Here is a 230,686-nt window from a genome sequence, read left to right as displayed (position 1 = left end):
AGATAACTTTGAAAGTTCTGTTGCGTGGTCTGAACCACCTACACCTATAGTCATTTATCAACTCGTTTTGGTTTTATCATTTTTAGTCGTGCAGTATGGCACAAACTATAATTTGTATACAGTATATTATGTTGATGTGGCTAGATAATAAAGATCTGGTTCATTTTCTTTATAAAAATCTACCCTTGCTTGAGCTTGTGGTAAGCCATGCTCTGCAGCTTTAATTAACCAATGTAAACCCATGACCGGGTTTTCATCGACTCCTTCTGCAAGAAAGTAAGCTCGGCCAAGCGCGCCCATCGCCTTAGCATGCTTCAACTCAGCAGCTTTTTCAAAATACTCAACAGCTTGGGTATATTCTTTTTGCTCTCGATGTAGCATTGCTTGTTGAAAATAATCTTCGATATTTGATTTGTTTTCCCTACTGTTTTGGTTTTGGGGGACAGGTTCTGTGGCTTCGTTTAATAGTTTGGTAATAAAGCTTTGTTCGTTATCTTTATCATCAAAAGTGGGTTTAGTGACAACGTCTTCAATATCTTTAAGTGTGTTGGATGAATTCGAGTCAATAAACAGTTTTGCTATCACGGTATCGTATCGCTGATTAAGTTGATCAATCATTTGCTGTTGCTGCGATACTTGAGTTTGATAAAAATGTATGTCTTTTTTTAACTGTTCTATTTGTTGTTGTTGGCTGTTAACCAGGGCTTCATGTGAATCTGATAGATTTTCCATTGCGCTTAAATGCAAATCATCAACGCGTTTTTGTTGCTCTTTAGTCGTGCGTTCAAATCTGTCTAACACGGATACAATATTACGTTCGTAGTTTGATTTCATTTTTTCAAACCACTTGAATACTTGACTCGGGATGCTCAATTTTTCGTTTGTCATTAGAGAATATTGCGTCTAGTTATTTATGTACTAACCTTAATTAGTGAGGGCGGTTAAATCAATACTGAACAGGGTGTTACTTCACAAAATCGTGTTTGATAAATGTCCATAAATTGATTTTTACTTATTATTTGAGCGAAAAACATCGCTCGGTAGCATAGTCGTGCCATCGAAAAATTAACGACTTTGATTTTTTAGTTAATAAACTTGCGATAGCGCAATTTTGTTATATCTTTCAAAGTAGTGAGCTAGAAGACCTTAGGATTAGGCTTGATGTTTAAATTACCTTCAGAGTTAACGATTGTTCAAGTAGACGAGTGTAAAACCAACTTTCTCGCCTATGTTGAAACCAATGATGAATTAGCTTTTGATGACAGCGAATTAACACGCATCGATACCGTCGGAATGCAACTGATTCTCTCTATGGTTATCCATATTGCATCTCTCAAAAAGCAACTTAACTGGCAGGTATCCTCTTCAATTATCGGTCAGAGCATTTCGCAGCTTGGTATTAATGAACCCATTTTAAATCAGTACTTGCCTTAACCAGAGGTAGGCAAAGGTTGTCATTTATAATAAGAAGGAAAGAACTATGACCAAAATATTGGTTGTCGATGATTCAAACTCAATTCGGGATATGGTCAGTTTTACCCTGAAAGGGGCAGGGTATGAAACTGTAGAAGCAAAAGACGGTAAAGAGGGGCTTAATACTGCCCAAACCGGTACTTTTGATTTGGTGATCTCCGACGTAAATATGCCTAACATGGATGGCATAACGTTGTGTCAGGAATTAAGAAAGTTACCCGCTTTTAAATTTACACCGATTCTCATGTTAACAACAGAAAGCTCTGGAGACATGAAAATGCGTGGTAAGTCTGCCGGCGCTACGGGCTGGCTTGTTAAACCATTTAATCCAGAGAAGTTATTAGCGACTATTAAACGAGTAGTTCCCTAACAAACGGAATTTGATAACGGTACTTCATTATGAGCGTTGATCTATCTCAGTTTATTCCCAGTTTTCTTGAAGAAAGCTTTGAAGGGTTAGAACTTATGGAGTCTAGCTTGCTAAATTTAGAGCAAGGCGATGACGAAACCATTAATTCAATCTTTCGAGCAGCGCATTCTATTAAAGGTGGTGCAGGAACATTTGGTTTTGAGCATGTGACCGAGTTTACTCATCTAGTTGAAACCTTGTTAGATGAGATGCGTGATGGTAGGCGAGAAATTCAACCGAATGACGTTGAATTGTTGCTTGTCTCTGTCGATTGTATGCGCATGATGATAGAAGCAATTCGCGATGAAGGAGACTATGAACAGTCAAAAATCGATGATACGTATAAGTTGTTAGAAATTGCACTGAATCAAAATAACGACACCAGCACACCAACAGAAAGCCCTGATGATTCAAAAGATAAACAGAGTTCTAATGCAACTTGGATAATAGAGTTTATTCCTGAACACCACTTAGTGCAAACCGGCAATGACCCCATTTTATTATTTAATGCGCTGGCAGATTTAGGTGAGGTTACAGCTAATGCTAACTGCAAAGAATTACCTGCAATTACCGATATTGATCCCGAAGAACTTTATCTTAGTTGGGAGCTAACACTTAAATCATCCTGGGCAACAGAACAAGACATTAAAGAAGTATTTGAGTGGGTTGAAGACGAGTGCCAATTAATTATTCGACAAGACAGTAAATTAGCCCAAGATGGTGAAGTAAAACAAGAAGTCGAACAACAAAGGGAAGAGGTGAGCACAGTTGCCACTTCTTTTGAGGAAAATAAAACACCATCAATTGACGTCAATGAAGCTGACAAAGAGCCAGCGTCTGCAAAATCTAGTAAAGCCAAATCCGAAGGTGGTTCAATAAGAGTTGGAGTTGATAAAGTCGATAGTTTAATCAACCTAGTAGGTGAATTGGTTATTACACAGTCAATGCTGTCTGAATTGGGTAACGACTTTAATATCTCCAAACTTGAGCGCTTAACTTCTGGTTTAGAGCAACTGTTACAAAATACTAAAGAATTACAAGAAAGTGTCATGCGAATCCGCATGTTACCGATAAGCTTTGCATTTAATCGTTTTCCTCGCTTGATCCATGATTTATCTAAAAAAACCGGCAAGGACATTGAACTGGTACTCAAAGGAGAACAAACAGAATTAGATAAAACCGTGATGGAGCAAATTAGTGATCCATTAGTTCATCTCGTTCGAAATGCTGTTGACCATGGCATTGAACCATCAGATGTTCGAGTAGCCAACGGTAAACCCAAAAAGGGCACTATTATTCTTGATGCGTATCATCAAGGCGGCAGCATAGTAATAGAGATCAGAGATGATGGTGGTGGTATTAACCGTGAGGCTGTATATAGAAAGGCGGTAGAAAAGGGCATTATTGACGAATCGACAACATTATCTGATAGCCAAGTATTTGAATTAATTTTTGAACCAGGTTTTTCAACAGCCAAAGAAATTAGCGATATCTCTGGACGTGGTGTAGGGATGGATGTTGTTAAACGAAACATTCAGGCACTAGGTGGCCGGATCCAAGTAGAGTCCGAACCCAATGTTGGTAGTACATTTAGAGTTAATCTGCCGCTAACTTTAGCCATTCTTGACGGACAATTAGTTCGTGTTGGTAACGAAACTTACATTATCCCTTTGATCACCATTGTTGAATCTTTACAAGTAAAACCTGAGCTTATTAATCGCGTTTCAGGTGACATGGTGTTGTATCGCTTACGTGAAGACAATGTGCCTGTTATTCCTATTTTTAAACTTTTTAGTTTATCTGCAGAGCATGAATCTGTTGAGAACTCTTTACTCGTTGTCGTGGAAGCTGAGGGCCTTAAAGTAGGCTTAATGGTTGATGATTTATTAGCACAGCAGCAGGTTGTGATCAAAAGTTTAAAAGATAATTATCATGATGTTGACGGTATATCAGGTGCAACAATTCTCGGTGATGGCTCGGTTGCCATGATCTTAGATGTCCCTGGCATTATTCAAATGGCAATAGGTCGGAAGATGCAAATCGGTGTACGTCAAATGATGTCTTCAATTGAAGGAGTAGAGGCTTAAATGGACATTCAAACCTTAGCGGCTGAAATACCCGATGCCGACCAAACCGTCATTGAAGAAATCGATTTCATCTCAAATGGTAAACAATTTTTAATGTTTAACTTGGGCAAAGAGCTTTATGCCGTCGACATATTATGCGTTGAAGAAATAAGAAGCTGGGAAGAGCCAACAAAAATACCTAATGCGCCGAGTTATGTTAAAGGTGTGATAAATATTCGTGGGCTTATCGTGCCAATTATTGATTTTAGACTGAAGTTTGATGTTTGTGCAGCCGAGTACATCGACTCTACTGTAGTGATGGTGTTGACCATAGAAACTGACGAGGCGACAAAAACTATGGGGTTTGTTGTCGATGCTGTGTCTGATGTAATCGATGTTCAGGATGATGATATTAGGGCTGACGCTGGCTTTGTCGGCAGTATTCCACAAGAGAATGTTCAAGGCTTAGTTAATGTAAATGAAAGAGTGGTGACATTACTTAATGTACCAGCTCTGCAGCATGTGGATGTTTAAAGGTTAAGTAAACCATGGAGAAACAAGTACGATGATCGAAGAACGTGAGTACTTAACATTTAAAGTCAAAGGCGAAGAGTTTGGCGTTGATATTTTATACGTTCAGGAAATTCGTGTATGGAGTTCTGTCACAGAATTACCCAATAAGCCAGATTACTTCAAAGGAATCATCAATCTTCGTGGTGTCATTATTCCTGTCATTGATCTGAGGCAGCGGTTTGACATGGAGCCACTTGAATATGATGCACAAACTGTGACGATTATTTTAAGGTGCCAAGGCTCAGAGCCAGTCCATGCTATCAGTATTGTCGTAGACTCAGTTTCTGAAGTGTACAAAGTTAGTAAAAAAGATATTAAGCCAGCACCTGCTTTTGGACATCACATTGACAGTTGTTTTGTTAATGGTTTGGCGTCAATTGATGACAAGTTAATCATTCTATTAGATACCGAAAAGTTACTGGATCAAGAAGAGTTGTATCACGTTGAAGATAAAGAAAAATGGTTAGAGCCTGCCCATGGAGTACCCTAAAGTTTTGTTCAGTTTAGCCATAGATGTAATGCAATGATGGTTGGTAAGGATTTAAAGCCAATTGAAAAAGATAATGTTTTAAGGAAGTACGCTTTGTTAAAGGTTTAAGTAGTCGTTTTTATCAAAGTAAACTAACGGAGAGAACAATGTTAAATAAGTTACTCGGCAATGTGAAACTAGCCTATAAGTTAAGCCTAGCTTTTATCATGATATTAATTCCATTAGTTATTACGACGTTTTATTTAATAACCAATGCAATGGACAATATTGACGTAGCCCAAAGTGGAAGAGAAGGTATTGTCGTTATTTCTCCATTAAAAGACGTAGCGAAAAATATTGCGCAGCACCGAGGTGCATCAACGGCATTATTAAGTGGAGACAATACTCAGGGAAATAAACTGACTTCAATTCAACAAGATGTAAATCGCTATTTCTCTGCCGTCAACAAAGCATTAGAAGAAACCAGCTATTTTTCTGTTGAAAGTGAAGTGAACAACGTACGCAGAAGCTGGAATGACTTGGCTAGCGAGACAACTAACTTATCCTTAGCCGAATCAGTTAACAGGCACAATCGATTGATTCGCGACGTTTTAGCGCTAATTCAGTTAGTAGCTGACAAATCGGGCTTATCATTAGATGCTTATTTAGACTCTTATAATATGGTTGTTGCATCTACAAACGAACTACCGAATTTAGCTAATTACCTTGGAATTGCTAGATCTCAAGGAACCAAAGTACTTGCACTGCAAACAATGGATGAACAAACCAAACTGGCCATTTATGATCGAGTAACTAATGCTTCAAGAGTCATATCTTCGTTAGAAGCTGGCGGAGCAAGAATTTTCGAAACCAATCCAGAAGCGGCGCAAAAACTCCGCTCTCAATTTAATGACACTCTTGCAGAAGCTAAAAAATCTATTGAATTAATTAATGGACAGGTAATTCAAACTAATTCTTTTATTTATGATTCCGATAAATATTTTTCAGAATTGTCGTCGACTATTGATGCAGTGAACAATTTAAATATCTCCGTTATGGCTGTATTAACTGACATCCTAACTGACAGAGCAAATGCTGCAGAAACCCGGTTGTATACAGAAACAACCTTCATACTTATCGTTGTTGCCGCTGCGTGTTTTATTGCCTTTGTTATCATCAAAACCGCAATAAATTCGATGGATTTTGCCATTACAACCTTTGGAAAAATTGCAGAGGGCCAACTTGATAATAAAATTTCAACAGATAATACCGATGAGTTTGGCCAGTTATTAACCGCTATCGACTCCATGCAACAAACGTTAAAAGACAAACAAGCAGAAGTAGGTCGTTTAACTTCTGCAGTTGATGGTAGCACCACTAATATAATGATGGCTGATATTGATGGTAATATCGTTTACGCTAACTCTGCTGTAGTCAACATGCTTAGAAAGCGAGAAGATCAATTACGTACAGTCTTCTCTTCGTTTAGTGTTGATAACGTTGTTGGTGCCAATTTTGATTCATTTCATAAAAATCCTGCTCATCAACGTAACTTGTTGGGCAACCCCGCCAATATGCCTTATAGAACGGAAATAACTGTAGCGGGTTTAACCTTTGAATTGATTGCTGTAGCGTTAAAAGATGAACAAGGCAACCACTTAGGCTCTTCTGTTGAATGGGTTGATTTAACAGAAATTAAAGATGCACAAAATCAAATAGAAAACTTAATCAATGATGCTATTTCAGGTCAATTAGACAGCCGCATAGAAACATCTAAATACGAAGGTTTTATGAAAGTCTTAGGTGACAACATCAATAACCTTATGAACGCGGTTGTTAATCCAATAACTGAAGCGATAAACGTTGCGCAAGCACTGTCTGTTGGCGATTTAAGTAAAACTATGGATGGTAAGTTCTCAGGCGAATTCTTAGCGTTAGCAGAAGCCATGAATGGTTCAATTGAAAAGCTTAGTAGCATGGTCGATGATATTCGCAATGTGTCAACTAACGTATTTGATTCAGCGAGAGAAATTGCCGAGGGAAATAACGAACTAAGTCACAGAACTGAATCGCAAGCTTCTAGTTTAGAAGAAACAGCATCGGCTATGGAAGAGTTGACTAGCACTGTACAACAAAATGCCGAAAATGCCACGGAAGCAAGTAGGTTATCTACTGTGGTTATGGAAAAAGCGACCAACGGTGGTGATGTAGTAAAAAGCGCCATAACAGCGATGAGTGACATTAATAAATCAAGTAACAAGATTGCCGATATTATCAGTGTTATTGATGAGATTGCCTTCCAAACGAATCTGTTAGCGTTAAACGCGGCAGTTGAAGCTGCTAGAGCGGGTGAGCAAGGTAGGGGCTTTGCAGTGGTGGCAGCGGAAGTAAGGAGTTTAGCTCAACGTTCAGCTGGTGCTGCCAAAGAAATCAAGGGTTTGATTAATGCTAGTGTAGAAGCCGTTGGTCAAGGAACCAAGTTAGTTGACGAAACGGGTCAAACCTTCTCTGAGCTAGTAACTTCGATAGAAGAAGTTGGCAAAATGATCCGCGATATTGATAGTGCGGGTAAAGAACAGTCCGCAGGCATAGGAGAAGTAAGTGCTGCAGTAAGTCAAATGGATGAAATGACTCAGCAAAATGCTGCACTGGTTGAAGAGGCTGCTGCATCTAGCAAAGCGATGGAAGACCAAGCACAAAGCCTACTTCAACAAGTTGCATTCTTTAATAATGATAAAGGTAATAAGAGTGCGCCCAAACCTAGTGCTTCACAAGTAAAAAAGGCTGTTGAACCGCCACCGACCATTAGCCGGGCTCGCGAAAAAACAGTCACAGATCAAGAGTGGGAAGAGTTTTAGTTCTAAACGATGAACGAGATCAGAGAGCCTGCTTATCGACTGACAGATGATGAGTTTAGATTCATCTGTCAGTACGTATACGATATTGCTGGAATTGTACTCAATGACAGTAAGCGAGAGATGGTTTATCGTCGACTGACTCGTATTGTACGTGAGCGCAAGTTGTCTTCATTTAGTGAATATTGTCAGATCCTTAAGCAAAATGACGAACGTGAACGACCTTATTTTATTAACGCGATCACGACTAACCTGACGAGTTTTTTTCGAGAAAAACATCATTTTGATTTTTTAATTGATGAAGAATTACAGCGGCTAATTCAAAAAAATCAAGCTCAAAAGCGAATCCGTATATGGTGTTCAGCTAGCTCAACAGGTGAAGAGCCATACAGTATAGCTATTTCGGTCTGTGAAGCGTTAAAAAGCTATTTATCAAGTTGGGATATAAAAATTTTAGCTACCGATATTGACAGTGATGTATTGGCAAAAGCAAAAGCAGGGATTTATGACATGCATCGTATTGAAGATATTCCAGAGACTTACAAGAGCACTTATTTCAAGCGAGGCATTGGCCAAAATGCCAATCAAGTCAAAGCTAGCTCTCAATTGCAAAATTTAATCACCTTTAAGCAATTGAATTTATTACATGAATGGCCGATGAAAGGACCTTTTGACTTAATCTTTTGTCGTAATGTCATTATTTACTTTGATAAGGCAACTCAGCAAGATTTGTTTGCTAGATACTATGAACTTTTATCTCCTGGTGGGCTTTTATTTTTAGGACACAGTGAGAACTTAGGTCCTTTTCAGAAATACTTTGAAAACATTGGTAGAACGATTTTCAGAAAGCCAATCGTTAAGGTGTAGGGCAGTCATTTATGGTTTTAGCAATTAATAGCAAGCATCAAAACGTCCAAGACTGTTTAACCACGTGTCTTCCTGAATTTAATCATATAAATCACTACTGGGATCGCCACAGAAATATTGTTGTGGCAAAAATACTCCCAGGTGAGTTTTACGCTACCAGAGAACACGTATTGATAGCGACGACTTTAGGATCATGCATTTCTGCTTGCATCTGGGATGATCGAATTGGCATTGGTGGCATGAACCATTTCATGTTACCGATCACAGATAAAGAAGCGCATTTAGTTGATTGGGGACAAAGAGGTTTGGCTACTGATGCAACTCGATATGGCAATTTTGCTATGGAACACCTAATAAACACTATTCTTAAAAATGGCGGCCGACGCATAAACCTTAAAGCAAAGGTATTTGGCGGCGGTAAAGTGTTGAAAAATATGTCTGACGTGGGTGAGCGAAATATCAAGTTTTGTTTACATTACTTAGAAGAAGAAAACATTGAAATTGTTAGTAGTGATTTAGGTTCAGTTTATCCACGGAAAGTGATATTTGAACCTTTTTCGGGAAAAGCATTGGTTAAAAGGCTAGATAACTTGCATAACGACACTATTGTTAAACGAGAAAAAGATTACCGTTCAAGCATTGATAGTGAGCAAGTTGATGGCGATATAGAGTTATTTTAGCGCCAAGGATGATTATGAATAAAATAAAGGTATTAGTTGTTGATGACTCTTCGGTTATCAGAAATATTGTCTCGGAAATATTAAATCAGGACAGCATGATAGACGTTGTTGGCGAAGCTAAAGATCCGTTTGATGCGCGCGAAAAAATAAAGGCACTAAATCCAGACATTATTACCCTAGATGTCGAAATGCCGAAAATGGACGGTATTACGTTTTTAAAAAATTTGATGCGATTAAGGCCAATGCCTGTGGTCATGTTATCTACCCTAACTACAAAGGGCGCAGATATTACTTTACAAGCTTTGGAAATAGGCGCGGTAGATTTTATTGCAAAACCAAGTTTTGAAGAGCTAATTGCCTCAAAGTTAACCTTTAAAGATACCTTGTTAGATAAAATAAAGTCTGCCGTTGGCATTGACCAGAAAAGTTACGCGCTAGCTAGACGTTCAGCAACAGCGCCTCATAAAGTGCTTCCTTTTAACGGTTGTCAAAGGGCAAACCATGTCGTAGCGATTGGTTCCTCAACAGGTGGAACAGAAGCAGTAAAACACATATTGACTGCGTTACCCAGTAATAGCCCTGCAATTTTAATTACTCAGCATATTCCTCCAACATTTAGCGATAGATTTGCACAACGTTTAAATTCCCAATGTGAAATTACAGTACAAGAAGCTAAACATGGACAAAAGATAAAAGCCGGAAATGCTTACATTGCCCCTGGTGATAGACATTTAACGGTAGCTAGTAAAGGAGGTTCACTATTTTGTGTGATTGAGGACTCAGAGCCAGTAAATCGTCATAAACCCTCGGTAGATGTGCTATTTAACTCCCTTGAACCTTTGGCAGATAATGTTCAGGCAGTTCTGCTCACAGGTATGGGAAATGACGGAGCTAAAGGCATGCTGAAACTAAAGCAACATGGGGCTCGCACTATTATCCAAGACAAACAAACTAGTTTGATTTGGGGCATGCCAGGCCAAGCATTTCAACTAAACGCACACACTGATGAAATGCCGCTGCAGGACATAGCAAAAACGATTCTTAATCACGCAGGTCTTGATAAAAGACATATGAGAAAGGAATGCCATATTGAATAAAGTACAGTATCTATTAACTGGTGGTATTGTTACTGCTGTTATTACGCTAGTAGGGATAGTTTTTGAACTTCCTGCAAGCTTTGCTTTTGTAACGAGTTTAGTCGGATTGATATGTTTATTAATGTTATTCAAAGAGATTAAAGCGGTTTATTCAATACCTGGTGAACAACTAACTTCTTCACCAAATTTTGATGAAGCAATAGTTGAAAGCATGCTAATTGGCATCAATGAAACCCTCAATGAACAGATGGCGATGGTTGCGCAAGAAATAGAGCGTTCTAAAAACCTGTTAAGGGATGCGGTAAGTGGTATTTCAGACAGTTTTAAAGAATTACAAGGGCTTAGTGCAACGCAGCAGCAATTAATAGCGCAAGTGTTAGAAAACATCAATGGACTTGGTGATGATCACAGTAAAACCATGGAGGACTTTGTGCGTGACTCAGACAATACGCTAGAAAACTTTGTTGAGGTGATTGTCTCGACTAGTAAGCAAAGTTTAAAAACCATGGCCTATACTGATGATATGGTGAAACAATTTGACGGTATTTTTAATTTGATAAGTCAGGTTGAAAATTTAGCAAGTCAGACTAACTTGTTAGCGTTAAACGCAGCTATTGAAGCTGCCCGAGCAGGGGATGCGGGGCGTGGCTTTGCCGTTGTTGCTAACGAAGTTAGATCGTTATCAGTTAACTCAACTGAGTTAAATAATGATATTCGTGAACAAATTTTAGGCGCTAGGGAAATTATCACCAGTTTAAGAGAAGCTGTTGAGAAAATGGCCTCGGCGGATATGACCAGTACTTTGGAGTCTAAAAGTAATGTCAGTGAAATGATGAATCAGGTGCAAGAAATGAATCAAATGAGTACAAAAATTGTTGATGAACTTGCCAACTTAGCGCCCAGAATGTCGGAGACTGTCTCGATAGGTGTTCGCTCTCTACAGTTTGAAGATATGATTTACCAAACACTGGGATCATTAGATTTTAATTTTAAGCAACTTTCACAATTATCTCATTCCTTGTCCACATTTGATAAAAACGCGGTAAACCCTGCAGCTCAATTACAAGCAATTGTAGCGGAATGCAGTGCCATTAGTCAGACGACAAAAGATAAAAATGAACATAGAACAGTGTCCCAAGTCTCAATGGACGAAGGTGAAGTGGATTTATTTTAATTGATTAAAAGGAAATAACATGGCTTTAAAAAAATTTGTTTCAGATGATGGTAAAAAAATTACTATTTCCGTAGACGAGCGCTTTGATTTCTCTGTTCATCAAAGTTTTAGAGATGCCTACATTGATGCAGACACTATAGGCAGTGAATTTATATTGGATTTGTCAAAAACAACCTATATGGACAGTTCGGCTTTAGGGATGATTTTATTGCTAAAAGATCATGTTGAGAAATCGTCAAGTAGTCTAAAAATTTCTAAACCAAACGACACTGTTAATAAAGTGCTAGAAATTGCACAGTTTCACCGATTAATGACTATTGAGAGGTAGTCTATGACCGGCGTGACGGCAGGGTTAAGCTCTAAACTGGCGCTAGTAGTCGATGATTCCGCCATGCAGTGTAAACTGCTTAGCGTTTTGTTAAAACAACAGGGATATCGTGTTGTAACGGCAAACGATGGTGCAAGGGCCGTGGTGATGTACATTAAATATCAGCCAGATTTAGTGTTGATGGACGTGAACATGCCAATTATGAACGGTTACGAAGCGGCTAAACGAATTAAGGCGCTGGATAAAAAAGATAACCTATGTCCACTACTTTTTATTACCAGCCTAGACTCAGAGCAAGTATATCTAGAATGTATACAAGCTGGGGGGGACGGCATATTAGTTAGACCGTTTACACCTGAACTTATTAAGGCGAAAATCAAATCTATTCAGCGAGTTAGTGACCTATATTCGCAAGTTAAATCTTTACAGCAAGAGCAACAAAAAGATGCTGAACTTGCTGAACAACTTATGTCTGGTGTCATAGAGTCGCGCAATTTTGCGCGAGATAAAATAGGCATTTTGAAAAAAGCAGCAGCTTTATTTAGTGGCGATATCCAATTAACAGCGTTAAGTCCAAACGGTAATCTCAATGTATTATTGGGTGACTTTACTGGTCACGGTTTACGCTCCTCCATTGGTGCCATTCCGCTTGCTGAAACATTTAGTGCAATGACCAAAAAAGGCTTTTCCTTAAATGAAATTATTCACCAAATTAATCAGCGAATGTATAAGCTGTTACCTACAGATTTATTTTTAGCTGCGACATTTGTCACCATTTCAAATCATGATAAGTCAGCGTACATTTTTAATGCAGGATTACCTGCAACTTATGTATTTGACCAATACGGTGAAACCAAATTTCAAATTGAATCTTGTCACCCGCCAATTGGAGTACTTCCAAATCTTATCAAAGACGTTGGGCTCACTATAGTGCCGGTAGAGCCAACAGACAGAGTAGTTTTGATAAGCGATGGTATTGTAGAGGCGAGAAATATTGCCGGCGATATGTATGGTTTTAATCGGTTTGAACGTGATGCAAGGGAAGCCCTAGTGCAAGAGCGTAATAATTTAACCGAACACATATTACATAAGGTGACTGAGTTTTGTCAGCATGTGCCTCAGGAAGACGACATTTCGCTAATTGATATTCCCTGTAGTGGCTGGGAACAAAAACAACGCTCTAATACTCCTCGGTTTGAGAGCAAGCAAACAAATCATCCTGGCTCAGAAGAAAATGTAAGTTGGCAGTGGCGTTTATACTTAACGGGAAGCCGGCTAGCCGCAATAAACCCAGTACCCATCGCGATGAGCCAAATTCAGGAACTAGAAGGTCGCGCTGAGCACTGGCAAAACGTTTTTACAGTGTTAACTGAGCTATTTGTTAATGCTTTGGATCATGGGGTTTTGAAGCTTGATTCTGAGATGAAATCATCGCCTCAAGGCTTTCTACAGTACTTTAAAGAACGTGAGAAACGCTTGAAAAGCATTGATAAAGGCTTTGTAGATATAGAGCTACAGTGCTATCTGATGCCAAACAGTGGTCGCTTAGTGATCCGTATTTCAGATAGCGGTCAGGGATTTGATTTTGATAGCTACCAAAGCATTCTTAATCAAGAAGAAGATGAGGCAGACGAAGCGTGTCAAAAGCTTTGTGGACGTGGAATCAAATTGGTTTATCAATTGTGCGAAAGCCTCGAGTATTTCAACAATGGTGCCGCAGTAACGGCAAGTTATTCTTGGCAGGATGAATAACCATAACCGAATAGGCATTTGAGGGAATACGGGTCTACACTTAAAGATAAAATTAAAGGGAAACTAGTTTTTATGTCGAAACCTACGATTTTAATTATTGATGATGATGAAGTTTACTTAGAACTTTTAGCCGAGGCATTAGAGTCTAATTTTACGGCATATACTGCTAACTCAATAGAAAGAGCAGAGCAGATCGCGGCAGATGTTCAGCGTTTTGATATTGCACTGGTTGATGAAAACATTGGTCAAGACAAAGGCTCTGAATGGATTAAAGAAAAGTCATCGGCTAAACAAGTGGCAACGTCTTTTGTACTCTACTCTGGTTTAGCAACAGAGGATGCTATTTTAAAAGGGTTGGAATGCGGCGCAGATGATTTCCTCGCTAAACCTATTTCACTACTTGCTTTAAGTAATAAACTAGAAAAGCTCATTGCCTATCAAAAGCAAATTTCACAGTTTGAAACCGAAATATCTTCAAAAGAGCGTGTTATTAATATCTCTATGGCACAAGCGTCAAAATATGGTGCTTGCATGCAGTTAACCTCAAAACTGAATAATTGTTTTAGCTATGAGAGCATTCGTGACGAGGTATTTACTTATTTATACAGTATGAACTTAGTTGGCTGTCTTGCTCTTTATCCACTTAACCAAAAAGCTTTGTATTACTCTTCAGCTAATGGCTTTTGTTCGCCAGTAGAAAAAAGTGTTATGGAGTTATTAAAAGTAAAGCCTAGGTTGTATAGGTTTGGTAGTAGAACGATATTTAATCACCCATTAGCGTCTATTTTGATACTGAATATGGAAGAGGGAACAATAGATACCGATATATACATTGACGCTTTGGCATCAGTTATAGAATGCCTTGGGGCAAGAATGGAGTTTATCACTTATCAAGAGTCCATGCATAAAGTTCAAGAGCAGATTCAAAAGGCTGTTGTAACAACGCGCAAAATGATCGAGGTATCAACTAACCATAATCAAGATGTAATGAAAGATATTGTGCAAAACATTGGCATGAGCTTTCACGTTATTGATTTAACGTTAGAGCAGGAGGAATATCTCACTAAGTTAGTCCACGATGCCCTGAAAAAACATTCTCAAAACGACATGAATTATTTTGAAGTGATGAAATTATTAGATAAAGCTCTTGAAAAAGTCGAAGAGCTAAAATCTATTAGTTCCTCTGAAGAACGTGAGCCCACCAGCGCCCCAAGTCCCGATGACGAGGATGTTTTATTTTGATGCCAATGGAGTGTATTGATGGCGAGATACTGCCTTGCGCATTGATAAACATTGACCATCATGGGGACATAACCTACTGCAACTTAAACGCTTTGTCATTTTTAACACAAATTGCAGTTAACCCCATTGGCCAGTCATTTAGCTCTTACCTTAGTCAACAATGCAAAGTTGACTTTGAAGCTTTATTTTTATTGACCGACAGAACACAAGACGACATTAACAACGTTATACAAAATTTCCCGTACATAGAGTTTTCTGACGGAACACGCTCTGGTTTTCATTTAGTTAAAAAAGACTTTGGCTACTATATTTTTATCTCATTATTTGAAACGAACGAGCAAAGCGTGTCGAGGACTTGCCTCGAACTTAAATTCAATGACGATAATGACTTGATAACTAAGAGCTTTAATCTAATTGAAAACTATTTAACTATCGGATGTTGTTCCATTGACCTTCAAAGTGATGAAATGACTTGGTCTAAGGGCATGTACAACTTACATCATTTACAGCAAGGCGAACACCAAGTTACGCCTGACATTATGCTCTCTTATATCGCCAATAAAGACCAGGCACTTTTAAAAGACAACATAACTAAAGCCAAAGTTGGAGGTGTTAATTTTCGCCAACAAGTGAGTTTGTTATATGCGCAAGAATCAGAGATTAAGGTAGAAGTGATTGGTAAAGTTGAACACGATGCTACAGGAAACCCCAAAACACTGCTCTGTATCTATAGAAACATTTCTGAATCGTTTGAAAATTTAAAAAAGTTAAAACTTTTGTCGTCTGTCAACACATCTAAAGCAACACCGGTATATTTTATTAATGAACAAGATAACGTTATTTTTACGGAGTTATGTCCATCATTTGACGAAAAAAGTGCTTCTCTTTTTGGATACATTAATTTTTCTGTTCAAGAGTATTTAAAGTTAAAACAACAGGCAAAGAAGTTTGGTGAAATCAAACAACAAGATATAAGTTTTGATAACTATAACGCTGTTTTTGATCTTCATGTTATCTACGAAGCTAAATGTGAAGTTTATATTTGGGTGGTAGAAGATGTCACAGAGAGGTTTAGAAAAGAACAGCAACAAATAATCAGTAATAGATTGGCTTTACTTGGAAATACATTTGGTACGGTATCACATGATATTAACAACGTTTTAGGGGTTGCCTTAGGAGCCACTGAAATGTTGGAGCTAAAAGTCGCTCAGGGTGAACAAAATATCGCAAAATATATTGAACGGGTTAAAAATGCGATAGATAAAGGCAAGTCAGTGACAGAACGGCTGTTAGCTTTTACCCGTAAACCTACTGTTAAGGTCGTCGAATTTAACCCCATTCAGGAAATTGAAGAAAATTTATACTTATTTAAACAATTATTACTTAGCACCATAAACTTTACTTTTGTCAAAGAAGACTTCAATTGCCTCATACGTTTCCCTCAAGGCGAATTTACTAACATTTTGCTTAATATTGTGTTGAATGCACAGGATGCCATTAGGGAACAAGGCCTAGTTGGCACGATTGAAGTATCTGCAAAACTGGTGCAAAAAAGTTATATAGAAATTACGGTTACCGACAGTGGTATTGGCATAGATTCTGACAGTTTAGTGAAAATATTTGACCCTTTTTTTAGTAGTAAATCTGTTAACAAAGGCAATGGTATTGGATTAGCTAATGTCTATAGCACAATGCATAAACACAATGGTGAAATAGAAGTAGATGGCTCAAGTGAACTCGGAGGGGCTAAATTTACGTTGCGCTTTAAATGTAAACTGATTGAACCAAGCCCATTAACAAGCTCATCAAGTAATAGAGAATGTTGTTTTCGAAATAAGTCGATTTTAGTGGTAGATGATGAAGTTAGCATCGCTGAATTTGTATCTTTGTTTTTAACTGCAGAAGGCGCTGTGGCTCGCTATGCAACGAACAAAATAGAGCTACTGCAATTACTCGCAGAAAATAACCATTTTGATATGCTTATTACCGATATGATCCTACCAGATACTTCAGGACGGGAAATCGTCAATTTAGTAAAGGAAAAGCATCCCAATATTAAGATTTTTTCAATGAGTGGCTATATAGGAGAAGAAAATACAGCTTGGCATTACCCTGTCTTGCAAAAGCCATTTAACTCACTAGAACTCACCGATTTTTTGAAGAACAACTAGGGCTTTACCTATGAAGCTTGTGACTCGGCCTTTAGCGTTAAAGATGGCAATTTTTGGGTTTGCCTATGTGATGGTTTCATCCGTACTTTTTGGACTGATTTTTTATATTGAAAGTAAAGATGCCGTTGTAGATCAAGAAATTCAAAAACTTAAACTTGAAGCCGATATCATCAAACCATTAGTAACTGACTTTTATCAACAGTCTGCTAAAGATATTTCATTTCTAGCTGCAAGTCAGTCAGCCAAGTCTTTGTATCAAGAACAAAATCAAAATCATGAACAAGTGATTGTTAATGAAAACTCACTCGCTAATTTAATGTACGAGCTTATTAAAAATCACCACTATTATAATAAAATTAGCTTTTTAGAGATTAAAGACGATGTAAATGTTCAAGTGAGTGTCGTGCGAAACAACGAACATATCAAAATAGTTTCAAAACAAGACTTACCCCAACATATTGAGTTAGAAGCTCTTAAACCACTGTTAAGTGCAAACAGCAAACAAGCCGTATTTTTCTCTAATATTGAGTTTGGACAGATTAATTTAGCTGGTAATGAGCAAGCGAGCTTTTTTGCTGCATTACCTTTGTACGATCGGCAGAATGTACTTTCGGCAATTATCGCTGTGGAAATCAATTTAACCGCCTATTTAAGCGCCATAAAATCGAGTGTTTTAAAAAATATCGCCTTCTATTTAGCAACGCCAGCAGGTGAAATATTTTTTCCAGAAAAACAAACTGGTACGCCATTACAATTGTTACTTTCAAAAGAAGTATCTGAAAGTACGATTAGCCAAGGCGAAGCGAGAATAATTGATGACTATTCATCTGTGAAGAATAACGCTAGCTTTGCTTATTACAGTGCTTTAAGTGTTGAAGCATTCCCTGAGCTTCCTAGCCTTTATCTGATGATAGAAAACCAAAATCAGCAGTTTTTGAACGCAATAAAAAAAATGCAATTGAGAACTGCTATGTTGAGTATGTTTGTCTCTTTATTCAGCATATTAGTGTTTGTTCTAATTGCAAGGCGATTTGTTAAACCGATAAAACAAATTACAAAAAGCATTATTTCTTTTGATAAAACACAACGATTAGGTCAATTACCTACTCAGCTAAATGATGAAATTGGCATCTTAGCTCGCAGTTTTAAATCATTATTGGATAACCTTTCAACGTCTTATTTAGAAGAACGTAAGGCTAAAATTTCAGCGACTAGTTTGTCGGCAAAACTTGAATCTATTTTAGATTCAATCGCAGATGCAGTGATAACAATTGATGATAATGGTGTTATTCAAGCCTTTAACAAAGCAGCAGTTGATATATTTTGCTACGACGAAACGGAGATAATAGGTAAAGATATACAAGTACTGATCCCGGCCTCCCACCTAAACTTATCAGAAGTTAAGAACATGAAATCGTCGAATCGAATTGTAAAGGAGTTGTTTGGCGCTCCACGAGAACTTTACGCAGTTAGAAAAGGAGGGCAGTCTTTTCCAATCCTAATTAATATAAGTCAAGTAGATACGGAAGAAGGTAAGTTATATACAGGGTTGATCAGAGATATTACTCCTTTAAAAGCGATAGAAGAAGAAAAAAAGCGTGTGTTACAAGATGCCAAAACCGCTGCATGGCGGCTTAATTTTGCGTTGTCTGCACCCAATATAGGTGTATGGGATATTGACTTAGTCACTAATGAAATTAAGTGTGATGAGAGAATATATAAACTATTTGGCACTGAACCAATCAGCGGTTTACCTCCAAGAACTCAATGGCGTAATTTGGTGCATCCCGATGATTTACCGGGAATAGAGAAAGAATTTAACAACTTAATTAAACATAGACGAGAATCACAATTTCAACATCGCATCTATTTACCTACTGGAGAAATAAGACATTTAGAGGCTCATGCCCAAATTATTTATTCAGACGAGGGCGTAAAAACACGAATCGTGGGTACTTATAGAGATATTACGGAACAAGTGCAGGTACAAGAATTAAAGCAACAAGCTTTAGATATGGCAGAAGCATCACTGAAACTTAAATCTGATTTTTTGGCAAGCATGAGCCATGAAATTAGAACACCAATGAACGGTGTTATTGGGATGTTAGGATTGCTGGAACAAAGTAAGTTAACCAAGCAGCAACAGCACCACGTTTTTCTAGCTTCTTCAAGTGCTAATTCTTTATTGTCATTAATTAACGATATTTTAGATTTTTCTAAAATTGAGGCCGGCAAACTTGACTTAGAAACAGTTGAATTTGATTTACGAAATCAACTGAGTGAATTTGCTGAATCAATTGCGCTAAAAGCTCAACAGAAAAAGGTTGAACTTGTGCTAGATGTAACTGAATTAAAGCATGTAATGGTGTTAGGCGATCCTGGACGGCTTAGGCAGATAATGACCAACTTAGTGGGTAATGCAATTAAATTTACTGAAGCGGGTGAAATAGTCATAAAAGCAGGCGTTGATCATAAAAATAATCAAGTGATTTTTAAATGTTCTATCAGTGATACAGGAATTGGGATCCCCCAGCATAAAATAAACACTTTATTTGATTCTTTTACCCAAGTTGATGCCTCAACCACTAGAAAGTATGGCGGTACTGGGCTGGGTCTTGCCATTGTTAAACAGTTATGCGAGTTAATGAATGGTGATATTTCTGTATCCAGTGAAGAAGGAAAGGGAAGTAGATTCTCCTTTAATTTAGTGTTTGAACAAAGTGACAGTAAACCACTGTCTATACCGAATATAGACATATCTGGTAGCAATATTCTAATTGTTGATGACAATGATACCAATCTTACGGTGCTGAGTTGCCAATTAAAAATGTGGGGGGCAAAAGTTTATACGGCGACTAATGCCGAACAAGCGTTAGAAACATTAAAGCAAAAGAAAGAAAGGTTTTTCGATGCTGCGATTTTAGATATGCAAATGCCTAACATGAATGGCGCAACCTTAGGACAGAAAATAAAATCTAATCAAGAAACTCATTACTTACCGCTGATTTTAATGACTTCTATTAGTGTTAAAGGTGATACAGAATATTTTGAAAAGCTAGGCTTTGCTGCCTATTTTTCAAAACCAGCAACGACCTCTGATTTGTTTGATACACTGTCGCTTGTATTAGATACTAATAACATGCATTCTTCTCAGTCTTCAATCATTACACACTCAAAATTAATGGGAGTGCATAATAACAAGGTTGTTTCACAGATGCCCAATATTGCAAGGATCATGGTAGTAGAGGATAACCGCATTAATCAGGTGGTATTACTTGGCATTTTACAAAACCTCGGTTTAACGGCAGACGTAGCAGGAAATGGCAAGGAAGCGATAGAGTTGTTGGCAAATTGTCCTCTAGATGCAAAATACCAACTTCTTATTATGGATTGTCAAATGCCTGAAATGGATGGCTATGAAGCAACCAAAGCAATACGTGCAGGACAAGCGGGTGATCAATTTGTCGATATCCCGATCATCGCGATGACGGCAAATGCCATGAAAGGTGACGAAGATAAGTGTCTCAAAGCTGGCATGAGTGATTACGCGACTAAGCCTATTAATCCAGATATATTGCAAGATAAATTATGTCACTGGTTAGGTGTGCGAGATTTTAACGGCAATAAAGATACAGCAGCGTTAGAAACAAAAGATACACTTGCATCGAATAGCCAACCAATACAATTAAGCAAACAGCATTGGGACAAATCAGCTTTTTATCAACGGATCCGACAAAATGATGCATTAGCAAATCGATTAATCGATATTTATTTAGCAGATATGCCAGAACTCTTTGAGCAACTTGAGCTTGCCATTGAACAAGTTGACCATATGTTAATTAAAGATTTGGCACATCGAATTAAAGGAAGTAGCAGAAACATAGCCGTTAATACTGTTGCACTTTACGCTGAAGAGATTGAACAAAATGTCATGAATTTAGATAAAACGGCTTTGTTAAAAGTGTATAGCCAAATAGAAGAGTCATTTGGTGTTGCGAAAGATGAACTTAGCAAAAACAGCGTATACTAAAAATAAATCAATGAATTACATAAAATGTGTAATACTCATTAGTAAGGGGCCTAATGGAATTAATCAATAAATGAGGCAACCTTTAACATGCGACATAGTAAAATAAGGCGTGATGATGAAAGGACACGGTTTAGATAAAGCAGCAAATTACACCATATTAGCGGTTGATGACGCAAAAGACAGTTTAATGTTACTTGAGTTTGATTTAGCAGAGTCGGGCTATCGTGTTATTACGGCAGAATCTGGAGAGCTTGCACTTGAGATCATAAAAGAAACTGACGTAAGTTTGGTATTACTTGATATTCATATGCCTGGTATCTCGGGTATCGATACACTAAAACGAATGCAACAAGAACAGGCTATGCAAAATGTTCCTGTAATTATGTTGTCAGCGTCCGGTGAAGAAGACGCTATTGTAACTGCCTTAGAGCTTGGCGCGGATGATTACATTACAAAACCCTATATTCCCAAAGTATTGCTAGCGCGTATAAACAATGCCTTGCGTTATATGGAAAAAACCAAACTTTTGGAACTGCTTGCCAAAACAGACAGCTTAACAGGTTTAAATAACCGAGGCGCTTTTCAAGAGCTTTCTAACGCATGTATTAATCAAGCGCAAAGAGAAAACAATGTTATTTCATTTGCCATGCTCGATATTGATTTTTTCAAGAATGTTAATGATAAATATGGTCATGATGTAGGAGACAAAGCTCTCGTTGAGTTTGCAGCAATACTGAAAAAAACATTCCGCTGTTATGATGTGATTGGTCGTGTCGGTGGGGAAGAGTTTGCCGTGTGTATGCCCAACACCACCATTGATGAAGCTTATTTAGCTTGTGAGCGCTGCAGAGCAACTGTTGAGTCTCGTATAATTCAAGTTGATAAGGACGATAAAACGATTGAGTTTAATATAACCGCAAGTATTGGTATTACGTCAAGTGTCGGTAAAAGTATCCATTATGACGAATTAGTAAAAAATGCTGACAGCGCCTTGTATCAAGCTAAACGCAACGGACGAAACCAAACGATGTTAGATGGCACCGTTGAACCGTCTGATGAATTAGACACAGCTGATGTAATGATCGTTGAATCTCAAAATATGGAAAAAACAATGGTTGAAACGAACAGTTATCCTGGTATTGATTACCAAATTGGTGTTAATAACGTTTTGGGTGATGACAACTTATTTCAAGAAATATTGATAATGTTTTATCAAGATCACGGTGACGATGGTCGCAAAATAGCTCTGGCCATATCAAACGGCTCCTATAACGATTTAAAAAATTTGATTCATACACTTAAAGGTGTTGCTTGTTCAATTGGCGCTATGACGTTGTTTGAACATTGTAAAGCATTAGATATTGCTATCAATGAATCCAATAGCGCAATGTATGAGGGTTTATTTCAACCTGTTGATGTGGCGTTATCAGAAGTTATCGCCGGAATCAAAGAGAGATTAATTAACTAACTCCATAAACAGTTATTCTACTGTAATATCAATATTGGTAATTGGAATACAGCAGCAAGGCAATATTTCATCATCACCTACAAAGGCTAAAGGTTCACCTTGAGGGTAGAGTACTTGGCCTTTATTTAATTTCACTCGGCATGCACCACAAAAGCCATCTCGGCAATGATAATGGACTTCTATATCGTTTTTTTCTAAGCAGTTTAACAGTGTTTTGTCTTGCTGTTGGAAACAAACCGTTTTACCGTTTGCTGTGACTTCGGGGCTGTTTTTATCAGCTGAGGGAGAGGTTGCATCAACCATAAGTTACTCTGATTGATGCGCTTTTAACGTAGTCATGATTTATAAGTCAAAACCACCAAAATCATCACTTGAGACTGAAGAGTCAACTTGACCCACAAGATAGCTAGAAATTTCAGTTTCTTGTGGAGCCACTTGTACGTTGTCACTCACTAAATATGCATTCATCCAAGGAAGAGGGTTACTCTTGATTGAAAACGGCATATCGTAGCCTATAGCATGTAAACGTTGATTACTTATGTACTCAATATACTGATTTAATATTTGAGCATTCAAGCCAATCATTGAGCCGTCTTTAAACAAATACTGTGCCCATTCTTTTTCTTGCTCAACAACGTCTAAGAATATTTGCAGACCTTCACCTTTAAGTTCTTCTGCTATTTCTTTCATTTCAGGGTCATCTTTACCAGAAAACCAGTTGTTTAAAATATGTTGAGTGCCAGTTAAGTGCAATGCCTCGTCACGAGCAATAAGCTTGATAATTTTTGCGTTACCTTCAAGTAATTCTCGTTCTGCAAATGCAAAAGAGCAAGCGAAACTAACGTAGAAGCGGATGGCTTCTAATGCGTTGGTAGAACAAATTGATAAGAATAAACGCTCTTTAAGTTTACGCTGTGTAACTTCAAACGTTCTACCTTCAACTTCATATGTGCCTTCACCTTGTGACTGCATTAGTTGTGTTGTCAAAATCACATCATCAAAATATTTAGAAATACTAGATGCTCTTTTTAATATAGCAGGGTTAACAACGATATCGTCAAATACTTCACTTGGATCGGTGAACAAGTTGCGAAGAATATGAGTGTACGAGCGTGAGTGAATCGTTTCACTAAAAGCCCAAGTTTCTATCCAAGTTTCTAATTCAGGTAATGAGACAATAGGTAGTAAAACTGCATTCACTGATCGTGCAGCAACACTATCTAATAGTGTTTGATATTTTAAGTTTGAAATAAAAATATGCTTTTCTGAATCAGTCAAACCTTGCCAGTCAGCACGGTCACGCGACACGTCAATTTCTTCTGGGCGCCAGAAAAACGAAAGTTGCTTTTCAATTAACTTTTCGAACGCAGTGTAACGTTGTTGATCATAACGAGCGACATTAACACTATTTCCTAAAAACATAGGCTCAAGAAGAGGGTTATTAGGAACTTGGTTAAATGTACTATAGGTCATGTAATGCTCCTTGAATTAGCGCTAATGTATATACGAAACAATTAGACTAATTCGATCTTTATCTTTTTATGAAGGTTTAACAAATAGGGTAAATTAACGCCTTGTTACATCGACAAGGCGTTTAATAGTTTAAATCTTACAAGCTCCGCCTGCACAATCATCATCTTCTTTAATTTGACTGTCATCAGCACCGTCGCGTGTATTGTGGTAATACAAGGTTTTCACACCTAGCTTATACGCGGTTAACATATCTTTGATGATTTGTTTAACTGGTACTTTACCACCTTCGTATTTAGACGGATCATAATTTGTGTTTGCAGAAATTGTTTGGTCGATAAACTTCTGCATAATACCAACAAGCTGAAGATAACCTTCATTATCTGGAATGTTCCATAACAGCTCATAATTATCTTTTAGTGTTGCGTATTCAGGCACAACCTGCTTAAGAATACCGTCTTTACTCGCTTTAATGCTAATGAGTCCTCGTGGAGGCTCAATACCATTAGTGGCATTTGAAATTTGTGAAGACGTTTCTGATGGCATTAATGCTGAAACTGTAGAGTTTCTCACACCATATTTTTTGATGCTCTCACGAAGCGCTTCCCAATCTAAATGAAGAGGTTCACCTGTAATGTTGTCAACATCTTTCTTATAAGTGTCGATCGGTAAAATACCTTGAGACAAACGAGTTTCATTAAATTTAGGGCATGCGCCTTGTTCTTTTGCTAACAAGTTAGACGCCTTCAATAAATAATACTGGATGGCTTCAAAAGTTCTGTGTGTCAGGTTGTTTGCACTACCGTTCGAATAATAAACGCCATTTTTGGCTAAGTAGTAAGCATAGTTGATTACTCCAATACCTAAAGTGCGGCGACCCATGGTTGCATTGTATGCCGCGGGCACTGGGTAATCTTGATAGTCTAATAAACTATCTAAAGCTCTTACCGCTAAATCAGCTAAACCTTCTAATTCATCTAAGCTTTCAATCGCACCTAAGTTAAATGCAGATAAGGTACATAAAGCGATTTCACCATTTGGATCATTAATATCGTTTAATGGCTTAGTAGGTAACGCAATTTCTAAACATAAATTACTTTGTCTGATCGGTGCATATTCAGGGTTGAACGGGCTGTGCGTGTTGCAGTGATCAACGTTTTGTAAATAAATACGGCCAGTACTAGCACGTTCTTGAGCAAACAAGCTGAATAACTCAATCGCTTGGATACGCTTTTTACGAATGTTTTCATCTGCTTCGTATTGAAGGTAAAGTTGCTCAAACTTTTGCTGATCTTCAAAGAACGCATTGTATAAACCAGGTACGTCACTTGGGCTAAACAAGGTAATGTGTTCACCTTTAATCAAGCGCTGATACATCAGTTTGTTAAATTGCACACCATAATCTAAATGGCGAACGCGGTTTTCTTCAACACCACGGTTGTTTTTTAGTACTAATAAGCTTTCAACTTCCAAGTGCCATAATGGATAGAATAGGGTAGCCGCGCCACCACGCACACCACCTTGTGAACAGCTTTTTACCGCTGTTTGGAAGTGCTTGTAAAACGGAATACATCCTGTGTGGAATGCTTCACCATTTCTAATCGCGCTGCCTAGTGCACGGATATTACCAGCGTTAATGCCAATACCTGCACGTTGAGATACGTATTTAACAATGGCACTAGAAGAGGCGTTGATAGAGTCTAAGCTGTCGTCACATTCAATTAACACACATGAAGAAAACTGGCGTGTAGGTGTTCTTACACCAGCCATTATCGGTGTTGGTAGTGAGATTTTGAAGGTAGAAATTGCATTGTAAAAACCTTCAATATAACTTAAACGTTCATCTTTTGGATATTTAGCAAACAAACATGCCGCTACCAAAATATACAAAAATTGCGCGCTCTCATAAATTTCACCAGTGACACGATTTTGAACTAGATATTTACCTTCTAGTTGTTTTACAGCAGCGTAGCTGAAGTTTAAATCGCGTCTATGATCAATAAATTGATCCATTTGTTCGAATTCTGCTTCACTGTAATCCGCTAGTAAGTGCTGATCATAGCGCCCAGACTCAACCAACTTAACAACATGTTGATATAGTTTAGGTGGCTCAAATTGGCCGTAAGCTTTTTTTCTTAAGTGGAATATCGCAAGTCGGGCTGCTAAATACTGATAATCTGGAGTTTCCTCAGAAATAAGATCAGCAGCAGCTTTAATAATGGTTTCATGAATATCAGATGTTTTAATACCATCATAAAATTGGATGTGCGACTTTAGCTCTACTTGAGAAACCGATACATTATCTAATTCTTCTGCGGCCCACGCGATAACTTTATGAATTTTCTCTAAATCGATGGGTTCTTTTTCGCCGTTACGCTTGGTTACAAAAAGGTTGTTGTTCATGAAAAACCTGTATATTTATTTTTGCTTATTTTAGTTCTTTGACTTTAATACTCCCTAGTGCTTAACAAATGGTCAATACACAATATCTAGGGGGTAAGTTCAAATCTAATCACAAGATAATGAGGTTTAGAATGCAATGCAACCCCTAAAAAAGCCATTAAAAATTTAAGGATAAATACCAAAATTTTTTTGTTAGTAGTGACTAACTGAGTAACTATTTTCGAAATTGAATTATTCAAAACGCAATCATTATTTTGTCTTTTTTTTTCCTAATAGAATTATTTTAGTTTTTATTGTTAGTTTCATATTACTAAAAGTAATATGAAAAATATAAACTAATAAAAACAATGGTATAGCTATGTTGTTTTATTTGTGAACACCTTGTTCGTTAAATAAACGACAGTATTTCCTGTGGTTTTTTACAACTAAAATCAGCCTGCCAGAGTGATAAATTTTCGTCTTCTTTTATATAACCCCATTCTGCAATTACAGTTGTCATATTGGCAGCGTTACCGGCTTCTATATCTCTGAGCGCATCTCCGACATATAAGCATTGCTCAGGTGCAATGGATATTGCCTGCGCTGCGTATAAAAGTGGTGCAGGATGAGGTTTACGCTGTGTTAGCGTATCGCCACCAACCATGATTTGTGAAGCGGTAAACTCGTCGAAATATGGTAACAAAAGTGTCGTGAGGTATTCTGGCTTGTTGGTTACAACACCCCATGCAATATTATTTGAGTTCAAGGTTTCAAGTAATGCAGGAACACCGCCATAGAGCGAGGTTTTTTGTGCGATATTGTTTTGATAATAATCAAGAAACTGTTCTCGCAATTGATCAAAGTTAAACTTTGAGAGTTGTTCCGCAAAACCAAGCTCTAGCAAACCTTTTGCGCCGTTAGAGGCAATAGGGCGGTATGCCTCTGGTGTAACTGTTGGCAGGTTATGCTGCTCAAGTACATGATTTAATGCTGATCCTAAATCGTCAGCGGTATCAAGCAAGGTACCATCTAAATCAAACAAAACGGCTTTAATACTTTTAGACTGCATTGGCTATTCCACTTTTTGACAACAAAGAATGTAGTTAACATCAAGTGACTCAATTAACTTATGGTTTTCAGTCAGAGGATTATAGTGAATGCCTGCTGCATCGATACATTTCAATCCATATTGCTCAGCCCAGCCGATAAGTGTTGATGGGCGGATGAATTTATCATGTTCATGGGTACCGTCTGGTACAAGTTTGAAAATCTTTTCAGCTGCAAGTATTGCCAGCAAGTAGGCTTTGGTTGTTTTGTTCAACGTAGAGAAAAATACATAGCCACCAGGCTTTACCATGCTGGCACATGCTTGAACAACTGATGCAGGTTCTGGCACGTGTTCTAACATTTCCATACAGGTAACAATATCGTATTTTTCGGGGTTCTTTAACGCTTGCTGTTCAGCGGTTATTTGTTGGTAGTCCAATTTTACACCCGCTTCTAATGCATGAAGTTTTGCAACATTAAGCGGCTCTTCACCCATATCAATACCGGTTACATTGGCGCCTAACTTTGCTAGGCTTTCAGCTAGAATGCCACCGCCACAGCCCACATCAATGATATTTTTGTCAAATAAATCATGACAGTGCTGAATGATAAATTGTCTTCTGATCGGATTAATTTGATGCAAAGGTTTAAAGTCACCTTCGAGATCCCACCATGTTTGCGCGATTTTTTCGAATTTAGCTATTTCTTCGGGATTTACATTTAATGAATCGGTCATAGTATTCGAGGCTAAATAAAACAAAAGCCGCATTGTAAACGAAAAGGATCTATTTCGTTAGTCATTTTAAGTACTTTGGTTGACGAAGAGCGCGTTAAACAATAACTTAATACCTATGTATTAGTGTTTTTGTCGAGACACAATGAAATCTTTATTAGAACAATTATCTACCTACAAAAGTGTTCACTTAAATAAATCAAACGTTAAAACACATTTTGTTGGCATTCCTCTCATTATTTGGTCAATCGCTATTGTTTTGTCTATGGTAGGCTTTGAACTGTCAACAAAGCACTTCACTGTAGGCATAACCTTAATGTCGATAGTGGCCTATTGTGTCTTGCTATATTATGTAGTGTTATCAAGGCCTTTAGCTTTGATGGCTATTTTAATTTTTGGTCCTATTGTCTACAGTGCAACTTGGGTGCCTGCAACTGAATGGCCCATGGTAATAGCATTAATAGCATTTATTACGGGGTGGATATTTCAATTTATTGGTCATGCGTATGAAAAAGCAAAGCCGGCTTTTATTGACGATCTTAATCAGCTATTTATCGGGCCATTATTTTTGTTGGCAGAAATCTATTTTAAGTTTGGTGGAAACAAAACATTAGAACAACAAGTGCACCAGCTAGCGATTGAAAAGCGCCGTGCTTTTGAAAAAAATCAATAAAAACGAATGTCGTGCTTTATCTTAAAAGACAAAAAAGTATAAAAATTTAAACCATAAAAACCCAACGTTTAAATATCACTCAATTTGGGCTTTATCATTTAAGGCACGCCAATCGTCTATTTTTGCATCAAGAATAAAGCCCGACTTTTCATTGGTTTAGTTAAAATTTTATTATCATGTAATAATTCCTTGAAATAAATCTGCAACCCGCGCAAAATGGCAGGTCAAACGGTGAGATAGTAATATCGAATTTCCAATTATCATTTCGCCTTAAAATAATAATTTCCAAGATATACATTTAGGGATACTGTCGATTTATGACCGATCTGGCAAAAGAAATACTTCCTGTCAATATTGAGGACGAGCTGAAAAGTTCCTATTTAGATTACGCGATGAGTGTAATCGTAGGGCGTGCACTTCCTGATGTAAGAGACGGACTAAAGCCTGTACATCGCCGCGTACTATATGCAATGAATGTATTGGGCAACGACTATAACAAGCCTTACAAAAAGTCAGCACGTGTTGTTGGTGACGTAATCGGTAAATATCACCCACATGGTGACACGGCTGTTTACGATACTATTGTACGTTTGGCTCAACCATTCTCTATGCGATATATGCTAGTTGATGGGCAAGGTAACTTCGGTTCAGTTGACGGTGACTCTGCAGCTGCGATGCGTTATACGGAAATCCGTATGGCAAAAATTTCGCATTCAATTCTAGCTGATCTGGATAAAGAAACCGTTGATTTTGTGCCTAACTATGACGGCACAGAACATATTCCATCGGTAATGCCTACACGTATTCCAAACCTGTTAGTTAATGGTACTTCAGGTATTGCTGTTGGTATGGCAACTAACATTCCACCACATAACTTAACGGAAGTTATTGATGGTTGTTTAGCGTTAATTGATAACGACGATATTACAATCGACGAACTGATTGAATATATTCCGGGTCCAGACTTTCCAACGGCCGGTATTATTAGTGGCCGAGCAGGTATATTAGAAGCCTACAAAACCGGTCGTGGTAAAATCAATATTCGTGCAAGAGCTGAAATTGAAGTTGATGAAAAATCTGGTAAAGAAACCATTATTGTTCATGAACTACCTTACCAAGTTAACAAAGCTCGCCTGATTGAAAAAATGGCCGAATTGGTCAAAGAAAAACGTCTTGAAGGTATTTCTGCACTGCGTGATGAGTCTGACAAAGACGGTATGCGCATGGTTATTGAAATCAAGCGTGGTGAAGTTGGTGAAGTTGTATTAAACAACTTGTACAAGTTAACTCAAATGCAAGTGTCTTTTGGATTGAATATGGTTGCGTTGACTAACGGTCAACCTAAGCTATTTAACTTAAAAGAAATGCTTGAAGCCTTTGTACTTCACCGCCGTGAAGTAGTGACACGCAGAACCATCTATGAATTACGTAAAGCGAGAGATAGAGCTCATATCTTAGAAGGTTTATCTATTGCCTTAGCTAATATCGATCCTGTTATCGAGCTAGTGAAAAGCTCTGCTAACCGTAAAGAAGCAGAAGAGAAGCTTGTTGCTCAAGGTTGGGCGCTTGGTAATGTTGCTGCCATGTTGGAAACAGCAGGTACTGACGCAGCACGTCCAGAATGGCTAGAGCCTGAGTATGGTATCCGCGACGGTTTATACTACCTTACGCCTGAACAAGCTAAAGCGATTGTAGATTTACAACTTTATAAGTTATCTGGTTTAGAACACGAAAAAATTCTAAACGAGTACAAAGAGTTATTAGACATCATTGCAGAGTTATTGCACATTCTTGAAAGTCCTGCGCGATTGATGGAAGTGATTAAAGAAGAACTTGAAGCGATTCGCAATGACTTTGGCGATGAACGCCGCACGGAAATTACCAATGCATCTCATGATTTAAATCTTGAAGATTTAATTAATGAAGAAGATGTTGTTGTGACCTTGTCTAACGAGGGTTACGTTAAGTACCAAGCGTTAACTGATTATCAAGCACAACGACGTGGTGGTAAAGGTAAAGCTGCAACTAAGATGAAGGAAGAAGACTTCATTGAACGTTTATTAGTTGCTAACACTCACGATACGATATTGTGTTTCTCAAACCGCGGTAAACTTTATTGGCTGAAAGTGTATCAATTACCACTAGCTAGTAGAACGGCAAGAGGTCGTCCAATTGTTAACTTGTTGCCATTGGAAAGTGAAGAGCGCATTACGGCAATTTTACCAGTACGAGAATACGAAGAAGGCAAGTATATTGTCATGGCAACGGCTTCTGGTACGGTTAAGAAAACGCCATTAACAGCATACTCTAACCAACGTGCTAACGGTATTATTGCGTTAAACCTACGTGATGATGATACGCTAATTGGTGTTGATATTACCGATGGCACTAACGACATCATGTTGTTCTCTGACGAAGGTAAAGTTGTTCGCTTTAATGAATTGCAACGCGATAGCGAAACTGGCGAAGTAAAAATAGACCCTGAAACGGGAGAGCCAATGCAAGCGCTTCGTCCTATGGGACGTACTGCTACGGGTGTACGTGGTATTAAGCTAGAAGGCGATCAACGTGTAGTTTCATTAATCGTACCTAAGAACGATGGTGCGGTATTAACAGTTACTGAAAACGGTTACGGTAAGCGAACTGCACTAGCAGAATATCCAGCGAAGAGCCGTGCAACTAAAGGTGTTGTGTCGATCAAAGTGAGCGAGCGTAACGGTAAAGTTGTTGGAGCGGTGCAAGTTGAGGATAACGACGAAATAATGCTTATTACTGATAACGGTACGTTAGTTCGTACGCGTGTTAATGAAGTAAGTGTCATTGGTCGTAATACTCAAGGTGTTCGAATTATTCGAACCGCTGACGATGAGCATGTTGTTGCGTTACAACGCATTGACGAGGTTGAAGAAACCGAAGAATTCATCGAAGGTGAAGAGGGCGAGCCTACTGAACCCGCTGCGATAGCAGAGCAAAGTGTTGAGTCAAGTGAAGATGAAAGTGAACTCAGCACCGGTGATGAAGAATAATCACCGCAAGTGTTTAGCAAAATAGGCGGTATTTACCGCCTATTTTTTTTGATTAAATTTGAGGGTAATTTTAGCATGTCTGTTGTTTATAATTTTTGTGCTGGCCCTGCCATGTTGCCAACTCCTGTAATGGCAAAAGCGCAGCAAGAGTTTATTAATTGGCAAAATACCGGCTGTTCGGTTATGGAGCTAAGCCATAGAAGTAAAGAGTTTATGGCCTTAACTGCCAAGGCTGAAGAGAGGCTTCGTCAATTGATGCACATTCCTGACAACTATAAAGTTTTATTTTGCCATGGTGGCGGAAGAGGGCAGTTTTCAGCAGTACCATTGAATTTATTACCGCAAGGTCAGCATGCCGATTATGTTGTTACAGGCTCTTGGTCTGAGGCAGCCGCTAAGGAAGCAGCTAATTTTGGTAAAATTAATGTTATCAATGCTATTGATGAAAGCGAAGGAATAAAATCGGTCAAGCCTTTTAATGAATGGCAGGTCTCAAGTGATGCAGCCTATGTGCATTATTGCCCTAATGAAACTGTTGATGGTATCGAAATTTTTGATATTCCCGAGTTTGATGGAGTGCCGATAGTCGCTGATATGTCTTCAACTATCTTATCTCATCATATTGATGTGACAAAATTTGGCTTAATATACGCGGGCGCACAAAAAAACATTGGTCCTTCAGGCTTAACAATCGTAATTGTTCGGGAAGACTTGCTAGGTAAAGCCCGAGTTGATACCCCGTGTATCATGAACTATAAGACCGCTGCAGATAACGATTCTATGTACAACACGCCGCCAACATATGCTTGGTATTTAGCAGGTTTAGTGTTTGAGTGGTTAGAATCAATTGGCGGTGTATCTGCAGTTGAAAAAGTCAATGCTGATAAAGCGGCATTAATTTACCAATATGTCGATAACAGCTCGTTTTATCTTAACAACATCGACTCGCAATTTAGAAGCCGAATGAACGTGCCTTTTTGGTTGGCGGATGAATCACTCAATGACGCCTTTTTAGAGCAAGCTGAAGCTGAAGGGTTGGTAGCGTTAAAAGGCCACCGTATTGTAGGTGGTATGCGCGCTAGCATTTACAATGCGATGCCTTTTGAAGGTGTTCAAAAACTGGTCGCATTTATGAAAAAATTTGAAGAAGGTAATCGCTAAATGGAGCAACTTACGCTTAATCCAATTAAAAAAATCAACGGTGAAGTTTTTTTGCCGGGATCTAAAAGTTTGTCAAATAGAGCGTTGTTAATCGCAGCACTTGCTCATGGTACAACCAAAATAACAAACTTGTTGGTCAGTGATGATATTAAACACATGTTAAATGCACTTAAACTTTTAGGGGTAGAATACCGTTTAAGTGAGTGTGGTACAGAATGTGAAGTTACTGGCGTTAATGGATTTTTTTCAACAAAAGAACCGGTAGAACTATACCTTGGTAATGCTGGCACCGCGATGAGACCTTTATGTGCTGCTTTGGCCGCTAGTGATGGCGAATTTGTTCTAACGGGCGAACCTCGAATGAAAGAAAGACCAATTGGTCATTTAGTCGATGCATTAGCTCAATTGAGTGCTGATATTCAATACTTAGAAACTCCAGAATATCCGCCAGTAAAAATAACTGGTAAAGCTTTAGCTGGTGACAAAGTGTCTATTGATGGTTCTATTTCTAGTCAGTTCTTGACGGCCATTTTGATGATCACACCGCTACTTGGCAACGATACTGAAATTCATATCGACGGTGAGTTAGTGTCTAAGCCATACATAGATATTACTTTAAATATCATGGAACGTTTTGGTGTTTACGTTGAAAACAATAATTACCAATCGTTTAACGTTAAAGGCGGTCAATCATATCAAGCCGTTGAACGTTACATGGTTGAAGGTGATGCTTCATCTGCGTCTTATTTTTTAGCCGCAGGTGCTATTAAAGGCGGTGAGATAACTGTTCACGGTGTAGGTAAGCTCAGTGTTCAAGGTGATAAACATTTTGCAGATGTTCTAGAAAAAATGGGTGCAGAGGTTATATGGCATGATGAGTCAATAACAGTGATTGGTAAACCGTTAACTGCCGTAGATATGGACATGAACCATATTCCAGATGCAGCGATGACGATAGCCACTACAGCGTTGTTTGCTAAAGGTACGACTAGTATCAGAAATATCTATAACTGGCGTGTTAAAGAAACAGACAGATTAGCAGCAATGGCAACTGAGCTAAGAAAAGTAGGCGCGGAAGTTATTGAGGGTGAAGACTTCATCACAGTTACACCACCAAGTGAAATAGTACATGCAGAAATCGATACTTATAACGATCATCGTGTAGCTATGTGTTTTTCGTTAGTGGCTCTAAGTGACACTCCAGTTACCATTAACGACCCTAAATGCACAGCAAAAACGTTCCCGGATTACTTTGACAAACTTGAACAAGTTTCATGCTAATACGTGAACAAAATAAATTTTTACGCGATTTTGCCAGACAAATCCCTTATAATGCCGCCGATTTTCGACTAAAGGAGATAAATGTATGCAGCAAAACGCTCCAGTGATCACGATTGACGGTCCCAGTGGTGCTGGTAAAGGAACTGCAGCGCGTTTAGTAGCTGAGCGCTTAGGGTGGCATTTATTAGATAGTGGTGCGATATACCGAGTATTGGCTGTGGCCACTGAATATCACCACATTGCTACTGACGATGAAGAAGCGTTAATCCCTATCGCGGCACATTTAGATGTACAGTTTAATATTAGCAGTGAAGGCAACAGTAAAGTCATCTTAGAAGGTGAAGACGTCACCGATACTATACGTACAGAAGAGATTGGCGCTATTGCATCACAAGTTGCGGCCTTTCCTCGAGTTCGTGAAGCACTGTTGAGACGCCAGCGAGCATTTAGGCTTGCACCTGGACTTGTCGCAGATGGCCGAGACATGGGCACCGTTGTGTTTGTTGATGCACCAGTGAAAGTATTTTTAACCGCGACAGCTGAAGAACGTGCACATCGCCGATATAATCAGTTGAAAGCGAAGGGCTATGATGTTAAAATCGGGCGCCTTTTGGACGACATACGTCAAAGAGATGAGCGAGATCAAAACAGAACAGTTGCTCCGCTTGTGCCTGCAGAAGGTGCGTTAACTATTGATTCTACTGAACTTTCTATTGATGAAGTGGTCAGTCAGATTCTTGCATTTGCCAATGAAAAAATAACAAATGCCTCAGGTGCTAAATAGTATTTAGTACCTAAAAACTTAGATGCCTTGAAGTACGGATGCTGGAGGCTTTATTAATAACCCCATGACACATGCAAGTGGATTGGATAACTTTAGAGTTCATATACATAACATGACTGAAAATTTTGCACAACTTTTTGAAGAAAGTTTAAAAGAAATCGAAACACGCCCTGGTTCAATCATCAAGGGTACTGTCGTAGCAATCAGCAAAGACAACGTTTTAGTTGATGCTGGCCTTAAATCTGAATCTGTTATCTCAATTGACCAATTCAAAAACTCAGCTGGTGAAGTTGAAATCAATGTTGGTGACGAAATTGATGTAGCACTAGATGCAACAGATGACGGTTTCGGTGAAACTGTACTTTCTCGTGAAAAAGCAAAACGTCACGAAGCTTGGCAAGTTCTTGAAAAAGCTTACGAAGAAAAAGAAACTGTTATCGGTGTTATTAACGGTAAAGTTAAAGGTGGTTTCACGGTTGAAGTTAGCAACATTCGTGCTTTCTTACCGGGTTCATTAGTAGACGTTCGCCCAGTTCGCGACACTGCTCACCTTGAAGGTAAAGATTTAGAATTCAAAGTTATTAAGCTTGATCAAAAGCGTAATAACGTTGTTGTTTCTCGTCGTGCTGTTATCGAATCAGAAAGCAGCGTAGAACGTGATGCACTTCTTGAGTCTCTAGCTGAAGGCATGGAAGTTAAAGGTATCGTTAAGAACCTTACTGACTACGGTGCATTCGTAGACTTAGGTGGTATCGATGGTCTTCTACACATCACAGATATGGCTTGGAAGCGTGTTAAACACCCAAGTGAAATCGTAAATGTTGGTGACGAGATCCAAGTTAAAGTATTGAAGTTTGACCGTGAACGCACTCGTGTTTCATTAGGTATGAAGCAGTTAGGCGAAGATCCATGGGTAGCTATCGCTAACCGTTACCCAGAAGGTTCTAAGCTTTCTGGTCGGGTTACAAACTTAACTGACTACGGTTGTTTTGTTGAGATCCAAGAAGGCGTTGAAGGTCTTGTTCACGTTTCTGAAATGGATTGGACAAACAAAAACATCCACCCATCTAAAGTTGTTAACTTAGGTGATACTGTTGAAGTTATGGTTCTTGAAATTGACGAAGAACGTCGTCGTATTTCTCTTGGCCTTAAGCAATGCGTTCCAAATCCATGGGAAGAGTTTGCTAAGAACTTCAGCAAAGGCGACAAAGTTTCTGGTAAGATCAAGTCAATCACTGACTTCGGTATCTTCATCGGTCTTGACGGTGGCATTGACGGTCTTGTTCACTTATCTGACATTTCTTGGAATGGCGGTGAAGAAGCTGTTCGTGAATACAAGAAAGGCGATGAGATCTCAGCTGTTGTATTACAAGTTGACCCAGAGCGCGAGCGTATCTCTTTAGGTGTTAAGCAAACTGAAGACGATCCTTTCAATATGTATCTGACAGATAACAAAAAAGGTGCTATTGTTACAGGTAAAGTAGTTGAAGTTGACGCGAAAGGTGCTAAAGTTGAATTAGCAGAAGGCGTAGAAGGTTACTTACGCGTTTCTGACATTTCACGTGACCGTATCGAAGATGCAACTACTGAATTGTCTGTTGGTGATGATGTTGAAACTAAGTTCATGGGTGTTGACCGTAAGAACCGTACTATCAGCTTATCAATCAAAGCTAAAGACCAAGCAGACGAGCGTGAAGCAATTGAAAGCCTTAACCAAACAGAAGATACTGGTTTAAGTGCTATGGCTGAAGCGTTTAAAAACGCTAAAAGCTAATTAGAGGTGGTAGGGAGAGTTTAACTCTCCTTACTTAAACCATTGTCGTGATGCTGGATGAACACTGGAGGGTCGGATGACCAAATCAGAACTCATTGAAAGATTAGCAGATAAATTAGATCACTTGTCTGCAAAAGATGTTGAATTTGCTATTAAAGAAATACTTGAAATGATGGCGCAAACCTTGTCAAAAGGTGAACGTATAGAAATTAGAGGCTTTGGTAGTTTCTCATTGCATTATCGCGCACCACGCGTTGGTAGGAACCCTAAAACTGGCGACTCAGTAGAACTTGCTGGTAAATATGTTCCACACTTCAAGCCTGGTAAGGAATTACGTGAACGTGTCAATGCGGCAATCGCGTAATAAAAAATATTTTTAAAAACGGCATGCTTTGGCATGCCGTTTTTGTTTTAATGTGCTTATTGTTTTTAAAAGGGTTAATTTTCAGTGCGCGCATATTTAACATTAGTGACAATTTTCATTTTGATCGCAATAGCGTTTATTTTTGGAAGTCAAAATAATCAGGTTATTACGCTTAACTATATGGTGGCTAAAACTGAACTGACCGTAGCGGCAGCCGTCAGTTTATTTACTAGCTTAGGGGTAATATTAGGGTTATTATTTGCATTATTGTGGAAACTGAGAGCGTCGTTCAAAAAACGCAAGCAGTTGCCTGAAGATGTAAAATAATAACGATTTTATGCTAGAACTTCTTTTTCTATTGTTACCTGTTGCCATGGGATATGGTTGGTTTATGGGGCGCAATAGCGTTAAACAAAGCCAGCACTCAGCCAAACAAGATTTATCGATTAAGTACTCGACTGGCTTAAACTATCTATTATCTAATCAACAAGATAAAGCCATTGATTACCTGCTTGAAACCTTAACACTGGAAGATGATACTGTTGAAGCGCATTTTGCTATGGCTAATCTTTTCAGAAAACGTGGTGAGTTAGACCGTGCATTAAAAGTGCATGAACACTTAGTCCGTCAAAAACATTTACCGACTAAAGCTAAACAACAAGCAGCCTTTGAACTTGGAAAAGACTTTTTAAGTGCAGGTTTGTACGATAGAGCGGAGTCAATGTTTGATAGCTTGCTAAAGTCAAAGGTATTTGGGTTAAAATCGTTAACATTCCTTTTGCAGATATACCAATCAACTAATGATTGGCAGCAAGGCATTGCGCTTAAAAAAGTCATCGTAAAAAGTAAAGATAAAAAACTGCTGCATATATTGGCTAATTTTTATTGTGAACTCGCCACTATTGCGCTTGAGAAGGATGAGTTTATCGAAGTTGTGGAGTTACTTGAAGAAGCATTGAAATGCGACCCTAATTCTTGTCGCTCTAATTGGTTACTAGCCAAAATTTATGAAAATCATCAGCAGTATAACGAAGCTTGTCAATGTTATAAGGCGATTTATGGCCAAGACTCAGAGTTTTTCCCTGATGTTATTGATCAGATGGAGAAGTGTTATTTAGCGTTAGATGCACAAGATGAGTTTGCTAGCTTTATTAAAAAAGTTTATGACGAAACGGGCGGAGCCAGTGCTTTGATTAAATATTTAGAGTATTTAGCTAAAAAACACGGGCCAATAAAAGCGCATGACTACATGTTATCTGCACTGAAAAGAAGGCCCACTATTAAAGGCTTTAAACACTTTATTAAAATGCAAATGGCTAACCAGCCAGATAACAAAGAACATGAAACGTTGGAGATGATAAAACAGCTTGTATCTGCATACATCAATGTGAAACAACGTTATAACTGCAGAACTTGTGGTTTTAATTCCAGTACACATTATTGGTCTTGCCCATCCTGTCATGATTGGGAACAGCTTAAACCTGTAAGAGGTTTAGAAGGGGAGTAACCTCCTGCTTGACCTCTCTTTTAACACTTTTCTAAATTTCGTTGCTAACAATGAGCTTGTTTCTTTCTGTTAGCTTCATTTATCAATTAATACAGCATTGTTTACTAAAGCGGTTTTTTATATTTGTGCTTTTGCTGTAAAATAGCGCGCAAGTTTACTTAAAGGATAATTCTATGAGCGATGCAAAAGTTGTTGTTGCACTAGATTTTGATAATAAAGCAGATGCCTTAGCGTTTGTTGATAGCATAGACCCAAAAGAATGTCGTCTAAAAGTAGGAAAGGAAATGTTTACCTATTTTGGACCAGAGTTTGTTAAAGAACTCGTTGCAAAAGGCTTTGACGTATTCTTAGATCTTAAATTTCATGATATCCCAAATACGGTGGCAAAAGCTGTTACAGCTGCGGCTGAATTAGGTGTTTGGATGGTTAATGTACATGCGTCAGGTGGTTTAGCTATGATGCAAAAAGCGAAAGAAGCATTATTGCCCTATGGTGATAAAGCTCCTCTACTTATCGCGGTAACGGTGTTAACTAGTATGAGTGAACAAGATTTACAAACACTCGGTATTGATAAAACACCAGCAGAACAAGTTAATTATCTAGCTAACTTAACAAAACAAGCTGGGTTGGATGGCGTGGTATGTTCTGCACAAGAAGCTAAGTTGCTAAAAGAGAGACTAGGGCAAGACTTTAAGTTAATTACTCCTGGAATTAGACCAGCTGGTAGTGCCTCTGATGATCAACAGCGTATTGTCACTCCAGAGCAGGCAGTTGCCGATGGTGTTGATTACTTAGTTATTGGTAGGCCAATTACTAAAGCCCGATCACCAATTGATGTGCTAAAAGCTATTAACTCATCAATCGCCTAAAAAAAGGAGCCATTGGCTCCTTTTTGCTTATAGATGTTTTAATGCTGATAAAACATGTAGGTGATGTTTTTCTAGTAAATGAATCAATTTGATTAATGGAAGACCAATAAGCGCGTTAGGGTCATCACCTTCGAGCTTTTCGAATAAACATATACCTAATCCCTCACTTTTAAAGCTACCAGCGCAGTTTAGAGGTTGTTCAATCTCCACGTATTGTTTTACATCGTCTACATCTAGTGTTTTAAAATGTACGTGAAAAGGTTCAACTAAAGAGTAATGCTCTGAAGAATCTGCATCGATAACACATAGGCCCGTATAAAAAGTGACGCATTTGCCACTAAAACTCATTAATTGCTTGATAGCATTTTCCTGTGTGTGTGGTTTGCCTAGAATTTTGTTTTCACATAAAGCAACTTGGTCTGAACCTATTACCAGCGCATTTTGATGTTTAGCTGCGACACTTTTTGCTTTTTCAATCGCTAAACGTTCTACCAGTTCAATGGCGGTTTCACCTTCTTTTGGCGTTTCGTCAACATCAGGCTTATCACACAGAAAAGGTAATTGTAGTTTTTCCAATATAGATCGGCGAAAAGGAGAGGTAGAACCCAAGACAAGAGATTTCATTTAAATGACTCAAAAAATAAACGGTTTCTGCTAATATAAGGTCGATATAGGTTTTTTAAATCATTTTCGATAATTTTCTTTTGACACAGGGGCTGAACGACTATATCATGCGCGCCTTATGCAGAATCTGAAACTTCCGATAACAATTGATCCATATAAAAGTGCACAGCGCCGCTTGGTCTGTGACGGGTTTTTTGAGGTGTCGGAAATGAATAGGTTGCTCGAGGCATGCGAAAGCTGCGCTCAGCAGGTTAATGTTAGTGTCAATTTTGGTGTTGACGAGCTAGGCTTAGTTGTAATAAACGGGCAGGGGTCGTTAAACGTTTCACTAGCATGTCAGCGGTGTACTGAGCCTTTTGAAACCACACTGGATTTTGAATTTTCGTTTAGCCCAGTGAAAAATCAGGATGCTGCTGAAGATTTGCCGTCATATTATGACGCAATTGAATTAGATGAAAATGGTGAAGTCGACTTGCGTGAATTAGTGGAGAACGAGCTTTTGCTTGCTATTCCGTTAATCCCAAGGCACGAACTTGAACAATGTCAGTCGCCAGCTGACAGCGTTTGGGGTCAATTGCCTGAAGAGCATGAAAAACCGAATCCATTTGACGTATTGAAAAAACTTAAGTAAACAACCGATTTTAGGAGTTAGGCAATGGCAGTTCAAAAGAGCAAAAAGTCTCGCGCTAGACGTGGCATGCGCCGTTCACATGACGCATTGACAGCAGAGAACTTATCAGTAGATCCAGTATCAGGTGAAACGCATCGTCGTCACCATGTGACAGCTGATGGTTTCTACAAAGGTGAAAAAGTAATCGCTAAATAAGCGAGAACTTCCTTTGAGCGATATTACCATCGCGATAGATGTTATGGGGGGCGATTTAGGCCCCCTTGTAACATTACCTGCAGCACTTCGCGCCATAAACAAATCTGCTAGCCTCAAGCTGATTTTATGTGGTGACCAATCTTCTATATCAAAATTTCTTCAAGACAAGCAACAGCTTGACCATCCTCGTATTTCTATCGAACCTACAACTGATGTGGTTTCTATGGATGAAAAACCAAGTGTCGCTTTAAGAAACAAGAAAAATTCATCTATGCGTCGAGCATTAGATCTTGTGCAGGCTGGACAAGCCGACGCATGCGTTAGCGCTGGAAATACAGGCGCACTGTTTGCGACTGCACATTTTGTACTTAAAACACTTCCCGGTGTTGAACGTCCTGCGCTGATTTCTTCTTTACCTACACACGATAAAAACAAACACGTATTTATGCTGGACTTGGGGGCCAATGTTTTTTGTGACTCAAATGTCTTGTACCAGTTTGGTGTGATGGGATCGGTAATGGCTGAACAGGTCGACGCAATAGAACGCCCCAGAGTGGCTTTATTGAACATGGGTGAAGAAGACATAAAAGGAAGTGATCATATTAAGATGGCGGCAACACATCTTGCAGAAAACCCGGAGGTTAATTACATAGGGTTTATTGAAGGGAATGATATTTTTACCAATAAAGCAGATGTGATTGTTTGTGATGGCTTTGTTGGTAATGTCGCGTTAAAAACCTGCGAAGGCGTTGCACGCTTAGTATACAAACGAATGAAAGAAGTGCTGTCTCGACACTTTTTTGCCCGAATATTCGGCAGAATTTTGTATCCTTCTTTAAAAAAGCTATTTAAACCCTTGAACCCCGACCAGTATAACGGCGCAAGTTTGATAGGATTGCGCGGTATTGTGATCAAGAGTCACGGTAATGCTGGCATTAGCGCTTTTACCAATGCAATTTTTGAAGCAGCAAAAGAAGTTGAACGTCAAGTACCAGAAAAAATAACAAAAAAACTTGAACAAGGGTTAAGTGGCACCCACTTAAGTTAAAAACAATAGACAGTGTTATACAAGAGTATAAAACACTTAAAATAGGTAACTCTATGCAAAATAATCTCGCTTTTATTTTTCCAGGCCAAGGTTCTCAAGCTGTTGGTATGTTAAACGACTTCGCTGATAACGACGTTGTACAATCAACCTTTAAGGAAGCTTCAGACGCATTAGGCTATGACCTATGGCAACTAGTCTCTGAAGGGCCAGCAGAGAAGCTTAACCAAACAAATCACACTCAACCTGCTTTGTTAACGGCCAGCGTTGCACTGTGGCGTTTATTGAATGAAAACTCTTCGGCTATCCCAAGTGTCATTGCTGGACATAGCTTAGGTGAATACTCTGCATTGGTTTGCGCTGGAGTATTATCATTAGCTGACGGTGTGAAGCTCGTAGAAAAACGTGGTGAATTTATGCAAGCCTCGGTACCAGAAGGTGTGGGTGCTATGGCAGCGGTAATCGGCTTAGAAGATGACAAAATTATTCAAGCATGTGCACAAGCAAAAGGTGAGCAGGTAGTATCTGCTGTAAACTTTAACTCTCCAGGTCAAGTGGTTATCGCTGGTAACAAAGAAGCGGTTGAACGCGCAGGGGAGTTATGTAAAGAAGCTGGTGCTAAACGAGTATTACCTTTGCCGGTAAGTGTGCCGTCACATTGCGCTTTGATGAAAGATGCTGCAGATAAATTAGCTGAGGAGTTTAACAACGTAACGTTTAATTCACCAAGTATCTCAGTGGTAAATAATGTAGACGTAGCTATAGAATCAGACGTTACAGCAATCAAAAATGCATTAATAAGACAATTATATAGTCCAGTACGTTGGACAGAAACCATCGAAAAGCTTGCAGCTGATGGTGTAGACACAGCATTAGAAGTAGGTCCTGGTAAAGTATTGCAAGGGCTAGTTAAAAGAATTAATAAATCAATTGCTTGTACTTCAGTTAATGACAATGCGTCGTTAGAACAAGCAATCTCATTAGTTAAATAGGAATATTTATGTTCTCTTTAGAAGGTCAAGTCGCGTTAGTTACTGGCGCCAGCCGAGGTATCGGTAGAGCAATTGCAGAGCAACTCAAAGAATTAGGCGCTACAGTTATTGGGACTGCAACATCAGAACACGGCGCTGAAAAAATAAGCGAATATTTAGGCCAAGGCCAAGGACAAGTACTAAACGTAACTGACGATGCCTCAATTGAAGCGTTGTTTGCATACATTAAAGATAATCATGGTGCCGTTGATATTCTTATTAACAACGCTGGCATCACGCGTGACAATCTATTTATGCGTATGAAAGATGACGAGTGGAACGACATCATTGATACCAACTTATCATCAGTATACAAAATCAGTAAAGCAGTGATGCGTAGCATGATGAAAAAGCGCCATGGTCGTATTATTAACATTGGCTCTGTTGTTGGTACAATGGGCAATGCGGGTCAAGTCAACTATGCGACAGCAAAAGCTGGTTTAATAGGTTTTACTAAATCGCTAGCACGCGAAGTTGCATCTCGTGGTATTACGGTAAATACTGTAGCTCCAGGTTTTATTGACACTGATATGACACAGTCATTAACAGATGAGCAAAAAGAAGGTATTTTTTCACAAGTACCAGCAAACCGTTTAGGTAAGCCAGAAGAGATTGCAAAATCAGTAGCATTTTTAGCTTCTGATGCCGCAGGCTACATTACTGGTGAAACATTGCATGTTAATGGTGGCATGTATATGGTTTAGTTCAGTTTATTAAATTATTGATAAATTGAGTTAAATAAGGATAATAGAACAACTGTCAACAGGTTAGACCAGAACTAAAAGCAAGATGATTAGCTTGCAAGCCTGCCTGTTGGCGAATACACTACACGCAATTTTGTAAAAATTGTATTTTCTACTAAAGGAAAAAAAATGAGTACTATCGAAGAACGCGTAAAAAAAATTACTGTTGAGCAATTAGGTGTAAGCGAAGATGAAGTAAAAGTTGAAGCTTCTTTCGTTGACGACTTAGGCGCTGATTCACTAGACACAGTAGAATTAGTAATGGCGTTGGAAGAAGAATTTGATACTGAGATCCCTGACGAAGAAGCAGAAAAAATTACAACTGTTCAAGCAGCGATCGATTACATTACTGCTAATCAGTAATTGTAATGAATCAGGCGGTAAGATACCGCCTGTTTTCTTTCCAGCACTTAATGTGCTTTTTTTGAAATCAATAGATATTGATCCCACTCTAAGTTTCAACTCTATCGGAGGCAACTCTTCCAATGCGTCGTGTTGTAGTAACCGGTTTTGGTATGCTTTCTCCCCTTGGGAATACCGCTGATCAAACTTGGCAAAACTTGCTTGCGGGCAAGAGCGGTATAGGTATTATCGAACATTTTGATACTAGTTCATTTCCAACAAAATTTGCTGGACTAATTAAAGATTTTAATCCTGAAGATTTTGGTATCGCCAAAAAAGATGGCCGTAAAATGGATATATTTATCCAATATGGCGTTGCGGCAGGTATTCAAGCACTAAACCATTCAGGATTAGAAGTTAACGACACTAATGCTCATCGAATTGGTGTAGCGGTCGGCTCAGGTATAGGTGGTTTAACCTTAATCGAAGAAAACCATGAAAAATACCTTCAAGGCGGTGTCAGAAAACTTTCACCTTTTTTCTGTCCGTCTACCATTTTAAATATGGCTGCCGGAAACCTATCTATTCGACTAGGTTTAAAAGGCCCTAATATTTCAATTGTTACCGCGTGTACATCTGGTGTCCACAACATTGGTCATGCAGCACGAATGGTTGCGTATGGCGACGCGGATGCAATGATTGCTGGTGGTACTGAAAAGGCATCAACCGAATTAGGTATTGGTGGCTTTAACTCGGCTAGAGCACTTTCAACCCGCAACGATGACCCACAAGGTGCTAGTCGTCCTTGGGATAAAGACCGAGATGGTTTTGTATTAAGTGATGGTGCTGGTATGGTCGTCATCGAAGAATACGAACATGCTAAAGCACGTGGTGCCACTATGTACGCCGAAATTATCGGTTTTGGTATGAGTGGTGATGCGTATCACATGACGTCACCTCCTGAAGATGGCGCTGGTGCAGCATTAGCGATGACCAATGCGTTAAATGATGCCAAAGTAAACCCTGAGCAAATCGCATATATCAATGCCCATGGTACCTCTACGCCCGCCGGTGATATTGCTGAAACCAATGCTGTTAAGTCGGTATTTGGCGATGCTGCCTACAAGACTATGGTTGGCTCTACTAAATCAATGACAGGTCACCTTTTAGGGGCGGCTGGAGCAGTAGAAACAATATTTACTGTTCAATCTTTGTATCATCAACAAGTTGCACCAACAATTAACCTTGAAAATCCGGGTGAAGGTTGTGACTTAGATTACATTCGAGGTGCAGCAAGAGACTTATCTTTTGAGTACGCGTTGTGTAATTCATTTGGGTTTGGTGGTACCAACGGGTCTTTGGTGCTGAAAAAGATTTAACTTAAAATAGTTGAACTTCATATGTTAAGCCTGAATACTTAGTATTCAGGCTTTCTTTTTTCTGGAAATTTACATGATTGAATGCTGGATCAACGGTTCTGAGTCAACAACACTTTCGGTATTTGATCGCGGGCTCTCTTATGGCGACGGATTATTTACCACAGCGTTAATTGTTGCTGGCAAAATACAATATCTGGAGCAACATATTGAACGTTTAATTACTGGTTGTCAGCAGTTGGGTATTGTTTTAAATGATGTTGAGAAACTGATTCAACAGATAGAGCAGATTGCACTAAGGTATGAGCTCAATGTTTTAAAAGTTGTAATCACTGCAGGCGTTGGAGGACGGGGCTATTCACGAAATGGCGCAGGTAAACCGACGGTAGTGATATCGGTTTTTCCTTACCCTGAACATTATCAAGAATGGCAAAATAAAGGTGTCGTACTTGCTAAAGCTGAAACAAAATTAGGCATACAGCCTTTATTGGCAGGGATCAAACATTTAAACAGGCTTGAGCAAGTTTTAGTGAGAAAGGAATTAGATAACATAGAAGCTGACGATGTACTTGTTTGTGATATAAATAATAAGATTATCGAAACTTCCTGTGCTAATGTATTTTGGTTAAGCAAAGGTATTATTTATACCCCTAAGCTTGACCAAGCAGGTGTCGCTGGCATTATGAGGGACAAATTACTCAAGCTGTTACCTGAGGTCAATTTGGTCACTATGGACGCAAAAGTATTGGAAGAGGCTGAAGAAATTTGGCTGTGTAATTCATTAATGGGTATTGTTCCGGTTAAAAATTTTGTTGGTCGGCCACTAAACATGGAACAAGCAAAGGCGTTACAACGCCTAATTAATCAGTAGTTAGAGTATGCTCAAAAAATTTCGAACGATTCTTATTTTATTATTGGCCTTGGTATTAGGATGTAGCATTACTTTCTATGTGTTGTTAAAACAAAATATCCAACAACCTGTCGCACTTGATGCGCCATTGCTCGTTACCATAAAGCCAGGTACAAGCTTCAATCGTTTCTCTAAGCAATTAGTTACGCTTGGTGTTATAGATTCTAGATTTTGGCTTAGAGGCTACGCTAAATTAAACCCTACATACAGCAAGATAAAAGCTGGTACTTATCAATTGCTACCTGAACAACGAATTATCGATGTTTTAAATGACGTAGTGTCGGGTAAAGAGTTTCAATATTCGATTACCTTTGTTGAAGGGAGTACGTTAAAGCAGTGGTTAAGCCAACTGTCACAACATGAAGCTGTAGTACAAACACTTGATTACGCCAACAAAAACACTCTGTACCTACAGGTTGGTCAAGCGCTAGCAATCGAAAATCCACACCCTGAAGGACTTTTTTTTCCAGAAACTTATTCATTTGTACATGGCACGAAAGACGTAGAAATATTAAAACGTGCACAGCGAAAAATGACTCAGGAACTCAATGATGCTTGGCAAAATAGGTTGGGAAATTTGCCATATCAAACGCCATATCAAGCACTCATTATGGCGTCAATAATTGAGAAAGAGAGTGGTTTGCTTGCTGAGCATCAAACTATTGCTTCTGTGTTTGTTAATCGATTGCACAAAGGCATGCGTTTGCAGACAGATCCAACAGTAATATATGGGTTGGGTGAGAGGTATCAAGGTGATATTAAACGCGTGCATTTGAAAGAAAAAACCGCTTATAACACCTACAGAATAAATGGCTTGCCACCAACACCAATTGCTATGCCGGGAAAATCCGCTATCATAGCGGCACTTCAACCGGAAGATACTGATTATTATTATTTTGTCAGTAATGGTAGTGGCCAACATATATTTTCTACCAATTTACAAGATCACAATAAAGCAGTTCGTCAGTATCTGTTATCAAACTAAGGTTAAAACGACATAATGAATCACGGTAAGTTTATTGTTGTAGAAGGTATCGAGGGAGCAGGTAAATCTACCGCCATTGCAACGATAAAAGAGACAATAGAAAAATTTAATATCAGTTATGTAACCACCAGAGAGCCCGGTGGTACACCTTTAGCTGAGCAACTAAGAACTTTAGTGAAATCTGCAGATCATCAAGAAACAATTACTCAGGAAACTGAGTTATTATTGATGTATGCAAGTAGAAGTCAGCTATTGGCTAATAAAATTTTACCCGCACTTGAACAAGGAACATGGGTTATTGGTGACCGACATAACCTATCATCTATCGCTTACCAAGGTGGTGGACGCCAAATCAGTGATAGTATTTTAAATACTCTTGCAGACATTACTTTAAAAGGGCTCAAACCTGATTTAACAATTTATTTAGATATAACTCCAGAACTCGGCTTGTCTAGAGCACAAGCGCGTGGTGAGTTAGATCGGATTGAATTAGAACAAATTGACTTCTTTAACAGAACGCGTGACAAATATCTCCAAATGGCGGCGTCAGACAACTCGATTGTAAAAATAGACGCTAGTCAACCGCTATCATCTGTTCGAGCGTCAATTGTTAAAACCATAGAAGCTTTTGTTTCTCAGCAGATTAAGTAGGCTGATTGATAATGATGAGTAACGAGTGGCTTGTAAAACATCAGCAACATTTTGCCCAATTAGTTGAACAACAAACGCTACCGCATGCGCTGTTAATTACAGGAGTACAAGGTAGTGGTAAAAGTGAACTTGCGAGTTGGTTAAGCCAGTTTTTACTATGTGAAAAAAAGCCACTAGGCGCAGAACAACCGTGTAATCAATGTAAAAACTGTCATCTGTATACTCAAGAGTCTCATCCGGACGCACGAAAAATTGAATTACAAGGTGCAAGTATTTCAGTTGAGCAAGTTCGTCAAGTGAGCAAGTTCTTAGAGCAAAAAGCGCAATTAGCACAAGCCCAAGTGGTGACAATTGAAAATGCGGATAAGTTAACAGAGTCGGCAGCAAATGCACTATTAAAAACGCTTGAAGAGCCAACTGCACATAGTTATATCATTCTCCAGACAATTGATGCAGAACATCTTCTTCCTACTATTGTCAGTCGATGTCAAACTTATGCAATACGTCCTCCTGTAGGAGCAGAGCTATCGTCAACGTTACAGCTCAACAGCCAAGATCCATATAGCAATTTATCACATTTGCCAGAACTTTCTGATCCTCTTTTAATGCAGCAGTTTAATGACTTAAGAGCGTTTTTTATTAACTTTTTATCTTCTAGCACAGGGAGAATGCAGTTAATCGCCATATGTCAAAACCAAGAACATAGTCTGCGTTGGTTGGAAAAAATACTCGTTGATGAACTTAGGCAGAAAGCGGGTTGGCACAACGGTCATATATCCTCTGATACCCAGTTAAAAAACGAAAAATTATTTAATACTACAGAACCGATGTGGAAGTGCTATCTTTTGCTTAAAGCCTTTAATCAAAAGTCTCGTACCTTAGCGCAGTTTAATCAGGCATTTGGTATTGAAAAATTGTTTTCCCAAATGCAACAGTTAATAAGTTAACAGGAGTTGGTATGGAATCACTCTACCTTGAATTTGTAAATGACAAAGACTTGTACCAGTCCTATATGCCGTTTGTGAAAACGGGAGGGCTTTTTGTGCGAACCACTGAACAATTTGAACTGGGCACTGAAATAGAACTAGAAGTCGTTTTACCTGACTCTTTAGAATCATCTACTATCAAAGGTATTGTATGTTGGTTGACGCCATTGGGGGCACAAAATGGTACTCCGGCTGGTATTGGTATTAGCTTTCAAGATGATCCCGAAAATATTCGTAACCAAATTGAAAAATCAATTGGTCGCTTTTTAAATTCTTCCGAGCCTACGCTCACCATGTAATTAATTAAAGGAATTTACGTTGTATATTGATTCCCACTGTCATCTAGACAGACTTAAGCTCGACGAGTTTGATAACCAGTTAGATGCTGTTGTAGATAAAGCCAGTCAGGCAAAGGTTGATAAATTATTGTGTGTCAGTGTAAAGCTTGCTGACTTTCCTGCAATGGCAGCGCAAACCGCAAAGTATCCAAATGTATATTTAACTTGTGGAGCGCACCCGTTAAATCAAGAAGATGCGGTAGAAGAACAGGAGTTATACCAGTTAGCTCAAGATAATCGAGTTGTTGCCATAGGTGAAACTGGCTTAGATTACTTTTATGCCCCCGAGACCAAGGCATTACAATTAGATTCTTTCGTAAAACATGTATCGGTAGCTAGAAAGTTAAAGAAACCTTTGATTATTCATACGCGCGATGCTCAAAAAGACACATTAGATATCCTTAATGGTGAAAAAGCCGCAGATGTCGGTGGCATCCTACATTGTTTTACAGAAACTTGGGATATGGCAAAACAAGCGATAGACCTAGGCTTTTACATTTCATTTTCGGGTATTGTGACTTTTAAAAATGCTTCAGCGCTACGTGAAGTTGCGAAACAAGTGCCTGATGATCGAATACTAATTGAAACAGATGCGCCATATCTAGCGCCTGTGCCTTATCGTGGTAAACAAAATCAACCTGCCTATGTAGTTGAAGTTGCCAAGCATTTGGCCAGTATTAGAGGACAATCGGTCGAACAAATCGCTGAAATAACGTCGAACAATTTTAATCGTCTTTTTAATCTTGCATAAAAAACAGCCCGATACTGGTGGAGTATCGGGCTCAGGGGATGGCTCATAAAGGAGATGAGCCGTGCGCTAATTAACAATTCTTCCCACTATCAATGAAAATATTCGCGAGCATCATTGGTTAATATTTGAACTGTTAACCTAATTGTAGTGCAATAAACGACTATTGCTAAATTTATTTTTAAATTATTTTAACTCTTTGTAATTAATGGGTTAATTGTGAAAGGCTTTGAGTTGTTTTCACTGTTTTATCACTGGAAATGTACAGCTTATTCACAGCCTTTTTAACATGGCATGTACCTTTAATTTAGGCTATGTAATCGAAAATTGTTAAAGTTAGTTAAAACAAAATGATTTGCCTGCTGATTAGCATTGGTAGATAAAATTACTAGCATTTGTTTTTTAATGGCACAGCGGTTTTAATTTTTCAATTTAAGTCATTGCAAGTGAAAATAACTATAAATGTCGACAATATTTTCGATGGATACTTGACGTTAGCATTTAATCCACTAGTATTGAGTTAATTATTTTAAAAGTGTCGACAATTTGATGTCTGGAAATCCTACTCAAAAACTTGCAGTCACCACAGCAGATAAAGTTTTTCAACAGCTTCAATTTGCTATTGTAGAAGGTGATATACCAGCAGGCATTAAGATCAGTGAACCTGGTCTATCAAAACAATACGATGTTAGCCGCGCGACACTGCGTGAGGCATTAAACCGCTTAGAGAAATGTCACCTTATAGAACGTAAACCTAATATAGGCTCGCGAGTGGTTGAATGTACCATTGAAGGTTTACTTGAGATTTATCAAGTACGTGAAGCGCTTGAAGGCATGGCTTGTCGTTTGGCGGCCGAAAATATGTCAGAAGATGAAATTGTCGACATGAAGGCTATGCTTAATAAGCATGCAAATTCTCAAGATTTAAAAGATGGTATCGCCTATTATCAAGAGGAGGGCGATCTCGACTTTCATTATAAAGTCATCTTAGGCAGTCATAATCAGCAGTTAATCAATTTGTTATGTGAGCAACTGTATCATCTAGTCCGTATGTATCGTATTCAATTTGGCATGAATAGCCCAAGAGCTACAAGGGCATTTAATGAGCATTCTAATATTTTACAAGCCATTGTTGATCGAGATGGAGAACTAGCAGAGATATTAATGCGACGCCATATTGCAGCGTCGCGCAAAAATATTGAAAACAAAATAGCTGCCATGAAGCAGCAGGAAACTAATTAATCTTTATTAAAAGAGGACAAGCGTATGTCAGCAGTTATGTCGCCAGGTGCTAAGTTTCGCCTTGCGCTAAAAAACAACAAGCCGTTGCAAGTCGTCGGTACCATTAATGCGTATTGCGCTATGATGGCCGAGCAGTTAGGTCATCAAGCTATTTATTTATCAGGCGGTGGCGTTGCCAATGCATCTTATGGTTTGCCAGATCTAGGTATGACGTCGCTTAACGATGTTATCGTTGATGTGCAACGTATTACCTCGGCCTCAAGTTTACCGCTACTGGTAGATATTGATACTGGTTGGGGTGGCGCATTTAACATTGCTAAAACCATTAAAGATATGGAAAAGGCTGGTGCGGCTGCCGTGCATTTAGAAGACCAAGTTGCGCAAAAACGCTGTGGTCATAGGCCAAATAAAGAAATTGTTTCAACAGAAGAAATGGTTGATCGCATTAAAGCAGCCGTTGATGCTCGAACAGACCCAGACTTTTTTATAATGGCGAGAACCGATTCATTTGCTCAAGAAGGGTTAGAAAAGGCACTTGAGCGCGCTAAAGCATACGTTGCAGCAGGTGCTGATGGCATTTTTGCTGAAGCGGTAAAAACCGAAGAGCACTATCGAGCTTTTGCCGAGGCGTTAGATGTACCAATTTTGGCCAATATTACCGAATTTGGTCAAACTGAACTTTGGAATAAACAGCAGTTAGGTGAATGGGGCTGCGCTATGGTGCTTTATCCATTGTCAGCGTTTCGTGCCATGAACAAAGCTGCCGAATCCGTTTATAAAACACTACTTACAGACGGCGACCAAAAAGCTGAAATTGACAATATGCAAACGCGCATGGAGTTATATGATTATTTAGGTTATCACGCCTATGAACAAAAGCTCGATGCATTATTTGCTGAAGGCAAAAACAAATAAGCTTAAATAACAATAATAAAAAGTAAGCACTTTACAATTAGAATGAGGAAAGGACATGGTAGACAAGAAACTAGGTGGAGCAGGGCTTCGTGGACAAAGTGCAGGGGAAACTGCACTGTGTACTGTAGGTAAAACAGGCTCAGGGTTAACATACCGCGGTTATGACGTAAAAGATTTAGCGGCTAATGCACAATTTGAAGAAGTGGCGTATTTGTTATTATATGGCAAATTACCGAATCAAGCAGAACTAGACTCGTATAAAACACGATTAAAATCGATGCGCAATTTACCAGATGCGTTAAAAATCGTGTTAGAAAACATTCCAAAAGACGCACATCCGATGGATGTTATGCGTACCGGTTGTTCCATGTTGGGTAACCTTGAAACCGAAGCGAGCGATTTTTCAGATCAGCTTGACCATATTGACCGTATGTTAGCGATTTTCCCTGGCATGATTAATTATTGGTACAACTATAGTCATAAAGGTATTCGTGTCGAGGTTAACACTGATGCCGATTCAATCGCAGAGCAATTTCTGTGGACATTGCATGATAAAAAGCCAGAGCCTTTACATGTTCAGGTAATGCACGCATCGCTAATTTTATATGCTGAACATGAGTTTAACGCATCTACCTTTACTGGCCGTGTATGTGCATCCACATTATCTGACATTCATTCAGTCGTTACTGGCGCGATTGGTTCACTTCGAGGGCCATTACACGGTGGTGCTAACGAAGCCGCTATGGATATGATTGAGCAATGGCAAAGTGCTGATGAAGCGGAAGCTGCCATCATGGGTATGTTAGAACGCAAAGAGAAGATCATGGGCTTTGGTCATGCTGTTTATCGTGAGTCAGATCCTCGAAATGCTATTATCAAGGAATGGTCTAAGAAGCTATCGGAACAGGTTGGCGATACACATCTTTATGCGGTGTCAGAGCGCTGTGAAGCTGTGATGTGGCGTGAGAAAAAATTATTCTGTAATGCTGACTTTTTCCATGCCTCTGCGTACAACTTTATGGGTATACCGACCAAGTTATTTACACCAATATTTGTTTGTTCTCGTGTTTCGGGTTGGACGGCTCATGCCATGGAGCAGCGAGCGAATAACCGTATTATTCGTCCTTCTGCTGATTATATTGGTCCAGAGCCTGCAACTTGGGTTGATATTTCACAGCGTTAATTAAAGGCAGCGATAGCCTTTGAACAGTGTAATAAATGTTTGTTTAGCGCTCAGGTATTAAAATAATGCTGAGTGCTAAACAGGCGTTTTCACTACAACGTAAGCGTTAATCAAAGCTGTGTATATACTTGTTCTTGCAGCGTCATAATCGCGAACTAAGTTTCTTTTCTAATCAATCATCTATTTAGGTAACGAGATGAATACTAATTACCGCAAACGTCTTGACGGCACAAAACTAGACTATTTTGATACCCGTCAAGCTATTGAAGATATTAAACCCGGCAGCTACGACGGTTTACCATACACCTCTAAAGTATTAGCGGAGCAGTTAGTTAGACGCTGTGATCCAAATACATTAACCGAGAGTTTAACTCAGATCATCGACAGAAAAAGGGATTTAGACTTCCCTTGGTATCCAGCACGTGTGGTTTGTCACGATATTTTAGGGCAAACCGCTTTAGTTGATTTGGCTGGTTTAAGAGATGCCATCGCTGAAAAAGGCGGAGATCCAGCTAAAGTTAACCCCGTTGTTCCTACGCAGCTAATTGTTGATCACTCTTTAGCGGTTGAACACGCAGGCTTTGAAGCAGATGCCTTTGAAAAAAACCGCGCCATTGAAGACAGACGAAATGAAGATAGATTTCATTTTATCGAATGGACTAAAACAGCGTTTGAAAATGTAGACGTTATTCCTGCCGGTAACGGTATCATGCATCAAATTAACTTAGAGAAGATGTCGCCAGTTATTCAAGCGCGTGATGGTGTGGCTTTTCCTGATACTTGTGTTGGCACTGACTCTCATACGCCCCATGTTGATGCCTTGGGCGTTATAGCCATTGGTGTTGGTGGCTTAGAAGCTGAAAATGTCATGTTAGGCCGCGCTTCAATGATGCGTTTGCCAGACATTATTGGTGTTGAGCTTATTGGTAAGCGCCAACCGGGTATTACCGCGACAGATATAGTATTAGCGATCACTGAATTTTTGCGTCAAGAGCGTGTAGTTTCAAGTTACTTAGAGTTTTTTGGTGAAGGCGCAGCTGGTCTAACAATAGGTGATAGAGCGACTATTTCAAACATGACACCGGAATATGGTGCATCGGCTGGTATGTTCTACATTGATGAACAAACCATTGATTATTTGAAAATCACTGGTCGTGAGCCTGAACAAGTAGCCCTAGTTGAGCAATATGCAAAGCAAACTGGGCTTTGGGCAAGCCAAATGACAGCGGCTCAATACGAGCGAGTATTGACCTTTGATTTATCAACAGTGTGCCGCAATATGGCTGGCCCATCGAATCCACACCGTCGTTTGCCAACCGCAGAGCTAGCGGCGCGTGAAGTAGCGGGTAAATGGCAAGAGCCTGCACAAGATAACTGGCAAGGGCAAATGCCAGATGGCGCGTGTATTATTGCCGCGATCACCTCTTGTACCAATACCTCTAACCCTCGCAATGTAGTAGCGGCTGGTTTGGTTGCGAAAAAAGCCAATGAATTAGGACTTGTCCGTAAGCCTTGGGTTAAAACCTCTTTTGCTCCTGGCTCAAAAGTGGCCAAATTGTACCTTGAAGAAGCTGGTTTATTAACTGAATTAGAAAAATTAGGCTTTGGTATTGTCGCCTACGCCTGTACGACCTGTAACGGCATGTCTGGTGCTTTAGACCCACAAATTCAGCAGGAAATTATCGACCGAGATCTCTACGCCACTGCCGTACTTTCTGGTAATCGTAACTTTGATGGTCGTATTCACCCATATGCTAAACAAGCGTTTCTTGCTTCACCTCCACTTGTTGTTGCTTACGCCATTGCCGGAACGGTTAGGTTTGATATTGAGCAAGATGTATTAGGTGTCGACCAACAAGGCAACGCAATTACTTTAAAAGATTTATGGCCAAGTGATGAAGAGATAGATGCCATTGTTGCCAAGGCGGTTAAACCTGAGCAATTTAAAAAAGTCTATGAACCTATGTTTGACCTGAAAGTAGATTATGGTGATGCTGGTGCGGCAAAAATCAGCCCTCTGTATCAATGGCGAGAAATGTCTACTTATATTAGGCGTCCTCCTTATTGGGAGGGGGCGTTAGCCGGTGAAAGGTTACTAAAAGATATGCGACCTTTGGCAGTGCTTGGCGATAACATCACAACTGACCATTTATCACCGTCAAATGCTATTTTGGCCTCAAGTGCTGCTGGCGAATATCTCGCTAAAATGGGCTTGCCTGAAGAAGATTTTAACTCGTATGCTACACATCGAGGCGATCATCTAACGGCGCAGCGCGCGACATTTGCCAACCCTAAATTGCTTAATGAAATGTGCCGTGATGAGCATGGTGAGGTGATTCAAGGATCATTAGCTCGCATAGAGCCTGAAGGTCAGCAAACACGTATGTGGGAAGCGATTGAAACCTATATGGACAGAGCGCAGCCATTAATCATTGTTGCCGGTGCAGACTATGGTCAAGGTTCATCTCGTGACTGGGCAGCCAAAGGAGTGCGATTAGCTGGTGTAGAAGCCATTATCGCTGAAGGTTTTGAACGTATACACCGCACTAACCTTGTGGGTATGGGGGTGTTGCCACTGGAATTTGTTAACGGTGAAACACGCCACACATTCCAAATTGACGGTACAGAAACCTTTACGGTTTTAGGTGATAAAACACCCGGTGCAATGTTACAAGTCGACATGACACGTCGTGATGGTGAACAGGTGACATTTTCAGTGAAGTGTCGATTAGATACCGCAGAAGAGTGTTCTGTTTATCAAGCCGGCGGGGTATTACAACGTTTCGCCCAAGATTTTTTAGAGTCTAATGCTTAACTAAAACAAACGGTGGCGGTTTATTAAGTAAAACCGTCACTGATTAATAAGCTAGTTTGCTAATAACAAAATAAAGGCAAATCCAAGGAGCATTTTATGCCTAGTGCACAACAAATTAAAATACCGGCGACCTATATGCGAGGTGGCACGTCAAAAGGCGTGTTTTTTAACTTAACTGACTTGCCTATTTCATGCCAAGTTCCCGGCGAGGCGCGAGATAACATGTTGCTTCGTGTTATCGGAAGCCCAGATCCTTATGGCAAACAAACCGATGGTATGGGTGGAGCGACGTCAAGTACCAGCAAAACGGTGATCATTAGTAAGTCACAACAAACAGATCACGACGTAGATTATCTTTTTGGCCAAGTCGCGATTGATAAAGCTTTTGTTGATTGGTCTGGCAATTGTGGCAATTTAACCGCTGCTGTTGGGGCTTTCGCCATTCAGTCAGGTTTAGTAGATGCTGACAAAATACCTGAAAACGGTGTTTGCACAGTAAAAATATGGCAAAAAAACATCAATAAAACCATCGTTTCCCATGTACCAATCACAAACGGAGAGGTACAAGAAACGGGTGATTTTGAACTAGACGGTGTTACCTTTCCCGCGGCTGAAGTTCCCGTTGAATTTATCGCACCGGTAGATCCTAGCGAAGCAATGTTTCCTACTGGCAACGTGGTAGATACGCTGGAGGTGCCTGAGATAGGCTCATTTGAAGTGACTATGATAAGTGCAGGCATTCCTACCATTTTTATGCATGCAAAAGATTTAGGTTATTCAGGCACCGAATTACAAGATGACATTAATAATGACAGTTCAGCCTTAACTCGTTTTGAAACGATTAGAGCGTATGGCGCGATTAAAATGGGCTTAATCAGTGACGTTACGCAAGCGCAATCACGTCAACATACGCCAAAAATTGCTATCGTAGGTGCTGCACAATCTTATACCGCATCAAGTGGCAAAGAAATTGATGCGACAGCAATTGACTTAAATGTTCGTGCCTTATCTATGGGTAAATTGCATCATGCCATGATGGGGACAGCAGCTGTTGCTATTGGTGCAGCAGCAGCAATTCCTGGAACTGTAGTGAATAGCGTAGCAGGTGAAGGCGTGAAGGAGTCTGTTACATTTGGCCATCCATCTGGCACATTGAAAGTGGGTGCCAAGGCAAGTGATGCCAGCGGTTCATGGGTTGTTGAAAAAGCCAGTATGAGCCGCAGTGCACGTATCTTAATGGAAGGTTGGGTTAGAATTCCTGCTGACAGTTTTTAACATTTCCTCATTTGCATTTAGGGCTTGGCTGATGTACCAATAGATTCATCTGCCAAGCCTTTTTTATTTAAAAGGATATTTATGTATAAAAGTGTGTTGTTTGTTTGTGCAACTTTCCTTAGTTCACTTTACTCTTTTGCCAATGAAATTCTAATTCCTGAAAATATCACAGTTATTTCTATTAATGGTGAAGAGCAAGGTTTTAATTTATTCAATCGTCAAACCAAATTTGCGATTAATGTTGGCGCCAATGTGATGCAAGTGCGTTATGAAGAGTTATTTGAGGATATTGAAAATGACGATCATGTCACCATCAAATCAAAGCCTTTTATGATAGCGTTTGAGGTAAAAGGCAATACCAGCCTTAAACTTATCGTTCCTCGTATGCTGGATGAAACGGTTGCTAGAAAATTTGCTAAAAATCCTAACGTGACTATTGAGACAACAACAGGTGAACAACTGCTTACCAAGCAAAATAAAATGGTTGATTTGATAGCAAAGGAACAAATTAAAGCACTAGAACAAAATACAACAACTACACTGTCGAAAAAGCAACATTCAGAAAGCATTCAGCAAACAGATGCAACCATGGCGCTCGATATGTTGAATTATTGGTGGCAACAAGCAAATAAAGAGCAACGAGCTATTTTTCTTAAACGAATTCAACAGTAACACTGAAACGAGGAATTTATGATGAAGATGATCCGACAGGGTATTTTATTATTCACGATGACTTTAGTACCTATGGCTTCAAGTATGGCCCAAGAGGGGATTGAAGTTATCGGTAAAGCCAGTATGAAGGCGTTGCCAGATCAGTTTTCCCTAACTATTAGTATTAACGAAAGAGGGCGAGTATCTTCTAAACTAAAATCACTGGTAGATGATAAAAGTCAACAAGTGGTTAACATGTTCAAAAAGCAAGGAGTAGATGCTAAACATATTGATACATCCATGATGACCATGTACCCGTATTATGAAAAAGTACCTACAGACATGCCTCATACAAAAGTAAGGAGTAAGCTAGATGATGATACAAAGGTCATTACTTCGGTAAATAATAACCAGCAGGCCATTGAAAAAATTCGTATGTTTGATGTTGGTCGTACAATTTCAGTTAAATTATCTTCTTTAGAGCAATATGATCGAGTACTAGATAAGCTAGTTAAAATTGGTGTCAGTCATATTTCACCGATTGAATTAGGCTTTAGCAACCCTGAAAGTTTGTATGAACAAGCATTAAATCAAGCCATTGCCAATGCCAGTGATAAAGCTAACAAAATGGCGAAGCAACTAGGCGTTGGTGTAGGGCAAGTGTTATCGGTAAAAGAAGTGGGGTACCACGCACCTGTTGCCTATAGAATGGCAGCAATGGAGTCTGACGTAGGATTTAAATCACAAGCGACAGAAAGAGCAATTTCTGCTCAAGTTATGGTGATATATCAAATAAAGCCTTAGAAATTGCAATTAATTGCCGTCATTTCAGCTTTAATGCTTTAATTTAAGGCGCTATCAAGGTATGTTATGCCCATTTTGAAACTAGGGCATAAACTAAAATGTCAAAAGCAGAATTTTATGATCAATTGTATCGTCAAGTAGAGGCGATCATTGGTGATGAGTCTGATGTCATTGCCAACATGGCAAATATTAGCGCATTGTTATTTGAAAACTTGTCCGATGTAAATTGGGCAGGTTTTTATCGTTTAATCGACAATGAGCTGATTTTGGGACCTTTCCAAGGTAAAGTAGCCTGTATTCGTATTCCTGTAGGTAAAGGAGTATGTGGTACTGCAGTTGCTGAAAACAAAACACAACGCATCGATGATGTGCACCAGTTTTCGGGTCATATCGCTTGTGACGCGGCCAGTAACGCAGAAATTGTTATTCCTGTTAGACAAAACGAAAAGGTGATTGCCGTGTTGGATATCGACAGTATCGCTTTTAACCGTTTTGACCAATGTGATCAGGATGGTCTGGAACGCATCGTAGGCTTGTTAGAGTCTTCGTTGAGGTAGGCAATGAAGGAATTAGTTATTATTCATGACTATCTTGTCTCTGAAGCTGTAGTTGGAGATTGGGATGGAAACGAAGAACAAGTTGCCGAGAATCTAAACGAGATTTACCATACACTGTATGATTATGCCGAAGATGATATCTCACCTGATGAGCTAATAAATTTATTAGAGCAAGTGTGGGACCATTGGATTGGCCAAGAGGCATTAATGGATATAACCTCTGAAGATATCAGTGACTGGTGTCAACACGTACTTATCAATCGTGAGCAGTATTTAAACGAATAAATTATTAAAGTAGTTATTATGGAAACTAAAACTGAAAAAGATGTTGCAACTAACGAAGCAACTACCCCTGAAGCAAAACGTCCAAGCGCAAAAGAAATTATTGCGTATTTAGTAGAGAAGTTCCCTGAATGTTTATCGCTAGATGGACCTGCTAAACCGCTTAAGATTGGTATTTTCCAAGAGTTAGCTGAGCGTTTGGAAGGTGATGAAACGGTAAGCAAGACCAGATTACGTCAAGCATTACGTCATTACACAAGCAGTTGGCGTTACTTGAAAGCAATTAAGCAAGGCACTTTCCGTGTTGATGTTGATGGCAAAGAAGTGGAAGAGATTGACCAAGAGCAAGCTGATTTCGCTGAAAAGTCGTTAAAAGAGAGCAAAGAAAAATTTGGTAACAAAAATACCAAAGACAATAAAGGACAAAAGCCGTATAAGGGTAAGGTCGCTGAAAATAAAGGCGCGCAGCACAAAGGCAAACCAAAAGATAAGTCCAAATTTAAGTCTGTATCATCAACTAAACGTGCACAAACAAAAGTAGCCGCTAAACTTAAACCTGTAGCCGCAGATTCAGTGTCAGTAGGCAAAGCAGTGAAAGTTCAATTAGGCAATGCACCGATGGATGCTGTAATTACAGAAGTGTCTGGTGATGATATCAGTGTGCAACTTAGTTCGGGAATGGTTGTCAAAACTCAAGTTAAGCATATTTTTACTGAATAAATTGGAGTAGCAAGCATGCAAAAAATTTGTCGTATAGCTCTTGCAATATCATTGTCGCTATCAAGCGTCAGCATAGTATCAGCATTTGAAACAGACAAAGATGTCCCTCTGCCCATCTTGGCACCTGAGAGTCAGCATGCTACCTCCAGCAAACGAATTACCGCTCAATTTACCCGTGCTCATTATAAAGCTGTACAAATTAATGATGCGTTATCAGAGCAAGTGTTCGATCGTTATTTAAAGCAACTCGATTATAACCGTAACGTTTTTTTAGCGAGTGATATCGAAGCGTTTAGCAAATACAGAACTGAATTTGATAGTTTTGTTGCTCGTGGAAAATTAGACGTCGCCTACGATATTTTTAATTTAAATCTGCAACGCCGTTTAGAGCGTTATGAGTATGCGTTATCGTTACTTGCTTTACCTTCATTTGATTTTGACAAAGATGATGTTTATCACTTTGACCGTGAAGAAGCGGCTTGGCCAAAAAATAAAGAAGAATTAGACAGTCTTTGGTTTTCAAAGGTCAAATACGACGCGCTAAATCTTAAATTAGCCGGAAAAGATTGGGAAAAAACAACAGAGATTTTAAGTAAACGCTACAAAAACGCGATTAAACGATTAAAACAGAGCGAAAGTGAAGATGTTTTTCAAATAGTGATGAACAGTTTTGCGCGTGTTGTTGAACCTCACACTTCATATTTATCGCCAAGAAATGCCGAACGTTTTCAAATGGACATGAACTTGTCTCTTGAAGGTATCGGTGCTCAATTGCGAGCCGAAGAAGACTACACGGTAATACAAAGTATTATTAAAGGTGGTCCAGCGGACAAATCAAAGCAGTTAAAACCCAAAGACAAAATTGTTGGTGTTTCTCAAGGTGATGAGAAGTTCAAAGATGTGATAGGCTGGCGCTTAGATGACGTTGTTGACTTAATTAAAGGACCTAAAGGTACTAAAGTTAGGCTGCAAGTGTTGCCTAAAGATGCGGTTGATGATTCTAGTATCAAAGTCGTCTCAATAGTGCGAGATAAAATTGTTTTAGAAGATCGTGCAGCGAAATCTGAAGTTATTTTTGAAAAACCAGGCGACGAAAATAGCAAAAAATTAGGGGTTATTAATATCCCAAGTTTTTACAATAACTTGTCCCGTGATGTTAAAAAAGAACTGCAAAAACTACAAGATCAAAATGTAGAAGGCATCATTGTTGATTTACGCGGTAATGGCGGTGGTTCACTGAGTGAAGCTACGTTGTTGACGGGTTTATTTATAGACAAGGGGCCAGTCGTTCAAGTTCGTGATGGTGCTAATAGAATTGCCATCAATCGAGATAAAGACGGATTAAGTTATTATGATGGACCATTAACAGTTATGGTCGATCGATATAGCGCCTCGGCGTCAGAAATTTTTTCTGCCGCAATACAAGATTATGGCCGTGGCGTTATTGTTGGTGAACAAACGTTTGGTAAAGGCACAGTTCAACAACATAGGCCTTTAGGGCGAGTTTATGATTTATACGACAAGCCATTTGGCAGCATACAATACACTATTGCTAAGTTTTATCGTATAAATGGTGGCAGTACACAGCATAAAGGGGTAACCCCAGATATTGCTTTCCCAACGGCAGTTGCACCCGAAGAATGGGGCGAGAGTAAAGAAGAAAACGCATTGCCTTGGGATCAGGTTCCTAAAGCAAATTATGCACGTTTAACTGATCTTAATAGTGAAATTAGCTATTTAAATTCTTTATATCAAGAACGTATTAAAACTAATCCAGAATTTGGTTATTTGTTTGAAGATATTGAAGAATACAAGTTAGAGAAAGATAAAAAGGAAATCTCTCTTAATTATAAAGAGAGAAAAGCAACACGTGATGAGCGTAAAGCAAAACGTTTAGCTCGCACAAATGAGCGACTTGAAAAGCTTGGTTTGGCAAAAGTGGACGATTTAGAAGACTTACCTGAAGCGCTGGAAGAGATCGATCCATTTTTAGAAGAGACTGCAAGGATAACGTTTGACATGTTGTCTTATGGACAAGTTGCTAAAAAATAGCAATTCATAGTAGAAAAACCGCCATTGGGCGGTTTTTTTATGCTTAATAATAATAAAAGTGTTTAATAAAACACCGTACAGTCTTTTTATACTTGCTTAAAAAACTGCAGCGAATATATTACATGCACCTAGTCTTAACATAAGACAGGTTGTCTACGCCTAAAAAATAATTAAAACAAAAATTAAAACATAGAAACATAGAAATAAAAGAAACTAACCATGACAAGTTTACAACAACCTAAACACCCCTCAACTCTGGATGCTTTTGTGCCCATCATAGCGTTAATCGCTTTGTTATCTTTAGCTGTTACTTATTTTGCAGATAATTCGTCTTATGGGCCAAACCAAATCGCTTTGATGCTCAGTATGGGGATTGCTATTTTAATTGGTCTTAAAAACGGCTATACATGGGAATCCATTGAAAAGGCGATCATTAATGGTATTTCTCTTTCTATGGGGGCCATTTTAATTTTGTTTGCTGTTGGGGCTTTAATTGGAACATGGTTGTTATCTGGTACCGTACCAACATTGATATTTTATGGTTTAAAGATTATTGATCCTAGCTGGTTTTACGCCGCTGCCTGCATAGTTTGTGGCATTGTTGCTATGAGTATTGGTAGCTCGTGGACAACTGCAGCCACTGTTGGTGTTGCTTTCATTGGCATTGCCAATGGCTTTGAAATGTCTACTGCGGTTACCGCTGGTGCTGTAATTTCAGGGGCTTATTTTGGTGATAAGTTATCACCGTTGTCAGAAACTACCAATTTGGCACCGGCAGTAGCAGGTAGCGAGTTGTTTGCACATATTCGCTACATGTTGTGGACAACCATTCCATCAATTAGTATCGCTTTGGTTTTATTTTTGATCATAGGGTTTAATCATTCTTCAACCAATGCAGGTAGTACAGAAAGTATCACTACGTTAGTTACTACGCTTGAATCAACCTATAACTTATCTATCGTCAACCTAATTCCTTTGTTTGTATTATTGTTCTTAGCTTATAAGCGCATGCCTGCGTTTCCAGCTGTTGCAATCGGCGCTATTATCGGTGCTCTTTGGGCTGGATTATTTCAGCAAGAGTTAATCATCAAGTTAGCGGGAGAAGGTGTAGATTCGGTTACTGGGAATGTTAAGATTATTTGGACTGCACTTTTTGATGGCGTAGTTGTACAAACCGGAAACAAGGAAATAGATTCACTGTTAAGCCGCGGTGGTATGTCTAGCATGCTAAATACCATTTGGCTGGTTATGTGCGCGTTAAGCTTTGGTGCTGTACTTGAACATTTAGGTATGTTGCGCAAATTTGTGCAATCAATTCTTGCTGCAGCAAAATCTACAGGCAGTTTAATTGCCAGTACGATTGCAACTTGTATTGGTACAAACTTGATTACTGCCGACCAATATATGGCAATTGTTATGCCGGGTCGTATGTATAAAGAAGAATATCAACGAAGAGGGTTGGCTCCTGTTGTATTAAGTAGAACGCTTGAAGATTCAGGTACAATTACTTCACCGCTTATTCCTTGGAATACTTGTGGTGCATTTATGTTTGGTGCTCTAGCGTTAACAAACTACGAATTTATCATGTATTGTTTCTTTAACTTGATAAATCCAATTTTGGCTATAATTTATGGTTATGTAGGATTTAAAATTAAAATGATTAACGAACAATAGCGTAATACTATGCTGATAAAAGCCTGTTAACGCGCACACGTTGACAGGCTTTTTTATTTTTTCTTTTTCTGAATAGGACATTCTATGGCCGCGACAACAGCTCGAGTACTAGCAGATTATCAACCGAGTCAATTTCAAATTATTACCACAGATCTTATCTTTGAGTTAGAAGATAACAAAACTTTAGTGACAAATAGGATGTCAATCAAGCGTATTGACAAAGAGGCAAAAATATTAAGTTTAGACGGTGAGCAATTAGAACTATTAGCCGTTAGCTTGAATGCGCAAGGTCTTGATGACTCACAATTTCAGCAGGACGAAAACTCGCTACATATTAAGGTTAACCAAGATGAATTTGAGCTAACCATTACGACTCATATCGATCCTCAAGGAAACAAAGCGCTGGAGGGATTGTATAAATCTGGCGGAGCTTTTTGTACTCAATGTGAGGCTGAAGGGTTTAGACGAATCACCTATTACCTTGATCGTCCTGATGTGATGGCAACCTTCACGACAAAAGTGATCGCCGACAAATCTCAATACCCATTTTTGTTATCAAATGGCAATAAGATAGATTCAGGTGACTTAGAGCAAGGTAAACATTTTGTTACTTGGCATGACCCTTTTCCAAAACCAAGTTACTTATTTGCATTAGTTGCTGGAGATTTTGACTTGGTTAGTGATGTGTTTACGACATGTTCTGGCCGACAAGTTGACTTAGAAATTTATGTCGATAAAGGAAATGCTCCGAAAGCCAACCACGCCATGGACTCTTTAAAACGTTCAATGAAATGGGACGAAGATGTTTTTGGCTTAGAATATGACCTAGATATTTATATGATCGTTGCCGTAGATTTCTTCAATATGGGAGCAATGGAAAATAAAGGGTTAAATATTTTTAACAGTAAGTTTGTTTTGGCAGATCAGCAGAGCGCGACAGATAAAGACTATTTTAACATTGAAGCTGTTATAGCTCATGAATACTTCCACAATTGGACAGGAAACAGAGTGACCTGTCGTGATTGGTTTCAGTTGAGTTTAAAAGAAGGATTAACCGTATTTCGGGATCAGCAATTCAGTGCTGACATGCATTCAGCTGCTGTAACCCGCATTGAAAACGTCAGCACCTTACGTGCTATGCAATTTCCTGAGGATGATAGCCCTATGGCACATCCAATTAGGCCTGAAAAAGTGCTGGAAATGAACAATTTCTACACCATGACTGTTTATGAAAAAGGCTCAGAAGTTATACGAATGATCTATACCTTGTTGGGTAAAGAAAACTTCCGTAAAGGCATGGATTTGTATTTTGAGCGTTTTGATGGCATGGCGGTAACTTGTGATGATTTTGTCGACGCCATGGCTGATGCATCACATATTGACCTGACGATGTTCAAACGCTGGTACAGCCAGTCCGGCACGCCAAAGTTAATGGTGCGTGAACAATTTGATGCTGCAACAGGACAATACAGGCTTCATATTCAACAAATTAATGAACCTAGTGACGTGCAACCTGAGAAACATTATCTTCATATTCCCGTAGGGATTGAGATCATCAGTGAAAATGACTCAGCATCCCATCTATTAGAATTAAAAGCGGAAGAGGGTAGTTGGACGTTTGAAGGCTATAAAGAAAAACCTGTACTGGGCTTTTTGACTAACTTCTCTGCACCAGTAAAAGTTGAATTTGAACAAACAGACGAAGAACTGCAATTATTGATGGCAAAAGCTAATGATGCTTTTATCCGCTGGGACTGTGGTCAAACCTTAGTCGTTAGACAAGTGAAACAATTATTGGCAGATAAAGATTTTGTCTTGCCATCGTCTTTGTTGGACAGTGTTAAACATATATTAACTGCTGACGAAGATCCTGCGTTACGTGCTGAGCAGTTAACGTTGCCGTCCTTTGATGAAGTTGTTGAACACCTGACCGATGTAGAGCCTATTGAAGTGGTTAACGCTATATCGGCAATCAAAACGTTTATCGCAAAAGGGTTAGCAGAAACGTTTATGACTGTATATCAACAAATGAGTACAGATACCTACAAAAATGATGGTCCTTCGATTGGTCAAAGAGCGCTTAAAAACGTTTGTTTAGATTATTTAAGTGAAACAGAGCAGGCCAACGAGTTATTAAAACAACAATATCAACAAGCTGATAATATGACTGACACCTTAGCTGTCTTAGCGAGTGCGGCAAAAAATCAACTCGATATTTTTGATGAATTAATGCTTGAATTTGAACAAGTATGGTCCGGTACTCGTTTGGTTATGGATAAATGGTTCAGTTTACAAGCGATGGCTCAGCGTTCAGATATGTTCGCTAAACTTGAGTCTCTCGAGCAACACGCTTTGTTTGATATTGAAAACCCTAACAGAGCACGTTCGCTTATTGGGGTATTTGCTAACAGCAATCCTAAATATTTTTATTGCCCTAGTGGGAAAGGATATCAATTTTTAACTAAACACATTAAAAAGCTAAACACCATTAATCCTCAGGTTGCATCGAGATTAATTACACCTTTAATTCAATTTAAGCGATTAAATGCTCATCATCAGCAGTTGATAAAAATACAGCTGCAGGAACTTTCATCGCTAGCCAATTTATCAAATGATTTAAAAGAAAAATTGGATGCCGCTTTAAACATATGAGGCATTTTTATTTTTCTATTAATATTACCAGCTACGACTTTTTACCCTACTACCAAGGTAGGGTAAAAGACATTGTAGTTACGTCAGATCAAGGATTACGCGTTCAGTTTCCAGCGATGCACTTAAGACCTTTTTTAACAAGATCAGGTATTTCAGGGCGTTTTTGTTTGCAAACTGAACAAGGAAAGTTCGTTTCTATAGCAAAAATATCATAAATAGAGCTAAAGCTTTAAACAGTGGTCTGACCATCGGATGTTAATTACTTTTGTTAAAGCAAAATGTTTAGAACACGTCGTATTGCATACTCAAGCAAAACATAAGTGCGAATTTTTGTCGTTTTAAACAAGTGTTTAAAACGGTGGTCGTGTTTTATGGTTGTTCTGTGCGCAAGTCTTTAAAAATAAGGGGGTTTAAACTTGTTTTTTTGACTTGCCACTTAGGTAAAATGATGCAATTATTGTTTCATATTTCAGTACAATTACACCTGTTATAGGGTAAGTGGCTCAAATGAGTTGACGGATCTGGTTATTAGATCGACACTCTAAGAACAAAAATTGTAAGAACAATAATAAAATGCCGTTTCGGGTCTGGGGAGAAAATAATGAAACGTAACCCATTACAACGCTTTGGTAAAAAGCCGTTAGTGGTAGGAATAGCAACTGCTTTGCTAGCCGCCTCTGCAAGCCAGTCTTACGCATCGAATTTTCAAGTCGGCGATTTCGATATTCGCTTTGACTCTACTTTTTCGTTAGGGGCAAGTTGGCGTGTAGAAAATAGAAATTGGAGTGACAATGTTGGTAAATCAAACAATCTAAAAAATGGATTTGATTTTTCAACTTATCATCCTGCATTTAATCCATTACCGAGCAGTGGCACTATTTGGCAAGGAGCTGGTAGTTATTCAAACAATGGTGACTTAGGTAACCTTAACTACGACGCAGGTGAAACTTTTTCTCAGTTGTTTAAAGGCACACACGAATTAGATATTCGTAAAGATAACATGGGCGTGTTTATTCGCGGCATGTATTTTTACGATTTTGAAATGTCAGATAACGATAGAGCTTGGCGTAATCCAATAACAGGGCAAGTCAATGATCCATGTCGTGATAGCAAAGCAAAAGAGCAGTTATGTCGTGACATTCGATTGCTAGATGCATATTTCTACGGTGATTACGACATAGGCGAAATGCCATTTTCGGTTCGTATTGGTCAGCAAGTTATTGGCTGGGGTGAAAGCTCTCTTATCTCTCACGGTATCAGTGAAATTAATCCAATTGATATTTCTCGCCTAAGAGCACCTGGTGCTGAATTAACTGAAGCGTTTATTCCTTTTGGCGCCGTTTGGGCATCACTGGGTGTAACAGAAAACTTTAACGTTGAAATGTTCTATCAATATCAGTGGGAAGAAACAATACTTCCAGCGCCTGGTAGTTATTTTTCAACCAATGACTTTGCTGGTGACGGCGGTTATTACAATAATGTGCAGTTAGGCTTTACTGGTAACCCTGATATGGACTTAGATTTTGTTATCTCTAGTCTTAATGGGTTAGGCGATATGCTGCGTTCTGGTAATCCAGTTATGGCGGCAACTGCTAGTGCTGGCTATATGGCTTTACCAACAAAAGTAACATTGCGAGCACCTGGCTCAGATAGCGTTGTAGAGCCAGATGATGGTGGCCAATACGGTATTCGTTTATCTTGGTTCTTACCTGACTTTAACGAAACGGAAGTTAGCTTATATCACATTAACTACCACAGCCGTCGACCGCTATTCTCGGGTATAACAGCTGATTTCACTAAAGCATCAGTTGCTCAAGATATTGCTATGTTAGCGTCAACTACAATTACTGAAGAAAACTATGCAGATTTAAATGCTTTCTCAAAAGTACTTATTGCATATCCTGAAGATATAAAATTGTATGCGATGAGCTTTAATACAACATTGGCTGGGTTTGCTGTAGCCGGCGAGGTAAGTTACCGTCAAGATGAACCTTTACAGATTGACGATGTAGAGTTGTTGTTTGCGGCTATGCCTCAACAATTAGCACATCCTGATTCAGTGAATTATCGTCCAGACTTAGATGGTGTCTCTCAAATGCCTGTATTTGGCCCAGGAGAAACAGCAAATGGTTATATTTTAGCAGATACTACTCAAGCTCAAGTAACACTGACTAAGCTTTGGGGTCCTTCATTAGGTGCCGATCAATTTACCAGTTTGTTAGAAGTTGGTGGTATTAAAATTAGCGATATGCCTAGCGAAGATGAACTTCGATTAAATGGCCCAGGTACTGCTAGAAACGGTGGTATTTATGGGAAAGAAGGTCTAGAAGTCGCTTTACAAAACGGCGTTGAAACTAACCCATTCCCTGATGACTTTGCTTGGGGCTATCGTTTTGTTGCTAAATTAGATTACAACAACGTATTTTCAGGCATTAATATGTCGCCACGTATCGTATTTTCACACGATGTTAGTGGTGTAACGCCAGATCCTCTTTTCTTGTTTGTTGAAGATCGCCAATCTATTTCGGCTGGTATCACTTTTGACTATCAAAGTCGTTGGTCAGCAGACATTTCATATAATGGATTCTGGGGTGGTGTTGGTACAACCAACAAAATGGAAGATAGAGATTTTATCTCATTTAACGTTAAGTATGCTTTATAAGGTTGGCACAACATGAAAAAAATAACATTATTATCACTAGCCGTTGGTCTTGCCTTTGCTGCGGGTACTCAAGCAAAAGTAGATGAGCAACAAGTTAAAAAATTATCAAATGAATTAACGCCATTTGGTGCAGTGCGTGGTGCCAACGCAGATGGAAGTATTCCAGCTTGGACAGGTGGGATCACTGCTCCTCCTGCAGGTTATAAGGTAGGAATGCACCATCCTGATCCATTCCCACAAGACAAAGTGTTATACACAATCACAGCAGCAAATGTTGCTCAATACAAAGATGTATTAACACCTGGTCAAATGGCAATGTTTGAAGCTTACCCAGAAACATTCAAAATGAATGTTTATCAAACACGCCGTTCAGCATCATATCCACAACATGTTTATGATGAAACATTAAAAAATGCAGCCCGCTCTGAACTAATTGAAGAGGGTAACGGTATTACACAAGCTGCAGTAGGTATTCCATTTCCAATTCCTCAAAATGGTCTTGAAGCAATTTGGAACCACATTTTACGCTACCGTGGTGAAGCACTAACTCGTGAAGGTGGACAAGTTACACCAACGGCTTCGGGTGACTTTACTTATATAGGGTTTGATGAGCAACTTATGATCCCTTATGGCGTGAAAGGTGCGTCTCCGGAAGAATTACAAGAAACTAATATTTTGTTTAAGTTTAAACAAAAGGTTACAGAGCCTTCTAAGCTTGTTGGAACCGCGTTACTTGTTCATGAAACAATGGATCAAATTAAAACAGAACGTCAAGCTTGGATATACAACAAAGGTATTCGCCGAGCTCAAAAAGCACCAACTGTTGCTTATGATGCCCCGGGTACAGCGTCAGATGGTTTAAGAACAACTGATGACTTTGATATGTTTAATGGTGCACCTAACCGTTACAACTGGACGCTAAAAGGAAAACAAGAGTTACTTATTCCTTACAATGATTACAAACTTCACAGTGATAAACTCAAGTATGCAGATATTGTAAAACCAGGTCATATCAATACTGATCTTGTCCGCTATGAAAAACATCGTGTTTGGGTGGTAGAAGCTAACTTAAAAGATAATATGCGTCACATTTATAAAAAACGTGTATTTTTCATTGATGAAGATAGCTGGCAAATTGCAGTAACTGACATATACGATGACCGTGATGAGTTATATCGTGTAGGTATGGCACATGGTATAAACTACTATGAAGTTCCTACACATTGGTCAACGTTAGATGTTTATCACGATTTACAGTCAAAACGTTATATTGCCATTGGTTTAGACAACGAAAACAAAATGTATGATTTTTCAGCTAAACTGAGAGATGTCGATTTTACTTCTCGCGCATTACAACGTGACAATCGATAGTTAATAAAAGCGTTAACCGACAAATGGCTGGCTAGACGCCAGCCATTTTTGTATTCACCATTACAAAAGGTTATTCATGAGAATAATTTTATTAGTGCTACTGTTTTTTTCGTTAAGTAGCCAAGCAAATGAGGCGCCTAAACCTTCAATTTCATCAAAACTTTCTATTAAATCAATGTTACTTGATATTGAAAATGTCAATGATGAGTTTGTTATAGCAGTGGGTTCGCGTGGTCATATTTTAAAAATTAATAGCAAAGAGCAATGGCAGCAAATGCAATCGCCAGTGCAATCAACATTGACTGCTGTTGATTTTGTAAGCGCAACACACGGTTGGGCTGTCGGGCATGATAGCGTGATTCTTCATACTTCCGACGGGGGCATTACATGGCAGATTCAACAATACCTTCCAGAGCAACAAAAACCACTTATGGATGTTGCTTTTAAGAATAAAGAAGAGGGCATAGCTATTGGTGCATATGGTTTATTTTATCGTACCACTGATGGCGGTAATACTTGGCAACGTGAATATCATACTTCGCTTCTTTTAGAAGAAGATAAACAATATTTGGAAGAATTAAAGCGTGAAGATGAGCAAGCATACTTAGAAGAACGAGCAAGTATTTTACCTCACTTTAATCGTATTATTCTCGACGGTGTAACCACTTATATGGTGGGGGAATTGGGTCTTATTGCTAAGAGTAATGATTTTGGCAAAAGTTGGCAGCGTTTTGAAGAAATCTATCATGGCTCATTTTATGACTTAGCTCGGACAAAGCAAGGAAACTTAATTGCAGTGGGTTTAAGAGGAAATAGTTTTAGAAGCGTTGAAAATGGTGCACCTTGGCAACCAGTAGAAACAGGCGTTACCGCTTTGTTAAATAACATTATCCAGTCTTCAACCGAGCAGATTTTTGTCCTTGGTAATAATGGTACTTTACTGATTAGCGACGATGATGGTCAAACATATCAGTTGGTTTCACAAGAAGATGGTAAGGCGTTGCTCTCAGGAACAGAATTTAAAGGCCAGTTATTTGTCGCTTCAGAAGTTGGGTTAAAAGTATTGCAGGTAATTAAATAATATGAGTGTTAATTCGGCTATAGATCGCATTGAAGTTAGCGTATTTCGTCACAGAGGTTTTGTGGTCGCTCTGTTTGCATTATTAACGTGCTTCTTAGTATTTCAAGCATCACAAATTCGTTTAGACGCCGCTTTTACGAAAAATATTCCTCTTAATCATGAATACATGAAGACCTATTTAAAACATAGGGAACAGTTTGGTGGAGCAAACAATGTTTTAATTTCGGTATGTCACCAAGAAGGCGATATATTTAATGAGGAATTTTTTACGGCGTTAAAAGGCGTTCATGATCAGTTATTTTTCATACCCGGTGTAAATCGAACACAAGTCCAATCACTGTTCTCACCTAGCACACGCTTTGTTGAAGTCGTTGAAGACGGTTTTGCGGGCGGCCCTGTAGTACCAGCTGATTTTCAAGCAAATGAAAAAGGTTTAGCGACGGTTAAATCTAATATCGAGAAAGCTGGTATTGTTGGCCGTATCGTTGCTGATGACTATAGCTGCGCTATGGTAAAAGCCACTCTATTAGAAAACCATCCTCAAACAGGTGAAAAGCTTGATTCATTAGCATTAGCTCAGACACTTGAACAAGATGTAAGAAAACCATTTGAAAAAGGCAATATCACTGTTCACATTATCGGCTTTACCAAGATGGTTGGCGATGTGGCTGATGGTGCAAAAGGCGTTGTTACTTTCTTCGTTGTAGCTATAGTGATTACCTCTATCATGGTTTTTTTGTTTAGCCGTTCTATTGCGTTAACAGTGTTACCAATTGCTTGCTCACTGGTCGCTGTTGTTTGGCAGATGGGCTTATTATCAAGTTTGGGCTTTGGCTTAGATCCCATGTCAATTTTGGTGCCATTCCTAGTGTTTGCAATTGGTGTTAGCCACGGCGTGCAAATGATCAACGCTATAGGAAAACGAGTAGCGGAAGGGCACTCAACTAAAGCTGCCGCGCAGTTTAGTTTTAGAACACTGATCATTCCTGGTGTTGCTGCGTTACTGTCAGACACCGTAGGTTTTATTACCTTATTGTCTATCGATATCGGCATTATACGAGAGCTTGCTATCACGGCTTCGTTAGGTGTTGCGGTTATTATCTTTACTAACTTGTTATTATTGCCTGTAGTGATTTCTTATCTTGATGTCAGTAAACACAATCAAGACAAGCAAAAAACGACTGATAACTGGTCAGTGATGGCTAATTTCAGTAAACCTGGTCCTGCAAAGCTAATATTACTAGTGACTGTCATTTTATTTACTTTAGGCTTTTATCAATCACAAAACCTGAAAATAGGTGAATTACATGCCGGTGCACCAGCTCTTCATGAACATTCAAGATACAACCAAGACACTTTCTTAATTACCGATAGATACGCCATCAGTGTTGACTACATGTCTGTTATCGTTGAAACCACAGACAATGCTTGTACGGACGCTCGTGTTTTAGAAACTATGGATGCATTTCAGTGGCAGATGGAAAATGTTCAAGGTGTGCAATCAGCGGTGAGTTTGGCATCGGTGATGAAAGTTATCAATGCCGGCTACTATGAAGGCAACTTAAAGTGGCGCATTATTTCTCCAAATCAATATGCGCTAGCGCAAGCACTTTCTAATATTCCTAGTTCAACTGGTCTATTAAACAACGAGTGCTCAGTCATGCCAGTTATCTTATTCTTGGCTGATCACAAAGCAGAAACCATTGAACGTGTTGTGTCAAAGGCTAAACAAGCTATTGCTGAGTTAAACAATGACGTGGTGACATTTAAACTAGCATCTGGTCCTATTGGTGTAATGGCGGCCACTAATGAAGCGGTTGAAGAAGCACAGTTACCTATGATGCTTTATGTTTATGGTGCGGTGATTTTGCTGTGTTTAATTAGCTTTAGAAGTGTTCGCGCTACTATATCCGTTGTAGTGCCATTATATGTCGTGTCAACATTAGCACAGTGGTTAATGACTGTTTTAGATATTGGTTTAACGGTTTCAACTCTGCCTGTTATCGCTTTAGGTGTCGGTATTGGTGTTGATTATGGTATTTATATTCTTTCAACAATGAGCGTGAAGCTTAGAGAAGGCTACCAATTACACGAGGCATACAAACAAGCACTTTATGAGCGCGGTAGTGCAGTGCTGTTTACTGGCATAACGTTAGCCATTGGTGTTTCAACTTGGTTTTTCTCTGATTTGAAGTTCCAAGTTGATATGGGAATTTTATTAACCTTTATGTTTTTAGTTAATATGCTTGCCGCTTTAACAGTCTTACCTGCGATCGCATGTTTTTTATGGAAAAATCAAAAATAATGTTTCAAAAAAATACTGCATAATTAAACAAGAAAATGGCCGTTTGGCCATTTTCTATCTACAAGAGTTGAATAAACAACACCTTTTTATTCTCTTTAGAGGTTAACCTGTTGTAGTTTGATTTGAAAACTTTCAAAAATCGCTCGCAATAGCTTAAATTTACTAATAAAATTCCACTGATAGTCTATCCTGTTAGACATGTATAAAAATTATTATACGAATTATTTCAATCGTTTTATCCAAAAAGGACAACGGCATGGCGTTAGTTGACGGCTTACCATCAGTGATACTTTCAAATGTAGCACAGCTTATTAAGCAAAAAGCACCCTCTGATACTGCTCCTTTGATCGAGCAATTTGCAGAATTATTATATAAAAATGTTTCTCATATGGACTTGGCTCACCGTAATGATAGTGACATGTACGGTGCTACGCTGAGTTTGTGGAATTCATTAAATGACCACAAGGATAATACACCTGTTATCAAGGTGTTCAATCCACAGGTTTCAAAGCATGGTTGGAAGTCTAGTCATACCATTATTGAAATTATCGTCAGTGATATGCCATTTTTAGTTGATTCAGTTCGAATCGCATTAAGTCGTTTAGGCATTTCTCCTCATTTAATGCTCAATAGTCCAATCAAGCTTGTGCGTGACGAAAAAGGCAGTATTACTAAGCTTTCACGTGCATCAGATAAAAAGTTCAAAGCGACATCTACAGAAACTGTATTTTTTGTTGAAATAGATCGTCAAAGTGAACAAAAGACATTGGATAAAATCACCAAAGAATTAGAATCTGTTGTAAGTGATATTTCTATTACTGTTAACGACTGGCAATCAATGACCAAGAAGTTAACAGAAGTTATTAAATCTACTGAAAAATCTAAATTACCATGTAGTGATAAAGAAAAAGCAGATAGCCTAGATTTCCTAAACTGGATCTTAAACAACAACTTTACGCTACTAGGTTACCGCTCTTATAACGTCAAAACACTTAAAGGTGATATGGCGCTATGTGCTGACGTAGAATCAAGTTTAGGTTTAATGAAACAATCTAAAGGTACCAAAGAGCGTCTTCTTTCGTCTTTAACCGAATCGGCTCGTGAAATTGCACTTGGCGATAACTTGCTAATTTTAACCAAAACGAACTCTCGTTCACGTGTGCATCGTCCTGCACACCTAGATTACATTGGCGTTAAACGTTTTGATGAAAATGGCAAAGTAGTCGGTGAAGAGCGCTTTGTCGGTTTATTTGGTTCGGCTTACTACACTAATAGTGCTTTAGATTTACCGTTAATTAAATCTAAGGTGCAGGCGCTTTGTGAAGAGTCTGGATACGCCAAAGGTACACATGCATACAAAACATTGATCAATATTCTTGAGACATATCCACGAGATGAAATTTTACAATCTCGTCCTGAAGAGTTATTGAAAAACGTGCTTGGTATCTTCCAAATGCAAGAGCGTGATTACTCGGGCTTATTTGTACGTAAAGATGCGTTTAATCGTTTTTACTCTTGTATGGTTTATGTGCGTAGAGAACGTTATAACACTGCGTTACGTATCCAAACTCAGAAGTTATTGGCAAACGCATTTGGCAGTGATCAGGAAGTTGAATTTACCACTTTCTTTTCTGAATCAGCACAAGCAAGAACTCATTACATTGTGCGCGTCAAATCAACTAAAGCAGACATTAACGTGAAAGAACTCGAAAATAATTTAAACCAAGCTGCTAGAAGCTGGGATGATAAACTCGCTGACGCTCTTAATAGCCATAAAGGTGAAGAGGCTGGTAAAGCGTTAAGTCGCAAATATGTTAGCTTCCCACAAGCATACAAAGATGAAGTTTTACCTGGTACTGCAATTGTTGATATTGAAAAACTGGAATCAGTTTCAGGTACAAATGAATTAGAAATGTTATTTTACCAGCCGCAAGAAGAAAAGGCGGGTAGCAATTTCGTTAAATTGAAATTATTCCACACCGGTGAACCTCTACACCTTTCTGATGTATTACCTATGTTAGAAAACTTTGGTTTACGTATCATCGGAGAAAGCCCATATGCAGTTCGTACTGCTGACGGCGAAATGTGCTGGATCCTAGACTTTTCTATGTTATTAACCGGTGATGGCAAATTTAGCTTAGAAAAAGTGCAGGCATTGTTCCAAGATGCTTTTGCTAAAGTTTGGAAAGGCAAATTAGAAGACGACGGTTTTAACCGTTTAATTCTTGGTGCACAACTAGCTGGTCGTGAAGTATCAATTTTACGTGCTTACGCTAAATATGAGCGCCAAATTGGTGGTACTTTCAGTCAAAACTACATTGAAGATACCTTTGCGCGTTACCCAAATATTGCTGAACAATTGATCAAGTTGTTTAACTTACGCTTTGATCCTAAGGGCAAACAAAATCCTAAAACAATTGCCAAGTTACTTGAAGACATCGAAGCGTCTTTAGATAACGTAGCAAACCTTGATGATGACCGTATTATTCGTCGTTTTGTTGAAATGATTAATGCGACAATTCGTACTAACTATTTCCAACATCACCCAGAATACGGCGAGAAGTCATATATTTCATTTAAACTGACGCCAAAAGCAATCTCAGATATTCCTCAGCCGATCCCTGCGTTTGAGATATTTGTTTATTCACCTCAAGTAGAAGGTGTTCATTTACGTGGTGGTAAAGTTGCGCGTGGTGGTTTACGTTGGTCAGATCGCCGAGAAGACTTCCGTACAGAAGTATTAGGCCTCGTTAAAGCACAACAAGTTAAAAATACCGTTATTGTACCTGTGGGTGCAAAAGGTGGTTTTGTTTGTAAGCAATTGCCTAATGGCGATCGCAATGCAATATTTGAAGCGGGTAAAGAGTGCTATCGTACCTTTATTCGTGGTTTATTAGACATTACAGATAACATTGTCAAAGGTGATATTGTTCATCCAGAAAATGTTGTACGTCACGATGAAGATGATCCGTACTTAGTTGTTGCCGCTGATAAAGGTACAGCAACGTTCTCAGATATTGCCAATGCCATTTCTGAAGAATATAACTTCTGGATGGGTGATGCCTTTGCTTCTGGCGGCAGTGTTGGTTATGACCATAAAGGTATGGGTATTACCGCTCGTGGTGCATGGGAGTCAGTGAAACGTCATTTCCGTGAAATGGATATTGACTGTCAAACTACTGATTTCACATGTATCGGTGTTGGTGACATGGCAGGTGACGTATTTGGTAACGGTATGTTGTTATCTAAGCATATTCGTTTACAAGCAGCGTTTAACCACATGCATATCTTTATTGATCCTGAGCCTGATTCAGCATCAACTTATAAAGAGCGTGAGCGTTTATTTAATCTACCAGGTTGTACATGGGAAGATTACAACACTGACCTAATTTCTGAAGGTGGTGGTATATTCTCTCGTGCGGCTAAATCTATTAAGTTGACTCCACAAATTAAACGAATGCTTGGCACACAAAAACAAGCAATGTCACCTAATGAATTGATCCAGTCTATTTTAAAAATGAAAGTAGACTTGTTCTGGAATGGTGGTATCGGCACGTATGTGAAAAGTAGCAAAGAGTCACATGCTGAAGTTGGTGACCGTGCCAATGACTCATTGAGGATCAATGGTAATGAGCTTAAAGCTAAGATCATTGGTGAAGGTGGTAACTTAGGCTTTACCCAGTTAGGCCGTATTGAATATGCATCAACTGGTGGTCGTATCAATACTGACTCGGTAGATAACGTTGGTGGTGTAGATTGTTCTGATAACGAAGTAAATATCAAAATTTTACTAAACGTATTAGTACAAAATGGCGATTTAACCATCAAACAACGTAATCAGTTACTTTATGATATGACAGATGAAGTAGCAGATATTGTATTAGAAGACTGCTACCGCCAAACGCATTCAATTTCAATTACTGAGCTACGTGGCTCAACACAATTGAAAGAGCAAACGCGTTTTATTAATGCAATGGAACGTTCGGGTAAATTAGATAGAACACTTGAATTTATCCCTACTGATGAAGAAATTGCCGACCGATTAGCAAAAGGGAAAGGTTTAACTCGTCCAGAGCTTTCAGTATTGTTAGCTTATAGCAAAATGGTGTTAAAAGAAGATTTGGTTTGTCCAGAAATTACAGATAACCCATATCATGGTCGACTATTAAGACAAGCGTTTCCTAAGCAGCTGCAAGAAAAATTCAGTGCTCAAATGCAAGATCATCCATTGCGTGCAGAAATCATTGCTACACAATTAGCGAATGATATCGGTAACGATATGGGCTTTAATTTTGTGCACCGTATGCAAGATGAAACAGGTGCAACTGTTGCTGAAGTAGCTAACTGTTATGCGATGGCAAGTGCTGTGTTTGAACTTGCTGATTTCTGGGAGCAAATTAGCCAGCTAGATAACAAGATCTCGACTATGGTTCAAACTGAAATGTTGTTCCAATACCGTCGTACAGTTAGACGTGCAACACGCTGGTTCTTGAGACATAGAAACAAAGCAATGTCTATTGAGCAAGCTATTGAGTTTTATGGCCCAATATTTAAGACTATGTCTGAGAACTTACACAAGTTCATGATTGAAGACGAAGTGCAAATGCTTAAGCGTGTTGAAACTGATTTAACTAAAGCTGGTGTGCCAGAAACGATTGCAACAAGAATTTCTCAATTAAGTACATTATTCTCTTCAATGGACTTAGCTGAGTTAGCAGAAGGTGATAAACGTTCAGTAGACTTAGTTTCTAATTTGTACTTCAAGTTAGGTGCTCGTTTAGATCTTCACTGGTTCTTAGACCAAATTACCAAGCAACCAGTGTCAAACCATTGGCAAGCGCTTGCTCGTGCATCATTTAGAGAAGAGCTTGATTGGCAACAACGTTCATTAACAGGCGTTATCTTACGTAATAACGAAGATAGTAAAGATGTTGAAGAGCTATTAGATTGTTGGTTTGAAGCAAATGAACAACCGCTTGAGCGTTGGAAGCATATTTTAGCTGACTTTAGAATTGGTCAAACTCACGAGTTTGCTAAGTTCTCTGTAGCATTAAGAGAGTTAATGTTACTTAGCTTAAATAGTGACCCGCTTAATTAAAAATAAAGCGTAAAAAAATAAAAAAATCCCCGTACTTACGGGGATTTTTATATTAGAATTAGCGGCTATTAATTTCGTTATTGTTTATTCGTGTATTCACGCAAATAAAAAAGACAAAGAGGTGTTATGTTTTATTCTGCTATTCGTAAAATGCTATTTCAAATGGATGGTGAATCAGCTCATGATTTCACTATCAAAGCGTTAAAAAATACCGGAGCTACACCTCTCAATATTGCCTACAAACAACGTGTGCCACAAAAGCCTGTACAAGTTATGGGGATCCACTTTCCAAATCCATGTGGTTTAGCTGCTGGCTTGGATAAAAACGGTGAGTGTATTCGTGCTTTTGATGCCATGGGTTTTGGTTTTGTAGAAGTCGGTACTGTCACACCTAGACCACAACCGGGTAACGATAAACCTAGACTATTCAGGTTACCAGAGGCCGACGCTATTATTAATCGTATGGGCTTTAATAACAAAGGTGTTGACTACTTAGTTGATCAAGTAAGAAAAGCTAAATTTACTGGTGTTTTAGGGATTAATATCGGTAAAAATAAAGATACTCCTGAAGAAAACGCGAAAGACGACTACATTCACTGTATGCAAAAGGTCTATAACATTGCTAGTTATATTACCGTTAACATCTCTTCACCAAACACTCCAGGGTTAAGAGCATTGCAATATGGTGATGCATTAAATACCTTACTTGCAGCTCTTAAAGAAGAACAAACTAATTTAGCGAAAAAATACGACAAGTACGTACCAATTGCGGTAAAAATTGCCCCAGATTTAACAGCAGAAGAAGTAGAGTCTATTGCTCAGTGTTTAATTGATAATGATATTGATGGCGTCATTGCGACAAATACCACCTTATCCAGAGAAGGTGTTGAACAATTGGAGCATGGCAATGAAATGGGCGGTTTAAGTGGGCAACCAGTAAAAGATAAAAGCACGGAAGTCATTCGTTTATTAGCAAATGCATTAAACGACAAACTGCCGATTATTGGTGTCGGCGGTATTGCTAGTGGTCAAGACGCCAAGGAAAAAATAGCGGCAGGTGCCAAGTTAGTGCAAGTGTATACTGGCTTTATTTATCAGGGACCTGAGCTGATAAAAGATATAGTGAAAAGTTTATAGTACTAAAAAGCTGCATAAAGCAGCTTTTTTTTCGCCTTAACTTTTATGTGCTCAATAAATAAACAAGGAAAATGTTGGTTTATTGGTGCATAATTAGCTTACTAATTGATAATTAATGGTTTTGCTAATAAGTCTTAATGGATAAATTTGCCTTTACACTTGATGACGAAACTCAGTTAGTTTCCGTCAACATAAAACTAAATAGCAGTTTGGCCACGGTAACTGCCGATCAAATAGAGCGAGCCTTTAAAGCCTCTCCTTATAAAGAATATATGGTGTTAGAAGATACCATCGCTCTAGTCGTGCTTGAAATCAATGCACTTATCGATGAACAACACAATGAAGAGCAAAAAGAAGGTGAGCAACAAAGCCAAAATCTTCAACTTGAGTCTATTTATAGTAAAGAAATAGCAAAAGCGATTAATGCCAGTTTAGAAGTGACTTTCGGCCCTGAAAACATGTCTGCCACGATGGAAGTCACTGCTCCTTATGGCGGCAACGCACTTAGTCAACGCGATATTTTATTATGTTTAGAACAACATGGCGTCACTAAAGGGATTTTTAAATCAGCAATTCAAGAGCTCATCGAAAGATCCAGTCAACTGGCAAGTGGTGGTAAACACAGTGTTGAGATAGCCAGTGGTACAGCAAGTATCGATGGGAAAAATGGTTATATTAAATATTTAGTTGACGATATTAAGCAGCGGATATTAAAGCCTAAAAAATTAGACAATGGCAAAGTTGATATGCGTGAACTAGGTGACTTTATTCACGTAAAAAAAGGTACTGAGTTAGCACAACTGATGCCACCGACTTCAGGACAACCTGGGTTTACTGTAAAAGGGGAGGTTATTGAGCCGATTGCTGGCGAGCCTGCGATACTAAAAGTTTCAGACGGTTCAGTGTTCAGTGACGAGACACAAACAATATTAATTGCCGATATGGATGGTATGCCCAAGCATTTGGACGACAGTGTTGCAGTTAACAAAGTTCTCGAATTAGAAAATATTGATGTAGGAACCGGAAACATTAATTTTGACGGCTCAGTGTTTGTCAAAGGCAATGTTGGTGAAGCGATGAGAGTATTAGCTAGCGAAGATGTGGTTATTGGTGGATTGGTTGAGTCCTGCGAAGTTGTCGCCGGTGGCGATATTAATATAGCTCAGGGGGTAATTGGTCACAAAATCGAAGATGAGAAAGGTTTTGGCAAACGAACCGTTTTTTTGCAAGCCAATGGCTCTGTAACAGCGTTGTTTGCTCAGTATGCAGACATCATTGCAGAAAGTGATATTAACTTAGTACAGCACGGAACACATAGTCAGTTGCAAGCGGGCAGAAACATATGGTTAGGTGATAAAAACAAAGAAAAACCTGATGGAAGATTGCTTGGAGGATACGCTGATTGTGGTGGCTCTTTGTTTGCTGGAACTCTTGGTTCACCAAGTGGTAGTCATACCAACATCAGTTTTGATTATTGGTTGGTTAAGTTTCAAGAGCTTGATGGAAATTTGCAACATCGTTTAGAAAAGTTAACAGAGCGATGTAAAAAGATCAGTGACTTTTTAGTTAAGCTGACTAGTGCAGAGCCGATTGATATTGCAAAGGTTACGAGAGTGAATAAATCGCTAAGTCAACACCTTAATGCCCTTGGTGTTAGTTACACTGACTACTACAGCTACTGTGATCAAGTTAAATCACACCCTGACACACTTGAACTTGTTGCTTCTATCAAAGTGTTTCATGGGGTTTTTGTTGAAATACAAGGACACGTATCAACATTCAAACGTGAACATGGACCAACTCGTGTTAGTTGGCATGATTCAGAAATACTTTTGGAATCGATTACCTAATTAACGGTATCGATAGTTATTAGACATATAGTTGATGATTGCATTGGTAGTGATATTACTATCTTGTTGTCGATGTTAGTTTTAATCACATACAAATAAAGGATGTAGGTAATACCCTATGGTATTACCTACAATAATTGAACTGCTACTGCCCGGCAGCTTGCTTAGTCGCCGGTGTTACCGAAGCTGGCTTTTTTTCTAATGATTCGATACGCTCTAATAATAATTTTAATTGCATATCAAGAGAGTTCACGCTGGTTGCGACTTCCATTTGCTGGCTATCTCTGCCTTGAATACGTTGTTTTAACGTTGCTAAATCATCTTTCACTTTGTTTAGCTCAGATTGAATATTGCCAGCTGATTGTAGTTGCTCCGACAAGGCTTCAACGTTGAAATCCGTTGCTGTTTGTTTGTCTTTAACATCCTTTACTGATTTGGCTAATGTATCTATTGAACCCGTCATGTTTTTGTCTTGGGCGACTAGCTTTTTATTTTGCGCTGTTAGATCTTTGATCTCACTTTGGTTTCTTCGCCAAGCTGACGCCCAAAGTTTATCCATTTCTTCCCACAGTTTTTCTGTTTTTTCAGATATTGCCTGTAGTTTTGCTTTTAGCGCAACAGTTGACTCGCCCATTTCTTCGCCAGTTGCAGATAGTTGATCTTCTAACTGTTGAATACGATCTTGAGAGTCATTAATAGTGGCTTGTAACTTTAAGTTTTCCTGATAGAAAAAGTAACCTGTACCGGCTAATGCGGCATAAATAGCGACAGTGAAAAAAACAAGCGCTCCGGAAGCTTTAGTTGGTGCTTTGCTCTGTGGTGCTGGGCTTTGTGAAGAAGTAGGTTTGCTCGCCTTTTGCGCAGGCTTTACCATATCGTCATCAAGACTAATGTTAGGAATTTCAGGTTCTACACGATTTGACAAAATATAGCCTTTGATATTGTTAACTCAATAAAGGCAACTTTAAAACAAATCGTTGGAATAATTAATAGTTTATTGACATTTTTTTACGAAAAGTACAAAAAAGCCGAGCATTTTAGCTCGGCTTTGAATTCACAGCGGTTGTTAACGTTTAATAACTATCATTATGAACGTTTTGTACAGCGCGACCACTCGGATCTGCCATCTTGCTAAATGCTTCATCCCAAGCTAATGCTTGAGGTGTACTACAGGCAACAGATTTACCCCCAGGTACACATTCAGCGGCAGAAGGAAGAGGGAAGTGCTCTTCAAAAATTGCTCGATAGAAGTAAGCTTCTTTGGTATCTGGCGTGTTATGCGGAAACCTAAACTTAGCATTTTCTAACTGCTGATCAGTTACTTGCTCTTCTACATGGGCTTTTAACCCGTCAATCCACGAATAACCTACGCCGTCAGAGAACTGCTCTTTTTGACGCCATAAAATTTCTTCAGGTAAATAGCCTTCAAATGAAGAACGTAAAATACCTTTTTCAATTTTACCGTTACCACACATCTTATCTTCTGGATTAATACGCATTGCCACATCCATAAAGCTTTTATCTAGAAACGGTACTCGAGCTTCAACACCCCAAGCTGACATTGATTTGTTAGCGCGCAAACAGTCAAACATATGTAGTTTGTCTAATTTACGTAATAACTCTTCATGAAATTCCTGAGCGTTAGGCGCTTTGTGGAAGTATAAATAACCACCAAAGATTTCGTCAGCACCTTCACCTGATAACACCATTTTTATTCCCATGGCTTTAATTTTTCTGGCCATTAAATACATAGGAGTCGATGCACGAATTGTTGTTACATCGTAGGTCTCAAGGTGATAAATAACTTCTTTTAACGCGTCTATACCTTCTTGTTCGGTAAAAATCACACTGTGATGAATTGTACCAATGCTATCAGCAACTTTTTGTGCTGCAACTAAATCAGGTGAGCCTTCTAGGCCACAAGCAAAAGAGTGTACTTTTGGCCACCAAGCTTCTGATAAATCGTTTTCTTCAATACGACGTGCAGCAAACTTTTGAGTGATAGATGACACAAGTGAAGAATCCAAACCACCGGAGAGCAAAACGCCGTATGGTACATCAGTCATTAGATGGCTCTTTACCGATTCTTCTAAGGCTTCACGAAGCTTTTGCTTACTAGTGAAGTTGTCTTTAATGGCTGAAAATTCCATCCAGTTGCGTTTGTAATATTTTACTAACTCACCTGTGCGGCTATCTAATACGTGGCCAGGAGGAAACTCTTCTACGGTTTTACACATAGGCATCAAGGCTTTCATTTCTGAAGCTACATAGAAATTACCTTCTTCGTCTCTACCTGTGTAAAGCGGAATAATACCGATATGATCGCGAGCGATAACATAGCTATTTGTTGTTTCATCGTATAAACAAAAGGCAAACATGCCCTGAAGCTTATCGACAAAGCCCGTACCAAACTCTTGGTAAAGAGGTAAAATAACTTCGCAATCTGAGTGGGTTTTAAATTGATAATCAACCGTTAGCTTTTCTTCTAGCGCTTTATGGTTGTAAATTTCGCCATTTACGGCTAAAACATGGGTTTTATCTTCGTTGTATAAAGGTTGAGCACCATGTTCGGTGTCAACAATGGCAAGTCTCTCATGAACTAATATGGCGTTGTCATTACTATAAACACCAGACCAGTCAGGACCGCGATGACGTAATAAACGAGAACTTTCAATTGCTTTAGGGCGAAGGGCATCAGCCCCAGTTTTTATATCTAATATACCAAATATCGAACACATTGAAGCGCTACCTCTTGTATATGATGAATCCAAATTGTGAGTACAGTTGAAAAATGAGAAGTGTTAAAGGAGAGTTATTACTTATTTAAACGACAACTTGTTGTGCAACTGCGGGCTTTACTTTGCCACGATATCAAGAAAAATCAACTGTTAATTCATATTAAATCAAAAATTATTTTAATGATTGAATCTACTGAATAACACGCGGTTATCGTTTATAGTCAACACATTACATTTTGTTGATAGGATTTTTTATGCGTAATTTATTGCTCCTTGGGCTATTAGTGTCTTTGTCGTTAACAACGACAGCCAAGGAAAGCCAAATAACTAATTTTACCGTAGAAGAGCTACGTATCGAAAATGCGCAAAAAGAAATGCCACAGGTTTTTCAATTACTTGGCAATAATACAAAACAGTTTACTGAACAGGTTTCTCAAGCGAAAAATCTTACCACTTTAACTCAGCTAGTTATTCGTCATGGTCAAAAACTGTGGCAAGACGCAGTAATCGCTTTCAAAAATCAAGAAAACTATGATGATCGTGCACTTTATTGGGCTAGACTGCAGATGACGAAAGAGCTGCGCCAAAATAAAACTTTTCAAGGTTTGTTAGCGTTACAACAGCAGCAATTATTATGGAAGTTCGAATTAATCAGTAGAGGCCAACTTGATATAAAATTTGACCGAGGTAGTAAAAAGAAAATACTGGTGACAGGTTTTGATCCATTTTTCTTAGATCGAAATATCGGACAAAGTAACCCTTCTGGTGTTGCGGCATTAGCGCTAGATAATTTAGTCGTTAATCACTTGGGTCAAAGCGCAGAAATAGAATCCTTGATCATTCCTGTACGGTTTGCTGATTTTGACCAAGGCATGATAGAAGAGCTATTAACTCCCTATTTTCGCCAAGTAGATATGATAGTTACCATAAGTATGGGACGTGAAAACTTTGATCTTGAACGTTTTCCTAGTCTAAGGCGAAGTGCAAATGCGCCCGACAATTTAAATGTCTACACAGGTGGAACAAAAGAACTACCTGTACTACCGCTGTTATTTGAAAGTGCCTTTGTCGGACCAGAATTTGTCGAATTTAGTTTGCCTGTCGCTGCAATGCAAAAGGCAAAAGGACCATTTACTGTTAATGATAATAGAAAAGTCACGACGTTAGAGGGAATAAAAATAGCTGATTCGCTACAAGCACTGACGACACAAACCTCAGTTGAGGGCAGTGGCGGTGGTTATTTATCTAATGAAATATCTTATCGCAGTATCGTTTTAAGGGATGCACACAAGCCAACTTTGCCGGTGGGTCACATACATACGCCACGGATCAAAGGTTTTGAACCTGAGCGAACGAGAGAAATAGTAAAACAAATAAAGCAAATGTTAACTTTAACAATTAGTGATATTTGACCTTGTTGTTCCCCGTCAGCAAGGTAAAATAGCGCGCAATTTTTGTCTTAAGTTGTAATGACTATGTTTGAATTAAAATATAAAACTCCCTTTGAATGGACAGAGGCAGTGCTTGCTGACTTCGATGCATTTTTACAAGACCACGCTGCGGCAGAGAAAAAAGCCTCTGGTATGGCGGTATCTATGTTATCGCATTATCCAGATCGCAAAAATTTAGTGCGGGCAATGACCGATTTAGCGATTGAAGAACTAATTCACTTTAAACAAGTGCTTAAGTTGCTACAAGCGAGAGAAGTTCTGCTAGCTAATGATGAAAAAGACATGTACATCAAAAATATACGCAAGGTATTTAGAAATGGTAAAGATGTTTTTTTCTTAGATAGATTACTTGTAGCTGGTGTTATCGAAGCCCGTGGTCACGAGCGTTTTTCTTTAGTAGCGCAAGCGCTACCTGAGGGCAAAGAAAAGGACTTTTACGTTTCAATTGCTAAATCAGAAGAAAAGCATAAAAATCTTTTTGTTGAATTAGCCTATGAATACTTTGATAAAGCAGAAGTAGATACCAGACTTGAAGAAATACTAATTGCTGAAGCAGAAATTTGTGAAAAACTACCTTTTAGAGCAGCTCTTCACTAATGGCCATTAGTCGCCACCTTAGCAAATATTTAAACCAATACGCAGAGCCTGAAACAGCCATTTTAACGGAGTTTCCTCAGGCTCTTTGTTACCCAAATGTTGTAGTAATTCCAGCTTATAAAGAGCATGTGGCTTTTTTATCACAGTTTGCGGAACAATCTACATTTACCTCGCCTACGCTTGTTATTTTAGTCATTAATCAACCCGATGATTTAACTGAAACGACTAAACAACAAGACTTATATAATCATTGTCTTTCTTTGGGCGATATTCGTTGGAATAGGCAAGCATTTACGCTAGTTAATATCAAAAACAGTGTTTGTGACATTCTAGTTATTGATAAATTTAATCAAGGTTTACCCAGAAAAAAAGGAGTAGGCCTTGCAAGAAAAATTGGCGCTGATTGTGCTTGTCAGCTGATCAAGCAGGGTAACATAACTTCCTCTTGGATCCATTCAACGGACGCCGATGCAACCTTACCCAAAGATTACTTTGAAGCGACAAAGTCCATGGACAAGGGAGACGTTGCTGGCTGTTACAATTTTTATCATCACAGTGATGATGAATCAGTTCATCAAGCAAATGCGCAATATGAGCTCAGCTTACGTTATTATGTAGCAGGGCTGAAATATGCAAACTCGCCTTACAGCTTTTTCACTATTGGTAGTGTATTAAGCTTTAGTGCACAAGCATATGCTAATGTAAGAGGGTTTCCTAAACGTAGTGCCGGTGAAGACTTCTATTTGCTCAATAAGTTAGCCAAGCTCGGTAGGGTAGTCACCTTCGACAAAGTGGCAATAAAGCTGCAAGCGAGAACATCCGATAGAGTCCCCTTTGGTACAGGGCCAGCAGTTGAAAAAATACTTGCAAGTAAAGCGCTTGGTGAATTGTATTATTACTATCATCCTGGTGTTTTTGAAGAGTTAAAAAGTACGCTGGTACATGTAAAGGCGTTATATCAACAACGAGAGCAATTAACTTCTTGGCTAAATGGGTTAAGCACTGCATCGTGTAATGCGTTGTTAAGTTTAGATATAGAGAAGTTTGTTTACGCGCACCAAGCCTGCAACCAAGAACAATTTGAACGACAATTTACCGTATGGTTTGATGCCTTTCGGACACTAAAATTTATCCATCACTTGAGAGAACATGGTTTTGCAGACATGCCGCTTACTAAAGCAATAGACATGGCTGGATTTGAAGTAATTTAATTGTTTTTAGATTAAGCATAAGCTTGAGATTGTATTTAGAGATATAAAAAAGCCCTTCATATAGAAGGGCTTTTTATTTGCTTGAAACTATTGTTTGTTAGTCTTGAGAAAGACTGTAAACGTAAGCGCTGATCACGTGGATTTTTTGCTCACCTAAAATGTCTTTCCAAGCAGGCATTACACCAGCACGACCATAGCGGATAGAGTCTTGAACAGCACGTTCAGAGCCGCCATATAGCCAGATATTGTCGTTAAGGCGAGGCGCACCAAGTGCAATACCCATTTCAACACTACCTTGACCTTCAGCACCGTGACATGCCGCACACATTGCAAATTTAGCTTGGCCAGCTTCAACGTTACCGTCTTTAGCTTCACGTCCACTTAAGCTCAATACATATGCAGCCACATCTTTAACACCTTGGTCGCCGCCTACCATGGTTTCCCATGCGATCATACCGTTAGCAACGCGACCGTATAGTAAGGTGTGCTTGATATCTTCAGGTGTACCGCCATATAACCAGTCTTTGTCAGCTAGGTTAGGGAAGCCAGTTGTACCGCGTGCATCAGAGCCGTGACATTGTGCACAGTTTTGCAAGAATAGACGCTGACCTACTTTTAACGCTTCTTTTCTATCAACTAGATTTTTTTGCGCTGCTGTTAGGTTGTCATTGATCTCAAAATCGATTTCTTCATTTTTTGCCGCAGCAATATCTTCTACTGAAAAAGAAGCGAAGTTATTAAAAATTGGACCAAATTTTTCGTCTGCTGCTTTAACTTCCATATCGTATTCAACGATAAGGCCGTTAGCTTTTGCATATTCAGCTTTTGCGCGAGAGTCTTCAAGACTTGTTACGTCTTGGTTAGAACTACTCCAGCCGAATAGACCTTGCCAGCTACCTAAACCTGGGTACATTAGTAAATAACCAAATCCCCAGATGATAGTAATTAAGAAGAACGTACTCCACCATTTTGGTAGTGGATTATTTAATTCTTCAATGCCGTCGAATTCGTGCCCCATAGAAGCACCTTCTTCAACACCTGCGAAGTTCTTTAAGCACCAGCGCAATAATAGGTAACAACCTATCAATGTACCCAGTGTTAGAACTGTAATCCATATACTCCAGAAACTAGACATTATTATTAGTCTCCTGTTTGTTAATTTCTTCCTTGTGGTTGTCCTCTAAAATCGAATTTGCTGCTTTATCAAAGTCAGACTTACGATTTTTACTATAGGCCCACACCACAATGATGATAAATAAAGCCAAAATTATTACGGCAATGATGCCTCTAAGCGTTCCGTAATCCATAGTGTTACTTCAATGCGTGACCTAAAGACTGTAAGTAAGCGATCAAGGCTTGCATTTCTGTTTTGCCTTTCACTTCTGACTTCGCATTCTTGATGTCTTCAGCTGAGTAAAGTGGGATCGGATTGCCATTTTCATCTTTGTGGCTTCGATTTCTCGTTAAGAAATTAAACGTTTCTAACTTCTTCGCTGTTAAGTTGCCGTCTAGCTTGTTTTCTTCCAACCAAGGGAAGCCAGGCATGTTCGACTCTGGTACAACTGAACGAGGATCAATAAGGTGAGCACGGTGCCAGTCATCACTGTAACGACCACCAACGCGAGCTAGATCTGGACCAGTACGTTTAGAACCCCATAGGAATGGATGTTCCCATACATGTTCACCGGCAACCGAGTAGTGACCGTAACGCTCTGTTTCTGCACGGAATGGACGGATCATTTGACTGTGACAAACGTTACATCCTTCACGAATGTAGATGTCACGACCTTCCATTTCTAGAGCAGTATAAGGGCGTAAGTTTTCAACTGGCTGTGTTGTTTCTTTTTGGAAGAATAGCGGCGTAATTTCTACTAAACCACCAACACTGATCGCTAAAATAGTGATGATAAAGAACAAGCCTACATTTTTTTCGACTTTTTCATGTTTATTAGTCATGTTTCGTCTCCTTATGCTTGTTCTACACGCTTAAGACTACCGTCTTCAGCTGCGATTGTTTTAAACATGTTGTAAGCCATTAACAAGAAACCAGCTACTACTAATACACCACCTAAGAAGCGCATGAAGTAGAACGGGTAAGAGGCTGTTAAGCTTTCAACGAAACTGTATGTTAATGTACCGTCAGTGTTAACCGCGCGCCACATTAAGCCTTGCATTACACCTGAAATCCACATTGCTACGATGTAAAGAACGATACCCGCAGTGTGCATCCAGAAGTGAACATTGATCAGTTTTACGCTGTACATGCGGCCTTGACCGAATAATACTGGAATTAAGTGGTACATAGCACCAATTGAAACCATTGCTACCCAACCTAGTGCACCAGAGTGAACGTGACCAATTGTCCAGTCAGTGTAGTGAGATAATGCGTTAACTGATTTAATCGCCATCATTGGACCTTCAAACGTAGACATACCGTAGAAAGATAATGAAACGATTAGGAATCGTAAAATTGGGTCATGACGAAGTTTATGCCAAGCACCAGATAACGTCATGATACCGTTAATCATACCACCCCAAGAAGGAAGGAATAATACAACTGACATTACCATACCAACACTTTGTGCCCAGTCTGGAAGTGCTGTGTAGTGTAAGTGGTGAGGACCTGCCCAAATATATAATGAAACTAATGCCCAGAAGTGAACAATCGATAAACGGTAAGAATAAACCGGACGTTCAGCTTGCTTAGGAACAAAGTAGTACATCATGCCAAGGAAACCAGCAGTTAATAAGAAACCTACCGCATTATGACCGTACCACCACTGCATCATCGCATCGATAGCACCAGAGTATAATGAGTATGATTTCATCATTGAAACTGGAATTGCCATGCTGTTACCAATGTGAAGTACGGCAACAGTGATAATGAAACCACCAAAGAACCAGTTAGCTACGTAAATATGAGACGTTTTACGTTTAACTAACGTGCCGAAAAACACAATAGCATATGCAACCCAAACGACAGCAATAAGAATATCAATTGGCCATTCCAATTCTGCATATTCTTTACTTGACGTATAACCTAGAGGCAATGTAATCGCTGCTAACACGATAACGGCTTGCCAGCCCCAGAACGTGAAAGAAGCTAGTGAGCCACCAAATAGAGTTGTTTTACACGTTCTTTGTACAACGTAGTAGGAAGTAGCAAACAACGCACTTGTACCGAATGCAAAAATTACCGCATTGGTGTGGAGAGGACGTAATCGGGAGTAGGTTAACCAAGGTGTATCAAAGTTTAACGCAGGCCAAATAAGCTGCGCGGCAATAATAACACCAACTAACGTACCTACAATACCCCATATTACGGTCATTACAGTAAATTGACGTACAACATCGAAGTTATAGTCTACTGCTGACGTATCATTTTGAGTCATGGTTGGTTTTCCGCAGTTATAATTATTTAAATAGTTTCAAGTTTTGAGTATTAAGTGCTCTAGTGTAATAGTTATAGTCTAAAAACTAAACAATCACACGATGCGTCTTAAACTCGCGCGAATGATAGAATTTTTGGGGGGTAAAGTCACCCCTGATAAAGGTAAAATTTGTTTTAAATCAAAAAAAACCAGAGAAGTGTTTAATTTCTCGGCAAATAGGTGTAAATTCCACGTTTTTAATGACTTACCAGCCAATTCAATGTTTACTAAATTCTGCCAATTATTCCTAATATTAATGCTCTTGGGAGGCTGTAATAAAGCTGAGCAAACTGCGCCTGTTTCACCGCGCTGTATAGAAGGGCAAAGTCATTGCCAAATTACTATAGATGATGCAGAAGTGAGCATTACATTTAATCGCGAAAAACTGGTTGCTGAGCAAGGTTTTCAACTACTTATCAATGTAAAGTCTCCAAAAGCGATTACTTCAATCTCTGCTTATATGGAAGGCGAAGATATGTATATGGGGAAAATCCCCTTGTTATTTGAAAAGTCAGGCAAAAACCAATTTATTGCCGATGGCTTGTTTGGTAGTTGTGGCCAGCCTGAAATGACGTGGCGTGTTTGGATATTTATTAATGGTAATAAACAGCAATCACTTTCATTTACCGTGCCTAGCTATTTGCGTTAACCAATCAATAACCACAATGCAACTAACAACATTAAGCTGCCAGATACTTTATTCAAGCGCTTTACATTGTCGACACTTGTCAGCGTTCTAGCAATTGTCTTACCCCCCGTTGCGTAAATCATCATACAAACAAACTCAGATATTAATATTATTGCAATCAATACAGTAAGTTGTGGTAGTAACGCGTTACTTTGATTGATAAAAGGTGGTAATAAAGAAACCATAAATGCCCAGCCTTTAGGGTTAGCTATGGCCGTGACTAGTCCTTGAGTAAATAAGGTTAACGGCTGACGGATATTGTTTGTATTTTGTTGCTCGCTTAATGCTAGTTTACCTCGGCTTTGCCACATTTGCAGACCGAGATAAGCCAAGTAACATGCGCCAAAAAGTTTTAGCGCAAAAAACAACTTCGGAAAATTTAACAATACTGTTGCTACGCCAAGCACAGAAGCTGTGGCAACAATCGCCACACCAATTAGCTCTCCATACATCATCCACAATGTTTTTCTAACACCAATTGACATGCCTAATGTCATCGCGAGTGTCATGCACATGCCAGGAGTGAGGCTGACCAAAAAAAATGTCGGGATAAAGAGGCTTATCAAGGTTAGATCTATCATCAACTGCAACACGTACTGTAAAAAATTGAGCTAATAATAAATAACTTATATTAAAGCGAAAAGCAGTTTGTCTTAATTATTTGCTGTTTGGTCTTACAGTTAAATCTATAGCGTAAAGCTATGTAAATGACATTGTAAGGGAAAATTCAGCTAACGTACTATTATATTGAATAGAAAACCCTCAAGGTTTATGTCATGAGGTTTAAGATTGGAATGACAAATAAAACATGATGAGAAATAGAGTAAAACCTACCGTCATTAGTTTGCTTGTGGCGAGTTTAGTCGGATGTACCAGCAATAATGCTCTAGACATGAGTTTGGTCAATGTCGAAACGCCTAAACAATGGCAAGGTAGTAACGCCAAAGATAATGGGCCAATTCTGAACGATTGGTTTTTGGCGTTTAATGACAACACCTTAAATGCGCTTATTCAAAATGCCTTGTCGAATAACTATGATTTTAAGGCAAATCAATTTGCGATGCAGTTGGCTCAACAACAAGTAGTGATTTCCGGCGCAAGTTTATTGCCTGAGCTTTCTTTAAACGCGACACAGTCTCGAAAAAAGTCAGTAACTGAAACAGGAACGAAAATTAGTAATAGTGCTGATATCTCAGCAAAGCTCAGTTATGAAGTTGATTTATGGGGCAAGCTCTCTGACGAACAACGTAGAGCAAACTTGGCTCTCGCTTCAGCAAAACACAAACTCAAACATCAAGAATTGAACCTTGTTGCAACAGTTGCGCGTACCTGGTTTGATTTAGTTTCAGCTAATCAACTGTTAGCACTTTATCAGCAAAGAGCAAACAACCAAACGCGTAATCTCGATATTATTCAATCATCTTATCGGTTAGGGTTAAACCAAGCACTTGATGTGTATTTAACGCAAAACAACGTAAACAGTGAAAAAGCGCGAGTTATTGATCAACAGCATCAAGTTCAAAAGTTACAACGACAACTCGAACTTTTAATTGGCGAATATCCAAAAGGCGTATTATCTGCGCCAAACCGTTTACCGTTAATTACTAAGGATATTGCGTTAAGTGAACCTTCTCAGTTACTAACGCAGCGATTTGATATTGCGAGCAGTTGGTATGACTTATTGGCTAGTGATGCTTCACTCGCTATTGCACATAAAAAACGTTTTCCTAGTTTTACTTTAACAGCTAGCACAGGTGATAGCGCTGATAAATTAAGTAACTTGCTCGACGGTAATGCCTTAGCTTGGTCGCTACTCGGCAACATTACCGCGCCAATATTTAATAGTGGTCGTTTAGAAGCCGCTGAAAATCAAGCAGAGTTGACGCTTAGACAAAAAGAACAACGATATTTAGAACAAGTTTATCAAGCGTTTGCAGATGTAGAAAATGCAATTGGTAATCGTCAAGCGCTAAAACAACGCTATCAACATTTTCTACAAGCTAAAGAAAATGCTGAGGCAGCAGAAAAATTGGCTTTTGATCAATATATGAAGGGGCTAGTGTCCTATACATCAGTATTAGAGTCGCAGCGCCGAGCATTTGATGCACAAACACAACTCATTCAGCTAACCAATCAGCTATTACAAAACAGAATCAATTTATATGTTTCATTGGGTGGTTCAAATACCCCTTTGTTTTCCACAAACCAAACCCAGTATGAAGTGAAGAGTTAATACCATGAAAAATACGATGAAAAAATTAATATTGCCGATTGCGGTATTAGCGGGATTTATTGTGCTGGCAATGATAGTGATGAAAAACCCTCCAGAGTCTAAACGAGGTCGACCTAGCCAAGCACCGCAATTAAATGTTGATGTACAAACCATAGTACGTAAAAACTTTTCTATTGTTGTCGATAGCTATGGCACAGTAAAACCCAGAACACAAAGCGCATTACTGCCACAAGTCTCTGGCCAAATTATTGATATTTCAAAAGACTTTCGAGACGGTGGTTTTTTTGAAAAAGGTGAAGTCTTAGTCACGCTCGATGACAGAGACTTAAAAGCAGAAGTGAAAATTGCACAAGCTAATTTGTTAAGTGCCAAACAAGCCTACAGTGAAGAGCAAGCGCGTGTAGAACAAGCAAAACAAGACTGGCAGCGATTAGGAAATAGCGCAACAGCACCTGATTTGGTGTTAAGAAAGCCTCAACTAATGGCAGCAGAAGCTAAAGTATTTTCAGCCCAAGCAAGTTTAGATAAAGCCAAGCTAGCTGTTGAGCGCACTAAAATATTAGCGCCTTTTTCTGGACGAGTCCTTAACAAGCAGGTGGATATTGGGCAATTAGTCTCGCCAAGTACGCGATTGGCTGAAATCTATGCTGTTGATTATGTAGAGATCCGCCTTCCGCTGAAAAATAAAGATTTGCCTTATATGGCTTTGCCTGAAAGCACAAGGCTCAACGATGCGTCTGAGCAAAATAAACCATTAGTGACGTTTGAGTCGGGTTTGATTAAAGGACAGTACTGGACGGGTCGACTGGTTCGAACTGAAGGGGCTTATGATGAAAATTCTCAGCAGCTTTATGTTGTTGCACAAATAGACGATCCATACGGTGTTAAAACAACTAAAGGCATGCCATTAAAAATTGGACAATATGTTAGCGCCAAAATAAACGGCAAAACGGTAGATCAAGTGATCACCGTGCCAAACAAAGCCATATATCAGGGCAGTTATGTCTACATTGTAGAAAATGACTTGTTGATGCGTAAAAACATCGATATAGCTTGGCAAAATGAACAAGTTGCTATTATTGAACAAGGTTTAGAAGCAGGGCAACTTTTAGTATTAACACCACTAGGTCAAGTAACATCGGGCACCCCAGTAGCGATTAATGAGAAAGATGGCACGATTGTGACGCAAAACCTCAAAAAAAGAGGAATGAATAAACAAGGAAAAGAAGGAAAAGAGAGACGAGGCAAAGATAAAGCAGACAAAACACAACCTCAGTCTATCGCTGCTAACGGAGGTCAATCATGATCGCATGGTTTGCTAAAAATCACGTAGCTGCAAACTTGTTAATGATTTCAATTTTGTTAGCGGGTGTATTTTCCATCAATAGTAACATTCCTCTTGAAGTATTCCCTTCGTTTGAGTCTGATGTGGTTAACGTTCAAGTTAGCTTACGTGGGGCAACTCCGGAAGACGTAGAACAAGGTGTTGCTATTCGTATCGAAGAAGCAGTGCAAGATTTAGAGGGCGTAAAGAAGATCTCCAGTACGTCAGTTGAAGGTTCTGCTCGGGTTCGCATTGAAGCTGATAATGGCTACGATGCAAGAGAGTTACTTAATGATGTAAAAAGTCGCGTCGATGCAGTTAATACGTTTCCAGCTGACGCTGAAAAACCCGTTATCTCGGTTTTGCAACGCAAGCGGGAAGTAATTGCAGTAACGGTTGCTTCAATTTATGGCGAAAAAGAAATTCGTGAGTTTGCAGAGAATGTTCGTGATGATTTGTTAACGTTACCCGAAATAACTCAAGTATCACTTGATGCCGTGCGTAACTATGAAATTAACATAGAAGTAAGCCAAGAAAAACTACGTCAATATCAAATAACCTTATCTAACATTGCTGACGCGGTGAAATCGAGCTCACTAGATATTTCTGCGGGCAACGTGCGTACTGATGGCGGTGATGTATTAGTGCGAAGTAAGGGACAAGCATATCGAAAAGACGAGTTTGAAAAGATTGTCGTAAAAACTAATCCAGATGGCTCAATCATTACACTTAGAGATATTGCCATTGTTAATGATGGTTTTGAAGAAACACCGCTAAGAGCACGTTTTAATGGTAAACAAGGCGCATTGATAGAGGTTTATCGTATCGGTAACCAAAGTGCAATTGATGTTGCCGATGCGGTTAAAGCTTACATTGAAGATAAACAACCTTATTTACCGCAAGGCTTTGAACTAAGCTATTGGGATGATGACTCTGAAATAGTAAAAAGCCGTTTAAACACGCTTATTACTAATGCATTACAAGGTGGTTTCTTAGTTTTATTGCTACTGACTTTATTCCTTCGTCCATCCATTGCCTTTTGGGTATTTATTGGTATTCCAGTGAGTTTCATGGGGGCATTTATTGTGATGCCACTGTTTGATATATCTATCAATATAATGAGCTTGTTTGGCTTTATATTAGTGTTAGGTATCGTTGTTGATGACGCGATAGTCACGGGGGAGAATATCTATCGGCACAGTCAAACGGCATCTTCTGGGATAGAAGCGGCGATTAAAGGAACAGAGGAAGTCGCGACACCGGTTACCTTTGGTATTTTAACCACAGTGGCAGCATTTATTCCGTTAGGTTTTATTGAGGGCATGCGTGGCGCAATATTCAGTCAAATCCCTGTAATTGTTATACCTGTATTGCTGTTTTCATTAATTGAATCTAAGTTTGTTTTGCCTTCACATTTAAAAGGTTTGAAGCTCAGGGGTGAAAAAAAATCGTCTAAGTTAAGCCAGTGGCAACAACGCTTCGCCGATGGGTTTGAAGGGGCAATTATTAAATACTACAAACCTGTATTAGCCGTGGCGACAAAAAACCGTTTGATGACCGTGATGTTGTTTATTGGGGTATTTATTTTAATTCTATCTTTCATTATGAGTGGCTGGACGCGTTTTGTATTTTTCCCTCGCATCGCAAGTGAAACCGCGAGAGCTAATTTAGAAATGCCCGTTGGTACAAGTTATGAAGTCGTTGATAGCTACGTAGAAAAAATGGCCAATGCTGCCGCGCAATTACAAGATAAATACCGTAACGAAGATGGCAACAGCGTTATTATTAATATTTTAGCCATCACGAGAAATGAAACCGGGCGTGTACGATTTGAAATTACCCCAGCAGATAAAAATGATTCTGGTATCGGTACACCTCAATTGGTTCAAGAGTGGCGCGAACTAATTGGCAGAGTGCCGGGTGCTGAAAGCCTTACTTTTAGAGCTGAAATTGGCCGTGGTGGTAACCCCATTGATATCCAATTGGCTGCTAATGAACTTTCAACACTTAAAGTGGTATCAGAGCAAGTTAAAGATCATTTAAGAACCTACCCAACGGCTTTTGAAATTTCAGATAGTTTATCTAACGGTAAAGAAGAAATTGAAATTGAATTAACTGAGCAAGGTTATGCCATGGGCATATCTCGTACGTTAATTACTCGCCAAGTTAGGGATGCCTTTTTTGGCGCGCAAATTCAACGAATTCAGCGTGGTCGCGATGATGTGCGAGTCATCATTAAATTCCCATTGGCGGAACGTAAATCATTGGCCAATTTAAGTGATATGTTGATCAATACACCAACAGGTGGCCAAGTTCCTTTGTCTCATGTTGCCACTCTTAAGCCAGGAAAGAGCCCTTCAGCAATCAATCGAATTGATCGTTTTAGAACAGTTAACGTCACGGCCGACGTTGATAAACAAAATACTAACATGACGGTGATTAACAGTGAGTTGGCTGAGTTTTTAGATGAGCTTGTTGCTAAATATCCGGGTGTAAGTTACACACTTGAAGGTGAGGCGAGAGAGCAAAGTGAATCGTTTGGCAGTTTGGCCTATGGTTTGATCTTTGTATTTTTTATAATCTATTGTTTATTGGCAATTCCATTTAAGTCTTATATTCAGCCGTTGATTGTGATGTCTGTGATCCCATTTGGTGCGATTGGCGCTGTAGCCGGCCATTGGATTATGGGCATGGATCTTACTATCATGAGTTTCCTGGGCATGATGGCGCTTATTGGTGTCGTAGTAAATGACAGCTTAGTTTTAGTTGATTTTATTAATAAACGCCGCGCTGAAGGAGCCGAGTTAATGGAAGCGGTGTTAACTGCAGGACAATCTCGATTTAGGCCGGTCATGTTAACGTCTTTAACAACGTTTATTGGGTTAATGCCGCTATTATTTGAAAAAGCGACTCAAGCACAGTTTTTGATCCCCATGGCGGTATCCTTAGGCTTTGGTATCATTTTTGCGACCTTTATCACTTTGGTTTTAGTGCCGGTAAACTATTTATTGGTAGAAGATGCCAAAGGTTTTGTTAAACTAGCAAAAACTAAAATGTTACCTGCATAGGGAAGGTTATGGCAGAAGAAACAATATTTTCAAAAATTATTAGACAAGAAATTCCAACAGAACTCTTGTATCAAGATGAATTAGTAACGGCTTTTCGTGATATTTCACCACAAGCCAATACACATATTTTGATTATTCCTAATAAATTGATCCCAACTGTTAATGACATTGAGGCTGACGATGAATTAGCGATGGGCAGATTATTTACCGTAGCAAAAACATTGGCAGCCCAAGAGGGGATTGCTGAAGATGGCTTTCGTTTGATTATGAATTGTAATCGACACGGTGGTCAGGAGGTTTATCACATCCATATGCATTTAGTAGGTGGGGAGCCACTAGGTAAAATGCTGTCAAAAAGTTAAAAATCTGCTTAAAAGGCAAGCATTTATGCTTGCCTTATTCCTTTCTCTAATTTTAAACCTCTACCATTACGCTTAAATGAGATAAAGCGACTAATAGCTACGACTAGCTGTAATGCGTTGTTGCAATGGGTAATTCATAATTATTGTTAATGAGGCCAAACTCGGTTGTTATACCAACTCGAATAAATATTTGGCCACTTAGCGAGAATTAAAAGGGTTAGAGACAAGGCATTAATTGCAAAGACTGGTTATTCAGGAGAACATGCTCCTGCGTTCTCTAATAAGCTACATCCGTGTAGCGTCTTTGTTAAAATCAATAACACAGTCTACGAGTCTTTTAAACTCGCCCTTGGGAACTCTTAGCGCCCTGATAACTTCCCTAAATAATCGAACCATAGAGTGACTATGCTTAAATTATTTAGCTTGTTCTCAACGCGCTAATGAAGTTCTAAGTTGGTCAAACATTTAATCGAATTGGTATTAGTGGTGCGTTGGACGAAATCATTAGAAGATAAAAATCGCTTATTCTGGTTTATGCATACAGCAGGCTGGTGCGGTTTTGCTTTAGTACACTATTTAGGATCCTTACTTCACGACTTGCGTGATATCTTTACTGTGATCCTTATTTTGAATGCTTATGCCGGCTGGCTTTGTAGTATTCCACTTCGATACATCTATCGAAAAATATGGAATTTACCACCCATTCGTATAGCACTTTGGGTCATATTATGTTCTTTTATCACGGCTTTGTTTTGGCAAGTAATTAAAAACATTAACTATTGGGAAATTTATAAACACGGTTATCGTCCCGATGAGTTAATTTATTACGCTAGAAACACCATGTTTTCGTTTTCTATTATTCTCAGTTGGAGTTTGTTGTACTTTGGTACTAACTACTACCAAATGCTGCAAAAAGAAAAACAAAACGTATTAAAAGCGAATACTGTTGCTCATCAAGCACAGTTAAAAATGCTGCGATACCAGCTGAATCCACACTTTTTATTTAATACGCTAAATGCTATTTCGACACTGATCTTAATTGAAGATAACAAAACGGCTAATGGCATGGTGACAAAACTCAGTGAGTTTTTACGCTATTCATTGGATAAAGATCCGATGAAAAAAGTGACATTAGAAAGTGAACTTCAAGCATTAAAGTTGTATTTAGATATTGAAAAAGTGCGGTTTGAAGAGCGACTTCAAGTTAATTTTAATGTCGGTGAACACTGTGAAAACGCACGAGTGCCGAGCATGATTTTGCAACCTCTTGCTGAAAACGCAATTAAATATGCGATTGCTGTTCAAGAGGAAGGTGGCAGTATTAATGTTAATGTCTCTAAATTTGGCAATGATTTGTTAATCGAACTTTCAGATGATGGCCCAGGTGCGGAAATAAAAAATGGAAACCTATATCGCGAAAATGGGGTTGGTTTAGCCAATACTAGAGAAAGGCTACTAGCGCTTTATGGTAATGATTTTTCACTAGTTGTTTCCAATAATACGCCGAAAGGTGTTAAAGTTAACATCAGAATGCCTTTTGAAGTTGGAACGAATGTATGAGTAAAGAATTACGTACGATTTTAGTCGACGATGAAGCACTAGCGCGCAAAGGTTTAGCTATTCGGCTAAAAGCCCATTCTGACATCAACATCATTACAGAATGCAGTAATGGCAGAGAAGCAATAGAAGCCGTTAGGGCGTATGAGCCTGATCTCGTATTTTTAGACATTCAAATGCCGGGTTTAGATGGCTTTGAAGTAATGAACGCTATTGTTGAACAGGGAATGAAATTACCCGCTGTTATTTTTGTGACTGCCTACGACCAATACGCACTCAAAGCTTTTGAAGTACATGCATTAGATTATTTGATGAAGCCTGTTGATGAAGAAAGGCTGCAAAAGGCGTTAAATAAAGTAAGAGATAATATACTTAACAGTGAAAATGCAGAGCATAAAGAAAAGTTAGTTAAGTTAGTCAGTGATGTAACTGGCAACAATTACGAAAATATTTTGGATGACTTACAAAACAATAAACCGGTAAGTTTATCGCATTATTCTGATGTACTTGCCATAAAAGATGCCGGCGAAGTTAGTCGAGTGCCAGTTAAAGATATTTTGTGGATTGATGCAGCAGGTGACTACATGTGTGTTCATACCGATAGCAATACACACATCTTACGTAAAACGATGAAACAACTTGAAGAGTCACTAGATCCTCGAATGTTTATTCGTAGTCATCGCTCGACGATAGTCAATAAAAACTTCGTCGATAAATTTTGCAGCCAACTCAATGGTGAATACTTTCTGGTCATGAGTAATGGCAAAGAGCTAAAAGTCAGCAGAAGTTACAAAGAAAGAGTTAAACAAGCCGTTACCAGTTAACGGCTTAATTTTCGGTTTGTGCCGTAAGGGCTAAAATATTGGCTTGAGCATCAACAAGTGCAGGGTTAACCCGTTTTTTATGTAAAATGGCAATGTTGAGCGGTACTAAGTTCATGGTATTATTTAATTCAGCCGTCATGACTAAATGCTGATTGTCTATTACTGCTTGGACTGCACTGACCCCCATTTTAGTTGCTAATATCCTATCTTTTGCAACTGGTGAGCCGCCGCGTTGAATATATCCTAAAGTACATAAAGTACAATCAACTCCTGAACGCTGTGTTAATTGCTCGGCGAGCTTTTGTGCTCCACCTGGCCATAAATTTTCAGCGATAACAATTAAATGGCTGCTGTGCTTAATCTTAGCCGATTGTTCAATGCCGTCAGTTAATTGCGCTAAAGTAGCTTCTTCTTCATCCGAGTTGAAATTTTCAAATGAAATCACTTGTTCAGCAGCACAAGCTATCCCAACGTTAAAGGTAATATGTCCGCTGTGCCTTCCCATTAACTCAACGATAAACACGCGATCAAAGGCATTAGCCGTGTCCCTGATTTTATCAATCGCACGAATTGCGGTATTAATGGCTGTTGAAAAGCCAATGGTAAAATCTGTACCATCTACATCGTTATCAATAGTACCTGGAATACCGATCAGTTGACCTTTCCACGTATTGCTCAATGCCAACATTCCAGTAAAAGAGCCGTCACCCCCGATAACAATCAGCGCATCAATTTGATGTTTAGTTAACGTTTCAGTTGCCTTTATGATCCCTGATGGTAGATGCATTTCTTTACAACGGGCACTTTTAAGTATAGTCCCACCTTGGTGAATGATATTAGTGACCGATGCTATTGAAAGTGACTGAAATTCATTGAGCATTAAACCGTTAAATCCGTGTATAAAGCCAATGACTTCACAATCAAATTTATGTGCGGCTAATACAACAGCTCGAATAGCTGCATTCATGCCGGGAGCGTCACCACCACTGGTTAATAAAGCAATTCGTTTGCCCATGGATAAATCCTTGTAACAAATAAGAAAACAACTGTAACATTAAAAGCCTTTTTTTAGTTTTACAATAGGCTAATCTGTACAACAGTAGCCTTTTTTGATCTGGTTGGTTTTCATGAAAAAAATAATAATTACAATCTCTTTAATTTTATTGCTAACAGGCTGCAGTACTACTTTTGTGTACAACAACATAGATTGGTGGATTGATTGGTATGTTGACGATTATGTTGAGTTAAGTAAACAACAACAAAAAGCGTTTGATGCTGCATTAACTGAACTGCATGATTGGCATAGAGAAACGCAATTGCCTGAATACGTGAATCAGTTGATATCACTAAAAGAACAAGTAAACCGTGGCATCACTGAGCAAGAGCTTGTTGAACATCAAGAAGCAGTGAGAGTGCATTGGAAAACATTAATGACAAAAGCTGCCCCCGAAATTGCTAAGCTTTCAAAAATGTTGACCAAAGAACAAATCAAAGATCTTAAAGGCAACATTGAAAAAGACAACCAAAAGAAGTGGCGTGAGTTTGAAGCTTTATCCATGAAAGAATGGCGAAAAGAGCGTCAAGATGAACAAATACAAGACTTAAAAGAGTGGGTAGGTAAACTAGATGACAAGCAAAAAGCAAAAATTAACGAACTTTCATTAGGTTACCAACGTACTTTTATTCACTGGATGGAGTATAGAGAACAATGGCAAGGTGTCTTTTTCGATTTAATTGACAATGAGCAACTCAGCAAAAACTATGTATTGGCACTTTCTGACTTAATGATCAATGGTAGAGATAAATACCGAACTGACGAGTACCTAGAAATTTCAAATGCTAACAATAAGGTTGCTCAGTCCATCATGCTGTACCAGTTAACCAACCTCTCATCTAAACAAAAGCGTAAATTTAATCGTGAAATTGAAAATTTGATTGAAGATCTTACTGACTTGATAACTGATTAAACCACAAGATAATTAGTTAAAAGTTTAAGTTACAAATTTATTATTCATTTAAGTATGTTGATTAGCGGGCATTATTGTTCATTAGATTGGTTGAAAAGTATGCTCTAAATGCGAGAAACTGACCTATAACAGGTGTCGTAACATGACTTTCTTGAGCAAGCCAATCAAAGTGCCATAATTTTTCATCAAGTGTGCTGGCTTTAAATGATTCATGCAGTTGTAGAATTGGTCTTTTTAACTTAAATCCTTCGTCTCCGATATTTACGTATAAAAATTTAGTTAATTGAGTTTTCTGAATTTGTACTAATAGTTTATTTAGAACTAAGTCATTGTCCCACCGTAAACTCGGGCTAAAAGTAAAATAGGCATCAAATAAATCTGGTTGCTCTACTAACGTATCAATAGCAAATAACCCACCATATGAATGACCTGACAAATATCGTTTGTCGTTTGTTCTATATGTTTGGGCGACATGTGGGATGAGCTCTTCGGCAATGAATCTCCTAAAATGACTTGCTCCTCCTGAGTTGGCAACAGAACTTACTACTGAAGGCGTTAAATCACGATTTCTATTGGTGTTATGGATGCCGACAATGAGCAATTCTGGCATTTGCTGGTAACCTGCTAAGACTAACTGACTACCGGCTGCGTGCAGCAGATGTGCATTGCCATCCAGTACATATAAAACGTCATATTTTTTATTGGTGTTAACTTGGTAGGTTCTAGGTAGGTATATATCAATTCGGCGGGATTCATTTAATACCTTTGAGTACAGTTGTATTTGTTCGCCAATGACTAAAGGTATATTTGCCATTGCATGAGTGCTGAAATATAAAAAACTGACTATCAGTATTTTTAGCATGATCTTGTTATCTAGTATTACGCTTGTAATCTAAAATAGTAGAACGAAACACATTCATTGACAAGTGAAGTGTGATTTTTGACCATTGAAAGTAATCGCTGCCACTACTTGAAAAAAACGTTAATTTAACACTTTAATGATTCACATTATTATTTATAATGATTTTGTTAAACCAATGTAAATTGGCGATTTACATAACAATAATAAACAAAACTGGGTAAACCATGTTTTGACAAGGGATGTGAGGAAGTAAAGTTTGAAAAAGCTCATATATTCACTATTAGTAACTGGATGTTATATCGCATACACACCAATAACTTTTGCACTTAATACCAATCAAGAAGATCAGAAAAACTTTGCCAAACAAGCGGAATATAGTGCACATTCTGCATATAAATTAGGGCTAGCTTATTTACATGGAAAAGATGGTGTAAATAAGGATCTTAATGAAGCTGTTAAGTTGTTTGAACGATTGGTGCATGAGTTGGGTTTTAGTGAATTTAGTGCCAAGTCTGCCTATATTTTGGCGGTTTTGAACATGGGCAAATATGGGCACGAGACTAACCTTAAAAAATCAGAAAAATATTTTTTCATTGCCAGTAAATCTTCTACCGAAGCTCTGTATCCAGATGCTCCCTACCACTATGCAATGCTCACTCACGATGACAGTGAATATATTAAATCATTAGAAAAGTCTGCATTTCTTGGTTATGTGCCGGCCATGCTTGAACTAGCAAATGCACATATGAAGAAGGAGCGAATTAAAGGCAATGTAAATGCTATGATCAGGTGGTTAAGAATGGCTGCCGATAATGACCACGTGCCAGCACAAGCATTACTTGGGCGGATGTATTTTAAAGGCGACCATGTTTATCAAGATTATAAAAGGGCGTTTACTTATTTATTAAAAGCGGCGGAGCAGGGAAATAGTGATGCACAAGCCAATTTAGGGCTGATCTATAAGTTAGGACTAGAACACAAAGTTGATTTTGCTAAAGCAAGCCACTGGTTTAAAGAAAGTTATCGTGGAGGTAACTTGGATGCAGGCGAAAATTACGCCGGCATTTTGCTTGATTCTGTCAATCATGAGGAAGTCAAAAAAGGGATTGATGTGCTGAGTGATATCGCGGAACAAGGCTCTCGTTCTGCAGCACAAAAATTAATTGCCATATATCAAGAAGGCAAACTGATCGAGAAAAATGAACAACAACTTGTTTATTGGCAAAAGTTGTATGCTCAAACGAGCGATGAAAACTCAGGTATTATCGGTTTAAACCAGTCAGAGCAAGGTGAAGTCGTCGTGTTTACAACGTCTGTGGAAGCGGTCGAATTACATAAAAAGGGCTGGGAACACTTTCAAAAGGGTAAGTATCAACAAGCAATCCCTTATTTGGAGCAGGCAGCAATGTTAGATCTTCCAGTTGCACAACTTGACTTAGGTTTGGCCTTTATTAAAAAGGCTCAGTCAGAAAATGATAGCGAGTCATATTTAAAAGCATTTGCTTGGGTAAAAATAGCGGCGAACAACAAGCAAGATCAAGCCAATGTTTTGTTGAAAAATTTAGAGGATTCATTCGATATTCGCATGTTAGAGAGTGCACTTGTTCAATATAAAATTATTAAAGGAAACCTTGAAGATAATTAACCCTTCCACAGAACAAAAACATATAGGTTTTATCTCGTTTGTTATTATCTGGCGCATTAATGTCGACAATATGAGATTTGTAAACCTAGGCCATGGGATAACATGAGCTTACAATTGATTATTTAAAAAAAACAATTGTGTAGATATGATTTATAAACTTATAAATGCTTTGTAAAAACGTGCAAAGCAATTGATAAAAATAATCGCCTTATGATTGAATTTAGCGGCTTTATTGCCACGGTTTTGCCCATTGCTTTGTCGCCCGGTACGAGTTTTATTCTTGCAATGTCCAATGTATCTAAAGTTGGTTTTAAAGGTATTTGGCCTGTTGTAATTGGTTCAGGTATCGGAATTAGTATTCACAGTATGTTAGCGGGAGTAGGGGTTTCAACGCTGTTGAACCATCACCCTTTTATTTTCCGATTGTTACAGCTTATGGGAATTCTGTTTTTAACGTATTTAGGAGTAAAGCTAATATTCGCCAGTTATATTAAAAAGGACGCTCAAAAAGCGCTTCAACAAGACGTTATTGGTATTCGATCTGCGTTAACTTTAAATCTTGTCAATGTACGTGCCATTATTCTTTATATGACGGTAATTCCACTTTTTGCTGGCGCGAGTATTGGTAACTTTTTAATACTTTCAACCATTCACGTTGGCATCTTATCTGCTTGGTTAGCACTCATCGCAATGTTGTTAATTAAACTGCAAGATAAGTTACAACTTCATCAAGTAAGCCGAGTAATTAATGCCTTAGGTGGGTTCACTTTATGTGTAATTGCGCTAAACCTGTTACTAGATATGAACCGACTATAAAGCTATTAAATAAATGTTAGTCTACAATTAGTAGCCATTAAACACGGTATAGCTAGGTTACTATCATGCAATATATTGACGGTTTTGTTACAGCGGTTCCTACTGAAAATAAAGAAAAATATATCGCCCACGCAAAAGAGGCATCTGATTTATTAAAAAAATATGGTGCGCTTAAACTGGTGGAATGTTGGGGAGATGATGTTCCAGAAGGCAAGTTAACATCCTTTCCAATGGCAGTAAAATGTAAACCTGAAGAAACTGTGGTTTTTTCATGGGTTGTTTGGCCATCAAAGGATGTTAGAGATCGCGGAATGGAAGCCGTTGTTGCAGACCCTCTGATGAAAGTGATGGAAATGCCTTTTGATACCAAACGTATTATTTTTGGTGGCTTTCAAGTTGTACTTGATAGCTAAACCAGTTCACAGTTACCTGCTACTTTATCCTTTGCAACGTCATCTTTAAGACAGACATGAGTTTTAGTTAACTTTTGGCTGGAACTCAATGCATTTCTTCACTGCAGCGTCACTAGTTGCGTTCAAGAAACCATTCATTTTTTATCATGAACAAAAATCACACAAATAAATGTTGATCAATATATTGTATACAATATAATCAAATTGCTCGCTCAACAAAAAACAACGATAAAAACAGAAAGGATACGTAATGAAAAATAAAAACCGTTTGTTGTTGCCATCGATTATTCTAAGCGCTGTTACTTACGGCAACGCATATGCAATGCAGGATAGCGTAGACATAATCACGAAAGCGACAGGACAAAAATTATCTGCTGATCATATGCATCGCTTAAGTAAAAATGATACCGTTGGATTTAACCCGCCAAGACAAGTTTCACCAAAACAATTCGAATTACTTTTGCAAAATAATCATTCTATTGACGATGTTTATCTGACGAAGCATACAAAAACAGCACTAGAATCTAAGACGAGTGATAGCTTAACAGCGGTATCGATAGGTTGTAGCTCGCCCAATGAACTTGAAGGCTTAACTGGTCAGGCACTGATTACAGCTGTGAAGTCAGGAAACTTAACTACTTGTTTATATGGTTTATTTAACTCGAACTTTGTTGGTACGTCATTATTTTCTGACGCTAGTATTCAATCTATTGCCCAAGGAATCGTAGATCACCTTGCTGAATATGATGGTACTGAACAAACAGGGGCAGCTGAGTTAGAAAAGTTGGTGATTTACCTTAGAGCAATGCATTGGGCAGAGTGGGGCAATAACAGGCAATTTACTCAGGAATATAAAGACACTTTAAAGCAAGCCTTTAACTTGTATTTTGCCGGAACGCATTTTACTAATTTTAAAGGCCAGGCATCCAGAAATTTTATGGTTCGTTACGAAATGCTCATTCTGTTAAGAAGCTCAGGAACGAACAATATTGAATTTTTGCCTCGTCTAACGGATGCTTTGATTGGCTACGCGGAAACCGTGTCAACAAATAATGATTGGGGTGTGTATTATGAAGAAAATGGACTGACGCAAGTTTTAACACACTTGTTTAATGCTTCAGAACAACAAACTCAGGCATTAGAGCAAGCTGTATTGGCTAACCCAAAAATCATTCAAAATCTTGTTGATTTTGTGAGTAATAAAGGATTGTGGTTAGTTGGCCATACCCGAGAATATCAATGGGGAGACGCGGTTAATGAGTTAAGTCGTTTCTTAAGATACGGTGGAACAATTGCACAATCTGTAAGACCCACAATTCAAGGTGTATTAGAGAGCTATTCCTATCAGGGAGCTGGAAGTTCAGGCTGGTTGAAGGCCCAAGCAGCTGTCACTCACTATGATGCCCAAAACTGTGAACTGTATGGAGATGCATGCAGCTTTGATTTAGAGGCTGCAATTTTATCTGGTAATCACGTTTGTAGTACGACGTTAAAGTTGCGATTCCAAAAACCAATTAGTAACGAGAATCTTATTGGAATCTGTGCGAGTTTAGCGGGTCAAGAACAAGAATTTCACCAACTCTTTAATACACAATCCAATGCGCCAGTTGCCAATGATAACAATGAAGACCTAGAAGTAGTTATTTTTAGTTCATATTCCGATTATGATAATTATGCAGGGAGCTTTTTTGGCATAAATACTGACAACGGAGGCATGTATTTAGAAGGAACTCCATGGGCTAACGGTAATCAGGCTCGTTTTATTGCACATCAAGCGACTTGGCTGCCTGATTTTAAAGTTTGGAATCTAGAACATGAATATATTCACTATTTAGATGGCCGATTTAACAAATGGGGCGGATTTAATGACCAACCAGCGAATACCGTTTGGTGGGGCGAGGGGCTAGCTGAATATTTGTCTCAGCCCAACAACAATCCAAACGCGTTAGCAGTAGCAACTCAAGGCACATATTCTCTAAGTGAGTTATTCCAAACAACTTACGAAAATAGCGATACCAGCAGAACCTATTATTGGGGGTATTTAGCTACGCGCTTTATGATGGAAAACAAAGCGTCTGCTGTGGAAGGTGACTTACTAGCCAACTTTCGTGCTCCTAAATATGTTGTTGCGACAGGGGAATGTCAATTTGAATGGAGTTGGAAGTTAAAACAAGAAGCCATTGAAAATAGTTGGTATTGGGCGTATGACGATAGTGAATGGTCGTCAGGAAGTTGGGTATGGACGTGCGGTCAACCAGAGCCTGAAGATACTGAGGTTCCAAGTTTTACCCCTTATAGTGAAATTCTAGAATCTTGGGGTACGTCATTTGACAATGAATTTACACAATGGTTGGTGTGTCTGGTTGAAGGCGAAGGCATTTGTTCTGGCATCGAGCCAAACCCAGCCGATTTAGACGGTAACAATCAGGTTGATATACGAGATATTAACCTGTTCATTTCTTTATTAAAAACCTCATCAGATATTGATCTGCAATATGATTTTAATCAAGACGGGCTCGTTGATAGACGTGACGTAAGAGCAATGATGGCGACATGTGATTTACCACGTTGTGTGATCTCACAATAAATATAATTAGGAGAATAAAATGAAAAAACTAATAGGCATGTTGGTATTGTTTATAAGCTTTTGCAGTCAAGCTACATTAATCACATTAACTTTTGATAAAGCTCAATATCAGCAAGGAGAACTAATTCAAGGGCAACTTATTGCGCATGACTTAAATGATACTTTAGGCGGCTTTGCTGGTGAAATAGCTTTTGACCATAATCAATTGGCGCTTGAAACTTGGCAATTTGGATCCGGTTTTGATGATGGCTTTGGTAGTTATTCGTTTGCTGATGACAGCATTTCAGGCAGGTTATCATTAGAAGATTATGCGGATTTTTTTGCTGATGAAGTGGTGATTGCAAGCAAACAAGGTACAAGTTTTGTTTTAGCGAGCTTTACGTTTACCGCAGTGACTTTAGGTGTACACAGTGTTAGTTTGTTAAATGGCTTAGAGTTGATTAGCTTCGATAACGCAACAATAGAGAGCTTTTCACAGATGAGCACAAACTTTTCTGTTGTAACAGTTGACGAGCCACATGTTGGTTTATTATTTGCCTTAACGTTGGTAGCTGTTTTCTTTTCAAGGTCGAGGCGTAGAACTTTACTATAAGTGAAAAATTTTAGGTTAGTTAAAGGCACTTTTTCGAAAGTGCCTTTTTTTTGAACTATTAACCTAACGGAACTTTGACAAATGTTGCAATTGAAATATTTAGTCACTATTTGATCCGTTAAAATGTCTGTTATTTGCGACTTCCGTGCTGTTTTGATTAAAGTTTTGAGTAGAATTACTGTGCTTGTTTTTTCATTTCATACTATAAATGGAAGCATTAATGGAAACAGATAACCTTCTTAAGCAGTTTACCTCTGCAATGGTACAATTAAACCCAAAGGAACTGGCTGCAGGTAAAGCGGTATTTACAGTTGAAAATATCCCAGGTCACCAAACAATTTTTAAAGCGGGTGATGAGGTAAAAAAAGTAAATTTCCTCGTTCAAGGTGTTGGGCGTTATTACTACATTGACGAAAATGGCAATGAAAAAAATAAATCTTTGGTAAAAGCTGGTGGCGCATTTACCAGTCTAAGTTCGTTGATTCACCATCATAAAAGTCCATTTTATGCTCAAACATTGACTTCATGTGTTACCTTAAATGTTGATTATCAATCACTTATTGAGTTGTCGGAGCAATTTGTTGGTTGGGCAAGGTTTGTTCGTAGCGCTTATGAAGTGTTAGTGTTAAAAAAAGAAAAGCGAGAAGCAGATTTTTTATTACTTGATGCAACGCAACGATATCAAGAGTTTATCAAAGAGTTTGGTGAAGAAAGTCAGAAAATTCCCTTAAAACATGTGGCTATGTATATAGGCGTAACGGATGTGAGCTTGTCTAGGATCAGAAAACAGCTCGGCTTAACATAGGATAATGTCAGCTTATTGATTTCTCAGTAGTGTATAGTCTTTAACTTACTGAGAAAACTACATGAATTATATTTTACCTCCATATTTGTTTGTTTTGTTTGCCTTGATGATGACGTTTTATTCATACGCAAATAGTCCAACACTTTATATTTCATTACCCTATTCAGGTGTTGGCTTTTTTGTCTTGATATTCGGTATTGCAATAGCGGCAAAAGGGAAGCGCTATTTTGCTGAAAACAACAGCAATATACACACATTTGGACAACCAAATAAATTGGTCACCACAGGTATGTTTAATTATTCAAGAAATCCAATGTACTTAGGGTTTGTCATTGCATTATTGGGTGTGTGCATATTAAATGGATTAGCAATTGAACATTTAGCAATGCAATTTTTGTTTATTCTCATCGTTCGTTATTGGTATATTGCCTTCGAAGAAAAAATAATGTTGGAAACGTTTGGATCTGATTATCAACACTATTGTATGCAGGTTAGGCGTTGGATTTAATGGATTAGCAGCCAATAAAAAGGGTAAGCATGTCAACAATTTCGAAAAACAAAGTTGAATTACTTTTAGCAATTCACAGTGCGTTTGAAAAGTTATGTATTGACTACAACAAAATAGCCCCTAATGCTACTCGAGTACTTGGGGTAGAAGGAAATAAAAAGGGAAGTCAAATTTCCGTTTGTGATACTTTGGCTTACCTTATTGGCTGGCAAAATTTGGTATTAAAATGGCATTACCACACAGAACATTCTTTACCTGTAAATTTTCCTGAAGAAGGATTTAATTGGCAACAATTAGGTGAGTTAGCACAACATTTTTATCAACAGTATCAAGACTGGACGTATGATGCGCTATTTAGCGAATTTAAAGCAACCACTGAGAGATTAATTACGCTAGTCAACTCATTGGAAAATGAAGCGTTGTATGGACAACCTTGGTATAAGACATACACTTTGGGTCGTATGATCCAATTTAATTCATCAGCACCAATGAAAAATATGCGGACAAAAGTACGCAAATTTATTAAAACTCATCCTCAGGAACTTGTTTGACAGAAGCTTTAAATTGGCTTGGCGTAATGCCAAACCATGTTTTAAATGCTTTGCTTAGTGTCGCTTGCTCTATATAACCCAATAAACTAGTAACCTGGATCAGATTGTGCTGAATGATGAGTGATTTGACTCGCTTTTTCCGCTCGTTATTAAGCAATGTCATAAACGTTACATTATCTTGTTTTAGGTTTCTTTGCATTGTTCTCACGCTCATGTTTAGAGCACTTGCGACACGTAGTTGATCGCACTGTATTAAATTAGGCTTTGCTGATAACAAGCTTTCAACTTGCTGTTTAAGATTGTTTTTGTGGGTACTAAATTGTACAAGTTGTTTTTTAGATTCAAGGGTTAGCGCTTGAAATAGGCTTTGATCATTAGAGCGAAACGGTAGTGTTAAAAATTCACTGGGAAAACTAATGCAGTTCAATTTATGGTTCGATTCAACAGGGCAATTAAACCATTGCTCTAAAGCCAACTGCTCTTTTTTGCAAAGCGCAAAAGTAAACGAAACCTGATTAGCTGTTAAAGCAGAATTAAGCAGCTTTCGTGTTGTTGTTACCCATGCAGTCATATTACGCAAAATAACTTGTTTTTCAAGCGGTTGAAACGGAAACCATAAGATTTTGGCAGTGTCACCATCAGTTTCAAATTGTGCATTGCCAAGTTCAGCAACTAACGAATCAAAAGCTAGCAAACTTGTGACAGCTTGCTGCAAGTTTTCACAGCTCTCTATGAGATATCCTAAAACCCCATAATCCGTAGTTTGGATATGCTGTCCTAAAGAAAAGCCAAATAACGTGTCTTGTGTCGCCTTTGCTCCTTCTCGCAATAAGGCGGCGTAATTATCAATGGTAATTCTCTGTTGTTTTGTAAGCGAATATCTTTGCTCAATGCAATAGATGGCTTTTGGCGCAATTTGAGCAATGTGTCGTAAATAGTAAATGACGCTTTGTGCGTATAACGCAGAGGTTGTTTTCATTATTGTCGCATTTAAACAAAAAGTTGACGTTTCTAAGCAAGATTGCCAGAAAAATCAGCACTAAGCTATCAAAACATTTTGCTTAAATCAGCACACTTAACTTAACGAAAAATATACATCAATAGAGGCAATAAAATGATACCTGTTGAATTAATCTTGTTGGTGTTAAGTCCTATATTTCTTTTGTTTGTCGTCATTGAATACTATTTCAATAGCGCGGCATATCGAATTAAAGATACATTAAACAATGCCTTGTTAGCGCTATTACATCAGGCGAGTGATGCTGTTGCTCTATTACTTTTAATGCCATTTTTTAATTGGTTACATCAGTTTGCTCTGCTGGATATTAAGCTAAATTGGTTAACGTTAGCATTTGCTTTTATCGCCCAAGATTTTCTTTATTATTGGTTTCACCGCGCTTCACATACAGTGCATTGGCTTTGGGCTGCTCATGTTGTACATCACAGTTCAACGTATATGAACTTTTCAACCGCATTTAGGCAAAGTGTAATGTACCCAATAGTTGGTATGTGGTTGTTTTGGTTGCCACTTGTTTTGATTGGCTTTGAGCCGCAATTAGTGTTTGCTATTGTGGCAATAAATTTGGCCTTTCAGTTTTTTGTTCACACTCGTTGGGTTAAAAGCCTAGGTATTTTAGATTATATTTTTAACACGCCTTCCCATCATAGAGTGCACCACGCCACAAATAGTGAATATATCGACAAAAACTTCGCAGGTGTTTTGATTATTTGGGATAAGCTTTTTGGCACTTTTGTAGCTGAGCGTGCCGACCTTACTACTAAGTTCGGCATTGTTGGCCAGTTACCAAAAGCAAACCCAATAAGTACGAACTTTCACCAATGGCAGCATATGATCACTGAGGTAAGTAAACAGCCATCATGGCGTGGAAGATTTAAGGTTGTATTTGGTTATCCAAGCCATAAAAACAAATAAACAGTTTATTGATCGGAACTAGCCTTTAAAATATCGATAGTTTCGGCAGTGAAATCAGTAAAAATACCATCAATATGGATTTTTTCTTTATACATGATCACCCAATCTTTATATGAGTTAACATACCAAGGTAAGTCGTCTTTTCGAAAGGTATAAGGATGCACCACTAACCCCAATGTTTGGGCGTTGCTAACGATCTTTTTAGCTTGTTTGATGGCTTGCGTTTTGTCACGTCCTTCAATGATTAAACTGCCATGCCAAGGGCCAATGCCGTCAGCGTATTGCGCTACTTGCTGTAAACCTTGTTTGGTTAACATGGTATCGTAGTTATAATTTGTCCATGTGTTGTTATTTAGCACCTGAGTTTCTTGCCAGTTAGTTTCAGCTACAAGTTGAACTAGTTTTACCTGCATGTTTAATTCTGCAAACAACGTAGTTTTTATTCTTTTAAGCGCGACGGGATCAAAACTCTGTAAATAGATGTTGTCTTGTTTTGATTGATAACCGTACTTTTTTAACTCCATTAACACGGCTTTTGTAATATCTTTCCCCTGTTGTTGATGAAACCAAGGTGCTTTAATTTCTGGATATATGCCAATTTGTTTACCAGTTACTTGATTCAGGCCTTGTATTAATTCTATTTCCTGTGCAAAAGTGTGTACTGAAAAAACGCTACTAAATAAGGGGAATCGGCGAGGGTATTTAGCTTTAATTTGATTCGCATCATTATAAAATGCTGAGGAAATGCGCAGCGTTTTTAACTCATCAAAAGTGAAATCTATGACATAAAACTTGCCATCAGCTCTTGCTCTGTTGGGGAACTTTTCAGCGACATCCGAATTATGGTTTAAATACAGATCATGTAGAACAACCAATTGGTCATCTTTGGTCATGACAACATCTTGTTCAATAAAGTCGGGCGACATTTGATGTGCCATAGCTTTACCGGCAAGTGTGTGATCTGGCAAATAACCGCTAGCGCCTCGATGAGCAATAACTAGAGGCTGGTTTGCAAATGTAAAAGGCGGTAACAATACCATTAGCGCTAAAATAGACTTAAAGATCATATTAATGAAAGGATTACGTACAATAGCGCGTTATTTTGCTGGTAAATTATGACATTAAAATGAAAAAGGCCAGCGAAGCTGACCTTTTACAGATAAGAAAGTAGGGGTTAGAACGCTGAAGTGTCTGTGAATAAACCTACTTTTAAATCTTTCGCTGTGTAAATTTCTTTGCCATCTACCAATACGCTGCCATCAGCAATACCCATAAATAACTTGCGCTTAATTACACGTTTCAAATTAATTTTGTATGTTACTTTTTTGGCCGTTGGCAAAATTTGACCAGTAAATTTAACTTCACCTACACCCAACGCTCGACCTCTACCTGGGCCACCAGACCATGCTAAGTAAAAACCTACTAGTTGCCACATAGCGTCAAGACCTAAACAACCAGGCATTACCGGGTCACCTTTAAAGTGGCAATCAAAGAACCACAGATCAGGTGTGATATCAAGTTCAGCAATGATCTCACCTTTGCCGTATAAACCACCTTCTTCAGTGATTAAGTTGATACGATCCATCATTAACATGTTATCAGCAGGAAGCTTACTGTTTCCTTCACCGAAAAAGTCTGTGGTACCTGCTAAAATTAATTCTTCTTTTGAATAGGAATTTTGTATTGTCATTGGGTAAATAAAACTCTAAGACATAAATTTAAAGGCGCTACTTTAGCTAACACTTGTACACTAAACAACTCTGAACAGTTAAATAATTGTAATTATTGATTGTTAAACATTCATGAAACCACTATATTTGGTAACACGTAACCAAGGCTTTTGTAGGTAAGTATTGGAGTAACACATTGTCAGATAAGAAAAAGCAAGCATTAAGTAATGCAGAGAAACAAAAAAGATACCGAGAGCGTCAAAAAGAGCGAGGTAAACAAGAACTTCGTGGTTATATGACGCCAGAAGCAAAAGAATGTTATCGATTAATCGCCGAACAAACAGGATGGAGTGATAGTGTTATTATGAGTAATGCTATTAGGTTAACTTATGCTGCGTACAAAAATGGTCAAATAGCTTTATTAAACAGCTGGCTTACCAAGAATAAATTGTAAATGAAAACTTTGTTGCTCAGTGGGAGCGCTTTCTTGTAGTTTTTTATTTACCAATGTTGCATATTCGCTATAGAAAACTATTCTTTATCAAAGGTTATTGGGTTTTTCATCGTGCCAATATGAAGATATCTTGTTCTGATTGCAGGTAAATTAACCTAGTTGCATCGATTCTGGTGATAAAAATATTCTTTGGGTATGTTTTCTGATTGTGTTGAAGAACAATTAGCTATATTCTTACGTGACTTCCTAAGTGGTAGTTTCTATTCAAATAAACGATAAAAATAAGTTGAAGGTAATTTCCGTTGATAAATGTTTTGTTAGTAGATGATCATGAGTTAGTTCGTACTGGTATTAGGAAGATACTAGACGACGTTAAAGGGCTTAAGGTTGTTGGTGAATGTCAAACAGGGGAAGAGGCCGTCGCATTTTGTCGTAAAAATGAGCCTGATGTTGTTTTAATGGACATGAACATGCCGGGCATAGGTGGTTTAGAGGCGACTAAAAAAATTATCAGATATTCGCCTGATGTTAAAGTCATTGTATTAACTGTCTATTGCGAAGATCCTATTCCAACTAAAGTCATGCAAATTGGTGCTGCTGGTTACCTAACAAAAGGTGCTGGCCCAGATGAAATGATTAATGCCATCAGAGCGGTAAACAGTGGTCAACGTTATTTGACTCCTGAAATAGCGCAGCAAATGGCACTAAACCAATTTAAGTCTCCAGAAGAAAACCCTTTTAATGTGTTGTCTGAGCGTGAATTGCAAATTATGTTGATGATCACTCGTGGAGAAAAAGTACCTGATATTTCTGAGCAGTTGATGCTAAGTACAAAAACCATCAACAGTTATCGTTACCGAATGTTTGAAAAATTAAATGTGAGTAACGATGTGGAACTTACCCATCTTGCAATTCGACATGGTATGCTAAAAACAGAAAAACTCTAATCTGTTAAATGTGTAATTTTGTCTGAATTTGATCATAAAGCTTTTTTAGCATCTGTTACTGAACAACCTGGTGTTTACCGTATGTACGATGAGCACCAGACCGTTATCTATGTTGGAAAAGCTAAACATCTTAAAAAACGCCTCGCTAGTTATTTTAGAAAAGACGTCGGTAGTAACAAAACACGTGCGCTGGTAAAACAAATACTGGCCATTGATGTTACTGTGACTCACACTGAAGGTGAGGCGTTAATTCTCGAAAACAACTATATAAAAAAATACCTGCCAAAATACAATATTCTGTTACGAGATGATAAATCATATCCATATTTACTGATTACCGATCATCGCCACCCAAAATTGGGGTTGCATCGTGGCGGCAGAAAAGTAAAAGGCGAATATTTTGGCCCATATCCTAGTGCGGGTGCTGTTTGGGAAAGTTTGCGTTTAATGCAAAAGTTGTTTCCCATCAGACAATGTGAAGACAGTTATTATCGAGCCAGAAGTCGCCCTTGTTTGCAGTATCAACTTGGACGCTGCTCGGCACCCTGTGTTAATAAAGTGTCTGATGAAGAATATAACGAACAAGTGTCTTTAGCGAAGTTGTTTTTACGCGGAAAAAGTTCTGATGTTATTGCTGGCCTAGTCACTAAGATGGAAGCCGCCAGTATGGCGCTTGAATTTGAGAAAGCGGCAAAGCTGCGCGATCAAATAGCAACTCTACGAAAGGTACAGCAACAGCAGTACGTCAGTGGTGTTGTCGCTGAATTAGATGTTGTTGGGTTTTACCGACAAAAATCTCAAGTATGTTTGCACTTGTTGTTTATCCGTGATCATAAAGTGCTTGGTAGTAAAAGTTATTTTCCCACCGTGCCGGCAGATACTAGTGACGAAGAAATTGTACAAGCTTTTATAGAGCAACATTATTTTGGTCATGATTTGCAAACGGGTAACACACCTAAAGAATTAGTTTTGCCTTTTGCTTTGCCCGATGTTGAGCACATAGCGGGCTTACTGTCAGAGCAAGCAGGATTTGATGTAAAGCTTTCACACAAGGTTAAAACAGAGCGAGCGAAATATATAAAGTTAGCCAATACCAATGCTGAACATGCTTTGGCCAGTAAAAATAGTCATAAAGAATCGATGTTAAATCGTTTTGAAGCCTTAAATGAGGTGTTTGAACTTTCAAACGGTATTAATCGCATTGAATGTTTTGATATCAGTCATACGATGGGGCAGCAAACTATAGCCTCTAACGTTGTTTTTAATCGAGAAGGCCCACTGAAAAGCGATTACAGGCGGTACAACGTTGTTGGTATTACACCTGGTGACGATTATGCTGCTATGGCATTTGCTCTAAACAAGCGTTATGGCAAGGTTAGTAATAATGAAAACATGCCTGATATTGTTTTTATTGACGGTGGAAAAGGGCAGTTAGCAAAGGCAGAAGCGTTTTTCGCCGAGTTAGAAAATGTTAAGACACCTTTATTAGTTGGTGTTGCAAAGGGTGAGTCGAGAAAGCCTGGTCTTGAAACGTTAATTTTAGCAGGTTCACACCAGCTAATTAATTTGCCAGCCACTTCACCAGCATTACACTTAGTTCAACATATTAGAGACGAATCACATCGGTTTGCTATTGCTGGACACAGGGCTAAACGTCAAAAGGTCAGTAAAAAGTCGACACTCGAGTCAATACCCGGCATTGGAGCTAAAAAAAGGCAAGGCTTACTTAAGTACTTAGGGGGCTTACAAGAAGTGCATGCTGCTGACAAAGATACCCTAGCTAAAGTACCCGGCATCAGTGACGCTTTAGCGCAAACAATTTATGATGCTTTACATGACAATTAGTAGAAGTTGTGTACAATGAGTCAAACCGCGTTTACTGCAATCACATCACTGTAGTAAGCCGTTATAATAACGAGCCTTGAAGTATATGTGGACAATCCCAAATCAAATTACTCTTTTTAGAATTATTTTAATCCCCGTTTTCATTATTGTTTTCTATTTACCTATCAGTTGGAACCACTTTGGTGCATTTGCCGTGTTTTGGTTAGCTTCGATCAGCGATGCTCTTGACGGTTATTTAGCAAGAAAATTAAATCAGTCGTCAGCGTTTGGTGCTTTTATTGATCCCGTTGCAGATAAACTAATGGTGGCTGCAGCATTAATTATGATCGCAGCAGATTTTCAAGTTTGGTACATCGCAGTGCCTGCGATGATCATGATCGCTCGAGAAATCTTTATAAGTGCATTAAGAGAATTTATGTCGTCTAAAGGAAAAAGGGACTTAGTCGCTGTTTCAACTTTAGGCAAATACAAAACAGCAACTCAAATGTTAGGGATTATGGGGCTAATTTGGCAACCAACTTATGATATTCCTCTTATTTTATTTAATTTCCCTCATGAAATTTTAATGTTTGCTGCATATGGCTTCTATTTTGTTGCGACAATTTTGACCGTTGTGACTATGTTGATGTACTTTAAAGCGGCTTGGCCAGAATTAAAAAGCTAAGTAAAAACACAAAATAAGCATTTTTTTTATAAATATTCGTCAGATTAGTCGGTTTTTAACCACTTGAAATAAATTTGAAATTAAAGTGTTGACTCCCAATAATTTCAATGTAGAATGCACCACCAGTTGACAGGGAGTCAACGCAGGAAAGCGGCTGTAGCTCAGTTGGTAGAGCATCACGTTGCCAACGTGAATGTCACGAGTTCGAGTCTCGTTAGCCGCTCCAAACTTTAAAGGATTAATAATTTGACTACCCAACGTGGTTGATGAAACGGCGGGTTGGCAGAGTGGCTATGCAGCGGATTGCAAATCCGTGGACCTCGGTTCGACTCCGGGACCCGCCTCCACTTTGCCCGGGTGGTGGAATTGGTAGACACAAGGGATTTAAAATCCCTCGCTGGTAACAGCGTGCCGGTTCAAGTCCGGCCCCGGGTACCATTTCATCCTACGTAGTAGTTGAATATTATATAAAGCGGCTGTAGCTCAGTTGGTAGAGCATCACGTTGCCAACGTGAATGTCACGAGTTCGAGTCTCGTTAGCCGCTCCAAATTTCAAGTTAACTTCATAGAAGTAATTAAAGCGGCTGTAGCTCAGTTGGTAGAGCATCACGTTGCCAACGTGAATGTCACGAGTTCGAGTCTCGTTAGCCGCTCCAAATTCCAAGTTAACTTAATAAAAGTAAATAAAGCGGCTGTAGCTCAGTTGGTAGAGCATTGTTTTCGATGTGAATGTCACTTAGGTACAGAGAGTGAGTCTCGTGATTTGCTTACGCCATCTAAATTAGGATGTAAAACTAATTGATATAAAGCGGCTGTAGCTCAGTTGGTAGAGCATCACGTTGCCAACGTGAATGTCACGAGTTCGAGTCTCGTTAGCCGCTCCAAATTCTCACTATGTGAGAGCGTAGGTTACCAATACCTACGATAAAAAACCCCTGAAATGCCCGGGTGGTGGAATTGGTAGACACAAGGGATTTAAAATCCCTCGCTGGTAACAGCGTGCCGGTTCAAGTCCGGCCCCGGGTACCATCTAAATTAAGATGTAAAACTAATTAGTATAAAGGGGCTGTAGCTCAGTTGGTAGAGCATTGTTTTCGATGTGAATGTCACTTAGGTACAGAGAGTGAGTCTCGTGATTTGCTCACGCCATCTAAATTAAGATGTAAAACTAATTAATATAAAGCGGCTGTAGCTCAGTTGGTAGAGCATCACGTTGCCAACGTGAATGTCACGAGTTCGAGTCTCGTTAGCCGCTCCAAATTCTCACTATGTGAGAGCGTAGGTTACCAATATCTACGATAAAAAACCCCTGAAATGCCCGGGTGGTGGAATTGGTAGACACAAGGGATTTAAAATCCCTCGCTGGTAACAGCGTGCCGGTTCAAGTCCGGCCCCGGGTACCATTTCCTTATTTAGGAAATAAACATTAACTAGCTTAAGGCTAGTTTTTTTGTTTCTGGCTTTTAAAAACTAAACACGTTAAACAATAAATTTAAGATGGTTTTAGAATTTTAAATCTCGGTCTACCTTTGGTAGACGCACATACAAGATAAGATTTAACATCCTTCGCTGGTAACAGCGTGCCGGTTCAAGTCCGGCCCCGGGTACCATTTCCTTATTTAGGAAATAAACATTAACTAGCTTAAGGCTAGTTTTTTTGTTTCTGGCTTTTAAAAACTAAACACGTTAAACAATAAATTTAAGATGGTTTTAGAATTTTAAATCTCGGTCTACCTTTGGTAGACGCACATACAAGATAAAATTTAAAATCCCTCGCTGGCAGCAGCTTGTCAGTTTAAGTCTGTATTTCCTTTTTTAGCATAAAAATATAACACTCTTTATGTTGTGTCCGCTTAGTCCATAACGGACAGTCGTGGACACGCAATGTGTCCGTTCGGACACTTTAGCATTGGGTTTTAATGTTTTTAATTTAATAAAATCTAATAAATACAAAGGTATATCTTTTATTTTAAAGTTGGCATTTAATTCGCTTTTACATTAGTAAGATGTTTTAAAGTGAGAATATGCATGATTATAGGAACTCAAGGACAAGACGAAGCGATTGTAACAACTAAGAAAAAAGTATCGCTTAAAGCTGTAATTGCAATAGCTGGAGCAGTCGCAGTCTCAGCTTTGTTACTGCCAACAATAGAACGTTGGTATAAATCTATTCCAAGCATTGATAAAGAATCATTAAGAATGGCTCAAGTCACCCGAGGTGATTTGATTCGAGATGTTGCTGTTAACGGAAAAATAGTAGCAGCGAACGCTCCTCAGCTATATAGCACTGAGCCTGGCCAAGTAACTATGTTTGCAAAACCAGGTGAAAGTGTTGAAAAAGGACAAATTGTTGCTCAGGTTCAAAGCCCTGAGTTGTCAGCACTAATTGAACAACAAGAATCCACTTTAGAGCAGTTAAAAATTGAAGCAAGCCGCGGTGAATGGTCAAACAAAGAGGCGCTGTTAAATTTAGAAAGTGAATTAAACTCTGCGCAAATTAGGATGAATGTTGCAACCAGAGAAAAACAGCGTGCTGATGAGTCAATTGAAAAACAAGTTATTAGCGAGAAGGAGTGGGCGCAAAGTCAGGATAACCTACTAGAGGCCGAAATGTTGCTGACTACGGCTAAAAAGCGAGTTGCTTTAGCAAAAGAAAGATTAGTTTTTGAAAATCGAAATCGCGAATACGTCGTTGAAAAACAATTGCTTGTTGTTAATGAACTAAAACGAAGACAACAAGCACTTGAAATTGCGGCTCCTGTATCTGGCATTGTCGGAAACTGGTTAATTGCCCAAAAAGACAAAGTATCTCCTAGCACACCAATTATGACTGTTGTTGATTTGTCCGAATATGAAGCCGAATTAAATGTACCAGAATTCTACGCAGATGACTTAGGCATTGGCTTACAAGTAGCGATGACTATTGCTGGGCAGAATGTTGAAGGCAGTATCATCGCAATTTCCCCAGAAATTAAAGGTGGCCAGGTTCAAGTAAGAGCGAATGTAAAAAATATGGATGCATTATCGCTTAGACAAAACCAGCGTTTAAACGCACGCATAGAGTTTGAGAAAAAAGACAATGTCTTAATGGTAAAACGTGGTCAGTTTCTAAGTAGTTCAAATGGAACCATTGCCTACAAACTAAATGATCTTAACTCAGCAGTACAAATACCAATTAGCACAGGATTATACAGTGTTGATTACATTGAACTAATCTCAGGTGTTCAAGAAGGAGACACGATAATCATCTCTGACTATGAAACATTTAACTCAGCTCAACAAATAGAAATTACACAATAAAGAGGGTGGCACTATGTTAAAAATGACGAACATTTCAAAAATCTTTAAAAGTGAAACAATTCAAACACATGCATTAAGAGATTTTTCTTTAACAGTTGAATCAGGTGAATTTGTCGCAGTAACAGGCCCTTCAGGCTCAGGTAAGTCGACCTTCTTAAACGTAGCTGGTTTGTTAGATAACTTTAGCCAAGGTGAATATCAATTAGATGGTGTCAATGTTAGCGGACTGAATGATAACGATCTTTCTAAGCTTCGAAATGAAAAAATTGGTTTTATTTTTCAAAACTACAACTTAATTCCTGATTACAGTATTTACGATAATGTTGATATGCCACTGAGATATCGAGGCTTTAATGCCGCAGAGCGTAAACGTCGTATTGAACACGCACTAGAAAAAGTAGGGCTTGCCTCTAGGCATGGATACTTGCCAAGCCAATTATCTGGTGGTCAACAACAACGTGTGGCAATTGCCAGAGCACTTGCTGGAGAGCCTAAGATTTTGCTAGCTGACGAACCAACAGGAAACCTAGATTCCTTAATGGCTCGCCAAGTCATGGAACTTTTACATTCACTAAACGAAGATGGCGCAACCATCATTATGGTTACTCATGATCCGGATCAAGCGCGTGAAGTTAAACGTAGTGTGCAAATTATTGATGGACAGATCACTGACGCAAAAGTTTATGCACCTGAAAGTGCAATTCAAACGACATTAACAGAAAATGAAAAAAAGGAGTTGGTTGATGCTTAAATATTACGTTCAATTGGCTTTTGAGAATATCAAAAGGGCACCAACTTTATATCTACTTGTTATTTTAACTTTATCACTAGGTGTTGGATTATTATGTGCAAACTTGGCGTTAGTCAATTCTATGGCCAGCGATCCAATTCCGCATAAAAGTGATCGTTTATTTCACGTAAGTATGAATACTTGGGTTAATGAAAATCCACATGTACAGCCACTACATATTATTCGTTATCGAGATGCGATGCAGATTTTAAAGTCAGACATTCCAGTCAATACCGCGATATTTTTTGTTAGTAATGCTTATGCGAGAGATGCAAATGCAGCGGATCTATCAAGAAGTAGAGCAGTGATCAGGGCTACTAATCCTGGCTTTTTTAAGTTAACTGACGCGCCTTTTGCTTATGGAAATGCCTTTACACACATTAACGCTAAAGAAGTAGTTATTGGTGATGACTTGAATAATAAAGTATTTGGGGGCGGTAATAACGTAGGTAAGTCTATCGAATTGGCGGGTGAAATATTCACTGTAGTAGGAATATTAAAGCCATGGGACTTAAGACCTCTTTTTTATCATGTAACAGAAAATAACGCATTTAACCCGACTGAAGATGTATTTCTTCCGCTGGAAACTGCGTTAGATAACGACATGAGTATTGGCGCACGCTCTTCTTCAACTGACAACTGGCGCGTATCGAGTGATACTCGTGAGCGCAACGTGTTTTACATGCAAGCGTGGGTTGAACTTGAAAAACCAAGTGACAAAAGTGCTTTTGAAAATTATTTAAAAAACTACAGCCAATCTCTTAAAGAAAGTGGTGAACACCCTAATGAAATCATTAACGATTTACATGATGTTAATGAGTGGATGGAAAAAAATAATGTAGTAGATCAACGTATTATTGCCTTTACCATCGCTACTTTACTGTTTTTATGTGTATGTGTGTTTAATGCAAGCAGTTTATTACTGTCAAAATTTCATGCTGCTAAGTTTGAAATTGGATTAAGACGCGCTATTGGAGCAAGTAATCAACAGATGTTAGTCCAAGGCCTAGTAGAAAGCACTATTGTTGGAGTGATAGCGAGCGCCATTGCGTTAGTATTCAGCTGGTTATTTTTAAAAGCGTCTATCGAATTTTTACCTATGTTAACTAATATCGCTGTACTTGATATTGAAGTGTTGGCATGGGGAGTAGGTATTGCAATTATCGCTTCAAATATCAGCGTTATATACCCACTTATACGTGCAAATCGATACACTATTTCTGCAGAATTAAAATAGGAGCAGCACATGAACTTTAAAGCGTTATTAAAATCTTTGATGCTGCGAAAATTTGCAGTGGGATTACTTGTAATACAATTAGCATTGACTCTAGGCCTGATTGTAAACAGTTCTATTCTTGCCTTAGATACTATCAAAAAGCTTGAAGAGCCTATGGGTATCGATATAGACAACATTTTGATAGTGGATTTAGTCGCTACTTCAGGTGCTTATCGCGACGATGATTATGCCAATGCTATTACACTTGAGGACATGGCTAAAATAGAAGCCTTACCAGGTGTAATCGCCGCTACTCCATCAATTCAGTTACCAATCCAAAGCGGTGGAACCAATGGAAATATGCATGATATTGACAATCCTGATATTGAATTAACAAATAAGTATTTGTCTTATGTACCTTTTTTCTTCGCAACAGAAAAAATTCAACAAGTCTTTGATTTAGAGTTAATTGAAGGTCGTTTATTGTCATCAAGTGATATGTTCAAAGATGGTGATGAAAAAATGAACATCGTCATCACTCAATCGTTGAAACATGATCTATATGGAGAAGACTCAGCTATTGGCCGTGAAACTAATAACGGTATCATCGTTGGTGTGGTTAAAGATTTTAACATTAGCCCATTAAAACCAGATGATAAACAATACGCCGTATTTAAACCTTATATCATCCCTAACTCATATCACTATTTAGTTAAAGTTGAACCTGGACAATTTAATACAATCAAGAATCAAATTTCAGACGTTATTTTGTCTGTTCAACCAGAGCGTGACATTCGACGTGTATATTCGATGGCTGATCATTTAGAAAAGTTTTATCAACAAGATCAAGGATTAGCTAACTTGTTTATTATGTTATGTGTGTTAATGGTTCTGGTTACTATTATAAGTAGTTATGCCAATGCTCAGTTTCATGTATCTAAACAACGCAAGATTATTGGTATTCGTCGAGCGCTAGGTGCTAGAAAAAAAGATGTGTTAATTTATGTTTTAGCAGAGAACTGGCTTGTATGTCTTATGGGGTCGTTTTTTGGTATCTTAGCAATTATGGGAATTAATATTATGTTAAGCAATCACTTAGAAATTGCCAAACCAGAAATATTACCTACAATAATCGCGATTTGTGTTCTAGCTGTCATAGGCACACTGGCGACTTGGTTACCAGCGATAAAAACCAGCAATATCCCACCGGTAATTGCAACTAAAACTGTTTAAGGAAAACCCAACTGTTATGACCAAAATACTCATTGTTGATGATAACCCTGATATACTTGCAGCACTTGAACTACTGCTTTCATTACATGAGTATGAGGTCATTACGGCAAACACCTATAAAGACGCTTTATTTGCAGTGGAGCGTCTACAAATATCACTCGTTATTCAAGATATGAACTTTAGTCAGGGTCTAACCTCTGGCAATGAAGGTAAAACCCTTTTTTATCAATTAAGGCAGGTGAAACCTGATTTACCCATCATTTTAATCACTGCTTGGACACAACTTGAAACTGCAATTGAATTAGTAAAACAAGGTGCTGTTGATTACCTCCCTAAACCTTGGAATGATGGAAAACTGCTTGAGTTAATCTCAGCTCATGTCGGTTCAACTTTGCAAAAACCAGAACCTGTAACCTTAGTAGCAGAAAGCGCAGCAATGAAAAATCTTTGTCAATTGGCTGAAAAAGTTGCTGACTCAGATGTTAATGTCTTGATCACAGGGCCTAACGGTTCAGGTAAAGAAAAAATTGCAGATCACATTCATCAACATAGTAAACGTAAAGCAATGCCATTTGTTAAAGTTAATATGGGGGCTTTACCCGCACAATTAATGGAAGCTGAGCTTTTCGGGGCTGAAAAAGGAGCATTTACCGGGGCAAACCAAAAACGCATCGGTAGATTTGAAGCCGCAGACGGTGGCACTTTATTTTTAGATGAAATAGGTAATTTACCATTATCAGGTCAGATGAAATTGCTTAGGGTGTTACAAACTGGAGAGTTTGAACGATTAGGTTCAAATGAGACGATAAAAGTAAATGTCCGCGTTGTCAGTGCCACTAATGAAAATTTGCAACTTGCTGTTCAACAGGGGAGTTTTCGAGAAGATTTATTCTATCGGCTCAACGTCGTGAATCTTGATTTATTGCCGTTGAAACAACGTATAGATGACATCATTCCTCTTGCCAAACACTTTATAGGTTCAGAGTATCTATTATCATCACAAGCGACAGCGTCTTTGTTAGCACATCAATGGCCGGGCAATGTCCGAGAATTGGAAAATGCTTGTAAAAGGGCGTTAGTGTTTGCTGAAAGCAACGAACTACAGGCAATAGACTTTAATTTAAGTGAAGCACAGCCAATAAACCGTGATGAAAAGTCAATAATTGTTGAAACGTTAAAGAAACACAATGGCGTGATAAAACATGCTGCACAAGAACTCGGTTTAAGTCGCCAAGCCCTTTATCGCCGTATAGAAAAGTACCAAATAAGTGAATAATATGGCCAAGTTTATTTTGATGTTGCTACTAAGTCATGTAGCGATTTGGGCTAGTTTTTATTGGATCTTTCCCACGAACCCAGTCTATTTTTATATCAGTTGCATTTTGGTCATGGCTGCAGTGATTTATTTAGCAGTATATACATACCGAAAGCAAGAAAGGCTACAGGTCTTAATTTATGATGGTCTATTAAGCCTTCAGGATAATGACTTTTCTATCAGTTTGCCTGAAGATATTGAAGCTAAAAATTTACATATTTTACAGCTGTTTAATGAGGTTGCTGACAAGCTTAGGGTTGAACGCCAATCTTTGTATCAACGGGAGTTAATGTTAGACAAAGTCGTAAATGCATCAAACGTTGTCACTTTATTAGTAAACCATAGAAATACCATCGTCTTTGCCAATTTGGCTGCCAAGCAGCTTTTTGATACGACGGATCTTATTGGCAATGATTTAACGCATATGTTGCAACACCATGGCGAGTTTTTATTGCAACACGTATCAACAGAACACGCTATCGTGCAAAAAAACAGTGAAAGTGGTGAAGAGCAAAGTTTTCACTTTTCACAGCACCGACTTAAACTACATGGTGTTAATCACCGGTTATACCTAGTTAAACCGATAACGGAAGCTTTATATCGCCAAGAGCTGCAAACGTGGAAAAAGGTTATTCGCGTGATTAATCATGAATTGAACAACTCAATTGCGCCGATCAGCAGTATGTGTCACAGTGGCTTAATGCTCGCCGAAAAACATCAAGATCCCCGACTGAGTATGATCTTTGATACAGTGTCTACACGAATTAGCAAGCTATCAGACTTCATAACTAGCTACAGTCAGCTAGCAAAAATATCGACACCACAAAAAACACCATTAAACCTGATCCAGTGTTTAGAGGGCTTAAAAAACTTGTATGACTTTTCATTACATAGTGAAAATAATGTGGTTAGTATCCAGGCGGATATTAGCCAACTGGAACAGCTTTTTATCAACTTATTAAAAAATGCACAGCAAGCAAGTGAGCAAAGTGAGCAACCCGTGCAAATTCAGGTCAATGAAGACTTAGAAAACGTTTATATAAAAGTACGTGATTTTGGTCCTGGCATGCCTGAGAAAGTAATGACTCAAGCATTTTTGCCTTATTTTTCGACTAAGGAAAACGGTAGTGGTGTTGGCTTAACCATTTGTCGAGATATTGTTGAAGTGCATAAGGGTAACATCCAATTAGCCAATCATTATCAAGGCGGCTTGGTAGTTAGCATCTCTTTGCCTAAAGTTTAATTTTTACCATCATTCAATCTAAAAGCCCTGTGTCACTTAATTTCAGGGCTTTGTCACCTTTTGGTCACCTTTATTTCGAGTAAATTTATCATGCTACAACCTCTTATTTTGAGGATGTTGTTTTATGATAATAAAAACTTTTACCAATAAATTATTAGTACTTTATTTAACGTTTACATTTTGTGTTTATGCAGATCAGATAGTCATTGATGGTGTGATTAACAAAGCTGAATGGGCAGGCGCCCAAGAAATCAATGAATTTACACAGAGCTGGCCAAATACCGGTGAACGCCCTAAATATTCAACTAAAACTTATATAAAAAGTGATGATAAAGGTCTGTACTTTGCGTTTGAAAATTACCAACCAGAGCGTTCAAGGCGATATAGTGGACACGACCAGTATACAAGTGCTGATTTTAATATGGTGTTTGTTGATTTTAATAATGATGGCAACACCGCATATGAATTTGTTGCAACATTAGGTGGTGGTACTATGGACGGTACCTACAGCCGCGGAAATCAATCCAATCGTGATTGGGATGGATTGTGGCAAGTACAAGTTAGCGAAACAGGCGACTACTGGTACAGCGAATTTTTTATTCCTTGGACAACGGCAACATTTAAACAGGTATCAGGTGACATAAGAAAGGTCAGTGTTTATTTTCAACGACAGAATGTCATCGATAATCAAGCTTATTCATTTCCAGATACTCATCGAGGTAGAAAGGCGTTTACCTACGAATTTGCCCCAATTGAAGTGACTAATATCGATAAACTAAGCAATCGAGGTAATATTTATGCTGTCGAAAAGTATGATTTTATCAATAAAAAAGACAATGCCGATATTGGCTTAGATGTAGTATTTAAACCAACTGGTAATCAACAAGTCATTGCAACTATCAACCCTGACTTTGGTCAAGTGGAATCAGATGAACTGGTGATCAACTATAGTGCGGTTGAGACGTTGCAAACAGATAAACGCCCGTTTTTTACTGAAAATCAGTCTCTTTTTGATGTAAGAGGACCACAAAATCTCAAACTTGTTCACACACGGCGAATAGGTTCCAATACGCGCTTAGACACGACAAAAGTACATGACATCGACTTTGCGACTAAATATATTCTAAACAGTGAAGAAATTAATGCAGGTGTATTAGTTGCTCAAGAAAATGATGCTAAAAGTGATGACGGTAAATTTTTTGCTAGCACTCGGTGGTATAAAAATGTTGCCAATCATTCATTCGGTCAACTGATTAACTGGGTCGACGATCCTATTGGCAATCGCCAAGCGCTAGTGGTAAATCATGATGGCCAAGTTCAACTTAGTGCCAACTCTAGGGTATTCGCTAATCTAATTTACAGTGATGTTCAATCTGATAATGGTGCTCAATCTGGTAAGGGGATAACACTTGCTGCCAACTACTTGCCTGTGCGTCATTGGAAAAATTACATTGAGTGGTCGTTACTCGATGATAAAGTTAACATCAATGACTTTGGCTACATGCAACGCAATGATTTATCGAGTGTTAAATTATCTAGTGAATATGACCAATATCAGTTTTCCTCTGCTAGCCCAATACTTAACACACGTTATTATGGCGAGTATCAAGTTGAACGAAATACGCAAGGTCAAGCTTTAAGAGATTCTATATACCTAAGTGCTTTTGCTCGCTTAAAGTCACAACATAAATTTCGAATAGGTGCCAAATTTACTTCGGCAGGATTTGATGATCGAATATCACGAGGTTTTGGTAATGTATATTTGTCACCAAGAAAAGATGTTCACCTTTATTATGCCTCTCCAACGCCCGCTGACATTTCATTCACCGCCAAATACAACTATTTTCAAGAAGGTAAAAACGATTGGGCTGATAGCATATTACTGACGTACCGCCAGTACTTTAGCGATGAATTAAGATTAGACCTTAATTACCAATATTTAGACAGTAGAGATTGGCTCATTGGTAATAATGAAGGTGGGGTTAATCAATATCGAAGACAATTTAATAAGATTTACGCAAAATTTGTAGCCAAAATTAATCAACAATCAGATTTTACTTTGACGACTCAATGGTTTGGACTGAAAGCCAAAGCTGAAGCTATTTTTAAACCCGCTGCAACAGGGTTAAGCAAAATTGAAGATTTTTCTCACAGTCAGTTTGCGCTACAAGCGAGATATCGTTATAAATTTGCACAACGTGCTCGGTTTTACTTAGTGTACGCTCATAATGGAATAGATACAGAGTTGGGGAATAATGGTTTAGATATGTTATCTAACGCAATCGCTAATCCTCAACAAAAATCATTAACTGCGAAATTGAACTGGTTATTCTAGCAACTGCCCATGATGAATTAGGCCTATAATTGGCCTAATTCATATTAAGATCAATCATATAGATATTCGCTTCATTACTATTGATTTGATTAAATACAAACCCAAAGTCAGAAGTCGCTTTAAAGGATAACGGATTGAGTCGTCCAAACAAAATGTCTAGTTCGCCGTTCGAAGTGAGTTTTGATACGCGAGATGGATTTATATTAAAAACATAAAGTTCGTTTTGATAAACTAGCCAATCTCGACCCGCTAAATTATCTGCTATCAGCGTTTGTGCTTGAAAATTTGAATCAGTGCTAAATACACTTGAGCCTTGTTCATCTGAAATATACCAACTTTTATCTACCAGCTGCGCATTTGATACATGGGTTTTTAAAAGCTCAGTATTATCTGATGTTAAATCGTGCAAAAACAATGTATTGGTTTCTTTATTAACATAGGCGATTTGCGTATTTGATAGCCATTGCCACTGTTTAGTTTGTTCTGCATCAAAGGGAAGTGTGGTTTCGGTGTTTTCAATAAGATCATAAAGATATATCTGATTATTACGTTTAACTAGGAGCTTTTTACCGTCGGGACTCCAAGTCAGGTCATAAATGTAACTGGCCTTTTTGTAATTAGATAGTTGAACCGTGCTTTCGCCTTTCTTTAACAATATTTGAGCTAAACCAGAACGTTTTGAAGCAAAAGCAATTGTGTTGGAATCTGGTGACATTGCAGCGTTGTAATCGGCAAATGCTGAATTTACTATCGTAGTGGACTTATCGTGATTAAACAGAGCGATATCAATATCTATAGCGCTCAATGTAAAGAGCAGTTGTCCTTGATGGTTAATGTCATCAATCTGAGAAATTGTCCCGTACGCTGTCGTAGTAATAACTTGTGTTGTATCTGATAAATCCCACTGAAGAATCTCTTTGGCTGGATGTTGGCCAAGAAAATAAATTGACTTGGAGGTTTGATCCCATAACAAAGAGTCAATGCTGTGGTTAAGCGTTTTACTAGAAAGCTCATTACCATTTCTATCAAAGATACTGATTTTGGAGTGAGCGCCTTGTTTGTATAAAGTGGCGAATAAGTTTCCGTCAGGTGAAAGCCTTGTATGTGACGAATTATCAATGCCTATATTTAAGGGCTCTTTTCGTTTCTCGTGCCAATAATAGAGCCACAAGCCGGCATTATCCTGCCAAAATAGTGCGTTAATTTTTGATATAAGTGATACCGTCAGCGGCTTATCTGATAAACATTGTGTAATTTCTTTGGCCTGCGGATTCGTTAATGTGGTTTTAAAAAGCTTACAGTTTCCTTGTTGGTCAACACTAGAAAAAACAACATGTTTACCATCAGGTAGCCATATTGGTGAAATTAACGGCGAGTTAACTTCAATGACTTCTCTTGCGCTTGCGTCGTTGAGTTGCTTTTCAAAAATGGCAAAGCGATTTTCAACACGACCATTAAATACAATGCGCTGTTCAAATGGATGAAAGTTGGCATTTTGATCTCGCCCTTCACGAAAAGTTACCGGTGTGCCAATAGTGTTTAACGTCGTTAAACCTTGATTATGAGAAAGTTGAACAGGGAGAAATACCAAGATCAAAACAACTAACAGACAAATAGCAAAGATGAAACTCAATCGAGTGAATAACTTTGCAGTAACATTGGAAGAACTTTCCACAGAAGCTTGGACGTTAGTTACATGCGCTATAAATTGGTAGCCACGTTTTGGCACAGTTTTGATAAAAATAGGAGATTTTGCATTGTCATTTAATAGCTGGCGTAAACGTGTAATTGCTTTGCTTATTGTGTTGTCTTCAACAATGATATTGTGCCAAATACTTGATGTGATTTGGTCACGCGTTACCACTTTGTTTTTGTTATTTATTAATAGTAACAGTAGGTTGGCTTGTTGTGGCTCAATCGCTATAACATCGTCACCATTTCGCAAAGTACCATTGTGTGGATCAAATTGCCAGTGACTAAAAGTATAAATTGTTGTAGTCAAAATTAGACCTTGTTGATTTTATTATCTCATCGAATTAATCATCATTAATGACGATCAGACTCTTGTTTTTATGCATCATATTACACTGCATTTTAGTCAACATTGTACTGCGATAAAAATACTTAAAAGGTAAAAAAGTATTAAACTAATTTACTCGGTTGCAATTAATACCAAAAGCTAAACGTTGACGTGAGTATTGCAGGCTTAATTTCTAGTATCACCTTTTGTTAATAAAAATAAATATTCCCAAATTTCATTGTGATTTCGTTGTAAAGACAGGCACAAAAAATGTGTTGTTAAAAAAAAAAGAAATATAAGGGATAGATTGTGAATAAAACATTATCAAGAACTAAAGTATCAATCGCTTTAGCTGCTTTAATTACAACAAGCAATACTGCTTATGCTGAGCAAAAACAAGCAGAAAAAGAATTGTTAGACCTCGAACGTATCGTTGTTACAGGAGCAACAGGGCGCGGAGTAACTAAATTAGAATCTTCTGTATCAATTACCACATTAAATGAAGATCAATTGGCTCGCGAAATGCCGTTGGGTACTGCCGATTTGTTAGAAGTCATCCCAGGATTTTGGGTAGAAGATTCAGGTGGTGAAACAAACAACAATGTGGCACCTCGAGGGTTAAGAGGAGGTGAAGGGTTTAGATATATTGGAGTTCAAGAAGATGGTTTACCTGTAGTATATGACGGTATTTGGGTTGATTTCTATCAACGACAAGACATTACTACACAGTCGATGGAAGCTGTTCGTGGCGGAACTAGTGGTTTATTGACAACAAATGGCCCAGCGGCGCTTGTGAACTTTATCACTAAAAAGCCTGATGATATCAAAGAGGGGGCTATTAAACTCAGCGCCGCGGATTATGGCATGTATCGAATGGACGGCTACTATAGCACACCGCTTAATGATGATTGGAAAATGCTCGTTGGTGGTTTCTATCGACAATCTGATGGCGTAAGGGATACACAATTTACTGCCGATAAAGGTGGGCAACTAAGGGTTAACTTAGTACGCGACCTTAGCCAAGGCCAATTGACACTTTCTGCTAAACATTTAGACGATCACACGACGTTTTTTGTACCAATTCCATTGCAGGATCAAAAAGATCCAAAAGGTATACCTGGTTTAGACCCTCAAACTGGCACTATGATAGGCAAAGGACAGCAACATTTAAAATACCTCAAGCAAGATGGCAGTTATCTTACACGTGACTTAAAAGATGGACAGCACACTAAATACAGCCATTTGGGCGCAAATTTAGAATGGGATTTTAATGATAACTTGTTTTTAACCGCTGCTGCTCGTTATTCACAGTTTGAAAATGACATGTACATTTTACTTAACTTTGACAACTCTACATTGGTTGAAGCAGAGCAACGACTACTCGCCGCCGATGCACAACAAATGGTTGATATGTTTGCTGATCAAGGTGCTGTTGCTGCGATGTATCAATATGTTGATACCGGCGAGTTAATTGCAGATCCTAGCCAACTAAACGGCAATGGCTTAGTCACCACAAGCTATCCCTTATATTCTCGATATGAAGCAGATCAATTTGTTTCTAAACTCAGTTTAACTTATGAAAATGAGCAGCATAGTTTAACGGTTGGTTGGTTATATGCGCACGTAGACGCCGACGATTTACCTGTTGATAAGTGGGAGTCGTTTTTCTTAACAGAAGTCGCTGAAAATGTACGGTTATTAGATGTTGTCGCCGTCAATGAGCAGCAACAAGTGATTGGTCAGTTAACCGATGGTGGTTCTACAGGTTATGCGCCAGGTTGGGGGCAAGCAACGGCTTACGGTAAGTCTAGCTCACATTCGATTATCGTCAACGAAGAATTTCAAGCAACAGATAAGTTGCGACTTGATGCGGGTTTTCGAATCGAATGGTTATCGTTAGATAGCACTGCTTCGGGAACGGCTTTTGCTCAGCCTGTGGCTGGTGCTTTTGACGAATTTGGCAATGATGTTGACAACAATTTGGCAAATAATTACGCCGATATGCCATCAAGCCAATATTTTAAAAAGTCAAAAGACGAAACCGAGACAGCTTGGACTATTGGTTTTAACTATAAAATAAACGACAACTTTTCGGTGTTTGGTCGTTATGCTGACGCTTTTGAAATGCCACGTTTAATGAGCCATGGACAAACTATTCATGCAGGTGAAAATGCAAGTTTTAATGACACCATAAACTTAACGTTTAACGAAGTGGGTATGCGTTATTCAGGCCAATCATTTGGAACGTCTTTAACACTTTTTAATACCAAGTTTAAAGATCTTACTGAGCGCAACTTTACTGGCGCAGACGGCTCATTGTCGAATCAAACTATTGATACTGTGACTCAGGGGCTTGAGTTTGAAGCAAGTTGGCGACCTATGGACAGTGTAGATGTTGAAGTAGCTGGTGTTATTCAAAACCCTGAAATGGAAGGGTTTGATGGTAACTTTTCGGCATGGGAAGGAAACCAAGTTAAACGCACGCCAAAAGTACAATTGAGGGTAACGCCCACTTACTACTTTGACCAAGGTAATCTTTATTTAACTGTACACCATATTGGCGATCGTTTTTCTGACGGACAAAACCAGTTTGAATTACCGGCATACACAACCATTGATGCGGGTGTGAACTATCAACTTAGTAACAATATTAATCTTCATGTTAAAGGGACTAATATTACAGACGAAATTGGATTAACCGAAGGTAACCCTCGAGCGATCAATGATCAACAAGCAGGGTACCAGTACTATTATGCGAGACCAATTTTAGGTCGAACCATTAATGCGTCAGTAACTGTTAATTTTTAACGAAACACACGTTTAAGGCATATTAGCGCTGCTTGCGCAGCGCACTTTTATTATTGCCCCCGCAGCTTATCTGCGGGTTTTTTAAAGGAAAAGCCAGTGAAGTTCTATTTATTACTATTGATGATTTTTGGTGTGACTATTTTTACTAGTGCCTTCGCTAAAACTCATTATCCACCTTTGTTTCCCTACCCAACGCAAGTTGAATGGCAACAAGGTCAATTCAAGCTCGACAGCCAAACAAAAATTTATCTATCATCTAATATTGGAAAACATGCTGCCCAAGAGCTGTCTTCTTTTTTACAACCTCCCACTGGCTATTTGTTTGAACAAACACAATCCCTAGCTCAAAACCAAGTTCGATTTCAATATGTACAAGGGATGGAAAATGAGGCATATCGATTACATGTCGGTGAAAACAAAATCGTCATAGAGTCTTCAAGTGAAGAAGGGATGTTTTATGGTGTGCAAACATTAAGGCAATTAATGCCTAAAGATATAGAGAGTCGTATGCCAATTAACAAGGTTTATTGGTCTATACCTCAGGTAAATATCAGCGACCAGCCTAAATTCACCTACAGAGGAATGCATTTAGACGTAAGCCGGCATTTTTATCCTGTTTCTTTTGTTAAACAGTATATTGACTGGCTAGCGTTTCACAAATTTAACAAGTTTCAATGGCACTTAACTGACGATCAAGGTTGGCGAATAGAAATTAAAGCCTTTCCCAAGTTAACCTCAATTGGCGGTAAGCGAGCTCATACCGTTGTTGGTCATACCTATGACTATAAAACCTTGTTTGACGGAAAAGTGCACAAAGGTTTTTATACACAAGAGCAAATTAGAGACGTAATTGAATATGCTAATGCTCGTCATATTGAAGTATTACCTGAAATTGATGTTCCTGGACACTCAAGTGCAATTTTAGCAGCATACCCAGAACTTTCTTGTCACAAACAAAGCGTTCACGTAGAAGGGCAATTTGGTATTTTTCCTCAAGTACTGTGTCCAACAGCAGAAACTTTTAGCTTTTTAGATAAAGTATTTGCTGAAGTTTCTGCGTTGTTTCCATCAAAACTTTTACACATAGGTGGTGATGAGGTTATTAAAGAGCAGTGGCTTGAAAGTCCCTTTGTTCAACAGTTAATGGTGAAAGAAAACTTAACTAGCGGTGATGATGTGCAAAGTTACTTTATTCAGCAAGTAGCGAAATTGTTGAATAAGTATGATAAAACGCTAGTGGGCTGGGATGAAATTTTGGCCAGTGGCGCCCCAAGTGATGCAATGATCACATCTTGGCAAGGTATTGAGGGGGGCATTAACGCTAGCAAACGTGGTCACAAAGCAATAATGACACCGTATGAATTTACTTATTTTGATGCCTACCAATCTCGCTCAGTTGAAGAGCCCAAAGCAATTCATGGCTTTTTGCCAATTGACAAGGTATATGGTTATCAGGTTGTGCCAGATGATCTAACAACTGAGCAACAACAATTAATTATTGGGGTGCAAGGAGCATTGTGGACTGAATATATAAAAACAGCCCGACACGCCGAGTACATGGTGTTTCCTCGCTTATCAGCTTTAGCTAATGTTGCATGGGGCAACAACGATAATTGGTCGAGATTTCAACAAAACTTACCAAACATTATTCGTCGATATCAAGCGATGAACATCAATGCTAGTTACTCGTTCTTAACGCCAAACATTCGTATTGAAGAGGCGACACCTACAAGGATGCTGCTCAACATTACGTCCGGTTTAAGCCAGTCTAAATTAAACGTATTAGCCTATGATGCTATGAGTGATACAGAACAAATAAAAAGCCTTAATATCGACAACAACGGAAATGTTGCATTAAATGAAATGAAAACGATAAAGGTGCAAGCGCAATATCAAGATATGCTGTCTTTACCACTAACACTGACCGTAACGCCGCATAAAGCTATTGGAAAAAATATCATCTTCACAAACCAACCAAGTGGTGACTCAAAAGTTAAGATCAACGATGGTGTGTTTGCTTACGACCAATACTATGATGTAAATCAGTTTGCGGTATTTTATGGTGAAGATATGGAAGCCATCATTGATTTTGAACACAACGAATCGGTTTCTCAGATCATTATGGGAGTAAATGCGGGGCGCCACCGTCAGTTAGTACCACCAGATTCTATTGCTGTTTATTATTCAAATGATGGTCAACAGTGGCAACAAGTAAAATATATAAATGGCGTTGAAGTTGAACAACCGGTAATTCGCTTAAATTTTGATACGATTTCAGCTCGTTATGTTAAGGTTATTGCCAAAAACAAAAAACAATCTTTTGATAAGCAGATCCCGTTATTACCTTTATATATCGACGAGATTGCCGTTTTTTAGTTTTTTTTAAATTTTTATTCCCAATTTGAGCCCTTTATTCGTTGGATGTATTTAGAAGAGAGCGTTTTTTGTAAAAAAGTTGTCGAGTTGATGTCAAATACATTAGAAAAAATAGAACAATCAGATTTTGACAAACAATATAAAGCGAGGATTAAAACGCTTTATAAGGAACATTATCAAAAACTGTTAAGACATATTATGAATAAAGGGCTAACGTCGAGGGAAGCTGAAGACATCGCTCAAGAGGCTTTTGTTAAGTTACTAGGGTTAGATCAGCCGAGTATAGAAAGCTACATTCAGGCGTATTTGTACAAAATTGCCACAAACCTCTCGATAGACAAACTACGAAGACAGGCAAGAAGTCCTATTTCTTATGCTAATGAACAATATAGCGACCTGACTGACACAAGAACACCTGAAAAAATTAATCAATCACGCCAACAAGTAGAAGATATTGAACGGCGCTTAATGAAATTACCCTTAAAATGCAGACAAGCTTTTGTATTGTATAAATTTAAAGGTATGGGGTATGGCGATATCGCACAGTTAATGTGTATTACAGAAAGCATGGTCAGAAAATATGTATTACAAGCTGTGAGAGCTTGTTATCAAGGGATGGCAAAGTAGCCAATGATGAACAACCTTTTGAGTAATTTATGAAAAACCTTGATATGAAAACTATCGATAGTGAAGAAATAGAGTTACAGGCCGCTGAATGGCTACTCACACTTGAAGAAAATTCAAAGGTAAGTGAGAGTGATGAATTTAAACTTTGGTTACAACAAAGTGAACAGCATGAAAAGATTTTTCACATGATGTCACATGCTTGGCATTTGGCTAATGCAGTGAATATCGACGCACTGCTTGAAGGAACAGAACCTTCAGAAGTACACCAAAAGAAAAACTCGTTGTTATCTCGGTTAACCATGGCCTTTGAGCATAAATGGATACCATCCATTGCTATTGCGTGTTGTGCACTTGTCGGACTTTGGTTAGTTATCTTTGGCGGTAGTATTGCACCTCAACATAGCTTCACTAATGAAGTAGCGTCTACAGAAAATAGATCACAAGGCGATTTCTATCAAAGTGGTATCGCACAAGATATGACAGTTAGTTTGATAGATGGCAGCCAATTGTATTTAGGGGCTAATTCTGAAGTAACTGTTGACTATAACTCTCAACAACGAAACATCCATTTAGTTAAAGGTGAAGCATTATTTGAAGTTGCAAAAGACGCTAATAGACCATTTACTGTGTATTACCAAGGTCGTATTGCACAGGCCCTTGGAACTGTATTTAATGTAAAGGAATCAGCTGGAAAATTATTAGTGCATGTTCTTGAAGGGAAAGTAAAAGTAGATTCGGAAACACAAAATCTACTACCCAGTAAAACGTTAGTTGCAGGTGAGGCCATAAGAATTGCTAAAAATGGCAGTATGTCTCAGGTAATGGCACACAATTACCATGCAAAAATGGATTGGCAACAAGGTAATTTAGTTTATATTGATGCGCCACTATCTGACGTTATTTATGATCTAAAACGCCACTCTAATTTAGCCATTTACATTCAACACCAAAGTGTAAGTGAAATGAAATATACCGGAAATATTGTGGTTGATAACCTTGAAGTATGGTTAGATGATCTGCCCAGAATATTTCCATTAACTATTCAAAAACATGGTGATACCCGAGTAATCGTGCAACGAGAATAATCATCATGTCCTAAAAAATAATGATAAATAAACAGGACAAAAGATTAATTGTTAACAGGCAAAAAATAATGGCTAATACGTGTTTGTATGTGTTGGCCATTTTGTGGTTTTGTTCTTTTTACGCTTACGCCAATACCACGGTAAATAAAAGACATTATCAGTTTATTGACATGTCGCTTGCCAATATATTGATTGATGTGGCAAAAACAAATAATCGTCAATTGATAATGCAAAGCCATAAGCAACTCAATGCAAAAATTACGTTTAAGTGCCACTGTACTCTTGAACAGGTTTTGACACAGCTGCTAACAAACAGTCAATTTACATTTGAGTTACCACTAAGTGGCAGTCTTCTAATATTTGAACAAAAGAAAAAGAACACAAACCCAGTAACCAGGGAGGCTCATGAAAATTATGAGCATATTTTAGTCACAGGTTATGCCAACCCCAACCGTAGTATCTTAAGAAGTTCTAGTGCGGTAACTGTTTTTGATCGATTTGATTTTACCAATGAAGGTAAACCTACCACTGCTCAAATGCTTAAACATGTTCCTGGATTTTGGGTAGAAGATTCAGGCGGTGAAGTAAACAATAATGTGTCTCCTCGAGGATTGCGCGGTGGAGAAGGATATCGATTTATCAGTTTAATGGAAGATGGCTTACCCGTTACATATGATGGTATTTGGGCTGACTTTTTTATCCGCCAAGATTTAATGATAGATAAAGTAGAAACTATTAGAGGCGGCAATAGTGGCATTATTAGTGTCAACGGACCCGCTGCCGCAATTAATTTTATTTCAATGTTACCCTCAACGCATAATGAGAATCGACTGAGTTATTCACTCGGCTTGAACTATCATTACAACCGCTTAGATTTTTCATATTCACCTAAACTAGACACTGATTGGCAGTATGTTGTCGGCGGTTTTTATCGGCACAGTAGTGGCTTAAAAGATCCAGGTTATACCGGTGACCACGGTGGGCAATTAAAGGTAGTAGCAGAAAAAAAAGATGCGATAAGCCAAGCTAAGGTGGTTTTAAAATACCTAAACGATACCACAATATTTTATTCACCAGTCGTTATGCAAGGGAGAAATAACCCTAAGGGAGTTTCAGGGCTACCGGCGAGTACTGGTACATTGTTAAGTGAAGAGTTTGGCAACTTTCTTTATCGCTATCCCAAGGGAGCGCATCATTCTACAACCAAGACATTTGATATTCGTGATGGACAACAAACCAATCTTATTTCTGCGGGCTTCTTCTATGACCTTCATATAACGCCAAGTTGGTTACTTACACTGAAAACTCGCTATTCAGACATGAGCAACAGCATGCTGGCGTTATTAAATTTAGGTGACAATAGTATTTTGAATGCAAAAGATTATCTCAATAGTCTTTCGAGTTCGACGATGAAAGCAGAATTAATCGCCAGTAGCTCTGGTGAAGCCATTCAAGATCTTGAAAATATCAATGGAAACGGGCTACTGATGCTTACTTATCCACTTTATTCACAATATCGACAGCAGCTTTGGGTTAATAAGCTTGAACTCGATTGGCAATACCAAGATCTCAGTGTTAACTTTGGCGGCTCTTATGTTCAAGGGCAGTATGATGAATTGCCGCTAGACAAATGGTTAGGTACTTTTTTAATCGATGTTGCTCACCAACCTCGCCGTTTTGATATCAAGCTTACCGATATCGCTAGTGGCACACAGCAATGGTTAACAGAGCAAAGTGCTTTAGATTACCAAGGTCCAGCTTATTTATCGGGTGAAGGCTCATTTAAATCAATGTCATTGTATTCAACAGTTAATGTCGCACTTTCAGAGCAACTGTTGTTGGATCTAGGGATCCGACAAGAATGGCTTTCTCTGCAATCTAGCTCACAAACGGATGCCATTTATCAAAATGAACACTATCAAGGAGCCATAAATTATTTATCTGGTTATACCTTTACGGAAGAAAAAAATTTTGATGAACTTGCCTGGAGTATCGGGTTTAACTGGAAGGTTAACGATGATTTAACTCTTTATGGTCACTTTGCAAACGCTTTTGAAATGCCAAGATTGTCTAGTTATGCTAATGCAATAGGTTGGGGCGATTATACCGATTCTGTGCCACAAGAAGTGTCTTTTGAACAATCAGTAAGGTTGAAGTTTCATGAATTAGGTTTACGTTATGCGACTGAAAATTTTGCAGTGACAGCGACTTTGTTTGAAACACGCTTTGATCCTTTGTTATTTAGTGTTTATCAAGGTCAAAATAGTCATACATCCATTTTAATCGATACAAAAACTAAAGGGTTGGAGCTTGAGTTTAACGCTAATCTAGGTACAAATGTAACTATAGAGGGGCATGGCGTATGGCAAAACGCTCATTTTACTGGCATACCTAACAGTTACACAGAAAGCCGATTAAATGGTAATCAACTTACGCGTACACCAGAAAAGCAGCTTTCACTAAAACTACAATATGATTGGCAAGAACTTTCTAGTTTTGCCAGTGTTCATTATGTCGGAACAAGGTATTCTGATATTGAGAATTCGTTTTTACTTCCAAGTTATTCAACATTGAACCTAGGCATAACTTGGTCTTTTTCACCAGAAATCACATTTCAGCTTGTGGCAAAAAATATCAACAATACTGTTGGGTTAACTGAGGGAAACCCAAGAAATAACAACGAATCAAAGGAAAGTAGCTATTATTTTGCTCGTCCAATTTTAGGGCGTTCAGTTAAAGCACATTTTGAATTTATTTTTTAATTTGTAAATTTAATGTAATAAAAAAAACTCACCATAGACTAACCTCGTCAAACAGAACATTGTAAATTTTCAATTGACATAATATGTCATATTGATAATCTCAATGTGTCCGAATGGAATTTAATTAATAATAATAGAGGCAACACTATGAAAGAATCTTCTAATGCATTTGCAGCAAGCATTGATGCGCTAATTTCGCCAGAACAAGCATTTAATACCGTCAAAGAGAAAAAAGGTTGGTCTTGGGTGCCATTCATTTTTGTAGTAGTCGCAATGCTGGCTACTTACTCATACTATTTCTCAGTGGTAGATGCTGAATGGTTACAAAATCAAAACATTGAGCAAATAACCAAAAACAACGCTATGAGTGATGACGAAATCAAAGCCATGCGTGAAACGATGAGTATCGATGTTCTTAAATACGGTACTTTAATCGGTGGGCCGCTAACTTTGATTGTGGTTAGCTTAATTTTCGCTGTGTATTTAAACATTGCTAGCAAAATTTCAACTAAGAGCGAATACACCTTCACTCAATGGTATGGTTTCACTTGGTGGGCTAATATGCCATTAGTAGTAGCTAGTTTAGTGTCGATATTAGTTATCGTTTTTGCACCTGACGGCAAAATTGCAATGCAAGATTTACAGCCAGCTTCGTTAAATAGTTTATTACTAGGTTTAGACATGGGAAATGCTTGGTATGGTTTTGCTGAAGCGATCAATGTTTTTACTTTCTGGAGTATCTTCCTGACGACTGTTGGTATTAAAGCCTATTTAAACATTGAAACTAATAAATCGTTTACCATTGCTGTTATTCCTTCTGCAGTCATCTTTAGCTGTTGGGCGATTTATATCACCTTTGCTGGTTAAGCGGTGATATTATGAAAAAAGCGATAATTATCACTTTAGTGGCAGTGGCTCTTGTAGCCACTGCTTACTTCAAAAAAACAGGCCAGTCATCTGATGTTGAAGTAAAGGTGGCAGAAGTTCAACTTGAAGAAATAAAAAGCTCAATCTTGGCCTCTGGTACCTTGGTTTACAAAGAACAAGTGCAATTACGCTCTGAAGTGATAGGTCGCGTAAGCGAAATGTTAATCGAAGAGGGTGATCCGGTATCAAAAGGCCAAGTGTTAATGCGACTTGAGCCAAAAGCCTTTAAAGCTGACGTAGAACAACAAGCGGCATTTGTTAGAATTCAGACTATTGCCATTGAACGTCAAAAGAAACAGTTAGAAAACTTAAAGGCTCAATGGCAGAGAAAACATGATCTATTTAAACGTAAAATCTTAGATCAAGATGCTTACGAGCAAATAGACAACCAATACGCTTTGGCAAAAATTGACTTAAGATCTCGCCAAGAATCTTTAGCTCAAGCTCGAGCGGCACTTGATAAAGCAGAAGAAAGGTTATCAAAAACGGTATTTAGATCGCCAATTGATGGTATCGCCACTTCTGTTGATATTAAAGAAGGTGAAACGGCAATCAGTGGCACAACAAATATAGTTGGCTCTGATCTGATCACTTTAGCGGATCCGTCAAACATCCTTATTGAAGTTGAAGTTGATGAAGCTGATATTGCCAATGTGAGTGTCGGCCAAAGCGCAGATATTTTTGCTGTGGCATTTCCTGATACACCGTTAACAGGAACAGTACAAAATATAGCAACATCGGCGAAGAGGGCGTTGGGGCGTCAAGGTTTAAGTTTTACCGTTAAAATATTGTTAGAGGATGCTGCAGACGTCGCTGTTCGACCAGGTATGAGTTGCCGGGCAGAAATTTATACTCAACAAAAATCAGAGACGGTAGCGGTACCAACAGAGTCTGTTATTTCTAGTGAAAACGAAAAAGATGCCACTAAACAAGACAACCATGAAAGCCACGTGTTTGTGCTAGTTGATGGTAAAGCGCACAAGCGCATTGTTGAATTAGGTATCTCAAATGATAGGTTACAGGAAGTAACTAAAGGCATAAATGTTGGAGACAAAGTGATCATTGGCCCAGCACGAGCACTAGATAAGTTAAAGGATGACCAAGCCGTTAAGGTATCAGAGCAAGAGGCATAATATGGATAACAAACAAACCGTTATTCGATTAGAAGATATTGCAAAGAGCTATAACATGGCCGGTGAAGAGTTTTTTGCTTTAAATAACTTTTCGCTAGATATCTTTCAAAATGACTACCTTGCCATCATAGGTCCATCAGGATCAGGTAAATCAACCTTAATGAATATCTTAGGGTGTTTAGATTCACCTTCGCGTGGTGCCTATATATTGAAGTCACAAAATGTCGCTGCGTTGAGTGAAGCTGAGTTGGCCGCGGTTAGAAATTTAGAAATTGGTTTTATATTTCAAAGTTTTAACCTATTGCCTAGAGCTACTGCATTACAAAATGTAATGCAGCCTTTGATTTATCGTGGTCTAAACGTAAAAGAGCGAAAAGCCATGGCGATTGAGGCGTTAACCCGTGTTGGGTTGGCTGAAAGAGTAAATCACTTGCCAAATCAGTTGTCTGGTGGCCAGCGCCAACGTGTAGCTATTGCGCGTGCACTTGTAACTAAACCTGCAATTTTGTTAGCCGATGAACCAACAGGTAATCTTGACTCATCGACCACGGCTGAAATTATGACACTGTTTGATCAGCTTTATAACGAGGGACAAACCTTGATCATTGTTACCCATGAACAAGATATTGCAGATCGTTGTAAACGGGTGATCAGGCTAATGGATGGGCAGTTAGTCTCTGATACTTTGACTAATGAACATGGCGAGGAGGCTCGAGTTGTCTAGTTTTTCATTTAAGCTGATAGAAAGTTGCCGCTCCGCTGTATTGTCGGTAAAAGCGCATGGTTTTAGAAGTTTTCTTACCACCTTGGGCATTATTATTGGTGTAGCATCCGTTATTGCTGTTGTATCCGTTGTGCAAGGGTTAAGTAGTAGCATCACCGCACAGTTTGACGGCATGGGCACCAACGTAGTGTCAATTAATTCTCATACGCCACTCGAGGAGAGACTGCAGGGAAAAATTGCTAAGTTAACTTATAGAGATTTCTTGGAAATCAAATATAAAGTACAAGGTATAAAAAATATTACGCCTACCGTTGCTGCGGTTGGACCTAATGGATTAGTTCAGTATAAAAGCGAGTCAACCACTACACGGGTTATCGGTACAGGGGCATCATATCAAGCTTTATATGGTATTTACCCTGAACAAGGGCGCTTCTTTAATTCAAGTGACGATAAAACGCGCCGACGTGTTGCTGTGCTTGGTCCATCGATTGTCGACAAATTAGAGATGAAAGGTGAGGTTGTAGGCCAATACATCAAAATTGGTGGTGAGTGGTTTAAAGTCATAGGTGTGCTTGAAAAATTGGGCAAAATGTTTGGCTTTGACCAAGACGACTACGTGCTTTTACCTTATTCAACAACACAAGCTTTGCTTGGTGGAGCACAAGAGCCTGATATCAGTATTTCATTACAAGTAGTAAATGCTGATGACATAGATAAGGTTAAGCAACATATTACTAACTTGCTTCGTCGCTCGCATACGCTATCTGAAGATGATAGTGATGATTTTAAAATAAGTACCGCTGAGCAAATGTTAGATACGGTAAATAAAATCACATCAAATACTACTATGGTGTTAAGTGGTGTTGTTGGTATTTCTTTGCTTGTAGGTGGTATTGGTATCATGAACATCATGTTGGTATCAGTGACTGAACGTACTCGTGAAATTGGTATTCAAAAAGCATTAGGTGCGACAAGGGTTGATATATTGCTACAGTTTCTTGTTGAAGCGGTTGTATTGTGTCTATTGGGCGGCTTGATTGGTTTGGCATTAGGATACGGCGCTGGCGCATTAGTTAGTAGTGCCATTGACTTACCCGATGCACAAGTTCCAATGTGGGCGGTGATGTTGTCGTTTGGTTTCAGTGCTGGTGTAGGGTTACTTTTTGGCATAATACCCGCAGCTAAAGCAGCAAACCTTGATCCAATTGATGCTTTAAGATACGAATAGAACGTAACAACATATACGCAAATAAATTGGTATAAGCGTTTTATTAAATTTCAGGCATAAAAAAACACAGCTCAAAGGCTGTGTTTTTTTGAATCAAAATTATTCGTTTGATTCTTCTAAATCAATCGGTGTGATACTAGATGCGTGATGTCCTTTTGGACCTGCATTTAGCTCATAATCCACGTCTTGACCGGCTTTTAACGTACGGTATCCATCCATTTGAATTGTCGAGTAATGAGCGAAAATGTCTTCACCACCGTCATCCGGACGAATAAAACCAAAACCTTTTGCGTTATTAAACCATTTCACTTTACCGTGAGCCATACATCAACTTCCTTCTAAATTCATCGGTAATTAGGTATGCTTCCCCAAAAACACACTACATATTGTCCAGTGACTAAAATTTAGTCACATCCATAAATGTAGATAATTAAATTAAATAGTCAAGTCCATTTCACAAATAATTAACGTTTGAAATGGTTAATTTCATAAAATTGTTGAAGCAAATTTTTCACACAGAGTCTAATATAAAAGAATGAGTAATTGGAAAGAAATGTTTGATTCTCAGGAACTGCTTGAAGAAGACGTTACTGAGCAGCATCAAAAACCGCCAATGTACAACGTAATACTGTTAAACGACGACTATACGCCAATGGATTTCGTAATAGAGGTATTAAAGAAGTTTTTTGGGATGAACGACGAGAAAGCGACGGATGTTATGCTCGAAGTTCACTATAAAGGGAAGGGCCGTTGTGGCACATATACTGCAGAAGTAGCAGAAACTAAAGTGAGCCTGGTATGTGATTATGCAATGGAGAATCAACACCCATTGTTATGTACCATGGAACAAGCCTGATTTTTGCGAGATGTTGAGTGGAGTAGCCTATGTTAAACAAAGACTTAGAAATTTCCTTAAATATGGCCTTCCGTCAAGCGAAGGAATCCCGTCATGAGTTTATGACCGTCGAACATTTGTTGTTGGCGTTATTAGACAACCCTTCATCTATTGAAGCGTTGAAAGCTTGTGGCGCAGATATGGCAAAACTTAAAAAAGAGCTGTTAGATTTCATTACTGAAACGACTCCTGTAATTCCTGAGGGAGAAGAGGAGAGAGAAACTCAGCCGACTTTAGGTTTTCAACGCGTTTTACAGCGGGCAGTGTTTCATGTCCAATCGTCGGGTAAAAACGAAGTTAATGGCTCTAACGTACTTGTCGCTATTTTTAGCGAGCAAGAATCACAAGCGGCATATTTTCTGAAAAAATCTGATATTAGCCGTTTAGATATTGTTAACTTTATTTCACACGGTATTGCTAAAGTGGATATGCATCCTTCGGATAAAGCATTGGAAGATGCTACCTCACACCATGAGGAAGAACCGCGCACCGTCGAAAACTTTGCAACTAACCTTAACGAAGTTGCTAAAAGTGGCAAAATTGATCCGCTTATCGGTCGTGAAAGTGAGTTAGAGCGGACATTACAAGTATTGGGTAGACGCCGAAAAAACAATCCATTGTTTGTTGGTGAAGCAGGCGTAGGTAAAACAGCCATTGCTGAGGGCTTAGCGTCACTTATTGTGTCTGAAAAGGTACCAGAATTTCTTGCTGACACCACCATTTATTCACTTGATTTAGGTGCATTATTAGCGGGAACTAAATACCGTGGTGATTTTGAAAAACGCTTTAAGTCTTTACTTAAAGAATTAGAGCAAGAAGGCAACGCTATTTTATTCGTTGATGAAATACACACCATCATTGGAGCTGGTGCTGCGTCTGGCGGCATGATGGACGCTTCAAACTTAATCAAACCCTTGTTGTCATCTGGAAAACTGCGTTGTTTAGGCTCTACAACATATCAAGAGTACCAAAGTATTTTTGAAAAAGACCGCGCATTGGCGAGACGTTTCCAAAAGATCGATGTAGTCGAGCCAAGTGTTGATGATACAACCAAAATACTGCAAGGTTTGAAAGAAAAATACGAAGCTCATCATGGTATTCGTTATACCAACAAAGCGCTAAGAGCTGCTGCGCAGTTGTCAGCTAAATATATAAATGAGCGATTTTTACCCGACAAAGCCATTGATGTAATTGATGAAGCTGGAGCAAAACAACAGCTCGTTAATGCTGATAAACGCAAAAAAGTGATCAATGACATCGATATTGAGTCAATCGTAGCGAAAATGGCTAGAATTCCGGAAAAATCGGTTTCAAGTAGCGAGAAAGATAATCTACATACATTAGATAGAAACTTAAAACTGGTGGTATTTGGTCAAGATCATGCGATAGATGAATTAACGTCTGTTATTCGTTTATCAAGAGCTGGCTTAGGTCAAGAAAATAAACCGGTTGGTTCCTTCTTATTTGCCGGCCCTACAGGTGTAGGTAAAACCGAAATTACACAGCAATTAGCTAAAGTATTAGGGGTCGAGTTGCTAAGATATGACATGTCTGAGTATATGGAAAAACATGCTGTTAGCCGGTTAATTGGTGCTCCTCCTGGATATGTTGGATACGAGCAAGGTGGATTACTTACTGATGCTGTAATAAAACACCCTCATGCGGTGGTTTTACTTGATGAAATTGAGAAAGCGCATCCAGACGTATACAACATTTTGCTACAAGTAATGGACCACGGTACCTTAACAGATAATAACGGCCGTAAAGCAGATTTCAGAAATATTACTCTTGTGTTAACAACCAATGCTGGTGTGACGGAAACGACGCGCCAATCAATTGGTTTTAAACAACAAGATCATAGCTTCGATGCAATGAATGAAATCAACAAGGTGTTTTCACCAGAATTTAGAAATCGCTTAGATAATATTATTTGGTTTAATCACCTATCTGATGAAGTCATTCAGCAAGTTGTTGATAAATTTATCGTAGAGTTGCAAGCGCAATTAGATGATAAAGGTGTATCTCTGGAATTAACAAAAGAAGCTAAAAAATGGTTAGCAGTTCATGGTTATGATAAAGCGATGGGGGCTAGACCTATGGCAAGACTAATTCAAGAACAGCTGAAAAAGCCACTAGCTAATGAGTTACTTTTTGGTGAATTAGTTAATGGTGGCGTCGCTAAAGTCTGTGTTAAAAAGGACGAAATTTTCTTGAGCTATGAAGCTAAAAAAGAGCTAATTGAACATCAGTAGTTTTAGTAAGGTTTTTTGGTGATTGATTAAGGCATTGCTTAGGCAATGCCTTTTTAATTATACAAACTTCAAAAACTATAAATAAAAATTCTAATTAAATATTAACTAATGAATACAGTTGTATAGCTTCATTTCTATCAAGTTTTAACATTAAAGTAACAGCTTAACATTTGTTTACAGTTTAAAAATTCTCTAAATTTAAAATAGTAAACAATGGATATGTTTTTAGGTAACGCGTTACCTTTATGTTGTAGTAATAAACTTGGAGCTGCTTATGAATATCAATTCTAATTCACGTTTATGTTATGGAGATGCCAAGCTGGTTTCAGTATTGGCTTATGTAACTGTTATTGGCTGGGTAGTAGCCGCGTTTATTTATGGCAACCATAAATCTTCTTTTGCACGCTTTCATTTGAGAGATTCCTTAGGGTTAATTTTGACCGCGGCACTTTTTCTGTTAATTCCTTTTATTGGTTGGGTACTGAGTTTAGGCGTTGCTTTGTTATGGTGCCAAGGTTTTTACCATGCGATTTCTGGAAAAAGAACACACTTATCTTTGGTAGGCGACTTTTATCAAAAACACTTAGATTTTATTCGTTGAGCTTTGTTGAACCTTTCAAAAGCGTAAAACAGTTTATTTGCCTTTGGTAAAATTAATTTGTTTATCGATAAGCCAATTGAAATTTACAGCAAGGTAATTTCTGGCGTTTAGCTAGGGGATATGTTTAAATTTACAGTAAAAATATAACAAAGATATTTCACTGTGATCTACCTCTATCCAGCCAATAAAATGGAAACGCTGGTTGAACTTGCCAGCAAAATTCAGACTATCTCACCACTGCCTATCTTTGCTAAAGAAGTTATGGTTGTTCAAAATGCTGGTATGCAGCATTGGCTTAGTATGTCGCTGGCAAATTGTCAGGGTATTAGCTTTAACTTTAGCTATAAATTACCTGCACAATTTTTATGGAATTTAGTACATGAATTAACACCTGAACAGGTTGTCGCAGAGCAAGATCCTTTTTCTAGAGAAGCGCTATCATGGCGGATATTTGCCTTACTTGGTACAGATGAAGCCAAAGAAGACCAAGTGTTTACCGAAGTGACACAATATTGGTTAAAAGATGGCACCGAAGACCCATTAAAACGTTATCAACTGTCTTGTGAACTGGCAGACTTGTTCGAGCAGTATTTGGTTTTCCGCCCAGATTGGATAAACGCCTGGCATGATCAACAAGCCGTGTCAGAAAAAATGATGAGCGAAAGTTTTGTTGCACAAGAGCCGTGGCAGCGTAAATTGTGGCAAATGTTAACGCGAGAACAAGCATACAATCCTGAATCATTGGTTAAACGTGCGATAGAGCATTTAGCGGATAATAGCGAGGTTTTGCCTAAGCGCATTAGCTTTTTTGGTATTAATGCCATGGCGCCTATGTGGTTAGAGTTTATAGAAGCTCTCAGTGAACATACTCAAGTACATTTTTTCCATCTTAACCCTTGTTTTTCCTATTGGGGTGACCTTATCACTGAAAAGCAAGCAATGAGAAGTATCAGTGCTTGGACAGATAACTTAGCCCAAATGAATGAATCGGTTGGTAATCCTTTGTTAGCCAATTTAGGCCAGCAAGGCCGTGAGTTTCTATCTATGGTGCAAGGACATGCGACCATGAATATTGAAGCATTTAGCACAGTTGATGACCGTTGTGATACTGAGTTATCTGTTCTAGGGATGATACAACAAGATATTTTGCAATTGATTGATAAACGTAGTCAGCCAATAGATAAGCAAGATGATTCTATCGTGTTAACCAGTTCACATAGCGCTTTGCGAGAAGTTCAAGGTTTACATGATTGGTTATTGCATCAGTTCAATAAAGATAAAACGTTAACTCCTAAAGATATATTGGTCATGTGTCCACACATTGAAGAATATGCGCCATACGTAAATGCGGTGTTTACGCGAGGCTGGCAAAATATTGCTGATGATGTGCCACCATTACCATGCTCTATCGCAGACCGAGTATTAATAGATGCCGATCCGATTATCGCCTCGTTTGCCGAGTTACTTACCTTACCAGATAGTCGTTTTCAAGTTAGCCAAATTATTTCTTGGCTTCGTATTGCATCAATTCAAGAAAAACACCAATTATGTGACGAAGATCTAAATAAAATCGTCTATTGGCTGGACAAGGTGCATATCCACTGGGGGCGTGATCAAGCGCACAAAGCAGAGATACTTGGACTAGAGCAGGCTAGCAATACGTTTACTTGGCAATACGGTATTGAGCGCCTAATACAAGGTATTGCTTACAGCGATGAAGAAGTTATTTTTGATGATGTACTTTTATGTCCCAATGTAGAAAGCTCAGACACATTATTGTTAGGTAAGTTACTAGAGGTATTAGAAAGGCTGCAACTTTTCAGTCAAGCGTTAACGTCGCCTCGCACGCCAACAGAGTGGCATCTTTACTTGAAGAGTATGGTATCTAGCTTTTATGACGATAAATACGACAGTGTCGACTTAATCGATAAAGCTCTAGAAGATTTATTAACGTATTGTCACGATGGGGAGTTTGACCAACCAATCGAACTTGCGATAGTACGCGAGTTTTTAACTAATCATTTCAGCCAGCCAGATCCCGGAAGGCAGTTCATGGTTGGCCAAGTAACATTTTGCTCTATGGTTCCTATGCGCAGTATTCCTTTTAAAATTATTGCAGTATTAGGTTTAAATGACGGTGAGTTTCCGCGTGTAAGACAACCCTATAGCTTTGACTTAATGAGCCAAAGTGCAGGGCGCTTAGGGGATAGATCGCGTCGCGGTGACGACAGATATTTATTTTTAGAAGCTATTATTTCAGCCAGACAAGCGCTTTATCTTAGTTACCAAGGTAAAAACATAAAAAATAACAAAGATAAACAAGCGTCAATTGTACTGACTGAATTAATGGAATACTTAGCTTCTGGTTATGGCTGGCAATGTTTCAATGGAAAAACAGCCAACATTAGGCAGTTAGCAATGCAGCCTTACAGCTTGGCCAATTATCAAGGAAAGTACGCAAGTTTTGACAAAAATTGGCTTCGAATATCGCCACAAATACAAAACGAAACGGCAAGTGAAAAAGGCACTATTGGCTTTTCAGAGATATTGCCTGAACAAGTAGGCGATAAAATTAGTTTAACCGTTGAACAATTAGTCAGGTTTTTCAATCATCCAGCAAAACACTTTGCAAACAAACAGCTATCTCTATTTTTAGATACATCGGCTATTGAGCTTAGTGATGAAGAGCCTTTTGCTGCTGATCACCTCAGTAAATATTTACTAAAGCAAGTGTCGCTTAATGATTTAGTGATGAATAAGCAATCAGGCGATGTTTCTTCTCGATTAGCGTATTGGCAACATTATGCAAGACTAACAGGGCATTTTCCTGAGCTACCATCAACTGAAGCAGAATTAGATAAGCTGCTAACCGATTCTCACATTTTATTTGATCATATCGAGCAGCAATCAACAAACGATTTAATTGAAATTGAGCACACAATTCAGTTAAAAATAACACTGGATAGTGGAGCAACCATTGAAGTTGAAGTTAGCGCTAAAGGTGTTCAGCGAGATGACCAATTAATTGTGTATCGCAGCAGCACACCAAAGGCATCTGATGTGTTATCCATGTACTTATCACTACTGATATTAAAAGATCGTCATGACTTAAATGGTGCTACAGGGTTTTATTTTAATAGCAAGGCACAGCAAAATGTCGTAGCTAAATGCCAGCATACTGATAGCACTACATTAAATAATATCGTTAAATGGTATTTAAAGGGTCAATCTCAGCCACTTTTGATTAACGCAAATTTGGCATATGAAAAGTTTAGCAAGAAAAAATTTGAACAAAGTCATTTGGATAAGTTTTGGTTAGACGCCAATCAAGCGGCTGGCTATGTTAACGATCCTTACATGCAGTATTTTTTCCCAAATCCACCAAAATTGGACGATATCGCTTGTGTGTTTGACGATATTTACCTCGATATTTTCAATGCAGTTGTTGTGGAGAAGCAGTAATGCAAGATAAAAAAGCACAACAACTTGTTGTACAAGACATGCCACTAGAGAACATTCATTTAATTGAAGCTAGTGCTGGTACAGGTAAAACGTTCAATATTACGCGCATTTATTTACGACTTTTACTAGAAAAAAAACTGACGGTGCAACAAATCCTAGTGATGACGTTCACCAAGGATGCAACAGAAGAGTTGAAAGGTCGAATTGACCTAGCGATACGCGATACTTTAGTTAATTGGTCGTCATTGACGCAAAACGATCCTTTCTTCCTAGCATTATCAACTAAAATCAGCGAACAAGATGCAGCAGTGCTGTTAAAAAAAGCCCTGTTATTTCTTGATGAGGCGGCGATATACACCATTCATGGCTTTTGTAAAACAGTACTTAGCCAACATGCTTTTAGCACAGGAATGTCTTTTCAAGCCAATTTAGAAGGTGATCAAGCTAATGTTAACTTACAAGCTATTCAAGATTGGTATCGACAAATTGCCTTGGTTTCGCTAGATAAAGCCGAACGTTTAATGGCGTTTTACCCAACACCAAACCACTTCAATCAAACCTTTGGGCAATTGATTGGCTTTAATGGTGAGATTGAGTTAGTGGATGAAGTGTCGATTATCGACAAGTTCACTCAACAAGCAGCGAGTGCAATTAATCAATTACATCTTCATCAAGCATTTTTGTTTGAGCACCTTGTTGACACAAAAAAGGGCGAAGAAAAAGCAAAACGCATTGAAGAGTATGAGCAGTTAATCGATTGGTTGGTAGCGTGCCGGGACGATTATCAACATTGTCAACAAGCCATGCCTGTTGCTTTTATCGATGGCAAACGATTTTCCCGCTCAAAGGTGAAAGATGAAATAAAAGCGATTTTTACTGAAGTTAGCGAAATCAAAGTAGACAAAGATAAGTTGCTAAAAAACATCGAACAAAGCCGAGTTTTTGCTTTCATTAAGCAAAGTTTGCCACAAATTAATGAACTTGTTGAAAAAGCTAAGCAGCTAAAAAATGCACTAGATTTTGATGATTTGATCACGTGTTTAGCCGATAAACTGGGCACGGATACAGGCAAGGCGTTAAACCAAACACTAAGAGCACAATACCCATTTGCACTTGTTGATGAGTTTCAAGATACCGATCCCTATCAATATGCGATTTTAAAGTCTCTTTATTATCAACAGCCCAACGTTGGCCTGATGATGATTGGGGATCCTAAACAAGCGATTTATGGCTTTAGAGGTGGGGATATCTTTACCTACTTAGCGGCAAGAGCACAAGCTACGTATTGCTGGAATATGGATACTAACTGGCGCTCAAGTGCGTCTATGATCACCAGTTACAACCGCTTGTTTTATGGTGCTTCATTACATCTTGATGCTAAACCTGTTTTTGGCTATGGCATTGATTATCAGCCAGTTAATGCTTCACCTAAAGCGCATAATACACTGGACGAACCTGCCTTAGAATTTATTGTTTTTCCTAATGAGAGCTCTAAGGCTGTTGCTCAAACATTTCGTTCTGTGATGGCCAATTGGTGTGCCAATGAAATAGCAGAAATATTAGCGGATACTCAACGAAGTGTTCGCGCTAAAGATATCGCTTTGTTAGTTAGAGATGGTACAGAAGCTGCCGATGTTAAATTGGCACTTCAGCAAGCAGGTTTGTCATCCGTATATTTAAGTGATCGGGCTAATTTGTGGCAAAGCGAACATGCAAACGATTTACTTAACGTGCTTAGAGGGATTTTTCATGTCGAAAATGAAAGATTGTTCAGCGCCGCCATAGCCAATCATTTATTTGGCTACACGCCGCAAGAGTTTGCTGCTCTTTTGCATGATGATAATCAATGGCAAGCACTTAAAATCACTTTTGAGCAGTTAAAGCAGGTTTGGCAGCAGCAAGGTTTTATTACTATGGCGCTCAAACTGATGCATGAATCTTTTGTGGTAAGTGGTGAAAACCAAGAACGTACTTTGACTAACTTATTGCATCTATTTGAACTTTTACAACACGCGAGCCAGCAAAAAAAGCAGCCAGAGGAACTATTACATTGGTTCGAACAACAAATATTGACAGAGAGCGGTGATAACGAGGTAGAGCTTAGGTTAGAAAGTGAATCCGATCTGATCAGGATCATAACTCAGCATGGTAGTAAAGGTCTTGAATATCCTTATGTATTTATTCCTTTTGCTACACGGCACAAGGATCCTATTCGTTTTGGCAATCAAACACGTCAGTTGATCAAGTACCATGACGAACAAGGTATAGAAAGAGTTAGCTTGTCGGGTGATGCTAAAGCGTATCAAGCAATGGCTGATGAGCAATATGCCGAGACCATTCGTTTGTTGTATGTCGCAATAACTCGAGCCGAGCAAAAATGTTATTTGTTGACTACAGCATTTGACAAGTATCACGCGTCGCCATTAGGTAAAACCTTGGCCTGGCAAGCGGATGAAGATATTGAACAGAGTTTACAGCAGTTAGCGAGTGAACTCCCACATGATATAAAAGTTACCATAGCGCAACCAATTGCGACGGTTCAACAACATTCATCAACGTGTAACGAGATAACGCCAGTAGTTAGCGAGTTTAACGCAAAAATTGAGCGAGATTGGTGGTTAAGCTCATTTACCGCATTAAGCAGGAATATTCGTGATATTGGTGTTTCATTGCCAGTTCGAAATGATGATATGGTTAATGAAATAGATTCTTCGATTATGAATCAAAGTGATATTGCAACTTTAAGCTTTGATTTAGAGAAGGGAGCGCGTTCTGGTAATCTGCTTCACGATATTTTAGAGCATACAGACTTTGAACACATAGACTGGCCAACAAGTAGTGAATGGTCGTTGAAAAAATATGGTGAGTTACCTAAACCGTACCAAGTGGAAGATTTATATCAGTGGCTAGAGCAAATTGTTACCTGCCGTTTTAAACTAAATGATGATTCGTTTTGCTTGGCTCAATTATCTAATGCTAGTTGTTTAAAGGAAGTAGAGTTTTATTTTCCTTTAAATAAAGTCTCTACCGCAAAGATAAGTGACTTTTTATCGTCTCATCGCCGCGATATGCAACAGCATTTTCAGTTGTCACGTTTGGGCAGCCAAATTGCGTTACCTTCGTTTTCAACGTTAAAAGGCATGATGCACGGTTTTATTGATTTGGTATTTGAGCACAATGGTAAATATTACGTGTGTGATTACAAATCGACGCATTTAGGAGGGCAGTATCAAGATTACCTTGCTAAAGAACTAGCCAATGATATTCAACAACACCATTACGATTTGCAATACTGCATCTATGCACTTGCTCTGCACCGCTATCTAAAACATGCTTTGCCTAATTATCAAGCTCATCAGCATTTTGGTGGCGTGATTTACTTGTATTTACGTGGTGTATCAAAAGAGACTGCAGATCAAAATGGTGGTATGTATTTTTGTCCAAGTAATCTACTAGATGTGGAAGCCTTGGATAAAATATTTCTAGGTGAAGCGTCTGGTGCAGATTTATTGGGAGAACAAGTATGACTAATGCAGTAGATGTTGTAGTAGAGCCTAATAAATCAGCGCAAGTATATTTGCCGTATTCAACTTTTGCTGAAGCTCAAGCAAAACTATTTGGCATCGAAGCAATTGATTTTTTCTTGGCTAAAAGTCTATTGCCAACTGTAGTTAAACGTTTTGATGCAAACAATGTGATCAACGATGCAGACCAAGCGCAATTGTTTCATTTAATCGTTGAGCTAAATCGTTTACTTCGAGCTGGGCACACCTGTTTACCGATCAGTGAAATAGCATCACAATGTGTATGCCGAAAAAACGATGTATTTGGCAATATCACTCATCAAGGGTTTTATTTTGACAATGCGGAAAGATTAAACGCATTACTGTTGCAAGTAGCACAAATTGAACAAGCAAAATTGCCTTTAGTACTATCAAACGGCAGTTTGTATTTAAGGCGTTATTATACTTTTGAACAAGAAGTGATTGGTTTTTTAAAAGCAAAAAACCAGCAATTTACTTTACCTTCAGGGCAGGAGCTAGCTTGTTATCAAAACATCGTTTCAACACTGTTTCCTGAAACTGCATCTGAGCACTCATCAACACAAGCTGATATAGACTGGCAACAAGTTGCTGTAGCTAATGCGATAAATAAAACCTTCACTGTTATTGCCGGTGGTCCAGGAACAGGTAAAACCTACACTGTTACAAAGTTGTTGGCTGCACTGGCTATGTTAGCTGATGATAACTTGATCATTAAATTAGTAGCACCAACTGGTAAGGCGGCACAACGGTTATCAGAATCTATCGCTAATGCTTTACTTGGTTTTAAAGGCATTATTGATCAAAATATTTTAGATAAAATTCCAACCACAGCACAAACATTACATCGTTTATTAGGTGTAATACCCAACCAAGTAAACTTTAAACATGATCAACACAATTTATTAAAACTTGATGTGTTATTAGTTGATGAAGTGTCTATGGTAGATTTGCCCATGATGGCGCGACTGTTTAGAGCACTCCCTCCGCATTGTAAAATTATTATGTTAGGCGATGCCCAGCAATTACCATCGGTGGCAGCGGGTAGTGTTTTAGCTGATTTAACGCCTTCTACCACGGCTAAATTTAGCCAACAAAATGCTAATTATTTGGCTAAAACTACTTCGTTTCAATCATTTCCTGTGTCAAAGAAAGAGCCGCTTGATTATTTAACGTATTTAACTTTTAGCCGACGTTTTGCCGGGGACGGCGGTATTGGTCAATTGTCAAAGTTAGTCATTGCAGGCCAAAGCGAACAAAGCTGGCAACTTGTTCAGCATGGCCAATTAAACGTTGAGCACGAGTTAAACTTTATTTCACCCGATGATCAAGAAGGCATGCTTGAATTGGCATATCAGCGGTACAGTGCAGTGTGTACAGCAGAAAACTTACCTCAAGCGTTTTCATTGTTAGTTGAATTTCGCGTATTATGCGCAATGCGTGTGGGAGAAGCGGGTGTTGAGCAAATCAACGCAGCGTTAGAGCAGCGCATGTCACCATTTAATGCGCGCTTGTATCACGGTAAGCCAATAATGATCACAACAAATGACTATGGATTAGATCTGTACAATGGCGACATAGGTTTGATTTGGCGCAATGAAGAAGATCAACTTATGGCGTATTTTGAACAACCTGATGGTAGCTTCCGAGCGTTATTGCCTTCTAGGTTACCTGCGTTTGAAACTGTTTATGCGATGACTATCCATAAAACACAGGGCAGTGAGTTTTCACACGTTGTTATGGTTTTACCTCAAACGAGTGACAGTCAGTTATTAACTCGTGAATTGATTTATACAGGTATTACCCGAGCTAAAAAGAACTTTTCATTAATGAGTAATCGCTCAGTTTGGAATCAGGCCGTTGAGGCACAAGTTAAACGTTTTTCTGGAATCAAAGATATAAATTAATATGAAACTTCAATCTATCGATAAATCTACTTACCGCCATAAACTGAATCGCATTATTGTCGGCTTTGTTTTAGGTTTTGCTGCGCAATCAATTTTATTTGGTACCTTGTTTATTGAGCTATTTACTTTCGGTGATATTCCCCAAACCCTTGCTGAAGGAGAAGAGCCGCGCAGTAATTTTAAATTTAACTTAGCTGGTGTAATCGTCGGTTTAGTTGTTAGCGGCGCAGTTTTACACCGTTTAAGAGAAACGACCTATTTTACTGAGGTTTATTATGTTTGGCAGGTCAAACAGGTTCAGAACTTAATTTATCGAAAACTAAGTAAGATTAACAAAGCAGCATTTGAACAACATGATGCTGATGCGATGAGAATACTTAATTATTATTATGAAAGCTTAAAGCAAGTTTATCAGCTAGACGATAATACATTAACGATGACCAAGGTGAATAATGATCATCAAAAGGTAGTAGAACTTGCTGAGAGTCACCATATTTCATTTGAAAACTATGAATTTGATAAGGCACAATTAGCTCAATTTTGACAAGGAGATAAAGCATGATTGGCTACGTAACGTTAGGAACAAACAATATCGAAAAAGCGGCGCAATTTTATGATCAGTTACTTGCTTCTCTGGGCGCTACTCGGTTTATGGAGTCAGATCGTTTGATCGCCTGGGCAGTTTCTCCTGAACAACCGGCGTTTTGTGTTGTAAAACCTTATGATGGTGAAAGTGCATCTGTAGGCAATGGTGTCATGATAGCCTTATCTGTAGATTCGCCTGATAAAGTGGATGCACTTTATCAAAAAGCACTTTCGTTAGGCGCTACGTGCGAAGGAGAGCCAGGTCCTCGTCAATTAGCTGGCGTATATGCGGCTTATTTTAGAGACTTAGATGGAAATAAACTAAATGTCTTTAATTTTGCTGTAACACAAAGTTAACGACACTAAGGAGTACTTTCGAGTACTCCTTTTTTACATTAGTTAAAATATCGGTAGACTGGTATACCAGTATTAATTAAAAAGAAGAAAAATATGGATAAATCTACATCATTTAATAGCGCACTCGTGGCATTGTCGCTTATTTTTTCACCTCAACTATTAGCCAAGGACAATACTCCCTTTTCTATCGCTATTCATGGCGGTGCTGGTACCATCAGTAAAAGCAAATTTACCCCAGAAAAAGAAAAGGCTTATCGTGCAAAACTGCAAGAAGCGGTAGACGCTGGTTATAAGGTGTTAGAACAAGGTGGAAGTAGTTTAGATGCAGTAACAAAAGCCGTAAATATATTAGAAAATTCGCCGTTTTTTAATGCTGGAAAAGGCGCGGTTTATACCTATGATGAAACTCATGAAATGGATGCCTCAATCATGTACGGTAAAAATCGCCAAGCTGGTGCAGTGTCGGGTGTAAAACATATTGAAAATCCAATTAATTTGGCTCGATTGGTGATGGAAGAGTCTGTGCATGTCATGTTAAGTGGGGCTGGCGCTGAAGAGTTCGCTGTTTCACATGGTGTGCCTTTAGTTGACAACAAGCTATTTGATACAGAAAGTCGCTATAAAGCGTTACAACGAGCAAAAGAAAAGTTCAAAAAAGAGCGAGAAAACAAAGACTACCAAGCTGCTCATCAAAGCCTAGATACCGAGTATAAAGTTGGCACTGTTGGCGCTGTTGCACTAGATAAAGCTGGTAATATTAGTGCTGCAACCAGTACAGGCGGTATGACAATGAAACGCTATGGCAGAGTCGGCGATTCACCAATAATTGGTGCAGGTACTTTTGCTGATAATAATTCTTGTGCGGTATCAGCAACTGGTCATGGCGAGTATTTTATACGCTATAACGTTGCTGCTGATATTTGTGCACGTGTGCAATATCAAGGGAAAACCATCGAACAAGCAGGGAATGAAGTTATTCACGACGTGTTATTACCCGTTGGTGGTACTGGTGGCGTTATTATCGTTGATACAAAAGGTAATGTTTCTATGCCATTTAATACCAAAGGCATGTATAGAGCTAGTCGCACTTCAACAGGTGAGTTTAAAGTTGGTATATTCAAAAACGACTAATTTTTTAATGCTGTCAGCATAGCTGCTGACAGCAAAGCATAGTCGTTTTGATTTAGTCTATCGTTAAACTCAAAACCACCAAAAACTTCAATCTTGTTAAAAGTAATTTGTATTTTTGTGTTTAGTGGATGTTATTCAACGCATCTGTTGTTTTATTTAGGTGTTAATTTTTAATGATTACTTTGTCTGGCATCCAAGTTTTTGATCTGTTTTTTCGTTTTTCATCGATAGGCATTCTGATTTGCACACTTATCCTCGTTGTACGAAGAGCTAAGGGTATTAATTCAAATATTACATACCCACTTATTGGCTTTTTGATATGTATTATCGGGTATATCCTATTAACGTTACCTATAGACAATGAACACTATGGCGGTATTCGACACGTTCTTTTACTGTTAACCGATGTCACACCGTTTGTCATATTATGGCTTGCACTAAGTTTGTTAAATCCTAAATTTAGCCTGTCAAATACAAACATTTTGGTGCTAGTGCCAATTGTTACTTATTTACTTTGGTTAGTTTATTTCTTTTTAGTTATAGGTGGCTACGGCATCATGCATGACGTTAATCATGCAATTGGTATTGTTACATTTATTGTTGTTATCTATTTATGTTTAAACGAATACTTTGACGACTTAAATAATCAACGTCGTAATAACAGACTTTTGCTCGTAGTAATGTGTGTTTGTTATATGATTGCACTTGTCGTATTCGAGTTTGTTCTCAAAGATTTTCGTAATTCTTGGCAGTTTAGTTTCGGGAATAGTTTGATTAACTTTGTGCTTGTTGGAATGTATTTGCTAAAAATTGTAAAAGAGTTCCAATTTGTTCCGTTCGATTCAGCTAAACCCGTTAAGGATGAAAGTGCGTGTGTCCAAAAACTTAATGAATGGATGGCTAATGGTGGATTTTTGCAGTCTAACCTGACCATTGGTGAGCTGGCTAAACAATTAAGTTTACCTTCTCATCAACTTAGAGTAGTGATTAATCAAGAATTAGGATTTAGTAATTTTTCACACTACTTAAACAGTTATAGAATTCCTTATATTTGCGAACAACTAAAAGATCCAAATAAAAAACAAATTCCGGTACTTACTCTAGCCTTAGAGTGTGGGTATGGTTCGATAGCTCCATTTAATCGTGCGTTTAAACAGCTAAAAGGGGTCACACCAACTCAATATCGTAATCAATTTTAAAATTGATCAGATGTTTTTAATATCGATAAGAAAATAATCTGGTTTTTCAGCACTATAACTTCCTCTCTAATACTTGGAAGTTAATATGAAAAATAGAATTATATTGAGTAGCCTGTGTTTACTTATTGTAAGCGGCTATTTTGTTTGGCCTGTATATTCTGCCTTAATGTACAAAGGCAAAGTGCCGATGATAGGCAAACCAAATTTAATCCAACCACAAAACCAACCACAACAAAGCTTAGTTTTTAATAGCAGATATGAAAAAACAGCAGATGAAGCAATTCAAGCATTGCTATCACATAACATTGCTGTTTCATCTCCAGGATATACGGCTGCGGTATCAATAAATGGTGAAAAGGTATGGGCTGGTAGTGTAGGTTGGGCGAATATAGAAAAACAAATAGCTATGACACCTACAACACAATTAAGAGTCGGTAGCACTTCTAAACTGCTTACTTCTGTTGGTTTAGCGAAGTTAATCAAGCAGGGGAAACTAAATTTAGATACCCCGATCAAAACTTATTTAAAAGATTTACCGAACATTAAATGGGACAAGATTACACCTAGACAGCTTGCCTCACATACTGCAGGCTTGCCTCATTATGGCCAAAATACAGAATTTTTTGGCAAGTTAACAACTTTAAAAGCTGATGAACATTTCACCAATGTTCAAGATGCATTAACTCTGTTTGATGATAGCGAATTGTTGTTTGAGCCGGGCGAGAAATTTGAATATTCGAGTTTAGGTACAGTACTTCTAAGTGCTGTTATGCAAGAGGCTGCTAACAAAAATTATCAAATTTATATGCAAGAGAATGTTTTAGAACCACTTGGATTGAAAAGTACAACGTTTGAAGCGCCGCATAATCAGCCTAAACAATTAGCTAGTTTTTACTGGAGAGATGAAAAAGCCCCTGAACTGTATAAAACGTGGATGAGTGTTGACTTAAGTCATCGTTTGGCCGCTGGAGGCTGGGTTTCAACTTCGCAAGATTTAGTTAAATTGGGGCAAGCATTTCTTAATGATGATTTTATTCCAGCAAAAGTGCGTGATGAATTTTGGACAGTGCAAAGACTAAATAGTGGTATTGAAAATCATCAAGGGTATGGAATAGGCTGGCGTATACATGAACTAGACTTAGGGCAAGGTTTTGAAAAACAGTTATATATGCACCATGGTGGGGTAAGTGCTGGGTCACAAAGCTTTTTGATGGTACTACCTAAATACCATATGTCGATAGCAATCAATGCTAATTTCAAAACTCAAAATTTTCGAGATTTTAACAAAGTATCTTATGAACTCGCCCGTTTATTTATTCGAGCACTAGAATCGGAATGATCTTTTAATTCTTATTTGCTTAAACAAACTCTAAAGTGCACATATAGAGCCGCTTCTTGTGTGCTTTTTTGTTTAAGTTACTCATTATATTTACGTGCAGATCTAAAAAACAAATTACATTATTGTTTGGGGAAGAATTAAAGCGTCTTTTGGCTTAAGGTGTTAGTTTGCTTCACGCTCGATTTTTGTTGAATATTACGAGAAACTAAATGACTAAAAAATTTTACTTGGTAATTATTCTTCTGTTATAAGTCTAAAGAATTATTTTGATAGAAAAACTCAACATGAAATTTTTAACAAAATCTGCAATTTTGCTAGTTACTTTCACGTTAATATCTGCATGTTCTGATGATGTAGGCAAAGTCAGTCTTGGGCTATTTACTACAAAAGACGTTGTTGTAGTCGCTAAAAAAGACCCAAAGATACCCGGCGTAACATGCCATATAAGCCACATTGAAGCAGATCTTGATTTTGCAGATCCTTCAGACATGAGCATTGCTTGTCGTCAAACAGGAGACATCACTGCAAGTCAAATCATGTCGATTGATAAGTCTAAAAATGGTGAGGTCGTATTCAAAGAGTCTAAAAGTATTTTGTTTAAGAGTTTGAAAGTTAGACGAATCTATGATGCTGAAAATCAAACTTTGATCTATTTGTCTTATTCGACAAAAGAATCTTCAGGTAGTCACCATCACTCATTGTCAACGGTGCCACTATATGGCACGAGTGCATTATCAACGCCAATTGAGGCAAATTAGATAAGATGAAGTTAATTAAGTCGCTATTTACCCCAAAACCTGTAATTGATGCCGATACCAAAGCTTGGTTATTTGATTGTGTCGCATGGGCTATTACTGAATTTGGACATCAAACATTTCAGCAACACACTTGTTTAGTTTTACCAAATAATAAATATTACCCTGGTCGGGTTGATAGCATTGAAGGGATGGCACAAAATATATTTGCTAAAACCGTTGAATATAGCAACATGCAACACTGGCCGCTTCTTTTAGTGAACCCTCAGCAGTGGCAAGGGCATCAAGTACCAACTATTCGATGTTCTGGTCAACTTCGTGACAATAACAGTCAGATTTTGTTGCCCGATCACCTTAATATTATTCAAATTGGTTACAACCCTTCGCAGGTTAATCAACCTCAGGACATGATTGCAACTTTGGTACAGCAGCTGGCAAGTGTATTGATCCGCGCAAGTCAAAGTACACCGCCTGGGGGGCAAAATATGATCCCAGCAGCGATTGACGTACTAAGCTGCATCATGGGCTTTGGCGTAATGTTTGCCAATACAGCTTATCAATTTAGGGGCGGGTGTGGATCTTGTTACAACCCGCATGCCAACAGGCAAGCTATTTTGCCGGAGAATGACATGCTATACGCCTTAGCGATATTTTGTGTATTAAAGCAAGTCCCGGTGTCAGAGGTAACGACTCATTTGAAAGCACATTTACGTTCTGTGTTTAAAGCGATGCATAAAGATGTAAGTAAAACGCTAAACCAAAGCCAAGGACATGCGCTGCAACTCATATATCAGCAAGGATAAAATTTTTTGCATAATAAGATGATATTTATGGGAATAAATTTTACTTTGTGACTAAGCTTAGAGAGAAAGTACAAGAATAGTTAAAAAGGGCTAACTTATGGAATCGTTGAAAGTTTCCGACTATATGAACCATTATCCTGTGACCTTTGCCCCCGAAATGGTAATTGAAGAGGCGTCATTGAGGTTTTTAAAAACCAAACAAATTGGTGGTCCCGTTATTAATGATAAAAAGCAATTGGTTGGTTTTTTATCAGAAAGTGACGTGTTAGCGACTATGCTTAAAACGAGTTACTATGGCGAACATATGTCTGATGTTTCTGATCTAATGCGCCCAGATGTACTGTCAGTAAAACCCTACGATAGTATTGTTGAGTTAGCGCAACAAATGCTTGGCAATAAACCTAAAGTTTATCCTGTAGTTGATGACGACGGACATTTGTTAGGAACAATTTGCCGTAACGACGTTTTAAGGGCAATTGATATACACCAACGTAGCAGGATTTCTCGTTAAGCGTTAATACTCACTTGGTATTAAATTAGTTAATTGATAAAATAAGCTTTTTGGTTTTTCCTAGAGCTTATTTTGTCAGCAGATCAACTTTCCCCTGAAAATTCTAATAAGGTTACAACTTCAAAAGCATTGTTTAGCATGCTAAATAACGTGCGTCTGGCCGATAAAGCGTTGTTTAAAAGTCGGTTAAATGGTCTCGAAAAAATCAAAAATGATGTCAAAAGACAAAAAGTGTTAACTGACATCGAAAAACAAATCAATGCATCAATTGCTATTAAACAAGCAAAAATCAGTCAAACGGTTAAAGTTACTTACCCAGACGGTTTGCCTGTCTCTGAAAATGTAGACACCATAGCTAAAGCCATCGACGAACATCAAGTTGTTATTATTGCCGGCGAAACTGGCTCTGGTAAAACGACGCAAATCCCAAAAATTTGTTTACAGCTGGGTCGTGGTATTGATGGTTTAATTGGCCATACACAACCAAGACGTATTGCAGCTCGTACAGTAGCTGCCAGAATTGCAGAAGAGCTTGATAGTGAATTGGGTAACCTTGTCGGTTATAAAGTTAGGTTTACTGATCAAGTGAGTGACAACAGTTATATTAAACTTATGACTGATGGTGTGTTACTAGCTGAAATGCAACACGATAGATTGTTGCGACGCTACGATACCATCATTATTGATGAAGCTCATGAGCGCAGTCTAAATATCGATTTTATTTTAGGTTACTTAAGACAAATCTTACCTAAGCGTCCAGACTTAAAGGTCATTATTACCTCAGCGACTATTGATCCTCAGCGTTTTGCTAAACACTTTCAACCGACTCAAGAAAAAGAGATCCCGATTATTGAGGTCTCTGGCCGTACCTATCCTGTTGATATTATTTATCAACCACTATCTGAACAGGAAGAAGATAGTGATGTCATCTCAGGTATTATTAATGCGGTAGAAGATTTATCAGATCTGCCCATGGGTGATATTTTAGTGTTTCTTAATGGCGAACGGGAAATACGGGATACAGCAACAGCACTAGAAAAACAAAATTTCGCTCATACGCATATATTACCTTTGTACTCTAGGTTAACCGTACAAGAGCAAAACAAGATATTTCAACCACATACAGGTAGAAATATTGTTTTAGCTACTAACGTTGCAGAAACTTCTTTAACTGTACCAGGCATAAAATACGTTATAGATCCAGGTACCGCTCGGATATCTCGCTACAGTTATCGCACTAAAGTTCAGCGTTTGCCCATTGAACCTATATCTCAAGCAAGTGCAAATCAACGTGCAGGTCGATGTGGTCGCGTCTCAGAAGGTGTGTGTATTCGTTTGTATTCAGAAGAAGATTATCTGTCTCGTCCTGAATTTACTGATCCGGAAATTTTAAGGACCAATCTTGCTACAGTAATATTGCAAATGTTGTCATTAGATTTGGGCTCAATTGAGCAGTTTCCTTTTGTGCAGTCTCCTGATAATCGTAATATCAAGGACGGTGTTCGTCTTCTTGAAGAGTTAGCTGCAGTTACCTCAAATAAAGGGCGAATGAAACTTTCACCAAGTGGCCGGTTGCTTGCCGCTTATCCGGTAGATCCTCGCTTAGCTAAAATGATCATTACTGCTACTGACTTAGGCTGTTTAGAGCAAGTTTGTGTCATTGTCAGTGCAATAAGTATTCAAGATCCAAGAGAACGACCGCACGAAAAACAACAGGCAGCAGATGAAAAACATAGCCGTTTTAAAGATAAAGAATCTGACTTCATCAGTTTCTTGAATCTTTGGCAATATATCAAAGAGCAGCAAAAAAGTTTAAGTAACAATCAATTTAGGAAACTCTGTCAAAAAGAGTACTTGTCGTATATTCGTATTCGAGAATGGCAAGATATATATGCTCAACTTTGTATGACGCTCAAAGAGCAAAAAATAAAGTTAACTTCTTTAGACTTGAGCAAAGATGAGGTTAATTTCGATCCTGTACATCAAGCTATTTTATCTGGGCTATTGAGCCATATTGGTCAACTTGATGAAAACCGTGAATATAAAGGAGCGAGAAATTCTCGCTTTTATATCTTCCCTGGTTCTGGGGTCGCTAAAAAATCACCTAAATGGTTAATGGCAGCGGAGTTAGTTGAAACTAGCCGTTTGTTCGCTCGTTATGTTGCTAAAATAGATGCGACTTGGATTGAGCCAATGGCTGAGCACCTATTAAAACGAAGCTACAGCGAACCTCACTGGGAGAAAAAGCAGGGTGCTGTAATGGCTTATGAGCAAGTATCGCTTTATGGCCTAATCGTCGTTGGTAAACGAAAAGTTAATTTTAACCAAATTGAACCGTCCACGTGTCGTGATATTTTTATTCGCGAAGCACTTGTCAACCAAGATGCTAATATCAATGAAGCTTTCTTTAATCGTAATCGTGATCTAATTAAAGAGGTCGAAAAGTTAGAGCAAAAAGCCAGACGTAAAGACTTTCTTGTGGATGAAGAACTGTTGTTCAACTTTTATGAGTCAAAGCTACCGAGTAATGTAATTTGCCAACGCAGCTTTTTATCTTGGTGGAAAAAAGAACAAAAACGAGTGCCTAAATTACTCGACTTTACTCGAGAGTTTTTACTCAACGAGTCAACACAATCGGTTACTAAACATGAATATCCAGATTTTTGGACTCAAGATAATCTAACCTTACCACTAACTTATCATTTTAAACCTGGTGAAGACGATGATGGCGTCAGTGTTCATATTCCAATAGGTATTCTTAACCAAGTTGAAGATGAAGGGTTTGATTGGCAAATTCCGGCATTGCGTTATGAATTAATAATGGCTCTGATCAAAGCACTACCTAAAACGTTACGCCGTAACTTTGTTCCCGCACCAAATTATGCACAAGCATGTGTAGATGCCATTGAAATGAGTAGTGTGTCGCTTAAGCAGGCTGTTGCTAAGCAACTGTTGCGTATGACGGGTGTTAGGTTGGAAGAAGATGCTTGGTTTGACGCTGAAATCCCTGCACATTTGAAGATGAATTTTAAGGTCGTCGATGAAAAAGGGAAGTTAATAGCACAAGGTCGTGACTTAATTAAGCTAAAAGAAACCTTACAAGGTAAAGTAAAAGCATCCATTCAAAAAGTGGCTGACAAAGGTATTGAACGAGCTGATATTCAAACTTGGGATTTTAATGCGCTGCCCAAACACTATGAAAAAAAGGTGGCCAATCTTACGATAAAAGCATTTCCTGCAGTAGTTGATCATAAAAAATCAGTTGCTATAGAATTGTTTGAAGATGAACTTGTAGCTGAGCAAGCGATGCAAAGTGGTATTGCACGTTTGATCTTGCTAAACATTCCTTCACCAATTAAATATTTACAAGAAAAGTTGCCAAATAAAGCAAAGCTTGGTTTGTACTTCAATCCGTTTGGCTCAATACAGGATTTATTAAACGACTGTATTTTGGCTTCTTGTCATTATTTAGTAAAACAACAAGGTGAACAGCCACGCGACAAAGCCGAGTTTATTGCTGCTAAAGAATTTGTTCGAGCTGAACTAGCCGATGCCGTGTTGGCGTTAGCGATTAAAGTAGAACGTGTTTTGTCGTTAAGTCATGACATTAACAAAAAACTAAAGGGTAAAGTCTCGTTAAATCTAATCCAAGCGCAAGGTGATATAAAACAGCATCTATCAACCCTTGTTTTTAAGGGCTTTGTAACAGAATCTGGCTATGAGCGTGTCCAAGATATTGAACGCTATTTAAAGGCTATTGTTCGTCGTTTAGAAAAGCTCGCTATCGACCCGAATCAAGATAGATTGAAACTCTTAGAAATAGACAAAGTAGCTGAGCAATACAAGCAAGCACTTGCGGCATCAAAACGAAACAAAGTTGAAGAAAATCAGCTAGTAGAAATAAAGTGGATGATAGAGGAGTTACGTGTTTCTTTGTTTGCTCAAAACCTAAAAACACCTTACCCAATCTCGGCTAAGCGCATTAAACAAAGGATTAAAGAACTGACGGGTTAAGCGCTTACAATGTAAATCCTAATTGACATGACATATTCGCTCCCGTATAAAAGTAGAGGGATTAATAATCAAGTATATTGGAGTGGTGATGGTTGTAAGTTATGACGATAAGCGCAACTTTTATCGTATGATGTTAAACAGTGATGTTACCGTAACAATTATAGACGATGAAATTAACAGTACTTTAGTCGCGACATGCAGAGATTTAAGTGCAACTGGAATGGCCATTGAGATGACACATCCCATTGAGATTAATACCAATGTTAGAGTTTGTATGGACTCTTCTGGCAACACAATTCAACCGCTTGATGTAAAGGGGAAGGTTGTTCGTGTTACCGAAGAAACGCCAGATAACTACCTTATTGGAATTAATATTGCCGAGATAGATTAACGTTAAAGTTAACTAAAGGGAGTAACGAAGTTACTCCACCTGACAAATTAAGCCTTTTAAGTAATAGCCTTCTGGATAATTACTTGATATCGGGTGATCTGCTGCTTGTTGTAGGCGTTCTACAAAATATACATTTTTGTAAGCATCTAGTGCCGCATCAGCGACTACTTTTTGAAATAAACCTGCCTCTAGTAACCCTGAACATGAGAAAGTTAATAATGTTCCGCCAGGGTTTAATATTTGCATTGCAATCATATTAATGTCTTTGTAACCCCTACATGCGCTAGTTAATTGTGCTTTTGAGTCAACAAACTTCGGCGGGTCAAGAATGATCATGTCAAACTTTTTACCTTCGGCTTTATACTGACGCAATAGTTTAAATACATCTTCTTTAACAAAGTCGACATTGTCAGTTGATAAATCATTAAGTTCATGATTTCGCTTAGCCAGATCTAATGCTTGCTGAGAAACATCGACATTAGTTACGTGTTTAGCGCCATTGGCAACACAGTGCAGAGAAAAAGTACCGGTATAAGAAAAGCAGTTTAAAACGCTTTTACCTTTTGCATAAATGCCAGCAGCTTTACGAGAGTCTCGTTGATCTAGGTAAAAGCCTGTCTTATGGCCTGTAGCTACATCAACATGAATGTTAATCCCGTGTTCTTTAATTATAACTTCAGTTGATTCTCTTTCTTTACCTAACCAACCTGTGATTAACGGTAGGCCTTCTTTTTTACGTACGTCGACATCAGAACGTTCATATAAATAACATTCAGGGTATAACTCATTTAGCGCAGCGACCAAAGAGTGACGATGAAAATCTGCCCCCGCACTTAGTAACTGACAAACGATAATATCGTCGTATCTATCTATTGTAATGCCAGGAAGTCCGTCGGACTCACCCGCAATTAATCGATATCCGGTTAATTGATCACGCTCGATAAACCAGTCACGCCTTTGTTGTGCTGAGCGCAAACGTGCCTTGAAGAATTCAGTATCAATTGATGTGTTTGGCGTAAAGGACCAAACTCTAACTCTAATTTGTGAATCAGGAGAATATGCACCAACAGCTAGCCATTTTTCTTTGCTATCAAAAATATCGACGGTATCTCCAACCATCGGATTTCCTTTGATTTTATTTACTGCTTTGGAAAAAACCCATGGATGTTTGCGACGTAAAGACTTTTCTCTACCTTCTTTTAAATAAATTCTTGCTGACATTTGCCTATACTTAACGATAGCGATAAAAATTGCGCCGAGTTTAGTCAATCGTAAAACAAGGTGCAATCACGTTTTGTTATAAATTTGAGAATAAGAGAGTTTGACCTATGAATGTTAGCTATATCGCTCATGTAAGTGGGAAAGTTCAAGGCGTGTATTTTCGTGCCTCAAGTCAACAAATGGCTATTGAATATGGCTTAAGTGGCTATGCACACAACCTCGCAGATGGAGATGTCGAATTACTTTTATGTGGGGAAGAAGAAAGTGTTAGCAAAATGCTGTTGTGGCTAAATGAGGGACCGCCGCAAGCAGAAGTCACCAATGTCGAAACTAAGCAGGTGCCCTGGCAAAATCATAATCACTTTTCAATTGGTTAAACTTAGTTAATACGCAAACAGGATCTAACTTAAATTCAATGGTTAGAGTCTGTTTGCTTATGATTAAATATATACAAGTTATAAATCTGACTTTACTCGATATAAGTAAAGCGCTTTATCTGTTTACCTTCACGTTCAATGATTTCATTAAACATGGAAATAGGGCGGATCCAAATATCCCTTTCTCCATATTCTGGTTGATAAACGACAAACTCTTCTTCGGTTTCACTGTGTTTTGCGATATGTAATACCTGATAGTAATTGCCTTTAAAATGTTGATAGCGTCCCAATTTCATTGATAGATCCACAAATATTTAGATTTAATAATTTTAAAATGATTGTGTATTAAATAATAGAGACTAAAAAAGGGAAATTACTACGTAAAGTGTATTTAATTGTTGGAGATTGGTTGCGGGAGCCAGATTTAAACCGATGAACTTCGCTGGGTTTATAAGAGAGCTGAGCCTGAGGGCTTTCTTTGATGTTTAATTTGAATTTAATTGTAGGAGATTGGTTGCGGGAGCCAGATTTAAACCAATGACCTTCGCAGGGTTTATAAGAGAGCTGAGCCTGAGGGCTTTCTTTATGAGAATTATGAAATGGATATCATAGAGATTGGTTGCGGGAGCCAGATTTAAACCGATGAACTTCGCTGGGTTTATAAGAGAGCTGAGCCCGAGGGTTTTATTTTATGTTTAATTTGAATTTAATTGTAGGAGATTGGTTGCGGGAGCCGGATTTGAACCGACGACCTTCGGGTTATGAGCCCGACGAGCTACCAGGCTGCTCCATCCCGCGTCCGAATGACTTGATATTATCAAGTAAGCCTTTAAAGAAATACTTTTGATTTCTTTATGTGTTAGTGAAAAAATTCTAACTAACTTGGTTGCGGGAGCGGGTTTTAAACCGACGACCTTCGCTAGGATTTATAAGAGAACTGAGCACGAGGGCTTTTACACTCTATTATTCTAGCTTTAACCAAAATGTTGGTTGCGGGAGCCGGATTTGAACCGACGACCTTCGGGTTATGAGCCCGACGAGCTACCAGGCTGCTCCATCCCGCGTCCGAATGACTTGATATTATCAAGTAAGCCTTGAAGGTATCTTTTAAGACCTAAATTGGTTGCGGGAGCCGAATTTGAACCGACGACCCTTGCTAGAGTTTATAAGAGAACTGAGCCCGAGGGCTTTTACACTTAACTTATCTAGCTTTAACCAAATGTTGGTTGCGGGAGCCGGATTTGAACCGACGACCTTCGGGTTATGAGCCCGACGAGCTACCAGGCTGCTCCATCCCGCGTCCGAATGACTTGATGTTATCAAGTAAGCCTTGAAAGAAGATACTTTCGATTGCTTTCTGTCTTAGTGAAAACCTTGGTTACTGAAATCGGATTTAAACCGATGACCTTCGCTAGGGTTTATAAGAGAACTGAGCCCGAGGGCTTTTTTCACTTAACTTTTCTAGCTTTAACCAAATGTTGGCTATTGGAATCGGATTTAGACCGATGACCTTCGCTAGGGTTTATAAGAGAACTGAGCCCGAGGGCTTTTTACACTTAACTTATCTAGCTTTAACCAAATGTTGGTTGCGGGAGCCGGATTTGAACCGACGACCTTCGGGTTATGAGCCCGACGAGCTACCAGGCTGCTCCATCCCGCGCCTGTTTTGTTTCACACCATGTTGAAAGCGAGGCGTATGTTAAGGATACTTGCTGAAGATTGCAAGGCGTTTTTCATGTTTTTTAACGGTTCGCTCAATACTTGGACAAATAGCTGTTAAATTAAACTTAATGCGCAGTGTAATGAAGAAAAGCTCTATAAGTACAAGGCCACTTTGTTTATAATCTCGTTCAATTCAATTTAGAAGCAATCACGCGATTATTCATGCAATCAGAAACGCAAATCAACAATTTACCACAGTTCTTGGCTCTGACGTCTCCAGGAATCGAAATACTTTTAGCCGATGAACTAAGTGCACTCGGTGCTGACAACATCTCTCAAAAACCTGAAGGTGTATATTTTAACGCTTCAATTGAAACAGCTTATAACATTTGTTTATGGACTCGTTTAGCATCTCGCATTCTATTGCAAATAGGCGCAGCACCCGCCGATAACAAAGAATCACTCTTTCTCGCCGCTAGCGAAGTAAATTGGTCTGAATTGTTTTCCGATAGTACCAGTTTTGCCGTTGACTTTGTCGGCAAGTCAAAAGAAATACGCAATAGTCAGTTTGGTGGTTTAACAGTAAAAGATGCAATAGTTGACCATTTTCGTGATAAGGGTTTTGCCAGACCTAACGTTGATAAATACGAACCAGAAATTCGCTTTCAAGCTCGTTTATTAAAAGGTGAAGTAAAATTTTATTTAGACTTTTCTGGCCGCTCTTTGTTTCAACGTGGTTATAGACAAGACTCTGGCGCTGCTCCTTTAAAAGAAAATTTAGCGGCGGCAATTGTTTTAAGAAGTGGTTGGCTTAGTAGAACAAATACACCTTTAGTTGACCCTATGTGTGGTTCAGGGACTTTATTAATTGAAGCTATCTCTATGGCAGCCGGTTATGCACCTGGAATTGATAAAAGTGTGTGGGGATTTGAGAACTGGTTGTCACATCAAGAAGATATATGGCAACAACAATTAGAACAGGCTACTGTAAAGTCAAATGAGGGGCTTTCGGCACTTGATTTAAAAGTATATGGCAGTGACCTTGACCCTAGAGTAATAAAAACAGCAAAACAAAATGCCAAAAAAGCAGGGTTTGCTGATTTTATTGAATTTACTTGTGAAAGTGCAAACGATCTTACAAACAAATTTTCAACACCAGGTACTTTAGTGTTTAACCCGCCTTATGGAGAGCGAATTGGTGAACTGCCAGAGCTTGTTGAAACGTTCACCTTGTTAGGTCATACATTCAAACAAGAATTTGCCGATTGGACAGTGAGTATTTTAACGGCAAACAAAGAGCTACTTTCGCTTTTAAAACTATCGAGTGCTAAAAAATACAAATTTAAAAATGGTCCGCTAGATTGCGTGTTTGCTTTATATCATTTAGATGAAAAACAGCGACAAAAAGACGCTGCACTACCGCAAAATACGCTTGAAGTTGAAAACTCTGCTTTTGCTAATCGATTGACTAAAAACAAGAAAAAGTTAAAAAGCTGGCTGAAAAATCAGAATGTTGAATGTTATCGTATTTATGATGCTGATATTCCAGAATATAACGTAGCAGTTGATGTTTATGGTGATTATGTCGTTATTCAAGAATATGCTGCTCCCGCGAATATTGAGCCCGAAAAAGTGGCCAAACGTTTACAGGAAGTCATCTTTTTCGCTCCACAAGTATTGGGAGTGCCAACAGAACGTGTGGTGTTAAAAACACGCGCCAAACAAAAAGGCACTAATCAGTATCAAAAGTTAGCTCAAAAGAAACAATCGATTACTGTTAATGAACATGGTGCGCTATTTAAAGTCAACTTGTGGGATTATTTAGATACAGGTTTGTTTTTAGATCACCGTAAAACTCGTCAAATCGTTGCCAAAATGGCGAAAGGTAAAAGTGTACTTAACTTGTTTGCTTACACGGGTTCTGTGTCAGTACAAGCAGCACTACATGGCGCAACTAAAATCACAACTGTTGATATGTCAAATACCTATTTAACATGGGCGAAGGACAACTTTGCATTAAATGATTTAACAGGTTCACAGTATCAATTTGTACAAGCTGATTGTTTAAAATGGCTTAAATCAAATGAAGAGAAGTTTGATTTAATTTTTATCGATCCACCGACGTTTTCAAATTCAAAACGCATGGAAGATAGTTTTGACGTGCAACGAGACCATATTGCGGTATTAACCGATGCCGCAAAATCGCTTAGTGATCAGGGGGAAATTATTTTCACTAACAATAAGCGAAACTTTAAAATGAATCACGAAGAAATCACTGCGCTGGGTTTGAAAGCGGTAAACATCTCAGATCAAACAAGAGATATGGATTTTCAGCGTAACATCCATATCCATAATAGCTGGCATATTACTAAGGTTTAATTATGCAGCAAAAACCATTTGTTTTATATGGCAGTGAAGGTTGCCATCTGTGTGAACTTGCTTTGGCTTTGTGTGAAGAGTTAATTGCTGAACAACAACTGACAGTTGTTGACATTGTTGATGAAGAACATTTAGTTGCACAATATGGTGTCCACATTCCGGTTTTAAAACGAACTCAAGACAATAAAGAGCTTTATTGGCCATTTAACCAAGAAGACGTAAACGAATTTTATCAATATGGAACTAATTAGAATAACGCAAGGTGAGCTTGCTTTTGGCACTGATCATATTCTCGACAATGCAGAATTAAGAATCAAACAGGGCGAACGTGTATGTTTGGTTGGTCGTAATGGTGCTGGTAAATCCTCATTGCTTAAAGTGTTAAGTGGTGTGCAATTGCTTGATGACGGTGAACTTGTTATTTCAAACAATGTTCGTTTAGCTATGTTAGAGCAAGATCCACCTGAATCATGTGATCTTAAGGTATTTGACTATGTAGCACTTGGTGTCGCTAAAAATGCTGAATTGTTGCAGAACTACCACTCACTTATCTCACTCATTGCTGAAGATCCTAGTGAACAAAACATAGATAAACTTGCACAAGTGCAACAACAACTCGAGCAAGCGAATGCTTGGCAAGATGAACAGCGCATTGAACAAGTGCTGACTAAGCTTTCACTTGATGCCAATACAAAGGTTAGTGCATTGTCGGGTGGTTGGTTACGAAAATTGGCTTTGGCTAAAGCCTTGGTAACAAATCCCGACGTATTACTATTAGATGAACCAACTAACCACTTAGATATTAATAGCGTACTTTGGTTAGAAAACTTCTTAAAAGATTTTAACGGTACCATTATTTTTATCAGTCACGACCGTGCCTTTATACGTCGATTGGCCAGTCGCATTGTAGATTTAGACCGAGGCAAGCTGACTAGCTATCCTGGCGACTATGATGTTTACGTTGAACAAAAGCAGCATGATCTGCAAGTAGAAGCACAGCAAAATGCACTTTTTGATAAAAAGCTTGCAGAAGAAGAAACTTGGATCAGGCAAGGAATTAAAGCGAGAAGAACTCGCAACGAAGGGCGAGTTAGAGCATTAGAAAAATTGCGCGTAGAACGCTCTCAGCGTCGCGATCTGCAGCACCAAAGCGATATGAAAATATCAACAGGTGAGCGTTCAGGCAAACTAGTGTTTGAATCAAATGAATTAACGGTTGCTTTCGGTGACAAAAAGGTCATTAATAATTTAGATTTATTGATCACTCGTGGTGACAGGCTAGCGCTAATAGGTGCCAATGGTACGGGTAAATCTACGCTGATAAAGTGTTTGATGGAACAGCTTTCCCCAACAACAGGCAAAATGCGTGTTGGCGTTAACTTAGAGATTGCCTATTTTGACCAACACCGTGAAGCATTAGATCCAGATAAAACAGTACAAGATACTGTTGCAGATGGTAAACAAGATATTACGGTAAACGGACGTACTCGTCATGTTCTTGGGTATTTACAAGACTTTTTGTTTAGCCCTAAAAGAGCACGAACACCAGTGCGTGCATTATCAGGTGGTGAAAAAAACAGACTTTTACTCGCTAGGCTGTTCCTAAGGCCAAGTAATTTACTAATTCTCGATGAGCCTACTAATGATCTTGATATTGAAACGCTCGAATTATTAGAAGAAGTCGTTGCAAATTATGCTGGAACAGTTATTTTAGTCAGCCACGATCGAGATTTTGTTAATAATTGTGTAAACACTTGCCTTTACTTCGATGGAAGTGGTGAAATAACACAAATTGTTGGTGGTTATGATGATGTTGAACAATACGTTTCTCGACGTGATGAAATAAGAAAGCAACATCAGGTAGCCGTTGAAGCAAAAGAACAACCAACAAAAAAACAAAAGGACAAAACGTCAGTTAAGGATAAGAAAAAACTGTCTTATAAAGAGGCAAGGGAGTTAGAAGCATTACCCGACTTAATTGATGAACTTGAAGAAAGTATTTCTGAGCTGCAAGAATTAGTAAATCAGGCAGATTTTTTTACTCAGCCACAAGAACAAACTCAGAAAATATTGAACCAGCTAAAAGAAAAAGAGTCGAAACTCGAAGTTGCCTATTCAAGGTGGCAAGAGTTGGACGAAATATAGAATAACTAAGAGTTACGTAGTTTCATGAAAAATTTGGTTAAATCGGTCTTAACATTAAGTATTAGTAGTGCGTTGGCCATTTCAGCAGCACAGGCTGCGACGTATAAAATTATTGACAAAGGTGCAGCAGATAAATTTAAGTTTACTTATGCACAACAGGAAAATAACTTGGGGCAAATGGCTGTCTCAGGAACAGATTCTTATAATTTCCCTCTCCAGTTTCAGTATTTTGACGAAGCTGACTTTGATGCAATTGTGCTAGCTGCTGGTCGTAACCATGAGTTAGTTAACGGTATCAACGATATTGAAGACGAAGAAGCGCTAAGAGCTGGAAACCCTACTGCCAATGATTTGTTTTGGGCAGTTTATTATATTCGAGACGTAAGAAGTTCGAGTATTTATTACCAAAAGTATGGTGATATTGTTGCAATGACCAATTTTGGCGACGAGTCGACTGAGTTTACAGTGTATGACCAAAAGTTTGAAGGGACTGATACCTATACTCGTTCGACGGTTGATTACATCAATGGTATTAACGATCAAGGTTGGGTTTATGGCAACGGTTCTGCACCATTTTTACCGGTAAAATTCACGCCAAGTGGTGGTGACGAAGTTACTTTATGGTTAAGTGAATTTACTACACGCGGTTTTTTGACGGTTGATAGAGGCGAAACAATTGTACCTATTATGCCTCCTGAAGCGACTTACGGTGGCGAGTCGGCCGTACTCGATATAAATGAAAATGGTGTTGCAGTTGGTTATGCAAGTACTAGCATCGTTGAAGAGATCAAAGAAGTCATTGAAGATGAAACTGGTGGCTGTAGAGACCCTAAAGTTTTAGAAGACCTGCCATTTGAAGCCTGTGTCCAGTTACGTGCTAATGGCATGTATAACAATGAGGCATTTAAATGGATTATCGACGAAAACGGCGTGATTTCAACTGAAGCATTGGGCTTTTTGGTTACACCAAATGTTGACGATAAACGACAACATGTAAGTGTTGCACAGGCAGTTAACAATCATGGGGTTGTTGTAGGTTATGCAACAGGCTGGTGGGATGAAACAGAAACTGAGCCATCTAGAAATGAACGAAGTAGTACTTATGCTGTAGTGTTTAAAGATGGTGAAGTAAAAGATTTTACTGAAGATCATTCCAAACATTTCAGATCTCGTGCCTATGATATCAACGATAAAGGTATTGCAGTTGGTCACGCAGAAACTGTCAGTAACGGCAGCGTCAGAAAAAAATTCTATTATGTAGATACCAATGCTGAAAACCCACAAATGGTATTACCTACAGACTTCTTCGTTGGTTCATCAAGCTCTGCTCGGGCAATTAATGAACATGGTATTATTGTTGGTCAAGGTGAAGTTGAAACACATAATGACAACTCTAGCCCTCGTCGTACCCATGGCTTTATGTATGACATAAATACAGATACCTTTACAGATCTCAATGACCTATTACCATGTGATTCAAAATACACAGTAATAGAAGTTCGAGACATCAACGAAAATAATGAAATCTCAGGCACTGCGGTTTTAAAAGTTGAACGTAGAGATGCCAAAGGTCAGATAATGAAAGATGCCGACGGTAAAGCATTAACAGAAGACGTGGTTCGAGCAATTAAAATGTCACCACTTGGTTCGGGTGAGCCAGAAGATTGTTCCGAGGTTGTTGATAAGGTAGAGCGCAAGGGAGCTAGTTTAGGCTTATTCTCATTGTCTATTCTTACTCTGTTTGGATTTACACGTAGATTCAAATTAAAAAAGTAATCTAGAACAACTAATACTTGTCCAAAAAAAATGCCACTAATGTGGCATTTTTTATTGTTAAAGATAATTAAAAAGCTGATGTCAAACCATCAGCTTAAATATTAGCTTATTGATTTATTTACTGATGTAAGCGACTAAATCAAGAACTTTGTTTGAGTAACCAATTTCATTGTCATACCAAGAAACAACTTTTACAAAAGTATCTGTTAAGGCAATACCCGCACCAGCATCAAATACTGAAGTACAAGTTTCACCGATAAAGTCATTTGATACTACTTGGTCTTCTGTATAACCTAATATACCTTCTAATTCACCGTAAGCCGCTTCTTTCATTGCTTGGCAAATTTCTTCATAAGTAGCAGGATTTGCAAGATTAACCGTTAGGTCAACAACCGATACATTTGGAGTCGGTACGCGGAAAGACATGCCCGTTAGTTTACCATTTAGTTCCGGAATAACTTTACCAACAGCTTTGGCTGCACCTGTCGACGATGGAATGATGTTTTGACCGGCTCCACGGCCACCGCGCCAATCTTTTGCTGAAGGACCGTCAACTGTTTTTTGCGTTGCAGTGGTCGCGTGTACTGTCGTCATTAAACCGTCAGTAATTCCCCATTTATCATTTAATACTTTAGCTATTGGCGCTAAACAGTTTGTAGTACATGAAGCGTTGGAAACGATATCCTCACCATCGTAAGCATTGTGGTTTACACCCATTACAAACATTGGCGTTGTATCTTTAGAAGGGGCAGACATGACAACTTTTTTAGCACCAGCTTCGATATGTTTGCGAGCAGTTTCGTCAGTTAAGAAAAGGCCTGTTGACTCAACGACAACCTCTGCACCAATTTCATCCCATTTTAAATCTGCAGGGTTACGCTCTGCACTGACTCGAATTGTTTTACCATTTACAACTAATTGTCCGTCCTTTACTTCAACTGTTCCGTTAAAACGACCATGTGTTGAATCATACTTAAGCATGTAAGCCATATATTCAACATCAATTAAGTCATTAATGCCAACAACTTCAATATCATTTCTTTCGGCAGCTGCTCTAAACACGAAACGGCCAATTCGACCAAAGCCGTTAATTCCTACTTTAATAGTCATAATTAATCCTAATCAGTGATAATGTAGTAAAATTACATCATTATGGGAAAAATACAAGTAAAAGATGCCTTATGAAAGAAATAATATGATAAATAGTGAACATTATTACAGTAAATTAAAAAAATATTACATTTTTAAATTTAATGTCATATTAGAGTATGAAGATAGCGGTATACCGTGATAAAATATACAGAAATAACGACATATCAAAAACGATTTAAACAATCAACTTTGCAACCCTCTGGAATTTACATGACACAAGAAAAACAGCTTTGTGATATCGGTTTTATTGGACTTGGTGTGATGGGGAAAAACCTTGTCTTAAACTTGGCAGATAACGGATATACGATTGCCGCGTTCGATCTAGACCACGAAAAAGTCAAAGAAGCAATTGCACAAGATCAACTTGAAAATAAATCAGACGCGCAGCGCGTTGTAGGATGCTTTTCATACACTGAGCTATTATCTAAATTAAAAGCCCCGCATTTAATCGTACTTTCTGTTCCAGCGGGAGATCCAGTTGACCAGGTGTCTGCAAGCTTAATTGGTGCAGGTATTCAACCTGATGACATCGTAATTGATACTGGCAATAGTTTATGGGTAGATACAGTAGCAAGGGAAGAAAAATACAAAAACAATTTTATTTTGTTTTCTTCGGCTGTTTCAGGTGGAGAAGAAGGCGCTCGATTTGGCCCTTCGTTAATGCCAAGTGGCTCTCCTTATGCTTGGACACGAATCAAACCAATTTGGGAAGCGATTGCTGCTAAAGTGGATCCAAAAACAGGCAAACCTCTAGAAAGAACTCAGCCTGGCCAAGTGATTGAAGGTGGTGATCCATGTGCTGCTTATATTGGTCCAGCTGGTGCAGGCCACTATGTGAAAATGGTTCACAATGGTATTGAATATGCTGACATGCAAATCATTTGTGAAGCCTACCATGTATTACGTTCTGGATTAGGTTTATCTACAGACGAAATTGCTGACATCTTTGAAAAATGGAATAAAGGCCCATTAGATAGCTATTTAATGGAAATTTCCGTTGAAGTTTTAAGACATAAAACTGAAGAAGTTCCATTAGTTGATTTAATTCTAGATAAAGCTGGTCAAAAAGGTACAGGACTTTGGACAGCTGTCAGTAGTTTAGAAGTTGGCGCTCCAGCACCGACAATTGCTCAAGCAGTTTATGCTAGATCAATTTCATCATTTAAGTCATTACGAGAGCAAGCATCAGTAGCTTTACAAGGCCCAGCCATTAAAGCTTATTCAGAAGAAGAAAAGACTGCTTTTATTAGTGATCTACACGATGCAATTTACTGTGCAAAAATTTGTGCTTATGCACAAGGTTTTCAGTTAATGAAATTGGCAGAAAAAGAACATGGTTGGAAGTTAGACTTTGCAAGTATCGCTAAAATTTGGCGAGCAGGTTGTATTATTCGTGCAGTTTTCCTACAGTCAATTACGGAAGCATTTGAACGTGATGATGAATTGGAAAATCTGATCTTAGATGAATTTTTTGCCAAACAATTAAGTGACTATCAACAGCCATGGAGAAAAGCTATCGCTAATATTACCCTAATGGGTATTCCAGCTGGAGCGCTTTCTTCATCTTTGTCATATTATGATTCTATGAGAACTGCAGTATTACCTGCTAACCTTTTACAAGGACAGCGCGACTTTTTTGGCGCTCACACGTTTGAACGTGTTGACAAAGCGAAAGGTAAAAAATACCACGTTCAATGGGCAACTCAAGATAGAGAAATAGTGAAAATTTAATGATGAAAAACGATGACCATTATAAAGAAAAATTATCGGAAGATGCGTTTAAAGTTTGTCGCCTAGGCGCGACAGAAATGCCATTTTCCGGTAAATATAATGATCATTGGGAGCATGGCGTATACACATGTGCTTGTTGTGATGCGCCATTATTTAATTCGGATACAAAGTTTAATGCGGGTTGTGGCTGGCCTAGCTTTTTACAAAGCATAGAGGGTAAAATTTGTTATTTACCCGATAACTCTCATAATATGGTTCGCACAGAAATACAGTGTTTAAATTGTCAGTCACATTTAGGTCATGTATTTGATGACGGGCCAGAACCAACAGGTAAAAGGTATTGTGTAAACTCTCTTAGTTTATCTTTTACACCTAGCAATTAAAATTTAGGCGGTTTAAAACTGCCCGCATTTATTTTTTCTACGGTAGCATTCGCTACCTTATCTAAAAACTCATAATCTAGTTCATGTGTTGCTTGGAAATTTGTTAATGTATTGGGCGACAACGCCGGGTCCTCTGGCTCATACAAACTTAACACTTTAAGCCAAATATACGCCTGTTGCTGTTGACGTTTTTTAGAAAATATTGAAGATAAGGATTTAAATATATCAAGGTTGATCTTGTCGCCTTCTTTTGACAACTCTAAAGAATGAAATAACAGTTGTAATGTTTTATCAGGATCAACTTTAATATAGTAAGTAGCTAATTCGAACTGAGACTCTGAAGTTTCTAGCTCCTTAGTACCTTCAAGTGCTAAAAATCTATTCAATGCATCTTCGTCCAAATGTCTAGTCCAATGATAGTAAGTTAGGCGAGGGTGGTTAGAGTTTTTGGAAAGTTCAGAAAGCTCTTCTAATCGAGCTCTTGCTTTCATCATGTTATCAATACGGCGTGTTTTCTTTTCTTTGAGCTTAATATGTTCAATTTTTGCCGCATGTGAAATACACTTTTCATATTTTTCATACGCTATGAGTTGATTGAACAAAGTGATATCTTCATTCGGTGCCAATTTGTTTTCTAAATTTGCCGCTCCAACAGCAATTCTTTCTTTTTTACACCATGAATCCTCTGAAAATTCAGCACATATCTCTGGGTGGTCTTTACACAACTGCGAAAAATTGGGTCCCTTATTACAAGCAGATACGGTAAAGAAGGTAATTACCACGGCGATAATTCGCGTATTCATTTAATTAATCTCATATAAAACAAAAAAACATGTAACCTATAGCGTAAACTTTCATAATGAATTACAATGCGCACCGAAATTCACTATTGTTAATCTTCACTATAATTAATAATAGTACGTGGTTCAATTGACTGAAATAAAAAGGTTTATGCAATGACTTCTCACTTAGAGGAACAATACCAATCTAGTTGGCAAGAGCGTCAAACGTTTGCTGAAAACATGCACCCTATGATCGGACAGTTATTCAGAAATAAAGGTATCGAAATTTCTGTTTATGGTCGTCCATTAGTCAATGCGTCTGCTATTGACATTATTAAAGCACATAAGTCAGTTTCTTTGCATGAAGAAAGTAAATTACGTTTACGTGAAAGCTACCCGTTTGTTGAAGCCTTAACAAAAATGGATTTAGCCCCAGCACGCATTGATGTTGGTAAGCTAGCATACAGATACCTTTTCAAAGGTGAAGCAAACGGCCTTTCAATTGAGCAGTTTTTAGAAAAAGAACTGACTGTAATTGGTAAAAATGTTCAAGGACAAGAACCACGTGATGTTGTTCTTTACGGTTTTGGTCGAATTGGTCGTTTATTAGCACGCTTGCTAATTGAACGCACAGGACCAAGCTCAACACTACGTTTACGCGCAATTGTTATTCGTCCTGGTAAAGAAGGTGATCTAGCTAAGCGTGCTAGCCTTTTACGTCGTGATTCAGTACATGGTGCGTTCAATGGTAGTATCACTATTGATGAAGAGCACAATGTAATCAAAGCCAACGGTGCTTTTATCCAAGTGATTTATGCAAAATCACCTTCAGATATCGATTACACTCAATACGGCATCAACAATGCGTTAGTAGTTGATAACACTGGTATTTGGAGTGATGAAGAAGGTTTAGGTCAGCATTTACAATCTAATGGTGTAGCCAAAGTCTTATTGACCGCTCCTGCTAAAGGCGACATTAAAAATATTGTTTATGGCGTAAACCATGACATGATCCTAGCGGAAGATAAAATTGTGTCAGCGGCAAGTTGTACTACAAACGCTATTACGCCAGTGTTGAAAGCTATCAACGATAAGTTTGGTATTAAAAATGGCCATGTGGAAACAGTTCACTCTTATACAAACGATCAAAACCTAATTGATAACTATCATAAGTCACCTCGTCGTGGTCGTAGTGCACCGTTAAACATGGTAATTACTTCTACTGGTGCAGCAAAAGCGGTAGCTAAAGCATTGCCAGAATTAAAAGGTTTATTAACAGGTAACGCTATTCGTGTACCAACGCCAAATGTTTCAATGGCAATCATGAACTTAAACCTTAAAGAGAAAACTGATCGCGATGCATTAAATGATTATTTAAGAAACATCTCGTTAAATTCAGATTTGCAAAACCAAGTTGATTACACAGCGTCTAGCGAAATTGTATCAACTGACTTAGTAGGTTCACGTTACGCTGGTGTTGTTGATTCACAAGCTACTATTGTTGATGAAGACAGAGCAGTACTTTACGTATGGTACGATAATGAATTTGGTTATAGCTGTCAGGTAGTGCGCGTTATGTACGAAATGGCAGGAATTCACGTGCCAACATTGCCTGTGAACTAATATCCTATTAAATAAGTTTAAAAAGCGCCTTATTGGCGCTTTTTTTATGTATTTTATTTACCGTTGAAAGTGAATGAAAATTTAACTTTAATCATTTCTGTTTAAGCGATAAGTTATTTATTGCAGAAATAAAAGGGAGGTTAATATGGCAAGTAATAAGGTTGTACAGTTTGAAGCAAAAGTATTAAAACCAAAACAATCATCAGAAGGAGATAGCTGGGGGTTTGTTGTTTTGCCAATTGAAATAAGTAATGTGTTCCCGAGAAGGGGAAGAACAAGTGCAAACGTTTTGGTTAATAAACATCAATTTCAACAATTACTTGAACCTGACGGCAATAAAAGTCATTGGCTTAAGTTAACGGAATACAATTTAAATGCCGCATCAATTCATTATGGTGAACAAGTCACTTTAACCTTGTCTCCTGTGCTAGTTGAACCTGAACCAGAACTATCTCCAAATTTAAAAGCGGCACTAGATTCTGCACCTAAAGCGCTTGCTACATGGGAATTAACCTCAAATACCGCAAAAATTGATTGGTTACACTGGATTTCCTCAGCGAAACAGGAAACAACACAGATAAAAAGAATTAATCAAGCTGTAGATATGTTATCTGAGGGTAAAAAACGGGTTTGTTGTTTTGATTCTTCTGGTTTTTATAGTAAATCATTTTCGGCACCTATAGCTGCTGACTAGCTATCCTCATATTTTGAAATTAAAAATCGCTTTATTTTTATAGACTAACCTAGATTTAGTTCGAAAAATGTGTCATACATGGTTAATAAGTGAGCACCGTTTAGGTGGGCTAAATAATAATTAATAAAGAGGGAGCTAAAATGTCAAAACAATCAAATTCACTAGCAATAGAAAATGAAAGCCTATTTAGAGCAATGATATGCGCCCCTGCTGCGATTGCTTTTGCTGGGTTAACCATAAAGACAATTAATTCAAATGGGTTTGGATTATTAAACTTATTTTTGATTTTGTTAACGCTATATTTTGCATTGAGCGCTTTGGGTTATGCTGCGCTTTACACAAACGATCGTTATGAGGGTAGAGCCGATACCATCTTTAAAAATAAAAACTTAGCAAAAACATTCATGTGTTTGCCTTTAGCTATTCTTTTTGTTGCACTGACTTACCATTCAATAGCTACATCATCGAGTTTATTTTTTAATCTTATATATGGAACGATTGCACTTTATTTCGTTTTAGCGACTTTAGGTTATGCGTCACATTTTACTAACGATTATTTTGAACAAAATGAGTTAATGCATTAACCGTAAGTTTTCTTTTAATTGCATGTATTTAATGCAATATGGCTTATGTTTGTACTCTAATGTATAGAAATTCAGCACTTAAAATATTTTTTTAAATAAGTGCTTTACAACAGCGAATACAAACATTAATATTCGCACCGTCTTCAAGCAAGACATGTTTTCAGGTGAGATGGCTGAGTGGTCGAAAGCACCGGTCTTGAAAACCGGCAAGGGTTTGTAGCCCTTCTAGGGTTCAAATCCCTATCTCACCGCCATATAAGAAAAGCCCGCTTTATAGCGGGCTTTTTGCTTTTCATTTGCTGTTCTACAACTCAATTTTCTTAATTAAATTTTTATACTTTGAAGCATTTCACTTTCACGCAATTTTAAACTTATAATTTTTGATAGTAGCGACTAAACTAATTTTTGTATTCCACTTAATCTATCGTTTGTAAACTAAACATAGGGGGATTATTTAATATTTTCCTTAATGGCACATAACAAGCAACAAATGCTAACGCAAATATTAGACATAATGAAAAGACTAAAAGTGTTAAAGCGTTCGAAGTTAAGTATTGTTGAATGCTATTAAAATTTATGTAGTAAATTAAAGTTATACCTATTAAACATGCAATCATGCCTAATAAAACTGGTATTAGGTTGTTCGAAAACATTAACCAAATAATAGAACTTCTTTTGGCGCCTACTGCAAGGCGAGTCCCGATTTCAAACTTTCTTATTTTTATGCTGTAGCTCAAAACGCCATACAAACCAATACCAGATATAAAAACAGTAACAATTGACAAAAGGCTTGTGATTACGGTTGTACTAATGGGTATAAACAAACGTTTAGTTTTCACTTGGTGAATATTCTCAAAAGAAGATACTCGCCATTGTGAGTGTCCTTCATTTAGGATAGAAACAATTTCATCGCGCTCAAGGGACTGATGATTTTTAACTTTTACTATAAAATTTGTTGTTGATCGTGTTCTAGGTCGATAAGTTCGCATTTGGGGTTTAGCGTTTGCTGGCAACTTAATACTTTTAACCACACCAATGATAGAAAAGGGCGTACCAGCTGGGTTGAAAAGTTTTTCGCCAACAACGTTATCTTTGGGATTTAACTGCTGTGCAAAGATATCGTTAATAACTATTACGTTATTTTGAAGTTTAATATCGTCTGGAGAAAATGTTCGTCCTTGTAAAATAGGCTGTTCAATCACATCAAAATAATTGGCATCAACATATCTATTTTCATTTGAATAATCTTCCTTTCCATCAGATGTAGTAAACCCTGCATTGCGCGCTTGAATGATTGGCGACCAAGAGCGTGAAACCGACTTTATAGAGGGGTGTTGAGTTAGCCTTTCGGTCAAATTGGTTGTGATATTTATAACTTCTTGTTCCGTCAATTCAGGATTAGAAGGAGAAATACTAAAGTGGTACAAGTTTTCTAAATTGTAACCCAGAGGCTCTTTGATAATGTTAATAGACTCATGAAGCAATACAGAGCTCAAAAACACGATAAAACTTGCTAATGCGACTTGTATTGTTATTAAACCGTTTCTTATCCGTTTTGATACTTGAATTCCGGTGCCTTTTCCACTTGAATTGAGGGATTGACTTAGCCGTTGATAATTAATGCTTTTACTTCCAACAAAAGCAAATATGGTGCTTAACATAATGATTGCTAAAAATAGCGTTATCAAAGTGATTCCGTTTACACTTAGTTCTTCAGTTCGGGGGACTACAACAGCAAAATATTGTTGAATGACAAAAATGCCAATGTAGACAATGACTAGCGCTAAAATACTGGAACAAAGCAATAGAATAAAAGACTCAACAAAAAAATATCGATATAAATGATGTTGCCTAGCGCCAATGGCGGCCTGTATGGCAAGCGCTCTTTGTTTTTTTGCAGTTCTCGCTATAAATAAGTTAGCGATATTGGTACAGGCAATAAGTAAAAGCCCAAAGGTGGCTAATAATAAAAGATAGATCTTTATTTGGTTATTACCAAAAATGACCTGATTGAAGCTGGTAAGGTGAATTTTAATTTGCCATTCATTAAAAAACTCAATTTGAGCAACATTTTCTTTCCAAGACTCATTAATGAGCTTTGTTAGTTTTTGCTCTGCTTGATTCGGTGATACGTCATTTTTTAACAATCCGACTAAGTGTAGATTGGGTCTTATTTGCCCCCAATCGTTATGTAATTGCCTGTTAGCGTTAAAGTCCCAAGGTAGCCAAATTTTAGTGTTACTTGAAGAGCCCAGCACTTTTGGCTCTATGAAAGATTGTTTTAAAACGCCGATAATTGCAAAGTTAATGTCATTTATAGTGACGGTTTTATTTAGGATGTTTTCATCCAAATCGAATGTTTCTTTCCATATGTTATAACTTAAAACAGCAACGGGTTTGTGTGTGTTTATTCCTTCCTCTTCATTAAACCCTCGGCCTAATTCAAATTTACCTTGAAAAAGACTAAACCACTCAGGTGTAACAAACGCTGTTCTCAGTATTGGGTGGCTTTCAATAGATGTAATAAAATTATCTTCAACATTAATAAGAGCTGTCGTTTCAAAAACAGATTGATTTGAATAAGCGTGTACCAATCCAGGGTAAGTGAAAGCAGTAAGGTTATTAGTCCCTTTTTCATTAAAAAGTGCATGTTTTGCAACGAATAAACTTTCTTGTTTTTCGTATGGCAAGGGCTTAACTAGTAACAAATAGGAAAGGGTAACTCCCCATAAGAGGATACCTATTGAAAGCCCAAGGGTAACAACAACAATAAAACTAAATCCTGGCGCTAGTTTTAACTCCTCAAATGCTCTTTTTAATGCATACATCTAATGTCCCTATATTTTTATTCTAGTTGCTGAGAATTTTTTACTGCATTTCTATGGCCTTTATAAAGCGAAGACTTTCATTATTAAATTAGATTTAATAACAGGCAGTTATCATCTCGTCTAAGCTAAGCTAATATTATGCCAAATAATAAAGTAATTTTTTTCAATTAGTTATAGTGTTTACTTGGCGAAGTGTCTAGCATGGCGTCCGAATTCGAACTTAAAACAGTTCAGAAATGAAACCTTTGTATAAGAAAGTGCTTACTTGTAAAACTTGAAGGCGATTAAATTGAGATATGTTAATTATTAAAATGAATTCGTTCATTTAAAACTGAATGAACAGTGGTTAATTGATGTTTTCTTTAGTAAGTTTTTTGTTCAGACTATCAATTAAATTTGTAAAACCTGATGAAACCAATGTTCCTGTGTTATCAAGTATATCAGTTCTCACTTTAGATTCGCTTTTTAAGTTTTCTATTAATAAGATAGTTTCTTCCGTTGTATTTGGCAGCTCTTTTATTTGATCAACTTGAACACACATAGACTGAATAATGTTTTTGTATTCCATACTTTGATATTGTTGCTGAATGTCTATATCTGACAATTCCTTCTGGGTCGCACTCAATAAACGCAATATAGTTTTATGTTGGCGGTCATTAGCCAGCGTTGACTCTATTCTCTTTATTTCGCTAACAATGATGTTTTTTAATACAACGATACTTTCTATAAGTTGGGCGCGCCTTTCATCGTTACTAGGAAGTTCGCCAACAATGAAGGAAATATGATTGTCCCAAAAGTACATTTTATTTCCTATTTTGACTGTAGAGCCGCTTGTTGGGCGAGTTTCTTGAACCAACAATTTCTCTTCTTTGCTTGATAGAAAACCAGAGGGAATACTTTTATCATGAGTTATTTCGGTTCGTATATGAAAAGCAGCTATTACCTCTAAAGCATTAAAACAATTATTAAGTACAACCAATAACTCTATTATCTTGTTGCATTTTGCTGCCTCCATGGCAAATTCTGTTAATGCACTTTGCTCGCTGTACATTTGCATCGAATTTTCAAAGAGCTCTTTTAGTTGTTTTAACTCTTGTTCAACAGAGTTTGAGGAGCTTTCTTCTATGAGAGGGGAGTTTGACGAATTTTCGAGTAACTTTAGTTGTTGATGAAGTAAATCAACTTCACTCTCTAAAGCATAAACACAATGTTCAAACTCGGCAATAATACTTTCTAAATGTTCAATCTCCATAAGTTTTAATTCAATATCCTCCTGACTTAAATCGGTTCTTGAGGACACCTCTTGCTCCAATGTCGTCATATTATTTCTTAATTTAACGATAAAGTGTCGCTGTTGCTCATTGTTTTCTCTCAATTGATTTATTTGTCGCATGACACTTTGACGTGATGCCTCGTCAGTTAACTTATGCGCATTTGACCTAATAAAATCAGTGTCTATTGATAACCCATTTGTCTCGCATTCTGAACGAAGGTTTTTTAGAAATTCTATTTCATTTGTTAGTGCCTTCACTTTTTCTCTTAAGATTTCTAGCTCACCTTCTGAAGAGTTTACTGCTGTTTTTAAATTGCTTATATTTTGCTCGTAGTCATTGGAATTCGAAACTAAATTAGATAGTTGGTTGATTATAGAGCTTTTGTTTTTATTAGCATTTGCGGCAGATTGAAGTGATTGGTTAATTTCAGAAATATTTGCGAAGGTATCAGAAATTAATTGTTGGCTTGACGTTGTAGTTTGGAAACCATTTTGTTTAGATATTTCTAGTTTTTTCTCTAGAACTTTAATTGTTTTTACTTTTTGTTCGATGCTTTTTTGTAGCTGATTTATCCCTAAATTAGCAAAAATTTGGCTTAAATTTTTTGATAATGAAGACCAGTATTTGTCTTCGTCATCTAACCACTTTATTGCAAGTATTTCAGTTTTAAGGTAGTAGGCTCTTAGTAAAATAGCTTGTTGTTCGATTGGCTCTTCTAGGCAAAATTGAAATTGGTCTTTACCAGAAATTTGCTTGTAATGCTCTTTAGATAAGTCTTTATGCTTATTTAAAAAATTAAGTATATGTTTGGTTTTTTGAAGGAAGTCTTGTGCTAAATCTTGGTTCTCTCTTTCTAGCACTTCTATTTGTTTTTTTAACTTCTTCAGCGAGCGTAAAATAACAAAGCGGCATATAGCAACAATGGCAACTAATGCTAGTGTTATTAATGCCAGTTGAATTTGTGTTGTAGTCGGCATCATGTGTTGGCATCCTATATCCTATTGTTTTCTTCGTTGATAATTGATGATACATGGTTGAACTCTTGAATGATTTCTTTATACACCTCAAGAGCGTATGGAGAAAAATTACTGTTATCTTTACTTAATGATTCAGCCTCTTTACATAAGAGGTGTAAACGTTCAGCACCAATAAAGAGAGAGGATGACTTTAGTTTGTGTGTTGTATGAAAAATACTGTCGTGATCGTTGTTAGAAATAGCGCTACTAAGCTCATCAACTAACGGTTTCGTTTTTAGTAAATATTTAGTTCTATATCTTAATGCCGATTCTATGTCTGTTCCCATGTAATTTGCTGCAAGCTGGTTATTTAAACTCTGACCTTTTATGTTGAGTGTTTTTGGCTCTTGGCTTTGTCGATATGGATTAAAATACTTAGCTAATTTTACTTTGATTGCTTTTACTTCTTCATGATGAGATAGCGTTTCATTCATACCTGCTGCTAAACATCGTTCAACAGCTTCAGGATCACAAAGGCCTAATAACCCCCAAATTACTACTTTTCTTTCAATATTTGGCAAACCACACCTGATCTTTTGTGCGATGCTAAGGCCACCAATCGGTTGCATGTCAACGTCTGCAATTAACAGGTCAAAACTAGCTGTCGCCAATCGATCTATAGCATCGAACCCGTTAACGACTTCGGTAGTGTTACACCCCAATAGCTTTAACATTGATATAAATTGCGCTCGTAAATTTGTGTTTGGTGAAGATATGAGTACTTTTATATCAAAACAAGTCGTTGTTTTATTTATTAAAGAAGTATTATCCATATTATGAGCGTGCCAAGTGTTGTTCTCTTAATATTGCATTTGCAATTGTCGAAATATCTTTTGTATTTAGCGGTTTTTTTAGAAACTTTGTTGCGCCAATTTGATGGCTACGTTTATTTAGCTCGGGATCAGTGTCTCCCGTTACCACAATCACCGGAATATCGCTTAGTCCTGGATCTGACTTTATTGATTGAAGGAATTCAAAGCCGTTGAAATCAGGAAGGTTATAGTCTAGAAAAATTAAACATGGCTTGTTGAGGTAAATTGCATCGCTCGCCGCTTGGCAGTCTGCAACCACGATAATATCGAGTTCAAAGTCAGTTAAAGATGTTTTATACACTTCAGAAAAAAAATCATCATCTTCAATTATTAATATGCTGGGTCTTTCATTTTGAATCAAATTAGTTAAATCATGTTCTATAACATAAGCTGTTGAGGTAGTTTGACATTTAGAAATGGCTTGTTTTAACCGTATCTGTAATCGTTCTTTATCGATAAAAGGCCGTGCAACAAACACTCCGTCCACCAACTTTTCTTCTAAATATTTATTAGCGAGCTCAAGATCAAACTCATCACAAAGCAGAATTGGTTTTATTGTAGATTGGGCTTTATATAATTTGGTGTAATTTTGATAATCTTCAATTGAGTCTTCAATAAACTCATGGCCGATAATAAACAATTCTATCGAGCCTGAAAGCAACAAATTTGCTGCATCTGAGCAGCTAAAATAATAATCTAAAAACCTAGAATCCTCATTTAATAGGTTGCTAATCAGGTCTTTATATAAGTCATAATTACTTACAAACACGATATTATTGTGCAAAGTTCTATCCTTAAAGCTCGTGTATTAACTAAATTATGATTTAGCTAAAACTGGTTGCATCCATTAAGTAATACCTGTTTTGACTGTACTTAAGTAATAGCAGATAAACTGATAATTTTCCAAACTAGATCAAACAGTAAAACCTTATTTCAAGTAAGGATATATACTGTTTTGTTGATAATTTTGTGGTTGGTGTAACTTTGTTTTATTGTGCCTTTTTCATCTTTATCAGCAATGTAAACGTTTTGTTGTAAAAATTTGTTAACAAAGTGGAACGTCATTTTCGCTACGAATTATTTAGTACTATATTTAAGTGATAAGCTAGCCATATACGCGAGGTTGTTATGAAGATAGCAATATCATTGTTAGTTGTTTCGCTCACTATAAGCTTAATAGGGTGTTCTTCAAACGGTAAAGCAAAAAGTACTGTTACTAATTACGAAACTTTGTTTGTCGATAGTGCTTTTCCTAAACACCAAACTTATATTATTGAAACTGAAGATGAAGTTTTTGCATTAGACGAAGAGATGAAAGAGTTTGTGCAGACAAAACTGCGCAATATTCAAGAGCCAAACAGGCGTATCAATAAATTGGTCAAGTATCTGTTTTCTCGTGACTATATTGATTTAAGTTACCACTCGAATGCTAACCTTACAGCCTCACAAGCGTTTCACAGTAAATCGGCAAATTGCCTTTCGTTAACAATAATGGCTTATAGCTTGGCGCAGTACGCCGAAATGGATGTCGAATTTAAACATGTAGACGTACCAGAGTATTGGATGCGAAATGGCAATTACAATACGTTAGCTGGTCATGTAAATATCCAAGTAAAAGTTAAGAAAGCGCCCAATACTCCCATTTTATTTCTAACCCAAGCAAGAATAATTGACTTTGATCCATCTATTAATGCTCAAAATTTTGATTCATTTGATATAGATAAAGCAGCTATTTTAGCCATGTTTTATAACAATAAAGGTGCCAATGCGATGGTAAATGGGCAATATGATTTAGCCTACGCTTATTTTAAAGCGGCAGTAAAAATTAACCCCAGCTTTTCATCGGCTTGGGGGAATTTGGGAATTTTATATAAATTCAATAATATGTTGAATCAAGCAAAAGGTGTCTACAATTATGCGCTATTTCTTGATGAAGAAAACTATACTGTTTTTCGTAATTTAGCGATAACTTTAGCAGCGTTAGGTGATATAGGTGAGGCTAAAAATATTATGACGTCAATACACCAAAAAAGATTAAAAAATCCCTATTATTTAGTCATGCTTGGCAATGAAGCTTTTTATGAAAGTAAATTCGAAAATGCAGTTTCGTATTATCGACGGGCTTTAAAAATGGAGCCTAGATTACATGAAAGTTATTTTGGTTTAACTAAGGCGTATTATGCATTAGGGGACGTTCATAGGGCTGAACAATCAATTGAAAAAGCGGTTAGGTTAATTGGCCAAGGGCCCAGTAACCAAGAATATACTGCAAAACTAAATTTTATTCGTCAAAGGCATTAACTCAGTGAAATGGCTTCTGGTTTATATTTTTTGTTGTTTAAATGTCCAAGCAGCGTTATTCAATAAGATAGATAACAGTAAATTATTAGGGCATTTAAAATTGTTAGCGTCTGACGAGTTCGCTGGTAGGGCGCCACAAACTAATGGCAGTTTGCTAAGTCAACAATATATTATTAGTCAGTTGACTGAAATTGGCATATCACCTCTGAATAATAACTTTCAGCAAAAATTCTTTTATCGGCATATTAGTGAAACTAAACAAGGTACTAATATCATTGGTACGCATCTTGGCAGGCCCAATAAAAGTGGCAACTGGATTATTTTGTCTGCACATTATGATCACAAAGGTAAAGGTAAGTTTGGTATATACAATGGAGCAGACGACAATGCATCGGGAACTAGTGCATTACTGTCTATCGCTGCGTCAATAAAAGAAAGGGATGTTCCTGCGAATTTTGTCTTCTTGTTTACAGATGCAGAAGAGCAGGGGCTAAAAGGAAGCAAGGCCTTTGTTGAATCAAATCCTGCGCTAATAAAAGAAACGCTAATAAACATCAACATTGATATGGTCGCCGGGACAATAAATACCAATAAGCTTTTTATGCTGGCTAAGGGGTTAAATAAAGTGTTGTCTCAACAAGAAATTGATGCACTTTATCGTGTAGACGACTTGATGGGGCAACGAGTATACACACGATTTAGAAACACGCTGACAGGTGAGAATACTGCTATAAAATGGCTTAAAGCTAGCGATCATAGTTCATTTAATAAAAAGAAGATTCCGGTGCTATTTTTCTGTAATGGTATTCATAAAAACTATCACACCACAAATGATACGTTTGAAAATATTAACCCATCTTTTTTCTTAAAAAATACTAATATTATCCTTGAACATATATTGTATTTAGCAAAGGTTTTTAACAAAACCTGACCATATAGTTATGATTTGACTTCGTATCGTCGTATAATGGCGTTATCAACACCTAAAAAAGTATTAAGTTATGGAAAAGAAATTTATAACTGCTCAAGAATTATTAGAAGACTCGTTTAGAGTGGCAGCAAAAGTTTTTGAAGATGGTTTTAGACCTGATTATATCGTTGGCATCTGGCGCGGTGGTGCGCCAATTGGTATCGCAGTTCAAGAGTATTTTGACTATAAAAAAATCGATACCGATCATATTGCGGTTAGAACGTCTTCATATTATGGCATCAACCAGCAAAGTAAAGAAATCAAAGTTCATGGACTGCACTACATTATTGAAAATGCAAATGCAGGCGATAGCTTGTTAATTGTTGACGATGTTTTTGATTCAGGTAGAAGTATCGAGGCACTAATTAAGCAATTGAAACTTCTTATGCGAAACAATTTGCCAAATGATATTCGTATTGCGTGCCCTTGGTATAAGCCAAAAAATAGTAAAGTTGACCTTGTTCCAGACTATTTTGTTCACGAGTCAGAAGAATGGTTAGTTTTTCCTCATGAAATATCTGGTCTAACACCAGAAGAAATCATTGAAGGTAAAACGGATTTAGCCAATATAAAACATTTATTTGTCTAAATTTCATTAATTAGCCATGAAAAGTGCGTAAAGTGGTCGTCACTTTATGCACTTGTTAGTCAAACCATATATGTTCAAATTCTATATCATCGCCGCGTGCATTCTAACGTCATTTTCTACGTTTGCTAAAAATCCTATTATTTTAATTTCTATTGATGGTTTTGCTCATAAATATTTAACTATGTATAAACCGCCATTTATATCGTCTTTAAGTAAAGATGGTGTGATATCTGATGGCCTTAAACCGGTTTATCCTAGTAAAACTTTTCCTAACCATATTTCAATTGTTACTGGAAAGTATCCTGCTGAGCATGGCATCGTTCACAACAAGTTTTATCATCGTAAACTTCAAGAAAACTATAAATTAGGTGCGGGGGCAAATGACAATCGCTGGCTTACAGCTGAGCCTATTTGGACTATAGCGGAAAAACACGGTATTAAAACCGGGGTGTATTTTTGGCCAGAGTCAGAAGCAAAAGTTTCTGGTATTTATCCTAGTTATTATTTTCAATATAAACATAATACGCCTAATAAGGACCGGTTAGATAAATTGGTAGAATGGCTTAAACTACCTGAGCCTGAACGACCAAATTTAGTGATTACCTATTTTTCCACGGTTGATAGCGCTGGCCATAAATATGGAACAACATCAGTTGAACTACAAAATGCAATTAAAGAACTCGACGCATTGCTCGCTAGTTTTTTTCATAGAATTGAACAAGAAACAGATTTAACACCCAATATCCTACTAGTGTCAGATCATGGTATGGTTGATATTGATAGTAATGTATCAATACTCACAAAAACTTTGTTACAGCCGTTTCCTCAATTACGAATTGTTAATGGCGAAACTCAACTTTACATATATGAATCTAATAAAAATACGTTAGAACAAGTTAAAACACATTTAACCTCGGTTGAAAATTCTAATCATTACAAAGTATATCTAGCTAAAGACTTTCCCAAACATTGGCAGTTTGGTGACAAAAAAGCTGGCATACCCGATATGATAGTTGAAGCTATTCCGCCCAGTGTTTTTGTCAAACCAGATTTTCAAGTTGGCAAGGGAAAACTTCATAAAGGAACACATGGATTTGATGCACTAGGTAATAATGATTTAGATGCAATTTTTATCGCCAAAGGCCCTAATATTAACAAAGGCATTGTATTGCCAAAATTTCAAAACATTTTAGTGTTTGATTTAATGGTAACCTTGTTGGAATTAGAGCGAGAAATAACGCCAGGCTTGCATGATAAAGAAATAGTTTTGTTTCAACAGATAATCAAAACTAAAAGCGAGCAAAATTAATAGTTAGCTCTTTATTTTTAACAGAGAAATGGGTATGTTAAATCAATATAATAAAAACGTTGAAAACATAGATGTACAGTACATATATTGCTCGCCAAGCCATTTTAGATCGCAATTCAAGGACGATTGGTTATGAATTGTTGTTTCGTGAAAGCCCAGACAATAGATTTCCTGAAATTGATCAGGATATTGCCAGTTCTAAGTTAATTATTCAAAACCACCTTCAAGGCGATATAAAAGCTATCAGTTTGGGAAAGCTGTCTTTTATCAATTTTACTGAAAAGTGTCTTATCAATAAATATCCATTATTTTTTGATCGTAAATCTATCGTTATTGAGCTTGTCGGTCATACTTCCCCGACAGAAAGATTACTTAAAATCGTTAAGTATTATTTTGAAAAGGGTTATCGAATTGCCCTTACAGAATACGACTTAGATGAAAAGTGGGATGTTCTATTCCCATTCATATCTATTATCAAAGTCGATATCGAAAAAAATAACCCAAAACGTTTACAATCTATTGTAAAGCGCATAAAGCCTTTCAACATTAAATTAGCAGCTGAGAAGGTCGAAACTCGTTTTCAACTTCAGTCTTTAGCAGAAGTAGGTTTTAACTTTTACCAAGGTTATTTTTATCACGAGCCGGAAATTATTGAAGGGCAAACACTCGCGCCAATTAAAGCACAAATGCTGCACTTGATCAGTGAAACCTTCAATACACCATTAGATTTTGAGGTGATTGCTGAAATTATCAGTCGCGATGTAAATTTAAGTGTTGGCCTACTGAAAATGGTCAACAATGTCGCTACAAGCACTCGAGTGGAAATTACTTCGTTAAAACAAGCAACAGCTTATTTGGGTGAAGAAAAACTTAAACAGTTTGTCACTATTTTAGCACTTTCTAAATTAACAACAGATAAAACAGATGAAGTATCAAAACAAGCGCTTATTACGGCTAAGTTGATGACTTCACTAGCTACTGCTGATGCATTCGAGAAAGCTAGAGAATACGCGTTTATTACTGGTCTATTAAGTGCAATTGAAGTTGTGCTTAGTATGCCAATGAGCGAAATTATAGAAACCATGCCTTTAGCAGAACCAATTGAAAAAGCGTTAGTACATCGAGAAGGTGTCTTAGGTGAATTGCTATCATTTGTTACTGACTATATTGTTGGTAAAGGCGAAAATATGGAAAATGTTGCAGAGGTTTATGGCCTCAGCAGTGATTACATGCATAAAGAATTCGTTGAAGCTTGTCGCTGGTGCCAAGAGTTAGGCATTTAAAGAGTTCAACAATTAACTCGTATCTTTGAAGGCGTCTTAATAACATTAAGTCGCCTTTTTTACTCTTAAAAATTTAGGTTAACAAAGCAAGGGTAACGCCAATTCAATTTGGCATCTTTTGTCATTATATTTGCTTTGGCGTTTATTGTGCAGAATATAGAATTTGACTATTCTATGAATTTATCACGTCGGAACTTCTTTAGTTTTATTAGAGTTTGCAAAACTTTTAAAAAAAATCGCAACAAATTATGTGGTTATCATAATTCTTCACTATAGTTAACTCAGACTAAACGAGAAATTGCTTTGCTCTGGGGAATCTATGAAAAATCCTTCACTTTTACGTTATACTGCAGTTGCTTTATGTTTGACTGCTTCAAGCCAAGCCTATGCCGATGTGTCAGGGACAGTAACTTTGGTGTCAGATTATTTATTTAACGGTGTAACCCAGACAGATGAAAAACCTGCGTTACAAGGTAGTTTAGATTGGTCAAATAAATATGGAGTATATGCTGGTGTATGGGGCTCCAATGTAGACTTTAATGACGGTACCGACATGGAGGTAGATTATTATGTAGGCTATGCAGGCAATATCTCGTCTGCAACCTGGTATGACGTTGGTTTTGTTTACTATAGCTATCTTGGTGACGACGATAGCAGTGATATCAACTACAGTGAAATTTATTTTCAATTAGGCTATCAAGATACCAGCGTAAAAGTTTGGTATGCCGATGATTATGCTGGCACAGATGCCAAGCATTACGTTATCGCCTTGATGCATACCTTACCAATCAGAGATAACTTGTCTATAGATTTTCAAATCGATCGTTCAAAAAGTCTAAATGACGACAAATTTACTTGGGAAGGTAATGACGATAGTTACTTTCATTGGAAAGCAATAGGGCAATATTCATGGAATGATGTAAATTTTGGTTTAGGGGTTGAAGGGACTGATCTCGACACTTACGGTGAAACAAGAGTCATCGCAACGGTGAGCTATACCTTTAACTTCTAATCTAAGGCTAAAACATGACGCTATCAGAGAAAAGTCTGGCAATTAAGCTTCTCGGCTTTGTTGGCTCGATATTAATTTTAATTTCAGCTGGCTACTTGATTGTCGGTTATATCTATTTGCATAAAGCAGAAAAAGAAATTGCAGAACAAGTAAATAGCGAAATTAAACTTCAAATAGAACAAACGGTCGCTGCAAAATCATCAGCCATAGCCAGTGAAGTTTCTTCTATTATTGAAAAGGCTTTTCAGTATCCGGCCACATTATCAAAACAAATTGGCGCAAGCATCGAGGGAAAACTAGCGGGAAGTTTGTCGCGCGAACAAACTGAAGCATTGGTATCTAATACTTTAACGTTTGCCCCAGTTTCATCTGCTTATGCTCAGTTTGAACAAAACAAATTTGATGGTAAAGACAAAGATTTTGTATCTGGTTTTTCTCACTCAGTTAAAGGTGAGGGAAGCTTTGAGGTGTATTTTGTCAAAGAAGAAAGCGGAGTAATATCTCAAGAGCCGATAGAACTAGGTGCAGAAAAGTACGACGAAACATTGGATGAGTTCGGAAATAGGGCTGCGGAGTGGTTTCTTTGCTCTAAAGAAAAACTAAAACCCTGTATCATAAATCCCTATAAATATGAAATCCGCCCTGGCTACACTGAGTTAATGACAAGCCTTGTAGCTCCTGTAATCGCAAACGGAAGTTTTAGAGGGGTTGTTGGAGCAGATTTAAATTTGCCATTACTACAAGAAAAAGCTACTAAATTAAAGCAGTCACTTTATCAAGGCAATTCCAGTGTTTTTATTGTAAGCCAAGACTTTTTTGTAGCCGCGGCATCCGATCAGCTAAAAAGCCTAGCGCGCCCATTTAAAGAGGCAACAAAAAACAGTGAAGCGATTTTAGCTCATATGGGTAAACAACAAGGGTTGAGCTTAGATGGACAGCTTATTTTTGTTCGTCAAATTCCTATCTCTATAGCTAACGAAAATTGGCTATTGATAGTAGGAATTGATGAAAACGTTGCGATGCAGCCTGTTGCCAATATTTCGAACGGCGTTAAAAGTGAAATAGCCAGTATCTTAACCACGTTTTTTATGTTGGGTATCATTTTAACCGTGATTGCGTTACTACTGTTCCAATGGTTCAGTCGCTCTATTGTTAAGCCTGTTGATTTAGTGGCTAGCAGGATGCAAGAACTGGCAGGTAAAGGTGGCGATTTAACACAATCTCTTGAAGTGAGCTCTCATGAAGAGCTCATTCGTTTAGCTAATGCGTTTAATCAATTTCGAATTAAAGTTTGTGAATTGTTAGAACAGGCCAAACAATCTGGAAGATCTGTGATGGAAAGCAGCGAGGTCAGTAAAGAGAGTGCAGTGCAGACTAATTACCAGATAATGCTGCAACAAAAAGAAATTGACAGCATTGTCACTGCGATAACTGAAATGTCGGCAACAGCGCATGAAGTGGCAAGCACTGCATCTAGTGCTGCTAATAACGCAGAAACTGCGACAACTTATGTTAAAGAAACAGAAGTTGATGTTTCAAAAGCAACACAAGAGGTATCTGAATTATCTGAAGAAATGTCGGCTGCCACTGTCGCTGTAAAAGCAGTTTCAGCGCGCAGTGAAGATATTAAAAAGATCCTTGATGTAATTGCAGCAATCGCTGAACAGACAAATTTATTAGCGCTAAATGCTGCGATTGAAGCTGCCAGAGCTGGCGACCATGGCCGCGGATTTAGCGTGGTGGCAGATGAAGTTAGAGCATTAGCATCGAAAACCGCCGACTCAGTTGGAGAAATATCTCAGGTGATAAATGCACTCCAATCGGAAGTATCACAAACAGTGAACTTAATTGAAACCGGTAGTGGAAAAGCAAGTGATGCGGCAGATCGTTCTAGAGAAGTTTTTGAAAAAATGAAACAAACAGTTATTCAAATAGAAGCTGTAACCGAGCATATCTTACAAATCGCTGCTGCTGCTGAAGAACAAAGCCAAGTGTCGGAAGAGTTAAGTAGAAATATGGTAATTGTTGGTGATGCAACAAAAGAAGTTGCACAACTTTCAGAATCGTCAGAGCAGAGCGCTATGGAAATTAATGATTCTGTAAAACATTTAGAGGCATTGCTATCAAAGCTTAAAACTTCTTAATCAGCAAAAATCAGTTGTGATTGATCTATGGCAACAGGTTCACTTGGTTTTTTAATAGGGGTCGCTTTTAAGTTAACTGGGATGTTAGGGATCAATAAATCCTCAAGGCCAATGGCTTGGTTGTTTGATTGATCCAACCATCTTTGAGTCGCGTTGTCATGTAGCGGTAAAATTAGCGGCATGGCTTTGCTGTGTATATGCTTGAGTTTAGGATGTGGTGGTAAGGTAACTATCGAACAAGATAATTTATATTCGCCAGTGATTGGGTGAATCCACTCTTTGTATAGTCCTGCAAAAGCCATAGCTTCACCCGTGTCGCTTTCAAAGTCGTAATAATGTATTGGTTTTTTATTCACAAACTCGGTTTCACCAAATCCTTTGGCTGGTACGATACAGCGACTTTGTCTAAATGGCTGATATCCTGCGCTTCTATATACGTTTAGTTTGTCATATCGTGTATTAAACGACGTATAGCGTGATGGTTTAAAGCCAGTATCCGTTTGTTCTAGCAATAGCCACCATGTGGCGTCATCTATTTGGTTTTGACCATTAACTTGCCTGATGATTGATATGTTATCTGTTGCACGCTTAAAGCGACCAAAATTAAGCTTTTGTGTTGGGTTAACAACACCCAGTAATTCAACTAGGGCAGAAACAAAAGGGTCATCAGTTATATTTAATCGACCACACATATAAACACCTAAACTAATTGATTTTCGGAGTGTTGCCCGGCAAGCAAAGTTATTAGGTTTTCTACTGTAGTTTCAGCAATTGTTGTTAATGCTTCTTCTGTAAAAAAACCTTGATGCCCAGTGATTAATACATTGGGAAACGTTACTAAGCGTTGGAATATGTCATCATCAATAATGGTGTCGGACAAGTCCTCAAAAAACAAGTCACTTTCTAGTTCATAAACATCTAGACCTAATTGAGCTATTTTTTTCTGCTTCAATCCATCAATTAATGCTGTTGTATCGATTAATCCTCCTCGGCTCGTGTTAATCAAAACCACCCCAGGTTTCATTTGATTAATTGCGTGAGTGTCAACCATGTGTTTAGTTTCATTAGTCAATGGACAATGTAAGCTAATAATATCAGAACGCTGAAAAAGCTCGTCTAAACTCAGGTATGTGGCGCCCAAAGCAAGCGCATCTTTATTTACAGTTGGATCACTACATAGCAATTTACAACCAAAACCAGCTAATATTTTTAAAGTAGCTAAGCCAATATGTCCTGTACCGACAAGACCTACAGTTCGATTGTGTAAATTAAAGCCCATTAGCCCATCTAAAGAAAAGTTTCCTTCTTTTACTCGATTATATGCTTTGTGAAATTTGCGACTTAAGGTAAGAATTAATCCGACTGTATGTTCTGCTACAGCTTCTGGTGAGTATTCTGGAACACGGCAAATTTTTATGCCAAGTGATTTTGCTTTGTTGATATCGACGTTATTAAAACCAGCACAACGAAGCGCAATTATTTTAATGTTAAATTGAGCTAGTTGTTGTAGCACCTCGTTATCAGCAATATCGTTCACGAAAATACAAATAGCGTCTGAATGTTGTGCTAGCATAACGGTTTCAGCACTGAGATGAGCGTGAACAAAATCAAATTGTAACATGTTGCCGCGGTTTGATTTGATAAGATATTCCTTGTCATAGCGTTTGGCACTAAACACAGTAACTTTATACATATTGCATCCTATAGCATATGGTGAGCTTTGTTCTAACCAAATTCGGTAAGCTAGATTTGCAAAGCAACTCAACATTCATTGTAAAAGTTTATTGTTATTCTGCCACAGGTATTTTTATCAGACTAAATTGTCAGTAGCGTTTAATGACAAATATCGATAGTCTATTGCCTGTAATTTAATGCAAGGAAAACTGATGATTAAAACAAAAACTATTTTGTCAGCCTTGGCCTTATGTAGCGCGTTTGCAGCACAGGCCAATGATTTTGACACTGCATATAATTCGTTTAATAAAGCAAAAATTAAACAAGATATTAAAACCTTATCGTCTGACGCATTTGAAGGGAGAGAGCCTTCAGGTGTGGGTGAAAAAATGACAACTGATATGTTAATTGAGCGTTTTAAGGCGCTTGGCTTGACGCCTGGTAATGGCAACAGTTTTACCCAAGCAGTTCCTATGGTCAGTATCGTTAGTACCCCAACAAAAGGGTTGCAAATTGCTGATATGGAGTTCGGTTTTTTAAAAAACTATGTCGCTAACTCACGTAAAACGCAGGAAACTATTGGTTTAAAAGACTCAGAGTTAGTGTTTGTCGGTTATGGAATTCATGCGCCAGAATATGGTTGGAATGATTACAAAGGCTTGGATGTAAAAGGTAAAACGGTAGTTGTGTTAGTCAACGATCCTGGATATGCGACACAAGATCCTAAGTTATTTGAAGGCAATACCATGACTTACTATGGTCGCTGGATTTATAAGTATGAAGAAGCTGCTAGACAAGGTGCGGCAGGAGCAATAATTGTTCATGAAACTGCTCCAGCTAGTTATGGCTGGAACGTAATAGAAAGCAGTTGGTCGGGAGCACAATATCATCTTCCTGCAAAAGAAGTTAATGAGCCGGCAATCGACGTTGAAATGTGGATCACCACCGATAAAGCTGAAACCTTGTTTAAGAAGGCCGGTTTATCGTTTCAGGACATGAAAAAGCAGGCTCTAAACAAATCATTTAAAGCAAAATCACTCGGTTTAACTGCAAATATTAGCTTAAAAAATGAAATCAAATCATCAACGTCAAACAATGTGTTAGCTACCATTCAAGGCAGTGAAAAACCTGATGAACACGTTGTTTTTATGGGCCATTGGGACCATCTAGGTGCACCTATGGTTAATGGTGAAAAAGTAATTTACAACGGTGCTCATGATAACGCTACAGGTACAGCTGGTTTATTACATATCGCAAAGGCGTTTCAAGCTTTAGGTAAAAAGCCTAAACGTTCGATCACGTTTGCTGCAGTGACAGCTGAAGAGCAAGGAAGATTAGGCTCAAGGTATTTTGCAAACCACCCAAGTGTGCCATTGAACAAAATTGTAGGTTTGATCAATATGGACAGCCTAGACATCACTGGCCTAAAAACTGATGTTACTGTTACAGGTTATGGCAAGTCAGAACTAGAGACTTATTTAGCTGAAGCCGCTAAACGTCAAAATAGAACACTAGTGGCCGAGGAAACGCCAGAGCGAGGATATTACTATCGCTCAGATCACTTTAGCTTAGCGAAAAAAGGTGTACCTGCCTTAAGTGCCGGCGGAGGTACTCAGTGGCTAAACGCTAATGAAAAAGCTATTGGCGAGAGAGTTAGTGCAAGTGTCGCCAAATGTTATCACCAAGCATGTGACGTGTATGATGAAAACTGGGGATGGGATGGTTTAGTCGCTGAGTTACAATTGTTTTTTGAAACAGGGTATCTATTGTCAGAATCAGGTCAATGGCCAAACTGGCGACAAGGAACCGAGTTTAAAGCAGCACGTGACGCCATGATGAAATAAATCAAAGTTGATAACTGATAAAATGCCAGCAATTGCTGGCAGTTTTACATGTTAAGCTTGTTTTAAAGTTACTTTAAAACAAGGAATTAACAGTAGTAGTACCAAAAGCCATGCAAATGAACCTCCACCGCCACCACTAGAGGCGTTATTAGGAGGCGTTACGCTGGTATCATTATCACTAATTGTAATGACCAATTCAGTGTTAGTCCCCAAGAGTGCAGGATTCGAACTCGAGAGCTTAATGGTAAAGTTTTCTGAGCTTTCTACTGATGTATCTTCGGTTACGTTAAAGGTAATTGATTTTTCTATTTCGCCATTAGCAAATGAAATGGTGCCATTTGATGCAGAATAGTCATTGCCATTAGTTGCTGTACCATTAATAAATTCATAATTGACCGCTACTTCGCCAAAATCGCCATTTTCACGTCTTACATTGACCGTAACAGTGCCTGCTGATTCATTTATTGTTAGCGCACTTTGTTCAAAGCTTATCGTGCCGACTGCTGATATATCATCGTCACTAACTTCTATATTGACCAGCTTGTTTTGGTCATCAATTTTAGCGTTTACCGCGTTATTTAGCTCTAGATAAAAATTTTCACTTGGCTCTGCAATCTCATCATTTAACAAGCTTACATTGACTTGTTTAAGTGTTTCACCTGAGTTAAATGTGATGGTTTGAGCATCAAACTGAAAATCACTACCAAGTGTTGCAGTACCATTTATCGCAGAAACACCAATTTGCGCCTGACTTGATGCAGTGCCTGTTCGTTCAATGTTTACGACAAAATTTGTAGTATCTTCTGCTACTTGTACCTTTGAAGTTTGCCAAGCAAATACGCCTGAATCGTCATCGGTTAGGGTAATCGTCATGGAACTAAAAGTTCCTAAGGTTGTGCCCAAAGGATTCGCTAAGCGAATAGTAAACTGCTTTCCATAGTCGGCATCATCGTCTTGCACTAAGGTCAGTGTGATTTGTTTAACATGTTCTGCGTTACCAAATGTGAGTTGTTCATTAATCGCTTCAAAGTCGTTGTTTACTGTACCAGTTCCATTTTCAGTAAATATGTCTACGTTTATTTCACCCAATTCACCACCAGTTCTAACAATTTTTAATGATGCGTTTCCAGACTCTTCATGTAAGCTTAATTGAGCTAGCTGAAAAGATAACTCGCCGGGTAAGCTGCTACTAAAAACGGGATTTGTACCATTGGTGAGTTCAAGACGGTTAGTTATACCATCTTGATCAAAGTCAAAACTATCTTGGCTAGCGTTACATGAAATAGGGCGGCTAATACTTTCAAAAACAAAATAACGCTCTATGTGATCTAACTGCCAACAATAAACATTTTCTGCCCCTGCAAAATCTAAGTCGCTCCAAAAGTTATGTAAGTTAAAGAGAGAACTAACATCTGAAATGTTTGTATCTGCCAGATTTAGAGACATAAGTCTTAATAACCGATTTAAAGAACTAACGTCATCTATGGTTGTATTTTGTATGTTTAATTCACCAATGTTAGGCAATTGTTCTACGAAAGCCAAACTTGAAATTTGTGTATTTCCGATATTTAAACTGGACAAACTAGCGGGTAGATTTTCAACAGATAGCTCACTTATTGGGTTATCGTATAAATTAAGTTCTTGCAGTTTTGTAAGTGACTTAATCGTTGCAATATGCGTGATGCTGTTTTGGCTTAGTTCTAGTTTTGTAAGGGCTGGCATGTCTAAACTAGGCACATTTGTTAATTGATTTCCGGTCAAAGACAATGAGCTGAGTTTAGGAAACTCTCCAACATTTTCTAGTGATGAAATGGCATTAAAGTTGGATGAAATGTTTGTTAAAGATACATGTCCTGACAAGCTGTTCAAACTTGAGACGTTATTACTATCAATATACAAAGTTGCAAGCGCCGTTAGTTGCCTAATAGGCGAAACCTGTGACACTTGATTACTGGTTAAATGTAATGTTTCAAGTTGCTTAAGTTGAGCTAGCGGTGTTATATCTTCAATATTGTTTCTAATGGCATAGAGGTAACTCAAATTTGTTAAGTTTGAAAGTGTAGTTAAATTTGAGATGTTATTGTCAGGCACCCAGAGAAACTTTAATGCAGTTAAATTAGCTATAACAGACAAGTCGTTTAAACCAGTATTTGCTAATGAAAGCTCGGTGATGCTAGTTAAGTTAGCAAGTCCTGAAAAGTCATTGATAGGGTTATCGTTAACACTGAGTATCGATAGTTTATCAAGCTCAGAAAGATTGTTTAAATTAGTGATGTTATTGCCATTAATGTCTAATCTAGTTAGGCTGGTAAAGCTACTTATCCCTTCTAAATTGTTTACATTTGCTCGGTTACAATAAAGCTCTTTCAGTTGACCTACATATTTAATATTTTGTGAATTACTGGTTTGTTCTACACATTGCCTTAAATTGTTATCGGTAATGTTATTGGCTGCATTAGTGATCAAAGTGTCATTGGTTTGATCTTCAAATAAGTCAGCTACTTGAAATCTGATTTGATTTAATGCGTAACTCGCGTCTGCACCGTTATTGGTGTCGGCTCTATCAATACCGCACGCAAGTTCAGTACACAAAATATCAGGGTTAGAAAATTTGTAAATTTTAGGTGCATTGGCAAGCGAATAAGCCATAACCGTTGAGAACCCGTTTACAGCATCTTCGATTCTATATCCACGAGCGAAAGGAAAAGTATACCCAGTATCTCCTTGTGCTTGAGAATGGGCTAATCCCATATTGTGGCCTAGTTCGTGGGCATTAACGTAATCGCCACAGTCAATACTGGTATGGCTATACATAAAGTTTATTGAAGAAGAAATAGAAGAGTTTGCCCAAGCGAGGCCGCATGAATCATCACCATCAACAAACATTCGTAACAATACCACCATGTCAGCACCTTGTTGATAACGGATGTCTTCTATATTTGTAAACGCACTATGTTGGGCGTAGGTAATGTCATCCAATGCAACGTCTGAATGATTCTCTACAGGGTAGTCAACAGATAAAATGCTTGTTGCTGCAATTTCAATATCAACGTTGCTGTCAAGATAGATTTGATTGGTGACACCAATAATATGCTGAATACGGGTATTAATATCACCAGAATAATTGTCGTCAATTTGAGATTGGCTTAAACCGTGTACAAATAGAATTTTGATTGGCGCTATATCACGGTTATTGTTTGAGCTAGAAAGGTTTTTAGCAGAGTCAGGCAATTTAAAAGTGGCGCTGTTAGCTAAATCGCTGGGTGCTTTAGCTTTACTTGGAGGCAATTTTACATCATCTTGCTGTTTATTGTGTTGTGCCAATAACTGATTTTCGTTAATTAACGAGCCTGTATTATTGTTGCCTTGGGCAACATAGATATGTTCAGGTGTTACTACTCTCATAAAAAACTGATTTGGTCCCAAAGTGATGACAATAGGCAGTTTTTGTTGTGGATGTTTGATATACGCTAATAGTTGTTTTGTCCCACCAATAACACGAGCCTGTGTAATAACTGCTGTTTTACTCGTTTGCTGTGGAAGATTTACGTTAAAAGAGTCACCGACCGACAAATTTTCATAATGATCTTTGTCAAAATTAAAGAATCGTCCTTGTGAATAGCTAGATTCAAGGCCGTTAAGATTTTCATTAGATGTCGATGTATTAGGGTTATGGACTTTAGTTGCCCAAATGAATAAATCATTGGCTAAAGTGGGAAGGGTAATGACCAGTAGGGATACTGAAAACAAAAACTGCTTCATGTAAATTCCTTTTGAATAACATCAATTAACTGCACGGTTAAGTAGAGTATAGGATCGATTTAATGGAATTCAGTTTTTGTTTCTTAAAAGTAAAAAAGCCGCTAAAAAGCGGCTTTTCTAATTGGCTCCCCTGGTCTGATTTGAACAGACGACACATGGATTAACAGTCCACCGCTCTAACCAACTGAGCTACAGGGGAATAATTTTGAGTCTTATCATCGACTTTAAAGTGGCTCCCCTGGTCTGATTTGAACAGACGACACATGGATTAACAGTCCACCGCTCTAACCAACTGAGCTACAGGGGAATAATTTTGAGTCTTATTATCGACTTTAAAGTGGCTCCCCTGGTCTGATTTGAACAGACGACACATGGATTAACAGTCCACCGCTCTAACCAACTGAGCTACAGGGGAATAATTTTGGCCTATTGCCAAGCAACCGCTCAAAGAGCCATTACTAAAATTTAGTGGCTCCCCTGGTCTGATTTGAACAGACGACACATGGATTAACAGTCCACCGCTCTAACCAACTGAGCTACAGGGGAATCATATTGTTGTCGAGGCTTATCTCGTCAACGGGGCGGAATATTAATGATACTGTGTTGGACTGTCAACACAAAATTCAGAAAAATCTCAAATACTGAATCGTATGCTTAATTTGCGCACAGCTAGTAGCATAAAGCAGCAAAAATTGTTGTGCAAATCAGCAGTTACCAAAACAGTTAACAATTAATAATAGTTATCCACCAATTCTGTGGATAACTGAGTGGATTAAACTGTAATAAAACGTAATTAGCCGCATGCAGCAGCTATTTGATATCTACAACATATTGGAAATAAAAGAGAATAGTCTTTATATAACAGTTGGATAGCGTGAATTGTTTGGTTTGTTTAACAAGTTTGAGTCTTTTTTGCTCAAAATGATTTTATGTGCTTTATTTGTGTATTTAATCGCTAACGTTACGGTCAATGAAAAATTGTTTAACATTTCATACCAATTGAAATAAATATTTGACCACTTAGCGAGAGTTAACAGTTTCAGAGGCAAGGCATTGATTGCAAAGAATGGTTATTCAGGAGAACGTGCTCCTGCGTTCTCTAATAAGCTACATCCGTGTAGCGTCATTGTTAAAATCAATAACGCAGGCTATGAGCCTGTTAAACTCGCCCTTTGGGAACTCATTATCGCCCTGATAACATCTCTAAATAATCTAACCATAGAATGACTATGCTTAAATTATTTAGCTTGTTCTCAGCACGCAAATGAAGTTCTAAGTTGATCAAATATTTAATTCAATTGGTATAACAAGGAGTGAAATTTAATATTTACATAGCGACTCTAATTACTATCTTTTACAATAGCTGTTTTCGCCTTTCCTATAGCTAAGTTTTTAGTAGTAAAAAATGACAGAACAAAAAAATAAGCGACAATTGGATTTATTGGCTGATCCCGTTGGACAAACATTAAAGCAGATGACTATTCCAATGATTTACGGAATGATTTTGCTGATGACTTTTAACTTAGTAGATACATTTTTTGTCAGCTTATTAGGGACACAACCACTTGCTGCTATTAGTTTTACCTTCCCAATAACCTTTACTGTGATCAGTTTAACGATAGGGTTAGGCATAGGTACTTCGGCAGTTATTGCCAAGTCATTGGGCAAAGGAGAGCAAGGATTTGCAAAATGCTCAGCAACTTCAGCGCTGATCATGTCTGCCGCTGTTGTCGGGTTATTATCTTTTACTGGTTTTGTTTTTACTGAAGAAATTTTTACTTTATTAGGTGCTAACCAAGAATTATTGCCTGAAATTAGAAATTATATGGACTATTGGTTTCTAGGTAGCGTGTTTTTAATCGGCCCTATGATAGGAAATTCAATATTACGCGCCAGTGGCGATACCAAAACCCCGAGTATCATTATGGGTGTAGGTGGCGTAATTAATGCTATTTTAGATCCTCTGTTTATTTTCGGCTGGGGTCCTGTACCAGCAATGGGAATAAAAGGGGCTGCAATTGCTACCATGGTTTCTTGGGTTGTTGGTCTTTGTTATGTGCTTTATATCGTTGGCTATCAACGCCAATTAATTCATGTATCACGAGCATTTTTAACAAATTTTGTTACCTCTGCAAAAGGTATATTACAAATTGGTTTACCTGCAGCTGGTGCAAACATGTTAACGCCGATTGCCGCTGCTATTTTAACTGCTATAGCTGCAACCTATGGAGAGCCTGTAGTTGCAGCGTTTGGTGTGGGTACGCGAATAGAATCGATCGCTTGTTTGGTCGTTCTGGCACTTTCGATGACGTTACCACCTTTTATTAGCCAAAACTTTGGTGCTGGGAATATGACTAGGGTTGAAGAGGGCTATAAAGCGTCAGTCAAATTTGTTTTGGTTTGGCAAATTGCAATTTACCTGTTGTTAGTACTGTTAGCTCCTGTAATAGCAGACATTTTTACCGACGAAAAAGAAGTTGCTCAAATAATTAAGCTGTTTATTTACGTATTACCTCTCGGATATGGATTACAGGGCATCATCATATTAACTAATTCTTCGTTTAATGCGTTGCATAAACCTATGGCGGCTTTAACGCTAAGTGTCATCCGTTTATTTGTTTGTTACGTACCAATATCATATTTAGGGAGCCTACTGTATGGCATAGAAGGCTTCTTTCTCGGCGGACTGTTAGGAAACGTGTTAATGTCGCTGATCTCGTACCGCGCTTTTACTAAGCAATTTGATTCAAATTCTCTAGAGCCAAAGGTTGCACCATAATGAAAGATTTTTCGATTGTTTCAGATTATACGCCAAATGGCGATCAGCCTAAGGCCATAGGTCAACTTATTGATGGGATTGAGGCAGGTCTTGCACATCAAACATTGTTAGGTGTAACAGGCTCAGGTAAAACTTTTACCATTGCTAATGTGATTGAAAAGCTAAATCGTCCAACCATGATGTTGGCGCCAAACAAAACACTGGCGGCACAGTTATATGGAGAAATGAAGGAATTTTTTCCAAACAATGCAGTTGAGTACTTTGTTTCTTACTATGACTACTATCAACCTGAAGCATATGTGCCAACCACTGATACCTTTATCGAAAAAGACGCTTCAATAAACGACCATATTGAACAAATGCGTTTATCGGCAACCAAAGCCTTATTAGAAAGACGCGATGTCATCATAGTAGCGTCGGTATCTGCTATCTATGGTTTAGGTGATCCTGATTCATATTTAAAAATGATGCTGCATTTACGTCAAGGCGACATAATTAACCAGCGTGATATTTTAAGGCGACTAGCTGAATTACAATACACGCGCAACGATGTCGCCTTTCAACGTGCAACATATCGAGTGCGTGGTGATGTGATAGATATTTTTCCTGCTGAATCTGACAAATTAGCGCTTAGAGTAGAGCTGTTTGACGAAGAAATAGAAAAAATCAGCGAGTTTGATCCATTAACAGGTCAAGTAGAGCGAAACTTAGCTCGTGTGACTGTTTATCCTAAAACTCACTATGCTACACCAAGAGAAAAAATACTTGCTGCAGTTGAAAATATTAAAATTGAGTTAAAAGACCGTGCAACCCAACTAAAAGAAAATAACAAATTAGTTGAAGAGCAGCGAATCGTGCAACGAACACAGTTTGACATAGAAATGATGACAGAACTGGGTTATTGCTCTGGTATTGAAAATTACTCAAGATACTTATCTGGTCGTGAAGCTGGAGAAGCGCCGCCAACCTTATTTGATTACCTTCCGGATGATGGTTTACTTATCATTGATGAATCACATGTGACCGTGCCGCAAATAGGGGCCATGTATAAAGGTGACCGATCACGTAAAGAAAATTTAGTCGAATATGGCTTTCGTTTACCGTCTGCATTAGATAATCGCCCGATGAAATTTGACGAATTTGAAGCGCTTGCTCCGCAAACTATTTATGTGTCGGCAACGCCTAGCAACTATGAGCTTGAAAAATCGAGTGGCGAAATTGCCGAGCAGGTTGTTCGTCCAACCGGCCTATTAGATCCACAAATTGAAGTACGCCCAGTTGACAGCCAAGTAGATGATCTGTTGTCAGAAATTAGACTACGTGTGCAGATAGGAGAAAGGGTACTTGCTACAACATTAACAAAACGTATGGCAGAAGATTTAACGGAATATCTAGACGAGCATAATGTTAAAACGCGTTACTTGCACTCTGATATTGATACGGTTGAACGTGTTGAGATCATAAGAGATTTTCGTTTAGGGCATTTTGATGTACTTGTAGGTATTAACTTGTTGCGTGAAGGGCTCGACATGCCAGAAGTGTCATTAGTAGCCATTCTTGATGCCGACAAAGAGGGCTTTTTGCGCTCAGAGCGTTCATTGATCCAAACAATAGGGCGAGCTGCTCGTAACATTAATGGCAGAGCAATTTTATATGCCGATGTAATCACCGGTTCAATGCGCCGCGCGATTGATGAGACGAATCGCCGCCGTGAAAAACAAGAAAATTATAACAAAGAGCATGGCATAGTACCTAAGGGTGTCATTCGTAAAATTACAGACGTTATGGATGTTGGCGATACCCCTGAAGAAGCATTATACAAACAAAAGGCTAGGGCTGCTGAGCCACAAGGTTTATACAAGGTGATGTCGGTCGACGAAATTGACGATAAAGTTAAATCACTAGAAAAACAAATGCTGGAGCATGCTCAAAACCTGGAGTTTGAGCAAGCCGCAGCAATAAGGGACGAAATTACCAAATTACGCCAGCAGCAACTGAGCGCTTAATAAATTGGTGAATAACTTAGTAACGTGGAGTTTATTTCAGTTCAAACATCATATATTGATTAATAATATTTGAAATAGACTCACTATTACAGTTAGATAAATGACTGATATCCTCGATTATTTTATCTTGAATATCGACCGGGAAGAGCATTAATTGCTCAAGGTACAAATGTGCTTGAGTTTCATTATTGTTGCTGATCAATTCTGCTAGTTTATTAGCATGGTTTCTCCAAATTGCGCTCATCGATAACACCCTCTCTTTAAAAGCGAGATGAACCTTGTATCTCGCATATGCCCAATATACATGGCTTGCACGCAAACGCTGTATTATTTAAGTGTAGATTAGGTGTGCTTATTTATTATACAGAGTTGTTATTAAAAGAAGACTTTCGTAGTAAAGAAATTCTAAACAATTTTAATCTGTTGTTATTTGGAATTTTTCCAAACGATATAAAAATGCTTTATATGACATTTTTAGGTATTTTGCGGCTTTTGTTCTGTTTCCTTGGTGCATTTTTAACGCCTCAGACAAGCAATATCGCTCAAAATTATCCCAACTGAATGCCTTGTTTGGCAGGGTAAAGTCCGGTGTGTCTGTTGGGCCAGTCTGTACAGAGGTAGCGGATGCCGTTAATTCTGAGTCATCTGATAATAAAACAAATCGCTCTATTCTATTTGATAACTCTCTGACATTACCTGGCCAATGATACTCTAACAACTGTCGATAGTGATCTGCTGTTAATTTAGGTAATTCACAGTGATGTTGTTTGGCATGGGTTTGTATAAAGTGATCTGCTAATAGGGGAATGTCTTGCTGTCTTTCTCTTAATGGAGGCATAAAAATAGGCACGACGTTTAATCGATAAAATAAATCTTCACGAAAATTTCCTCGTTGTACCTCTTTGTCTAAATCTCGGTGAGTCGCGGCAATAACTCGAACATTAAGTTTGAGCTCATCATTACTGCCTAAGCGAGTAATGGTTCCTTCTTGTAAAAACCTAAGTAGATGTGCTTGCAGGCTAGGAGTTAGCTCACCTATCTCATCTAGAAAAATTGTGCCATTGTTTGCTGCTTCAAAACGTCCTATCTTAGTCGCAATTGCTCCTGTATATGCTCCTTTTTCTGCACCGAACAACTCTGCCTCTGCAATAGATTCAGCGATGGCGCCGCAGTTAATAGCGATGAACTTTTCATTCTTTCTTGCACTACTATCGTGCAATGCTCTGGCTGCTAATTCTTTACCGGTACCACTTTCACCTAATATCAACACTGTTGCATTGGTACTAGAAACTTTATCAATTCGTTGATAAACAGCCTGCATTTTTGGGGTTTTACCGACTAATCCAACAAGCTGTTTTTGTTCACTTAGTTGGTCACTTAAATTTTTATTTTCTCCGCGCAGCGTTTTGGCTTTTAATGCCTTATCTATGGTAAGTAACAGTTCTTGTCGCTTAAAAGGTTTAGGAAGATAATCATCAGCTCCTTTTTGCAATGCCTCAACAGCGTGATTAATGGTGCCGTAGGCAGTAGCAATGATAAAGCCAACGTCATAGGCGCAGTGCTTTCTTACATATTGCAGTAATTCGATGCCGGATAGTTCACCCAATTTCCAATCTGAGAAAATTACATCGAACTCACTCGTTTTTGTTTTTAAAATCGCTTGTTCAACACAATCGGCATCATCTACTAAAAATTCACTAGCCTTCAATATGTTACAGATTAATTGGCGTTGCTCAGGGTCATCTTCTACAACCAGTATTTTGATTTGTGTGTCTTTCATTTAATGGCTCCAAATGATGCTTTGGCTAAGCAACCAGTGTCGTTGTTATTGGTAATTGTAATGTGTCCATGGTAATGCAACGTGATTAATCGATTTGCGATATAAAGCCCCATGCCTGCGCCATCTGGTTTGGTGCTTACATGCGGTTGAAACAGCTGCTTGGCGATACTGTCATCTAAACCTTTACCGTTATCAAGAACGGTAAACTCTATCCCTTGTTCTGTTTCTTTTGCGTCTATTTTAACTGTACCTTGGTGTTCACAAGCTTCGCATGCGTTATTAATTAACGTATGTAAAATGCTTCTAATTTCTGATTCAGCGCCAGTTATTTTTAGCTTGCTGTCAATGTTAACCTCAAAGGCTAGTTGTTTATTTACGCTAGCTTTGTATTCTAAGATTATATCTTGCACTACCGCCAAAATAGGAATCTTGTCGTCACGTTGAACGCCATTTGACGTTAAAGTTAATAGCGCCTTTATGCTTTTGTCCAAGTGCGAAATCTTATTTTGCACCGTACTTAATAATTGCTGTTTAGCTTCTTCAGACAAATCATTGTCAGATAATTGTTCAAGCGACAAGCCAATTGTATGAATGGGATTTCTAAGGGCGTGTGCTAAGCCTCGGCTAACTTCTCCAAGCTCAGCTAAATGGGCTATTTCTTTGTGGTGTTTCTCTGCTTCAGTCAACTGATTTAATCGAGTTACCATTTGATTAAAGTGAAAAATTGTTTTACGAATTTCTTTTATACCTTGCTCTGGAACTGGCTGATCAAACGATCCTTTGGCTACCTGTTCAAATCCTGCGGTTAACTGTTTTAGTGGTTTATTAAATTTTGCGCTTAGCCAGAAGGCAAAACCAATCCCGATTAGTCCGACACCAATTAGCATTAGCTGAATTTTCTGAAAAAGTGATTGTCCTTGGCTAGTACTAAATGACTGGGTAAACCAATGATTTTTGATATTTGGTGATTGTAAAACAAAGGTTTTTAATTGTGAGTCTTCCTTTATAATTTGTGGGGTACGCTCTTGATGTAGTTTATCTACAATCGCTTTAAACTCTTTTTTTAATTCACTTTTATCAACCTTAGTTTGGTTATCGTTTTGCTTTACTTGAGATCTAACTGTAGCAGAAACTTGAGGTTCACCATCAATGTTTTTCTGTTCAAAGGTGAATATCTGTACATTACCATCAGGTGATTTAACGACTCGTTGTTCTCTAACTGTAACGGGGGTATTGTTTGGAGCCACTTGCTTAAAGGCGTATTGAGTTGCATGTGATTGGTTTAAATTATCAACGGCCAACTCAACAATCTGTTTACTGTATTGGCGAGCCTTAACATCAACTTCTTTAGCAACTGTGTTTTCGATCCAATAAACGAGTGCCAATTGAACTAATGTTAACAGAACAATTAACCCACCAATTAAATAAAATAAGTAACCGCGTAGTGACATACTTCCTCTTTTAGCGACGTGCTTTTATACCGACACATGAAGTCATAGGTAATTCAATTATAATGCCAATAAAAGAGCATTATTTACAGTAGAAAAAACAGGGGGTTAACTTAAAGGTTAGTTGTAAATATACAGATTAGTTAAATTTTTCCCGATATCAGGAAATGAATATTCTGATATCGGGAGAGTATCATTGATACCCCTCAGGCACTTGCTTTCTATCGCTTTGTTATTTAAAGCTTTATTCGATTGGCACGACATTAGCAATGATATCGCTGAATGTGTAATCAACCGTTAAAGGATATAAAAATGAAAGTACTAAATAAAACAGCATTAGCCATTTCATTGTCACTCATTGGAGCGATTAGTAGTATGTCTGCTATTGCCATGTCAAAAGCTGAACGTCGAATTGAACAAAAAATTGAGATCGTTGCAGATGATACTAAAGATGTTCAAGTGTTCGTCAGTAACAATGGCAATATTACAGAACTAGAAGTGCCCAAAGCATCATTAACTGATAAAGCTTACCTAGAAAATGCGCTTGCTGAATTACCAAGTGATTTGAGAGAAAAACTGGTTGCACAGCTATCCAATATTCATATGGACGGCAAAGTAATTAAACTAAACACGGCTGATGCAAATACTTGGGTGGAAGGTGATGGTGAAAAAGTCATCGTGCTTAAATCAATTGGCGAAGGTGATGCACACACTATTGCGAAAGAGATGGTTCAGCAATTTACCGTTGGAGATGGTAAACATAAGGTTTTTGAATTCAAACATGGTAAAAAAGCAACAGCTAACACTGTAATGCGTTTGTTAGAACATGGTAGCTTTACGCCGGAAGAGCTCGATAAAATTCAACAAGCTCTGGACGCTAAAAGATAAAATCACGTGTTCGCGTTTGATCCCTTACCACTGGTATAAAGCCAGTGGTTTTTTTAAGCTTTTAATAGTGAGATAATATCTTCTTCTATAGCTTCTGGTTTGGTTTTAGGAGAATAACGTTTATATACGTTACCATTTCCATCAACTAAAAACTTAGTGAAATTCCACTTTATTGATTTTGTTCCCAGAATTCCCGGCGCCTGATTTTTTAGAAAATCAAAAAGCGGGGCTGTATGCTCACCATTCACTTCAACTTTATCCATTAATTGAAAGCTGATATTAAATTGTAAATCACAAAAGTTTTTAATTTCCTCGTTATTTCCTTTTTCTTGCTTACCAAATTGATTGCAGGGGAAGGCTAAAATTTCGAAGCCCTGATCTTTATATTTTTTATAAAGAGTTTCTAAACCAGCGTATTGTGGGGTAAATCCACATGCACTCGCAGTGTTTACAATGAGTACAACTTTATTCTTTAAATTGTTTAAGTCGAATGCTTGGTGTCTATTTGTCTGTACCTGATATTGGTAAAAAGAGTTTGCCATATTAATGATTTCTGGTCGGATGTCTTATTAACTAACCTTAAAACAAAGCAATAAATACCGCAAGGTGCTTGTTCCTAGTAATAGTTGCGTTAAACTGGCGACAATTTAAATTTAGGGGGTGTTCAATGAAAGTTGCGTTTATTGGTTTAGGGGTAATGGGTTTTCCGATGGCAGGGCATTTAGTAAAGTCTGGCCATGAAGTAACTGTTTATAATCGTACTACAAATAAAGCTAAGTTATGGCAAGAAGAATACCGTGGTAACTATGCGTTAACGCCCAAAGAAGCATCAACCGATTGCGATATTGTTTTTGTTTGTGTTGGAAATGATGATGATGTTAGAGAGGTGATAACTGGTGAGCAGGGCATCTTAGCGGGCATTAAACCAAACAGCTTAATCGTTGACCATACAACGGCGTCGGCTACGCTAGCCAAAGAAATGCAAGTGTTGGCAAAATCTCAAGGTGTTGATTTTATTGATGCGCCAGTCTCAGGTGGTCAAGCAGGCGCTGAAAACGGTGTTTTAACAATTATGTGTGGCGGCGATGTTACGGCATATGAAAAAGCTAAACCGGTAATGGATGCATACGCAAGGTTTAGCCAATTAGTGGGTGATATCGGCTCTGGTCAATTAGCAAAAATGGTTAATCAAATTTGTTTTGTCAATGTAGTACAAGGTTTGGCTGAAGGTTTAAATTTTGCGCAAAAAGCTGGATTAGATACAGAAAAATTGATTGAAACAATCTCAAAAGGTGCAGCTGGTTCATGGCAGATGGACAACCGTGGAACTACCATGTGCGCACGTGAATTTGACTTTGGTTTTGCCGTTGACTGGGTTCGTAAAGACTTAGGCATGGCATTTGACGAAGCTGAAAAAATCGGCGCCGACTTAACGGTGACTAAACAATTGGATGGTTATTACGAAGAGGTGCAAAAGTTGGGTGGAGGTCGTTGGGATACCTCAAGTTTAATAGCTAGAATCAAATAGTTACCTCGTTTTAAACATTTACATTAATTTAACATTGGTTAATAATAGCGCTCGATTTAAGCAAAGGGAATTGCTCAACATTTCCTTTGTTCCTATAACAATTAAAGGAAGTGTCGAGCTTATGGCTAGTCGAATTTTCAAATCAAGTCTTGCGTTAATAACCCTCAGCATATTAGCGGCATGTGGTGGAGGTGGTTCAGGTGGAAACTCATCTAAATCTTCATCTAAAAACCAAGCACCAACCTTAGCGCAAATTTCCCCACTAGATGTAAAAGAAAGAGATGTTTTTACCATTACGGCGAATGCTTCGGATAGCGATGGTAGTATTTCAAGTTATTCATGGAAACAAGTAAGTGGCACAACGTTAGAATTAACCGTTTCTGATGGTGCTACAGCGGAATTTGTCGCTCCTTCTGTTGACGAAGATGAAACGATAACGTTAAGTGTAACGGTAACAGACAATAATGGTGGCTCAGCAACACAAGAGGTAAGTGTAAGTATTGGTGCTTATCAAAACCTTAGTGAATTAACATTTGATGATAATGCTTTAAAACAATGTTTAGACGCCAATGGCATAAGTGACGTGGGTTATGAAATTATTACTTGTAGTAATAACTCATTAATGTCACTAAGTGATTTAAGCCACTTTGAGAATTTAAAACAACTAACTATTGAAAGTGCGCAGCTTACTGATATCGATGCACTTACAGATAAAGCAACTATTACTCATTTAAAACTAAAAGGATCATCTGTTGAAGACTTAACACCTATTAACACTCTGGTTCAGTTAGAATCTTTGGAGCTCTATGATGCTTGGTTAAGAGAGTGGCGCTCTAACAGTTTGTCAGGACTAAATTTTGAAAACCAGACTGGGTTAAAAAAACTTGTTTTATCGAATTCTAATAACTATCACCGCACTCAATTTGATACAGAAAAACTAATAAAAGCGGTTGGACTTTCGTCACTAGAATTGAAATCCGTTTTTATGGTCAATTCAGAGCATTTAAGTAAATTGGATAATTTAACGTCATTAGCTCTTGAAAGTAGTTTTAATGATTCTAATTCATTAAGTTTTTTATTGAATAAAAACAATATTACAACGTTAATTTTAAAGGAAATTCCTGTATCAGATTTTTCAGCACTTGGTACTTTAAGTAACCTAAAAGAGTTAACAATACATACTACGAGCTCAACGCCAGATTACTCAGCGATTTATACGTTAGAAAATTTAGAGTCGCTTGAATTATCAAAACGCTATCAACATGGTGGTGGTTTTTCTTTAGATCAAACGTCTTCTAAAGAAACTATCAAAACATTAAAAACAACAAACATAGCTGTAGAAGGGTTGGAAAGCTTGCCTGAGTTTGTAAGTTTGGAGGAACTTACTTTATCTAATGCTGGTATTACTTCGGTATTTCAAATCAGTAAACTACAAAGCTTAAAACGCTTAGAAATAGCCGGTAATCATCAATTAAATGATATTTCACCTTTAATAGATTTGCATAGCTTGAGCTATTTAAACCTTTCTGACAACCGCCAAATTACTGAACTGTCGTCTTTAAAAAATATGACACAGTTAGAATCACTTGTCTTAACCAATGTCAGCTCAAATATTACGCTTGATGTTTTAGCCAATTTGACCAGCTTAAAAAATATTGTGTTAACAAACAGCTATCATAGTAGTTTAGATGTTTTAGCTGACGTAACTTCTCTAGAGTCTATTGTTATCGACAATACCTATAAAATCGATACGATTAGAAGCTTGGAAAAGCTTGTAAATCTTGAGTCGATTGTCGTTCAACGTTCAGAGCTTAAAGATTTGTCTTTTATTAAAGACAATTTAAACCTGAAATCTATTGATGTAAGTGTCAATAAACTTGAAAATTTGGATGACTTAGAGAAGTTAACGAAGTTGGAAAGACTTTACCTACTTAATTCGCCTGCATTAAGCAATGTCGAAGGGGTATCTGCACTTTCTGAATTAAAAGAGCTAGAAATCAGTCATAACGGATTGATCACTGATTTAAATGCGCTTGAAAATACCATAAAACTTGAAGTGTTAAAGCTAAGTTATTTAAGTGAAATAGACGATGTATCTGCTTTAAATAATTTAAATAACTTATACCATGTCGAATTACACAACTTTGCATCATTACTTTGTGATTCTGTTAATAGTCTCATAGACAGTCGTCCTAACACATCTGTTTCTTACGGTTCTTTTTGTGTATCAAACCCAATAAATTGGGACATCATAGAATCTGAACAACTTAAACAGTGTATTAAAAATGGCAGTAGAGAGATTAACGAAGTACGCTATTTCTCGTGCACTGTTGATAAAACCTCGACATTGGCAGGGTTAGAACAGTTTACTAAATTAGAAACTATGGACCTTTACGGGATAAAAGTCGAAATGGACTTAACACCGTTATCTGAACTTTCCTTGCTTACAAATATAACCTTTAGACAGTTTGGCTTAAAAACGTTTCCCGATTTTAGAGAATTGAGTAATTTGATGTATTTAAATGTATCAGGCAATAGTTTAGAGACTTTTAATGCTAGCAGATTACCAAGCTCAATTTCATCAATTGCAGTCGATGGTGTTTTAACTCAATTAGATTTCAACAAATATCTGCCGAAAGTTACCTATATCAACTTTGAATACAATGATATAAAAACCGTAACAGGGATTGATAATTTACCAGTTTTAAATACTGTTTATATTAGTTACAACAAATTATCGTCGCTCAATGTGTTTTATAATAGCAATCTACATCGTATATCTGTTTATGGAAACAATGACTTAACATGTGAAGATATTAAAGGTTTAAAAGAAAACTCTCCGTCGGTTTACATATCTCATTGGATGTCCTGCAACTAAGAGATACATTAGAAGTATTTCTTTGTTTGCTGCTATCAGTTGTAGCTAGCGATATTGTTAAAAAAAGGCGCTTATTAGCGCCTTTTTTTTTCTTCGTTTTGCAGTTAAATGTTGCCTTGCAAATATTGGTACAACGCTTTTAATACATCCATCTTATGTTGTTCAGATTCATGTTCATGGGCAAGGTTTTCTATTTTCATCATAAACTCATCGGCTGATAAAATCCCCTTGCCACCATACTGCAGTTTAGTTTGACAGTAGTTTTGCCATTTTTGCTGTTCTTCATTATTTAACAAGTAAGGGAAGTTACGAGCTTTGTATCTAAACAATAACGTCGGTAATCGCTGGTCTTGAAACTGGAAAGTGTGGTTTGCCAACTGGTCAACCGGTAACTGATGTAACACATCCATCTGCGCTTTATCACTTTCACTGAAAAATGCACCGCCATACAAGGCGTGCTCTGGGTCGATTTGCTCGTCGTCATCAAAGTCTGGTGCAAACACCTCAGCTAACTTTTCTCGAATGTCCAAATTCTGCTTTAAGATGGCTAAGTTCGCTAAACATTGTTCACGTGGAATATTTAACCTTTGGGCATTTTCCGGTAGTAAAGTTTTTGCGGGCGCAACCACAGGGCATTTATTGATATGAATAAGTTTTACTGGAATAGGCTGTTCATCAGGTGCTAACTCATCATAACGGGTATATAGCCTTTCTTTGATTTGCTCACTGGTCAATGTTAATAAAGGCGCAGGATCCTTTGCTAAATCAACCGCAATTACCGCATTTTTATTGGTTGGATGATATGCAACCGGGGCAAACCAACTTGTGCATCCTTGAGTTGACGGTATTTTACTCGTGGTGTGCACAACCGGCGTCATATTGTAAACATCTAATAGTTCACTGACTTGCTTTTTGTTTCGAAGACTAAATAAAAATTGATAAAGTTTAGGCTGTTTTTCTTTAATGAGTTTAGCCATGGCGATTGTTGCATAAACGTCACTCATGGCATCATGTGCTGCTTCATGGCTAATACCGTTAGCGGCGGTTAGTAATTCTAATCTGAAGCTTACGCGCTGTTCACCAGTTTCAGGATCTTCAACGGTTGGCCATTCTATGCCTTCAGGTCTTAATGCATAACATGCACGGACCATATCGATTATGTCCCAACGACTATTGCCATGTTGCCATTCTCTGGCATAAGGGTCATAAAAATTACGATATAAAAGGTAACGCGTAACCTCGTCGTCAAAGCGAATGTTGTTGTAACCCGCGACACAAGTGTTTGGCTGGGAAAATAGTGCATGTATTCGCTGGGCAAATTCTGCTTCAGTCAGACCTTCTTGCATCGCTTTTTGTGGGGTAATTCCCGTGACTAAACAGGCTTCTGGGTGAGGTAAATAATCAGCAGGTGGTTTGCAATAAAACATTTCTGGCTCGCCGATAATGTTTAAATCCAGATCGGTTCTAATGCCGGCAAACTGAGAAGGTTTATCGAATTTTGGGTTTACGCCCCAAGTCTCATAATCGTGCCAGAAAATCGTTGCTTGGTTTACTGCGTTATTGGTAGAAGTATCAACATTCATTATTTTAATCGTGACTGTATTAACGTTTGAATTTTTGCTTAACGTTATTCAGTGTAGTTAGCCAATTGCGTTTTTATAAGTTTAAGTGCCTGATAATACACTAGTGCGCTTATTAACGAAATTGTCACGCTAATAATTTAGTGTTTAATCTTAACGATTTTGAACAAGCGTTTATGTTAGGGATTATTAGATGATACTAATTCAGAAGCTTAAATGTAGATTGCAGTTATGGTTAGGGTATTAGGATGATCTGCTTTGAAAAGAAAGTATTTATTTCTTAACATGACTTTTAAAGAACTTAATTAACTCTGACCTCTCTTCTTCACGAGTTAAATTTATAAGGCTGTAACCACTTTCGCTTCGCCTGACTATCATATATAGCGCTTTCTCGTGGATAGGTGTACTAATGTAATCAATGACCACTTTACTATTTTGTTCGACTACGTATTGTTGGAGCTTATGATACAATTCTTTAGATTCATATTTTTCAAACAAATTGTTTAAATCATTACCAACTTTAAACTCATATTTTAGAGAAGTTATTTTAAGATTATATTTATCCAAAGACTCGTATTGCTTCGCAGTTGCTGAGTTGGCATTAATAATGGCAAGAATGAAAACTAGTATTTGTTTGATTGCTCGCATTTTCCTTCCTTGTATTCTATGCAAACTTAAATAGCAAAAGCCTTGTTACAGTACTATTGAACGTTTTCTAACTACTGTCAAAAAATATTTGCTCTTAAAGTTGTTATCGGCAAATTATCCATTACCGCTATATTGATGCTTAAACATCAGTGATGTTGAAATAACTTGTGTTTTGCCAATGAAAAAAGGGACCTAAGTCCCTTTAACATTTATGCAGATCACGTTATTTATGGATTGTAAGAAACATCTAACTGCATACCAGATGATGCTCTATAGCCGTAAATACCGATATGCCATGTGCCTGCAGCAGGGGTGTTGAAGCTACATGTTTCGTTGTTACCACTTTCGTATGGTCTGCAATCATAAGTGGATGAAGTTGGTTGCGCGCCTCGTCTAATATACATGTCAGCATCACCAGTGCCGCCACTTAAAGCAAATGCTAAAGTCGACATGCCAGCTGGTACGTCAATTGAGTAGTATTTCCATTCACGGCGATTAACACTAATATCGGTGACAGTAGAACTACCACCAGTTGCACCACCGCCAGTGTTTTCATCGTAGTTAGCAACTAAGGATACACCGCTAAATCCATTATAAGCGACTAGGTTTACGTAGTAGGTACCTGTTTGTGGTGTATTAAAGCTACAACTTTCATTGTTACCACTTTCATATGGACGACAATCATACGTTGATGAAGTAGGCGCAGCGGCGTATCGCACATAAAGATCAGCGTCGCCCGTACCGCCAGACACATTAAAGGTTAGGTTGCTTGCTCCTGCTGGTACATCAATGGTGAAAGACAACGTATCACCTGTATTGGCACTTAAGTTTGTTTTAGCAACACCTTTGTCTAGTACATTGCCACCTGTTGGAGGAGGTGTTGTTCCACCACAGTTTGCAGCTAGATAATCCGACGCAGCTTTTGCTTGAATAATACCGTAGCCAGTTCGATCATCTCTGCCAGCAACATCAATATCCATAGCTGTTGCTTTTAAACCATTTCGTACTTCTGATGCGCTACAAGTTGGATTATTGCTCCACACTAATGCCGCAATACCGGCTACATGTGGTGTCGCCATAGATGTACCGTTGTAATAGGCATAATCTTCATTGCCAGTGACTGTAAGGTTTACGTTATTGCCTAACATAGAAGCCAAGCTGTTACCCAAAGTGCGGTCAACAGATACGGTTGGTACAGTGATATCTGAAGGGCCATCTACTAAAAACGGGTTTTGAAGACCTGGGCGCTCTGTATTACTGAATACGATAATGCCCGCTGCTCCTGCATCGGCACAGGCTTTAACGCCATTAATTTCAGGATAAGAACTTCCTGCTTGGTTGGCATTACGCTCAACTAAACAAATATTACCTGCAACGTTTGAAGAACATGAATAACCACTGCCGCTAATAGAACAGCTTGATAAAACACCAGAAACAGAGCCATTGATATCACTAACGACGTAACTAGAACCACTTTGCACAAAACGGGTTTGAGGTGCAACTTGGTCATTACTGTATGATGTACCACCAATGGTGATGTTTCCTAATCTACCATCGCCAGCTACCGTAGATAAAATTGCTTCGCCCGGTGCTGAAATTTCAACTTGGCTGGTATATTGAGAAAATTCAGCGTGTTGGTTGTTTGAATCTAATGCGCCAACAGCCATTACTGAATCATATGAGGCAGGGTAGGAAAGTGTATTGTTGCCATCATTACCTGAAGCGGCAACCAGTAAAATGCCACTGTCAGCGGCAGATTGCAGAGCATTGCGCTCAGTAACACTTGAGCCTGAACCACCTAAGCTCATGTTGATAACTTTTGCGCCATTGTTAGCACAGGCATTAACAGCGTCGACTAAATCACCTGAGTAACCCCAGCCGCTTTCGTTAAACACTTTGATAATATGTAAATTAACATTAGCATTTGGCATTACGCCAACAACACCTTCGCTATTATTAATACCTGCAATGGTACCAGCAACGTGTGTACCATGTGAGCCACCTGCTTGATACCAGTTACCTGTGCCAGAATTATTCGTACCAGAGGCGTTGTTAGCCGTTAAGTCAGGGTTAGATTGTTGATAACCAGAATCGATAATACAAACTGTCATGTTTGATGCGTCAGCATCTGACAGTTGATCTGATTGTGTTTGTGCAATACCCCAAGGTTGAATTTGTGAAAATAAGCGGCGTTTTAGGTCAGGCTCAATAAACTTAATTGATTGGTCATTTTTTGCCTTAGCTAAAAATTTTTCAATAGTTTTAAGGTGTTGAGGTTTAGCCATTTTGACGATGTGTTTGCCGTTGCTAAGTACTTTAACGTGGGTTAAATCTATGCCTAGTTTTTTAGCAAGTCCAGGTGGTATGAAGGCACCTTGGTTTTTGTCGGCAAATTCAATAATAAGACGATCGGTGTACTCTAAAGATTCATGTTTAGTTGCCATCCATTGGGCAAAACTTTCATCTGTTGAACCTTGTTTTTGAACAACTGTTTCTTCTTTAATTTGGTTTGCGATGGTGCTTGGTGATAACAAGCTTGCTAAAAGCGCGCTTGCTACTGCTGTCATAGTAAATTTCATTTACTTCTCTCCCAAAAATTAATGATGCTTGATAGCTCAAGTTCTTTTTATTGGCATTTAATGCCCAACTTCATCATGCAAAATTTCCTTATTGTTCAATAGCAAATTACCGTCATCATTTGTTGAGTTTACGCCGATGTAAATAAAATATGTTACAAGTTAAGTTGTTGTTTATTATGAAATATACCTGATTGTGTCGCTTGTGTGCGAAAAGTTGGCGGATTTGTACTAGGTGGGATTTGATTATTCACTAATATCAAAGTTAACCCGATAGGAAGTTGGTTAACAAATACATTTATAACTAAAAAAAGTTAAGGATTGATGACAACATTATTCCAGGAATCAACATATGAAATTAAATAAGATTACAACAGTATTAGCGACAGTTTCTTTATTATCAGCAGCTGCTGTTCACGCTGAAAACGATAGATATATCATTAAAGTGGACGATTCAAAAAAAGGTATCGTAAAAGCTTTGACTAAAAAGTTAGGTGGCGAGATTAATGTCGATGCCAATGGTTTTATTGCCGCTACGTTTAGTGGTAAAGACTTGGCGCAAGTGAAAGGGTTGTTAAATAATCCACACATTCAACTCATTGAAGAAGACTTTATTCGTAAACCATCGTCTGCCTACAGTGATGATCTAGGTAATCCGATGACCCAGCAATTAAACCCATATGCTTATTACCAATCTCAAGCAGATCAAGTTAATTTCAACGCAAATGCTGGAATGAAAGTATGTGTTATCGATTCTGGTTTAGATCAAAGTAACCCTGATTTTGAATGGAACCGTATTACCGGTGATAACGATTCAGGTACAGGTAACTGGTTCGAACATGGTGGTCCTCACGGTACACATGTAGCGGGTACTATTGGCGCTGCAGATAATAATATCGGTGTTATCGGTATGGCACCTGGTGTCGACATGCATATCATCAAGGTATTTAACGCAAGCGGTTGGGGATATTCGTCTGATCTTGCACATGCAGCACAAAAATGTACTGATGCAGGGGCTAATATCATTAGCATGAGTCTTGGTGGCGGCGGTGCAAACAGCACTGAAGAAAATGCGTTTAAAGCATTTACTGAGTCTGGTGGTTTAGTGGTCGCAGCAGCAGGTAACGACGGAAACAGTGTTAGATCCTATCCAGCAGGTTACCCTTCAGTAATGATGATTGGCGCTAACGATTCTGATAACAATATCGCAGATTTCTCTCAATTCCCTAGCTGTACTATCACTTCTGGTCGCGGTAAAAATGCGACGACAACAACGGATGAAACTGTTTGTGTAGAAGTTACCGCTGGTGGTGTAGATACCTTATCTACATATCCTGCAGGTATGGCAATAGCAGCAAGTGGTTCTATTGATGGTACTGGACTAGCTGTTTCATCAATGGAAAACGCTGGCAATGCAACAGGTAGCATTTATTTTATGGGAACTGGTGAAGCTGTTGATGGCGGAGCTAATGGCAGAGTTTGTGTGATTGACCGCGGCAACATTTCATTCCATGACAAAGTGTTAAATTGCGAAAATTCAGGCGGTTTAGGCGCAATTATTATTAATAACGAAGCAGGTATGTTATACGGCACACTTGGTGATACTAACAGCACATCTATCCCAGCTGTTGGTGCAGCGTTTGAAGATCGCGCGAGCATTTTGGCTGCATCAAGTGCTTCAATCAATATTGGTACAAGTGACTACGGCTACATGAGTGGAACGTCGATGGCAACGCCGGCTGTTTCAGGTATTGCGGCATTAGTTTGGTCAAACCATACACAGTGTTCGGGTACAGAAATTCGAAATGCATTAAAAGCAACAGCAGAAGATGCAGGTGCTGTCGGAAAAGATGTGTATTTTGGTCATGGTATTGTTAAAGCGGCAGCAGCAGATGCTTATTTAACACAAAATGGCTGTGGTGGTACAACTGAGCCACCAGTAGAAGGTGACATTACTATGTCAGCTAATGGCTACTTTTCGAA

180 protein-coding genes and 18 tRNA genes (2 of these 198 running past the window's edge) are annotated in these 230,686 nt (G+C 38.3%); 150 read left to right on the top strand and 48 right to left on the bottom strand.

What is annotated here, in order from left to right; genetic code table 11:
- On the bottom strand, positions 1-54 hold the beginning of the coding sequence (locus IE199_RS11265; protein ID WP_189770400.1) for a M24 family metallopeptidase. 1,164 nt of this gene lie to the left of the window's left edge; 54 of the gene's 1,218 nt are visible here — the first part of the coding sequence; the start codon lies at positions 52-54; its stop codon lies beyond the left edge, outside the window.
- Positions 55-126: 72 nt separating this feature from the next.
- Positions 127-834 (bottom strand): tetratricopeptide repeat protein, encoded by a 708-nt coding sequence (locus IE199_RS11260; protein WP_189770398.1) that lies wholly within the window; start codon positions 832-834, stop codon positions 127-129.
- A gap of 327 nt (positions 835-1,161) precedes the next feature.
- On the opposite strand from IE199_RS11260, the gene IE199_RS11255 reads away from it, so the two are divergent.
- The 16 genes from IE199_RS11255 (at position 1,162) to IE199_RS11180 (ending at position 22,654) form a co-directional block, all read left to right on the top strand.
- Entirely contained in the window at positions 1,162-1,434 is a 273-nt protein-coding gene (locus tag IE199_RS11255; RefSeq protein ID WP_189770396.1) for an STAS domain-containing protein, read from the top strand.
- A gap of 46 nt (positions 1,435-1,480) precedes the next feature.
- The gene (locus IE199_RS11250; protein ID WP_189770394.1) at positions 1,481-1,843 is read left to right on the top strand and encodes a response regulator; all 363 of its coding nucleotides are present in this window, start codon (positions 1,481-1,483) and stop codon (positions 1,841-1,843) included.
- Positions 1,844-1,872: 29 nt separating this feature from the next.
- Positions 1,873-3,969 carry a chemotaxis protein CheA gene (locus IE199_RS11245; RefSeq protein ID WP_189770392.1) on the top strand — a complete coding sequence of 699 codons (2,097 nt, stop codon included), beginning with the start codon at positions 1,873-1,875 and terminating at the stop codon, positions 3,967-3,969.
- Positions 3,970-4,482 (top strand): chemotaxis protein CheW, encoded by a 513-nt coding sequence (locus IE199_RS11240; RefSeq protein ID WP_189770390.1) that lies wholly within the window; start codon positions 3,970-3,972, stop codon positions 4,480-4,482.
- A gap of 31 nt (positions 4,483-4,513) precedes the next feature.
- Positions 4,514-5,011, top strand: a complete 498-nt coding sequence (locus IE199_RS11235) for a chemotaxis protein CheW (protein WP_189770388.1) — start codon at positions 4,514-4,516, stop codon at positions 5,009-5,011.
- A gap of 146 nt (positions 5,012-5,157) precedes the next feature.
- Positions 5,158-7,848, top strand: a complete 2,691-nt coding sequence (locus tag IE199_RS11230; RefSeq protein ID WP_189770386.1) for a methyl-accepting chemotaxis protein — start codon at positions 5,158-5,160, stop codon at positions 7,846-7,848.
- Positions 7,849-7,857: 9 nt separating this feature from the next.
- Positions 7,858-8,712 (top strand): CheR family methyltransferase, encoded by an 855-nt coding sequence (locus IE199_RS11225; protein WP_189770384.1) that lies wholly within the window; start codon positions 7,858-7,860, stop codon positions 8,710-8,712.
- An 11-nt stretch (positions 8,713-8,723) separates the two neighbouring features.
- Positions 8,724-9,392 carry a chemoreceptor glutamine deamidase CheD gene (cheD, locus tag IE199_RS11220; RefSeq protein ID WP_189770382.1) on the top strand — a complete coding sequence of 223 codons (669 nt, stop codon included), beginning with the start codon at positions 8,724-8,726 and terminating at the stop codon, positions 9,390-9,392.
- A 14-nt stretch (positions 9,393-9,406) separates the two neighbouring features.
- Entirely contained in the window at positions 9,407-10,489 is a 1,083-nt protein-coding gene (locus tag IE199_RS11215; RefSeq protein WP_189770380.1) for a protein-glutamate methylesterase/protein-glutamine glutaminase, read from the top strand.
- Entirely contained in the window at positions 10,482-11,663 is a 1,182-nt protein-coding gene (locus tag IE199_RS11210; RefSeq protein WP_189770378.1) for a methyl-accepting chemotaxis protein, read from the top strand. Before IE199_RS11215 ends, IE199_RS11210 begins: the two co-directional genes overlap by 8 nt.
- Positions 11,664-11,682: 19 nt before the next feature.
- Entirely contained in the window at positions 11,683-11,991 is a 309-nt protein-coding gene (locus tag IE199_RS11205) for an STAS domain-containing protein (RefSeq protein ID WP_189770376.1), read from the top strand.
- Positions 11,992-11,994: 3 nt separating this feature from the next.
- Complete coding sequence (locus IE199_RS11200; RefSeq protein WP_189770375.1) at positions 11,995-13,743, top strand: SpoIIE family protein phosphatase; 1,749 nt, start codon at positions 11,995-11,997, stop codon at positions 13,741-13,743.
- A 72-nt stretch (positions 13,744-13,815) separates the two neighbouring features.
- Positions 13,816-14,985, top strand: a complete 1,170-nt coding sequence (locus IE199_RS11195; protein WP_189770373.1) for a response regulator — start codon at positions 13,816-13,818, stop codon at positions 14,983-14,985.
- Positions 14,985-17,156 (top strand): hybrid sensor histidine kinase/response regulator, encoded by a 2,172-nt coding sequence (locus tag IE199_RS11190; RefSeq protein WP_189770371.1) that lies wholly within the window; start codon positions 14,985-14,987, stop codon positions 17,154-17,156. The genes IE199_RS11195 and IE199_RS11190 overlap by 1 nt, the downstream gene beginning before the upstream one ends.
- Before the next feature lie 10 nt (positions 17,157-17,166).
- The gene (locus IE199_RS11185; RefSeq protein ID WP_189770370.1) at positions 17,167-21,186 is read left to right on the top strand and encodes a response regulator; all 4,020 of its coding nucleotides are present in this window, start codon (positions 17,167-17,169) and stop codon (positions 21,184-21,186) included.
- 112 nt (positions 21,187-21,298) lie between these two features.
- Positions 21,299-22,654 (top strand): diguanylate cyclase, encoded by a 1,356-nt coding sequence (locus IE199_RS11180; RefSeq protein WP_189770367.1) that lies wholly within the window; start codon positions 21,299-21,301, stop codon positions 22,652-22,654.
- A gap of 12 nt (positions 22,655-22,666) precedes the next feature.
- On the opposite strand, the gene yfaE is transcribed toward IE199_RS11180, so the two are convergent.
- The 5 genes from yfaE to ubiG form a co-directional block, all read right to left on the bottom strand.
- Entirely contained in the window at positions 22,667-22,957 is a 291-nt protein-coding gene (gene yfaE, locus IE199_RS11175; protein WP_189770360.1) for a class I ribonucleotide reductase maintenance protein YfaE, read from the bottom strand.
- A gap of 39 nt (positions 22,958-22,996) precedes the next feature.
- On the bottom strand, positions 22,997-24,127 hold the full coding sequence (gene nrdB, locus IE199_RS11170) for a class Ia ribonucleoside-diphosphate reductase subunit beta (RefSeq protein WP_189770358.1): 1,131 nt from the start codon (positions 24,125-24,127) through the stop codon (positions 22,997-22,999).
- Between the two features lie 129 nt (positions 24,128-24,256).
- On the bottom strand, positions 24,257-26,527 hold the full coding sequence (gene nrdA / locus IE199_RS11165; RefSeq protein WP_189770350.1) for a class 1a ribonucleoside-diphosphate reductase subunit alpha: 2,271 nt from the start codon (positions 26,525-26,527) through the stop codon (positions 24,257-24,259).
- A gap of 388 nt (positions 26,528-26,915) precedes the next feature.
- Entirely contained in the window at positions 26,916-27,575 is a 660-nt protein-coding gene (locus IE199_RS11160; protein ID WP_189770348.1) for an HAD family hydrolase, read from the bottom strand.
- A 3-nt stretch (positions 27,576-27,578) separates the two neighbouring features.
- On the bottom strand, positions 27,579-28,289 hold the full coding sequence (ubiG, locus tag IE199_RS11155; protein WP_189770346.1) for a bifunctional 2-polyprenyl-6-hydroxyphenol methylase/3-demethylubiquinol 3-O-methyltransferase UbiG: 711 nt from the start codon (positions 28,287-28,289) through the stop codon (positions 27,579-27,581).
- Positions 28,290-28,431: 142 nt separating this feature from the next.
- Between ubiG and IE199_RS11150 the strand changes: the two genes are divergently transcribed.
- The 10 genes from IE199_RS11150 (at position 28,432) to pyrF (ending at position 39,725) form a co-directional block, all read left to right on the top strand.
- Positions 28,432-28,959: an Mpo1 family 2-hydroxy fatty acid dioxygenase gene (locus IE199_RS11150; RefSeq protein ID WP_189770344.1), complete on the top strand. Its 528-nt coding sequence runs from the start codon at positions 28,432-28,434 to the stop codon at positions 28,957-28,959.
- 317 nt (positions 28,960-29,276) lie between these two features.
- Complete coding sequence (gene gyrA / locus IE199_RS11145) at positions 29,277-31,985, top strand: DNA topoisomerase (ATP-hydrolyzing) subunit A (protein WP_189770342.1); 2,709 nt, start codon at positions 29,277-29,279, stop codon at positions 31,983-31,985.
- 75 nt (positions 31,986-32,060) lie between these two features.
- Entirely contained in the window at positions 32,061-33,146 is a 1,086-nt protein-coding gene (gene serC, locus IE199_RS11140; protein WP_189770340.1) for a 3-phosphoserine/phosphohydroxythreonine transaminase, read from the top strand.
- Positions 33,147-34,427, top strand: coding sequence for a 3-phosphoshikimate 1-carboxyvinyltransferase (gene aroA, locus IE199_RS11135; RefSeq protein ID WP_189770338.1), 1,281 nt, complete (start codon positions 33,147-33,149; stop codon positions 34,425-34,427).
- A gap of 85 nt (positions 34,428-34,512) precedes the next feature.
- Entirely contained in the window at positions 34,513-35,211 is a 699-nt protein-coding gene (cmk, locus tag IE199_RS11130) for a (d)CMP kinase (RefSeq protein WP_189770336.1), read from the top strand.
- 112 nt (positions 35,212-35,323) lie between these two features.
- On the top strand, positions 35,324-36,985 hold the full coding sequence (rpsA, locus tag IE199_RS11125; RefSeq protein WP_189770334.1) for a 30S ribosomal protein S1: 1,662 nt from the start codon (positions 35,324-35,326) through the stop codon (positions 36,983-36,985).
- Between the two features lie 76 nt (positions 36,986-37,061).
- The gene (gene ihfB / locus IE199_RS11120) at positions 37,062-37,349 is read left to right on the top strand and encodes an integration host factor subunit beta (protein WP_189770333.1); all 288 of its coding nucleotides are present in this window, start codon (positions 37,062-37,064) and stop codon (positions 37,347-37,349) included.
- Between the two features lie 84 nt (positions 37,350-37,433).
- Entirely contained in the window at positions 37,434-37,676 is a 243-nt protein-coding gene (locus tag IE199_RS11115; protein ID WP_189770331.1) for a lipopolysaccharide assembly protein LapA domain-containing protein, read from the top strand.
- Positions 37,677-37,686: 10 nt separating this feature from the next.
- Positions 37,687-38,856 (top strand): lipopolysaccharide assembly protein LapB, encoded by a 1,170-nt coding sequence (gene lapB, locus IE199_RS11110; RefSeq protein ID WP_189770329.1) that lies wholly within the window; start codon positions 37,687-37,689, stop codon positions 38,854-38,856.
- 173 nt (positions 38,857-39,029) lie between these two features.
- A complete protein-coding gene (gene pyrF, locus IE199_RS11105; protein ID WP_189770327.1) occupies positions 39,030-39,725 on the top strand; it encodes an orotidine-5'-phosphate decarboxylase in 696 nt (231 codons plus the stop codon).
- Positions 39,726-39,752: 27 nt separating this feature from the next.
- On the opposite strand, the gene IE199_RS11100 is transcribed toward pyrF, so the two are convergent.
- Entirely contained in the window at positions 39,753-40,349 is a 597-nt protein-coding gene (locus IE199_RS11100; protein ID WP_189770325.1) for a Maf family protein, read from the bottom strand.
- A 118-nt stretch (positions 40,350-40,467) separates the two neighbouring features.
- On the opposite strand from IE199_RS11100, the gene yceD reads away from it, so the two are divergent.
- From yceD to IE199_RS10930, 34 genes are all read left to right on the top strand, one after another.
- A complete protein-coding gene (gene yceD / locus IE199_RS11095) occupies positions 40,468-40,980 on the top strand; it encodes a 23S rRNA accumulation protein YceD (protein ID WP_189770323.1) in 513 nt (170 codons plus the stop codon).
- Positions 40,981-41,004: 24 nt separating this feature from the next.
- Complete coding sequence (gene rpmF / locus IE199_RS11090; RefSeq protein WP_189770321.1) at positions 41,005-41,175, top strand: 50S ribosomal protein L32; 171 nt, start codon at positions 41,005-41,007, stop codon at positions 41,173-41,175.
- Between the two features lie 13 nt (positions 41,176-41,188).
- The gene (plsX, locus tag IE199_RS11085; RefSeq protein WP_189770319.1) at positions 41,189-42,223 is read left to right on the top strand and encodes a phosphate acyltransferase PlsX; all 1,035 of its coding nucleotides are present in this window, start codon (positions 41,189-41,191) and stop codon (positions 42,221-42,223) included.
- A gap of 53 nt (positions 42,224-42,276) precedes the next feature.
- Positions 42,277-43,212 carry an ACP S-malonyltransferase gene (gene fabD / locus IE199_RS11080; protein ID WP_189770317.1) on the top strand — a complete coding sequence of 312 codons (936 nt, stop codon included), beginning with the start codon at positions 42,277-42,279 and terminating at the stop codon, positions 43,210-43,212.
- Positions 43,213-43,220: 8 nt separating this feature from the next.
- Positions 43,221-43,955 carry a 3-oxoacyl-ACP reductase FabG gene (gene fabG, locus IE199_RS11075; protein WP_189770315.1) on the top strand — a complete coding sequence of 245 codons (735 nt, stop codon included), beginning with the start codon at positions 43,221-43,223 and terminating at the stop codon, positions 43,953-43,955.
- Positions 43,956-44,123: 168 nt separating this feature from the next.
- Positions 44,124-44,357 (top strand): acyl carrier protein, encoded by a 234-nt coding sequence (gene acpP, locus IE199_RS11070; RefSeq protein ID WP_189770313.1) that lies wholly within the window; start codon positions 44,124-44,126, stop codon positions 44,355-44,357.
- A 122-nt stretch (positions 44,358-44,479) separates the two neighbouring features.
- Complete coding sequence (fabF, locus tag IE199_RS11065) at positions 44,480-45,715, top strand: beta-ketoacyl-ACP synthase II (RefSeq protein WP_189770311.1); 1,236 nt, start codon at positions 44,480-44,482, stop codon at positions 45,713-45,715.
- 73 nt (positions 45,716-45,788) lie between these two features.
- A complete protein-coding gene (gene pabC / locus IE199_RS11060) occupies positions 45,789-46,583 on the top strand; it encodes an aminodeoxychorismate lyase (RefSeq protein WP_189770309.1) in 795 nt (264 codons plus the stop codon).
- Between the two features lie 7 nt (positions 46,584-46,590).
- A complete protein-coding gene (gene mltG / locus IE199_RS11055; protein WP_189770307.1) occupies positions 46,591-47,607 on the top strand; it encodes an endolytic transglycosylase MltG in 1,017 nt (338 codons plus the stop codon).
- A 15-nt stretch (positions 47,608-47,622) separates the two neighbouring features.
- Positions 47,623-48,258 carry a dTMP kinase gene (gene tmk / locus IE199_RS11050; RefSeq protein WP_189770305.1) on the top strand — a complete coding sequence of 212 codons (636 nt, stop codon included), beginning with the start codon at positions 47,623-47,625 and terminating at the stop codon, positions 48,256-48,258.
- 11 nt (positions 48,259-48,269) lie between these two features.
- Positions 48,270-49,205 carry a DNA polymerase III subunit delta' gene (holB, locus tag IE199_RS11045; protein ID WP_189770303.1) on the top strand — a complete coding sequence of 312 codons (936 nt, stop codon included), beginning with the start codon at positions 48,270-48,272 and terminating at the stop codon, positions 49,203-49,205.
- An 11-nt stretch (positions 49,206-49,216) separates the two neighbouring features.
- Complete coding sequence (locus IE199_RS11040) at positions 49,217-49,543, top strand: PilZ domain-containing protein (protein WP_189770301.1); 327 nt, start codon at positions 49,217-49,219, stop codon at positions 49,541-49,543.
- Between the two features lie 19 nt (positions 49,544-49,562).
- A complete protein-coding gene (locus tag IE199_RS11035) occupies positions 49,563-50,333 on the top strand; it encodes a TatD family hydrolase (protein ID WP_189770292.1) in 771 nt (256 codons plus the stop codon).
- A gap of 546 nt (positions 50,334-50,879) precedes the next feature.
- Positions 50,880-51,572 (top strand): GntR family transcriptional regulator, encoded by a 693-nt coding sequence (locus tag IE199_RS11030; RefSeq protein ID WP_373304796.1) that lies wholly within the window; start codon positions 50,880-50,882, stop codon positions 51,570-51,572.
- A gap of 36 nt (positions 51,573-51,608) precedes the next feature.
- Entirely contained in the window at positions 51,609-52,487 is an 879-nt protein-coding gene (gene prpB, locus IE199_RS11025; protein ID WP_189770594.1) for a methylisocitrate lyase, read from the top strand.
- Positions 52,488-52,542: 55 nt separating this feature from the next.
- Positions 52,543-53,670, top strand: a complete 1,128-nt coding sequence (gene prpC / locus IE199_RS11020) for a bifunctional 2-methylcitrate synthase/citrate synthase (RefSeq protein WP_189770288.1) — start codon at positions 52,543-52,545, stop codon at positions 53,668-53,670.
- A 196-nt stretch (positions 53,671-53,866) separates the two neighbouring features.
- On the top strand, positions 53,867-56,485 hold the full coding sequence (gene acnD / locus IE199_RS11015; RefSeq protein ID WP_189770286.1) for a Fe/S-dependent 2-methylisocitrate dehydratase AcnD: 2,619 nt from the start codon (positions 53,867-53,869) through the stop codon (positions 56,483-56,485).
- 96 nt (positions 56,486-56,581) lie between these two features.
- Complete coding sequence (gene prpF, locus IE199_RS11010; protein WP_189770284.1) at positions 56,582-57,760, top strand: 2-methylaconitate cis-trans isomerase PrpF; 1,179 nt, start codon at positions 56,582-56,584, stop codon at positions 57,758-57,760.
- Positions 57,761-57,841: 81 nt separating this feature from the next.
- On the top strand, positions 57,842-58,432 hold the full coding sequence (locus IE199_RS11005) for a DUF2057 family protein (protein WP_189770282.1): 591 nt from the start codon (positions 57,842-57,844) through the stop codon (positions 58,430-58,432).
- A gap of 18 nt (positions 58,433-58,450) precedes the next feature.
- Positions 58,451-59,215, top strand: coding sequence for an SIMPL domain-containing protein (locus IE199_RS11000; protein ID WP_189770280.1), 765 nt, complete (start codon positions 58,451-58,453; stop codon positions 59,213-59,215).
- Positions 59,216-59,313: 98 nt separating this feature from the next.
- Positions 59,314-59,772, top strand: coding sequence for a free L-methionine (R)-S-oxide reductase MsrC (msrC, locus tag IE199_RS10995; protein ID WP_189770271.1), 459 nt, complete (start codon positions 59,314-59,316; stop codon positions 59,770-59,772).
- 3 nt (positions 59,773-59,775) lie between these two features.
- Positions 59,776-60,057 carry a hypothetical protein gene (locus IE199_RS10990; protein ID WP_189770269.1) on the top strand — a complete coding sequence of 94 codons (282 nt, stop codon included), beginning with the start codon at positions 59,776-59,778 and terminating at the stop codon, positions 60,055-60,057.
- Positions 60,058-60,075: 18 nt separating this feature from the next.
- Positions 60,076-60,774, top strand: a complete 699-nt coding sequence (proQ, locus tag IE199_RS10985; protein ID WP_189770267.1) for an RNA chaperone ProQ — start codon at positions 60,076-60,078, stop codon at positions 60,772-60,774.
- A 15-nt stretch (positions 60,775-60,789) separates the two neighbouring features.
- Positions 60,790-62,826: a carboxy terminal-processing peptidase gene (gene prc / locus IE199_RS10980; RefSeq protein WP_189770265.1), complete on the top strand. Its 2,037-nt coding sequence runs from the start codon at positions 60,790-60,792 to the stop codon at positions 62,824-62,826.
- A 219-nt stretch (positions 62,827-63,045) separates the two neighbouring features.
- On the top strand, positions 63,046-64,500 hold the full coding sequence (gene nhaC, locus IE199_RS10975) for a Na+/H+ antiporter NhaC (protein WP_189770263.1): 1,455 nt from the start codon (positions 63,046-63,048) through the stop codon (positions 64,498-64,500).
- 84 nt (positions 64,501-64,584) lie between these two features.
- On the top strand, positions 64,585-67,152 hold the full coding sequence (pepN, locus tag IE199_RS10970; RefSeq protein WP_189770261.1) for an aminopeptidase N: 2,568 nt from the start codon (positions 64,585-64,587) through the stop codon (positions 67,150-67,152).
- Positions 67,149-67,367 (top strand): DUF2835 domain-containing protein, encoded by a 219-nt coding sequence (locus IE199_RS10965; RefSeq protein WP_189770259.1) that lies wholly within the window; start codon positions 67,149-67,151, stop codon positions 67,365-67,367. Before pepN ends, IE199_RS10965 begins: the two co-directional genes overlap by 4 nt.
- 386 nt (positions 67,368-67,753) lie before the next feature.
- Entirely contained in the window at positions 67,754-69,814 is a 2,061-nt protein-coding gene (locus tag IE199_RS10960) for a DUF1302 domain-containing protein (protein ID WP_189770257.1), read from the top strand.
- 12 nt (positions 69,815-69,826) lie between these two features.
- Positions 69,827-71,185, top strand: a complete 1,359-nt coding sequence (locus tag IE199_RS10955; RefSeq protein ID WP_189770255.1) for a DUF1329 domain-containing protein — start codon at positions 69,827-69,829, stop codon at positions 71,183-71,185.
- A gap of 76 nt (positions 71,186-71,261) precedes the next feature.
- Entirely contained in the window at positions 71,262-72,266 is a 1,005-nt protein-coding gene (locus tag IE199_RS10950; protein ID WP_189770253.1) for a WD40/YVTN/BNR-like repeat-containing protein, read from the top strand.
- A gap of 1 nt (position 72,267) precedes the next feature.
- A complete protein-coding gene (locus tag IE199_RS10945) occupies positions 72,268-74,571 on the top strand; it encodes an efflux RND transporter permease subunit (protein ID WP_189770251.1) in 2,304 nt (767 codons plus the stop codon).
- A 256-nt stretch (positions 74,572-74,827) separates the two neighbouring features.
- The gene (locus IE199_RS10940) at positions 74,828-79,669 is read left to right on the top strand and encodes an NAD-glutamate dehydrogenase (protein ID WP_189770249.1); all 4,842 of its coding nucleotides are present in this window, start codon (positions 74,828-74,830) and stop codon (positions 79,667-79,669) included.
- Positions 79,670-79,795: 126 nt separating this feature from the next.
- Positions 79,796-80,806 carry a quinone-dependent dihydroorotate dehydrogenase gene (pyrD, locus tag IE199_RS10935; protein WP_189770247.1) on the top strand — a complete coding sequence of 337 codons (1,011 nt, stop codon included), beginning with the start codon at positions 79,796-79,798 and terminating at the stop codon, positions 80,804-80,806.
- 137 nt (positions 80,807-80,943) lie between these two features.
- The gene (locus tag IE199_RS10930; protein ID WP_189770245.1) at positions 80,944-82,656 is read left to right on the top strand and encodes a flagellar assembly protein A; all 1,713 of its coding nucleotides are present in this window, start codon (positions 80,944-80,946) and stop codon (positions 82,654-82,656) included.
- 145 nt (positions 82,657-82,801) lie between these two features.
- On the opposite strand, the gene IE199_RS10925 is transcribed toward IE199_RS10930, so the two are convergent.
- Positions 82,802-83,581: a hypothetical protein gene (locus tag IE199_RS10925; protein ID WP_189770243.1), complete on the bottom strand. Its 780-nt coding sequence runs from the start codon at positions 83,579-83,581 to the stop codon at positions 82,802-82,804.
- Between the two features lie 148 nt (positions 83,582-83,729).
- The gene (gene asnB / locus IE199_RS10920; RefSeq protein WP_189770241.1) at positions 83,730-85,394 is read right to left on the bottom strand and encodes an asparagine synthase B; all 1,665 of its coding nucleotides are present in this window, start codon (positions 85,392-85,394) and stop codon (positions 83,730-83,732) included.
- Positions 85,395-85,648: 254 nt separating this feature from the next.
- Here asnB and IE199_RS10915 point away from each other — a divergent pair, with 254 nt between their 5' ends.
- The 3 genes from IE199_RS10915 to IE199_RS10905 all read left to right on the top strand — a co-directional run bounded on the left by IE199_RS10915 (position 85,649) and on the right by IE199_RS10905 (position 88,653).
- Positions 85,649-86,806 (top strand): PA0049 C-terminal domain-containing protein, encoded by a 1,158-nt coding sequence (locus tag IE199_RS10915; RefSeq protein ID WP_189770240.1) that lies wholly within the window; start codon positions 85,649-85,651, stop codon positions 86,804-86,806.
- 63 nt (positions 86,807-86,869) lie between these two features.
- Positions 86,870-87,442: a MiaE family protein gene (locus IE199_RS10910; protein WP_189770238.1), complete on the top strand. Its 573-nt coding sequence runs from the start codon at positions 86,870-86,872 to the stop codon at positions 87,440-87,442.
- Positions 87,442-88,653 carry a glycosyltransferase family 2 protein gene (locus IE199_RS10905; protein WP_189770236.1) on the top strand — a complete coding sequence of 404 codons (1,212 nt, stop codon included), beginning with the start codon at positions 87,442-87,444 and terminating at the stop codon, positions 88,651-88,653. Before IE199_RS10910 ends, IE199_RS10905 begins: the two co-directional genes overlap by 1 nt.
- A gap of 97 nt (positions 88,654-88,750) precedes the next feature.
- Here IE199_RS10905 and IE199_RS10900 read toward each other — a convergent pair whose 3' ends face one another.
- The 4 genes from IE199_RS10900 to ccoN are packed head-to-tail and all read right to left on the bottom strand — an operon-like array spanning position 88,751 to position 92,045.
- A complete protein-coding gene (locus IE199_RS10900; RefSeq protein ID WP_189770234.1) occupies positions 88,751-89,788 on the bottom strand; it encodes a c-type cytochrome in 1,038 nt (345 codons plus the stop codon).
- Positions 89,781-89,960 (bottom strand): cbb3-type cytochrome oxidase subunit 3, encoded by a 180-nt coding sequence (locus IE199_RS10895; protein ID WP_189770232.1) that lies wholly within the window; start codon positions 89,958-89,960, stop codon positions 89,781-89,783. Before IE199_RS10895 ends, IE199_RS10900 begins: the two co-directional genes overlap by 8 nt.
- A gap of 4 nt (positions 89,961-89,964) precedes the next feature.
- On the bottom strand, positions 89,965-90,609 hold the full coding sequence (gene ccoO, locus IE199_RS10890; protein ID WP_189770230.1) for a cytochrome-c oxidase, cbb3-type subunit II: 645 nt from the start codon (positions 90,607-90,609) through the stop codon (positions 89,965-89,967).
- An 11-nt stretch (positions 90,610-90,620) separates the two neighbouring features.
- Positions 90,621-92,045: a cytochrome-c oxidase, cbb3-type subunit I gene (gene ccoN, locus IE199_RS10885; RefSeq protein WP_189770228.1), complete on the bottom strand. Its 1,425-nt coding sequence runs from the start codon at positions 92,043-92,045 to the stop codon at positions 90,621-90,623.
- Positions 92,046-92,304: 259 nt separating this feature from the next.
- On the opposite strand from ccoN, the gene IE199_RS10880 reads away from it, so the two are divergent.
- Positions 92,305-92,733 (top strand): hypothetical protein, encoded by a 429-nt coding sequence (locus IE199_RS10880; RefSeq protein ID WP_189770226.1) that lies wholly within the window; start codon positions 92,305-92,307, stop codon positions 92,731-92,733.
- On the opposite strand, the gene IE199_RS10875 is transcribed toward IE199_RS10880, so the two are convergent.
- Complete coding sequence (locus IE199_RS10875; protein ID WP_189770224.1) at positions 92,730-93,353, bottom strand: LysE family translocator; 624 nt, start codon at positions 93,351-93,353, stop codon at positions 92,730-92,732. The two genes, IE199_RS10880 and IE199_RS10875, sit on opposite strands and share 4 nt — an antisense overlap.
- Before the next feature lie 227 nt (positions 93,354-93,580).
- Here IE199_RS10875 and IE199_RS10870 point away from each other — a divergent pair, with 227 nt between their 5' ends.
- From IE199_RS10870 to IE199_RS10845, 6 genes are all read left to right on the top strand, one after another.
- Positions 93,581-95,005, top strand: a complete 1,425-nt coding sequence (locus IE199_RS10870; RefSeq protein ID WP_189770222.1) for an efflux transporter outer membrane subunit — start codon at positions 93,581-93,583, stop codon at positions 95,003-95,005.
- A gap of 16 nt (positions 95,006-95,021) precedes the next feature.
- The gene (locus IE199_RS10865) at positions 95,022-96,311 is read left to right on the top strand and encodes an efflux RND transporter periplasmic adaptor subunit (RefSeq protein WP_229854662.1); all 1,290 of its coding nucleotides are present in this window, start codon (positions 95,022-95,024) and stop codon (positions 96,309-96,311) included.
- Positions 96,308-99,397, top strand: a complete 3,090-nt coding sequence (locus IE199_RS10860; protein WP_189770219.1) for an efflux RND transporter permease subunit — start codon at positions 96,308-96,310, stop codon at positions 99,395-99,397. The genes IE199_RS10865 and IE199_RS10860 overlap by 4 nt, the downstream gene beginning before the upstream one ends.
- An 8-nt stretch (positions 99,398-99,405) precedes the next feature.
- Positions 99,406-99,759, top strand: a complete 354-nt coding sequence (gene hinT, locus IE199_RS10855) for a purine nucleoside phosphoramidase (RefSeq protein WP_189770218.1) — start codon at positions 99,406-99,408, stop codon at positions 99,757-99,759.
- A gap of 483 nt (positions 99,760-100,242) precedes the next feature.
- Positions 100,243-101,319 carry a sensor histidine kinase gene (locus IE199_RS10850; RefSeq protein ID WP_189770592.1) on the top strand — a complete coding sequence of 359 codons (1,077 nt, stop codon included), beginning with the start codon at positions 100,243-100,245 and terminating at the stop codon, positions 101,317-101,319.
- Positions 101,316-102,140, top strand: coding sequence for a LytR/AlgR family response regulator transcription factor (locus tag IE199_RS10845; RefSeq protein ID WP_189770216.1), 825 nt, complete (start codon positions 101,316-101,318; stop codon positions 102,138-102,140). The genes IE199_RS10850 and IE199_RS10845 overlap by 4 nt, the downstream gene beginning before the upstream one ends.
- 4 nt (positions 102,141-102,144) lie before the next feature.
- Here IE199_RS10845 and IE199_RS10840 read toward each other — a convergent pair whose 3' ends face one another.
- On the bottom strand, positions 102,145-103,155 hold the full coding sequence (locus tag IE199_RS10840; protein ID WP_189770214.1) for a 6-phosphofructokinase: 1,011 nt from the start codon (positions 103,153-103,155) through the stop codon (positions 102,145-102,147).
- A gap of 112 nt (positions 103,156-103,267) precedes the next feature.
- Here IE199_RS10840 and IE199_RS10835 point away from each other — a divergent pair, with 112 nt between their 5' ends.
- Complete coding sequence (locus IE199_RS10835) at positions 103,268-104,107, top strand: DUF6279 family lipoprotein (RefSeq protein WP_189770212.1); 840 nt, start codon at positions 103,268-103,270, stop codon at positions 104,105-104,107.
- A 61-nt stretch (positions 104,108-104,168) separates the two neighbouring features.
- Here the strand turns inward: IE199_RS10835 and IE199_RS10830 are convergent, their stop codons facing one another.
- Positions 104,169-104,921, bottom strand: coding sequence for an alpha/beta hydrolase (locus IE199_RS10830; protein WP_189770204.1), 753 nt, complete (start codon positions 104,919-104,921; stop codon positions 104,169-104,171).
- 304 nt (positions 104,922-105,225) lie between these two features.
- Here IE199_RS10830 and IE199_RS10825 point away from each other — a divergent pair, with 304 nt between their 5' ends.
- The 8 genes from IE199_RS10825 to IE199_RS10790 all read left to right on the top strand — a co-directional run bounded on the left by IE199_RS10825 (position 105,226) and on the right by IE199_RS10790 (position 112,886).
- Positions 105,226-106,614: a tetratricopeptide repeat protein gene (locus tag IE199_RS10825; protein ID WP_189770202.1), complete on the top strand. Its 1,389-nt coding sequence runs from the start codon at positions 105,226-105,228 to the stop codon at positions 106,612-106,614.
- 210 nt (positions 106,615-106,824) lie between these two features.
- Positions 106,825-107,430 carry a LysE family translocator gene (locus IE199_RS10820; RefSeq protein WP_189770200.1) on the top strand — a complete coding sequence of 202 codons (606 nt, stop codon included), beginning with the start codon at positions 106,825-106,827 and terminating at the stop codon, positions 107,428-107,430.
- A 65-nt stretch (positions 107,431-107,495) separates the two neighbouring features.
- Positions 107,496-107,843: a DUF1428 domain-containing protein gene (locus tag IE199_RS10815; protein ID WP_189770198.1), complete on the top strand. Its 348-nt coding sequence runs from the start codon at positions 107,496-107,498 to the stop codon at positions 107,841-107,843.
- 250 nt (positions 107,844-108,093) lie between these two features.
- A complete protein-coding gene (locus IE199_RS10810; protein WP_189770196.1) occupies positions 108,094-110,430 on the top strand; it encodes a collagenase in 2,337 nt (778 codons plus the stop codon).
- Positions 110,431-110,449: 19 nt separating this feature from the next.
- Positions 110,450-111,022 carry a PEP-CTERM sorting domain-containing protein gene (locus tag IE199_RS10805; RefSeq protein ID WP_189770188.1) on the top strand — a complete coding sequence of 191 codons (573 nt, stop codon included), beginning with the start codon at positions 110,450-110,452 and terminating at the stop codon, positions 111,020-111,022.
- 220 nt (positions 111,023-111,242) lie between these two features.
- Positions 111,243-111,827, top strand: a complete 585-nt coding sequence (locus IE199_RS10800; RefSeq protein WP_189770186.1) for a Crp/Fnr family transcriptional regulator — start codon at positions 111,243-111,245, stop codon at positions 111,825-111,827.
- 61 nt (positions 111,828-111,888) lie between these two features.
- A complete protein-coding gene (locus tag IE199_RS10795; protein ID WP_189770184.1) occupies positions 111,889-112,335 on the top strand; it encodes a methyltransferase family protein in 447 nt (148 codons plus the stop codon).
- A 29-nt stretch (positions 112,336-112,364) separates the two neighbouring features.
- Positions 112,365-112,886 (top strand): ClbS/DfsB family four-helix bundle protein, encoded by a 522-nt coding sequence (locus tag IE199_RS10790; RefSeq protein WP_189770182.1) that lies wholly within the window; start codon positions 112,365-112,367, stop codon positions 112,884-112,886.
- Here IE199_RS10790 and IE199_RS10785 read toward each other — a convergent pair.
- Positions 112,858-113,865, bottom strand: a complete 1,008-nt coding sequence (locus IE199_RS10785; protein ID WP_189770180.1) for an AraC family transcriptional regulator — start codon at positions 113,863-113,865, stop codon at positions 112,858-112,860. The two genes, IE199_RS10790 and IE199_RS10785, sit on opposite strands and share 29 nt — an antisense overlap.
- A 135-nt stretch (positions 113,866-114,000) precedes the next feature.
- On the opposite strand from IE199_RS10785, the gene IE199_RS10780 reads away from it, so the two are divergent.
- Positions 114,001-114,819, top strand: coding sequence for a sterol desaturase family protein (locus IE199_RS10780; protein WP_373304793.1), 819 nt, complete (start codon positions 114,001-114,003; stop codon positions 114,817-114,819).
- Between the two features lie 5 nt (positions 114,820-114,824).
- On the opposite strand, the gene glpQ is transcribed toward IE199_RS10780, so the two are convergent.
- Positions 114,825-115,886 carry a glycerophosphodiester phosphodiesterase gene (gene glpQ, locus IE199_RS10775; RefSeq protein WP_189770173.1) on the bottom strand — a complete coding sequence of 354 codons (1,062 nt, stop codon included), beginning with the start codon at positions 115,884-115,886 and terminating at the stop codon, positions 114,825-114,827.
- 107 nt (positions 115,887-115,993) lie between these two features.
- Positions 115,994-116,509: a bifunctional 3-hydroxydecanoyl-ACP dehydratase/trans-2-decenoyl-ACP isomerase gene (fabA, locus tag IE199_RS10770; protein ID WP_189770171.1), complete on the bottom strand. Its 516-nt coding sequence runs from the start codon at positions 116,507-116,509 to the stop codon at positions 115,994-115,996.
- Positions 116,510-116,685: 176 nt separating this feature from the next.
- Between fabA and IE199_RS10765 the strand changes: the two genes are divergently transcribed.
- The 20 genes from IE199_RS10765 to IE199_RS10670 all read left to right on the top strand — a co-directional run bounded on the left by IE199_RS10765 (position 116,686) and on the right by IE199_RS10670 (position 131,831).
- The gene (locus tag IE199_RS10765; RefSeq protein WP_189770169.1) at positions 116,686-116,943 is read left to right on the top strand and encodes a RepB family protein; all 258 of its coding nucleotides are present in this window, start codon (positions 116,686-116,688) and stop codon (positions 116,941-116,943) included.
- Positions 116,944-117,245: 302 nt separating this feature from the next.
- Positions 117,246-117,890, top strand: coding sequence for a UvrY/SirA/GacA family response regulator transcription factor (gene uvrY, locus IE199_RS10760; protein ID WP_189770167.1), 645 nt, complete (start codon positions 117,246-117,248; stop codon positions 117,888-117,890).
- Between the two features lie 18 nt (positions 117,891-117,908).
- Positions 117,909-119,735: an excinuclease ABC subunit UvrC gene (uvrC, locus tag IE199_RS10755; RefSeq protein WP_189770165.1), complete on the top strand. Its 1,827-nt coding sequence runs from the start codon at positions 117,909-117,911 to the stop codon at positions 119,733-119,735.
- A gap of 85 nt (positions 119,736-119,820) precedes the next feature.
- On the top strand, positions 119,821-120,399 hold the full coding sequence (pgsA, locus tag IE199_RS10750; RefSeq protein WP_189770163.1) for a CDP-diacylglycerol--glycerol-3-phosphate 3-phosphatidyltransferase: 579 nt from the start codon (positions 119,821-119,823) through the stop codon (positions 120,397-120,399).
- Positions 120,400-120,549: 150 nt separating this feature from the next.
- Positions 120,550-120,625 (top strand) — tRNA-Gly (locus tag IE199_RS10745).
- Positions 120,626-120,672: 47 nt separating this feature from the next.
- A tRNA-Cys gene (locus IE199_RS10740) sits at positions 120,673-120,746 on the top strand.
- A 4-nt stretch (positions 120,747-120,750) separates the two neighbouring features.
- Positions 120,751-120,837: transfer RNA gene (locus tag IE199_RS10735), tRNA-Leu, on the top strand.
- A 34-nt stretch (positions 120,838-120,871) separates the two neighbouring features.
- Positions 120,872-120,947, top strand: a tRNA-Gly gene (locus IE199_RS10730).
- Positions 120,948-120,979: 32 nt separating this feature from the next.
- Positions 120,980-121,055: transfer RNA gene (locus IE199_RS10725), tRNA-Gly, on the top strand.
- 152 nt (positions 121,056-121,207) lie between these two features.
- A tRNA-Gly gene (locus IE199_RS10720) sits at positions 121,208-121,283 on the top strand.
- Positions 121,284-121,341: 58 nt separating this feature from the next.
- Positions 121,342-121,428: transfer RNA gene (locus tag IE199_RS10715), tRNA-Leu, on the top strand.
- Positions 121,429-121,581: 153 nt separating this feature from the next.
- Positions 121,582-121,657: transfer RNA gene (locus tag IE199_RS10710), tRNA-Gly, on the top strand.
- Positions 121,658-121,715: 58 nt separating this feature from the next.
- Positions 121,716-121,802, top strand: a tRNA-Leu gene (locus tag IE199_RS10705).
- Positions 121,803-122,427: 625 nt separating this feature from the next.
- A complete protein-coding gene (locus tag IE199_RS10700; protein WP_189770161.1) occupies positions 122,428-123,699 on the top strand; it encodes an efflux RND transporter periplasmic adaptor subunit in 1,272 nt (423 codons plus the stop codon).
- 13 nt (positions 123,700-123,712) lie between these two features.
- Positions 123,713-124,450, top strand: coding sequence for an ABC transporter ATP-binding protein (locus IE199_RS10695; RefSeq protein WP_189770157.1), 738 nt, complete (start codon positions 123,713-123,715; stop codon positions 124,448-124,450).
- Positions 124,443-125,726 (top strand): ABC transporter permease, encoded by a 1,284-nt coding sequence (locus IE199_RS10690; protein ID WP_189770156.1) that lies wholly within the window; start codon positions 124,443-124,445, stop codon positions 125,724-125,726. Before IE199_RS10695 ends, IE199_RS10690 begins: the two co-directional genes overlap by 8 nt.
- A gap of 9 nt (positions 125,727-125,735) precedes the next feature.
- Positions 125,736-126,938 (top strand): ABC transporter permease, encoded by a 1,203-nt coding sequence (locus tag IE199_RS10685; RefSeq protein ID WP_189770155.1) that lies wholly within the window; start codon positions 125,736-125,738, stop codon positions 126,936-126,938.
- Positions 126,939-126,954: 16 nt separating this feature from the next.
- Entirely contained in the window at positions 126,955-128,214 is a 1,260-nt protein-coding gene (locus IE199_RS10680) for a sigma-54-dependent transcriptional regulator (RefSeq protein ID WP_189770154.1), read from the top strand.
- 1 nt (position 128,215) lies between these two features.
- Positions 128,216-129,496, top strand: coding sequence for a sensor histidine kinase (locus IE199_RS10675; RefSeq protein WP_189770152.1), 1,281 nt, complete (start codon positions 128,216-128,218; stop codon positions 129,494-129,496).
- Positions 129,497-129,620: 124 nt separating this feature from the next.
- Positions 129,621-131,831, top strand: coding sequence for a DUF5916 domain-containing protein (locus IE199_RS10670; RefSeq protein WP_189770150.1), 2,211 nt, complete (start codon positions 129,621-129,623; stop codon positions 131,829-131,831).
- Between the two features lie 34 nt (positions 131,832-131,865).
- Here the strand turns inward: IE199_RS10670 and IE199_RS10665 are convergent, their stop codons facing one another.
- Complete coding sequence (locus IE199_RS10665) at positions 131,866-133,833, bottom strand: winged helix-turn-helix domain-containing protein (protein WP_189770148.1); 1,968 nt, start codon at positions 133,831-133,833, stop codon at positions 131,866-131,868.
- Positions 133,834-134,160: 327 nt separating this feature from the next.
- On the opposite strand from IE199_RS10665, the gene IE199_RS10660 reads away from it, so the two are divergent.
- The 9 genes from IE199_RS10660 to IE199_RS10620 all read left to right on the top strand — a co-directional run bounded on the left by IE199_RS10660 (position 134,161) and on the right by IE199_RS10620 (position 147,521).
- Positions 134,161-136,659 (top strand): TonB-dependent receptor, encoded by a 2,499-nt coding sequence (locus IE199_RS10660; RefSeq protein WP_189770140.1) that lies wholly within the window; start codon positions 134,161-134,163, stop codon positions 136,657-136,659.
- A gap of 96 nt (positions 136,660-136,755) precedes the next feature.
- Positions 136,756-139,035, top strand: coding sequence for a glycoside hydrolase family 20 protein (locus IE199_RS10655; RefSeq protein ID WP_189770138.1), 2,280 nt, complete (start codon positions 136,756-136,758; stop codon positions 139,033-139,035).
- Positions 139,036-139,125: 90 nt separating this feature from the next.
- Complete coding sequence (locus IE199_RS10650; RefSeq protein ID WP_229854659.1) at positions 139,126-139,662, top strand: RNA polymerase sigma factor; 537 nt, start codon at positions 139,126-139,128, stop codon at positions 139,660-139,662.
- A 29-nt stretch (positions 139,663-139,691) separates the two neighbouring features.
- Positions 139,692-140,747: a FecR family protein gene (locus tag IE199_RS10645; RefSeq protein ID WP_189770134.1), complete on the top strand. Its 1,056-nt coding sequence runs from the start codon at positions 139,692-139,694 to the stop codon at positions 140,745-140,747.
- 68 nt (positions 140,748-140,815) lie between these two features.
- Positions 140,816-143,509, top strand: coding sequence for a TonB-dependent receptor (locus IE199_RS10640; RefSeq protein ID WP_189770133.1), 2,694 nt, complete (start codon positions 140,816-140,818; stop codon positions 143,507-143,509).
- 147 nt (positions 143,510-143,656) lie between these two features.
- Entirely contained in the window at positions 143,657-144,376 is a 720-nt protein-coding gene (locus tag IE199_RS10635) for a Yip1 family protein (RefSeq protein ID WP_189770131.1), read from the top strand.
- Positions 144,377-144,387: 11 nt separating this feature from the next.
- Positions 144,388-145,569 carry an efflux RND transporter periplasmic adaptor subunit gene (locus tag IE199_RS10630; RefSeq protein WP_189770129.1) on the top strand — a complete coding sequence of 394 codons (1,182 nt, stop codon included), beginning with the start codon at positions 144,388-144,390 and terminating at the stop codon, positions 145,567-145,569.
- A 1-nt stretch (position 145,570) separates the two neighbouring features.
- Complete coding sequence (locus IE199_RS10625; protein WP_189770127.1) at positions 145,571-146,293, top strand: ABC transporter ATP-binding protein; 723 nt, start codon at positions 145,571-145,573, stop codon at positions 146,291-146,293.
- On the top strand, positions 146,286-147,521 hold the full coding sequence (locus IE199_RS10620) for an ABC transporter permease (protein WP_229854657.1): 1,236 nt from the start codon (positions 146,286-146,288) through the stop codon (positions 147,519-147,521). The genes IE199_RS10625 and IE199_RS10620 overlap by 8 nt, the downstream gene beginning before the upstream one ends.
- Before the next feature lie 99 nt (positions 147,522-147,620).
- Here IE199_RS10620 and cspD read toward each other — a convergent pair whose 3' ends face one another.
- Positions 147,621-147,845 (bottom strand): cold shock domain-containing protein CspD, encoded by a 225-nt coding sequence (cspD, locus tag IE199_RS10615; RefSeq protein WP_189770123.1) that lies wholly within the window; start codon positions 147,843-147,845, stop codon positions 147,621-147,623.
- A gap of 211 nt (positions 147,846-148,056) precedes the next feature.
- Here cspD and clpS point away from each other — a divergent pair, with 211 nt between their 5' ends.
- From clpS to IE199_RS10535, 16 genes are all read left to right on the top strand, one after another.
- The gene (clpS, locus tag IE199_RS10610) at positions 148,057-148,377 is read left to right on the top strand and encodes an ATP-dependent Clp protease adapter ClpS (protein ID WP_189770121.1); all 321 of its coding nucleotides are present in this window, start codon (positions 148,057-148,059) and stop codon (positions 148,375-148,377) included.
- 29 nt (positions 148,378-148,406) lie between these two features.
- Complete coding sequence (gene clpA, locus IE199_RS10605) at positions 148,407-150,668, top strand: ATP-dependent Clp protease ATP-binding subunit ClpA (RefSeq protein WP_189770119.1); 2,262 nt, start codon at positions 148,407-148,409, stop codon at positions 150,666-150,668.
- Between the two features lie 274 nt (positions 150,669-150,942).
- Positions 150,943-151,269, top strand: coding sequence for a hypothetical protein (locus tag IE199_RS10600; protein WP_189770117.1), 327 nt, complete (start codon positions 150,943-150,945; stop codon positions 151,267-151,269).
- Between the two features lie 162 nt (positions 151,270-151,431).
- A complete protein-coding gene (gene recC / locus IE199_RS10595) occupies positions 151,432-154,731 on the top strand; it encodes an exodeoxyribonuclease V subunit gamma (RefSeq protein ID WP_189770115.1) in 3,300 nt (1,099 codons plus the stop codon).
- Entirely contained in the window at positions 154,731-158,258 is a 3,528-nt protein-coding gene (recB, locus tag IE199_RS10590) for an exodeoxyribonuclease V subunit beta (RefSeq protein ID WP_189770113.1), read from the top strand. Before recC ends, recB begins: the two co-directional genes overlap by 1 nt.
- The gene (gene recD / locus IE199_RS10585) at positions 158,255-160,180 is read left to right on the top strand and encodes an exodeoxyribonuclease V subunit alpha (protein ID WP_189770111.1); all 1,926 of its coding nucleotides are present in this window, start codon (positions 158,255-158,257) and stop codon (positions 160,178-160,180) included. Before recB ends, recD begins: the two co-directional genes overlap by 4 nt.
- A gap of 1 nt (position 160,181) precedes the next feature.
- Positions 160,182-160,724, top strand: a complete 543-nt coding sequence (locus tag IE199_RS10580; RefSeq protein ID WP_189770109.1) for a DUF3087 family protein — start codon at positions 160,182-160,184, stop codon at positions 160,722-160,724.
- A gap of 14 nt (positions 160,725-160,738) precedes the next feature.
- Entirely contained in the window at positions 160,739-161,122 is a 384-nt protein-coding gene (locus IE199_RS10575) for a VOC family protein (RefSeq protein ID WP_189770107.1), read from the top strand.
- Positions 161,123-161,215: 93 nt separating this feature from the next.
- A complete protein-coding gene (locus IE199_RS10570; protein ID WP_189770105.1) occupies positions 161,216-162,253 on the top strand; it encodes an isoaspartyl peptidase/L-asparaginase family protein in 1,038 nt (345 codons plus the stop codon).
- Positions 162,254-162,426: 173 nt separating this feature from the next.
- The gene (locus IE199_RS10565; RefSeq protein WP_189770103.1) at positions 162,427-163,452 is read left to right on the top strand and encodes a helix-turn-helix domain-containing protein; all 1,026 of its coding nucleotides are present in this window, start codon (positions 162,427-162,429) and stop codon (positions 163,450-163,452) included.
- Positions 163,453-163,537: 85 nt separating this feature from the next.
- A complete protein-coding gene (locus IE199_RS10560; RefSeq protein ID WP_189770101.1) occupies positions 163,538-164,791 on the top strand; it encodes a serine hydrolase domain-containing protein in 1,254 nt (417 codons plus the stop codon).
- A gap of 284 nt (positions 164,792-165,075) precedes the next feature.
- Complete coding sequence (locus IE199_RS10555) at positions 165,076-165,549, top strand: CreA family protein (protein WP_189770099.1); 474 nt, start codon at positions 165,076-165,078, stop codon at positions 165,547-165,549.
- 5 nt (positions 165,550-165,554) lie between these two features.
- Entirely contained in the window at positions 165,555-166,349 is a 795-nt protein-coding gene (locus IE199_RS10550; protein WP_189770097.1) for a hypothetical protein, read from the top strand.
- A 97-nt stretch (positions 166,350-166,446) separates the two neighbouring features.
- Positions 166,447-166,860 carry a CBS domain-containing protein gene (locus tag IE199_RS10545; RefSeq protein WP_189770095.1) on the top strand — a complete coding sequence of 138 codons (414 nt, stop codon included), beginning with the start codon at positions 166,447-166,449 and terminating at the stop codon, positions 166,858-166,860.
- Positions 166,861-166,989: 129 nt separating this feature from the next.
- Entirely contained in the window at positions 166,990-170,874 is a 3,885-nt protein-coding gene (hrpA, locus tag IE199_RS10540; RefSeq protein WP_506054838.1) for an ATP-dependent RNA helicase HrpA, read from the top strand.
- An 88-nt stretch (positions 170,875-170,962) separates the two neighbouring features.
- The gene (locus tag IE199_RS10535) at positions 170,963-171,265 is read left to right on the top strand and encodes a PilZ domain-containing protein (protein ID WP_189770086.1); all 303 of its coding nucleotides are present in this window, start codon (positions 170,963-170,965) and stop codon (positions 171,263-171,265) included.
- Positions 171,266-171,295: 30 nt separating this feature from the next.
- On the opposite strand, the gene IE199_RS10530 is transcribed toward IE199_RS10535, so the two are convergent.
- Positions 171,296-172,486 (bottom strand): class I SAM-dependent methyltransferase, encoded by a 1,191-nt coding sequence (locus tag IE199_RS10530; protein ID WP_189770084.1) that lies wholly within the window; start codon positions 172,484-172,486, stop codon positions 171,296-171,298.
- Between the two features lie 107 nt (positions 172,487-172,593).
- Here IE199_RS10530 and IE199_RS10525 point away from each other — a divergent pair, with 107 nt between their 5' ends.
- A complete protein-coding gene (locus IE199_RS10525) occupies positions 172,594-172,863 on the top strand; it encodes an acylphosphatase (RefSeq protein WP_189770082.1) in 270 nt (89 codons plus the stop codon).
- A 92-nt stretch (positions 172,864-172,955) separates the two neighbouring features.
- Here the strand turns inward: IE199_RS10525 and IE199_RS10520 are convergent, their stop codons facing one another.
- The 5 genes from IE199_RS10520 to IE199_RS10500 all read right to left on the bottom strand — a co-directional run bounded on the left by IE199_RS10520 (position 172,956) and on the right by IE199_RS10500 (position 174,523).
- Positions 172,956-173,159 carry a DUF1653 domain-containing protein gene (locus tag IE199_RS10520; protein ID WP_189770080.1) on the bottom strand — a complete coding sequence of 68 codons (204 nt, stop codon included), beginning with the start codon at positions 173,157-173,159 and terminating at the stop codon, positions 172,956-172,958.
- A gap of 425 nt (positions 173,160-173,584) precedes the next feature.
- Positions 173,585-173,661 (bottom strand) — tRNA-Met (locus tag IE199_RS10515).
- A 189-nt stretch (positions 173,662-173,850) separates the two neighbouring features.
- A tRNA-Met gene (locus IE199_RS10510) sits at positions 173,851-173,927 on the bottom strand.
- A 159-nt stretch (positions 173,928-174,086) separates the two neighbouring features.
- Positions 174,087-174,163: transfer RNA gene (locus IE199_RS10505), tRNA-Met, on the bottom strand.
- Between the two features lie 283 nt (positions 174,164-174,446).
- A tRNA-Met gene (locus tag IE199_RS10500) sits at positions 174,447-174,523 on the bottom strand.
- A 224-nt stretch (positions 174,524-174,747) separates the two neighbouring features.
- Here IE199_RS10500 and rlmKL point away from each other — a divergent pair.
- The 4 genes from rlmKL to IE199_RS10480 are packed head-to-tail and all read left to right on the top strand — an operon-like array spanning position 174,748 to position 180,825.
- On the top strand, positions 174,748-176,904 hold the full coding sequence (gene rlmKL, locus IE199_RS10495; protein ID WP_189770078.1) for a bifunctional 23S rRNA (guanine(2069)-N(7))-methyltransferase RlmK/23S rRNA (guanine(2445)-N(2))-methyltransferase RlmL: 2,157 nt from the start codon (positions 174,748-174,750) through the stop codon (positions 176,902-176,904).
- A 2-nt stretch (positions 176,905-176,906) separates the two neighbouring features.
- Complete coding sequence (locus tag IE199_RS10490) at positions 176,907-177,155, top strand: glutaredoxin family protein (protein ID WP_189770071.1); 249 nt, start codon at positions 176,907-176,909, stop codon at positions 177,153-177,155.
- Positions 177,142-179,049, top strand: a complete 1,908-nt coding sequence (gene uup / locus IE199_RS10485) for an ATP-binding cassette ATPase Uup (protein WP_189770069.1) — start codon at positions 177,142-177,144, stop codon at positions 179,047-179,049. The genes IE199_RS10490 and uup overlap by 14 nt, the downstream gene beginning before the upstream one ends.
- A gap of 24 nt (positions 179,050-179,073) precedes the next feature.
- Entirely contained in the window at positions 179,074-180,825 is a 1,752-nt protein-coding gene (locus IE199_RS10480; RefSeq protein WP_189770067.1) for a DUF3466 family protein, read from the top strand.
- Positions 180,826-180,939: 114 nt separating this feature from the next.
- Here the strand turns inward: IE199_RS10480 and gap are convergent, their stop codons facing one another.
- Positions 180,940-181,935 (bottom strand): type I glyceraldehyde-3-phosphate dehydrogenase, encoded by a 996-nt coding sequence (gene gap / locus IE199_RS10475; RefSeq protein ID WP_189770065.1) that lies wholly within the window; start codon positions 181,933-181,935, stop codon positions 180,940-180,942.
- Positions 181,936-182,187: 252 nt separating this feature from the next.
- Between gap and gnd the strand changes: the two genes are divergently transcribed.
- On the top strand, positions 182,188-183,708 hold the full coding sequence (gene gnd / locus IE199_RS10470) for an NADP-dependent phosphogluconate dehydrogenase (RefSeq protein WP_189770056.1): 1,521 nt from the start codon (positions 182,188-182,190) through the stop codon (positions 183,706-183,708).
- A 2-nt stretch (positions 183,709-183,710) separates the two neighbouring features.
- Entirely contained in the window at positions 183,711-184,091 is a 381-nt protein-coding gene (gene msrB, locus IE199_RS10465) for a peptide-methionine (R)-S-oxide reductase MsrB (RefSeq protein WP_189770588.1), read from the top strand.
- On the opposite strand, the gene IE199_RS10460 is transcribed toward msrB, so the two are convergent.
- The gene (locus IE199_RS10460) at positions 184,088-184,894 is read right to left on the bottom strand and encodes a DUF2989 domain-containing protein (protein WP_189770055.1); all 807 of its coding nucleotides are present in this window, start codon (positions 184,892-184,894) and stop codon (positions 184,088-184,090) included. The two genes, msrB and IE199_RS10460, sit on opposite strands and share 4 nt — an antisense overlap.
- 153 nt (positions 184,895-185,047) lie before the next feature.
- Here IE199_RS10460 and IE199_RS10455 point away from each other — a divergent pair, with 153 nt between their 5' ends.
- The 4 genes from IE199_RS10455 to IE199_RS10440 all read left to right on the top strand — a co-directional run bounded on the left by IE199_RS10455 (position 185,048) and on the right by IE199_RS10440 (position 188,028).
- Positions 185,048-186,496 carry a glyceraldehyde-3-phosphate dehydrogenase gene (locus tag IE199_RS10455; RefSeq protein ID WP_189770053.1) on the top strand — a complete coding sequence of 483 codons (1,449 nt, stop codon included), beginning with the start codon at positions 185,048-185,050 and terminating at the stop codon, positions 186,494-186,496.
- Between the two features lie 145 nt (positions 186,497-186,641).
- Positions 186,642-187,190 carry a YdeI/OmpD-associated family protein gene (locus IE199_RS10450; RefSeq protein WP_189770051.1) on the top strand — a complete coding sequence of 183 codons (549 nt, stop codon included), beginning with the start codon at positions 186,642-186,644 and terminating at the stop codon, positions 187,188-187,190.
- Positions 187,191-187,330: 140 nt separating this feature from the next.
- Complete coding sequence (locus IE199_RS10445) at positions 187,331-187,774, top strand: hypothetical protein (protein WP_189770049.1); 444 nt, start codon at positions 187,331-187,333, stop codon at positions 187,772-187,774.
- Between the two features lie 163 nt (positions 187,775-187,937).
- Positions 187,938-188,028 (top strand) — tRNA-Ser (locus IE199_RS10440).
- A gap of 162 nt (positions 188,029-188,190) precedes the next feature.
- Here IE199_RS10440 and IE199_RS10435 read toward each other — a convergent pair.
- From IE199_RS10435 to IE199_RS10420, 4 genes are all read right to left on the bottom strand, one after another.
- Positions 188,191-190,602: an ABC transporter permease gene (locus IE199_RS10435; protein ID WP_189770048.1), complete on the bottom strand. Its 2,412-nt coding sequence runs from the start codon at positions 190,600-190,602 to the stop codon at positions 188,191-188,193.
- A 346-nt stretch (positions 190,603-190,948) separates the two neighbouring features.
- Positions 190,949-192,736: a coiled-coil domain-containing protein gene (locus IE199_RS10430; RefSeq protein WP_229854655.1), complete on the bottom strand. Its 1,788-nt coding sequence runs from the start codon at positions 192,734-192,736 to the stop codon at positions 190,949-190,951.
- 131 nt (positions 192,737-192,867) lie between these two features.
- A complete protein-coding gene (locus IE199_RS10425; protein ID WP_189770043.1) occupies positions 192,868-193,665 on the bottom strand; it encodes an Hpt domain-containing protein in 798 nt (265 codons plus the stop codon).
- Position 193,666: 1 nt separating this feature from the next.
- Positions 193,667-194,344, bottom strand: a complete 678-nt coding sequence (locus IE199_RS10420) for a response regulator (protein WP_189770041.1) — start codon at positions 194,342-194,344, stop codon at positions 193,667-193,669.
- 488 nt (positions 194,345-194,832) lie between these two features.
- Between IE199_RS10420 and IE199_RS10415 the strand changes: the two genes are divergently transcribed.
- The 7 genes from IE199_RS10415 (at position 194,833) to IE199_RS10385 (ending at position 203,312) form a co-directional block, all read left to right on the top strand.
- Positions 194,833-196,005 (top strand): tetratricopeptide repeat protein, encoded by a 1,173-nt coding sequence (locus IE199_RS10415; RefSeq protein ID WP_189770039.1) that lies wholly within the window; start codon positions 194,833-194,835, stop codon positions 196,003-196,005.
- A gap of 4 nt (positions 196,006-196,009) precedes the next feature.
- Positions 196,010-196,936 carry a M20/M25/M40 family metallo-hydrolase gene (locus tag IE199_RS10410; protein ID WP_189770037.1) on the top strand — a complete coding sequence of 309 codons (927 nt, stop codon included), beginning with the start codon at positions 196,010-196,012 and terminating at the stop codon, positions 196,934-196,936.
- A gap of 70 nt (positions 196,937-197,006) precedes the next feature.
- Complete coding sequence (locus IE199_RS10405) at positions 197,007-197,564, top strand: phosphoribosyltransferase (RefSeq protein WP_189770035.1); 558 nt, start codon at positions 197,007-197,009, stop codon at positions 197,562-197,564.
- Between the two features lie 70 nt (positions 197,565-197,634).
- A complete protein-coding gene (locus IE199_RS10400) occupies positions 197,635-198,873 on the top strand; it encodes an alkaline phosphatase family protein (protein ID WP_189770033.1) in 1,239 nt (412 codons plus the stop codon).
- Between the two features lie 71 nt (positions 198,874-198,944).
- The gene (locus tag IE199_RS10395) at positions 198,945-200,156 is read left to right on the top strand and encodes an EAL and HDOD domain-containing protein (protein WP_189770031.1); all 1,212 of its coding nucleotides are present in this window, start codon (positions 198,945-198,947) and stop codon (positions 200,154-200,156) included.
- A 319-nt stretch (positions 200,157-200,475) separates the two neighbouring features.
- A complete protein-coding gene (locus IE199_RS10390) occupies positions 200,476-201,168 on the top strand; it encodes a TorF family putative porin (protein WP_189770029.1) in 693 nt (230 codons plus the stop codon).
- Between the two features lie 14 nt (positions 201,169-201,182).
- Entirely contained in the window at positions 201,183-203,312 is a 2,130-nt protein-coding gene (locus IE199_RS10385; protein WP_189770028.1) for a methyl-accepting chemotaxis protein, read from the top strand.
- On the opposite strand, the gene IE199_RS10380 is transcribed toward IE199_RS10385, so the two are convergent.
- Positions 203,309-204,004 carry an SOS response-associated peptidase family protein gene (locus IE199_RS10380; RefSeq protein WP_189770026.1) on the bottom strand — a complete coding sequence of 232 codons (696 nt, stop codon included), beginning with the start codon at positions 204,002-204,004 and terminating at the stop codon, positions 203,309-203,311. The two genes, IE199_RS10385 and IE199_RS10380, sit on opposite strands and share 4 nt — an antisense overlap.
- A gap of 8 nt (positions 204,005-204,012) precedes the next feature.
- On the bottom strand, positions 204,013-205,005 hold the full coding sequence (locus tag IE199_RS10375) for a 2-hydroxyacid dehydrogenase (protein ID WP_189770024.1): 993 nt from the start codon (positions 205,003-205,005) through the stop codon (positions 204,013-204,015).
- Between the two features lie 193 nt (positions 205,006-205,198).
- Here IE199_RS10375 and IE199_RS10370 point away from each other — a divergent pair, with 193 nt between their 5' ends.
- Positions 205,199-206,830 carry a M28 family metallopeptidase gene (locus tag IE199_RS10370; RefSeq protein ID WP_189770022.1) on the top strand — a complete coding sequence of 544 codons (1,632 nt, stop codon included), beginning with the start codon at positions 205,199-205,201 and terminating at the stop codon, positions 206,828-206,830.
- A 51-nt stretch (positions 206,831-206,881) separates the two neighbouring features.
- Here the strand turns inward: IE199_RS10370 and IE199_RS10365 are convergent, their stop codons facing one another.
- The 5 genes from IE199_RS10365 to IE199_RS10345 form a co-directional block, all read right to left on the bottom strand.
- A complete protein-coding gene (locus IE199_RS10365) occupies positions 206,882-210,592 on the bottom strand; it encodes a Calx-beta domain-containing protein (RefSeq protein ID WP_189770020.1) in 3,711 nt (1,236 codons plus the stop codon).
- A 122-nt stretch (positions 210,593-210,714) separates the two neighbouring features.
- Positions 210,715-210,791 (bottom strand) — tRNA-Asn (locus tag IE199_RS10360).
- A 31-nt stretch (positions 210,792-210,822) separates the two neighbouring features.
- Positions 210,823-210,899, bottom strand: a tRNA-Asn gene (locus tag IE199_RS10355).
- Between the two features lie 31 nt (positions 210,900-210,930).
- Positions 210,931-211,007, bottom strand: a tRNA-Asn gene (locus IE199_RS10350).
- 54 nt (positions 211,008-211,061) lie between these two features.
- Positions 211,062-211,138, bottom strand: a tRNA-Asn gene (locus IE199_RS10345).
- Positions 211,139-211,997: 859 nt separating this feature from the next.
- Here IE199_RS10345 and IE199_RS10340 point away from each other — a divergent pair.
- Together IE199_RS10340 and uvrB are read left to right on the top strand one after the other, a co-directional pair.
- Positions 211,998-213,371 (top strand): MATE family efflux transporter, encoded by a 1,374-nt coding sequence (locus tag IE199_RS10340; RefSeq protein ID WP_189770018.1) that lies wholly within the window; start codon positions 211,998-212,000, stop codon positions 213,369-213,371.
- Positions 213,371-215,377: an excinuclease ABC subunit UvrB gene (gene uvrB / locus IE199_RS10335; RefSeq protein WP_189770016.1), complete on the top strand. Its 2,007-nt coding sequence runs from the start codon at positions 213,371-213,373 to the stop codon at positions 215,375-215,377. The genes IE199_RS10340 and uvrB overlap by 1 nt, the downstream gene beginning before the upstream one ends.
- A gap of 31 nt (positions 215,378-215,408) precedes the next feature.
- Here the strand turns inward: uvrB and IE199_RS10330 are convergent, their stop codons facing one another.
- The 3 genes from IE199_RS10330 to IE199_RS10320 form a co-directional block, all read right to left on the bottom strand.
- Positions 215,409-215,621 (bottom strand): hypothetical protein, encoded by a 213-nt coding sequence (locus IE199_RS10330; protein ID WP_189770014.1) that lies wholly within the window; start codon positions 215,619-215,621, stop codon positions 215,409-215,411.
- Between the two features lie 171 nt (positions 215,622-215,792).
- Positions 215,793-217,157, bottom strand: a complete 1,365-nt coding sequence (locus IE199_RS10325; protein ID WP_189770012.1) for a sigma-54-dependent transcriptional regulator — start codon at positions 217,155-217,157, stop codon at positions 215,793-215,795.
- Entirely contained in the window at positions 217,154-218,608 is a 1,455-nt protein-coding gene (locus IE199_RS10320) for a sensor histidine kinase (RefSeq protein WP_189770010.1), read from the bottom strand. The genes IE199_RS10325 and IE199_RS10320 overlap by 4 nt, the downstream gene beginning before the upstream one ends.
- A 309-nt stretch (positions 218,609-218,917) precedes the next feature.
- Here IE199_RS10320 and IE199_RS10315 point away from each other — a divergent pair, with 309 nt between their 5' ends.
- A complete protein-coding gene (locus IE199_RS10315) occupies positions 218,918-219,493 on the top strand; it encodes a hypothetical protein (RefSeq protein WP_189770008.1) in 576 nt (191 codons plus the stop codon).
- 53 nt (positions 219,494-219,546) lie between these two features.
- Here IE199_RS10315 and IE199_RS10310 read toward each other — a convergent pair whose 3' ends face one another.
- On the bottom strand, positions 219,547-220,035 hold the full coding sequence (locus IE199_RS10310) for a glutathione peroxidase (protein ID WP_189770007.1): 489 nt from the start codon (positions 220,033-220,035) through the stop codon (positions 219,547-219,549).
- A 125-nt stretch (positions 220,036-220,160) separates the two neighbouring features.
- Between IE199_RS10310 and IE199_RS10305 the strand changes: the two genes are divergently transcribed.
- On the top strand, positions 220,161-221,021 hold the full coding sequence (locus tag IE199_RS10305) for an NAD(P)-dependent oxidoreductase (protein WP_189770005.1): 861 nt from the start codon (positions 220,161-220,163) through the stop codon (positions 221,019-221,021).
- Positions 221,022-221,142: 121 nt separating this feature from the next.
- Positions 221,143-223,899 carry a PKD domain-containing protein gene (locus tag IE199_RS10300; RefSeq protein ID WP_189770003.1) on the top strand — a complete coding sequence of 919 codons (2,757 nt, stop codon included), beginning with the start codon at positions 221,143-221,145 and terminating at the stop codon, positions 223,897-223,899.
- Positions 223,900-224,003: 104 nt separating this feature from the next.
- Here IE199_RS10300 and sbcB read toward each other — a convergent pair whose 3' ends face one another.
- The 3 genes from sbcB to IE199_RS22155 form a co-directional block, all read right to left on the bottom strand.
- Complete coding sequence (gene sbcB, locus IE199_RS10295; protein WP_189770001.1) at positions 224,004-225,482, bottom strand: exodeoxyribonuclease I; 1,479 nt, start codon at positions 225,480-225,482, stop codon at positions 224,004-224,006.
- 270 nt (positions 225,483-225,752) lie between these two features.
- A complete protein-coding gene (locus tag IE199_RS10290; protein ID WP_189769999.1) occupies positions 225,753-226,127 on the bottom strand; it encodes a hypothetical protein in 375 nt (124 codons plus the stop codon).
- A 227-nt stretch (positions 226,128-226,354) separates the two neighbouring features.
- A complete protein-coding gene (locus IE199_RS22155; protein WP_308436238.1) occupies positions 226,355-228,706 on the bottom strand; it encodes a S8 family serine peptidase in 2,352 nt (783 codons plus the stop codon).
- 349 nt (positions 228,707-229,055) lie between these two features.
- On the opposite strand from IE199_RS22155, the gene IE199_RS10280 reads away from it, so the two are divergent.
- A protein-coding gene (locus IE199_RS10280; RefSeq protein WP_189769997.1) for a S8 family serine peptidase crosses the window boundary here: on the top strand, positions 229,056-230,686 show its 5' portion. 199 nt of this gene lie beyond the right edge of the window; the window shows 1,631 of its 1,830 coding nt (coding positions 1-1,631); it begins with the start codon at positions 229,056-229,058; its stop codon lies off the right edge, out of view.

The sequence above is a fragment of the Thalassotalea marina genome (genome assembly GCF_014656435.1).
Taxonomy (GTDB): domain Bacteria; phylum Pseudomonadota; class Gammaproteobacteria; order Enterobacterales; family Alteromonadaceae; genus Thalassotalea_C; species Thalassotalea_C marina.
Note: the sequence above shows the minus strand (reverse complement) of the source record. Positions and strands in the feature narration are given on the sequence as shown.

Bases quoted from the DNA above. Each gene is read 5' to 3' on its own strand.
- IE199_RS11260 (WP_189770398.1), bottom strand. From the start codon at position 834: ATGAAATCAAACTACGAACGTAATATTGTATCCGTGTTAGACAGATTT.
- IE199_RS11255 (WP_189770396.1), top strand. From the start codon at position 1,162: ATGTTTAAATTACCTTCAGAGTTAACGATTGTTCAAGTAGACGAGTGT.
- IE199_RS11250 (WP_189770394.1), top strand. From the start codon at position 1,481: ATGACCAAAATATTGGTTGTCGATGATTCAAACTCAATTCGGGATATG.
- IE199_RS11245 (WP_189770392.1), top strand. From the start codon at position 1,873: ATGAGCGTTGATCTATCTCAGTTTATTCCCAGTTTTCTTGAAGAAAGC.
- IE199_RS11240 (WP_189770390.1), top strand. From the start codon at position 3,970: ATGGACATTCAAACCTTAGCGGCTGAAATACCCGATGCCGACCAAACC.
- IE199_RS11235 (WP_189770388.1), top strand. From the start codon at position 4,514: ATGATCGAAGAACGTGAGTACTTAACATTTAAAGTCAAAGGCGAAGAG.
- IE199_RS11230 (WP_189770386.1), top strand. From the start codon at position 5,158: ATGTTAAATAAGTTACTCGGCAATGTGAAACTAGCCTATAAGTTAAGC.
- IE199_RS11225 (WP_189770384.1), top strand. From the start codon at position 7,858: ATGAACGAGATCAGAGAGCCTGCTTATCGACTGACAGATGATGAGTTT.
- cheD (WP_189770382.1), top strand. From the start codon at position 8,724: ATGGTTTTAGCAATTAATAGCAAGCATCAAAACGTCCAAGACTGTTTA.
- IE199_RS11215 (WP_189770380.1), top strand. From the start codon at position 9,407: ATGAATAAAATAAAGGTATTAGTTGTTGATGACTCTTCGGTTATCAGA.
- IE199_RS11205 (WP_189770376.1), top strand. From the start codon at position 11,683: ATGGCTTTAAAAAAATTTGTTTCAGATGATGGTAAAAAAATTACTATT.
- IE199_RS11200 (WP_189770375.1), top strand. From the start codon at position 11,995: ATGACCGGCGTGACGGCAGGGTTAAGCTCTAAACTGGCGCTAGTAGTC.
- IE199_RS11195 (WP_189770373.1), top strand. From the start codon at position 13,816: ATGTCGAAACCTACGATTTTAATTATTGATGATGATGAAGTTTACTTA.
- IE199_RS11190 (WP_189770371.1), top strand. From the start codon at position 14,985: ATGCCAATGGAGTGTATTGATGGCGAGATACTGCCTTGCGCATTGATA.
- IE199_RS11185 (WP_189770370.1), top strand. From the start codon at position 17,167: ATGAAGCTTGTGACTCGGCCTTTAGCGTTAAAGATGGCAATTTTTGGG.
- IE199_RS11180 (WP_189770367.1), top strand. From the start codon at position 21,299: ATGATGAAAGGACACGGTTTAGATAAAGCAGCAAATTACACCATATTA.
- yfaE (WP_189770360.1), bottom strand. From the start codon at position 22,957: ATGGTTGATGCAACCTCTCCCTCAGCTGATAAAAACAGCCCCGAAGTC.
- nrdB (WP_189770358.1), bottom strand. From the start codon at position 24,127: ATGACCTATAGTACATTTAACCAAGTTCCTAATAACCCTCTTCTTGAG.
- nrdA (WP_189770350.1), bottom strand. From the start codon at position 26,527: ATGAACAACAACCTTTTTGTAACCAAGCGTAACGGCGAAAAAGAACCC.
- IE199_RS11160 (WP_189770348.1), bottom strand. From the start codon at position 27,575: ATGCAGTCTAAAAGTATTAAAGCCGTTTTGTTTGATTTAGATGGTACC.
- ubiG (WP_189770346.1), bottom strand. From the start codon at position 28,289: ATGACCGATTCATTAAATGTAAATCCCGAAGAAATAGCTAAATTCGAA.
- IE199_RS11150 (WP_189770344.1), top strand. From the start codon at position 28,432: ATGAAATCTTTATTAGAACAATTATCTACCTACAAAAGTGTTCACTTA.
- gyrA (WP_189770342.1), top strand. From the start codon at position 29,277: ATGACCGATCTGGCAAAAGAAATACTTCCTGTCAATATTGAGGACGAG.
- serC (WP_189770340.1), top strand. From the start codon at position 32,061: ATGTCTGTTGTTTATAATTTTTGTGCTGGCCCTGCCATGTTGCCAACT.
- aroA (WP_189770338.1), top strand. From the start codon at position 33,147: ATGGAGCAACTTACGCTTAATCCAATTAAAAAAATCAACGGTGAAGTT.
- cmk (WP_189770336.1), top strand. From the start codon at position 34,513: ATGCAGCAAAACGCTCCAGTGATCACGATTGACGGTCCCAGTGGTGCT.
- rpsA (WP_189770334.1), top strand. From the start codon at position 35,324: ATGACTGAAAATTTTGCACAACTTTTTGAAGAAAGTTTAAAAGAAATC.
- ihfB (WP_189770333.1), top strand. From the start codon at position 37,062: ATGACCAAATCAGAACTCATTGAAAGATTAGCAGATAAATTAGATCAC.
- lapB (WP_189770329.1), top strand. From the start codon at position 37,687: ATGCTAGAACTTCTTTTTCTATTGTTACCTGTTGCCATGGGATATGGT.
- pyrF (WP_189770327.1), top strand. From the start codon at position 39,030: ATGAGCGATGCAAAAGTTGTTGTTGCACTAGATTTTGATAATAAAGCA.
- IE199_RS11100 (WP_189770325.1), bottom strand. From the start codon at position 40,349: ATGAAATCTCTTGTCTTGGGTTCTACCTCTCCTTTTCGCCGATCTATA.
- yceD (WP_189770323.1), top strand. From the start codon at position 40,468: ATGCAGAATCTGAAACTTCCGATAACAATTGATCCATATAAAAGTGCA.
- rpmF (WP_189770321.1), top strand. From the start codon at position 41,005: ATGGCAGTTCAAAAGAGCAAAAAGTCTCGCGCTAGACGTGGCATGCGC.
- fabD (WP_189770317.1), top strand. From the start codon at position 42,277: ATGCAAAATAATCTCGCTTTTATTTTTCCAGGCCAAGGTTCTCAAGCT.
- fabG (WP_189770315.1), top strand. From the start codon at position 43,221: ATGTTCTCTTTAGAAGGTCAAGTCGCGTTAGTTACTGGCGCCAGCCGA.
- acpP (WP_189770313.1), top strand. From the start codon at position 44,124: ATGAGTACTATCGAAGAACGCGTAAAAAAAATTACTGTTGAGCAATTA.
- fabF (WP_189770311.1), top strand. From the start codon at position 44,480: ATGCGTCGTGTTGTAGTAACCGGTTTTGGTATGCTTTCTCCCCTTGGG.
- pabC (WP_189770309.1), top strand. From the start codon at position 45,789: ATGATTGAATGCTGGATCAACGGTTCTGAGTCAACAACACTTTCGGTA.
- mltG (WP_189770307.1), top strand. From the start codon at position 46,591: ATGCTCAAAAAATTTCGAACGATTCTTATTTTATTATTGGCCTTGGTA.
- tmk (WP_189770305.1), top strand. From the start codon at position 47,623: ATGAATCACGGTAAGTTTATTGTTGTAGAAGGTATCGAGGGAGCAGGT.
- holB (WP_189770303.1), top strand. From the start codon at position 48,270: ATGATGAGTAACGAGTGGCTTGTAAAACATCAGCAACATTTTGCCCAA.
- IE199_RS11040 (WP_189770301.1), top strand. From the start codon at position 49,217: ATGGAATCACTCTACCTTGAATTTGTAAATGACAAAGACTTGTACCAG.
- IE199_RS11030 (WP_373304796.1), top strand. From the start codon at position 50,880: ATGTCTGGAAATCCTACTCAAAAACTTGCAGTCACCACAGCAGATAAA.
- prpB (WP_189770594.1), top strand. From the start codon at position 51,609: ATGTCGCCAGGTGCTAAGTTTCGCCTTGCGCTAAAAAACAACAAGCCG.
- prpC (WP_189770288.1), top strand. From the start codon at position 52,543: ATGGTAGACAAGAAACTAGGTGGAGCAGGGCTTCGTGGACAAAGTGCA.
- acnD (WP_189770286.1), top strand. From the start codon at position 53,867: ATGAATACTAATTACCGCAAACGTCTTGACGGCACAAAACTAGACTAT.
- prpF (WP_189770284.1), top strand. From the start codon at position 56,582: ATGCCTAGTGCACAACAAATTAAAATACCGGCGACCTATATGCGAGGT.
- IE199_RS11005 (WP_189770282.1), top strand. From the start codon at position 57,842: ATGTATAAAAGTGTGTTGTTTGTTTGTGCAACTTTCCTTAGTTCACTT.
- IE199_RS11000 (WP_189770280.1), top strand. From the start codon at position 58,451: ATGATGAAGATGATCCGACAGGGTATTTTATTATTCACGATGACTTTA.
- msrC (WP_189770271.1), top strand. From the start codon at position 59,314: ATGTCAAAAGCAGAATTTTATGATCAATTGTATCGTCAAGTAGAGGCG.
- IE199_RS10990 (WP_189770269.1), top strand. From the start codon at position 59,776: ATGAAGGAATTAGTTATTATTCATGACTATCTTGTCTCTGAAGCTGTA.
- proQ (WP_189770267.1), top strand. From the start codon at position 60,076: ATGGAAACTAAAACTGAAAAAGATGTTGCAACTAACGAAGCAACTACC.
- prc (WP_189770265.1), top strand. From the start codon at position 60,790: ATGCAAAAAATTTGTCGTATAGCTCTTGCAATATCATTGTCGCTATCA.
- nhaC (WP_189770263.1), top strand. From the start codon at position 63,046: ATGACAAGTTTACAACAACCTAAACACCCCTCAACTCTGGATGCTTTT.
- pepN (WP_189770261.1), top strand. From the start codon at position 64,585: ATGGCCGCGACAACAGCTCGAGTACTAGCAGATTATCAACCGAGTCAA.
- IE199_RS10965 (WP_189770259.1), top strand. From the start codon at position 67,149: ATGAGGCATTTTTATTTTTCTATTAATATTACCAGCTACGACTTTTTA.
- IE199_RS10960 (WP_189770257.1), top strand. From the start codon at position 67,754: ATGAAACGTAACCCATTACAACGCTTTGGTAAAAAGCCGTTAGTGGTA.
- IE199_RS10955 (WP_189770255.1), top strand. From the start codon at position 69,827: ATGAAAAAAATAACATTATTATCACTAGCCGTTGGTCTTGCCTTTGCT.
- IE199_RS10950 (WP_189770253.1), top strand. From the start codon at position 71,262: ATGAGAATAATTTTATTAGTGCTACTGTTTTTTTCGTTAAGTAGCCAA.
- IE199_RS10945 (WP_189770251.1), top strand. From the start codon at position 72,268: ATGAGTGTTAATTCGGCTATAGATCGCATTGAAGTTAGCGTATTTCGT.
- IE199_RS10940 (WP_189770249.1), top strand. From the start codon at position 74,828: ATGGCGTTAGTTGACGGCTTACCATCAGTGATACTTTCAAATGTAGCA.
- pyrD (WP_189770247.1), top strand. From the start codon at position 79,796: ATGTTTTATTCTGCTATTCGTAAAATGCTATTTCAAATGGATGGTGAA.
- IE199_RS10930 (WP_189770245.1), top strand. From the start codon at position 80,944: ATGGATAAATTTGCCTTTACACTTGATGACGAAACTCAGTTAGTTTCC.
- asnB (WP_189770241.1), bottom strand. From the start codon at position 85,394: ATGTGTTCGATATTTGGTATATTAGATATAAAAACTGGGGCTGATGCC.
- IE199_RS10915 (WP_189770240.1), top strand. From the start codon at position 85,649: ATGCGTAATTTATTGCTCCTTGGGCTATTAGTGTCTTTGTCGTTAACA.
- IE199_RS10910 (WP_189770238.1), top strand. From the start codon at position 86,870: ATGTTTGAATTAAAATATAAAACTCCCTTTGAATGGACAGAGGCAGTG.
- IE199_RS10905 (WP_189770236.1), top strand. From the start codon at position 87,442: ATGGCCATTAGTCGCCACCTTAGCAAATATTTAAACCAATACGCAGAG.
- IE199_RS10900 (WP_189770234.1), bottom strand. From the start codon at position 89,788: ATGTCTAGTTTCTGGAGTATATGGATTACAGTTCTAACACTGGGTACA.
- IE199_RS10895 (WP_189770232.1), bottom strand. From the start codon at position 89,960: ATGGATTACGGAACGCTTAGAGGCATCATTGCCGTAATAATTTTGGCT.
- ccoO (WP_189770230.1), bottom strand. From the start codon at position 90,609: ATGACTAATAAACATGAAAAAGTCGAAAAAAATGTAGGCTTGTTCTTT.
- ccoN (WP_189770228.1), bottom strand. From the start codon at position 92,045: ATGACTCAAAATGATACGTCAGCAGTAGACTATAACTTCGATGTTGTA.
- IE199_RS10880 (WP_189770226.1), top strand. From the start codon at position 92,305: ATGTTTACTAAATTCTGCCAATTATTCCTAATATTAATGCTCTTGGGA.
- IE199_RS10875 (WP_189770224.1), bottom strand. From the start codon at position 93,353: ATGATAGATCTAACCTTGATAAGCCTCTTTATCCCGACATTTTTTTTG.
- IE199_RS10870 (WP_189770222.1), top strand. From the start codon at position 93,581: ATGATGAGAAATAGAGTAAAACCTACCGTCATTAGTTTGCTTGTGGCG.
- IE199_RS10865 (WP_229854662.1), top strand. From the start codon at position 95,022: ATGAAAAAATTAATATTGCCGATTGCGGTATTAGCGGGATTTATTGTG.
- IE199_RS10860 (WP_189770219.1), top strand. From the start codon at position 96,308: ATGATCGCATGGTTTGCTAAAAATCACGTAGCTGCAAACTTGTTAATG.
- hinT (WP_189770218.1), top strand. From the start codon at position 99,406: ATGGCAGAAGAAACAATATTTTCAAAAATTATTAGACAAGAAATTCCA.
- IE199_RS10845 (WP_189770216.1), top strand. From the start codon at position 101,316: ATGAGTAAAGAATTACGTACGATTTTAGTCGACGATGAAGCACTAGCG.
- IE199_RS10840 (WP_189770214.1), bottom strand. From the start codon at position 103,155: ATGGGCAAACGAATTGCTTTATTAACCAGTGGTGGTGACGCTCCCGGC.
- IE199_RS10835 (WP_189770212.1), top strand. From the start codon at position 103,268: ATGAAAAAAATAATAATTACAATCTCTTTAATTTTATTGCTAACAGGC.
- IE199_RS10830 (WP_189770204.1), bottom strand. From the start codon at position 104,921: ATGGCAAATATACCTTTAGTCATTGGCGAACAAATACAACTGTACTCA.
- IE199_RS10820 (WP_189770200.1), top strand. From the start codon at position 106,825: ATGATTGAATTTAGCGGCTTTATTGCCACGGTTTTGCCCATTGCTTTG.
- IE199_RS10815 (WP_189770198.1), top strand. From the start codon at position 107,496: ATGCAATATATTGACGGTTTTGTTACAGCGGTTCCTACTGAAAATAAA.
- IE199_RS10810 (WP_189770196.1), top strand. From the start codon at position 108,094: ATGAAAAATAAAAACCGTTTGTTGTTGCCATCGATTATTCTAAGCGCT.
- IE199_RS10805 (WP_189770188.1), top strand. From the start codon at position 110,450: ATGAAAAAACTAATAGGCATGTTGGTATTGTTTATAAGCTTTTGCAGT.
- IE199_RS10800 (WP_189770186.1), top strand. From the start codon at position 111,243: ATGGAAACAGATAACCTTCTTAAGCAGTTTACCTCTGCAATGGTACAA.
- IE199_RS10795 (WP_189770184.1), top strand. From the start codon at position 111,889: ATGAATTATATTTTACCTCCATATTTGTTTGTTTTGTTTGCCTTGATG.
- IE199_RS10790 (WP_189770182.1), top strand. From the start codon at position 112,365: ATGTCAACAATTTCGAAAAACAAAGTTGAATTACTTTTAGCAATTCAC.
- IE199_RS10785 (WP_189770180.1), bottom strand. From the start codon at position 113,865: ATGAAAACAACCTCTGCGTTATACGCACAAAGCGTCATTTACTATTTA.
- IE199_RS10780 (WP_373304793.1), top strand. From the start codon at position 114,001: ATGATACCTGTTGAATTAATCTTGTTGGTGTTAAGTCCTATATTTCTT.
- glpQ (WP_189770173.1), bottom strand. From the start codon at position 115,886: ATGATCTTTAAGTCTATTTTAGCGCTAATGGTATTGTTACCGCCTTTT.
- fabA (WP_189770171.1), bottom strand. From the start codon at position 116,509: ATGACAATACAAAATTCCTATTCAAAAGAAGAATTAATTTTAGCAGGT.
- pgsA (WP_189770163.1), top strand. From the start codon at position 119,821: ATGTGGACAATCCCAAATCAAATTACTCTTTTTAGAATTATTTTAATC.
- IE199_RS10700 (WP_189770161.1), top strand. From the start codon at position 122,428: ATGATTATAGGAACTCAAGGACAAGACGAAGCGATTGTAACAACTAAG.
- IE199_RS10695 (WP_189770157.1), top strand. From the start codon at position 123,713: ATGTTAAAAATGACGAACATTTCAAAAATCTTTAAAAGTGAAACAATT.
- IE199_RS10690 (WP_189770156.1), top strand. From the start codon at position 124,443: ATGCTTAAATATTACGTTCAATTGGCTTTTGAGAATATCAAAAGGGCA.
- IE199_RS10685 (WP_189770155.1), top strand. From the start codon at position 125,736: ATGAACTTTAAAGCGTTATTAAAATCTTTGATGCTGCGAAAATTTGCA.
- IE199_RS10680 (WP_189770154.1), top strand. From the start codon at position 126,955: ATGACCAAAATACTCATTGTTGATGATAACCCTGATATACTTGCAGCA.
- IE199_RS10675 (WP_189770152.1), top strand. From the start codon at position 128,216: ATGGCCAAGTTTATTTTGATGTTGCTACTAAGTCATGTAGCGATTTGG.
- IE199_RS10670 (WP_189770150.1), top strand. From the start codon at position 129,621: ATGATAATAAAAACTTTTACCAATAAATTATTAGTACTTTATTTAACG.
- IE199_RS10650 (WP_229854659.1), top strand. From the start codon at position 139,126: ATGTCAAATACATTAGAAAAAATAGAACAATCAGATTTTGACAAACAA.
- IE199_RS10645 (WP_189770134.1), top strand. From the start codon at position 139,692: ATGAAAAACCTTGATATGAAAACTATCGATAGTGAAGAAATAGAGTTA.
- IE199_RS10640 (WP_189770133.1), top strand. From the start codon at position 140,816: ATGGCTAATACGTGTTTGTATGTGTTGGCCATTTTGTGGTTTTGTTCT.
- IE199_RS10635 (WP_189770131.1), top strand. From the start codon at position 143,657: ATGAAAGAATCTTCTAATGCATTTGCAGCAAGCATTGATGCGCTAATT.
- IE199_RS10630 (WP_189770129.1), top strand. From the start codon at position 144,388: ATGAAAAAAGCGATAATTATCACTTTAGTGGCAGTGGCTCTTGTAGCC.
- IE199_RS10625 (WP_189770127.1), top strand. From the start codon at position 145,571: ATGGATAACAAACAAACCGTTATTCGATTAGAAGATATTGCAAAGAGC.
- cspD (WP_189770123.1), bottom strand. From the start codon at position 147,845: ATGGCTCACGGTAAAGTGAAATGGTTTAATAACGCAAAAGGTTTTGGT.
- clpS (WP_189770121.1), top strand. From the start codon at position 148,057: ATGAGTAATTGGAAAGAAATGTTTGATTCTCAGGAACTGCTTGAAGAA.
- clpA (WP_189770119.1), top strand. From the start codon at position 148,407: ATGTTAAACAAAGACTTAGAAATTTCCTTAAATATGGCCTTCCGTCAA.
- IE199_RS10600 (WP_189770117.1), top strand. From the start codon at position 150,943: ATGAATATCAATTCTAATTCACGTTTATGTTATGGAGATGCCAAGCTG.
- recB (WP_189770113.1), top strand. From the start codon at position 154,731: ATGCAAGATAAAAAAGCACAACAACTTGTTGTACAAGACATGCCACTA.
- recD (WP_189770111.1), top strand. From the start codon at position 158,255: ATGACTAATGCAGTAGATGTTGTAGTAGAGCCTAATAAATCAGCGCAA.
- IE199_RS10580 (WP_189770109.1), top strand. From the start codon at position 160,182: ATGAAACTTCAATCTATCGATAAATCTACTTACCGCCATAAACTGAAT.
- IE199_RS10575 (WP_189770107.1), top strand. From the start codon at position 160,739: ATGATTGGCTACGTAACGTTAGGAACAAACAATATCGAAAAAGCGGCG.
- IE199_RS10570 (WP_189770105.1), top strand. From the start codon at position 161,216: ATGGATAAATCTACATCATTTAATAGCGCACTCGTGGCATTGTCGCTT.
- IE199_RS10565 (WP_189770103.1), top strand. From the start codon at position 162,427: ATGATTACTTTGTCTGGCATCCAAGTTTTTGATCTGTTTTTTCGTTTT.
- IE199_RS10560 (WP_189770101.1), top strand. From the start codon at position 163,538: ATGAAAAATAGAATTATATTGAGTAGCCTGTGTTTACTTATTGTAAGC.
- IE199_RS10555 (WP_189770099.1), top strand. From the start codon at position 165,076: ATGAAATTTTTAACAAAATCTGCAATTTTGCTAGTTACTTTCACGTTA.
- IE199_RS10550 (WP_189770097.1), top strand. From the start codon at position 165,555: ATGAAGTTAATTAAGTCGCTATTTACCCCAAAACCTGTAATTGATGCC.
- IE199_RS10545 (WP_189770095.1), top strand. From the start codon at position 166,447: ATGGAATCGTTGAAAGTTTCCGACTATATGAACCATTATCCTGTGACC.
- IE199_RS10535 (WP_189770086.1), top strand. From the start codon at position 170,963: ATGGTTGTAAGTTATGACGATAAGCGCAACTTTTATCGTATGATGTTA.
- IE199_RS10530 (WP_189770084.1), bottom strand. From the start codon at position 172,486: ATGTCAGCAAGAATTTATTTAAAAGAAGGTAGAGAAAAGTCTTTACGT.
- IE199_RS10525 (WP_189770082.1), top strand. From the start codon at position 172,594: ATGAATGTTAGCTATATCGCTCATGTAAGTGGGAAAGTTCAAGGCGTG.
- IE199_RS10520 (WP_189770080.1), bottom strand. From the start codon at position 173,159: ATGAAATTGGGACGCTATCAACATTTTAAAGGCAATTACTATCAGGTA.
- rlmKL (WP_189770078.1), top strand. From the start codon at position 174,748: ATGCAATCAGAAACGCAAATCAACAATTTACCACAGTTCTTGGCTCTG.
- IE199_RS10490 (WP_189770071.1), top strand. From the start codon at position 176,907: ATGCAGCAAAAACCATTTGTTTTATATGGCAGTGAAGGTTGCCATCTG.
- uup (WP_189770069.1), top strand. From the start codon at position 177,142: ATGGAACTAATTAGAATAACGCAAGGTGAGCTTGCTTTTGGCACTGAT.
- IE199_RS10480 (WP_189770067.1), top strand. From the start codon at position 179,074: ATGAAAAATTTGGTTAAATCGGTCTTAACATTAAGTATTAGTAGTGCG.
- gap (WP_189770065.1), bottom strand. From the start codon at position 181,935: ATGACTATTAAAGTAGGAATTAACGGCTTTGGTCGAATTGGCCGTTTC.
- gnd (WP_189770056.1), top strand. From the start codon at position 182,188: ATGACACAAGAAAAACAGCTTTGTGATATCGGTTTTATTGGACTTGGT.
- msrB (WP_189770588.1), top strand. From the start codon at position 183,711: ATGAAAAACGATGACCATTATAAAGAAAAATTATCGGAAGATGCGTTT.
- IE199_RS10460 (WP_189770055.1), bottom strand. From the start codon at position 184,894: ATGAATACGCGAATTATCGCCGTGGTAATTACCTTCTTTACCGTATCT.
- IE199_RS10455 (WP_189770053.1), top strand. From the start codon at position 185,048: ATGACTTCTCACTTAGAGGAACAATACCAATCTAGTTGGCAAGAGCGT.
- IE199_RS10450 (WP_189770051.1), top strand. From the start codon at position 186,642: ATGGCAAGTAATAAGGTTGTACAGTTTGAAGCAAAAGTATTAAAACCA.
- IE199_RS10445 (WP_189770049.1), top strand. From the start codon at position 187,331: ATGTCAAAACAATCAAATTCACTAGCAATAGAAAATGAAAGCCTATTT.
- IE199_RS10435 (WP_189770048.1), bottom strand. From the start codon at position 190,602: ATGTATGCATTAAAAAGAGCATTTGAGGAGTTAAAACTAGCGCCAGGA.
- IE199_RS10425 (WP_189770043.1), bottom strand. From the start codon at position 193,665: ATGGATAATACTTCTTTAATAAATAAAACAACGACTTGTTTTGATATA.
- IE199_RS10415 (WP_189770039.1), top strand. From the start codon at position 194,833: ATGAAGATAGCAATATCATTGTTAGTTGTTTCGCTCACTATAAGCTTA.
- IE199_RS10405 (WP_189770035.1), top strand. From the start codon at position 197,007: ATGGAAAAGAAATTTATAACTGCTCAAGAATTATTAGAAGACTCGTTT.
- IE199_RS10400 (WP_189770033.1), top strand. From the start codon at position 197,635: ATGTTCAAATTCTATATCATCGCCGCGTGCATTCTAACGTCATTTTCT.
- IE199_RS10395 (WP_189770031.1), top strand. From the start codon at position 198,945: ATGTACAGTACATATATTGCTCGCCAAGCCATTTTAGATCGCAATTCA.
- IE199_RS10390 (WP_189770029.1), top strand. From the start codon at position 200,476: ATGAAAAATCCTTCACTTTTACGTTATACTGCAGTTGCTTTATGTTTG.
- IE199_RS10385 (WP_189770028.1), top strand. From the start codon at position 201,183: ATGACGCTATCAGAGAAAAGTCTGGCAATTAAGCTTCTCGGCTTTGTT.
- IE199_RS10380 (WP_189770026.1), bottom strand. From the start codon at position 204,004: ATGTGTGGTCGATTAAATATAACTGATGACCCTTTTGTTTCTGCCCTA.
- IE199_RS10375 (WP_189770024.1), bottom strand. From the start codon at position 205,005: ATGTATAAAGTTACTGTGTTTAGTGCCAAACGCTATGACAAGGAATAT.
- IE199_RS10370 (WP_189770022.1), top strand. From the start codon at position 205,199: ATGATTAAAACAAAAACTATTTTGTCAGCCTTGGCCTTATGTAGCGCG.
- IE199_RS10365 (WP_189770020.1), bottom strand. From the start codon at position 210,592: ATGAAGCAGTTTTTGTTTTCAGTATCCCTACTGGTCATTACCCTTCCC.
- IE199_RS10340 (WP_189770018.1), top strand. From the start codon at position 211,998: ATGACAGAACAAAAAAATAAGCGACAATTGGATTTATTGGCTGATCCC.
- uvrB (WP_189770016.1), top strand. From the start codon at position 213,371: ATGAAAGATTTTTCGATTGTTTCAGATTATACGCCAAATGGCGATCAG.
- IE199_RS10330 (WP_189770014.1), bottom strand. From the start codon at position 215,621: ATGAGCGCAATTTGGAGAAACCATGCTAATAAACTAGCAGAATTGATC.
- IE199_RS10325 (WP_189770012.1), bottom strand. From the start codon at position 217,157: ATGAAAGACACACAAATCAAAATACTGGTTGTAGAAGATGACCCTGAG.
- IE199_RS10320 (WP_189770010.1), bottom strand. From the start codon at position 218,608: ATGTCACTACGCGGTTACTTATTTTATTTAATTGGTGGGTTAATTGTT.
- IE199_RS10315 (WP_189770008.1), top strand. From the start codon at position 218,918: ATGAAAGTACTAAATAAAACAGCATTAGCCATTTCATTGTCACTCATT.
- IE199_RS10310 (WP_189770007.1), bottom strand. From the start codon at position 220,035: ATGGCAAACTCTTTTTACCAATATCAGGTACAGACAAATAGACACCAA.
- IE199_RS10305 (WP_189770005.1), top strand. From the start codon at position 220,161: ATGAAAGTTGCGTTTATTGGTTTAGGGGTAATGGGTTTTCCGATGGCA.
- IE199_RS10300 (WP_189770003.1), top strand. From the start codon at position 221,143: ATGGCTAGTCGAATTTTCAAATCAAGTCTTGCGTTAATAACCCTCAGC.
- sbcB (WP_189770001.1), bottom strand. From the start codon at position 225,482: ATGAATGTTGATACTTCTACCAATAACGCAGTAAACCAAGCAACGATT.
- IE199_RS10290 (WP_189769999.1), bottom strand. From the start codon at position 226,127: ATGCGAGCAATCAAACAAATACTAGTTTTCATTCTTGCCATTATTAAT.
- IE199_RS22155 (WP_308436238.1), bottom strand. From the start codon at position 228,706: ATGAAATTTACTATGACAGCAGTAGCAAGCGCGCTTTTAGCAAGCTTG.